The 230,686-nt window shown below is 51.9% G+C and carries 212 protein-coding genes, 3 tRNA genes, 7 pseudogenes and 1 other annotated feature (2 of these 223 only partly in view); of the genes and pseudogenes, 73 read left to right on the plus strand and 149 right to left on the minus strand.

The window, feature by feature from the left end:
- Positions 1 to 1,246: the 3' portion of a putative bifunctional diguanylate cyclase/phosphodiesterase gene (locus EB241_RS04830; protein WP_124232088.1), read on the plus strand. The gene continues 536 nt to the left of window position 1, outside the view; only the last 1,246 of its 1,782 coding nucleotides appear in the window; its start codon lies off the left edge, out of view; the stop codon is at positions 1,244 to 1,246.
- A gap of 9 nt (positions 1,247 to 1,255) precedes the next feature.
- Here the strand turns inward: EB241_RS04830 and EB241_RS04835 are convergent, their stop codons facing one another.
- The 5 genes from EB241_RS04835 to EB241_RS04855 all read right to left on the minus strand — a co-directional run bounded on the left by EB241_RS04835 (position 1,256) and on the right by EB241_RS04855 (position 7,361).
- Entirely contained in the window at positions 1,256 to 2,851 is a 1,596-nt protein-coding gene (locus EB241_RS04835) for a sensor domain-containing diguanylate cyclase (RefSeq protein ID WP_124232089.1), read from the minus strand.
- A 125-nt stretch (positions 2,852 to 2,976) separates the two neighbouring features.
- Positions 2,977 to 4,416: a protein adenylyltransferase SelO gene (locus tag EB241_RS04840; RefSeq protein WP_124232090.1), complete on the minus strand. Its 1,440-nt coding sequence runs from the start codon at positions 4,414 to 4,416 to the stop codon at positions 2,977 to 2,979.
- Between the two features lie 97 nt (positions 4,417 to 4,513).
- Complete coding sequence (locus tag EB241_RS04845; protein ID WP_124232091.1) at positions 4,514 to 5,257, minus strand: EAL domain-containing protein; 744 nt, start codon at positions 5,255 to 5,257, stop codon at positions 4,514 to 4,516.
- A 329-nt stretch (positions 5,258 to 5,586) separates the two neighbouring features.
- Complete coding sequence (locus EB241_RS04850; RefSeq protein ID WP_124232092.1) at positions 5,587 to 6,045, minus strand: NlpC/P60 family protein; 459 nt, start codon at positions 6,043 to 6,045, stop codon at positions 5,587 to 5,589.
- Positions 6,046 to 6,806: 761 nt separating this feature from the next.
- Complete coding sequence (locus EB241_RS04855) at positions 6,807 to 7,361, minus strand: glutathione peroxidase (RefSeq protein WP_124232093.1); 555 nt, start codon at positions 7,359 to 7,361, stop codon at positions 6,807 to 6,809.
- 961 nt (positions 7,362 to 8,322) lie between these two features.
- Here EB241_RS04855 and EB241_RS04860 point away from each other — a divergent pair.
- The gene (locus tag EB241_RS04860) at positions 8,323 to 8,850 is read left to right on the plus strand and encodes a DUF2778 domain-containing protein (RefSeq protein ID WP_124232094.1); all 528 of its coding nucleotides are present in this window, start codon (positions 8,323 to 8,325) and stop codon (positions 8,848 to 8,850) included.
- A complete protein-coding gene (locus EB241_RS04865; RefSeq protein ID WP_124232095.1) occupies positions 8,822 to 9,067 on the plus strand; it encodes a hypothetical protein in 246 nt (81 codons plus the stop codon). Before EB241_RS04860 ends, EB241_RS04865 begins: the two co-directional genes overlap by 29 nt.
- Positions 9,068 to 9,617: 550 nt before the next feature.
- Here EB241_RS04865 and EB241_RS04870 read toward each other — a convergent pair.
- The 22 genes from EB241_RS04870 to EB241_RS04970 all read right to left on the minus strand — a co-directional run bounded on the left by EB241_RS04870 (position 9,618) and on the right by EB241_RS04970 (position 26,364).
- On the minus strand, positions 9,618 to 11,291 hold the full coding sequence (locus EB241_RS04870; RefSeq protein WP_124232096.1) for a hypothetical protein: 1,674 nt from the start codon (positions 11,289 to 11,291) through the stop codon (positions 9,618 to 9,620).
- On the minus strand, positions 11,288 to 11,827 hold the full coding sequence (locus EB241_RS04875) for a baseplate complex protein (RefSeq protein ID WP_124232097.1): 540 nt from the start codon (positions 11,825 to 11,827) through the stop codon (positions 11,288 to 11,290). Before EB241_RS04875 ends, EB241_RS04870 begins: the two co-directional genes overlap by 4 nt.
- Complete coding sequence (locus tag EB241_RS04880) at positions 11,824 to 12,519, minus strand: hypothetical protein (RefSeq protein WP_124232098.1); 696 nt, start codon at positions 12,517 to 12,519, stop codon at positions 11,824 to 11,826. Before EB241_RS04880 ends, EB241_RS04875 begins: the two co-directional genes overlap by 4 nt.
- Positions 12,509 to 13,021 carry a tail fiber assembly protein gene (locus EB241_RS04885; RefSeq protein ID WP_158612373.1) on the minus strand — a complete coding sequence of 171 codons (513 nt, stop codon included), beginning with the start codon at positions 13,019 to 13,021 and terminating at the stop codon, positions 12,509 to 12,511. The genes EB241_RS04880 and EB241_RS04885 overlap by 11 nt, the downstream gene beginning before the upstream one ends.
- Positions 13,022 to 13,044: 23 nt before the next feature.
- Positions 13,045 to 14,610, minus strand: a complete 1,566-nt coding sequence (locus EB241_RS04890) for a phage tail-collar fiber domain-containing protein (RefSeq protein ID WP_124232100.1) — start codon at positions 14,608 to 14,610, stop codon at positions 13,045 to 13,047.
- Positions 14,611 to 14,612: 2 nt separating this feature from the next.
- Positions 14,613 to 15,152, minus strand: a complete 540-nt coding sequence (locus EB241_RS04895; protein WP_158612374.1) for a phage tail protein — start codon at positions 15,150 to 15,152, stop codon at positions 14,613 to 14,615.
- Positions 15,145 to 16,278: a baseplate J/gp47 family protein gene (locus tag EB241_RS04900; RefSeq protein WP_124232325.1), complete on the minus strand. Its 1,134-nt coding sequence runs from the start codon at positions 16,276 to 16,278 to the stop codon at positions 15,145 to 15,147. The genes EB241_RS04895 and EB241_RS04900 overlap by 8 nt, the downstream gene beginning before the upstream one ends.
- Before the next feature lie 65 nt (positions 16,279 to 16,343).
- On the minus strand, positions 16,344 to 16,670 hold the full coding sequence (locus EB241_RS04905; protein WP_124232101.1) for a DUF2590 family protein: 327 nt from the start codon (positions 16,668 to 16,670) through the stop codon (positions 16,344 to 16,346).
- A complete protein-coding gene (locus EB241_RS04910) occupies positions 16,667 to 18,586 on the minus strand; it encodes a phage tail tape measure protein (RefSeq protein WP_124232102.1) in 1,920 nt (639 codons plus the stop codon). Before EB241_RS04910 ends, EB241_RS04905 begins: the two co-directional genes overlap by 4 nt.
- Positions 18,586 to 18,750, minus strand: a complete 165-nt coding sequence (locus EB241_RS21055; protein ID WP_199737317.1) for a DUF6890 family protein — start codon at positions 18,748 to 18,750, stop codon at positions 18,586 to 18,588. Before EB241_RS21055 ends, EB241_RS04910 begins: the two co-directional genes overlap by 1 nt.
- A gap of 44 nt (positions 18,751 to 18,794) precedes the next feature.
- A complete protein-coding gene (locus EB241_RS04915; protein WP_124232103.1) occupies positions 18,795 to 19,064 on the minus strand; it encodes a putative phage tail assembly chaperone in 270 nt (89 codons plus the stop codon).
- A 102-nt stretch (positions 19,065 to 19,166) separates the two neighbouring features.
- On the minus strand, positions 19,167 to 19,544 hold the full coding sequence (locus tag EB241_RS04920) for a hypothetical protein (protein WP_124232104.1): 378 nt from the start codon (positions 19,542 to 19,544) through the stop codon (positions 19,167 to 19,169).
- Positions 19,544 to 19,882, minus strand: a complete 339-nt coding sequence (locus EB241_RS04925; protein WP_124232105.1) for a M15 family metallopeptidase — start codon at positions 19,880 to 19,882, stop codon at positions 19,544 to 19,546. Before EB241_RS04925 ends, EB241_RS04920 begins: the two co-directional genes overlap by 1 nt.
- A gap of 3 nt (positions 19,883 to 19,885) precedes the next feature.
- Entirely contained in the window at positions 19,886 to 20,170 is a 285-nt protein-coding gene (locus tag EB241_RS04930; protein WP_124232106.1) for a phage holin family protein, read from the minus strand.
- Between the two features lie 4 nt (positions 20,171 to 20,174).
- Positions 20,175 to 20,630 carry a phage protein gene (locus tag EB241_RS04935; RefSeq protein ID WP_199737308.1) on the minus strand — a complete coding sequence of 152 codons (456 nt, stop codon included), beginning with the start codon at positions 20,628 to 20,630 and terminating at the stop codon, positions 20,175 to 20,177.
- The gene (locus tag EB241_RS04940; protein WP_124232108.1) at positions 20,627 to 21,763 is read right to left on the minus strand and encodes a DUF2586 domain-containing protein; all 1,137 of its coding nucleotides are present in this window, start codon (positions 21,761 to 21,763) and stop codon (positions 20,627 to 20,629) included. The genes EB241_RS04935 and EB241_RS04940 overlap by 4 nt, the downstream gene beginning before the upstream one ends.
- A complete protein-coding gene (locus EB241_RS04945; protein ID WP_407644254.1) occupies positions 21,763 to 22,506 on the minus strand; it encodes a hypothetical protein in 744 nt (247 codons plus the stop codon). The genes EB241_RS04940 and EB241_RS04945 overlap by 1 nt, the downstream gene beginning before the upstream one ends.
- Positions 22,457 to 22,957, minus strand: coding sequence for a phage tail protein (locus EB241_RS04950; RefSeq protein WP_124232109.1), 501 nt, complete (start codon positions 22,955 to 22,957; stop codon positions 22,457 to 22,459). Before EB241_RS04950 ends, EB241_RS04945 begins: the two co-directional genes overlap by 50 nt.
- Positions 22,954 to 23,427, minus strand: a complete 474-nt coding sequence (locus tag EB241_RS04955) for a head completion/stabilization protein (RefSeq protein WP_124232110.1) — start codon at positions 23,425 to 23,427, stop codon at positions 22,954 to 22,956. Before EB241_RS04955 ends, EB241_RS04950 begins: the two co-directional genes overlap by 4 nt.
- Positions 23,428 to 23,527: 100 nt before the next feature.
- A complete protein-coding gene (gene gpM / locus EB241_RS04960; RefSeq protein ID WP_124232111.1) occupies positions 23,528 to 24,232 on the minus strand; it encodes a phage terminase small subunit in 705 nt (234 codons plus the stop codon).
- Between the two features lie 2 nt (positions 24,233 to 24,234).
- Positions 24,235 to 25,254 carry a phage major capsid protein, P2 family gene (locus EB241_RS04965; protein WP_124232112.1) on the minus strand — a complete coding sequence of 340 codons (1,020 nt, stop codon included), beginning with the start codon at positions 25,252 to 25,254 and terminating at the stop codon, positions 24,235 to 24,237.
- Between the two features lie 39 nt (positions 25,255 to 25,293).
- Positions 25,294 to 26,364, minus strand: coding sequence for a GPO family capsid scaffolding protein (locus tag EB241_RS04970; protein WP_124232113.1), 1,071 nt, complete (start codon positions 26,362 to 26,364; stop codon positions 25,294 to 25,296).
- Positions 26,365 to 26,521: 157 nt separating this feature from the next.
- On the opposite strand from EB241_RS04970, the gene EB241_RS04975 reads away from it, so the two are divergent.
- From EB241_RS04975 to EB241_RS04985, 3 genes are read left to right on the plus strand one after another with little or no spacing between them, the layout of a single operon-like run.
- Complete coding sequence (locus EB241_RS04975; protein WP_124232114.1) at positions 26,522 to 28,333, plus strand: terminase large subunit domain-containing protein; 1,812 nt, start codon at positions 26,522 to 26,524, stop codon at positions 28,331 to 28,333.
- Positions 28,330 to 29,370 carry a phage portal protein gene (locus EB241_RS04980; RefSeq protein WP_124232115.1) on the plus strand — a complete coding sequence of 347 codons (1,041 nt, stop codon included), beginning with the start codon at positions 28,330 to 28,332 and terminating at the stop codon, positions 29,368 to 29,370. The genes EB241_RS04975 and EB241_RS04980 overlap by 4 nt, the downstream gene beginning before the upstream one ends.
- Positions 29,367 to 29,693 (plus strand): ogr/Delta-like zinc finger family protein, encoded by a 327-nt coding sequence (locus EB241_RS04985; protein ID WP_124232116.1) that lies wholly within the window; start codon positions 29,367 to 29,369, stop codon positions 29,691 to 29,693. The genes EB241_RS04980 and EB241_RS04985 overlap by 4 nt, the downstream gene beginning before the upstream one ends.
- A gap of 88 nt (positions 29,694 to 29,781) precedes the next feature.
- Here the strand turns inward: EB241_RS04985 and EB241_RS04990 are convergent, their stop codons facing one another.
- The 8 genes from EB241_RS04990 to EB241_RS05025 form a co-directional block, all read right to left on the minus strand.
- Positions 29,782 to 30,018, minus strand: coding sequence for a hypothetical protein (locus tag EB241_RS04990; protein ID WP_124232117.1), 237 nt, complete (start codon positions 30,016 to 30,018; stop codon positions 29,782 to 29,784).
- A 272-nt stretch (positions 30,019 to 30,290) separates the two neighbouring features.
- Positions 30,291 to 32,933 (minus strand): replication endonuclease, encoded by a 2,643-nt coding sequence (locus EB241_RS04995; protein ID WP_124232118.1) that lies wholly within the window; start codon positions 32,931 to 32,933, stop codon positions 30,291 to 30,293.
- Positions 32,930 to 33,964 (minus strand): DNA cytosine methyltransferase, encoded by a 1,035-nt coding sequence (locus EB241_RS05000; protein ID WP_407644255.1) that lies wholly within the window; start codon positions 33,962 to 33,964, stop codon positions 32,930 to 32,932. The genes EB241_RS04995 and EB241_RS05000 overlap by 4 nt, the downstream gene beginning before the upstream one ends.
- Positions 33,961 to 34,206 (minus strand): hypothetical protein, encoded by a 246-nt coding sequence (locus tag EB241_RS05005; RefSeq protein ID WP_124232119.1) that lies wholly within the window; start codon positions 34,204 to 34,206, stop codon positions 33,961 to 33,963. The genes EB241_RS05000 and EB241_RS05005 overlap by 4 nt, the downstream gene beginning before the upstream one ends.
- The gene (locus tag EB241_RS05010) at positions 34,199 to 35,041 is read right to left on the minus strand and encodes a DNA adenine methylase (RefSeq protein ID WP_124232120.1); all 843 of its coding nucleotides are present in this window, start codon (positions 35,039 to 35,041) and stop codon (positions 34,199 to 34,201) included. The genes EB241_RS05005 and EB241_RS05010 overlap by 8 nt, the downstream gene beginning before the upstream one ends.
- Positions 35,038 to 35,583: a hypothetical protein gene (locus EB241_RS05015; protein WP_124232121.1), complete on the minus strand. Its 546-nt coding sequence runs from the start codon at positions 35,581 to 35,583 to the stop codon at positions 35,038 to 35,040. The genes EB241_RS05010 and EB241_RS05015 overlap by 4 nt, the downstream gene beginning before the upstream one ends.
- Before the next feature lie 68 nt (positions 35,584 to 35,651).
- On the minus strand, positions 35,652 to 35,957 hold the full coding sequence (locus tag EB241_RS05020; RefSeq protein ID WP_124232122.1) for a DUF5347 family protein: 306 nt from the start codon (positions 35,955 to 35,957) through the stop codon (positions 35,652 to 35,654).
- Positions 35,958 to 35,969: 12 nt separating this feature from the next.
- Complete coding sequence (locus tag EB241_RS05025) at positions 35,970 to 36,185, minus strand: phage filamentation protein Fil family protein (RefSeq protein ID WP_124232123.1); 216 nt, start codon at positions 36,183 to 36,185, stop codon at positions 35,970 to 35,972.
- A gap of 79 nt (positions 36,186 to 36,264) precedes the next feature.
- On the opposite strand from EB241_RS05025, the gene EB241_RS05030 reads away from it, so the two are divergent.
- On the plus strand, positions 36,265 to 36,480 hold the full coding sequence (locus tag EB241_RS05030; RefSeq protein WP_124232124.1) for a hypothetical protein: 216 nt from the start codon (positions 36,265 to 36,267) through the stop codon (positions 36,478 to 36,480).
- A gap of 105 nt (positions 36,481 to 36,585) precedes the next feature.
- Here the strand turns inward: EB241_RS05030 and EB241_RS05035 are convergent, their stop codons facing one another.
- Positions 36,586 to 36,861 (minus strand): Cox family DNA-binding protein, encoded by a 276-nt coding sequence (locus tag EB241_RS05035; protein ID WP_124232125.1) that lies wholly within the window; start codon positions 36,859 to 36,861, stop codon positions 36,586 to 36,588.
- Positions 36,862 to 36,977: 116 nt separating this feature from the next.
- Here EB241_RS05035 and EB241_RS05040 point away from each other — a divergent pair, with 116 nt between their 5' ends.
- Together EB241_RS05040 and EB241_RS05045 are read left to right on the plus strand one after the other, a co-directional pair.
- Positions 36,978 to 37,277 (plus strand): helix-turn-helix domain-containing protein, encoded by a 300-nt coding sequence (locus EB241_RS05040; RefSeq protein WP_124232126.1) that lies wholly within the window; start codon positions 36,978 to 36,980, stop codon positions 37,275 to 37,277.
- 78 nt (positions 37,278 to 37,355) lie between these two features.
- On the plus strand, positions 37,356 to 38,354 hold the full coding sequence (locus tag EB241_RS05045; protein WP_124232127.1) for a phage integrase: 999 nt from the start codon (positions 37,356 to 37,358) through the stop codon (positions 38,352 to 38,354).
- 132 nt (positions 38,355 to 38,486) lie between these two features.
- On the opposite strand, the gene ihfA is transcribed toward EB241_RS05045, so the two are convergent.
- From ihfA to thrS, 8 genes and pseudogenes are all read right to left on the minus strand, one after another.
- On the minus strand, positions 38,487 to 38,786 hold the full coding sequence (ihfA, locus tag EB241_RS05050) for an integration host factor subunit alpha (protein WP_004157378.1): 300 nt from the start codon (positions 38,784 to 38,786) through the stop codon (positions 38,487 to 38,489).
- Positions 38,787 to 38,790: 4 nt separating this feature from the next.
- The gene (gene pheT / locus EB241_RS05055; RefSeq protein ID WP_124232128.1) at positions 38,791 to 41,178 is read right to left on the minus strand and encodes a phenylalanine--tRNA ligase subunit beta; all 2,388 of its coding nucleotides are present in this window, start codon (positions 41,176 to 41,178) and stop codon (positions 38,791 to 38,793) included.
- A 15-nt stretch (positions 41,179 to 41,193) separates the two neighbouring features.
- The gene (gene pheS / locus EB241_RS05060) at positions 41,194 to 42,177 is read right to left on the minus strand and encodes a phenylalanine--tRNA ligase subunit alpha (RefSeq protein ID WP_124232129.1); all 984 of its coding nucleotides are present in this window, start codon (positions 42,175 to 42,177) and stop codon (positions 41,194 to 41,196) included.
- Between the two features lie 76 nt (positions 42,178 to 42,253).
- Positions 42,254 to 42,378 (minus strand) — a sequence feature (Phe leader region).
- A pseudogene (locus tag EB241_RS21060) lies at positions 42,328 to 42,369 on the minus strand (hypothetical protein). (Overlaps the previous feature by 42 nt.)
- Before the next feature lie 103 nt (positions 42,379 to 42,481).
- Positions 42,482 to 42,838, minus strand: coding sequence for a 50S ribosomal protein L20 (rplT, locus tag EB241_RS05065; RefSeq protein WP_016169860.1), 357 nt, complete (start codon positions 42,836 to 42,838; stop codon positions 42,482 to 42,484).
- 163 nt (positions 42,839 to 43,001) lie between these two features.
- Complete coding sequence (gene rpmI / locus EB241_RS05070) at positions 43,002 to 43,199, minus strand: 50S ribosomal protein L35 (RefSeq protein WP_010245683.1); 198 nt, start codon at positions 43,197 to 43,199, stop codon at positions 43,002 to 43,004.
- A 96-nt stretch (positions 43,200 to 43,295) separates the two neighbouring features.
- Positions 43,296 to 43,847 carry a translation initiation factor IF-3 gene (infC, locus tag EB241_RS05075; RefSeq protein WP_071598845.1) on the minus strand — a complete coding sequence of 184 codons (552 nt, stop codon included), beginning with the start codon at positions 43,845 to 43,847 and terminating at the stop codon, positions 43,296 to 43,298.
- 3 nt (positions 43,848 to 43,850) lie between these two features.
- Positions 43,851 to 45,779, minus strand: a complete 1,929-nt coding sequence (gene thrS / locus EB241_RS05080; protein WP_124232130.1) for a threonine--tRNA ligase — start codon at positions 45,777 to 45,779, stop codon at positions 43,851 to 43,853.
- A gap of 450 nt (positions 45,780 to 46,229) precedes the next feature.
- Here thrS and EB241_RS20815 point away from each other — a divergent pair, with 450 nt between their 5' ends.
- A complete protein-coding gene (locus tag EB241_RS20815; RefSeq protein WP_158612375.1) occupies positions 46,230 to 46,394 on the plus strand; it encodes a hypothetical protein in 165 nt (54 codons plus the stop codon).
- Between the two features lie 78 nt (positions 46,395 to 46,472).
- On the opposite strand, the gene EB241_RS05085 is transcribed toward EB241_RS20815, so the two are convergent.
- From EB241_RS05085 to EB241_RS05110, 6 genes are all read right to left on the minus strand, one after another.
- The gene (locus tag EB241_RS05085) at positions 46,473 to 47,855 is read right to left on the minus strand and encodes a TolC family protein (RefSeq protein WP_124232131.1); all 1,383 of its coding nucleotides are present in this window, start codon (positions 47,853 to 47,855) and stop codon (positions 46,473 to 46,475) included.
- 2 nt (positions 47,856 to 47,857) lie between these two features.
- The gene (locus tag EB241_RS05090) at positions 47,858 to 48,607 is read right to left on the minus strand and encodes a lysophospholipid acyltransferase family protein (RefSeq protein WP_158612376.1); all 750 of its coding nucleotides are present in this window, start codon (positions 48,605 to 48,607) and stop codon (positions 47,858 to 47,860) included.
- 268 nt (positions 48,608 to 48,875) lie between these two features.
- Positions 48,876 to 50,969 carry a peptidase domain-containing ABC transporter gene (locus tag EB241_RS05095; RefSeq protein WP_124232133.1) on the minus strand — a complete coding sequence of 698 codons (2,094 nt, stop codon included), beginning with the start codon at positions 50,967 to 50,969 and terminating at the stop codon, positions 48,876 to 48,878.
- Positions 50,966 to 52,183: an HlyD family secretion protein gene (locus EB241_RS05100; RefSeq protein ID WP_124232134.1), complete on the minus strand. Its 1,218-nt coding sequence runs from the start codon at positions 52,181 to 52,183 to the stop codon at positions 50,966 to 50,968. The genes EB241_RS05095 and EB241_RS05100 overlap by 4 nt, the downstream gene beginning before the upstream one ends.
- A gap of 234 nt (positions 52,184 to 52,417) precedes the next feature.
- A complete protein-coding gene (locus EB241_RS05105; protein WP_124232135.1) occupies positions 52,418 to 52,612 on the minus strand; it encodes a hypothetical protein in 195 nt (64 codons plus the stop codon).
- Positions 52,613 to 52,949: 337 nt separating this feature from the next.
- The gene (locus EB241_RS05110) at positions 52,950 to 53,705 is read right to left on the minus strand and encodes a DUF481 domain-containing protein (RefSeq protein WP_124232136.1); all 756 of its coding nucleotides are present in this window, start codon (positions 53,703 to 53,705) and stop codon (positions 52,950 to 52,952) included.
- Between the two features lie 357 nt (positions 53,706 to 54,062).
- Between EB241_RS05110 and EB241_RS05115 the strand changes: the two genes are divergently transcribed.
- Positions 54,063 to 54,956: a fructosamine kinase family protein gene (locus tag EB241_RS05115; protein WP_124232137.1), complete on the plus strand. Its 894-nt coding sequence runs from the start codon at positions 54,063 to 54,065 to the stop codon at positions 54,954 to 54,956.
- 20 nt (positions 54,957 to 54,976) lie between these two features.
- Here the strand turns inward: EB241_RS05115 and EB241_RS05120 are convergent, their stop codons facing one another.
- On the minus strand, positions 54,977 to 55,516 hold the full coding sequence (locus EB241_RS05120; RefSeq protein ID WP_124232138.1) for a YniB family protein: 540 nt from the start codon (positions 55,514 to 55,516) through the stop codon (positions 54,977 to 54,979).
- Between the two features lie 171 nt (positions 55,517 to 55,687).
- Here EB241_RS05120 and hxpB point away from each other — a divergent pair, with 171 nt between their 5' ends.
- From hxpB to EB241_RS05145, 5 genes are all read left to right on the plus strand, one after another.
- Positions 55,688 to 56,359 carry a hexitol phosphatase HxpB gene (hxpB, locus tag EB241_RS05125; RefSeq protein WP_124232139.1) on the plus strand — a complete coding sequence of 224 codons (672 nt, stop codon included), beginning with the start codon at positions 55,688 to 55,690 and terminating at the stop codon, positions 56,357 to 56,359.
- A gap of 139 nt (positions 56,360 to 56,498) precedes the next feature.
- Complete coding sequence (locus tag EB241_RS05130; protein ID WP_124232140.1) at positions 56,499 to 57,089, plus strand: metal-dependent hydrolase; 591 nt, start codon at positions 56,499 to 56,501, stop codon at positions 57,087 to 57,089.
- A 158-nt stretch (positions 57,090 to 57,247) separates the two neighbouring features.
- Positions 57,248 to 58,645: an L-cystine transporter gene (locus EB241_RS05135; RefSeq protein WP_124232141.1), complete on the plus strand. Its 1,398-nt coding sequence runs from the start codon at positions 57,248 to 57,250 to the stop codon at positions 58,643 to 58,645.
- Positions 58,646 to 58,798: 153 nt separating this feature from the next.
- Positions 58,799 to 61,063: a catalase HPII gene (gene katE / locus EB241_RS05140; RefSeq protein ID WP_124232142.1), complete on the plus strand. Its 2,265-nt coding sequence runs from the start codon at positions 58,799 to 58,801 to the stop codon at positions 61,061 to 61,063.
- 200 nt (positions 61,064 to 61,263) lie between these two features.
- A complete protein-coding gene (locus tag EB241_RS05145) occupies positions 61,264 to 61,647 on the plus strand; it encodes a DUF6515 family protein (RefSeq protein ID WP_124232143.1) in 384 nt (127 codons plus the stop codon).
- A 55-nt stretch (positions 61,648 to 61,702) separates the two neighbouring features.
- On the opposite strand, the gene osmE is transcribed toward EB241_RS05145, so the two are convergent.
- Positions 61,703 to 62,038 (minus strand): osmotically-inducible lipoprotein OsmE, encoded by a 336-nt coding sequence (osmE, locus tag EB241_RS05150; protein ID WP_124232144.1) that lies wholly within the window; start codon positions 62,036 to 62,038, stop codon positions 61,703 to 61,705.
- Positions 62,039 to 62,433: 395 nt separating this feature from the next.
- Entirely contained in the window at positions 62,434 to 62,598 is a 165-nt protein-coding gene (locus EB241_RS20820) for a hypothetical protein (RefSeq protein ID WP_158612377.1), read from the minus strand.
- A 290-nt stretch (positions 62,599 to 62,888) separates the two neighbouring features.
- On the opposite strand from EB241_RS20820, the gene nadE reads away from it, so the two are divergent.
- Positions 62,889 to 63,716 (plus strand): ammonia-dependent NAD(+) synthetase, encoded by an 828-nt coding sequence (gene nadE, locus EB241_RS05155; protein ID WP_124232145.1) that lies wholly within the window; start codon positions 62,889 to 62,891, stop codon positions 63,714 to 63,716.
- Positions 63,717 to 63,987: 271 nt separating this feature from the next.
- On the plus strand, positions 63,988 to 64,851 hold the full coding sequence (cho, locus tag EB241_RS05160; protein WP_124232146.1) for an excinuclease Cho: 864 nt from the start codon (positions 63,988 to 63,990) through the stop codon (positions 64,849 to 64,851).
- A 92-nt stretch (positions 64,852 to 64,943) separates the two neighbouring features.
- On the opposite strand, the gene spy is transcribed toward cho, so the two are convergent.
- The 4 genes from spy to EB241_RS05180 form a co-directional block, all read right to left on the minus strand.
- Positions 64,944 to 65,432, minus strand: coding sequence for an ATP-independent periplasmic protein-refolding chaperone Spy (gene spy, locus EB241_RS05165; RefSeq protein ID WP_124232147.1), 489 nt, complete (start codon positions 65,430 to 65,432; stop codon positions 64,944 to 64,946).
- Positions 65,433 to 66,147: 715 nt separating this feature from the next.
- A complete protein-coding gene (locus EB241_RS05170; protein ID WP_124232148.1) occupies positions 66,148 to 66,588 on the minus strand; it encodes a YcgN family cysteine cluster protein in 441 nt (146 codons plus the stop codon).
- Positions 66,589 to 66,652: 64 nt separating this feature from the next.
- On the minus strand, positions 66,653 to 67,312 hold the full coding sequence (locus tag EB241_RS05175; protein ID WP_124232149.1) for a fumarylacetoacetate hydrolase family protein: 660 nt from the start codon (positions 67,310 to 67,312) through the stop codon (positions 66,653 to 66,655).
- Between the two features lie 215 nt (positions 67,313 to 67,527).
- On the minus strand, positions 67,528 to 67,803 hold the full coding sequence (locus EB241_RS05180) for a YcgL domain-containing protein (RefSeq protein WP_124232150.1): 276 nt from the start codon (positions 67,801 to 67,803) through the stop codon (positions 67,528 to 67,530).
- Positions 67,804 to 67,958: 155 nt separating this feature from the next.
- Here EB241_RS05180 and minC point away from each other — a divergent pair, with 155 nt between their 5' ends.
- Genes minC through minE form a run of 3 tightly spaced genes read left to right on the plus strand, consistent with a single transcriptional unit; the run spans position 67,959 to position 69,777 of the window.
- Entirely contained in the window at positions 67,959 to 68,651 is a 693-nt protein-coding gene (minC, locus tag EB241_RS05185; RefSeq protein WP_124232151.1) for a septum site-determining protein MinC, read from the plus strand.
- 40 nt (positions 68,652 to 68,691) lie between these two features.
- Complete coding sequence (minD, locus tag EB241_RS05190; RefSeq protein WP_124232152.1) at positions 68,692 to 69,504, plus strand: septum site-determining protein MinD; 813 nt, start codon at positions 68,692 to 68,694, stop codon at positions 69,502 to 69,504.
- Positions 69,505 to 69,507: 3 nt separating this feature from the next.
- Positions 69,508 to 69,777, plus strand: coding sequence for a cell division topological specificity factor MinE (gene minE, locus EB241_RS05195; protein WP_124232153.1), 270 nt, complete (start codon positions 69,508 to 69,510; stop codon positions 69,775 to 69,777).
- A gap of 52 nt (positions 69,778 to 69,829) precedes the next feature.
- On the opposite strand, the gene rnd is transcribed toward minE, so the two are convergent.
- The 5 genes from rnd to EB241_RS05220 all read right to left on the minus strand — a co-directional run bounded on the left by rnd (position 69,830) and on the right by EB241_RS05220 (position 76,355).
- A complete protein-coding gene (gene rnd / locus EB241_RS05200; RefSeq protein WP_199737309.1) occupies positions 69,830 to 70,948 on the minus strand; it encodes a ribonuclease D in 1,119 nt (372 codons plus the stop codon).
- A 93-nt stretch (positions 70,949 to 71,041) separates the two neighbouring features.
- The gene (fadD, locus tag EB241_RS05205) at positions 71,042 to 72,724 is read right to left on the minus strand and encodes a long-chain-fatty-acid--CoA ligase FadD (protein ID WP_124232329.1); all 1,683 of its coding nucleotides are present in this window, start codon (positions 72,722 to 72,724) and stop codon (positions 71,042 to 71,044) included.
- 209 nt (positions 72,725 to 72,933) lie between these two features.
- The gene (locus tag EB241_RS05210; RefSeq protein WP_124232154.1) at positions 72,934 to 73,530 is read right to left on the minus strand and encodes a Slp family lipoprotein; all 597 of its coding nucleotides are present in this window, start codon (positions 73,528 to 73,530) and stop codon (positions 72,934 to 72,936) included.
- Between the two features lie 146 nt (positions 73,531 to 73,676).
- Positions 73,677 to 74,390, minus strand: a complete 714-nt coding sequence (gene tsaB / locus EB241_RS05215; RefSeq protein WP_124232155.1) for a tRNA (adenosine(37)-N6)-threonylcarbamoyltransferase complex dimerization subunit type 1 TsaB — start codon at positions 74,388 to 74,390, stop codon at positions 73,677 to 73,679.
- A gap of 54 nt (positions 74,391 to 74,444) precedes the next feature.
- Entirely contained in the window at positions 74,445 to 76,355 is a 1,911-nt protein-coding gene (locus tag EB241_RS05220) for an ATP-dependent DNA helicase (protein ID WP_124232156.1), read from the minus strand.
- 291 nt (positions 76,356 to 76,646) lie between these two features.
- Here EB241_RS05220 and EB241_RS05225 point away from each other — a divergent pair, with 291 nt between their 5' ends.
- Positions 76,647 to 76,991, plus strand: coding sequence for a RidA family protein (locus tag EB241_RS05225; RefSeq protein WP_124232157.1), 345 nt, complete (start codon positions 76,647 to 76,649; stop codon positions 76,989 to 76,991).
- A 17-nt stretch (positions 76,992 to 77,008) separates the two neighbouring features.
- Here the strand turns inward: EB241_RS05225 and EB241_RS05230 are convergent, their stop codons facing one another.
- A complete protein-coding gene (locus tag EB241_RS05230; RefSeq protein WP_233592538.1) occupies positions 77,009 to 77,905 on the minus strand; it encodes a hypothetical protein in 897 nt (298 codons plus the stop codon).
- A gap of 122 nt (positions 77,906 to 78,027) precedes the next feature.
- Positions 78,028 to 78,213: a YoaH family protein gene (locus EB241_RS05235; protein WP_124232158.1), complete on the minus strand. Its 186-nt coding sequence runs from the start codon at positions 78,211 to 78,213 to the stop codon at positions 78,028 to 78,030.
- 110 nt (positions 78,214 to 78,323) lie between these two features.
- On the opposite strand from EB241_RS05235, the gene pabB reads away from it, so the two are divergent.
- The 4 genes from pabB to EB241_RS05255 all read left to right on the plus strand — a co-directional run bounded on the left by pabB (position 78,324) and on the right by EB241_RS05255 (position 83,736).
- On the plus strand, positions 78,324 to 79,688 hold the full coding sequence (pabB, locus tag EB241_RS05240; protein ID WP_124232159.1) for an aminodeoxychorismate synthase component 1: 1,365 nt from the start codon (positions 78,324 to 78,326) through the stop codon (positions 79,686 to 79,688).
- Positions 79,681 to 80,253, plus strand: coding sequence for a CoA pyrophosphatase (locus EB241_RS05245; protein ID WP_124232160.1), 573 nt, complete (start codon positions 79,681 to 79,683; stop codon positions 80,251 to 80,253). The genes pabB and EB241_RS05245 overlap by 8 nt, the downstream gene beginning before the upstream one ends.
- A gap of 298 nt (positions 80,254 to 80,551) precedes the next feature.
- Positions 80,552 to 81,916: an L-serine ammonia-lyase gene (locus EB241_RS05250; protein ID WP_124232161.1), complete on the plus strand. Its 1,365-nt coding sequence runs from the start codon at positions 80,552 to 80,554 to the stop codon at positions 81,914 to 81,916.
- A gap of 257 nt (positions 81,917 to 82,173) precedes the next feature.
- Positions 82,174 to 83,736, plus strand: coding sequence for an EAL domain-containing protein (locus EB241_RS05255; RefSeq protein WP_124232162.1), 1,563 nt, complete (start codon positions 82,174 to 82,176; stop codon positions 83,734 to 83,736).
- A gap of 35 nt (positions 83,737 to 83,771) precedes the next feature.
- Here the strand turns inward: EB241_RS05255 and EB241_RS05260 are convergent, their stop codons facing one another.
- Entirely contained in the window at positions 83,772 to 85,337 is a 1,566-nt protein-coding gene (locus tag EB241_RS05260; RefSeq protein ID WP_124232163.1) for a TerC family protein, read from the minus strand.
- Positions 85,338 to 85,863: 526 nt separating this feature from the next.
- Between EB241_RS05260 and manX the strand changes: the two genes are divergently transcribed.
- From manX to EB241_RS05280, 4 genes are all read left to right on the plus strand, one after another.
- A complete protein-coding gene (gene manX / locus EB241_RS05265) occupies positions 85,864 to 86,817 on the plus strand; it encodes a PTS mannose transporter subunit IIAB (protein ID WP_124232164.1) in 954 nt (317 codons plus the stop codon).
- A gap of 64 nt (positions 86,818 to 86,881) precedes the next feature.
- A complete protein-coding gene (locus tag EB241_RS05270; protein ID WP_124232165.1) occupies positions 86,882 to 87,682 on the plus strand; it encodes a PTS mannose/fructose/sorbose transporter subunit IIC in 801 nt (266 codons plus the stop codon).
- A 16-nt stretch (positions 87,683 to 87,698) separates the two neighbouring features.
- Positions 87,699 to 88,550: a PTS mannose transporter subunit IID gene (locus EB241_RS05275; protein WP_124232166.1), complete on the plus strand. Its 852-nt coding sequence runs from the start codon at positions 87,699 to 87,701 to the stop codon at positions 88,548 to 88,550.
- Positions 88,551 to 88,621: 71 nt separating this feature from the next.
- Positions 88,622 to 89,080, plus strand: coding sequence for a DUF986 family protein (locus EB241_RS05280; protein ID WP_124232167.1), 459 nt, complete (start codon positions 88,622 to 88,624; stop codon positions 89,078 to 89,080).
- A 3-nt stretch (positions 89,081 to 89,083) separates the two neighbouring features.
- Here the strand turns inward: EB241_RS05280 and rlmA are convergent, their stop codons facing one another.
- From rlmA to EB241_RS05300, 4 genes are all read right to left on the minus strand, one after another.
- Complete coding sequence (gene rlmA / locus EB241_RS05285) at positions 89,084 to 89,929, minus strand: 23S rRNA (guanine(745)-N(1))-methyltransferase (protein WP_124232168.1); 846 nt, start codon at positions 89,927 to 89,929, stop codon at positions 89,084 to 89,086.
- Between the two features lie 165 nt (positions 89,930 to 90,094).
- A complete protein-coding gene (gene cspE, locus EB241_RS05290; protein ID WP_001062678.1) occupies positions 90,095 to 90,304 on the minus strand; it encodes a transcription antiterminator/RNA stability regulator CspE in 210 nt (69 codons plus the stop codon).
- Positions 90,305 to 90,985: 681 nt separating this feature from the next.
- The gene (locus tag EB241_RS05295; RefSeq protein ID WP_124232169.1) at positions 90,986 to 91,990 is read right to left on the minus strand and encodes an MBL fold metallo-hydrolase; all 1,005 of its coding nucleotides are present in this window, start codon (positions 91,988 to 91,990) and stop codon (positions 90,986 to 90,988) included.
- A gap of 23 nt (positions 91,991 to 92,013) precedes the next feature.
- A complete protein-coding gene (locus EB241_RS05300) occupies positions 92,014 to 92,274 on the minus strand; it encodes a YebO family protein (protein ID WP_124232170.1) in 261 nt (86 codons plus the stop codon).
- 248 nt (positions 92,275 to 92,522) lie between these two features.
- On the opposite strand from EB241_RS05300, the gene EB241_RS05305 reads away from it, so the two are divergent.
- Positions 92,523 to 92,759 (plus strand): YobH family protein, encoded by a 237-nt coding sequence (locus EB241_RS05305; protein ID WP_124232171.1) that lies wholly within the window; start codon positions 92,523 to 92,525, stop codon positions 92,757 to 92,759.
- Positions 92,760 to 92,796: 37 nt separating this feature from the next.
- Here EB241_RS05305 and kdgR read toward each other — a convergent pair whose 3' ends face one another.
- Positions 92,797 to 93,588 carry a DNA-binding transcriptional regulator KdgR gene (gene kdgR / locus EB241_RS05310; protein ID WP_124232172.1) on the minus strand — a complete coding sequence of 264 codons (792 nt, stop codon included), beginning with the start codon at positions 93,586 to 93,588 and terminating at the stop codon, positions 92,797 to 92,799.
- A gap of 192 nt (positions 93,589 to 93,780) precedes the next feature.
- On the opposite strand from kdgR, the gene EB241_RS05315 reads away from it, so the two are divergent.
- Positions 93,781 to 95,160, plus strand: a complete 1,380-nt coding sequence (locus EB241_RS05315; RefSeq protein ID WP_124232173.1) for an MFS transporter — start codon at positions 93,781 to 93,783, stop codon at positions 95,158 to 95,160.
- Positions 95,161 to 95,218: 58 nt separating this feature from the next.
- Here the strand turns inward: EB241_RS05315 and htpX are convergent, their stop codons facing one another.
- From htpX to EB241_RS05335, 4 genes are all read right to left on the minus strand, one after another.
- The gene (gene htpX, locus EB241_RS05320; RefSeq protein ID WP_124232174.1) at positions 95,219 to 96,100 is read right to left on the minus strand and encodes a protease HtpX; all 882 of its coding nucleotides are present in this window, start codon (positions 96,098 to 96,100) and stop codon (positions 95,219 to 95,221) included.
- 241 nt (positions 96,101 to 96,341) lie between these two features.
- Entirely contained in the window at positions 96,342 to 98,381 is a 2,040-nt protein-coding gene (gene prc, locus EB241_RS05325) for a carboxy terminal-processing peptidase (protein ID WP_124232175.1), read from the minus strand.
- 19 nt (positions 98,382 to 98,400) lie between these two features.
- Positions 98,401 to 99,087: an RNA chaperone ProQ gene (gene proQ / locus EB241_RS05330; protein WP_124232176.1), complete on the minus strand. Its 687-nt coding sequence runs from the start codon at positions 99,085 to 99,087 to the stop codon at positions 98,401 to 98,403.
- Between the two features lie 96 nt (positions 99,088 to 99,183).
- A complete protein-coding gene (locus tag EB241_RS05335) occupies positions 99,184 to 99,684 on the minus strand; it encodes a GAF domain-containing protein (RefSeq protein WP_124232177.1) in 501 nt (166 codons plus the stop codon).
- 231 nt (positions 99,685 to 99,915) lie between these two features.
- On the opposite strand from EB241_RS05335, the gene yebS reads away from it, so the two are divergent.
- The 3 genes from yebS (at position 99,916) to rsmF (ending at position 105,303) form a co-directional block, all read left to right on the plus strand.
- Positions 99,916 to 101,160 (plus strand): membrane integrity lipid transport subunit YebS, encoded by a 1,245-nt coding sequence (gene yebS, locus EB241_RS05340; RefSeq protein ID WP_124232178.1) that lies wholly within the window; start codon positions 99,916 to 99,918, stop codon positions 101,158 to 101,160.
- Positions 101,129 to 103,765, plus strand: coding sequence for a PqiB family protein (locus tag EB241_RS05345; RefSeq protein ID WP_124232179.1), 2,637 nt, complete (start codon positions 101,129 to 101,131; stop codon positions 103,763 to 103,765). The genes yebS and EB241_RS05345 overlap by 32 nt, the downstream gene beginning before the upstream one ends.
- 95 nt (positions 103,766 to 103,860) lie before the next feature.
- Positions 103,861 to 105,303 carry a 16S rRNA (cytosine(1407)-C(5))-methyltransferase RsmF gene (gene rsmF, locus EB241_RS05350; RefSeq protein WP_267431720.1) on the plus strand — a complete coding sequence of 481 codons (1,443 nt, stop codon included), beginning with the start codon at positions 103,861 to 103,863 and terminating at the stop codon, positions 105,301 to 105,303.
- Positions 105,304 to 105,666: 363 nt separating this feature from the next.
- Here the strand turns inward: rsmF and EB241_RS05355 are convergent, their stop codons facing one another.
- From EB241_RS05355 to yobA, 3 genes are read right to left on the minus strand one after another with little or no spacing between them, the layout of a single operon-like run.
- Positions 105,667 to 106,005, minus strand: coding sequence for a YebY family protein (locus EB241_RS05355; RefSeq protein WP_124232181.1), 339 nt, complete (start codon positions 106,003 to 106,005; stop codon positions 105,667 to 105,669).
- Between the two features lie 54 nt (positions 106,006 to 106,059).
- Positions 106,060 to 106,938, minus strand: coding sequence for a copper homeostasis membrane protein CopD (gene copD, locus EB241_RS05360; protein ID WP_124232182.1), 879 nt, complete (start codon positions 106,936 to 106,938; stop codon positions 106,060 to 106,062).
- 1 nt (position 106,939) lies between these two features.
- Entirely contained in the window at positions 106,940 to 107,305 is a 366-nt protein-coding gene (yobA, locus tag EB241_RS05365; RefSeq protein ID WP_124232183.1) for a CopC domain-containing protein YobA, read from the minus strand.
- A 163-nt stretch (positions 107,306 to 107,468) separates the two neighbouring features.
- On the opposite strand from yobA, the gene EB241_RS05370 reads away from it, so the two are divergent.
- The 3 genes from EB241_RS05370 to exoX all read left to right on the plus strand — a co-directional run bounded on the left by EB241_RS05370 (position 107,469) and on the right by exoX (position 109,216).
- Positions 107,469 to 107,699 carry a DNA polymerase III subunit theta gene (locus tag EB241_RS05370; protein ID WP_124232184.1) on the plus strand — a complete coding sequence of 77 codons (231 nt, stop codon included), beginning with the start codon at positions 107,469 to 107,471 and terminating at the stop codon, positions 107,697 to 107,699.
- Between the two features lie 84 nt (positions 107,700 to 107,783).
- Positions 107,784 to 108,527, plus strand: a complete 744-nt coding sequence (locus tag EB241_RS05375; protein ID WP_124232185.1) for a carbon-nitrogen hydrolase family protein — start codon at positions 107,784 to 107,786, stop codon at positions 108,525 to 108,527.
- A gap of 26 nt (positions 108,528 to 108,553) precedes the next feature.
- The gene (gene exoX, locus EB241_RS05380) at positions 108,554 to 109,216 is read left to right on the plus strand and encodes an exodeoxyribonuclease X (RefSeq protein WP_124232186.1); all 663 of its coding nucleotides are present in this window, start codon (positions 108,554 to 108,556) and stop codon (positions 109,214 to 109,216) included.
- 103 nt (positions 109,217 to 109,319) lie between these two features.
- Here the strand turns inward: exoX and EB241_RS05385 are convergent, their stop codons facing one another.
- Both EB241_RS05385 and EB241_RS05390 read right to left on the minus strand, forming a co-directional pair.
- Complete coding sequence (locus EB241_RS05385; protein ID WP_124232331.1) at positions 109,320 to 111,368, minus strand: S9 family peptidase; 2,049 nt, start codon at positions 111,366 to 111,368, stop codon at positions 109,320 to 109,322.
- Between the two features lie 127 nt (positions 111,369 to 111,495).
- The gene (locus EB241_RS05390; RefSeq protein ID WP_124232187.1) at positions 111,496 to 112,149 is read right to left on the minus strand and encodes a tellurite resistance TerB family protein; all 654 of its coding nucleotides are present in this window, start codon (positions 112,147 to 112,149) and stop codon (positions 111,496 to 111,498) included.
- A 243-nt stretch (positions 112,150 to 112,392) separates the two neighbouring features.
- On the opposite strand from EB241_RS05390, the gene EB241_RS05395 reads away from it, so the two are divergent.
- Entirely contained in the window at positions 112,393 to 113,229 is an 837-nt protein-coding gene (locus EB241_RS05395) for a sugar phosphate isomerase/epimerase family protein (protein ID WP_124232188.1), read from the plus strand.
- A gap of 86 nt (positions 113,230 to 113,315) precedes the next feature.
- On the opposite strand, the gene EB241_RS05400 is transcribed toward EB241_RS05395, so the two are convergent.
- The gene (locus tag EB241_RS05400) at positions 113,316 to 113,693 is read right to left on the minus strand and encodes a YebG family protein (RefSeq protein ID WP_124232189.1); all 378 of its coding nucleotides are present in this window, start codon (positions 113,691 to 113,693) and stop codon (positions 113,316 to 113,318) included.
- 137 nt (positions 113,694 to 113,830) lie between these two features.
- Between EB241_RS05400 and purT the strand changes: the two genes are divergently transcribed.
- Entirely contained in the window at positions 113,831 to 115,009 is a 1,179-nt protein-coding gene (gene purT, locus EB241_RS05405; protein WP_124232190.1) for a formate-dependent phosphoribosylglycinamide formyltransferase, read from the plus strand.
- Positions 115,010 to 115,105: 96 nt separating this feature from the next.
- On the opposite strand, the gene EB241_RS05410 is transcribed toward purT, so the two are convergent.
- Complete coding sequence (locus tag EB241_RS05410) at positions 115,106 to 115,744, minus strand: bifunctional 4-hydroxy-2-oxoglutarate aldolase/2-dehydro-3-deoxy-phosphogluconate aldolase (RefSeq protein ID WP_124232191.1); 639 nt, start codon at positions 115,742 to 115,744, stop codon at positions 115,106 to 115,108.
- A 731-nt stretch (positions 115,745 to 116,475) separates the two neighbouring features.
- Positions 116,476 to 117,951 carry a glucose-6-phosphate dehydrogenase gene (gene zwf, locus EB241_RS05415; RefSeq protein WP_124232192.1) on the minus strand — a complete coding sequence of 492 codons (1,476 nt, stop codon included), beginning with the start codon at positions 117,949 to 117,951 and terminating at the stop codon, positions 116,476 to 116,478.
- Between the two features lie 371 nt (positions 117,952 to 118,322).
- Between zwf and hexR the strand changes: the two are divergent.
- From hexR to EB241_RS05430, 3 genes and pseudogenes are all read left to right on the plus strand, one after another.
- A pseudogene (gene hexR, locus EB241_RS05420) lies at positions 118,323 to 119,147 on the plus strand (transcriptional regulator HexR); the annotation flags it as partial.
- A gap of 146 nt (positions 119,148 to 119,293) precedes the next feature.
- Positions 119,294 to 120,736, plus strand: a complete 1,443-nt coding sequence (gene pyk / locus EB241_RS05425; protein WP_124232193.1) for a pyruvate kinase — start codon at positions 119,294 to 119,296, stop codon at positions 120,734 to 120,736.
- Between the two features lie 22 nt (positions 120,737 to 120,758).
- Positions 120,759 to 121,058, plus strand: a complete 300-nt coding sequence (locus EB241_RS05430) for a hypothetical protein (RefSeq protein WP_124232194.1) — start codon at positions 120,759 to 120,761, stop codon at positions 121,056 to 121,058.
- Positions 121,059 to 121,338: 280 nt separating this feature from the next.
- On the opposite strand, the gene EB241_RS05435 is transcribed toward EB241_RS05430, so the two are convergent.
- From EB241_RS05435 to EB241_RS20830, 3 genes are all read right to left on the minus strand, one after another.
- Positions 121,339 to 121,581: a hypothetical protein gene (locus EB241_RS05435; protein WP_124232195.1), complete on the minus strand. Its 243-nt coding sequence runs from the start codon at positions 121,579 to 121,581 to the stop codon at positions 121,339 to 121,341.
- Between the two features lie 100 nt (positions 121,582 to 121,681).
- Positions 121,682 to 121,819: a hypothetical protein gene (locus tag EB241_RS20825; RefSeq protein ID WP_158612378.1), complete on the minus strand. Its 138-nt coding sequence runs from the start codon at positions 121,817 to 121,819 to the stop codon at positions 121,682 to 121,684.
- Between the two features lie 398 nt (positions 121,820 to 122,217).
- Complete coding sequence (locus tag EB241_RS20830) at positions 122,218 to 122,538, minus strand: hypothetical protein (protein ID WP_158612379.1); 321 nt, start codon at positions 122,536 to 122,538, stop codon at positions 122,218 to 122,220.
- A gap of 506 nt (positions 122,539 to 123,044) precedes the next feature.
- Between EB241_RS20830 and EB241_RS05440 the strand changes: the two genes are divergently transcribed.
- From EB241_RS05440 to EB241_RS05455, 4 genes are all read left to right on the plus strand, one after another.
- Complete coding sequence (locus EB241_RS05440) at positions 123,045 to 124,598, plus strand: pyridoxal phosphate-dependent decarboxylase family protein (protein WP_124232196.1); 1,554 nt, start codon at positions 123,045 to 123,047, stop codon at positions 124,596 to 124,598.
- An 8-nt stretch (positions 124,599 to 124,606) separates the two neighbouring features.
- Positions 124,607 to 125,896 carry a lysine N(6)-hydroxylase/L-ornithine N(5)-oxygenase family protein gene (locus tag EB241_RS05445; protein WP_124232197.1) on the plus strand — a complete coding sequence of 430 codons (1,290 nt, stop codon included), beginning with the start codon at positions 124,607 to 124,609 and terminating at the stop codon, positions 125,894 to 125,896.
- Position 125,897: 1 nt separating this feature from the next.
- Positions 125,898 to 128,252, plus strand: coding sequence for a GNAT family N-acetyltransferase (locus tag EB241_RS05450; protein ID WP_124232198.1), 2,355 nt, complete (start codon positions 125,898 to 125,900; stop codon positions 128,250 to 128,252).
- 91 nt (positions 128,253 to 128,343) lie between these two features.
- Entirely contained in the window at positions 128,344 to 129,579 is a 1,236-nt protein-coding gene (locus EB241_RS05455) for an MFS transporter (RefSeq protein ID WP_124232199.1), read from the plus strand.
- 42 nt (positions 129,580 to 129,621) lie between these two features.
- Here the strand turns inward: EB241_RS05455 and lpxM are convergent, their stop codons facing one another.
- The 3 genes from lpxM to znuA all read right to left on the minus strand — a co-directional run bounded on the left by lpxM (position 129,622) and on the right by znuA (position 133,015).
- A complete protein-coding gene (lpxM, locus tag EB241_RS05460; RefSeq protein WP_124232200.1) occupies positions 129,622 to 130,593 on the minus strand; it encodes a lauroyl-Kdo(2)-lipid IV(A) myristoyltransferase in 972 nt (323 codons plus the stop codon).
- A 131-nt stretch (positions 130,594 to 130,724) separates the two neighbouring features.
- Positions 130,725 to 132,056 (minus strand): murein DD-endopeptidase MepM, encoded by a 1,332-nt coding sequence (gene mepM / locus EB241_RS05465; protein ID WP_124232201.1) that lies wholly within the window; start codon positions 132,054 to 132,056, stop codon positions 130,725 to 130,727.
- Positions 132,057 to 132,067: 11 nt separating this feature from the next.
- Positions 132,068 to 133,015, minus strand: coding sequence for a zinc ABC transporter substrate-binding protein ZnuA (znuA, locus tag EB241_RS05470; RefSeq protein ID WP_124232202.1), 948 nt, complete (start codon positions 133,013 to 133,015; stop codon positions 132,068 to 132,070).
- A 77-nt stretch (positions 133,016 to 133,092) separates the two neighbouring features.
- Here znuA and znuC point away from each other — a divergent pair, with 77 nt between their 5' ends.
- Both znuC and znuB read left to right on the plus strand, forming a co-directional pair.
- Positions 133,093 to 133,845, plus strand: coding sequence for a zinc ABC transporter ATP-binding protein ZnuC (gene znuC, locus EB241_RS05475; protein WP_124232203.1), 753 nt, complete (start codon positions 133,093 to 133,095; stop codon positions 133,843 to 133,845).
- Positions 133,842 to 134,627, plus strand: coding sequence for a zinc ABC transporter permease subunit ZnuB (gene znuB / locus EB241_RS05480; protein ID WP_124232204.1), 786 nt, complete (start codon positions 133,842 to 133,844; stop codon positions 134,625 to 134,627). The genes znuC and znuB overlap by 4 nt, the downstream gene beginning before the upstream one ends.
- A gap of 578 nt (positions 134,628 to 135,205) precedes the next feature.
- On the opposite strand, the gene ruvB is transcribed toward znuB, so the two are convergent.
- The 8 genes and pseudogenes from ruvB to EB241_RS21310 form a co-directional block, all read right to left on the minus strand.
- Entirely contained in the window at positions 135,206 to 136,210 is a 1,005-nt protein-coding gene (gene ruvB, locus EB241_RS05485; protein WP_124232205.1) for a Holliday junction branch migration DNA helicase RuvB, read from the minus strand.
- A gap of 8 nt (positions 136,211 to 136,218) precedes the next feature.
- A complete protein-coding gene (ruvA, locus tag EB241_RS05490) occupies positions 136,219 to 136,836 on the minus strand; it encodes a Holliday junction branch migration protein RuvA (protein ID WP_124232206.1) in 618 nt (205 codons plus the stop codon).
- A gap of 133 nt (positions 136,837 to 136,969) precedes the next feature.
- The gene (gene ruvC / locus EB241_RS05495; RefSeq protein ID WP_124232207.1) at positions 136,970 to 137,494 is read right to left on the minus strand and encodes a crossover junction endodeoxyribonuclease RuvC; all 525 of its coding nucleotides are present in this window, start codon (positions 137,492 to 137,494) and stop codon (positions 136,970 to 136,972) included.
- Positions 137,495 to 137,537: 43 nt separating this feature from the next.
- Positions 137,538 to 138,281, minus strand: a complete 744-nt coding sequence (locus EB241_RS05500; protein ID WP_124232208.1) for a YebC/PmpR family DNA-binding transcriptional regulator — start codon at positions 138,279 to 138,281, stop codon at positions 137,538 to 137,540.
- 148 nt (positions 138,282 to 138,429) lie between these two features.
- Positions 138,430 to 138,864 carry a dihydroneopterin triphosphate diphosphatase gene (gene nudB, locus EB241_RS05505; RefSeq protein WP_124232209.1) on the minus strand — a complete coding sequence of 145 codons (435 nt, stop codon included), beginning with the start codon at positions 138,862 to 138,864 and terminating at the stop codon, positions 138,430 to 138,432.
- On the minus strand, positions 138,864 to 140,663 hold the full coding sequence (gene aspS, locus EB241_RS05510; RefSeq protein ID WP_124232210.1) for an aspartate--tRNA ligase: 1,800 nt from the start codon (positions 140,661 to 140,663) through the stop codon (positions 138,864 to 138,866). Before aspS ends, nudB begins: the two co-directional genes overlap by 1 nt.
- Positions 140,664 to 140,905: 242 nt before the next feature.
- Positions 140,906 to 141,089 (minus strand): annotated as a pseudogene (locus EB241_RS21305) (IS6 family transposase); the annotation flags it as partial.
- A 24-nt stretch (positions 141,090 to 141,113) separates the two neighbouring features.
- A pseudogene (locus tag EB241_RS21310) lies at positions 141,114 to 141,472 on the minus strand (transposase); the annotation flags it as partial.
- Between the two features lie 63 nt (positions 141,473 to 141,535).
- On the opposite strand from EB241_RS21310, the gene EB241_RS20840 reads away from it, so the two are divergent.
- From EB241_RS20840 to cmoB, 5 genes are all read left to right on the plus strand, one after another.
- Entirely contained in the window at positions 141,536 to 141,709 is a 174-nt protein-coding gene (locus EB241_RS20840) for a hypothetical protein (RefSeq protein WP_158612381.1), read from the plus strand.
- Positions 141,710 to 142,622: 913 nt separating this feature from the next.
- Positions 142,623 to 143,447: a DUF72 domain-containing protein gene (locus EB241_RS05520; protein WP_124232212.1), complete on the plus strand. Its 825-nt coding sequence runs from the start codon at positions 142,623 to 142,625 to the stop codon at positions 143,445 to 143,447.
- A 186-nt stretch (positions 143,448 to 143,633) separates the two neighbouring features.
- Positions 143,634 to 144,029, plus strand: a complete 396-nt coding sequence (locus tag EB241_RS05525; protein ID WP_124232213.1) for an MAPEG family protein — start codon at positions 143,634 to 143,636, stop codon at positions 144,027 to 144,029.
- An 88-nt stretch (positions 144,030 to 144,117) separates the two neighbouring features.
- Positions 144,118 to 144,858 carry a carboxy-S-adenosyl-L-methionine synthase CmoA gene (cmoA, locus tag EB241_RS05530; protein WP_124232214.1) on the plus strand — a complete coding sequence of 247 codons (741 nt, stop codon included), beginning with the start codon at positions 144,118 to 144,120 and terminating at the stop codon, positions 144,856 to 144,858.
- Entirely contained in the window at positions 144,858 to 145,823 is a 966-nt protein-coding gene (gene cmoB, locus EB241_RS05535) for a tRNA 5-methoxyuridine(34)/uridine 5-oxyacetic acid(34) synthase CmoB (RefSeq protein ID WP_199737310.1), read from the plus strand. Before cmoA ends, cmoB begins: the two co-directional genes overlap by 1 nt.
- A gap of 127 nt (positions 145,824 to 145,950) precedes the next feature.
- On the opposite strand, the gene cybB is transcribed toward cmoB, so the two are convergent.
- The 3 genes from cybB to cutC form a co-directional block, all read right to left on the minus strand.
- Positions 145,951 to 146,472, minus strand: a complete 522-nt coding sequence (gene cybB / locus EB241_RS05540; RefSeq protein WP_124232216.1) for a cytochrome b561 — start codon at positions 146,470 to 146,472, stop codon at positions 145,951 to 145,953.
- A gap of 738 nt (positions 146,473 to 147,210) precedes the next feature.
- The gene (locus tag EB241_RS05545; protein ID WP_124232217.1) at positions 147,211 to 147,492 is read right to left on the minus strand and encodes a hypothetical protein; all 282 of its coding nucleotides are present in this window, start codon (positions 147,490 to 147,492) and stop codon (positions 147,211 to 147,213) included.
- Positions 147,493 to 147,528: 36 nt separating this feature from the next.
- Entirely contained in the window at positions 147,529 to 148,284 is a 756-nt protein-coding gene (cutC, locus tag EB241_RS05550) for a copper homeostasis protein CutC (protein WP_124232218.1), read from the minus strand.
- Positions 148,285 to 148,403: 119 nt separating this feature from the next.
- Between cutC and EB241_RS05555 the strand changes: the two genes are divergently transcribed.
- Positions 148,404 to 149,564 carry a MalY/PatB family protein gene (locus EB241_RS05555; protein ID WP_124232219.1) on the plus strand — a complete coding sequence of 387 codons (1,161 nt, stop codon included), beginning with the start codon at positions 148,404 to 148,406 and terminating at the stop codon, positions 149,562 to 149,564.
- Here EB241_RS05555 and EB241_RS05560 read toward each other — a convergent pair.
- A complete protein-coding gene (locus tag EB241_RS05560) occupies positions 149,559 to 150,119 on the minus strand; it encodes a VOC family protein (RefSeq protein ID WP_124232220.1) in 561 nt (186 codons plus the stop codon). The genes EB241_RS05555 and EB241_RS05560 overlap by 6 nt on opposite strands.
- Before the next feature lie 300 nt (positions 150,120 to 150,419).
- On the opposite strand from EB241_RS05560, the gene EB241_RS21750 reads away from it, so the two are divergent.
- Together EB241_RS21750 and argS are read left to right on the plus strand one after the other, a co-directional pair.
- Complete coding sequence (locus tag EB241_RS21750) at positions 150,420 to 150,548, plus strand: hypothetical protein (RefSeq protein WP_267431724.1); 129 nt, start codon at positions 150,420 to 150,422, stop codon at positions 150,546 to 150,548.
- 197 nt (positions 150,549 to 150,745) lie between these two features.
- Entirely contained in the window at positions 150,746 to 152,476 is a 1,731-nt protein-coding gene (gene argS / locus EB241_RS05565) for an arginine--tRNA ligase (protein ID WP_124232332.1), read from the plus strand.
- A gap of 62 nt (positions 152,477 to 152,538) precedes the next feature.
- On the opposite strand, the gene flhE is transcribed toward argS, so the two are convergent.
- The 21 genes from flhE to EB241_RS05665 form a co-directional block, all read right to left on the minus strand.
- Positions 152,539 to 152,931: a flagellar protein FlhE gene (gene flhE / locus EB241_RS05570; protein WP_124232221.1), complete on the minus strand. Its 393-nt coding sequence runs from the start codon at positions 152,929 to 152,931 to the stop codon at positions 152,539 to 152,541.
- The gene (gene flhA, locus EB241_RS05575) at positions 152,931 to 155,012 is read right to left on the minus strand and encodes a flagellar biosynthesis protein FlhA (RefSeq protein WP_124232222.1); all 2,082 of its coding nucleotides are present in this window, start codon (positions 155,010 to 155,012) and stop codon (positions 152,931 to 152,933) included. Before flhA ends, flhE begins: the two co-directional genes overlap by 1 nt.
- Positions 155,012 to 156,157, minus strand: a complete 1,146-nt coding sequence (gene flhB, locus EB241_RS05580) for a flagellar biosynthesis protein FlhB (protein ID WP_124232223.1) — start codon at positions 156,155 to 156,157, stop codon at positions 155,012 to 155,014. Before flhB ends, flhA begins: the two co-directional genes overlap by 1 nt.
- An 87-nt stretch (positions 156,158 to 156,244) precedes the next feature.
- A complete protein-coding gene (locus EB241_RS20845; RefSeq protein WP_158612382.1) occupies positions 156,245 to 156,412 on the minus strand; it encodes a hypothetical protein in 168 nt (55 codons plus the stop codon).
- Entirely contained in the window at positions 156,384 to 157,028 is a 645-nt protein-coding gene (gene cheZ, locus EB241_RS05585; protein ID WP_124232224.1) for a protein phosphatase CheZ, read from the minus strand. Before cheZ ends, EB241_RS20845 begins: the two co-directional genes overlap by 29 nt.
- Positions 157,029 to 157,037: 9 nt before the next feature.
- Entirely contained in the window at positions 157,038 to 157,427 is a 390-nt protein-coding gene (gene cheY / locus EB241_RS05590; protein ID WP_124232225.1) for a chemotaxis response regulator CheY, read from the minus strand.
- A gap of 49 nt (positions 157,428 to 157,476) precedes the next feature.
- A complete protein-coding gene (locus EB241_RS05595) occupies positions 157,477 to 158,526 on the minus strand; it encodes a protein-glutamate methylesterase/protein-glutamine glutaminase (RefSeq protein WP_124232226.1) in 1,050 nt (349 codons plus the stop codon).
- Entirely contained in the window at positions 158,526 to 159,398 is an 873-nt protein-coding gene (gene cheR, locus EB241_RS05600) for a protein-glutamate O-methyltransferase CheR (protein WP_124232227.1), read from the minus strand. Before cheR ends, EB241_RS05595 begins: the two co-directional genes overlap by 1 nt.
- 25 nt (positions 159,399 to 159,423) lie before the next feature.
- Positions 159,424 to 161,037, minus strand: a complete 1,614-nt coding sequence (locus tag EB241_RS05605; protein WP_124232228.1) for a methyl-accepting chemotaxis protein — start codon at positions 161,035 to 161,037, stop codon at positions 159,424 to 159,426.
- Between the two features lie 862 nt (positions 161,038 to 161,899).
- Positions 161,900 to 163,588, minus strand: coding sequence for a methyl-accepting chemotaxis protein (locus EB241_RS05610; RefSeq protein ID WP_124232229.1), 1,689 nt, complete (start codon positions 163,586 to 163,588; stop codon positions 161,900 to 161,902).
- A gap of 273 nt (positions 163,589 to 163,861) precedes the next feature.
- Positions 163,862 to 164,359 carry a chemotaxis protein CheW gene (gene cheW / locus EB241_RS05615; RefSeq protein WP_124232230.1) on the minus strand — a complete coding sequence of 166 codons (498 nt, stop codon included), beginning with the start codon at positions 164,357 to 164,359 and terminating at the stop codon, positions 163,862 to 163,864.
- A gap of 24 nt (positions 164,360 to 164,383) precedes the next feature.
- A complete protein-coding gene (gene cheA / locus EB241_RS05620) occupies positions 164,384 to 166,387 on the minus strand; it encodes a chemotaxis protein CheA (RefSeq protein WP_199737314.1) in 2,004 nt (667 codons plus the stop codon).
- Positions 166,388 to 166,397: 10 nt separating this feature from the next.
- Positions 166,398 to 167,438 carry a flagellar motor protein MotB gene (gene motB, locus EB241_RS05625; RefSeq protein ID WP_124232232.1) on the minus strand — a complete coding sequence of 347 codons (1,041 nt, stop codon included), beginning with the start codon at positions 167,436 to 167,438 and terminating at the stop codon, positions 166,398 to 166,400.
- Positions 167,435 to 168,322 carry a flagellar motor stator protein MotA gene (gene motA, locus EB241_RS05630; RefSeq protein ID WP_124232233.1) on the minus strand — a complete coding sequence of 296 codons (888 nt, stop codon included), beginning with the start codon at positions 168,320 to 168,322 and terminating at the stop codon, positions 167,435 to 167,437. The genes motB and motA overlap by 4 nt, the downstream gene beginning before the upstream one ends.
- A gap of 133 nt (positions 168,323 to 168,455) precedes the next feature.
- A complete protein-coding gene (gene flhC / locus EB241_RS05635; protein ID WP_124232234.1) occupies positions 168,456 to 169,034 on the minus strand; it encodes a flagellar transcriptional regulator FlhC in 579 nt (192 codons plus the stop codon).
- Positions 169,034 to 169,387 (minus strand): flagellar transcriptional regulator FlhD, encoded by a 354-nt coding sequence (flhD, locus tag EB241_RS05640; RefSeq protein WP_124232235.1) that lies wholly within the window; start codon positions 169,385 to 169,387, stop codon positions 169,034 to 169,036. Before flhD ends, flhC begins: the two co-directional genes overlap by 1 nt.
- A 917-nt stretch (positions 169,388 to 170,304) precedes the next feature.
- On the minus strand, positions 170,305 to 171,798 hold the full coding sequence (locus tag EB241_RS05645; protein ID WP_124232236.1) for a trehalose-6-phosphate synthase: 1,494 nt from the start codon (positions 171,796 to 171,798) through the stop codon (positions 170,305 to 170,307).
- A 4-nt stretch (positions 171,799 to 171,802) separates the two neighbouring features.
- Positions 171,803 to 172,582 (minus strand): trehalose-phosphatase, encoded by a 780-nt coding sequence (gene otsB / locus EB241_RS05650; RefSeq protein WP_124232237.1) that lies wholly within the window; start codon positions 172,580 to 172,582, stop codon positions 171,803 to 171,805.
- Between the two features lie 365 nt (positions 172,583 to 172,947).
- Positions 172,948 to 174,132 (minus strand): HD-GYP domain-containing protein, encoded by a 1,185-nt coding sequence (locus EB241_RS05655; RefSeq protein ID WP_124232238.1) that lies wholly within the window; start codon positions 174,130 to 174,132, stop codon positions 172,948 to 172,950.
- Positions 174,133 to 174,246: 114 nt separating this feature from the next.
- Positions 174,247 to 175,146, minus strand: coding sequence for a MurR/RpiR family transcriptional regulator (locus EB241_RS05660; RefSeq protein ID WP_233592539.1), 900 nt, complete (start codon positions 175,144 to 175,146; stop codon positions 174,247 to 174,249).
- Positions 175,147 to 175,194: 48 nt separating this feature from the next.
- The gene (locus EB241_RS05665; RefSeq protein ID WP_124232239.1) at positions 175,195 to 175,425 is read right to left on the minus strand and encodes a hypothetical protein; all 231 of its coding nucleotides are present in this window, start codon (positions 175,423 to 175,425) and stop codon (positions 175,195 to 175,197) included.
- A 351-nt stretch (positions 175,426 to 175,776) separates the two neighbouring features.
- On the opposite strand from EB241_RS05665, the gene EB241_RS05670 reads away from it, so the two are divergent.
- Positions 175,777 to 176,136 (plus strand): hypothetical protein, encoded by a 360-nt coding sequence (locus tag EB241_RS05670; protein ID WP_124232240.1) that lies wholly within the window; start codon positions 175,777 to 175,779, stop codon positions 176,134 to 176,136.
- A 32-nt stretch (positions 176,137 to 176,168) separates the two neighbouring features.
- Positions 176,169 to 176,561 carry a hypothetical protein gene (locus EB241_RS05675; protein ID WP_124232241.1) on the plus strand — a complete coding sequence of 131 codons (393 nt, stop codon included), beginning with the start codon at positions 176,169 to 176,171 and terminating at the stop codon, positions 176,559 to 176,561.
- A gap of 402 nt (positions 176,562 to 176,963) precedes the next feature.
- Here EB241_RS05675 and EB241_RS05680 read toward each other — a convergent pair whose 3' ends face one another.
- The 14 genes and pseudogenes from EB241_RS05680 to ghrA form a co-directional block, all read right to left on the minus strand.
- On the minus strand, positions 176,964 to 177,278 hold the full coding sequence (locus EB241_RS05680) for a hypothetical protein (RefSeq protein ID WP_124232242.1): 315 nt from the start codon (positions 177,276 to 177,278) through the stop codon (positions 176,964 to 176,966).
- A 45-nt stretch (positions 177,279 to 177,323) separates the two neighbouring features.
- A complete protein-coding gene (locus EB241_RS05685; RefSeq protein WP_124232243.1) occupies positions 177,324 to 177,533 on the minus strand; it encodes a hypothetical protein in 210 nt (69 codons plus the stop codon).
- A gap of 40 nt (positions 177,534 to 177,573) precedes the next feature.
- Positions 177,574 to 178,071, minus strand: a complete 498-nt coding sequence (locus EB241_RS05690; RefSeq protein ID WP_233592540.1) for a phenylacetaldoxime dehydratase family protein — start codon at positions 178,069 to 178,071, stop codon at positions 177,574 to 177,576.
- Positions 178,072 to 178,249: 178 nt separating this feature from the next.
- Positions 178,250 to 178,501, minus strand: a complete 252-nt coding sequence (locus EB241_RS05695; RefSeq protein WP_124232245.1) for a hypothetical protein — start codon at positions 178,499 to 178,501, stop codon at positions 178,250 to 178,252.
- A 414-nt stretch (positions 178,502 to 178,915) separates the two neighbouring features.
- Positions 178,916 to 179,893 (minus strand): porphobilinogen synthase, encoded by a 978-nt coding sequence (gene hemB, locus EB241_RS05700; RefSeq protein WP_124232246.1) that lies wholly within the window; start codon positions 179,891 to 179,893, stop codon positions 178,916 to 178,918.
- A gap of 256 nt (positions 179,894 to 180,149) precedes the next feature.
- Positions 180,150 to 181,154: a glycosyltransferase gene (locus EB241_RS05705; protein ID WP_124232247.1), complete on the minus strand. Its 1,005-nt coding sequence runs from the start codon at positions 181,152 to 181,154 to the stop codon at positions 180,150 to 180,152.
- The gene (locus tag EB241_RS05710; protein ID WP_124232248.1) at positions 181,151 to 182,680 is read right to left on the minus strand and encodes a lipopolysaccharide biosynthesis protein; all 1,530 of its coding nucleotides are present in this window, start codon (positions 182,678 to 182,680) and stop codon (positions 181,151 to 181,153) included. Before EB241_RS05710 ends, EB241_RS05705 begins: the two co-directional genes overlap by 4 nt.
- A gap of 977 nt (positions 182,681 to 183,657) precedes the next feature.
- Positions 183,658 to 183,969 (minus strand): aldehyde dehydrogenase family protein, encoded by a 312-nt coding sequence (locus tag EB241_RS21935; protein ID WP_407644256.1) that lies wholly within the window; start codon positions 183,967 to 183,969, stop codon positions 183,658 to 183,660.
- Positions 183,860 to 184,693, minus strand: a pseudogene (locus EB241_RS05715) (aldehyde dehydrogenase family protein). The gene EB241_RS21935 and the pseudogene EB241_RS05715 overlap by 110 nt, the downstream one beginning before the upstream one ends.
- Before the next feature lie 157 nt (positions 184,694 to 184,850).
- On the minus strand, positions 184,851 to 185,066 hold the full coding sequence (locus tag EB241_RS21315; protein ID WP_233592541.1) for a hypothetical protein: 216 nt from the start codon (positions 185,064 to 185,066) through the stop codon (positions 184,851 to 184,853).
- A gap of 186 nt (positions 185,067 to 185,252) precedes the next feature.
- Entirely contained in the window at positions 185,253 to 185,969 is a 717-nt protein-coding gene (locus tag EB241_RS05720) for a glutamine amidotransferase (protein WP_124232249.1), read from the minus strand.
- A 208-nt stretch (positions 185,970 to 186,177) separates the two neighbouring features.
- On the minus strand, positions 186,178 to 186,738 hold the full coding sequence (locus EB241_RS05725; RefSeq protein ID WP_124232250.1) for a TorD/DmsD family molecular chaperone: 561 nt from the start codon (positions 186,736 to 186,738) through the stop codon (positions 186,178 to 186,180).
- 35 nt (positions 186,739 to 186,773) lie between these two features.
- Positions 186,774 to 187,511, minus strand: a complete 738-nt coding sequence (locus EB241_RS05730) for a phosphatase (RefSeq protein ID WP_124232251.1) — start codon at positions 187,509 to 187,511, stop codon at positions 186,774 to 186,776.
- 45 nt (positions 187,512 to 187,556) lie between these two features.
- Positions 187,557 to 188,498, minus strand: coding sequence for a glyoxylate/hydroxypyruvate reductase GhrA (gene ghrA / locus EB241_RS05735; protein WP_124232252.1), 942 nt, complete (start codon positions 188,496 to 188,498; stop codon positions 187,557 to 187,559).
- Positions 188,499 to 188,931: 433 nt separating this feature from the next.
- Between ghrA and EB241_RS05740 the strand changes: the two genes are divergently transcribed.
- The 5 genes and pseudogenes from EB241_RS05740 to EB241_RS21320 form a co-directional block, all read left to right on the plus strand.
- Positions 188,932 to 189,019 (plus strand) — tRNA-Ser (locus EB241_RS05740).
- Between the two features lie 476 nt (positions 189,020 to 189,495).
- Positions 189,496 to 189,583: transfer RNA gene (locus EB241_RS05745), tRNA-Ser, on the plus strand.
- 476 nt (positions 189,584 to 190,059) lie between these two features.
- Positions 190,060 to 190,147: transfer RNA gene (locus EB241_RS05750), tRNA-Ser, on the plus strand.
- Between the two features lie 981 nt (positions 190,148 to 191,128).
- Entirely contained in the window at positions 191,129 to 192,595 is a 1,467-nt protein-coding gene (locus EB241_RS05755; RefSeq protein WP_124232253.1) for a hypothetical protein, read from the plus strand.
- A 253-nt stretch (positions 192,596 to 192,848) separates the two neighbouring features.
- Positions 192,849 to 193,044, plus strand: a pseudogene (locus EB241_RS21320) (IS1 family transposase); the annotation flags it as partial.
- 222 nt (positions 193,045 to 193,266) lie between these two features.
- Here the strand turns inward: EB241_RS21320 and phoH are convergent.
- The 6 genes from phoH to putP all read right to left on the minus strand — a co-directional run bounded on the left by phoH (position 193,267) and on the right by putP (position 199,676).
- On the minus strand, positions 193,267 to 194,055 hold the full coding sequence (gene phoH, locus EB241_RS05765) for a phosphate starvation-inducible protein PhoH (protein WP_124232255.1): 789 nt from the start codon (positions 194,053 to 194,055) through the stop codon (positions 193,267 to 193,269).
- Positions 194,056 to 194,106: 51 nt separating this feature from the next.
- A complete protein-coding gene (locus tag EB241_RS20850) occupies positions 194,107 to 194,328 on the minus strand; it encodes a hypothetical protein (protein WP_158612383.1) in 222 nt (73 codons plus the stop codon).
- Between the two features lie 410 nt (positions 194,329 to 194,738).
- On the minus strand, positions 194,739 to 196,025 hold the full coding sequence (efeB, locus tag EB241_RS05770) for an iron uptake transporter deferrochelatase/peroxidase subunit (RefSeq protein WP_124232256.1): 1,287 nt from the start codon (positions 196,023 to 196,025) through the stop codon (positions 194,739 to 194,741).
- Between the two features lie 6 nt (positions 196,026 to 196,031).
- Positions 196,032 to 197,159 carry an iron uptake system protein EfeO gene (efeO, locus tag EB241_RS05775; protein WP_124232257.1) on the minus strand — a complete coding sequence of 376 codons (1,128 nt, stop codon included), beginning with the start codon at positions 197,157 to 197,159 and terminating at the stop codon, positions 196,032 to 196,034.
- 35 nt (positions 197,160 to 197,194) lie between these two features.
- Complete coding sequence (gene efeU / locus EB241_RS05780) at positions 197,195 to 198,028, minus strand: iron uptake transporter permease EfeU (protein ID WP_124232258.1); 834 nt, start codon at positions 198,026 to 198,028, stop codon at positions 197,195 to 197,197.
- 163 nt (positions 198,029 to 198,191) lie between these two features.
- Positions 198,192 to 199,676 carry a sodium/proline symporter PutP gene (gene putP, locus EB241_RS05785; RefSeq protein WP_124232259.1) on the minus strand — a complete coding sequence of 495 codons (1,485 nt, stop codon included), beginning with the start codon at positions 199,674 to 199,676 and terminating at the stop codon, positions 198,192 to 198,194.
- A 393-nt stretch (positions 199,677 to 200,069) separates the two neighbouring features.
- On the opposite strand from putP, the gene putA reads away from it, so the two are divergent.
- The gene (gene putA, locus EB241_RS05790; RefSeq protein WP_124232260.1) at positions 200,070 to 204,014 is read left to right on the plus strand and encodes a trifunctional transcriptional regulator/proline dehydrogenase/L-glutamate gamma-semialdehyde dehydrogenase; all 3,945 of its coding nucleotides are present in this window, start codon (positions 200,070 to 200,072) and stop codon (positions 204,012 to 204,014) included.
- 125 nt (positions 204,015 to 204,139) lie between these two features.
- Here putA and EB241_RS05795 read toward each other — a convergent pair whose 3' ends face one another.
- The 4 genes from EB241_RS05795 to EB241_RS05810 form a co-directional block, all read right to left on the minus strand.
- Positions 204,140 to 211,183 carry an Ig-like domain-containing protein gene (locus EB241_RS05795; protein ID WP_124232261.1) on the minus strand — a complete coding sequence of 2,348 codons (7,044 nt, stop codon included), beginning with the start codon at positions 211,181 to 211,183 and terminating at the stop codon, positions 204,140 to 204,142.
- Between the two features lie 1,182 nt (positions 211,184 to 212,365).
- Positions 212,366 to 212,869 carry a flagella biosynthesis regulatory protein FliZ gene (gene fliZ, locus EB241_RS05800; RefSeq protein WP_124232262.1) on the minus strand — a complete coding sequence of 168 codons (504 nt, stop codon included), beginning with the start codon at positions 212,867 to 212,869 and terminating at the stop codon, positions 212,366 to 212,368.
- A 43-nt stretch (positions 212,870 to 212,912) separates the two neighbouring features.
- A complete protein-coding gene (locus EB241_RS05805; RefSeq protein ID WP_124232263.1) occupies positions 212,913 to 213,635 on the minus strand; it encodes an RNA polymerase sigma factor FliA in 723 nt (240 codons plus the stop codon).
- Between the two features lie 139 nt (positions 213,636 to 213,774).
- The gene (locus EB241_RS05810) at positions 213,775 to 214,743 is read right to left on the minus strand and encodes an HNH endonuclease signature motif containing protein (RefSeq protein ID WP_124232264.1); all 969 of its coding nucleotides are present in this window, start codon (positions 214,741 to 214,743) and stop codon (positions 213,775 to 213,777) included.
- A gap of 272 nt (positions 214,744 to 215,015) precedes the next feature.
- On the opposite strand from EB241_RS05810, the gene EB241_RS05815 reads away from it, so the two are divergent.
- Genes EB241_RS05815 through EB241_RS05840 form a run of 6 tightly spaced genes read left to right on the plus strand, consistent with a single transcriptional unit; the run spans position 215,016 to position 220,130 of the window.
- Positions 215,016 to 215,822: a hypothetical protein gene (locus tag EB241_RS05815; RefSeq protein ID WP_124232265.1), complete on the plus strand. Its 807-nt coding sequence runs from the start codon at positions 215,016 to 215,018 to the stop codon at positions 215,820 to 215,822.
- Between the two features lie 23 nt (positions 215,823 to 215,845).
- Entirely contained in the window at positions 215,846 to 216,616 is a 771-nt protein-coding gene (gene rfbF, locus EB241_RS05820; protein ID WP_124232266.1) for a glucose-1-phosphate cytidylyltransferase, read from the plus strand.
- Positions 216,601 to 217,698 carry a CDP-glucose 4,6-dehydratase gene (gene rfbG / locus EB241_RS05825; RefSeq protein WP_124232267.1) on the plus strand — a complete coding sequence of 366 codons (1,098 nt, stop codon included), beginning with the start codon at positions 216,601 to 216,603 and terminating at the stop codon, positions 217,696 to 217,698. Before rfbF ends, rfbG begins: the two co-directional genes overlap by 16 nt.
- A complete protein-coding gene (rfbC, locus tag EB241_RS05830; protein ID WP_124232268.1) occupies positions 217,695 to 218,237 on the plus strand; it encodes a dTDP-4-dehydrorhamnose 3,5-epimerase in 543 nt (180 codons plus the stop codon). The genes rfbG and rfbC overlap by 4 nt, the downstream gene beginning before the upstream one ends.
- On the plus strand, positions 218,237 to 219,094 hold the full coding sequence (locus tag EB241_RS05835) for an NAD-dependent epimerase/dehydratase family protein (protein WP_124232269.1): 858 nt from the start codon (positions 218,237 to 218,239) through the stop codon (positions 219,092 to 219,094). Before rfbC ends, EB241_RS05835 begins: the two co-directional genes overlap by 1 nt.
- Positions 219,081 to 220,130 carry a class I SAM-dependent methyltransferase gene (locus EB241_RS05840; RefSeq protein WP_199737311.1) on the plus strand — a complete coding sequence of 350 codons (1,050 nt, stop codon included), beginning with the start codon at positions 219,081 to 219,083 and terminating at the stop codon, positions 220,128 to 220,130. Before EB241_RS05835 ends, EB241_RS05840 begins: the two co-directional genes overlap by 14 nt.
- Positions 220,131 to 220,161: 31 nt before the next feature.
- On the opposite strand, the pseudogene EB241_RS21325 reads toward EB241_RS05840, so the two are convergent.
- From EB241_RS21325 to EB241_RS05850, 3 genes and pseudogenes are all read right to left on the minus strand, one after another.
- Positions 220,162 to 220,377 (minus strand): annotated as a pseudogene (locus tag EB241_RS21325) (IS4 family transposase); the annotation flags it as partial.
- Between the two features lie 119 nt (positions 220,378 to 220,496).
- Entirely contained in the window at positions 220,497 to 222,929 is a 2,433-nt protein-coding gene (locus EB241_RS21065; RefSeq protein WP_199737312.1) for a hypothetical protein, read from the minus strand.
- A gap of 1,597 nt (positions 222,930 to 224,526) precedes the next feature.
- The gene (locus EB241_RS05850) at positions 224,527 to 228,054 is read right to left on the minus strand and encodes a glycosyltransferase (protein ID WP_124232270.1); all 3,528 of its coding nucleotides are present in this window, start codon (positions 228,052 to 228,054) and stop codon (positions 224,527 to 224,529) included.
- A 55-nt stretch (positions 228,055 to 228,109) separates the two neighbouring features.
- Here EB241_RS05850 and EB241_RS21760 point away from each other — a divergent pair, with 55 nt between their 5' ends.
- Complete coding sequence (locus tag EB241_RS21760; RefSeq protein ID WP_267900666.1) at positions 228,110 to 228,244, plus strand: hypothetical protein; 135 nt, start codon at positions 228,110 to 228,112, stop codon at positions 228,242 to 228,244.
- Between the two features lie 122 nt (positions 228,245 to 228,366).
- Here EB241_RS21760 and EB241_RS05855 read toward each other — a convergent pair whose 3' ends face one another.
- Positions 228,367 to 229,650: a FliC/FljB family flagellin gene (locus EB241_RS05855; RefSeq protein WP_124232271.1), complete on the minus strand. Its 1,284-nt coding sequence runs from the start codon at positions 229,648 to 229,650 to the stop codon at positions 228,367 to 228,369.
- A gap of 280 nt (positions 229,651 to 229,930) precedes the next feature.
- Between EB241_RS05855 and fliD the strand changes: the two genes are divergently transcribed.
- A protein-coding gene (gene fliD / locus EB241_RS05860) for a flagellar filament capping protein FliD (protein ID WP_124232272.1) crosses the window boundary here: on the plus strand, positions 229,931 to 230,686 show its 5' portion. 660 nt of this gene lie beyond the right edge of the window; the window shows 756 of its 1,416 coding nt (coding positions 1-756); it begins with the start codon at positions 229,931 to 229,933; its stop codon lies beyond the right edge, outside the window.

Raw genomic sequence — 230,686 nt, forward strand, 5'->3', positions numbered from 1 at the left:
CCGGGATTTACATTATCTGGCAGCAACGGGCGATACCACACCTCGCCGTCTGGTGTTGATTGACTGTATTGATATGCCTCGTGCTTATGAACTGGCGCGATCGATGGGAGTGGGACCGCTTGAGAGCCTGTTAAAAGATATGGCGATTATGCTGCCTTTACGCCTGAAACCTTCCTCAGATGACACACTCTATACCGTCGCCACCGGGCGTTTTGCATTGCTCACCCGTCAGCAAAGTCACCATGACGCAGCATGGGTGGCAGGACGGCTGGAAGGGATCAGCGCCGATCTGGGGGAAGGTCTGTCGGTTGCCCTTACAACGCATACCGGGGAGGAAAACTTTATTACCGGTGATACCCCCCCGCAGGAAGTATTGCGACGTTCGGTCACCGCCCTGCATGAAGCTATCCGCATCGGCGTGCCTTTTATGCGCTTCAGTAAGACCAGTGATACCAACAGTATGCAGGACTTCATGCTGATGAACGATCTGGCCAGAGCGTTGCGCGATGACAAAGGACTTTATCTGGCCTACCAGCCCAAAATCTGCCTGCACAGCGGCAGACCTGTTGGTCTGGAGGCGTTGATCCGCTGGCGACACCCACAAAGAGGAGAACTGTCACCTGCGATGTTCATTCCTCTGGCTGAACAGACGGACCTGCTCAGCGCGATGACTTCCTGGGTCACCGACCGGGTTATCAAAAGGCTGACGCGGTTGCGCAACCACTGTATTCAGCTGCCGGTAACCATCAATGTTAGCGGCAGCGATTTCGCTCGCGAGCATTTTGCTGATTCGCTGGAAGACAAAATGATCAAAGCTCAGCTTCCCACTTCACTTCTGGGCATTGAGTGCCTTGAAACTGAACGGCTTATTGAAAGCCCGGCAGCCCTTCGCGGTATGGAAAAGCTCAAACTCCGGGGATTCGGTATTTCGCTGGATGATTTTGGTACTGGTTACAGCAACATCAGCTATCTCAGACAGATGCCACTGGACATCATCAAGTTGGATCGTTCCCTGATTAACGGGCTCTCCTCTGATACGGCTTCACGCATTATTGCTCGCAGTATTATTTCCATGCTCAAAGCACTGGACTATACGGTGCTGGCTGAAGGGGTGGAAAACGCGGACGTCGTTTCGGTACTGACTGAATACGGCTGCGACCAGGCGCAGGGATTTTTCTATTCAAAGCCGCTGCCAGAAGAAGAGCTGGACAGCTGGCTGCAATGGAAACTGCGAGGGATCTGCTGATTCAGAGATTTATTTTCGCGCCGGTTTTTCATCAACATGCTGGGCTAACTGAGCGCCAGGACGGTAAACAAAGACCCGGTTACGCCCGGCTCCTTTTGCGGCATACAGCGCCTCATCGGCTCGCCGCAACAGCGTTTCCCTGTCGCCACAGTCCCGTAATGATGCCACTCCCAGAGATACCGTCATGCTGTCGACAAATGGAAATGAAGCAGAACAGACCGCCTGACGAATGTCCTCAGCAATATCGGTGGCGGTATCAAGCTCGGTGCAGGGCAGCATCACAATGAATTCTTCACCGCCAAAACGGCTTATCACATCGCCTCCCCGACATACCTGACGCAACAGTGACGCCAGCCTGACCAGCACCTCGTCACCCCCATCATGCCCGTACCAGTCGTTAATCTTTTTAAAATGGTCAATATCGATGGCGATAATGCACTGTTCCGGGTCGTCACCAAGTTCAGCGGCTAACATATTGAATCCACGTCGATTATGCAAACCGGTCAGCGGATCGGTCATTGCCTCATCATTGAGGGCGGCCACCCTTCCCGCCACCGCCCGCCGGTTCTCCTGCACCGCATCTTTCAGACGATAGGCTTCATAATACCAGGCATTGACCGAGGCAAGTGATTCCGGTGTGGCATCGCTGCCGCCTTCGCGCACCATACCCGCCAGTTTTTCCAGCGGCGCTGCAATGCGACTGGCCAGAAAGGCCATAATGATGGCGGCCACTGTGATAATGGCAAAAATAAACCATAAAACGTTACCCGCTGTGCGCATCATAATTCCGCGGACGGTCTGCGAGGTTCCCGAAATAAAAATATTCCAGTCAGTTTTATGCAGGCTGGCGTACCCCGTCAGATAATTTTTGCCCGCATCCTGCAAGGTAAAATGCCCGCTTTCCGTCACGGCAAGTTGCTTTTGTAGCGTCGGACTCAGCAACATACGTGATCCCACCCGTGCGGTGTCATGGCTAAAAATAACCAGACCTTCATTGCTGACAATACTGATGGCGGAGCCGTTGGGATAAAAATGTTGGCTCAGAATGTCACTGAGTATGCTCTGCTTTTTCAGGAAAATCGTGCCGCTAATATAGCCGATATAGTGGCCGTCGGCGGTAAAAACAGGTTGAGAAAGTGCCACAACATAATTGCCCGATGCTGCCATAAACGGCGATGAAATAAAGGGTTTTTGTGTCGCGATGGCGCGGCGGCTGGCATCTGATTTTAGCTTCACGCCCACCAGGTTGAGGCTTTCAGGTGAGGCGGCGGTCACTACGGCATCGGTGTTAACCACCACGACCGTGTTGAAAAAGCCGGATTGCATCCGCAGACGCTCCGTTTCCTGATGTAACAGCTGGGGATTATTCAATCCGGTTATCTGGGAAGCACTCCATGCCAGTTCGCGCTGTGCCGTGGTCAGATAACGATCGGTGGTATCTGCCAGCTTGCGGGCATAAGCAATATTACTTTCCATCAGGCTGTCTTCAATGTTGGCCCGTTGAAACAGTAACAGAGCACTCAGCAACAGACCTGAAGTGAAGATAACCCCTCCCACAGAGAGTGAGGTTAACAGCGTCCTGAGGCGAACCTTGGTACGAAGCATAATTGACAATTTTCAGATAAAGTGTCTCCTGAGTGTAACAGCTACCACACAAAAACAATCGTAAATAAAATAACTGTTTGTCTCTGCGGCAGGTGATATTTTCTCGTCGTGACGGAAACTTCATCTCAACTCGAACAGCTTATTTCCAGTTTTTTTGCCCAGTCGGGTGGGCGGCACATTAAATCAGCATACCGAGCGTCATCACCAAAGGGCGTACTCAGGACCTGATGCAGTCGTTTCAGGACCGAGGTGTCGTCATGCTCTGCCCGTTCAATCGCCAGTTGCGCCAGATAATTACGCAGTATGATCGCCGGATTGCATTGTTTCATCTTTTGCTGGCGCTCTGCGTCACTTCGCTGTTCCTGTAACAGACGCTGACGATAAATGTTGTACCAGCTGTCAAAAGCCTCCCTGTCGATAAATTCATCCCGCAGCGGCGAGCGCGACTGTTGCTGCTCCGTGGCGCTGAGCTTGCGGAACGTCAGGGTATAATCACTGCCCTCATTGCTCATCAGCGTCAACAGGCCGGTCAGAATATCATTATCTTCCGCTTCGGCGGTGAATAAACCCAGCTTTTCCCTCATCATCTCACCCCAGCGGCGCATCAGTTCAGGCTCATATTCCGCCAGTGCCTGACTGAGCTGTGTACTCTCCAGCAAACCGGAAAGGGAATGCGCCAGGCGGTTCAGGTTCCATAACCCAACCACCGGTTGATTAGCAAAACTGTAGCGACCCTGATAATCGGAGTGATTACAGATAAAGTCTGGTTGATAGTCATCAAGGAAACCATATGGGCCATAGTCGAGCGTTAGCCCCAGAATCGACATATTGTCCGTATTCATTACCCCGTGGGCAAAGCCGATGCTCTGCCAGTGAGCAATCAGGCGGGCGGTTCTTCTGACAACATCAATAAACCACAGCAGATAACGCTGCGACTCCTGCTGCAAATGCGGCCAGTGATGACGAATAACATAATCGGCCAGCTCACGCACTTTCTCTGGCTGGCGGGTATAAAAGAAATGCTCAAAGTGGCCAAACCTGACATGACTTTCCGCCACTCTTAACAGCATTGCTCCGCGTTCGGTCGTCTCGCGGATCACCGGCTGATCGCTGGTGACCACCGTCAGTGCGCGCGAGGTCGGAACACCGAGCGCATGCATCGCTTCGCAGGCCAGAAATTCACGCAGCGTGGAGCGTAGCACCGCACGTCCATCGCCCATACGGGAGTAGGGTGTAAGACCGGCACCTTTCAGATGCCAGTCAAACTTGCGCCCATCCGCCAACTGCTGCTCGCCAAGCAACAGACCACGACCATCCCCCAGTTGTCCCGCCCAGACACCAAACTGATGCCCGCTGTAAACCTGCGCCAGAGGCTGCATCCCCGGCAGCAATGTTTGTCCACTCCACACAGAGGATTTTGGCTCACTGAACCAGCTTTCATCCAGATGTAAATCCGCGGCAAGCGCCGCGCTGTGACAGAGCAAACGTGGATTTTCCAGCGGTGTTGGCTGCACGCCGCTGTAGAAACCTTCCAGCTCGTTGTGCCAGGTATTGTTGAACTGCATTGTTCTCCCCTCAGGATTAACTGCGCCGGCAAGCTGGCCTCGCCGGGCGATCAGTGTAAACCGCCGGGAGAGAGGTTAACACTGACTCAACAAAGGGTTATTGCTGGTGCAGGCTGGGTAAGTCGAGAGGTGCATCAATCAGCGAACAAAGCACTTCTTCACTGACCGGGGAGAAAAGTGAACTCTGGATACCATCAAAATCGAAATGGCGTATTATTTCCAGTGCGGCAAGATCCTCAATGCCCTGAACAATCACGTTCTGACAGTGCGGCCTGATATGTTCCAGCAAGGCGTTGATAAAGGGTTTAAAGGATGGCCGTTTCATATTGTGTTGCATAAAGCCTTTATCCAGCTTTATTGAGGTAAACAAATTGTCATACACCGCTGTGGAAGATACTTTTCCCGATCCATAGTTTTCAAGGCTTAAGGCGAACCGCTCACTCAGTGACAATAAAGAGGGGTTATTTTTTCCCAGCTTCAGGCCAGGAAAATCTTCATTAATTTCAAGTTCAATTAATTCCAGCGCATCCATTTTACGGGCCATAAATTCATTTTCTGTAATAGCCATCGCCAGCACTTCATCTGTTTTCAGTGTTACCTTCACCCCATGCAAACGAAAGAAGTCATGGTGCTTTTCAATAATATTAAGTTGGTTTTGTAACAGGGTAATACGCTGTGCCTGACTTAACTGCGGCATCAGCAAATCCAGTGGGATCGCCACATTGGCGCTACTGTGAGAAAAATGGCTCATCAGCCCGACCGAGATAAGCTGTCCGCTCAGGCTGTAGATCGGCTGAAATGTTGTGCAAATTGTATAATCCGCTTCCAGATGGATTTTCATTTTATTTAATAGGGACCTGTCATTTAACGCCGCCGTTATGATACCTGAGCAGGCAGGATAACGGTATGATTAAGACGGTAAGTTACCATAAATTTAGGATGAAAGAAGCTGCATAATTAAGTCAGGATGACAGGTTTTATTGTCTTGCATACACTTACTTTAATTAAACCTTACAAAAAATGGCACAGTGTCGCTTTCAGATACAAAACAGAGTCTTTTCCGCCTGGCTATACGATAAAAAGTCATCCTTAACTTATTATTATCGCCAAAATCAAATGGCTGATAAATATGCACCAGCTAATCATTAACTTGCTAAATATATGCAACCTTCAAATACGCCGTGCCTGCCAGAACACTTTTTTCCAGTAAACATTATCCAGTGAAGATCGGATCACTCCCTGACTGGTAGAAGCATGAATGAACTGGTTATCGGTATCATAAATACCAACATGCAATCCATTCTCTCCCCGCCCGGTTTTAAAAAAAACCAGATCGCCGGGTAGCAACTCGCGCATGGAAATGCGGGTGCCGATATCGGTCTGCGCTGACGTGGTTCGCGGAAGTTGTAACGCAAAACGATCGCGGAAAGTAACATAGACGAAGCCTGAGCAATCAACGCCCCCTCTTCCGACACCGCCATAGCGGTATGGCGTACCTTGCCACTGGTCCAGCTGATCGTTCAACTGAGCAATGACAGTTAACGAATCAGTAAGACGGGCATTGGGTGGCGGGGCATGGCTGCTGCAACCTGCGAGAATAACAATAATTACCAGAAGCCAGTAACGCATACAGGGTTCCCTCAGTAGATACGACTACTCTACTCACAAATCAGACTGGCAGGCAACATTATCGGAATAATCAGGTAAGGGAGGTCAGAAAAGGAAGGCCTGTGACCATCAGTCTGCCAAAAGGTACAGCGCAACCGCGCTCAGGATCTCCGGTTGTAAAGCATCCTGATGCAGCAGGGCACCATCTTTGGGCAGTCATACCCGGTAAGCATGGCAGGCTGTGATTGAGATCGTGTCCCCTCATGAGAGCGGTCAGTCCGTCAGCCTTGTTAAACACGTTCTGTTGTACCAGATCCAGGTTGGTAAACGCTTCATTGAGCAACAGCTGACTTTTCGGCAGGCAGTCTGGATGATTACGGCCGCCAGCCGCACCCTCTGGCACTCTCCTCCCGAAAGTTTATCCCATGAACACGCAGGCTTATCTCACAGCAATAAAATGTCACAGATTGCATTATTGTCGGTTGACTCACCGGTGTCTTCCCGGCCATATGCATCTTCTGACACTGTAAGACCGGCATATTCGGTGGGAGCTACTGTTGAACAACCCAGCCACTATACCTCGCCAGGGGACAGAAGATGACCACTGGGTCAGCAACATGCCGTTAAAGAGGATCTGACCAGTCGCAGGAGCAGGTCAGACAGGCCATTAATGCGCTTTCCCGGCACCGTGGAGGCCAGGCAGAATGGATTCTGTTCTCGCGGTGCCACCGCAGCACTGAAAGGAGAAAGGCGCTGCGTCACCGCAACACCTTTACACTGGATCAGCATTTATCCGACCCCAATGCCTCTGTAATTCTGTCGGCTAACAGTGGATTCTCCGGCTCCATATCCGGTGAAAAACGCGCCAGCACGCTGCCATTGCGGCCCACCAGGAATTTCTCAAAGTTCCACAGAATGTCGCCATACTCTTTTGGCGCCCGGCCTTTGCTCACCATCCGTTCCAGAAAACCGCTCCCTTCCGGTACTATGGCTTCAGGCTGCGCCGCCACCAGCCGTTGATATAAAGGATGCCGCTCAGGACCGTTGACTTCTGTCTTGCTAAACATCGGGAAGGTGACGCCGTAGGTGGTATTACAGAAATGCTTTATTTCCTCGCCAGTACCCGGCTCCTGTCCAAGGAAAGCATTGCAGGGAAAGCCGAGCACCGAGAATCCACGATCGTGCAGGCTGCGATGCAACCTTTCCAGCTGCTCGTACTGCGGGGTCAGCCCACACTTTGATGCCACATTGACCACCAGCAGCACCTCACCCTGCCATGTCGCCAGTGACGTTTTTTCACCATCCAGCGTAACCAGTTCTGTATTGAAAATACTCATCACTTATTCCTGTTTCAGTAGGGAATGATAAATCATCCGGCACTCAGGGCCGGTTGCGTAACGCTACCATATCAGTTATTTCACAATCCACCGGGGGCTTCAGCGGAAAGTGGAGCAAGGGGCGCCTTTTCGACGCAAAAACAATCTGACGCCGAAAATAAAATGAGCAGGCTAAAATGTTGTCGTCAGTCATCGTCGGCACAATCAGGGCGGCACTGGCTTTTGTTGCTCTGTTCCCAGCCCGGCAGATTTTATTACGGCCAGATTCAGCAATCACCAGATAGCGTACTGTTTACAGAGGACACGCCAGGCGGAGTTTAACTGTGGCATCACCTCAGCGCCCTGCCTCACAATATCGCACCGCTCAGCGAGCCGCGCTTTTTCGCGTTACACCGGCTTAATTGTGACATTACAGCGCGTTTCGGGTGATACCAAATGATCTACACCGGATTATCTGAGCGGTGTAATAAGAATACCTCCCTGAAAGGAGACATGAATATGATTCTGGCGGCCACATAATGTCCACACATGAAAGCTTATGGCCGCTATAAAGTCACTGATAAATCCTGTCATACCGGGGTTTGACTGACTGCACGCTGCCGCAGCAGGCGTATAAAAACCTGCGTAGCAGGTGGCATTGATAGCGTCCCATAGGGGCCCTGACAAAAAGTCTCTGCCTGTTCTGAAAGATTTAAATCCAAAGACAATAAGGCAAAGCCAAAACCTGTTGCTGACCACCTCCACAGAAGGTGGTGTTTATGCAGGCATAAAAAAGGCCGCGTAAGCGGCCTGAATTAATGCACTTAACATTATGATAGTAATGCTTATTTTATTAATGATGTCCACTCAGTGACCACACTTCGAAAAAAACAAAGCCCTTTCGCCGGGGCTTTCTCTGTTTACAGTTCACGCCATAAACGACATATTACTAACCGATCAATAATTTAACTAAGGAACAGATATGACGTTACATGGAAAGTTCGTAGTCAATGAGGCTAAATTCTCACCGCTCACAATTTCAGGCATAGGCACATTCCTGGCTTTTTCCGGTAATAAGCAGTTTCGCAATAAAGGCGGGTGCGTTGGTGTACCGGATAACGGACCGCTGCCGCCGGGTAAATACTGGATTGTCGAACGACCAAAAGGCGGCCTGAGAACATGGCTACAAAATAAAGTAAAAGAAATTCCTACATGGTTCACCTCAACACCAACGCACTATGATGAATGGTTTGCTCTGTATCGTGATGACGGCAGAATTGACGATTACACATGGGTTAGTGCGGTAGAACGCGGCCATTTCAGGTTACACCCCATCGGCCCAATGGGTGTTTCCAGAGGATGCATAACTCTCCAGCATTCGTCAGATTTTGCAAGCATTCGCAGCGCGTTGCTTCAAACCCGCAGAGAACCAATCCCGAATAGCAACCTGATGACATATGGCACAATTGAGGTATTCGCATATGGTAAAACCTGCCCGCAATCTAATTAAGCCATTGATTTTTATCGGGCTGTGTATCCTTTCCCTGAAGTTCGTTCACACATATCCTTACCCGATGCCCGAAAATCAGCTGGCCGTGTGGTTTAAAATTTCAGAGTTTTTAGGTGTCAGTGATCCAGAAAATATTTATTTCCCGGTGGTTTTAGCAATTGACCTGATTGTTGCTGTCATTGCGTACAAGTTGATTGTAAGGCTATGGAAAATTTAAATTGACAGAATTCCCCGCGCGAGCGGGGATAAACCGCCCTCCCCTTACATAACAGGAATGGGACAGGCATTTTACAGTTCAGCTTTTATTTCTCATTCTTGCCGCAGCCCGCGCCAGTCCTGGCCTGAGCGTCATTCGCCTCAACTGTGATAAAAACCCGTCACCAGTTTTGATCCTCACGTAATCTTTTTGATCCTCTTTAAAAACATCATGTTAGTCAGTTACTTAGCAAAAACAATTTGATCCTTTTTGGCAAAACCCTGCAAAACATTGCACAAATTGCAAAACCTCACTTAACACAACAGCCCAGTGCTGGCGCGGCCTAGCCGTATGGTTTGCCAGAATTTACTGTTGCAAAAAAGTTATGATCCAAATAGTGCAGGCGGGTGCGGTGTAGCGCCGTTTTCGTCCAAGATGCGTTTCAGTACGTCGGGTATGGCATCGCGGATGGCACTCTGACGGACGATCATCATTACAGTCAGTTCAGGGCGTAACCTGCACACAAAAACGCGCTGAGCGCGTTAAATGGCGTCTGGTCTGACGGGCGGATTTATGCGATGTACGGAGAGTATTTTTTACTGAGGGTAGCGGCCGTTGTGCCGGTCGCCGCAATCGCGGCGCTGTTGGTGGGTGAGCCGGTATTGCTGTGTGAGTGAGTGGCGGTCTGTTGTGACAGCTGTTGCAGTACGTCCAGTGTGTCAGTCAACAGACGCAGGATATTCAGCTCAGCGCTACCGAGCCGCACTGACGGGGCTAACAGTTCCTGAACAGTAGCGGCGCTGGAACGAATACCGGCAATCTTCTCTGTCAGATTGCCACCGACGGCCAGATTATCATTCTGGCCAACATCGCTGTTTCTGTCTGTGCCGCAGCGGATCACGATATTGCCCGCCGAGCCGACAGCATAATCGCCGTCGGACAGCTGCATTACCACACCGGCCATCAGTTTCGCCGTGCCAAGCACGGTTGTTGTGTCAGATGATTTTACCAGCGTGCTCCGGCTGGTCGTTGTGCGCGTTTCTGTGTCGCTTGTTATTGTACGTGCGGCGCTGGTTTCACTGATGGACCGGTCGGTTTCCCGCTGCCAGCTGCCATCCTGCGTCACGCGCTGACTGACGCCCGCGCGCTGCTGTTGCAGCTGTTCACCGGGCTGGATGTCTGGCAACGCCTGGCCGTCCTGCATGGTCTGGCGAATAACCGGTTTATCCGGCCGTCCTTCTGCAAAACCAATCTCCACAACCGTACCCTCCGGCGGGAACTGATACAGTCCGCCCTCTGCACATGACAGCGGGACCGGCAGCGGCACGGCGTTATATTCCGGCGTGTCTGCGGCATCATCACCGTTTTCATCCAGCAATTGCAGATTAACGGCATAGCGCGGGCGGAACGGATCGGCCTGGTCTCCCAGCGCGGCGGCGTCACTGGACCCTGTTACGCGCGCGAAACGGGGCAAATGCAACCCCGCGCTAAGTTCCGGGTAAATTTTGTCTATCTGGCGCTGTGCCGGGGTTTTCTGTGCCGGTTTCCCGGCGCTGTTGAGCACAGTCCAGGTAAGCGTCATTTCGTCATCGTTGATTTGCACTTGCGTGATACGCCTGTTGTTGACGATCACGCCGGGGCGGATAGCAGGGATCACAGCAAGCGTGATACTGTTTCCCGCCGCGCCGTTTTTAACAAATTCGTCGGGGATTTCAACGGGTGCCGCTGCAAAACGCGAATCCGCATAGCTGCCCATGAACACCGCACCATCGGGCAACTGATACCATGTGTAATCCGCGATGCTGAATACGCGGCCCAGATTTGCCAGCAGCTGGTAACCGGTGCCTGAATGCGTGAAATGCGGGATCGCCGTGTCGGTGTAGCTGACGCCGGACGGCAGGGAAAATTTCAGCCCGGTACAGGCGGACACTGCCTCAGTTACATCGCGCAATGTCGGATGTTGCAGCGACACAGGCCAGTTTTCAGCCATCACGCCGATCAGTTCGCGCACAAACAACCGTTGCGACCCGTTCTCTGCCGCGCTGCTGCGCTCCACGTAACCGGTGAACCAGCGGTAAACCATGTCGTTCCAGCCGATATCAAGACGAACCAGCTGCCCGGTCAAATCCTCCGTGGTGATAGCGGTGACAAAACCCCGGCCACAGGCGGACAGCTCTGCAACGACGTTAAACGATACCACTGGCAACGACGTTTCACCCACGCGCAGCATGATAACCGGCCTCATGCATCCGTCCCCGCTGGTCCGATGGCCGTATCAATTTTTTTCAGCACGTTTTCAAACCATGACAGCTGCTCAGCCGTTTCCTCTGCGCTGGCCGTGCCCGATGATGTCTGCACCGTTGCCGTTTCCGCTGTCTGCATTGATTTTTTTTCGGCCACGCTTAAATACTCTTTCAGCGTAAAATTCACCAGCCATGCCATGCGATCTGTCTGCGGCGCGGCGTCGATATTGCCGGAAAATGTCGCCTGCCTGAATTTAATTGTCTGCGCCACTTCATGCGCCACGCGGTATTTTTTACGTGCTCCGCTGGCGTCGGTAGCTTCTGCCAGAGCAAACAGGCGCGTCAGCTGCGTTTTGTCCTCAAACGGGATCAGCCCCGAAATGCGCAATTCTTTACCTTTGTTCCCCTGCTCAGCATTAGCGGTGCTACTGGCCTGACCGGACACGTCCTTATCAGCCAGCTGCATTGACGGCGTAACCAGAATGTTTTTCAACAGGATCGCTTCTCCGTCCAGCGCCAGCACAATAATCTGCGTCATATATCCCTCAGCATGGTGCGTAATGCAGCCAGATCGTCACCGGTAAACAACAGCGCCAGGGTAAAAATGTGATCCGGGTTCGGAATGCTGTCCTGCATCAGTCCGCCGGCCGTGCCGGTATCCTGCCGCGCCGAAATGCTCCAGACGTTAACTGCCGCCGTCTGCGCCTGTGCCAGCGTTGTTTTTGCTTCATTAATCAGCGCTGACCGCTGCACATTAAACGCCGACAATGCGTCCGCCACGCCGTCGCCGGTCACAGAGGTGGCATTCGCCAGACCGGAAACCGCCGCCGCCGCCGCCGCGCTGCGCAGTGTCGGAACGGACAGCGGGCAGGCAGCGGGCAGCCCGGCACTGGCCGCCGGGATCTGCATTTTTGTAATGTCGATCGATTGTGCGGTTTTCGCGCGTCGCCAGACCTGCATCACCGCAGGCAACGGAAACACAGCGGCCAGCGCGGCCAGCCTGCTGATAAATTCGCTCAGCGTTGCAGCGGTCAGCATGATTGCGGTCACGTCCTGACGGACCGGCGCGGCTGACAGCCGCTGACGCAGCCAGGCCACGGCGTTCAAAGGGCTGAGATACACGCCTGATTCCTCCGCCTGTCCCAGCCCGTACACCCACGGATGTGCAGCAAGTACGGAACAGACCGGCGCGGCTCCGTCTGAGATGGCCAGCTGCATTTCACGCCACATCAGGGACCACCGGCCAGGCGATATCGTCGGCGGTCAGATCCAGCGATTTCAGTGATTTGACGTATACCACCCACTGTTTAAACCGCGCCGCGTCATCGTCCGAAATCAGTCCGATCAGCGCCTCATTCTGATAATCAGACGTAACGACACGCGCCGCAGTCAGCAGTATATCCCGCTGTTTCTCCCGCGCCGTCGTCAGCGCCGCGCCTGTCAGCGTGCTGATTGCCCCGTCGCTGACCATCCAGCTGCTGACATTATCAAAAAAACCGTCGGGCACGGCGTCCGCGTCGAATTCAGTCACGGACAGCCCGCCCGGTGCCAGTGTTGATGCATCGTATGAATATGAGTTAATCACCCCGTCAGCGTTATACGCAATTTTCAGCGTATCATCCGCAAACAGCGACTGTGACTCATACCAGTCACGGCCATCTTCATCAGTGAAATACAAAAATGCTTTGCCGCTGTCCCGGTCATCAACACGCCGGGACGTAAAATTTTTCATTGTCAGCGCCATTTTACCCCCTATTAAACAGATGCGATGGTTGTCCATACGCCGTTACGCATTTCCTGAACCGGGCGCAAACGGTAATAACCATCATCAGCACCGAAATCACCCCCCATTGTCACTACGTAGCCGGATTCATCCTCAAGCGATCCGGTGCTGTTACGGATCTCTTTTGCCGCACCAAGCCGCATCTGTTGTATAAAATTCATTTTGATCCAGTAATCCAGCCAGCCGCCCCACATGCCACCGTACACATTACCTTCGCCATTCAGTTGCGAGTTGCCGCCGCCGGCAAACACCGACCCGGTCGCGTTTATGGTACTCAGCCCGATTATCATACCGACAGCAATAATATTACCGCCGGCCTTGATACCGTGATGGCTGATTAAATTGCCGGTGGCACACTCAACAATCAATGGCCTCAATTCGCCCCAGCTGCCCAAAGGATCGTCTTCATCAGTAAACATCAAATAAAAACTGCTGCCATCAAACCGCCAGAATACCCCCCGGTTTTCACTAATCAGACGCCAGTTGTTGGCGTGATAGCTGTATGCCTCACCGTTCAGCGCTCCGCCGGTCAGCGGGTAACAGCTTATGCGGGCATCGTTAACCGCTTTTGATGTAGCGGCCACGTCCTCGCTGTCGCTGTCTGTATCGTTCGACAGGCTGACCAGACCGCGTTCATCAAGTGTCGCGGCGGGATGATTGCGTGACCGTTCGTGACGTGCCAGTGCATCGCTTGCCTGCTGTTCAGACACAGACCCGGACGGGCGCAAATCGCTGATATCGCCGTTGTCCGCAATACTGGCAACGGCATAAACATAATGTAAGCGACCATTCTCGCTGTAGTCCGTCAGTGCATCCGCTACTGTAATTTTTGTCTGCACCGACCAGGCTCCAGTTACCGTGCCGTCAAAACAGGCATCAACCCAGACGGTTGCTGGCGGCGCAAGCTCAAGCGGCATGACGGCATCAAGCGTCACCCGCAGCCCGCCGACATAGCCGACGCCCGGCTGTATTCTGTATGCGCCATCATCAACGTTCACCAGAAAACCGTCGTCAAAAAATGCGGCGGCTCCATAAATATCCCTGTTTTCGATGCGCTGGCGTTCATCAATGCCGCCGAGCCTGGCTGAAAAATCAATCTGCCACGTTTCCGGCGTGACGTTGATTTGTGCCGCCTCTGCCGCGCCGTTAAACTCAATCACCAGGTTTCGCACCAGGCTGTTACCCTGCTGGCCGTCCTGCGTTTTGATTTTCCGCTGGGTTGCGAGATGGACAATCATCAGTAACGTGTCGGTGGCGCTGTCAGCCAGCCCGATCCAGTTGTAATCCCAGTCGCCAACGGTGGTATCCAACACCACGGAATACACCACGGCGTTAGCATTCAGTGCGGCGGTTTGCGTAATCGCACACTGATAGCTGATTAATTCAGCGGCGGGCATACCTTCATCACGATCAATCTCCGCGCCGTCGCTCTGGTCCGGTATCAGCGCAAATATCATGGTGTCGGCCAGCGCCCGTTCACCGGCCAGCGTCCTGCTTACCAGCCAGTTTTCAAATGCAGTAGTAATAATTGTGGACATCGTTACCCCTCAAATTTTGCAGCGTGAAACCCGGTTTCACCGCTGAACCCGCCCGGCCTTACCGTTGCAGCACGCTGGTTCAGCACATCAAAAAAATATCGCCGGCAGGTGCGGCCGTACTGCCGCACTAAATTCATCATCAGCACGTTGTTGCGCGTCAGCTGCTCGTCATTAATGCGCAACAGGATCACATCCCAGTCTTCAGTAAACTGTCGTTCCAGCTGTTGCAATGTGCCGATCTCCAGCCGCTGAAATATCCGTTCAAATCCGGCGATGCTGCCGGCGTCCTGCGCGTTCACAAACGCATATTTTACCCGCAGGCGCAGCAGTGAAAGCGGCTCACCGCTGAAGCGCGTGATATCGCGCTGGTACGCCAGCAGGGATAGCAACTGTTCATCGCACGTATCAACATCAATCTGTGCCAGCGGAAACAGCAGCCAGCCGTAAACCCGTTGCCACCATGTTTCTGACGCCAGCGCCAGCGTCAGCGGTTCACCCCGGTTCATCCACACCGGCAGGGTGATATCAGGAAATTTATCCATCCGCGTTCACCACATTCAGCGAGTTCAGACGGGGCACATTCAGATCGCTGACGATATCGCCAAGTGAAAATTCAAGTGACTGCACGTCTGAAAATGCGGCGTGGATTTCCTCACCCAGCCGCGACATGGAAAAACGGCTGTGCGGCCAGGTTTTTTTTACGTCGTAATCGGTGTTTTCACGAAACGCGCAGCGGATCAGGTTTTCGATATTGCCCAGCAGCGTAACGATCTGCTCATCTGTCAGAACGCTGTCAGAAAACAGATAAACGCTGACGCTCAGATCGTGCAGGGTTTCCGGCAGTGCCACGCACAGCACGTCGTCGCCGTGGCCGTGGTTCCCCTGCGTCATTACATAATCATTGACGGTATCGATAAACGGCTGGCTGGCGATGCCGGAATCCAGCAGCAGATACACATTTGCCGTACCCGGACCGCGCGGCGCGTCATATTCAAAATAGATGCGGTCGGTATTCAGTCCGGCAATGCCGGCAATCAGCCCGCGGTAAACCGCATCGGTGTGATACTGGCCGACCATGTTGTATTGATTTCTGATGCGGTCGCGCAAATCGTCATCTGACTCTGCATCTGCGCCGGGCGTGGTCAGCCAGTCGTCCTCTGTTACCGCGCTGGCGATACCGTCAATCGCCACCGGGAGGATACGGAAATAGCCAGGAGCCAGGTTAAATCCGCTGCCGGCCAGCTCAGCAGTAACGGGCACCAGAGCGCTGACCGTGCCGGCGGATAGAGTCACCCCTGACGTGGTTATTAGCCGGTAGACAGTGCCGTTAATGCGTTCAGTCTGGATCACTGTCCCTTCCGGTACTGTGATTTCGCGGTCCGCCTCCGTTTTAATAAACCGCACCACGCCCGCGGCTGCGGTGGCGGCTTTGCGCGTCAGGTTCACCGCCCAGGCAAACAGATCGAGAAACGTGCCGCCGGCCGTTGCCAGAAACAGGTTTGCCATTACGGTGCCGACCAGCGCGTTTTTCAGCCACAGTACAGGCGTGATAACGATGGCGAGGATCAGCCGCCAGAACGGCGACATATCAGAGGTATTTGTCACCAGCCCTTGTTCACTGACCACCGCGTTAAGTTCCTCACGGATCTGTGCCTCCGTGATGGGCATCCCCTGTTCAGCCAGAATTGCCTCATAATCCGGCGCGGGTTTATTTTCCGACACTGTTCACCTCTTTATGCGTCCACCGACGTGGACAGGGAGCCAAACTCCCATGTGTCCGCCGTCACAAACCATTCCCCGTTGCCCCCGTCGGTGATGCTGACGGTGCCCGGCACGATGCGGTTATCAGTTTCAACCAGTAATTCAGTCTGCATCAGAATATCGGCACGCAGCGGCGGGCTGCGCTCCGCTATAAGCTCTTTCACTATCCCGGCTTCAATAATGCGGTGAACCACGTCCTGGGCAATGCTGATACGGTTGCTGCACAGCTGCGGTTCGTTGCCGGAATCCAGCGTAAAACTGCCGTCGGTTATCAGCAGATCGATATATTTTTCACTCATCCGGCGGCCAGCTCCTGTGATTCCATCAATGCGTCAAACGTTTCCCGGTTCTGCGGATACACATTAACCGTGCCGATGGTGTTGTTTTTGCTGTTGTCGGTAACCTTCCCGGCTCCGCCTGTGATCGCTTTACCCAGGCCGCCGCGCTCAAGTAACGGCGCACTCAGCCCGGCAGGCGCGGCCAGACCCGCCGTCGTGGGCGCATCAGCGCCGACGGGCTTCAGGTCAATATTGACTCCGGGGATTTTGTTAAGACGGGTCACAATCCAGTTATACGTCCGGCCAAATGACTGCATCAGCGTGTCCCACAGTCCGCTAAAAACGTTGCTGATATCATCAGCAAAACCCGCAAATGCCTGCACCGGGGACAGTCCGGTAAACCAGTTAACCACCATTGCCCAGCCCAGTTTTACCGACTGCCAGACGTCAGAGAACACCCCGCCCAGCGCGGTGACCTGCTCAGACACCCACTGAAACGCGGCACTGTCCAGCAGCGCGGCGGTCAGCACTTTCCAGTGCGTGACGGCATACCAGATGCCCGCCGCCAGTAGCGCTATCCCGGCAATGATCAGCGTGACCGGACTCATTAACAGCTGCATACTCAGCCCGGCCAGCAGTACGGCAACGCGCAGAATGCGCAGCGCAACGGTAAATGCAATGATTGCAGTCCGCGCCACTTTCCAGATACCGACCAGCCCTATCCAGATAAATTTTGATACGCCAATAACGATATTAGCCACCGCACCCGCCGCGCCCAGGCTCAGCACAGCCAGGGTGATATAGCCGATCCAGCGGCCAATATTGGGAAACATATCAAGCCATTTCGCAAACGTTTCACCCGCCCGGATACCGTAATTAATCAGTGGGCTGATGGCCGGCATCAGGCGCATACCGACGGCCACCCTGACACGCTCCCAGACTTTATCCACCCGTTCCCAGATGTTTGCCATTTTCATCGCCATTTCAGTGGCCCGGTCCAGCCCCTGGATGTTGCCCATGTCGCGCATATGTTTACGCAGCGCGTCGGCCTGGCCCCATGCGGCGGTGAGCGCCTTTGCTCCTTCGCCAAATGCATTGTTGAGTACGGTCTGGGCCTTGACGCTGCCCTCAATCGTACTGCCAAATTTTGCCTGTAATTTTTGGAGAATATCGGGGAACGCAAGCAATTTTCCCTGGCTGTCAGTGAGGCTTACGCCCAGCTGCCTGCCGCCTGCCACGGCATTTTTCAGAAACGCGGCGTACTGACCGCCCGCCGCAGTGCCGCTGGTTTTGCTCAGCATTCCCAGCACTGACAGCTGTTCATTCATGCCGACGCCGGCACCGCCCGCAGCGGCACCCGCCGTTTTTACCATCCCACGGATTTCATCTAAAGAACGGCCAAAATTCGCAGTCATGTACGCCGCTTTACCGGCCATCATTTCCGCAAACGGCACGTTACCCATCTCATTAACGGTCGAGCGCCAGTGATTTTCCATTTCACCGATATATGACGCCGACTGTTCAGCGCTGGATTTTGTCGCCACGGCCAGGGTGTTAATCGCCACCGCCGCACGGGGCAGATCACGGTCAGTGAGTCCGGCCAGTTCATTTTTGATTGCCACCCCCGACGCGATAAAATCAGCGGCGGATTTGCCAAACCGGGTACTGAACCGCTGTGCGGACAGGTACATTGCATCCAGCCCGGCGGGGTCTACGTTGTGCGTTGCCAGCTCATTGAGCGCCTGCTGAACGCGATCAGCCGGGCCAAGCAATCCTTTCACACCCTGTACCACGCCCCACAGCCCGGCCGCGCCGACGCCGATATTTTTAAACGCGGCGCGGGACTGGCGGGCGAAACTCTTCACGCTCTGCTGTGCCCTGCCAAGCGGGGCGCTGAGGTTGTTTTTCAGACTGAGGAGAAAAGAAAGCTCTTTCATCAGCGATTTCCGTTAAACGCAAATGCAATCCCGGCAGCGACGCTGTTAACGTTCGCCTCCTGAAAATATTCTGCCAGCCAGGCGGCGCGGGCCAGGTTCATGACGCTGTCCGCCGGTTCGTCACCGTCAGCGGGTGACGGCAACCAGTGACGCCGCAGCGTCACCAGCTGTTCATAGTGACTGGCCCGGATATGCGCCGTCAGCTGGCTTATGCCTTTACTTCAATCTCTACCGTCGGCGCGTAGAGTTCATTGATTTTTTTGGCAACCTGAGCACCCAGCCCCGGCATTAAAAGAAGCCGCGCCAGCGCGTCGCGTGACTCAGGTACAACAATGCGTTTCAAATAGGTTGCAACCGCCCCGACGATATCTTCATCGCGGGCGGACTCATTCAGGCACTTATTGTAAGCCTGCAATGTCGGGGCAAACTGCACGTCAGTGCCGCCAATAGTCAGCGTTATCACGTTTTTTTCACTCATTTCATTATGTCCTGTCGTTTCTCAATGTCGGTGATCAGCTGGTTGTGCCGCGCGGCACAGCTGACATAGAGCGCGCGCCAGTCGCGCAGCGCCAGATCGAAATCATTTCCCGTCGGTCCGGCCAGGCGTGGCAGTACCGACGGGCAACGCACCAGAGCCGCCGCCGGATAACGCACGGGCGGCGGCGTCTGTGGTTTCGTTGAACAGCTGCACATACTCATCAGTAGCGCAGACGTTACGAAAAACCGGTTTAATGGTTTCAGTATGAATAACCCGTTCAGTGTGAATTTCATTACCGTGCAGCTCCGTCAGTTTTGCATCCAGCGCCGCCGCCGACTCAGCGGAGACGCCCTGGATCAGGCCGCGCAGCTCGTCACGGTATTCAGCCTCTCGCTGTGCCTCTGCTGCCTGACCGACGGTCATAATCCACGCCCCCGCCGCCGCGCCGAGGATAAATATACCGGCCGCCCGCGCAATCATCAGCGCACCCCGTTGTGCTCTAAACTGAAATGGTTTCCGTCCGGTTGTTTAAACCGGCCGCCCCAGCTGCCGCCGATGCTCTCCCAGTACTCCCCCAGGGGTAGGTAGGCGGCGCTGTCTGTCCGATACTCACCGTTAATAAACAGATTAAAATCCACCGCCAGGCGCTGCGTATGCAAACTCCTGGCGATACCGCGACCGTTTTTCGCATTCAGCGCGGCCTGTTCAGCGGTCCTGTACGCTTCGCCAAACGTGAGCCGGTATCCGCATTCATCGGCACGGAAAATCAGCTTTGCCACCATGACGGAAAAAACCGCCTGTTTTTCACTCAGTGTCATGCGTCAGTCCTTATGTTTTCCAAGGCGGCTCTTAACCGCCGCTTCTATCGCCGTGTGACCGGCAATACCCAGCGCACAGGCCACGCCAATTACGGCCAGTTCGGGAATATCCTCAAACTGCAACAGCAACACTCCCGCAACCAGCGCCACCGCCGATCCCAGAATGATCCGCCCCAGCGCCAGACGTAACGTGATACGCTCATTACTGACCAGCACCTGGCCGATGCCGATTACCGCACCGATCAGGATCAGTTTTGTAAACAGGGATGACGTTTCACCGCTCTGCATAACATCACCCAATCAGATCGCGCACGTCGTCGGTGGACAGCACCGGTACACCGTCGATATGCACAAAATCAGGATCGGTCACTATATATTTGATTTTGTGACTACCGGTTTCGCCGCCTTTCGGATCGAAACTAAGCGGCGAGGTGAGGATTAATTTGCAGCCAAATGCCTGTACCGTTAATTCCTCATCGCCGGTATTTGCATAAAACAGGATGTCAGTGGTGGGCATTGCCCGCCAGCTGCCCGCACTGCGTGCAATCGCGCCGATTTTCTGAAAGTTTCTGGTGTCAACCTCCAGTTCTCCTTCGGCGGCCACATCTCCGCTTACGTGCCCGTCAGGGACTCCGCGCGTTTGTGCAGCGGCGGTGTTATCTGTTATATCCAGCGAAATAGCTTTTACGTGAATCAGCTCCGTACCGAGCGTAATATCAAAATCCATTCCCCCGATTCGTGCGGTCATGATGTGCTCTCCGTAATTGAGTCATCCAGGGTAATGCCCACAGTAATGGATTTGGGGCTGGCATAGGGGCGCACTGTCAGGTAAATGGCCACAGTTTTACTGTCAGACCAGACAATACTGACATCATCAGATTCAGGGGTTTTCACTTCGCCGGGGAATGTCACCCCGCTGATTTGCGTTGTTTTTGCCATGTTGCGCAGGGTTTTTGTGAAATATGTTTTATGCGCTGCAATACTTGCCGGGGTGCTGTTAAGCGACCGATCGGCAATTTTGGCAATCGCCTGGATGCGCACGCGTCGCGCCACTTTATCAACAATGCGGATATATTCGATGACGGGATAATCGCCGCCAGTTACGTCCAGCGTTAATCCGTCTGACCAGTACATGCCCTCATAATCGGTGTACCACATCGGCACGGAACAGCGCATGTCATGCAGCTGGCGCAGCTGGGCCAGCGTCAGCTCTGCGCCATCGGAGTCAGTCGGTAAATCGGCACTCAGCCCCAGCAGCGCGCCGGTTTTGACACGGGCGGGGCTGTCAGCGATGGTCACGCCGCGGTTACACAGACGACCGGCCAGTGCCCCCGCTTCATTGCCCCAGAGCAGCGGAACAACCTGAACACCTGCGGCGGCCACGCCAGTGACCTGAGATGTGACGCCCTCAAACCAGTCGTCCCAGGCGACCGGCGGTGTTCCGCCGGGATTGGGTGAGGCCAGGGTCAGAATAAACCAGACCCAGCGGCCAATTTTTGCAATCAGTCGCTCCCGCAGCGCCTGCCACGCCAGGATCTGCGCCTTCAGGGCGTGAGTGACGACAACCACGCCTTCAACTGATATCAGATCCTGAACCTGTTCAACGTGTTCCGGCCATTTGTCCACATCAACGGACGGCGCAATCAGCAAAGCATACGCCTGCCAGTTCTGACCTGCATTCAGCTGCGCGGCCAGCACGTTCTCACGCAGATCGGTTTTGGCGGCGGCGAGCACTGTGGCGATATCTGATTGTGAATTCAGCGCAATCAGATCGCCGTCACCGCTGGCTGCGGTGCCGACAAAAAGAAGCGTCCGCTCAACTTCGTTAATCGTGCCCTGGCGCTGGTTCAGCTGGTTAATTGTTACACTGGGCCATGTCATTATTGTTTTCCTCGTATGTCCTGCGCCCTGACGTTCCAGCCAAAATTGATCGCCTGAAGCTGCCGTGCCAGGATCTGATTAAATTCATCATCGCTGACGCCGAGAAACACGCGGGCGGGCAAATCAATCTGCCAGCGGGTTTTCAGCGGTTTTCCGCGCAGTTTTTTAATTAACAACCCGGCCTGAGCGCGGCTTAGCGTTTCAGTGATCTGCCGGGCAGTCGGTTTTATCCATTTGTCGCCCCGGCGCATTTTGTAACCCAGCGTGCGCAGGCGCTTAGCCTGTCGCAGCAATGCGGACTGGCCGGACTGGTCGGGGCGGGGAGCGCTGCCCGCGTTCATCTGTACTGACGAACCGCTCTGATGCACCGCGCCGATCAGACCGGCAGAAACCGGGCCGCTGGCGTTGCGGTAATGTCCGCCCTTCAGATAGATACGTACCGCCTCAATTTCTGGCATTTCCCTTACGTGCAGCAGCTTTGGCAGCTGGCGCAGCATTTTACCCCGGCCGCGTTTACGCGCCGGCCAGTGCTGGCCGTCCGACGTCATCTGCTGGCGCTGATGGCGTTTTGCGGCGACGATGATCCCCAGTTTTGCAATGCGCCACAGCAGGCGCTGCCGCTGTTTTGGTTTCAGTTCCAGCGCGGAGAGCATTTCACGCAGCTGTCTTTGCTGGCGTTTATCCAGCCCGCCGTCAATTTTCATCGTCATCACCCAGCGGGGCACCGGTTTGATCGGACGCATACAGCCATCCGGTTTCTGCCGTCCAGGTTTCCGGCTGTGCAAGCCTCCAGCGGTGGCCGCTGAGCGGTATTTCCCCGCCGTCGTCAGGCGTAATTGTGATCTCGTCAGCCAGTTCGATGACTATCGACAGCGATCCGGTCTGCTCATCATCAAACTCAATATCAACAGTCGGCTCACCCAGCGTGAGGGCGTCATACAGCGCGTTGCGGTACGCATCCATCCACGCAAACAACAGTGCATAGACCAGCGCGGGCGGACAGAGACGATACGGGAAACGATCCCAGCTCAGCGCCGCGTTATAGCGGAAAACGCCGACACGCCGCTGACCGAGGCCCAGCGCTTTGACCGCGTAAATCAGCCTCGCGTCCTCAATGGCGCTCTCAAAAAACTGCATGGCGCGCGGCGGCATATGCTCAGACAAAAACCCTGTCAGGCTCTCTATCTGGCTCATATGCGGTACACCCCGGCCCGCGGATAGCCCTTGATATTGCGCAGCACCAGCGCCGCTTCTGCCAGCAGGGTTTCGCGGGTTTCCGCACTCTCCTGTCCGGGATGTGTTTCACGCCGTCCTATCGCCGGGAATTCGCCCAGCAGATCGGCTTTTGCGCGGGCGTAAACTGCTTTTTTGTACTGCGCGGTCAGCTGGTTTTCACCGTCCATCTTTGCCCCCGGCACCGCCAGCGCGGTGGCATAGCCCGCAGCCTGTTTAGCGCTGACTACGGCGGCCAGATCGCTGTTGATTTCTGCCACCGCCGCCAGTACGGCGCGCCCGGCGGTGTCTGCCGGCAGATCTGGCGGAATGGTGCGTGACTGCTGAAACTCCATTACGTTCAGATCGGGCCAGAATGGTTCGCCGTTTGTCACCGGCACGTCGTTGTAATGAATGGAACGCCCGCTGAAACCTAATGCTGGTGCTGTCATCTGCCCCCCTGAATAAAATGGCGGGCTGACTGGTTTCCAAGGCTGGTGAAATCAACGATTTCAACACCTCCACCACGCCCGCCGGCACTGCGGTAGCCTGTCATGCGGCGGTTAATGAACGGATGCGGGCGGCGATGCGCTCACGGGCCGTTTTAACCCCAACCTGATTGTTAAATGCATGGGCCTGCGCCAACAGCGCGTCGGCCTGTTCCAGCACAGTCACATCCTCTACAGCCGTGGGCCGTGGTTCGCCATTCTCATCACGTAGCAGATTCAACCCGGCAAACTTGAACCATTTGGCGTTTATCTCTTCATGCAGACGCCATTTCGTGCGGATATTTTCAAATGTCCGGCTGAAATACGGCTCAATGCTGTGTCCCAGCGCGGCCTGATTTTCTGACCAGGCGAGTACGGTATCAGCGACAAATGCCGCCATGTTGGATTTGAAATTTTCCGGCGTGCTCTGACCCTGGCTGATGGCCGTATCCGCCCAGTCCAGTGCCTGGTCATAACTGCCGGTATCAAACAGCCAGATGATGCAGTAGACAAAAACCGGATTGGCGAACACCCGATCCCCGGCCAGATACTGTTCAGCAACCGGCTGCCATTTGGGCAGCAGCACGTCGCGTTTCAGCTCCACCCTGTCGGCTGTCACCTCCAGCGCCCGTAGCCGGGCAATGTCGGCTTCCAGCTCACGCAGTTGCACATGCAGGCTGACGGGGCTGTCAGCCACCGGTGTACGGTTGTTTATCGCCTGTTCCGCCCGGATGCGGGCGCGGTGTCGCTGGCAGGGTGTCAGTGCCATGATTATTCCTCCGCCGTTTCAGCCGTTTCCGGCAGCGTGATTTTCTCGTAGGCGGCATACAACACGTCGTGCTCCACGGCGTAGCCCTCCATGCGCAGGTAGTTATTTTCAAATCGTTTCCGGTCGTCCACCCATTCAGCCTTACGCTTGCGGGTGCCGCGCTGGGTATAGATATGCAGGTTAGACAGCGTGGTGACAATCAGACGGCCTTCAGGCATAAACGGCGGCGTGTAGGCGGTGCGCCCGGCAATTTCGCGGTTAATCAGCTGTGCCGCGACTTTTTCGGTAGGACGGTCAATGCGGTTCATCATGCTAGTTGCATCAGCGGCAATCAGATCGGCTGACACCAGTACCACCAGGCGCGGATCGTTTCGGTAGGGTTCGAAAATACAGGTGTGGATCAGGTCGGTTGCGGCAGCGTCCAGCGAAACAAAATCCGCCCCGCTGCCAAGGCGATCCAGCGTCACGCCGTCAGTGATAATCTGCTCAGGGGTGCGGGATTTGACAATCTGATGCCAGCCAATATTGACGTCCTGACCGAGCGGGTTAGCCTCCGGATCGGTATCCTTCGCCGCTTCAATACCGTTGAATGCCACCCGTAGAATGTCCAGCGCGAATGACTCATTGCTGAACGCCTGAATACGCTGAAAAAATTCGTCCTCACTTCCGGCGTTAGCCCAGACGACCAACAGGGCATATTCCAGGTATGATCCGGAATCCGTCTCATACAGGCGATATTCATTACCGTCCACGCCCATTTTTCGGCCAAAACGACCGTCAGATTTTCGCCCGGTGAACAGACCGGGGTTACCGGTGTTGACTACCTGCCCCTGAATTTGATCGACATCCATCATGTTGACCAGGCGTAAAAACTCAGACTGCTGCAACAGCGCGTCACGTAGCTGGATTTCACGCGGATCGGTCAGCCCGAAAAACTTTGAGGTGTCCGGCACGCCATATGACTGGGCAAGGCCCGCCGTGTATTTGCGGATCAGCGCCTCCGCCCTCGGTGTTAATTGCATATTATTTTTTTCCGTGTCAGTTAATTAACGGTTCGCCAGTTACAGAAAACTGAACGGTTTCTGGCTGTCAGCCGGTCCGTTGCCTGGCAGAGGCGTTTTGGCCGCGCTCAGCGTGTTGAATTTCTCCAGAATGACGTTCATCTCCGCCCTGATAGCAGAAAAATCTTCTCCGGCAGCGGGCGCAGAACGGCCATTGCCGTGCGCACTCAGATGTGTGCGGCGGTGCCGTCGGGAGCGTGACCGGGCGTCATTCCCGCCAGCAGCAAATTTTTTCATCAGCGCGGCCATACGGGTTTTAGCGGCGGTAAACTCTGCGGCGATAACTTCATCCTCCGGTTTTTCCGCCACCTCTGCGGCGATTTCTGCCACCTCGTCGGCCACCTCTGCAATTTCCTCCGCCAGGCTGCTGACGTCGGCGGCGGCCTCTGCCGGGGTATCGGCCTTGCCGTCACCGCTGGCCGTTTTTTCCAGCGCATCCAGCCGCACCAGCATTTTTTCGATCAGTTCGCGTAGTTCATCCATCTGTTTTGTATCCTCGCCCTCTGGGGGCCGTTGAGTTTCAGGACTGGCCGCAAATTGTTTTTTGCGGGCGCTGAACAGTCGCCCCCATAACGACGACTGATTTTTTTTCAGTGTTCCGAGGCTGAACGTTTCAACACTGCCGCGTGCACCCTCGTATTGTTGATTGTCGAAAATAAATTCTATTTTCTGCGTTCCGAGGCTGGCGGGAATATCGGTAACGGCCAGCCCAAATAAATAGGTCCGCCCCGTTCCGGCGAAATTTTCCCAGAACTCAGCCGAGGTAAATAATTTCTGCCGCATCTGATTGGCATCAATTAAAAACTGATTGGGTATCAGCCGGGCATAGAGTTTTGTTACGTCCTTTTCATCAACCGCCTTTAATTCGTCCACCTCTCCGAGATTACAGGTAAATTCCCGTTCACCCAGTTCAAACTGGGGATGATGCGGCCAGATCATGGCGGTGTAAGTATCGCGGCTGTAATCCTCTGCCGCCTGGTGCAGCCATTCCGGCAGAACAGGACGCCCGTCAACCGCTGTGCCCGATGTTGCAATACACAGCCAGTCAGTTGTTATAGTTGCCTGCGGCATATTCAGCCCTGAATAAATTAAATATGGGCTTTATTATTCACTGACAGCAAAAAGGTGCATCCGGTTTATATCGGATGCATTCGGTTATTCATGTATAAACACCCACAACCGATATTTAATTTTAATACATACTCAAACCACCCCGCATAATAGCGGCATGGCAAAATATACCGACGAAAAAAAAGAGGCGGCCCGCGCATTATTTATTAAACGCTGGACACCAAAAGAAATTGCGGGGGAATTATCGATCCCGGTTCGCACCCTCTATCACTGGTCAGATAAATACCGGTGGGCCTCCCTGTTGCCGCTGGAGTCGGTCGAGGAAACCATTGCCCGGCGCATCGGGCAACTGTCATTGCGAGAGAAAAAAACCGCGCTGGAACTTGAGGAACTGAGGGATCTGGTTACTCAGCACGTCAAACTGATGGCTCAGCGCAATAAGCACGCCGAAAAAATGGCTGAGCTTCAGGCCCGTAACGTAGTGACGCAAGGTGACAACTGGTCAGGCCCCGATGGAAATAACGGGGGCGAACGCAGGCGCCGGTATAAAAAAAATGATGTGTCCGGCATCACGGCTGAAATGCTGGACCAGGCCGCCAGGGATCATTTGTTTGACTACCAGCTGCACTGCCGGGACAACAAAACACAGGATTTCCGTTTTCTGCTGAAATCCCGTCAGGTGGGATTTACCTATTACTGCGCGTGGGAGGCGTTTGAGGACGCCGTTATAAGCGGCGATAACCAGGTGTTTTTCTCCGCCTCACGCGCCCAGAGCGAGATTTTCCGGGAGTATATCGTCCAGATAGCACAGAAACATTTCGGCGTGACGCTGACCGGTGGGGACATTCGTCTGAGCAACGGCGCGGTGCTGCGTTTTCTCTCAACTAATGCCAACACCTCACAGGGCTATAACGGCCATCTGTACGGTGACGAGGTATTCTGGATACCGAAATTTGCGCGTCTGCATGAAGTGGCGTCCGCGATGGCGACACACAGCAAATTCCGCACTACCTACCTGTCAACACCCAGCGCCAAAACACATCAGGCATATCCGGTCTGGACCGGCACAGCGTGGCGCGGCGACGATCCGAAACGTAAAAACGTCGTATTCCCGAAACTCAGCGAACTGCGTGACGGTGGTCGCCTCTGCCCGGATGGCATCTGGCGCTATGTCATCACGATGGAGGATGCGATTACCGGCGGTCTGGGGGTGCTGGTCGATATTGAACGCCTGCGCAACAAATACAGCGAGACCGCGTTTGCCATGCTGTTTATGTGTGAGTTTGTGGACAGTAAAGACGCGGTATTTAAATTCTCTGACCTGACGCGTTGTGAGACAGACGCAGCCATGTGGCAGGACTATGACCCCACCGCACTACGCCCCTTTGGTAACCGTGAGGTATGGGCGGGATTCGACCCGTCACGCAGCGGGGATAATTCCACCTTTGTGATTGTTGCGCCGCCAGTCTACGAGGGCGAACGATTCCGGGTGCTTGCCGTTTACCACTGGCAGGGTCTGAATTTCAGCTGGCAGGCGGAACAGATTAAGCAGCTGATGAAGCGTTACAACATGACGTATATCGGCATTGACGTAACCGGCATTGGCCGGGGCGTTTATGACCTGGTGTCACGGTTCGCACCACGCGAGGCCACACCGATCCTCTACAGCGTGGAGAGCAAAAACCGTCTGGTGCTGAAGATGATTGATGTTGTTGAACGCCAGCGCATTAACTGGAGCAAAGACGCCTGCGACGAGGTCAGCAAAGCGCGCGCTGAAATCATCCCCAGTTTTATGGCGATACGCCGCACGGTCACAACCAGCGGCAACGCAATGACGTTTGTTGCGGAACGCTCTGAAACCACCGGGCACGCTGACGTGTTTTTCGCCATCTCTCACGCGGTGATCAATGAACCGCTCGACTATGAACATGACCGCCCCAGCCTGTGGGCATTTGGAAAAGCCGCATGAAAAAAAGCAAAAAATCCCCGCCGGTAAAGGCGCATCAGTTTACCCCCGGACGGGGCAGCGTGATCACATTCGGGGAGCCAGAACCCATACTGACTACCGGCACGGACTATCACAATATCTGGTATGACAACGATTTCGATCACTGGAGGCTGCCGATTGACCGCCTGTCGCTCTCCCAGCTGCCCAACCTCAACGGTCAGCATGGCGGCGTTATCTATGCCCGGCGCAACATGGTGACCAGCGGCTACCTGGGCGGCGGGCTGGCATCTGATGCGATTGACGCTGCGGTGTTTGATTACCTGCTGTTTGGTGACGTGGCACTGCTAAAGGTGCGCAATTTCTGGAATGAGGTGGTTTCATTGCACCCGCTCCCCTCGCTCTACCTGCGCCGGCGCAAAAATGATGATTTTGTGATATTGCAGGAGGGGGAACCGCTGGTTTACACACCGCAGGATATCATTTTTCTGAAACAGTACGACCCGCGCCAGCAGGTTTACGGACTTCCTGATTATATTGGCGGCATTCATTCCGTGTTACTCAACAGTGAATCAACCATTTTCCGTCGCCGTTACTATCATAACGGCGCGCATATGGGTTTTATCCTTTACGCCAACGATCCCAACATATCCACGGAGGTGGAGGAGGAAATCAAAAATAAAATTGAGCAGTCAAAGGGCGTCGGAAATTTCACCAATATGTTTATCTCAATACCGAAAGGTGCGCCGGAAGGGGTGAAATTGATTCCAGTCGGGGAGGTCAGCGCAAAAGACGAGTTCGCCAACGTCAAGAGCATCACCGCCCAGGATATTTTAACCGCGCACCGCTTCCCGGCGGGCCTGGCCGGAATTATCCCGACCAACAGCGCCGGGCTGGGCAACCCCGAAACGGCGCGATCCACCTATCGGAAAGATGAGGTGATCCCGCTACAGCGCAAAATCATGAACGCGGTGAACAATGACCCGGAGATCCCCGCCAGTCTGCACCTGATATTTGATTTGAAACAACCAACAAATACGCCGGAACAGGGGGAAATATGAACAAAAAAAGGCTAAAATCCGCTGATTATGTTGCCTTGGCCTGCGGAGTCCTGAATATGCGCGTATTTAAAATCAACTGTCCTGAATGTGCCGCCCCGGCGATTATCAGAAAAACCAACTGGCAGGATAAACGCCTGGCCGATTTGTACTGCGGTTGTACTGACGTGGAATGCGGTCATACATTTGTGTTTAAAGCAGAGTATTCACATTCGCTCAGTCCCAGCGGGCTGACCGGCAACAGGCTGGTTAAGGCGCTGATTGAGCGTCTGAGGCCGGAAGAACGCCAGATTGCTTTAGACCTGCTACAGGGCCAGCCCGGATAACAGAAACCCCGCAAACGCGGGGTTTTTAGTACACAGGGCTATCATAGCAGAACCCCCCCGCCGCGATGGGGAGAGGGTTATATTTTGATTAACGGACGCTTCTCAGCGGTTCAACCAGCGCACCGCCATGCAACATCTTACAGCTCTTAAGGGCAACCGAAATATCCGCATTGATATAATCAATCAGGGTCGCCACGCTGACGGCTGGCAGTGCGTCGCCGCTGTATTCATCATAAGATGTCATAAGATTTGAAAGCAGGCTGGCAGCCGCGCTGGCGCGGTTCAGGCGGTCAATGGCGTCTTCTTCAATAAGATGGGTGTACATAATGATTGCTCCATTTCCTTGGGTCAATCACAACGCCTGAAGGTCTCAATCTAAAGGGGTGGTGAGCTGGCGAGGTTGAGACTACCGGGACGGAGCGCAAACCGGCGCAGCTTTCGCCGCCCCCGCCAGCCCACCATATTTGGGGTGAGTCTGGTTTACACACAAAAAAAACCGCATAAGCGCGGCTGTGCGCATCGTCTTGTCCGGGGTCTCAATCCCGGCAGCGGATTTTGCCGCTGCGGAACAACCATAACCCCGGAAAATGTCGCCTGTCAATCATCACTCTCTTTTTCTGGCGGCACCACCACGCGCCGTTGCGACTCTGAATATTTTCTTTCCGCTTCCGCTATCAGGGCCGCATGATCAGGATACAAACTGAATACAGGACGCGCTTTCACCACTGGCAGCGGCCCTTCCGGTGGCTTAACCGGGAATAATACCGGATCAGGATCACTGTCTGCCGGGGAGCCTGGTCCGGGGCGCTGCTTAATTTTTTCAGCCTGCTCAGTCCGTTCCTCCCAACCCGACTCACTGTAATAACGCCAGTGCTGATACTCAGCCTCGCGTTCATCTTCATCGCCATAACGCCCGGACATAAATTTTTCCCTCATCTTTTCGGTGCATTTCACGCACCAGCCATCATGCGCCGTTAAAAGATCCTGTTTCGTCAGTTCAGCAGAACACCCCGGAGCCTGGCAATAACGGGTCGTTCGCTTAACAGACAGTTCGCCGGATACTGTGATGCGAAGAACCCCTTCTTCATAAGGCACACATGATCCCCGCCGTAGCGCCAGCAGCTCCTCATCCGAGTTAATGCCCAGCCTGTCCAGATCGCGTCGTAATTTATCCGTTAAAGGTGGCGGCTCTGGCGGCCGGCGTTCTTTTTTAACAATACCCCCCCTTCCTGTACTCCGTTTTCGTATCCGGCCCAGCAGATCCCGGCGTTCCTGGCGGGTCATCTGGTTGTAATCGCCTTCAAATGGAGCCGCCGCCCGCTCGCTACAATCAGCCGGCGTACAGTTATTGACAGAACTCCAAGGCGGCGCGGCTACGCGCCCTGGGTCAAAAGCCAGGTCAAGATCAACCCCCTCGCTTTTAGCTCTGGGCACGATTTTGTAAGTGGTGGTGCGCGTATAAATGAGTGAATCCGGCCCCGCCACTGGTGCCCAGACACCGGCCACGCGGGCGACGTCGTCACCGTATACGTTGCCGTTTTCAGAAATTTCATAATTGAGGCGGACGGGAATAGCGGCGCGGGTTACCAGCGGGCCGCCCTGGGCCATAACATAAGCTCCCCACTCGCCAGCGTCTGCGGCTTCATGCACGGGACCGATTTCAGGATGCAGGCACAGATCACGGTCACGCAGGCGGCGCAGTTCGCGGTATACGGTCACCGGTGCGCCGCCTATCTGCTGAAACTGACGGATGCGCCAGCGCGAAGCCCACGCGCTGACACGGCGCGCGGTATCTTTTAGTGACTCGCCGGTTTCGTCGTCCGTCTCGTCGTCCAGCGCGTACCCGTCAATATTTTTTGAAATATATTTAGCAATGTAGCCAGTGGCGCTGCCCAGACTTTGATCGATGGGTTTTGCCTGAAACCTGGCCTCCAGCGCCTGCGGCGTCAGTAACTCTTCTGAATCCTCCAGGCGGGCGTGATAACAAAAAATATCGCGGGCGTTCTCAACATGTTCCGGGCGCATGAACAGCAACAGATGCCAGTGCGGTGTACCGTCATGGTGCGGTTCGGTTACACGAAATCCGAAAACACGAATACCGACGCGACGCCAGGCGGCACGAACGCGTGCCCATATCTTGCAGAGATAGCGCTGGGTATCACGGGGAGATACTGCGCCAGCTGTCCATTTGTCATTACGTCGACCGCTGGTATGTACGGCATGAAAACGCGACGGCGCGGTAAGAGTGTAAAACTCACCGGCCAGCCCCATTTCGTTGGCTATGTCCTCAAATCCGCGCTGGCGCGTCATCAATTCCCGCCGGCGATTTGCAGGATTGGCAACGCTCTTGTTTACCTTGTCTTCAAGTGGCGTCCGCTCTCCGGTGTCCTGGTCCTCAAGCTCCATCGCTTTCAGGTATTCACGGTTGGATTTCTTTTGCGCTCGCCATTCTTTCAGCGTCGGCTCACTACAGTAAGACGCTGATTTTTTGTGAACGTAACCCGCTGCGATTTGCAGGTGTTCCCGCCACTGGTCGTGGACGCGGCGCAGGCGGCGCAGCCACCACGCGGGCGATTCCAGCCGGGACGCACACCTCAGTGCGTCGGAGTCCGTCAGTTCCTCATTGCAGTACGTGCCCCAGCCTGGGGCAAACATGTTGAGATGGGAAACCAGCCATGCCGCACGGCCGTAAGCACAGATGACAGAAAACGACAGATCGCTGGTTTCGTAATAGTAATGCTTCTGATAATTGATAAATTCGCCGGTGACGAGATCGGCCAGCCGGTGCGCCAGGCGTTTCAGCTGGCGGCGGCCACACCACGGCAGCCGGTTGTAATCCTGGGCAAATTCTCCGAATGCCAGCGGCAGAATGTCCAGCCGGTAACGGGCGTTAACATTATCAATGCGCGGCAAAATATATTGTTCAAATGTGCCGGTCAGCCAGGCACCGGCGCGTGTCGCACCTTCCGTGCGGGTGAGATCGTCAACACGCCGGGCATACCAGCTGCGTATTGAGTGAGGCAGTTTACTGAGGCGACGGCGGGCACGGCGGACGGGATCGACAGGCTCTTTAGACAGGCAGAGATCAAAGGCCCAGTCGGCAATCGGCGGCTCTGCTGCAATAGTGCCGACTGCCTCGCGGGGCTGATTCCACCACCACACCCCGGCGGCTTCAGGAGATTTACCGGGGTATGGCGGTGGGGGGGATGGGGCGTAACGACCACGGGTGACCGTGGTCATTGTGTACTGTCCAGATATGCAGTTATGAACGCTTCCGCGACCGGCGCAACGATGGCGTTACCGTAGGCGCGCAGCTGGCCCACGCGTCCGGCAAACCCATCAACCAGCGGCTTAATTCCGGGTTTAACTGGCCTCCACTTTCCATCATGGCAAAAGAGCCAGTCAGCAGATCCCCAGAAACCGCTAACCGCATTGAGCAGGTCAGCCGCGCCGCGCCGCCCAGAGTTGTGCCCCTTGATGGGTGGTTTGCAGCCGCTCCCATCCCTGCAACCTGATTGTTGTCTATCGTTGTTGGTGTTGGCCAGCCCGCGAGTTGTGCCGTCACATCCAACCGATCCGTTGAAATCTTCCCGTTGCGAATTCTGCCGCCCACATAGCCGCCCTTCCCATCCGTAGCTGTCGGGGTGTTCCAGCCCGCCAGACAGGCAAAGTCCTGTAGGTTCGATTGCCGCCCCGCTAACATTCTGGCTATAACCTTCTGAGGGTCCTGATAGGCGTTTTTGACATTGCTCGCGGTCGGCGTCGGCCACCCAGAAAAGACGCTGCCGGATGTGCGGAGCACCGAAGCCCGCAGCGCATAGATCAAAAGCCGCAAAGGCGTATTCCGCGTTTTCCATGTTATTTTGTACATCGTCGAGCCAGTCGAGGCCGTCAGTGCCTGCAACCTGTTCGCCAAAGATAACATCAGGCTGGCACTCCGATATAAGACGAAACCACACGGGGAAGAAGTGGCGCTCATCGTTTTTCCCCTGCCGCTTACCGCAGGCGCTGAAAGGCTGGCAGGGGCATGAACCTGTCCAGACGGGGCGATTATCGGGCCATCCTGCACAGCGCAGGGCGTAAGACCAGACACCGATCCCGGCGAAGAAGTGACACTGTGTGAATCCTTTGACGTCATCCGGGGTTACCTCAGTTATTGAGCGTTCATCCACAACGCCGGGCGCAATATGCCCGGCATCAATCAGGTTACGCAGCCACTGGGCTGCGAATGGATCAAACTCGTTGTAATAAGCAGTGCCTGTTTTCATCATTTATCCCCGGCTATCCGGCGATAAATTTCATGAGCAGGGAATTTGCATGCGGCATATATAATCATTGCAACCGCTGCAAATATCCCAACAGGCCAGCAGAATGATAAAAAAAGGCAACCAATTGGCCCCAGTCTTTCATTATTTTTAAAAAGGCGATCAGCAACGCATAAAAAAAGGAATGTTACTAATGACATTACTATGCCAATCAGGGCTACCAGGCCTAAATCTATCCATTCACTCATTAAACACCCCCGCTTCCTGCATAATTTTGTATGTCGCATCGCCGCAACACGGGCCGCAGCCATCACAGACTTTCAAAACGCCAATCACCTCTTTTGCAACCCCGCGAGTTGTGGCATTCGCACCAACCGAGCGGTTAACGCTTAATTCATGAAGGTTGAAAGGCTTGTATATTTCGCGTGTTTCCGCTGTATCACTGTTAGAAATGATGACCGGTACACCAAACTTCTGATTTACGGCTATTAGTGATTCAACAACCGCGTCACGATCCGTTATTAATTGCAACGTGCGCTCAAATGAGGCACATAAAAAAATCGCCCTGGTATCGTTGGCCTTTTCTGAAAACTGGCGAATTTCAGTCTCAGGAAAGTAAGGGACTTTATATTTCCCGTAAGGCACATTAAAATCCCCGTCGATATTGTAACGGCACACCCCGTTAAAACAGTGTCGATTAAGGTATAAAAACACGGCCGCGCGCTCAGTCCAGTAAGATAACAAGCCACAGCGCAATGCGCCGTGATTGCTTTTTTCACCGGCCCTTGCCTGTGCGTTAAACGTCCAGCGGGTTGAATAATATGACTCACTGTTATTGCAATTTTTAAATAAATTACGCGCACAATAAATCAAATATTCAGGCTGGCGCTTGATAGAACGATAAAGATTAATCAGATCAATATTAATATCAGCCAGTATATAGCGGCGATATTCAGTATTAAGGAATACTGATGCCCCACCCACAAATGGCTCTATTAGCATTGATGCTTTAGGCAGGTGCGGCATTAAATCCGGCAGGACGCGGGTTTTACCCCCCGCCCATTTCAGGGGGGGACGGATCATTTTACCCCTCCGATTATTTCTCTCTGAATTTCAGCAGTGATACCGGCGCAAAAGCTGATGCATGCCAGCTGTAAATCAGACTTATGCGAACGCTCAAAATCAAGTTGCATTTCAAGCTCAGCGATGCACTGCTGTAACTCGCAGATTTCGCTATTTGGCACGGCGGCACCAAAAGGAATTTCGTCAAGCACCGCGTAATGCTGAAGCTCCTGTTCAAGTGACTGGATGATGATGACAGCATCAATATGTGACAGTATGTCAGGGTGTTCTGTATTACTACGATTATGAGCCTTGCCGATTTCGGTATTTAAAAGCGCCTGCGCGATTTCATCATAGGCCATTTCTTTTTCAGACAACTTATTTTGCAGCTGGTTACATTCATTTTTTAACACGCTTACACACATATCCATATTTAATATGGCATCGATCAGTTTCTTAAAATGTATGTATGCGCTTTCATCCGTCATCGCTTCAATACATGTTCTTAGCACACTGCTTTCGCACAGCGCCGTCGCATAGTGAATATCATAGTTTTTATTCATAGCACTTGCCTTTTTTAGATAACAGAAACCCCGGCACAATTAATTGCACCAGAAATCCACCTGTTAAATTAAATTTCGCTATCTGAATCCAGAAGCGCGGGCGGGATTGATTTAAACAACTCTCGCAAATCCCTTAACGAGCTAATCACTTGCTTACTTTCGTATTTTTCAAGTTCTTCAAATTTAAATTTATGTCGCAATTTAGGAATAGAGGCATAAAAATAAACTAATCCCCGGTGGCGTGACGATAGCCTGTTAATAAAGTCGCGGGTTAAATTACTCTCATATCTCGCACGCATTATTACAGTCATGCATTTCTGAGAATTAATAAGCCCCAGCTGTCTAATCCGTTCCGCATCAGATTGCCGTTGCATATTTTCACCTCATTAAGCAAATATCCCCATCAGCCGGGCGAACCAGCGACGATGCGGCCGGCATATAAACGGTTTGTTAAATCCATTGACGAACTGCACCTTAACGGCATCAGGCAGAAAGTAGCGCCCGTCCGGCGTTTCAATCCAACCGCGCGTGTGCTGGCGGTGCGTGATTTGCTGTCTGCTGACCAGCATTGCTGATAGTGATGGGCATTGTTGTGCGTACATAACCTATCCTGTGATATTGTTCCCTGCGGCAATGATCTGCAAATCTTGCCAACAGGAAATTATTTAAAAGGAGACATAAATGTCAAAAACAACGAACTATGTAGTTCCCTACATCCCATCAACCGGATGGGATATTTTAAAACTCAATACTCCCCGCATTATTGCAATTAACTTTGACCATTCAGAGCCAGTTCCCGCCGGGACATTCAGCGGGCTGAATCTGGAGCAGGCAAAGCAATTGCTGGTTGATCTCCAGATGCATGTTGATTATCTGGATAAGCTCGGTGAAAAATAGTCATATCCCCATTTAAATCAGATGGGTCAAAGTAAAATACGGGCTGTTGTTCTGTTACCTCATAGCGACGAGTGAACAGCGGCCCGTTAATTGTTACTGTACTTTTCATTGTGATTCCCCCAATCCCAGCCATCTTAGCCAACCCTCGCGGATCTCTTTCGGGCGGCATTCATATGCCAGTTTCATACCGCTATTCCAGGCTGGAAGGTAAATCCACACCTCCCCTGCCCTGCCAGATGTCGATTGGGGATCGGTCATCTCAACTATTGGCAGCTTTCCTTTTTCAATCATTCCCTTAACGGCAGCCGGCGTTTTACCAATCAACCTGGCGAACTCATGATATGGGACAGCGTCTGTAACAGATGTTATTAACCTGTTCATGTTTTACTCCTATGGTATTATCCAATTGCCTTTAGTGGCTATTAACTGCCAATAGTGTTATTTCACTATGGTAACTTTATTATCCTATAGGAGAATATTGCTCCGTAAGGAAAAACATGTCAATTGAAATTTCTGAGAAGCTTAAGCTAATGAGGGAGTCCGAGAGAATGAATAGAAGACAATTCAGTGATTTAACTAGTGTTGCCTATAGCTCACTTTCAAGCTACGAGAATGGAACCAAAAGTATGGGAGTAGAAGCAATCATGAAAATTTTAAAACACCCCAGATTCAGCAAATACACACTCTGGTTTATAGCGGATCAGATTTCCCCCGAAGCCGGTCAGATAGCACCGGCCCTCGCACACTGTGGGCAAGGAGAAACAAGCTCTCAGCAATCAGGGCAAAAGGCTGGTTAACTTTACATTTACTATATTTATCAGACACAAAGCGTTATCAAAACTGTAACTTTAAAGATCGTTTCAGAGGGCTTTCTAATGACCATTAAGAAGCTCGAAGGCGGTCAATATGAAGTGGACATCCGGCCAAATGGCCGTAGCGGAAGGCGAATCCGTCGAAAATTCAACAAGAAAGGCGAGGCTGTAACATTTGAACGCTATGTTTCTGCTAATCACAGAAACAAGGAATGGCTGGCAAAGCCAACTGATAAGAGGAAATTATCAGAATTGATTGATATCTGGTGGCAATTTTATGGACGAAACAGCGACCACGGCCAGAATTATCTTCTCAAACTCAGGCGATTCTCTGACATAACCGGTAATCCGGCAGCTATTCAGATTAACAGAAACCTTATTGCCCGCTACAAGTCTGTCAGATTGCAGGGCGGGGTTAAAGCCTCAACGATCAACCGCGAAATGACAACTATCAGCGGGGCATTCTCTCAGTTGATAGAGTCTGGGGCATTCCACGGCGAGCACCCAATAAGGGGCACAGGTACACTGAAAGAAGCCGTGCCTGAAATGAGTTTTCTCTACGATCACGAAATATCAGCCCTGCTGGCTAATCTGGAGGGAGACAACAGACGATTGGCCGTTCTGATGTTGAGTACCGGCGGGCGCTGGGGAGAATCCAAAAACCTCAAACGAACAAATATAGTTCATCAGCGTGTAACTTTTACGAAAACCAAAACCAGTAAGCTCAGAACCGTTCCTGTTTCTGAACAGGTGGCGGAAGAGGTCACGAAAAACAAAACCGGGCTACTGTTTCCGGGGGCTGACTACGGAGCATTCAGACTGGCGCTCAAAACAGTGAAACCTGATTTGCCATCAGGACAGGCCACTCATGTTTTACGTCACACGTTCGCCACCCATTTTATGATGAACGGTGGCAATATTGTGACGCTACAACGCGTTTTAGGTCATACAAAAATAACCCAGACAATGGTCTACGCCCATTTTGCACCGGATTATCTGAGCGATGTAATCAGAATGAACCCCCTGAAAGGAGAAATGAATATGATTCTGGTGTCCACATAATGTCCACACATGAACCGCTTCTGGCTGCTATGAGTTGCTGATAAACCCAGTCATACCGGGGTTTGACTGACTGCACGCTGCCACAGCAGGCATAAAAAAGGCCGCGTAAGCGGCCTTTTCAGATAGCATAAATCAGTCTTCTTTTGGCGTGGCGTTTTCAACCCGGCTTTTAAGCTTCTGTCCGGGACGAAAGGTCACCACCCGCCGCGCGGTGATCGGAATATCCTCTCCGGTCTTGGGGTTACGTCCCGGACGTTGATTTTTGTCGCGAAGGTCGAAGTTGCCAAATCCTGACAGTTTGACCTGTTCGCCGTTTTCCAAAGCACGACGCACCTCTTCAAAAAACAGTTCTACCAGCTCTTTGGCATCCCGTTTGCTAAGCCCCAGCTTTTCAAACAGGTATTCAGACATTTCAGCTTTTGTAAGCGCCATAGGTTCAATCCCTCAAGGTTGCCTGGAATCGCTCTTCTAATGCCACAACACATTTGGCGACGGTTGCGGCAATCTCCTCTTCTTCGAGTGTCCGGCTGGTATCTTGCAAAATCAGGCTGATAGCAAGGCTCTTAAAACCTTCATTCACGCCCTTACCACGGTACACGTCAAACAAGTTTACGCCAACTATCTGATTTACGCCAACTTTCTTACACTCTGCAATGATATCTGCTGCCGGAACATTTTCCGCGACGACAACCGCAATATCACGACGGTTTGCCGGGAACCGTGAAATCTCCCCGGCGTCTGGCAAAACACGGTCGGAAAGCTTGTCCCATTCCAGTTCGAACACCACGGTACGCCCGTTAAGATCCAGTTTCCGTTCAAGTTCGGGATGAATCACACCAATAAAACCGATGCACGAATCCTGCAAATAAATGGCGGCACTTTGTCCCGGATGCAACGCCGGATTTTGCTCAGCACGGAAGGTAATATCAGACAATTTCCCGGTAAGATCGAGCACTGATTCCAAATCACCTTTCAAATCATAGAAGTCAACCGTCTGACGCGCCAGATCCCAGTGTTCTTCATAGCGGGCACCGCAGATCACCCCAGCCAGCATAACATCCTGGCGGATCCCCAGGTATGCCTGTGTGTCAGGCACAAAACGCAGCCCACTCTCAAACAGACGTACACGGCTTTGCTGACGATTCTGATTGTACACCACCGCGTCCAACAGCCCTGTCCATAATGAAAGGCGCATGGCGGACATTTCAACAGAGATAGGGCTGGGCAGCACCAGCGGATCGATACCCGGATGTAAAAGCGCCTGAGTTTTGGGGTCGACGAAGCTGTAGGTAATCGCTTCCTGATAGCCTTTATCCACCAGCATTGCTTTTACGCGCTTGAGCGAAAGCGTTGCTTCACGGTGCGAAGTCATCACCAGACCGGCCTGAACCGGTACGTCAGGAATATTGTTATAGCCATAAACGCGGGCGACTTCTTCCACCAGATCTTCTTCAATGGCAATATCAAAACGCCAGGATGGCGCTGTTGCCTGCCAGAATCCGTCGCCTTCGTTTACCTTACATCCCAGGCGGCGCAAAATATCGCTGACGTCGCCGTCGGCAATAACATGCCCGATCAGGCGATCCAGCTTTTCACGGCGTAGTGTGATGGTGGCACATTTTGGCAACGTAACGTCGTTGGTAACATCGATAACCGGTCCCGCTTCCCCACCACAGATATCCAGCAGCAGTCGCGTGGCCCGCTCCATTGCCCTGTACTGCATCTGCGGGTCAACACCACGTTCGTAACGATGAGAGGCATCGGTGTGCAGACCGTGACGGCGTGCGCGACCGGTGACTGACAGTGGGCTGAAGAACGCGCACTCAAAAAGCACGTTGCTCGTTTGTTCATTCACACCAGAATGCTCGCCACCAAAGATGCCAGCCATCGCCAGCGCGCTATGACTGTCAGCAATCACCAGCGTGTCAGCGTTGAGTTTGGCTTCACTACCGTCCAGCAGCCTCAGGGTTTCGCCCTCTTCCGCCATGCGCACATTGATACCACCGCTGATACGGTCGAGATCAAAGGCGTGCATTGGCTGGCCCAGCTCAAGCAGCACAAAGTTGGTGATATCAACCACCGGATCGATCGGGCGAATGCCGCAACGACGCAGTTTTTCTTTTATCCACAGCGGCGTTGCCGCCCTGACATTAATACCTTTTATCACCCGACCAAGATAACGGGGACAGGCTTCCCCTGCTGTAACATGGATTGGCAACGTATCCTGAATGGTGGCCACCACCGGCGCGATGTCTGGCCCGGTCAGTGGCAGTTTGTTCAGCACCGCCACATCACGGGCGATACCGATAATACCAAGGCAATCAGCACGGTTCGGCGTCACGCTGATTTCAATAGTGCTATCGTCAAGTTGCAAAAACTCACGGATATCGGTGCCCACTGGCGCGTCCAGCGGCAGCTCAATAATCCCGCCCTGGTCGTCGGCAATACCCAGCTCGGAGAAAGAACACAGCATACCTTCGGAAGGTTCCCCGCGCAGTTTCGCCGCTTTGATTTTGAAATCACCCGGCAGTACCGCTCCCACCGTTGCCACCGCCACCTTCAGGCCCTGACGGCAGTTTGGTGCACCACAGACAATATCCAACAGACGATCGCCGCCCGTATTGATTTTAGTGACACGCAGTTTGTCCGCGTTGGGATGCTGGCCACATTCCACCACTTCCCCCACCACCACACCGTGGAAAGCACCGGCAACGGCATCAACGCCGTCCACTTCCAGACCTGCCATGGTGATTTGTTCAGACAGGGCGGCGCTATCGATGGCCGGGTTAACCCATTCACGTAGCCAGAGTTCACTGAATTTCATTACTGTTAACCGCCCTTATTTAAACTGTTTGAGGAATCTTAAGTCATTTTCGAAGAAGGCACGTAGATCGGACACACCGTAACGCAGCATGGTCAGTCGCTCCATTCCCATGCCGAAGGCAAAACCGGAATAGACTTCAGGATCGATACCCACGTTTCGCAGCACGTTCGGATGCACCATGCCACAGCCCAGTACTTCCAGCCACTTACCGTTTTTACCCATCACATCCACTTCAGCGGATGGCTCGGTGAATGGGAAATAGGAAGGACGAAAACGGATCTGCAAATCCTCTTCAAAGAAGTTGTTCAGAAAATCATGCAGCGTTCCTTTCAGGTTGGTAAAACTGATGTTTTTATCAACAATCAGCCCTTCCATCTGATGGAACATTGGCGTATGAGTCTGATCGTAATCGTTACGATAAACACGGCCAGGTGCGATAACACGAATTGGCGGCTGCTGGTTTTTCATAGTACGGATCTGTACGCCGGAAGTCTGGGTACGCAGCAGTCGGGTCGCATCAAACCAGAAAGTATCATGATCGGCGCGCGCGGGATGGTGGCCGGGAATATTCAGCGCATCAAAGTTATGGTAGTCGTCTTCAATCTCCGGGCCGGTCGCCACAGTAAACCCCAGCTCAGCAAAGAACGTTTCGATACGATCGATAGTACGTGTGACCGGGTGCAGACCGCCGTTCTCAATACGACGACCTGGCAGGGAAACATCTATCGTCTCCTCTGCAAGACGGGCGTTCAGCGCCGCAGATTCCAGGCTGTTTTTACGCTCATTGAGCGCTTCCTGTACCTGCTGCTTCGCTTCATTGATCACCGCACCGGCTGCCGGACGCTCATCGGCAGGCAGCTCACGGAGCGTGGTCATCTGTAGCGTCAGATGTCCTTTTTTCCCAAGATATTCAACGCGTACCGTGTCTAACGCGGCAACATCGCGTGCATCAATAATGGCTGTTTTTGCATTTGCCACCAGTTCAGCGAGATGTGACATGCTTTCCTCTTCTTCCAGCCGCCGTGGCCGGTCTGTTTTTATGGGGACGACTCCGCCCTGGATTTACCTTGCCAGAAACAAAAAAGCCTCCACGAGGGAGGCTTTCAGCGCGATTTTTCGTTTCTTCTCTTGGCGCAAGCCTCCTGAGCTTCAGGTGCTAAAGTAAAAAAAGAAACGAAAATTCGCATTCATGCTGGTGTTACCTTGTTGTCATGGAAAGTTCTGCATATGGCAGAAATAGCAGTTTTTTCAATCCAATAATACAGAAAATAAAAGAGGGAGCACGCTCCCCCTCTTATCTGACTTACGCCAGCGCTGATTTTGCTTTTTCAACGAGGGCAGTGAATGCCACTTTGTCGAATACGGCGATGTCAGCCAGGATCTTACGGTCGATTTCAATCGACGCCTTTTTCAGGCCATTGATGAAACGGCTGTAAGAGATACCGTTAGTGCGTGCCGCCGCGTTAATACGTGCGATCCACAGCTGACGGAACTGACGCTTACGCTGACGACGGTCACGGTAAGCATACTGACCAGCTTTGATAACAGCCTGGAAGGCAACACGGTATACACGCGAACGTGCACCATAGTAGCCTTTAGCTTGTTTTAAGATTTTTTTGTGACGTGCGCGAGCAACTACACCACGTTTTACACGAGCCATTTAGCTCTCCTGTTTAATATTCTGTTTTACCCTTTATCTTTCATGCCGAAGCCGTGTTAGCTGCTTTCACTTATTCCGGTCACTCAACAAAGTAAGCTCAGGAATTCGCTCCGCTGCCGCCTTTCTACAGCACGAAATCTGTCGGGTACTAAAAAAGGTTTACTTATGCGTATGGCAGGCAGGCAATAACCAGGCCCAGATCGCCTTTGGACACCATGCCTTTCGGACGCAGGTGACGCTTACGCTTGGTAGATTTTTTGGTCAGAATATGACGCAGGTTTGCGTGTTTACGCTTGAAGCCGCCAGAGGCAGTCTTCCTGAAGCGCTTGGCCGCGCCACGAACAGTTTTAATCTTTGGCATTTAAAACATCCACTTCGCATTGTTAATAAAATGAACCAGACAGGCGAATAAAAAGCACTGCGACCTGAGCCGCAGTCATTCTTATTACTTTATGGCCTACTGTTTCTTCTTAGGAGCGAGCACCATAATCATCTGACGCCCTTCAATCTTCGAAGGGAAGGATTCAACAATAGCCAAATCCATATCGTCACACAGATCTTTACGGACGCGATTAAGCACTTCCATGCCGATCTGCTGGTGCGCCATCTCACGACCACGGAACCGCAGCGTGATTTTGGCTTTGTCACCCTCTTCCAGAAAGCGAACCAGGTTGCGTAGTTTTACCTGGTAGTCGCCATCATCGGTGCCAGGACGGAATTTAATTTCCTTAACCTGGATAACTTTTTGCTTTTTCTTCTGTTCCTTAGAAGATTTACTCTTTTCATAGAGGAACTTGCCGTAATCCATGATACGACAAACGGGCGGCTCGGCGTTGGGGCTGATTTCGACTAAATCAACGCCTGCTTCTTCAGCTTTTTCTAAAGCCTCATTCAGACTGACAATACCAATCTGTTCGCCATCGACGCCGCTCAGACGAACCTCATTGGCGCGAATTTCTCTGTTGATACGATTAGGACGCGCCGGTTGAACTCGTTTTCCGCCTTTAATACCTTATTCCTCCAGTTGATGAAGATTGCGACTGCGGATTTCATCCTGCAGCTTCGCGATCGCGTCGTTTACGTCCATGCTGCCCAGGTCTTTGCCACGGCGGGTGCGAACGGCAACTTTGCCTGCTTCCACCTCTTTATCACCACAAACCAGCATATAGGGGACACGACGTAAAGTGTGCTCGCGGATTTTAAAGCCAATCTTCTCGTTTCTCAAGTCCGCTTTTACACGAATGCCCGCATTCTGAAGTTTCCGGGTCAATTCTGCAACATATTCGGACTGACCATCGGTGATATTCATCACCACCACTTGTACCGGAGCGAGCCAGGTTGGGAAGAAACCGGCGTACTCTTCGGTAAGAATACCGATAAAGCGCTCCACAGACCCCAGGATTGCACGGTGGATCATCACCGGCACCTGGCGATCGTTATTTTCACCGACATAGGAAGCACCCAGACGGCCCGGCAGTGAGAAGTCGAGCTGTACTGTGCCACACTGCCAGGCACGATCCAGACAATCATGCAGCGTGAATTCAATTTTAGGGCCATAGAATGCGCCCTCACCCGGCTGATATTCAAACGGGATATGGTTTTCTTCAAGTGCAGCCGCCAGATCCGCTTCAGCACGATCCCACATATCATCAGTACCGATACGTTTTGCCGGGCGGGTGGACAATTTAACGGCGATTTTCTCAAAGCCGAATGTGCTGTACATGTCATAGACCATGCGAATACAGCTGTTTACTTCAGCACGCACCTGTCCTTCCGTACAGAAGATATGGGCGTCATCCTGAGTGAAGCCTCGCACGCGCATCAGGCCATGCAACGCGCCTGATGGCTCATTGCGGTGGCAGCTACCGAATTCAGCCATACGCAGCGGAAGGTCACGGTAAGATTTAAGGCCCTGATTGAAAATCTGAACGTGCCCCGGACAGTTCATTGGCTTGATGCAATATTCGCGGTTCTCAGAAGAGGTAGTGAACATCGCTTCTTTATAATTTTCCCAGTGACCGGTTTTTTCCCACAGCACCCGATCCATCATCAGCGGACCTTTGACTTCCTGGTAGTCATATTCCGTCAGCTTGCTGCGCACGAAAATCTCCAGCTCGCGGAAAATGGTCCAGCCGTCATTATGCCAGAACACCATACCCGGCGCTTCTTCCTGCATATGATACAAATCGAGCTGCTTACCAATCTTACGATGGTCTCGTTTTGCGGCCTCTTCCAGACGTAGCAAATAGGCAGCCAGCTGTTTTTTATCCGCCCAGGCAGTACCGTAAATGCGCTGCAACATTTTATTGTTGCTGTCGCCACGCCAGTAAGCACCGGAAATTTTTTGTAATTTAAAATGATGGCAGAAGCGCATATTTGGCACATGCGGCCCGCGGCACATATCAACATATTCCTGATGATGATAAAGGCCCGGACGATCGTCATGGCTGATATTTTCGTCGAGGATGGTCATTTTGTAAGTTTCGCCGCGGGCGGCAAAAGCGTCACGTGCTTCCTGCCAACTGACCTTCTTCTTAACAACGTCATAATTTGTTTCAGCCAGCTGGTGCATTCGCTTTTCCAGCAGCTCAATATCTTCCTGGGTCAGGGTGCGATCGATATCAACATCATAATAAAAACCGTTGTCGATAACCGGGCCGATTGCCATCCTGGTATCAGGCCAAAGCTGTTTGATAGCGTGCCCCAGAAGGTGGGCGCAGGAGTGGCGGATAATTTCCAGACCGGCTTCATCTTTCGCAGTGACAATGGCGACATTGGCGTCGGTGCTGATTGGATCAACTGCATCCACCAACTCACCGTTTACGCGACCCGCGATACAGGCTTTAGCCAGTCCCGGACCAATATCCAGAGCAATATCCATCACGCTGACAGCATGATCAAACTTACGCTGACTTCCATCAGGAAGAGTAATTACAGGCATGTAACATCCTTAAATGCAGTGGTAACCCATACGCAAGGCTACATACAAAGTTAAAATTTCAATATATATCAAGCAATTAACACCTTAAATTAACTCACATTTGTTAATTTGGTACACCACCTGGTACACATAATCAAAAGTCTGCTTCTGTCATAAACTTTCGAAGGAGTAATATCTTACACTCCATGCCTTTCAATTGCACGGCAGTAAGAATCAATCAAATAAGCGGCCTGCTGTCATCGTGTAACGGGATTATTATGTATGTCACAGCTCCGGGCACACGCACGTTCTCCAGCGCGCCACCTTTCATCGCCTTACCGTCAAAGGTTATGAATGACTGCCCCGCCATTCTGCCCGTTTATTTCCTAAATCAATGCATCTCCAGCTTCAGCTTGAGGCGGTTATCAACGATGGAGGTGTTTTTTTACTCCGCCGCTAAAAAGCGTTTGCATGATTTCACAAACTCACCATCAGCCAGGCTGGCTTGCCGTTGGCGAAGGTGCTGCCAACAACGTAAATTGCAACCTTGAGATAAGCGGCGTCACCGAGTGTTCAGGCGGTATCGCTGAGGAGTATTGCTACCTGTGGCTGCCAGCACTTAACCGGGTTGATTAGCTGTGATGCCCACCGATTGAACAACAGACATAATCTGGCCTGGGTTCCCTGTTGTAATCTGCTGTCAGACGCAGATAGTTAGCCGCCTATGGCTTTCAGTAAAGTCACCGTATAAGCCATCATCTGTTGTCGGTTACTTTCCAGCTCCATTTCGGCCGTGAACGCCAAATCCACCGCTTCATAATAGCCGTAGAGATCGGCATAACCCGCTGCGTAGCGGGCATCCAGTTTCACAAAATTTTCCCGGTGCTGTGCCACCTCGGCCCCGGCCGCACTGTACAGGTGCTGATATCCTGCAAGATTGTTGGTGGCATCCTGAATATCCATCAGCGCCTGTGCCACTGTTTTACGATATTCAATGACGGTTATGACCTGCTGTGAACGGGCATAATTAAGGTTGGCATAGTTTTTGGGCCAGTTAAAAACAGGTAAGACGATTGAGGGAGTAAACGTCCAGTTCTCAGAAAGATTACTCAATATATGCCCAAAATCATCAGACGTATGCCAGGCACTGGCATACAGATTAAATACCGGCAAAAACGCAGCTCGTGCTGCACCTATCGACCCATTAGCTGATTTTATTTTCATCTCAGCGGCAATAACATCAGGACGATTAAAAATCACTTCAGAAGTAATTCGCTGTGGCAAAGACGGGACCTGGTAATTTCCTGAAATTTTTTGCCAGTCAGAGGTATTCAACCACGGCGAACGGTAACCGGAAAGAAACTCCAGTTTATGAATTCGGTTAATGATCTCCCGTTGCAGGTTGCGCAGGTTACTGTCGTCGCTGGCTCTGCCCCGTAAGAATTTAGACATAATAACGACATCGATCTGTCCGGCATCCTCCAGTGCATTAAGTTTTTTCTGGATTTGATCGAGTTTATTTTTTTTGTCGTTAAGAAGATGCCAAACCTTAATCATATAAAGCGTTTCATACCAGTTGGAGGCAAGATCTGACATTAAGGTAAGGTGAAGTGCAGCAGCCACACTTTCATAATTTAGTCCATCATACTTTAATGCCTGCACCTGATTAATTTTTTTCCCCCATATATCGACCTCGTAGGAATCGACGCCAACGGCACTTTGATAATTTTCTGTTTTACTCTGGATTGTAGCGCCGGTGATTAAGTTCGTACCACTGCTCATGCTGGTACTTTTTGAAGATGAAAGCTTGACGCCGGGTACTAAATCAAACACAGAACTCATTGTGCTGGCTCTGGCGGCAATGACTCGCTGCATCGCCTGCTGAAGATCGTAATTATTGTTCAGCGCATGTTCAAGGAGATCCAGCAGGGGCTTATCCGCGGCGAAAAGATCATGGAAGCTGTAGCGGTCAGTTGTGCTGCCGGTCTTCAATTCAACAGGATGGTCGATAACCGTTTCAGGTTTTTCATAATCGGGTGCCAGCGAACAACCGCTTAGCGTCAGAATGATAATAAGGTGACAGGTTTTTTTTAGCATAATCAGTCGTTAAGGTGGATATATTTATAATTAAGCCGTGCAAACTGTGCAAGCTCTCTGTCATTTTTCAACTTAAGTTGCGAATAGGGGACGTGGAAATATGCGTCCAGTGAAATCATAAAATGCCATTGGTAAGCATTCTCCTTAATACAGGATTCAAGATGACTGATGATTACTTTATCAACGTCTGTTTGCCCGGACAGTAGCACCGCAGGGGATATGGTTGTGATATATTTTCCCTCAGAAACAGAATAGCGGTTAGAAATAAAATTAATTTCCAGCTTCATTTTCTCTGCAAGAGAAAGCATCCCTGTTGTCATATAGCCTTTTTTATTAAAAAACGTGACACTATCAACTGCGCCATTATGAATACCTGTAGAGTAGCAAAAAAGGTCGTAAAAAATTGCCACAATACTTTTTGGCTTTTTAAGACAACGGATAATTTTAAGTAAAGAGCCGTCATCATGTATGTTGATAAATAAAACATCCACACCAGGTATTTTTATTCTGTTGTACATTTTACGAATTTCATCGGTAATCGGCTGATAAATCGGGACAATAAATTCACATCCCATCCCCTGGTACTGACGTGCCATTGTCAATATTGAGAGCCAGTAATCTCCGGTATGTGTAAACAGCAAAAGTTTACCTGGTTTACTGTCTGGATTTGAAAATGAACAGTTGTGGTCAAGAAAATTTTTAACTTGTATCCAGTTAGAATTAAAAAGAGAAAACTTAATATATTCAGCCATCAGCTTATTTATGATAAGAAGCTTGCAAAAATCTTTACCCTGATAATTAAAAAAACACCTTGCAAGATATAAAGCTGAGGCACATGAATAATATTTAACAAGGTGTCGTTTAAAAACTGTGGCTACTAAATTTATGCAACAATATGTGACACGCATATTTGCATGACGAAAAGTGAACCTGGATATAAGTTTTATTACTTTTTCAACGAATGAAAAAAACAACGTATTGAGCTTTAAATTAACCCTTGTTTTTAACCTCAGTGTGTTATCATTCCGTCCCAATTTTTACTTCCTTTTCAATCGCAGTGATCAGGCATTGATCATGGGAAACAATCAGACAGGCCATCGGCAATTTTTTGATAAGTTCAATCATGCTCTGCTTCGACCGATCGTCCAGATGAGATGTCGGTTCATCCAGTAAAATAAGTGCCGGTTTACGGTACAACGCACGTGCCAGCATCAGGCGCTGCTGTTGGCCAGAAGAGAGCTTTGCCCCATTAACACCCAGCCGGGTATTCAGACCAGCTGACAGGGAAAAAATAACCTGCCCCAAATTGGCATCATCAATACATTTCTCAAGCAGCTGCATATCAATATGTTCGCTTTCATAAATAATATTTTCCGTTATGCTGCCATTGATAATTTTATCGTCAGGTGTGACTAATGAAATTTGTTCCTGATACTGATGTTGACCAAATTTACCAAGAGACATGCCATTAACCAGCATTTTGCCTGATGTTGGTTTTAACAGACCGGCAGCTATATTAAGCACCGTGGACTTACCACACCCAGATGGCCCCGTTAAAACCAATTTTTCACCTGCATTAAGTGAGAAATTTACATTTTTGATAAATGCGTCATCCAGATTACTGTAGGTGAAGGCAAGATCTTTAACCGCTATTTTCTCTACAGGCTCACTTTTTCTTGTTGCACAACTGCTAAATTGCTCCACTGGCAAAACTGCTTCTGGTGAGATATCCTGAAGTCTTCTGACTTCCACCGAGCATATTTTCAGGTTAACATGATTTTCAACCATAGCCTGAATGTTATTCATCAGACAGTTTTTATAAAAAATAAAGGAAATGAGCTGACCTGCTGTATTATTTCCTTTGAGCACTCCCCAGGCACCTACCCCCATAATAATAAGGGTCTGAATATGGGATATGGTAGTTATTGAGAGCTGAATTAACGCATTAATTTTCTCAATTCCAGAACGATTGTCTTCCAGTTCAGCATGATGATAAAACCAGTCCCCCACTTTTCGGTGCTCCGTATGGCTGATTTTTATCATATTGATATTATCAATCGATTCCAGCAGACTGTTGTCTCTTCTTACTTCTGAATCAAGAGCAGAATATTGTCTCGACATTAAAGTTGATAGCAACATAACTCTGACAAGCACCATGCTGCCAGTCACTGCCACGGTAAGCATAGCCAGCTCAAAGCTAATCATGAAAAGTAACACGATAAATACACATGAAAAAAAAGCATCCACGGCGATATCCAGCCAGCCGTGAGTAAAAATTACATGGAAAACATCAACAGATTTTATTTTTCTCAGCAAATCTGAAGGCATTCTTTTATTAAAAAACTTCAGATCCATCTGAAATAGTTTATTTACCGTATTCACGCCTTCAAACTGTGACACGGCCCGACGTAACCGTTGCGATATGATTATTTTTAAATAACTACTGACAGATTGAGCCAGATAGATAAAAGAAAAAATATAGATTAGCAAAAATAACAGGTCCTCGTCATTGCCTGGTAATACCTCATCAAAAACGAGTGACATAAATTTTGGCACAGCTACATTCGTTAACTGAATAATGATTGCCATCGCGGCCAGTGGCAGCATGTAGGATTTATATTTTATCAGTCCGTTAAAAAATGCCTGCATACTGAAGAAGTTTTGTGTTTTTTTCTCACTGATATTACCCTGCTCTTCTGTAGAGAAGTTATCTGCTGGCACAATTTCCAGAGCTACCCCTGAAAAGTATTTTAGCGTTTCTTCCGAGGTAAAATAACGACTGCCGGTTGCGGGATCCATCACCTCAATACGTTTACGTCCAACGCGCTTAAGTACCACAAAGTGACAGTTATCCCAGAGCAATATCGCTGGCTTTTCCAGCTCGCCAAGCGCGTCAGCAGCAATACTTACCCCAGTTGCAATCATCTGATTATCAGCACAAATCTTCATCAAATGAAAAAAAGACAGGCCGTCAAGATTCACATCGTATTTATTACGAAGTTTATCCAGGCTAATTTTTTTGCCATAAACGCCGGAGATGTAACTGATGCAGGCCAGTCCACATTCTGCAACTTCATCCTGTATTACATCCTTTATTCTGAATTTCTTTTTCATTCTGCAAAATCCGGGTTGCGATTAAATGATTTTTTGACAGGCATAAATAACCAGGCCAGCAAACTCTGCCCGGGTTGACGTAAGGAGGTAGTAACCGACATACCATCATTTAAAAAATCGACAGGGATCCTGGTATGCCCATCATCTTCATTAATTTTAAGTTTTACCCGAAACAGAGACTCTTTTTCATCCAGGCTGACCTGAGTGGGAGTTTGTGAGATATTAGTAATCAATGCACTCAGCAGACCGTAGGTTTCATAAGGAAACGTATCGACGCGCAAAAATATTTTTTCCTGCTGGTTAATCAGTCCTATCTGGCTACTGGTGAGATAAAGTATGACTATTGGTTTTTTGGCGGCATCTTCTTTGATTATCATCGAAGGTGTTTTACCATCGACAAAGTCCCCCTTGAGAATCCCTATATCGTGAACGTTCCCGGTAACAGGAGATGTCACCACATATTCCTGTTCCATCTGAATCTTGTTCAGCTCGTTGATGATTTCACGCTTTCTGCCCTCAATTTCATTTTTGTTTCTGAGTAGTTCGCGCTCCATCCTGAGATAATTCACCTCCTGCTCTGATCGATTTTGCAGCAACGTATGTTGCTCTAATTGAGTTTTTTTTATGGCAAGTTCATTGTCTATGATCAATTGCTTCATATTCTCAACATCAGACTTATTGATTGATTTCAATTTCAATAAGGCATTCAGTTCCCTTAACTGATCTTTATACAGAGCATATTTACGCTGATAATCCTTTTCAACATCACTGAGCTTTTTGTTTTTTTCTTCAAACGTCAGGAACACGTTTTCCTTTTGTTTTTTAAGTGTGTCCCACTCCCGCTGCTGTAATTCTTCTTCCGATTCAAAATCTTTTTTTGTCTGAACAAGCCGTGCAACGGATTCTGCCAACATGCTATTGCCATTTTGTTGATCTGGCACATCCTGCCAGGGAAGCGCGACACGAAATAAGGGTGTACCCTTATTAACTTTTTCCCCTTCCGTGACATAAATTTCTGTCACATTACCTACCTTGCTGGCGGCAACACGATAAAAAGACTCATTTCTTATTAAGCCTTTTGCGGTTTCACTTTTTCCATAAGTTCCCTGCATCAGAACAGCAATAAATGCTGCCATAAATAGAGTTATTGCAGACGCATAAACACTTATTGCCAGCGGAGACTTCTTCAGACAGTGATTAAATTTGTTATTCATAATTTAACAATTTTTATCTACATGACAGCATGCATAACAAGCCATGGCCGATGTAATCAGATATTTATAATTTTATTTTCAGAATGTATCATCTGCTGTGGTATTGATGTCACAACGTGATAGGTAAAAAGCAGCAGGTACCTGAATCAGCACCTGCTGTCTGAAATGGTTAGTCAATACACATTATTTTTATTGTGTAAAAACGAACTCGTTTATAGTTCTGGAGACTGTTTATTAAGACTGGGACTTTTCGACGCCTGCCCCGGCGATACTACCACTAATGGCACCAATCAATGCACCTGCTGGGCCAAACGCGCTGCCTATCACACCGCCAATCGTACCGCCAATAGCCGCACCACCCCAGCCACTTCCCCAGCCGCCGCGAATTTCCTGGCATTGTTGGAGGGTCATTTTAGTTTTCGTATTCATAGATATTTTTCCTGATTTTTTAATCATAAATTAAAAGAAAGTGCCAATATTTCCAGTGTACTGTAATTATATAACGTCAAAAAAAACACACAATTAAATGCACTTAAGAGAAAGTTTTAATCAGGGGTAAATTTTAATATAAATTAAGTTTTCAAATTATTTTATGCAAAAATGAAAATTTTTAATTAAGAAAGTGTCCGAAATGAGAAAGGACTGTAAGCAGATTAAGGAAATATCCGAAATGGGTGAGAATTCTAAGCAGATTAAGGAAATTAATACCCGGAAGGACAGATCTACCTGACTAACGCGCATGGCATTCTCTTCCGGGCCAGGATACTTACATGGCGTAAGAAAGCTGAATAGTGGTTTTGGTATCGGTTTTGTCCGGTGCAGAAGACGGCGGATTCTGGTTCCAGGTCACGTTATAGGCCAGCTTCAGTGCAAAATGGCTGTTGATTGCTACCTGAAGGCCGGTTTCTGAGTTCACCGTGGTGTCATCACTGCCCAGAACGGACACACCCTGAATAAATTTAGTGCTGTCGGTCAGCTGCCACTGATAGCTCAGTGCGCCGTAGGCGAGGGCCTGGGTTTCATGGCCACCGTCGTGGTAATCGTCATAACGCACACCAGGACCTGCTTCCACACGCAGCGAATGCACCGGGCCATTTAATAACTGGCGACCATAACCTGCAGCAAGAATAGAACGACCATCATAGCCGTTAAAACGATCGCTCAGCCAGCTGGCCTGGCCAAAAAGATAATCAGCGGTATTCAGATTATATCGGGTACGTCCACCAATCTGATAAGTCTCAGAAGCACGCACATCATTGGAGGATGTGTTGCTGGCGTTACCCCATAAGCTGTAGGCGGTGGAAGGCTGATACCAGGTCATGTTGGTATTGGCCGTCAGTGATGAGCTGGTAGTGTTACCGGTCTGAGCCAGATATCCGGCAGCCGCATTCCCTTCGAATGTTTTTTTTGCTGTTGAAGGATCATCCATGACCGTAAATACGTTGTTATCCGCGAGAGCCTGGTGGCACAACGCTCCCCCAGAGAGTAAAAGAACAGCAGACAGCTTATTAAGCGCTTTCATTAAATGTGACCCGTACGACAGTTTAAAAGGGTGAGTCTGAAGAGTTTTGAAGGACGATCAACGTAATTTACGGTAATAATCGTAACATTTTATTAAACGCCAGTTTGCAACATATCTGCAACGCTACAACACTGATAAATAAGAGTGGTCTTATTCACGCCGTGGATTATAAAAGTTAACGACATTAGCTGCATGACATTGCAAATAAAAAATTTCCGCCGCACCGGAATGGCTATCTGGACATGCGACAGAGCGTCCTGGCAGCAAGGTGCCGGGGACTGTCCGTAATAGCAGGTTTATTTCCTGTGGCGGGAATGTCCGCCTGTTTCGCAGGATACAACAAAAAAGGAATACCTTATGTGGTCAGCCATCAGGTGTCTGTTGAATCAGCAGTCGGGAATTGGCGAAATCAGCCAACGCAGGCAGTTAACACACGGGGACGTGCACGAAACCTGGCGGTTTCGTCATGGCAATCGTGATGTTTTTGTCAAATGTAACACACCCAGCATGTTGGAACAGTTCACCAGTGAAGCGGAGCAGTTGCAGTTGCTGGCGCGAACGAAAACAGTAAAAGTACCTGAGGTATTAGGGGTCGGTGGCAATGGCAACGTCAGCTTCCTGCTGCTGGAGTATATCTCCCTGCTTCCCCTGAATGAAAAAAGTGCATGGCAGCTGGGTGAGCAACTGGCACGGCTTCACCAGTGGAGTGAGCAGCCACAGTTTGGCCTGGATTATGACAATAACTTCACCACCTCCCCTCAGCCAAACAGTTGGGTGCGCCGTTGGTCGGTATTTTTCTCCGAGCAGCGGATCGGCTGGCAACTCATGCTCGCCGCTGAGAAAGGCATTCATTACGGTGACAGCGAACTGATCATTAGCAGTACAAAACGGGTGCTGGCTTCACATCACCCGCAACCATCTTTACTCCATGGCGACCTCTGGCCAGCTAACTGTGGCGGCAGTGACAACGGGCCGTGGATATTCGATCCAGCCTGCTACTGGGGAGATCGTGAGTGCGATCTGGCATTACTGCCAGCCTTTCCTGCGTTACCGCAGCAGATCTTTGATGGCTATCAGTCGGTATGGCCATTGCAGGATGATTTTCCGCTACGTCAGCCGGTTTACCAGCTCTACTACCTGCTAAACCGGGCCAACGTATTTGGTGGGAAGTGGGTGGCAGAGGCACAACAGGCGGTGACAGCATTACTGGATAAGGATGACGCAAACAGGCAGCATACTCACCCGGGCTGATAAACCGTCATCAATACCAGTTACCAGATAAACCCCAGTAACTTAAGAATAAAATAACCTGCGACAGCAACAGCCACCGGAAGGATATAAAGCGGAAAAAATTGCAGAAAAATGCTGTGCCCCGGCAGGACAACTTTCTCTTCCATCTGCTGGCGGCTGCGACCTTCCGCCCCTTTCGCATTTTCGAGGATCAGCTGATCTTCAATGCCTTCTTTAACGCGGCGAGACTGACGCCACATTCTGGCACCGGATGCCTGTAGGGCCAGACCAATAAAGATGGTTATATAGATGATCCAGAAAGTGATATTGCTGTCGTGGTTAAAGTCCGGGATCGGAGAATTGTCCCAGAACCCTTTCAGGAAGTTAGTGTTGAAGCGGATCATATCAATCATTACATGAGAAAAATCCTGCATAACCGCATTGATCCCTTCCCGCTTTTCACGGCTTTTTTCAAGAAAGCCCATCAGTGAAATCAATGTTGAAATAAGTGCCGGAATAAAAATAATCCAGCCGGAAACACGTTTCAGTACCGCGATCCGACCAGCCTGTTGATAAGTCATGCTTTCTTCCTGTCATCCTGATATGAGGCTGTAAGTTTACCCTCAGGAAATAAAATACGCCTGCAAAATATGATTCCGCTGTGTTGGGTAACCTGTCACCCCGCCACCCGACAGATGTGGTCAGTATAAACTTCTGTTATGGTGTCGGGAAATTTCTGATGGAGCTGAAATATGTCTTACTCCCGTCCGGTGCTTGCCGCAATATTTGATATGGATGGCCTGCTGATTGATTCAGAACCCCTGTGGGAACAGGCTGAGATGGAGATTTTTACTCAGCTGAATGTTGACCTTTCCAAACGCAGCGAACTGCCCGATACCCACGGTATGCGCATCGATCAGGTGGTGCAGATGTGGTATGCAACGTTCCCCTGGGAAGGGGCAGACCGGCAGGACGTCATACAACGTATCATTGCGCGAGCTGCAGATCTGATTGAGGAACATCGGCCTTTGCTACCCGGCGTGGAGCAGGCATTGCAACGTTGCCAGGCTGAAGGACTGAAAATTGGCCTGGCGTCAGCTTCACCGCTGTTTATGCTGGAGAAGGTTATGGATATGTTTAATCTGCGCCATTATTTCGAGGTGCTGGTTTCCGCTGAAGCACTGCCCTTCAGTAAACCTCATCCCCAGGTATACCTCAACGCCGCTGAACGACTTGGCGTTGATCCACTTAGCTGTGTGACGCTGGAAGACTCGTTTTACGGCATGATTGCCACCAAAGCAGCACGGATGCGATCTGTCGTCATCCCGGCTCATCAGTTTGCCAGCGACCCTCGCTGGGCGCTGGCAGATGTGCAGTTAGCCTCACTGACTGCACTAACCACCGCTGATTTACTGGGAGAATAGTCTCCGGGCTGCTCAGGCCAGCCTTTCCGTGGCGAGCAACGCCGGGAAAATTTATCTTTCGTTACAACGTAACCTGTTTATTCTACTGTATACATCCCCTATACTGGATTAATTCACAGTAATATAATCAGGTGAGATCATGACGGCCGAAGGCCATATTATTTTTGCCATTGCCAGCGCCATATTTGCCACGCGGGCTGAACTGACGCCCGAACTGGCAAACGGCGACTGGTGGCATATTGTCCCCGCCGCACTACTGACCTGCCTGTTACCCGATATTGACCATCCTAAATCGTTTCTTGGCCAACGACTGACATGGATCTCACAGCCAGTAGCACGCCTCTTCGGCCATCGGGGATTTACTCACAGCCTGCTGGCAGTGCTTGGAGGAATAGCGTTGCTGCAACTGAAATTGCCGTCGACGTTGATGATCCCACCCGATGCTTTCCAGAGTATGGTGGTCGGCTACCTCAGCCATATCGCGGCCGATATGCTTACCCCCGCGGGTGTGCCGCTTCTCTGGCCATGCCGCTGGCGCTTCCGCCTGCCATTGCTCAGCAGCAAGCAAGGCAACCAGCTTGAACGCGTGTTCTGCCTGGCTCTGGTCGGGTATGCGATGTGGTTTCCCGCGGGAATGCCGCCCTTTGGCGATAAAGGCTGGCCAACTCACATGATTAATTCATTACAAAACCACCTTGGCCGTCTGACAGAGCAACGCAATGCCGGATAAATCTTCATTAAATATCCATTGGTTATAAGCCATGTCTTTTGGATATATCCCTGTCTCATTTCACCCTGATACCATGCCCTGACAGATGCACCTGTTGTGCAATAAGAACTAACTGTTATTCGTGGGGAAACACTCCCCATAACGACTGGAGACACGGGATGAACCTTCCATTATTGGCCAACCTGACGGCATTTGTCGTCATGCTGGTCATTCTTGCCAAAAGTGGCAACACCAGCTGGAGCCTTTCCAGACGCGTATTAACGGGTCTGATAATGGGCGTATTGTTTGGTCTGATTCTGCAGGCTATTTATGGCCCGGACAGTCCGGTACTGAAAGAATCCATATCCTGGTTTAACGTTGTCGGCAACGGCTATGTCCAGTTACTGCAAATGATCGTCATGCCGCTGGTCTTTGCGTCCATTCTCAGTGCCGTAGCGCGTCTGCACAACGCTTCTTCTTTGGGAAAAATCAGTACGCTCACCGTCGGCGTGTTGCTGTTCACCACCGCGATTTCTGCGCTGACCGGTGTTTTCGTCACCTGGCTGTTTGGCCTTAATGCTAACGGACTGGTACAGGGTGCCCAGGAAACGGCCCGACTTGCTGCCATACAGTCAAACTACGTGGGCAAAGTTGCCGACCTGTCACCACCGCAGTTACTGCTTTCGTTTATTCCCAAAAACCCGTTTGCCGATCTGACCGGTGCCAATCCCACCTCAATTATCAGTGTGGTGATCTTTGCCACCTTTCTTGGCGTAGCGGCGCTGCAGCTGTTGAAAGACGACAAACCCAAAGGTGAACGTGTACTGGCAGCGATAGACGTGTTACAGGCCTGGGTGATGAAACTGGTTCGGCTTATTATGAAGCTGACGCCCTTCGGTGTTCTGGCTTTGATGACCAAAGTGGTTGCCGGCTCTAATCTCAATGATATCGTCAAGCTGGGCGGATTTGTGCTGGCCTCCTACCTCGGACTGGCCATTATGTTTGCGGTACACGCATTACTACTGTCAGTGAATGGCGTTAACCCTAAACGCTTCTTTCACAAAGTATGGCCGGTGATTACCTTCGCCTTCACCAGCCGCTCCAGTGCAGCAACTATCCCTCTGAATGTGGAAGCCCAGACACGCCGTCTCGGTGTGCCTGAATCCATTGCCAGCTTCTCCGCCTCATTCGGCGCCACCATTGGACAGAATGGCTGTGCCGGACTTTACCCGGCGATGCTGGCAGTAATGGTCGCGCCCACCGTCGGTATTAATCCGTTTGAACCGGTATGGATTGCCACGCTGGTCGGTCTTGTCACCCTCAGCTCCGCTGGCGTGGCCGGTGTGGGCGGCGGTGCGACATTTGCCGCACTGATTGTGCTGCCTACTCTTGGTCTGCCTGTCACGCTGGTTGCATTGCTGATTTCGATTGAACCTTTGATCGATATGGGCAGAACTGCCCTGAACGTGAATGGATCGATGACAGCCGGGACACTGACCAGCCAGTGGCTAAAACAAACGGATAACTCGCGGCTCAACAGTGATACAGAAAGTGATGTGGTGTTATCACATCACTGATTACGCGTCGCTGAACAACGCATCTGCCACAGGGCTGGGATTCTCCAGCCCTTTTTTTACTGAGCGCATTATAACCCTGCTATCTCCGGGCGTACCTGCACCACTGTTCTATAGTTACTGGAGTCAGACACGACCACTACCGGAGCTATGAACATGTCGAAAGAAACCGATAATGAGGAAATAAGTCATCTTGCCCCCTCAACCGGACCTGACTCAGCCAGGCCGGGAATGGACACGCTGGTTCCCGGGGATGCTTCCTACAAACCCCTGACGGAACCGACACCGCCTGGTAAGCAGCCAACGGCGCCGGGCAGCCTGAAGTCACCTGACACCCATAATGCAAAAATCGATGCGCTGGAACCTTTTCGCAAAGGCAGCGAAAACTACCCTCTCACCACGAACCAGGGAACGCGTATCGCCAACGATCAGAATTCATTGCGGGCAGGAAACCGGGGACCAACACTGCTGGAAGATTTTATTCTGCGTGAAAAGATCACCCACTTCGATCATGAACGCATTCCCGAACGCATCGTGCATGCCCGTGGCTCGGCTGCACATGGCTATTTTCAACCCTATCGCGATATGAGTGACGTCACCAAAGCAGACTTCCTGCGCTCTGCAGAGCAGCTGACGCCGGTTTTTGTGCGTTTCTCCACCGTTCAGGGCGGCGCCGGATCAGCCGACACCGTGCGCGATATCCGTGGCTGGGCCACCAAATTTTATACCGAAGAAGGGGTGTTCGATTTGGTGGGTAATAACACCCCGGTGTTTTTTATTCAGGACGCGCATAAATTCCCCGATTTTGTCCACGCGGTAAAACCTGAACCACATAATGAAATCCCGCAGGGCCAGAGTGCACATGACACCTTCTGGGATTACGTCTCTCTCCAGCCAGAAACCCTGCACAACGTTATCTGGGCAATGTCCGACCGTGGTATTCCACGTAGCTACCGCACGATGGAAGGTTTTGGTATCCATACGTTCCGGTTTATTAATGCAGCAGGAAAAGCCACTTTTGTGCGTTTTCACTGGAAACCGGTTGCCGGTAAAGCCTCTTTACTGTGGGATGAATCGCAGAAACTCACCGGCCGCGATCCCGATTTTCACCGCCGGGATCTCTGGGAAGCCATCGAAGCCGGCGACTACCCGGAATATGAGCTGGGTGTTCAGCTGATCGCAGAAGAGGATGAGTTTAAATTTGATTTTGATCTGCTTGATGCCACCAAACTTATCCCGGAAGAACTGGTGCCCGTCGAACTGATCGGCAAAATGGTGCTGAACCGAAATCCTGATAATTTTTTTGCTGAAACAGAGCAGGTGGCTTTTCATCCCGGCCATATTGTTCCGGGCCTGGATTTCACCAACGATCCGCTGTTACAGGGCCGACTTTTTTCTTATACCGATACGCAAATCAGCCGTCTGGGTGGGCCGAATTTCCATGAAATTCCCATTAACCGCCCCACATGCCCCTATCATAACTTTCAGCGTCAGGGTATGCACCGGATGGATATTGATACCAACCCGGCTAATTACCAACCCAACTCAATCAATGATAACTGGCCGCGTGAAACGCCCTCTTCGCCACATCGTGGCGGGTTCGAAAGCTATCAGGAACGTATCGAGGGCCATAAAGTTCGGGAACGAAGCCCGTCATTTGGCGAGTATTATTCACAGCCCCGACTGTTCTGGAACAGCCAGACCCCTGTGGAACAACAGCACATTATTGATGCCTTCTCTTTTGAACTGAGCAAAGTGGGAAGAACCTGGATCCGCGAAAGAGTGGTTGATCATCTGGTACATATTGATGTGTCTCTGGCCAACAGCGTGGCGGAAAATCTCGGGATCGCCCTCTCTGACGAACAAATGCACACCGCACCGCCAAAAGATGTTAACGGTCTGAAAAAAGACGCCAGTCTGAGTCTTTACGCCGTGCCCAGCGGTTCGATAAAAGGCCGTCAGGTGGCGCTGTTACTCAGTGATGGCGTACTGGCAGCAGACGTTCTGGCGATCCTTCAGGAACTGAAGGTGCATGGCGTACACAGCAAACTGCTGGCGCCGCATATGGGTCATGTCCGTGCCAGCGACGGTTCTCATCTGCCGGTTGATGCTACCTTTAGCGGTCAGCCATCATTAACGTTCGACGCGGTGATCGTTCCTGATGGCAATATCGATGCGCTGCTGCTCAGTGGTGATGCTCGTTACTTCCTGTTGGAGGCCTATAAACATCTGAAAGTGATCGGTCTGAGCGGCGATGCCCGCCGTTTCAAATCCCAGTTTGGTCTTACCGATGACCAACAGGAGGAAGGCCTTATTGCTGAAAGTAAAGCGGAAGGCGTACTGATGAGTGAATTCCTTACCACGATGGCGGCGCACCGTGTCTGGTCACGCAGTCAGAAAGCGCTCACCGTTCCTGCTTAGTAAGTTGGTTGTCAGTGAAGTGATCATTGGTCGGCCAGTGAAAAGTCAGTACCTGTCAGTGTGCAATCTGACAGGGATCCTGGAGCGAGAGTTAAGAATACGTTAAGCACTGTAAGAAACAGACAACAGCAAGACCTTCCCCCTTGTGTTTTCGCTGGCCCGGAGTAATGTTAGCCTCAGTCTGAACCAGGAGAAACTGTATGAAAAAGGTGATAAGTACTCTGCTTTCCCTAACGTTATTATCGCCCGTGCTGGTTTCCGCTCATCCCGGTGGTTGGGACCGTGGTCCCGGCCCAGGCTGGGGGCATGGCGGGGGCCACGGTCCCGGACGGCTGTCCATTCTCCCTGACGCCGCTGCCGCTGTGATTATCGGCGGACTGACCTACTATGCGCTGAATGGCATGTATTATCAGCGGCAGAATGATAACACCTATGTCGTGGTCCAGCCTCCGGCAGAACGCCTCAGCGGCAGTATGAATGCGGTGGATTACAACGGTGAGCGTTTCTACGTGCAGTATGGTCACTACTATCGTCGCGACATAGATGGTCGCTATCTGGAAGTCCCGCGCCCGCCGGGACTGTAAACGGGATAAAAAAACGGTCACCTGGGTGACCATTTTTTTACTGACAGTGATACGATTACTGGCCAGTCTGCGGATCGGTATCGTAGTCTTTACAGCTCTGGAAGCCATAGTTCATTACGCGACCATTATCGCTGTAGCTGACGAAGTAGGTCTGCAATTTGCCATCACGCTGACCAATAACATAGGTCTGACAGGTACCACGAGCATGAACCATGGTGATTTCAGTGGAAGGTGGACCTGCGATATCTCTCACCTGCTGGCGCGTCATCCCCTTCTTCACATCCTGAACAACAGGTTTTGTGACATAGCTTTCCGCACGGTCATAGGCAGTACAGCCCGATAAAACAGCCAGAGCCACTGCAGCACCAATAAATCCTGTTACTTTATTCATGTTTTTTTATTCCTCTGAGATTATCCATACAAGGATAAGCCTGGAGCATAAAGGTAGATTAATCAACTTTATGGCAAAGAAAAACCCCGAGCCAGGCAAACTGATAAAGGCATTTTTGACCATGCGCGCCTGATTTAAGTCTGAAAAGCGGAAAAACACAACCGGGAGACCTCGCAATAAGCGATGAATGTAGCCGTACCAACCGCTGGACGCCATCGTAACGATAAAGAGCGCACGCCGTTGTTTCCGCCCTGGCAGGCTTCTGTACGCGGGCATGTCACAACTGGCAACAGTGGTCCGTCATTACACTGATAAAAGCGTTTTTGCAGAAAGGGGCCGGCATCGGCTTGATACGCAATTGGTACCTATCCAGCGGACCGCCATGATTGACCTGCTCACACCACTGGCAGGCCAACACAGGTTGCACTGCCGTGAAGTGGAGGCGTCGCTGACGCCACGCGTAAACGAATGATCGCCACAATGATGGCTGAAGCCGGCAGGTAGATATTGCCTGTTGAACAGGACTGTCCACGGCTTACCAGATCTGAGAGAAGATCCACGTTGTGCTGATGAAGTGACTCAAATTACTCCCCAATAAGCCTCGCTGGAGCCACCCTGCTCTCTCTGTAATCGACTGAATCAATTGCTGTTTACTGCCACACAAAAGACAGGTCATCAGCCTACAGAAGCGTCGGAACTGCCCTGTTAAAGGGTAAAACGGCTGATTTATCGGCGAAAGGTCGGCTGCCGACGGGATTGAATCTTGTTGTTTGCCCGCTGGCGAGTTAGTTTTACAGCAGATCTTACCGTCACTGCCTGTCCGGCACGTACTGAATTTGAGGAGAGATAAATGGCTTTACAACAGGAAATCATCAGCGCACTTGGCGTAAAACCGACCATTGAGGTGAAACAGGAGATCCGTACCAGCGTGGATTTTCTGAAATCTTACCTGAAAGCCAACCCGTTTATCAAAACGCTGGTTCTCGGCCTGAGCGGTGGCCAGGACTCCACTCTGACCGGCAAACTCAGTCAGATTGCCATCAGTGAACTACGCGCTGAGACGGGCGACCAGGGCCTGCAATTTATCGCGGTACGTCTGCCCTATGGTGTACAGGCTGATGAACAGGATTGCCAGGATGCGATTACTTTTATCCAGCCGGACCGTGTGATCACGGTAAATATCAAAGAGGCTGTACAGGCCAGCGAGAAAGCACTGCGCGAGGCGGGCATTACCCTGTCAGACTATATTCGTGGCAATGAGAAAGCCCGTGAACGTATGAAGGCCCAGTACAGCATCGCTGGCATGACATCAGGCGTGGTGGTGGGAACCGATCATGCGGCCGAAGCCGTAACCGGTTTTTTCACAAAATATGGTGATGGCGGCACCGATATCAATCCGATCTTCCGTCTTAACAAAGGCCAGGGAAAACAACTGCTGAAAGCGCTGGGCTGTCCTGAGCATCTTTACCTTAAGCATCCGACCGCTGACCTTGAAGATGACCGTCCGGGCCTGCAGGACGAAATCGCGCTGGGCGTGACCTATCAGCAGATAGACTGGTATCTCGAAGGCCAGAGTATCGATCCGACTGCCAGCAAAATCATTGAGGGCTGGTATCTTAAAACCGAACACAAACGGCGTCCGCCTGTTACCGTGTTTGATGACTTTTGGAAAAAATAGCCGAGCTCATCAGGCTTAACGTTATGATTTATAAAAAATTAAATTAACGCGATGCCGGAACGCCAGTGGACTGGCGTCCCCTCCCGCTGGCACGGCCTGCATTATTCACAAATCAGCGATGCCCTGTGACATTTTTCGCCCTGGTCCGTGGTAAATCGGCCTCCGGTGTCTGTAACAACGAAGCGTCATGCAGACCGGCGACTGAATGACGCTTTTTTCTCCGACAGCCCTCTGCTATGCTGTATATGTAACCAGTAAAACGGAGCGTCATGTGGCAAAACGTGCAGCCAGCCCCAGGCTGGAATCTGAAACAGCATCAATCTATCAGTATCCCGAACATTTGCGTTCTTCGCTGGCGCCGTTGCCTTCCCTGCCCGGCGTTTATGTCTTTCATGGTGAGAGCGACAGCATGCCGCTCTATATCGGCAAGAGCATCAACATCCGTAGCCGCGTAATGTCGCATTTACGTAATGCAGACGAAGCCAAAATGCTACGTCTGGCACGACATATTTCCTTTATTACCACCGCCGGAGAACTGGGCGCACTGCTGCTGGAAGCACAGATGATTAAAACCCGGCAACCGTTATTCAATAAAAGACTGCGAAAAAATCGCCAGCTTTGCTCGTTGCATATCAGCGGTACAAAGCCGGTGGTGGTTTATGCAAAAGAAGTGAATTTCTCTCACACACCGAATCTTTTTGGTCTCTGGTCCAGCCGTCGGGCTGCACTGGAAACCCTGTACAGGATTGCCGATGAACAGCGTCTCTGCCTGGGGTTGCTGGGGCTGGAGAACGTCCGCCTGAAACAGGCCTGCTTTCGTGCCAGTCTGGGGCGTTGTGCCGGTGCCTGCTGCGGCCTTGAGCCTGTCGATGCTCATCATCAACGCTTACTGGCGGCACTGGAGCGCGTTCGCGTGCGCTGCTGGCCATGGCAGGGTGCCGTGGGAGTGGTGGAAGAAGGCAAGATGTGCAGGCAGATCCACGTTATCAATAACTGGTTTTATCTGGGTTCAGTGAGTGATATTGCCGCCGCAGGCGATTTAACTTCGACACCACAGGGCTTCGACAGTGACGGTTATAAAATCCTGTGCAAACCGATAATCAGTGGCAGCTACCCGGTAATCCCGCTCTTCTGAGCGTCACAAAACAAAACCGCCGACGCTGTCCACGGCCCTCAGGGCGAGTATGAACAACGGCGGCGGTTTCAGTTGAAACAGGCAGAGGACAATCAGTCCTCAGCGTGATCCATCTTACCTTCCCTGTGCGGCTTTTCCGTCAGACGTTTCTCAAAGTTCTGATTAAACTGTTTTTTCTGCTCGGGCGTCAGCACGTTGTACATTTTATTCTGTGTTTCCAGCATCTTCAGCGCACGCGCTTTACCGTTTGCCGCCATCTGACTGGCCTGTGCATCTGCTTTAGCCTGGTCGAAGGTGTCAGAAGCGATAATGCTCTGTATCGCACGACGCTCATCAACTGAAGGTTCTGGCATGTCTTTATGTGCATCCTTCATAATGGTGTGCATCTGCTGTTTCTGTGCCTGCGTCAGATTCAGATCTTTAAACATCTCATGCGGACCACCGTGACGTGGTGGTTTATGCATCATTGGCTTATCGGCCCCGGCCGGTGGAGGAGTAATGTTATCTGCCGCAGCATGAACAATATTGGCAGCGCCCATGGCCAGAGTCATAGCAACAACCAGAGAAGTTAATTTACGCATATTATTTTCCTTACTGTTGGGTCTGTGCCGACTCAGCGTCGGGGTGTCGGAAATAAGTTTATTGTGCTCAACGTCAAGTACTCTTAAGGAGAGTAAAACCCTGAAAGCATAAAAGATAAAAAGCAGGCGATCATGGAGAGATTGCGGAGATTATCGTGAAGAATTGCAAAAAGATATTAATTAAAAGCAATTAATGCAGAAATTATGGTCAAGTGTAATACAACCACCAGAATAGGGAAAGGATTAAGTAAATATAATCAGGTCCGCCAGGATGGTCAAAAATAGCCAGAAAGAGAGAAATAAAGTCGCCATTATCATGCGTATCCACTTTTACAGAAAAAATAATTTCATGTCGTTAAGGAAATAAGAAATTAGCCAGTAACTCTGACACAGTAATGGCATTTTCTTATCTTGCCTCCGTTGCGCGTGCTGGCCTGCTGTCGCGTCGGAAGTAAGACTGACAGGACTGTTCGCTTTTTGCGCCAGCCGACTGCTATGCGGGAATATGCTGACATTAAGTATTGACTGGCCCAACGCATTCCCCGCAGCTGGTGCCACAATGTACTGAAAACGATAACGCCTCTCGGGCGATGAAACAGCAACGCAACCGGCCTGCACTGTATTGCGTCAATGCGTCAATGCGTCAATGCGTCAATGCGTCAATGCGGCATTTTACCAGCGCCCGCCTGATAACGGGTTAAGATTACAGCGCCGACTAACCGTGTGGATGATTAATAATATGCTCTTCCCAATCCGTTACTTCGCTTTCCCGCACCGCAATATGTCTTACCGAAATGCGTTGCGCGTGCATAGCAGCTTTCGAACCGGTTCGCAGGGGATGCCAGACCGGCAAATGCTTTCCTTCTGCCAACACCCTGTAGGCACAACTGGGCGGAAGCCAGGAAAAGGTGGGCAAATTTTCGCGGGTTAACTTGATACAGTCTTCTTCATACTCAAAACGACGTTCGTAGTGACGACACTGGCAGGTTTTGATATTTAACTGGTTGCAGGCAACGTTGGTAAAATAGATTTCGTCCGTATCGGCATCCTGTAATTTGTTGAGACAGCACTGACCACATCCATCACATAAGGACTCCCATTCCTCATCAGTCATTTGCTCCAGCGTTTTACGCTGCCAGAAAGGGCTCTCAGTCATGCTCGTGTCCTGTTAATAAAAAAAGCCCGCACCTTATAAACAGTTCGGGCTGGAGATGCAAGTCCTACAGGACGCGGGTAGCAATACCATAGCCACCCAGTGAAACCTCAAGCTTATCACCCGAAGCCATCGGACCAACGCCTTCAGGCGTACCGGTGATCACAATATCCCCTGCACGCAACGTAAAGAACCGGCTCATGTAGGCAATCAGTGGGAGGATTTTGTGGATCATATCCTGGGTATTGCCATACTGACGCACTTCACCATTGACCACCAGCTTTAGCTCCGTATTCTGAGGATCGGCGTCAAATTCATTAACAGGAATAAACCCGGAAACAGGACAGGAATTGTCAAACGCCTTCGCTTTTTCCCATGGCTGCCCCGCCTTTTTGCATCCCGCCTGCACGTCACGCAGCGTCAGGTCCAGCGCAACGCCATAGCCTGCAATCGCTTTAGCAACATGCTCTTCAGAAGCCTGTTTCAGGGTTGAACCAATCAACACAGCCAGTTCGACTTCATGGTGCACCGCGCCCAGTGCGCCCGGTATCGATAACGGCTGACGAAGATCACAGAGCGCGGTTTCAGGCTTAATAAAGATCACCGGTTCAACGGGCACGGCGTTACCCATCTCTTTAATGTGTTTTGCATAGTTGCTTCCGACGCAAACCACCTTGCTTACCGGATAGTCTAATAACGCGCCCTGCCAGTTGTGATGTTGATACATGTCGTTCCCCTACCTGTGGTAAGCGTGGATGCTCAGTCGTTGAACACCCTTCTGTTGTCGTGCCTGACGCCGGACTGCGCCCAGGTTTACTCTCGCTGGTAGCACATTCTCTGTCAGACAGTATTCATCATGGTGTCTTTAAATCGCCCGGTTTGTAATTTAAATGACGAACAACGGGGCGGCGCTGGTTCGAATATGTTCAGCAAAAATCACGGTTAATTATTTTTATCTTTTGCCAGATGACAGGTAAGCAAGTTTTCCACCGGTGGCGGAACCTGTAAATAATACCCCTGCTCTTTCAGCGACGTTTTTACTTTGCCTAAATCAGCGTTCGCAAGGCTTTTCGAGCCATCCAGTGGCAATAACATTGCCAGCTTTGGCTGACCAAAACCCTGAAGCAGTTCAGCAGGAACTCGACTGAAATCGTCTTTTTTTTCGACATACAGATAAGTCTGATCTCTTTTGGGGCTTCTGTAGATTGCACAATACATATTTTTACCCGAATTCAACTGGATGGTCACTTGCCTGAATATAGCAGTAACTATAACATGCTTGCAGATCTTAAGAATATTGCCCCATCGCGATGCGCTGCCACACTGGCAGTCTGATCCAGGGGAATGCGAAATAACAGGACTGAGCGCGACAGATGTCACAAACGCCAATAGAGTTGAAAGGCAGCAGTTTTACTTTGTCTGTTGTTCATTTACACCACAGCGATCCCGATGTAGTTCAGCAGGCATTAAAGGACAAAATCAGTCAGGCCCCTGCCTTTCTGAAAAACGCGCCAGTGGTGCTCAATGTCGCCTCGTTAACCAGCGAGTCAGACTGGCTACAGATACAGCAGGCCGTTTCTTCCACCGGCTTGCATATTGTTGGCGTCAGCGGGTGTAAAGACCCACAGCTCAAACACGCCATTGCCGGTGCGGGTCTGCCGCTATTGTCCGAGGGGAAGGAGCAGAAAAAAAGCGGCGATGTTACCGATACCGTTAAACCTGCCGGGCCTGCTGCTGTCAAAACCAAAGTTATTAATACGCCGGTCCGCTCCGGGCAGCAAATTTATGCCAAAAACAGTGACCTGATTGTCACGAATAGCGTTAGCGCCGGAGCTGAACTGGTTGCCGATGGGAATATTCATATTTATGGCATGATGCGCGGTCGTGCTCTGGCAGGCGCCAGCGGTGAACAGGATTGTCAGATATTTTGTACCAACCTGTCCGCTGAGTTGGTTTCCATAGCCGGGGAATACTGGATTATGGATCAAATTCCTGCCGATTTTTTCGGAAAAGCGTCACGTCTTTGTTTAAAAGACGGCACCCTGACTATACAGGCACTGAACTGAACAGGTTCACAAGCCCTTTTTTTCTTAAGGAAATTATTTTATGGCACGCATAATTGTAGTGACTTCGGGTAAAGGAGGCGTGGGAAAGACCACCTCCAGCGCGGCCATCGCTACCGGTTTAGCTCAGAAAGGTAAAAAAACGGTGGTGATCGATTTTGACATCGGTCTGCGTAACCTTGATCTGATCATGGGCTGTGAACGCCGCGTGGTATACGATTTTGTCAACGTTATTCAGGGTGATGCCACGCTGAATCAGGCATTAATCAAGGACAAGCGCACTGATAATCTTTTTATCCTGCCCGCATCACAGACGCGTGATAAAGATGCCCTGACGCGTGATGGCGTGGAAAAAGTGCTGAATGACCTCGGTAAAATGGACTTTGAATTTATCGTCTGTGATTCACCAGCAGGTATTGAGACTGGTGCCCTGATGGCACTCTACTTTGCTGATGAAGCGATCATCACCACCAACCCTGAAGTCTCTTCTGTGCGCGACTCTGACCGTATTCTTGGCATTCTTTCTTCAAAATCCCGACGGGCAGAAAACGGACAGGATCCTATCAAAGAGCACCTGCTGCTGACCCGCTATAACCCCGGTCGTGTAAATCGTGGGGACATGTTAAGCATGGAAGATGTGCTGGAAATTTTGCGCATTCCTCTGGCCGGGGTGATTCCTGAAGATCAATCGGTACTGCGCGCCTCCAACCAGGGTGAGCCTGTCATTCTGGATACTGAATCAGACGCGGGCAAAGCCTACGCGGACACCGTTGACCGCATTCTTGGTGAAGAACGCCCTTTCCGCTTCATTGAAGAAGAGAAGAAGGGTTTCCTGAAACGTCTCTTTGGGGGATAAACTATGGCCTTACTCGATTTCTTTTTATCCCGTAAAAAGAACACAGCCAACATAGCCAAGGAACGGCTGCAAATTATTGTAGCGGAACGCAGAAGGGGTGACAGTGAGCCCCATTATCTGCCGCAACTGAAAAAGGATATTCTTGAAGTCATCTGTAAGTACGTGAAGATCGACCCGGAAATGCTCAGCGTAAAACTGGATCAGAACGATGATGACATTTCGATTCTGGAACTGAACGTCACGCTTCCAGAGGCAGAAGACGCAGCAAAATGATCCACTTCCCGTTCTGATTTTCCCCTGCTGACACGCAGGGGAAACGTCTGCGCTACCCTTGCAGGATCTCCCGAACACCATTGTGCAGCAGCTCACCACGCCAGCCAGTCAACAGTTCCGGCTTGCAATCGGTCGGTTTGAGCTGCCATTGCCAGCTAAGTAGCTGATTGATCTGTCTGCGCGACGCCAAAAGTTCCTGACTGACACCATTTTTTTCTGCGACATCCGCCATCAGTGCTTTCAATGACTTAAAGGTTTGTTTGTAGCCCGGATGATCGATAAGATTACTCAGCGGCGGCGGCAGATCGTTTTCATCCAGCTCATTTGCCCTGGCGACCATCGCCACCAGATTTTTCCCATAATGGCGGATCTCCTGCCCTGTCAGCCCAAGATGATCCAGCTCGCCCAGTGTTCCCGGCATAAAGCGGGCCACTTTCCATAAGTTTTCTTCGCGCACCACGAAGTTGACGGCCATGTCTTTTTCGCGGGCCAGCTCCAGCCGCCAGGCAGCCAGCAAACGCAACGCGGCCAGCTGACGTGGCCGCAACTGCCAGGCGTTAGTAATATCACGCCAGGCTTCCTGTGGCTCGGTAACCCTCTGCCGACGCTGACACAGTAATTCACATTCATTAAGTGCAGCCGCGATGTTACCTGATACCTGCGCCTCTTCCAGCAGCCTGTGAGCAATCGGCAGCAGATAATAAACGTCAGCAGCAGCATACTGACACTGTTTTTCAGTCAGAGGACGTGCCAGCCAGTCAGTACGGGATTCACTTTTATCCAGTTCAATACCGGTGAAGGATGCCACCAGGGTGGCAAAACCGCAAGAAAGCGGGCGCCCGTTAAAGGCAGCCAGAATCTGGGTATCAATCATCGGCACAGGCAGCAGCGCAAACTCATGCAGGAAAACCTCCAGGTCTTCACTGCCGGCATGCAGAAACTTGGTTATAGCCGGGTTAGTCAGCAGAGCGCGAAAGGGTGCCCATTCGGTTATCGGTAAGGGATCGATAAGCGATATATGCTCACCATCATATAGCTGGATCAGGCCGAGGCCGGGATAATAGGTGCGGGTTCGGACAAATTCGGTATCCAGCGCCACGGCAGACGCCTTATTGGCAGCCTGGCAGCATTCAGCCAGCGCTTCATTAGTGGTTATCAGGGTGTAATTCAAAATGTTCCTCTCGCTATAGCGTGATTTACCTCAGCATGGCCGGGTAAAACGCCGGTATTCTCGGCGCATCGACAGGCTAACAAACAGGGCAATTCAGACGGCTTTTAGCGATTTTATCGCTTCTTCACGCAGTTGACGCCGCAAAATTTTTCCAACATTAGTTTTTGGCAAATCGTCCCGAAATTCAACCACCTTCGGAACTTTATAGCCGGTCAGGTGTTTCTTACAGTGCATGAGCAACTCTTCTGTGGTCAGCGAGAGATCTTTTTTTACCACGCAAACTTTAATGGTTTCTCCTGACACCTCGTTGGGTACGCCAATGGCCGCCGCTTCCCGAACTTTTGGATGCATCATCAGCACATCTTCAATCTCATTGGGATAAACGTTAAAACCAGAAACCAGCATCATGTCCTTTTTGCGGTCAACAATGCGAATAAAGCCTGCAGAGTCAACGGTAACAATATCACCACTGTGAAGCCATCCATTTTTGAGCACTTCATCGGTCGCATCAGGACGTTGCCAGTAGCCCAACATCACCTGCGGCCCTTTTATGCACAGTTCTCCCGGCTCTCCCTCCGCAACCTCCTCATTCTTATCATTGACCAGTTTGATATCCGTTGAAGGTACCGGCAGGCCAATACTGCCATCGTGATTACGTATATCGTAAGGATTGACCGATACCAGTGGTGAACATTCGGTGAGACCATAGCCCTCCAGCAGATAATGTCCCGTCAGCTTCTCCCAACGCTCAGCCACCGATTTATGTACCGCCATTCCCCCGGCAGCAGAAAGGGTGAGACTGGAGAAATCCAGTTGCTGAAAATCTTTATCGTTCAACAGTGCGTTAAACAGCGTGTTAACACCGGTGATGGCGGTAAAACGAGTCCTGGACAACGTTTTTACCATCCCCGGAATATCGCGCGGATTGGTGATAAGCAGGTTAGCGCCGCCCAAATCTATAAACAGCAGACAGTTCACGGTCAGTGCAAAGATATGATAAAGCGGCAGCGCGGTAACCACTGTCTCACCACCCTCTTTCAGCAATGAGCCGTAGGTCGCCCTGGCCTGTTCAATATTGGCCTGCATATTACGGTGGGTGAGCATCGCGCCCTTCGCCACGCCGCTTGTACCACCGGTATATTGCAGAAAAGCCAGGTCGTCGTTGATTATCTCTGGCCGCTGGTACGGCATCTGATGTCCCAGGCGTAAGGCAGTGCGAAAAGAGATCGCATTTGGCAAGTGGTAGCGAGGAACCATTCGCTTGATATACTTGACGACAAAGTTTAACAGCGTGGCCCTTGCCGGAGATAGCTGATCGCCCAGACGGCTAAGAATAACGTGTTTTATTTGCGTCTTTTCGACCACTTTTTCCAGCGTATGCGCGAAATTTGACACAATAACAATGGCACAGGCACCGCTGTCATTGAGCTGGTGCTCCAGCTCTCGGGGCGTGTAGAGTGGATTAACGTTAACCACGATCAGACCAGCGCGTAATACCCCCAGCAAGGCAACCGGATACTGCAACAGGTTGGGCATCATCAGGGCAACACGATCCCCTTTTTTCAGTGCCAGACCCTGTTGCAGATAGGCAGCAAAAGCCCGACTACGCTCTTCAAGCTGGCGGAAGCTCATCGCCTTGCCCATGTTTATAAAGGCGGGCTTATCACCGTAACGTTTTACCGCCGTTTCAAACAGCCCGACAAGAGATGTGTAATGGTCGGCACTGATTTCTGCCGGAACATCAGCCGGGTAGCGCTTTAACCACACCTTATTCAGGAAAACATCTCGGAAATGATTATTTACTGTCATTACAATCTCGCCCTGCCACGCTTATTAACATTATTTTAACTCAGCGTATCTTTCAGCATCTTTCTCTGTAAAAACCTTGCGAAGCCCATCACTAATTTTTTGCAGTGCTGGATCAAACGATAAAAGACGACCCGGCAACTGCGTAACAGCTACCGGGTCGTCATAAAATAAGCCAACTACTCCGTCAGGATAGTCTGAACCTGAACCGGTCCCTGATTGTAAAAGCCGCCGGGTGGTGGTCCCCAGTAACCGCCACGATGGCGTCCCCGCGGGGGACCATACCAAATCCAGGGATCAACAGGCTGTGGCGGGGTGATGACCTGCTGAGTCAGATGCCAGCGCTGATAACCGGTCACATTCACTTTCACAAAGTGATAGGATGCCTGACCAACCTGCCCTTTTTCGCTGCCGGTAACAGGCCCAACCACGGTCACCATCTGATTATTAAAATCCACAGGATCGACAAAACCTTTGATGTCAGCATAGACACGGCCAATCGACGGGCTGCCCAGTATCGGACGGGCTGTGTCATCAAGCGGCATTGCTGCGATTTCCAGACGGGTAACACCGTCTTTATTAATGACCTTCACCACTTTGCCACCAAAGCGTGATTCCTGGCCAACATAGAGCTGTGGTGCATTCATCACCCGGACCAAATCCTGCTGTGGCGTCGGTGATGTGCCACGAACGGAATCCGGCACGCTGACGCATCCTGTGAGTAAAGACAGAAGCAACACGACACTTCCAGATTGCAATAACACACGTTTACGCATAATGATCTCCCTGTTACCGAAAGCTTTGACTTCACTGGTGATAATAAGTTGCGTTACCCGTCGTCAGCATCCACTGGCCGCGCCCACGGACAACACGGCGTGGCTGTCCGCGTCATCACCATCGCCACCGGTGATTGCCCAAACGCTTATCCACGCCCCGGTAATTTTTTCCAGGTCACTTCATTGCGCAGGTAGGTCGGCTCGGCATCTGCCGCCTCCACCACCTCCCCCGACGCCAGGGCGACGGCGGCTAGCGGCAACATATCTTCCGCGCTGGGTAACAACACATCCGTGCCATGTAACGTCAGTCCAGGGGGGATGGGACTGATTTCCGCGAGTGACGGATAAGCCTGCCAGCCGGTTCCCACCTGTGCCCAGTCACCCGTTAACTGCGACATCCGCTGCAGTGCAACCTCTGGTTTGAGCACCGCTTCCGTCTTTTCACCCTGCCAGTTACCCTGCTCATCCCGCACATATTCAGCCCAGTACACCTCTCCCATCCGGGCATCTGTTGCGGCAAGTACGCGACGTGCCCCATGTCGCCGCCAGGCGGTTTGCGCCATGGTTTTCAGGGTTGAGACACCGACCAGTGGCAATCCCGCCCCCAGCGCCAACCCCTGAGCAATGCCAATAGCGATACGCACACCGGTAAAGCTTCCCGGACCCCGACCAAAGGCCAACGCGTCCAGCCCGGCAAGCGCGGTCTGACGCTCGCGGAGGATCTGTTGCACCATTGGCAGGATCCGCTGGGTATGCTCACGTGCGCACAGTTCAAAGTGCGCCGAAATCTCGTCGTTCATCAGCAACGCGACTGAACAGGCCTCTGTCGCCGTATCAATCGCTAAAATTCGCGTGGACATAGATACCTCAGCAAGGAAAAATTCGCGACGCAGCATAGCATATTGTCGTGGAAATTACTGTTGAGGGGATGAGGTAAGGAACGCCACCGCCTGCTGAAGATCACGCGTGCGGGGCGTCGGTGGCAGACTGTTCAGGAAAACCGCGCCGTAGGGCCGCATCACCAGGCGGTTATCACAGATCACCAACACCCCACGATCGTCCACGTCACGGATCAAACGTCCCACGCCCTGCTTGAGGGTAATCACCGCATCCGGTAGCTGCACGTCGTCAAAGGGATCGCCACCACGCAGTTTGCAATCTTCCATCCTTGCCTTCAGCAGCGGATCGTCGGGCGAGGTGAACGGCAGCTTATCGATAATCACCAGTGACAGCACATCACCCCGGACATCCACCCCTTCCCAGAAACTGCTGGTTGCCACCAGCAGGGCGTTCCCGGCTGCAACAAACTGCTTTAACAGCTGAGCTTTGCTGGTTTCGCCCTGTAGCAACACTGGCAGGGTCAGCAGGGTGCGGAACTGCTCTGCCAGAAAACGCATCATCTGCCGTGAAGTACAGAGCAGAAAACAGCGTCCGTTATTGGCCTCAATCAGCGGTAACAGCATTTTCGCCAGCTGTTGTGCACTGCCCGGTTGGTTGTGGGCAGGTAAATGTCGCGGCACGTAAAGCAGCGCCTGCCGGGAAAAATCAAAGGGACTGTTGAGGATAAGCGTGCTTGCCTTACCGACGCCCAGCCGTTCAACAAAATGGGTCATCTGTTCGTTAACCGCAAGCGTCGCCGAGGTGAATATCCAGCTGGCCGGACGTTCATCCATCACCTCACGGAAGCGTTCGGCAACAGACAGCGGGGTCAGCGCCAGTACAAAATGACGGGCGTTACACTCATACCAGTAGCTGAAACCCGGCTGCGTGACATCCTTCAGTCGACGAAGTCTGCCGCGATACAGCGCGGCACGTTCAAAGGCAGCATCCAGCAGCGCCGAGCGGCCAAGCGCCATTTTCGCCACGTCGTGACACAGTTCAAGCGCATCATCAAGCAATAGCAGTGACCGCTGGGTAGCGGGATTATTCAGCATATCACGCAGATTACCGCGAAACCCCGGTTCGCCCAGCGCCAGTCTGAAATCCTGCGCACTCTGCGCCAGGCGATCGGCGGACTTTTGTAACTGCTGCATATCACGGATTTCAGTCCGGTAAGCAATGGTGATATCTCTGGCGAGATCCAGCAGCTGTTTGCTGGAAATCTGCTGACCAAAATACTGGCTGGCAATATCCGGTAGCTGATGAGCTTCATCGAAGATCATGACATCGGCCTGCGGGATCAGTTCGGCAAAACCGCTCTCTTTCACCACCATGTCAGCCAGAAACAGATGATGATTCACCACCACCACGTCCGCATCCATTGCCCTGCGACGTGCTTTCACCACAAAACAGTCCTGATACTGTGGGCAGTCACTGCCCAGACAGTTATCATTGGTACTGGTCACCAGCGGCCATATGGTGCTGTCTTCCGTTACCCCGCCGCAGCTACTGATATCACCATCGACGGTTTCCGCTGACCAGCCACGAAGATGTACCAGATCGCTCATGGCCTGTGCCGCCAGTTCTCCCCCCGCCATTGACTGCTGTTCAAGCCGCTCAAGACAGAGATAATTGGAGCGCCCTTTCAGCAATGCCAGCTTGCCTTTAAACTTCAGGGCACGGGCGACGGTAGGTAAGTCACGGTTATACAGTTGATCCTGTAACGCTTTGGAGCCGGTGGAAACAATGACTTTTTTACCCGAGCGCAACGCCGGGGCAAGATACGCGTAAGTTTTGCCGGTGCCGGTTCCCGCTTCGACCACCAGCTCATTTTTACCCTCAATCGCCTGTCTGACCGCGTCGGCCATCTGACGCTGAGGCTCACGCGGTTTAAATCCAGGGATCGCCAGCGCCAGCGCGCCATCTGCTGCAAAATCGTCTGCCAACTTGTCCTCACCGCGAGAGAAAAAAACGCTGACATTATGTCAGCCCGCACAGCACGATGCAAAGCCCTTAAAATCAATCAATTACGATAGGACACTCTGTAACCGGTTGATCGTAAACGGTTCAGACGCCTGTGGTGCTGAACACCGTCGTCTGCCTGTTCCCCGGCGTCCCACGCCAGAATCGGATGGTGCCGACAGAACAAACCGGACCATCCTGCTGTCGCAAATGATAAAAATTTGTGGCAGGCTTGCGAACCACCGAGCGAAACAAAACTGATTAAGAGGAAAATGATGAGCATTGAACGTCTCGATCCTGAGCACCGCATGTCTGAAGCGGTCATTCACCGTGACACCATTTATTATACCAGCGTGCCGGAAAATCTTGATGAGGATGCTTACGCGCAAACGGCTAATGCGCTGTCCGTCATTGACCGGATACTGAGCCGACTGGGATCGGACAAAAGCCGTATTCTGGATGCCACCATTTTTCTGGTAAACAAAGCGGATTTCCCGGCAATGAACCGCGCCTGGGATGCCTGGGTCTCCCCAGGCAACGCGCCCGTCCGTTGCACCGTTCAGGCCGGACTGATGAACCCAAACTATCTGGTGGAAATTAAGATCGTTGCTGCCCGATAACATCACCTGCAGGCGCTTTAGCGTGCAGGTGTGAAAAGCGCCTGTCTGCCAGCCTGAGAGGGAAAAACACAGAGAACATCGTGACGGCAACCCGCCGCCACCTCAAGTGGATGTGGTATGACAGGTTTCAGCACCTCGCTGTCATACCGTGCGTAACGGATGCCTCTGTCCAGCCGGTAGCGCCCCTGACTGTTTGCGGCGCAGGATTTATCAAGGATATGCAGATAACTGCCCGGCCCGCTGCCCCGATCGTCACCGCCTTCAAGATAACGTACGTCTGCGTTGCGATAGCGCTCCCGCGCACCCGCCAGCCGATCGTCCAGCCACAATGGCACCTTTTCCAGACCGTATTTCCACTGATTTATTTGTGGGCAGGTTGTCAGCGCTCGCGGATCAAACCAAAGCCAGCTTCCCGGATCGGCAATCACATAGCGCATTCGCATCCCTACGGGTGGTCTGGCAAAGGCGACATAATGTTGCACGAACTGTCCCCCGGCTGAAAATCCGGCCACCGTTACCTGTCGCAGCGAAGGCCAGCGTTGTTTTAAATGAGCCAGCAGTTGATCGAGTGCTGAAAATGCGCTCAGCCTGTTTTGCACATCCGGGCCACCATCCAGCCAGGAATGGCAGTTCCACAGCGCGTCCTCCGGCAGGGCGGCGGGTAACCCCGCTGAGCGACAGTGAACTGATTGCGCATCAGACACCTGGAACAGCGGCGCGATAACCGGGATCTGGCTTGCGGCTGGCGTGTTTCTGGCCGCCATCAGGGCGGCAGTGAGCGTTTTGCCCACATCACGAGGGTGCCCATGCATTACGATCAGTGCTGAAGTGACATTGTCACTTATTTTAGCATTGCTGATAAAGTAGTGAAAATTTTCGCCGGACGGCTGAGTGACAAAGGTCTGTTCTGACACATCCTGCGGCCAGCCAGATGAGCCGGCCTCAGCAAAAAAAGTCAGAAGGCTACACGCCAACGGGAGCAACAGGGCAAGCAGAGCACCAGGCCTGGGGTGCCGTCTGCACCGCTTTTGCGCCGTCACTCCGTTTCGTCTTCATCTTCAAAGCGGGCGGCAATCATGCCTCCTGTATGGCTTTCACGAATTTCTGACGCCACCAGCTGAATGGCCTGGCCACTGCTCATGCCTTCGGACATCAGCTGCTGGATGCGTTCAACCGCCTGTTGTTGCTGCTCATGGGACAGCGCCGGTAAACCAGTAATCATATCTGCTCCTGTCGGGTTGCACGGATTATCACACGTGGAACAAAGAGATGCCAACAGCAGAAAAATATGTCAGGCTTGCCGGATAATACCGTGCCGATGTTAAAAACCGTATGTCACCTGTTTATTGTCCTCTTGAATACACGCCGAATGCCGTTGAACAGCTTTTTTCCTCCGTGTCACAGCAGCCATGGGCCATGCTACTCCACTCTGGTTTTGCCGATCACAGCGATAATCGCTTCGATATCATGGTGGCCGAACCGCTGATCACCCTCACTACTCTGGGTGATATCACCCATATCCATACCGCACACGGCGTCACGCAGCACCGGGAAGACCCTCTCTCTCTGCTGCATAACACCCTGCAAAACTGCCGTTTTACTGCGACAGAAAACGCTGATTATCCCTTTCAGGGCGGCGCATTGGGCCTGTTTGGTTACGATTTAGGTCGCCGTTTTGAAAAACTGCCGTACTGTGCAGAACAGGATCTGCATACACCGGATATGGCCATTGGCATTTATGACTGGGCATTAATCGCCGACCATCATCAGCGGAAAGTTACGCTTATTGTACAGGGTGATGCCTCTTCCCGCCTTGACTGGCTGGAAAAGTTACCGTCGCAACCGTCAGTTGAACCGTTCCGGCTCACCAGCCCGTGGTTATCCAATATGACCCGTGAGCAATACGGTGAGAAGTTCCGCCAGGTCCAGCACTGGTTACACAGCGGTGACTGTTACCAGATCAACCTTGCGCAGCGTTTCCAGGCCAGCTATCACGGGGATGAGTGGCAGGCTTTCCGGCGACTGAATCAACAAAATCGAGCCCCTTTCAGCGCATTTATCCGTCTTCCGGGAAGTACCATTCTGAGCCTTTCCCCTGAGCGTTTTTTAAATATCACCGGGGGGGTAATCGAAACCCGGCCCATCAAAGGTACTCTCCCGCGGCTCAGCGATCCGGCGGCAGACCGCGCACAGGCGGCAGCCCTGGCCCATTCACCGAAAGACCGTGCGGAAAACCTCATGATTGTCGATCTCCTGCGTAACGATATTGGACGGGTGGCAAAACCGGGTAGCGTGCAGGTACCGGAACTGTTTGTGGTCGAGCCTTTTCCCGCTGTTCATCACCTTGTCAGCACGATTACCGCCGAACTGAGACCTGAACTGAGCCCCTGCGATCTGCTGCGTGCCTGCTTTCCGGGCGGCTCCATCACCGGTGCACCAAAAGTCAGGGCAATGGACATTATCGATCGGCTGGAACCACACCGACGCAACGCCTGGTGTGGCAGCATTGGTTATCTCAGCGTCTGCGGCAGGATGGACACCAGTATTACCATTCGCACCTTAACAGCGGAAAAAGGCCAGCTCTACTGTACGGCAGGCGGAGGCATTGTCGCTGACAGTAATGAGCAGGCTGAATACCAGGAAACATTTGATAAAATTAACCGTATCCTGCCCTGTCTGGAAGACAGCGATGACTGACAGTAACCTGACAACAAATCACTTTATCAGCCGTTTTCTTCTGCAACCTCCTGTGGTACAGACCCCTGTGTATTCAGGCCGCCAGGCTGCGGTACTGGTGCCAGTCGTCAATCGCCCATGCCCCTCATTACTGCTGACCCGGCGCGCCGCCACGCTGCGAAAGCATCCCGGCCAGGTGGCATTTCCGGGCGGTATGAGAGATCGGGAGGATGACTCGCCGATCGCCACCGCGCTGCGTGAAGCCCAGGAAGAAGTCGCTATTCCCCCTGACGCAGTTCAGGTGCTGGGGATGTTACCCGCGGTGACCACCAGCAGCGGCTTTCAGGTCACGCCCGTGGTGGGTATTCTGCCGGGTAATCTGCACTGGCGGCCCAGCGACAGTGAAGTTGAATCAGTTTTTGAAATGCCGTTACAGGAAGCACTGACACTGACACGCTATGTTTCTGTTAATATCTGGCGCGCTGGCCTCACTCAGCAAGTCTGGCTCTCCTGGTTTGAAGATTATTTTATCTGGGGCATGACCGCGGGCATTATCCGCCAGCTCAGTCTGCAGGTGGCGCAATGACATACTACTCAGACCTTTATCAGTTCGCCGGTCAGTGTGATTTATTATATCGTTTCTTGCCAGGGTCAGATGGGCGGGCGATGTGTTATATCGCCATGCTGGCTCTCAGACACAACCCAATTTTATTGTATGCCGTTATGCCGTCCGGGCTGCATAACGGGGCCAGCAACCCACCCGGTGGCCCACCTCATTTTTTATCTGAATCTGATTAGTTTATTTCATGCGATGATCTTCAGGCAGACCATTACTATTACTGCATCAGTTTCCCAATGATCCTGCAGCACCAAGGAGCAAAAGTGTGATTAGTGTTTTCGACATGTTTAAGATCGGCATTGGCCCGTCCAGTTCCCATACGGTGGGACCAATGAAAGCCGGCAAACAGTTTGTCGATGAACTGACCAGTAAAGGTATCCTTACTGACGTAACCCGCATTGCCGTTGATGTGTACGGTTCACTCTCTCTCACCGGTAAAGGCCATCACACCGATATTGCCATTATTATGGGATTGTCGGGCGCATCACCCGAAACGGTGGATATTGATGGCATACCTGCGTTTATTCGCGATGTCGGGCAGCAGCAGCGCCTGCCATTGGCAAATGGCAGTCATGAGGTGGATTTCCCGCGCGAAGGCGGCATGGTATTTCGCGGTGATAACCTGTCGCTGCATGAAAACGGGATGCGTATCAGCGCTTTTTCTGGCGAAAACGTACTTTACAGCAACGTTTATTACTCGATTGGCGGCGGCTTTATTGTTGATGAGGCGCATTTTGGCCAGTCGGTCCTGAACGACGTTTCGGTGCCCTATTCCTTCAGTTCAGCCAAAGAGATGCTGGCGCATTGTCATCAGACCGGCCTGTCTCTTTCAGGCATGGTGATGAAAAATGAGCTGGCGCTGCACAGCAAAGCGGACATTGAGCGCTATTTTGCCGATGTCTGGCAAAACATGCGTGACTGTATCGACCGCGGCCTGAATACCGAAGGCGTGTTGCCGGGTCCGCTGCGCGTTCCAAGACGAGCTTCCGCATTGCGTCGTCTGCTGGTCTCTTCTGACAAACTCTCCAGCGATCCGATGAATGTCATCGACTGGGTTAACATGTTCGCGCTGGCCGTTAATGAAGAAAATGCCGCCGGTGGCCGTGTGGTTACGGCTCCCACTAATGGTGCCTGCGGCATCGTTCCGGCGGTGCTGGCTTACTATGATCACTTTATCCAGTCGGTCAGCCCGGATATTTTTATTCGCTATTTTCTGGCCGCGGGTGCGGTCGGCATTCTCTATAAGATGAACGCCTCTATCTCTGGTGCGGAAGTAGGCTGCCAGGGTGAAGTTGGCGTCGCCTGTTCAATGGCGGCAGCTGGCCTCGCGGAACTGCTGGGGGCCAGCCCGGAGCAGGTTTGCGTGGCGGCTGAGATCGGTATGGAGCATAATCTGGGGCTGACCTGCGATCCCGTTGCGGGTCAGGTGCAGGTGCCCTGTATTGAGCGTAACGCGATAGCCTCGGTTAAAGCCATCAATGCCGCAAGAATGGCCATGCGCCGGACCAGTGAAGCCAGGGTTTCGCTGGATAAGGTGATTGAAACCATGTATGAAACAGGCAAGGATATGAATGCCAAATACCGGGAAACTTCTCGCGGTGGATTGGCGATTAAAGTCCAGTGTGATTAATTATCCGTTGTTGCTGTCATCTCATGCTGCCCGACGCCTCAACGTGGGCAGCATTGGCCCTTCTTTCTGAGCATAATTTTTGTTGTTCAGTTTGCTCTTTGTCATAAAAAAGTAAGATATTTCCTGTAAATAGGGTGTCGACCTGCTTTTTTCGCTGATTCTGCATTTCCGCCAATTAAGACTAAACTTAACGCTGATTTTGCCGATATCTGAGGTTTATTTTTTGAAATATTATGTCGATCATAGGGTGATGACTGATGCAAGTGTCCCAGGAAGTTTTCGGACAGTTTCGCCGCAAGCGCCTGTTCATCGCTTTAGCGGTTTCCGCGTTAGTGCTTATCCTGACGTTATCCCAGCGTTTTTTTGAAGAGAAAAACCGGATTGAAAAGCAGTCTCGTACCTTCGCAAGTAATGCCATTCAACGTTTTGACCGCCTTTTTTCACCTCTTGAGGTGGCAGCAAGTAACACGCTGGGACTGGTTGGACTGCCCTGTGACCAGGTGCGTTTCCCGCTAATCGAAAAGCTGGCCTCTCTGCAAACCGTGCGTTCCATCATTCTGGTTGACCGGGACATCATGTATTGTTCCAGCATCTTTGGTCAAAGTGACCGCAGCTTCAGTACCAGCTTTCCTGAGCTTGCCGTAAACAACCAGCGAATGATACTCAGTATCGACGATCGTATTCTGAAAGGCTCCCCCGTGCTGTTGCTGTGGACCACCGAAGATACCGATAATCACGCCGGCATTTTGCAAATCATTAATATCGAAATGATCAGCAACTATCTGCTCGAACCCACGCTTCCCTGGGTTGAACGCGCCATTTTTAACGTTGGCGGCAAAAGTCTGGAATATGGCAATCAGCTACTTGAGCAGGCTTCACCCTCCGATCATGAGGTCAGCTATCAGGAATCTTCGCTGCGCTACCCTTTCAGTATCACATTGTATGGGCCTGCGCCGGCACGTATGGCGCTGGTGACCCTGCCTTCGCAGCTTCCGCTGGCGCTGCTGCTGAGTCTGCTGACGGGATATATTGCCTGGCTGGCTACCGCGAACCGCATGAGCCTTGCCTGGCAGATAAGCTATGGCATTACTACCCGCGAATTTATGGTTTACTGTCAGCCGCTTATTAACTCCCGTACCGGTGAGTGTGATGGTATTGAGCTTCTGCTCCGCTGGCATAATCACCGACAGGGTTGGGTTCCGCCTGACGTTTTTATTCCGCTCGCCGAACAGCATAATCTGATCGCCGCGCTGACGCGCTTTGTGCTCAGCGAGGTGGTTCGCCAGTTACCAGCGCTGCCAACCTCACCCACCTTCCACATCGCCATTAACGTGGCTTCCGGTCACTTTCACGACCAGGAGATTATTGATGACCTGCAAAAATTATGGTGGCCTGCCAGGCCGATTCCACAACTGATCGTTGAACTGACCGAGCGGGATGCGCTGCCGGTGGTCGATCAGCGAGTGGTTTCTCATCTGCACAGAATTGGCGTTAAGCTGGCAATCGATGACTTTGGCACCGGGCACAGTTCCCTTTCCTACCTGAAAACCCTGAGCCCGGACGTACTTAAAATTGATAAAGTTTTCACCGCTGCCATCGGCACCGATGCGATCAATGCCACGGTGACAGACATGGTTATCTCACTGGCACAGCGTCTGAATATCAGTCTGGTGGCTGAAGGGGTGGAAACGGCAGAACAGGCAGAATATCTGCGCGAAAGAGGTGTGGACGTGTTACAGGGCTATTTCTTCGCCCGCCCGATGCCATTAGGCGATTTCCCGGAATGGCTGAGTGAGTATAAAACAAGCCTGAGGCAGTAGAAACGGGTCGCGCACTGTCGACCCGTGGCATGATTTTATGCGTCATTCTCCTCATCATGAGGATCCCGCTCCCGCGTCAGCCGCACCAGGTCGACACGATAATCCGTAGCCTCAACAATGAGAAAATGCAGTGGTGGTAGTTCAATGGTTTCCCCCACCTGCGGTAACTGTCCTTTCTGGGCAATCAGTAACCCGGCCAGCGTGGCATGGTCATGGCCCGGATCAACCAGCACCTGGGTATCCAGCAGCTGCTGAAGCGAGTGTAAGTCCGTGCCACCCTTAACCAGCCAGCCGTCACCGTCCACAACAATATCAGGAGTTTCATCTTCATCCGGGAACTCGCCCGCGATGGCCTCCAGCACGTCCAGCGGCGTGATAAGCCCCTGAACCACGCCAAATTCGCTGGTCACCATCACGAAACTCCCCTTCGCCCGACGCAGAACGCCCAGCAGATTAATCGGGTCGAGCGTATCAGGAACAATAATAGGCGGCGTCGCCGCAGCAAAGGTTGCCACATCCACACCATGTTCCAGTGCCACCAGTAACTCTTTTGCCCGCACCACACCAATAATTTCATCCAGCTCGCCACGGCAAACCGGAAACAGGCTGTGGGGTGTATCCAGCAACTGAATGCGTATTTCATCCACCGGACGCGCGGCATCGACCCAGGATATGTCCCCTCGCGGTGTCATAATGCTACGAACAGAGCGGGAAGCCAGCGTCAGCACTCCATTTATCATGTAGCGCTCTTCATCTTTAAACGCTTCCTGCGGCAATTTCATTGCCACCTCACTCCCTTCCACCTGGCTCTCATCCTGGCTGCGACGCCCTCCCATCAGGCGCAATATCGCCTCCGCCGTGCGCTCACGCATAGGCTTGCGGGCCTGGTTACGCATAAAGTTAACCCGCGCAATCTGATTAAACAGCTCAATAAGGATTGAGAAGCCAATCGCAGCATACAGATAGCCTTTAGGAATATGAAAACCAAAACCTTCCGCAACCAGGCTCAGACCAATCATCAGCAGGAAGCTCAGACAGAGCACGACCACCGTGGGGTGCGCGTTGACAAATCGGGTCAGTGGCTTAGACGCCAAAAGCATCACACCCATTGCAATAACGACCGCCGTCATCATGATGGCCAGATTATTCACCATGCCAACGGCGGTGATCACCGCATCAAGAGAAAAAACGGCATCGAGCACCACAATCTGCAATACCACAGCCCAGAAGCTGGCGTAGCTTTTACTTCCCCCTCCATCATGGTCCCGATTCTCCAGCCTTTCATGCAACTCCATCGTGGCTTTAAACAGCAGGAAAAGTCCTCCCGCCAGCAGGATCAGATCGCGCCCGGCAAAGCTGAAGTCACCGATGCTGAAGAGTGGTCGGGTTAGCGTCACCATCCATGAAATAAGGGAGAGCAGGCCCAGACGCATGATCAACGCCAGAGAAAGTCCAATCAGTCGCGCTTTGTCCCGCTGTTTAGGGGGCAGTTTGTCAGCAAGAATAGCGATAAAAACCAGGTTATCGATACCGAGAACAATTTCAAGAACCACCAGCGTCAGCAGGCCCGCCCACATTGAGGGGTCTAAAATAAATTCCATTACAGGCTCCACGAAAAGGCACGGTAAGGTACAGCGGGCGAACAGAGGATCGCACAGCACAAGGCAACGCTGGACAGATAAAAAGGGTCGTCAGATGACGGGATGAAACTGACCGGAGGAATGATTAAGCGACGTCGATGACGGTCCATAGGGAGGGCTGATGCCCGTTACTCCTGTGTTAAATAAGAGACATTACTGTAATCAGCAATGTCCCATGCGTCAAAATATTTTCTTACATTTACATAGTTTTAAGTGGATCGGTGTAGCATCCTTGACACAAAAGTGACCATGCATGCAGCAAGCGTCTCAATAGTGGAGCGCGGTCACACTAATTATTCCTTCACAGACTAAAATAATTCCGGTTTGTTTCACTGCATCAGTTCTGGTTAAAAAGTCGTAACCCACATTAACCATAATGTAATAAACCCATCTTCGTATTGTTCATGCTAAGTGCGCTGGCATTGGGCTGAATGGTGACCTGACTGAATAACGTCGGATTGCGAAATAACGCATAAGGAGGTAACAGGTGAGTATTGCCATTATTATCGGCACACATGGCTGGGCAGCGGAACAGCTGCTCAAAACAGCAGAGATGCTGCTGGGAGAGCAGAACAACATTCAGTGGATTGATTTTATCCCCGGTGAAAATGCAGAAACCCTGATTGAAAAATATCAGGCACGACTGGCCGATTTGGACACCCGCCACGGCGTACTTTTCCTCGTCGATACATGGGGAGGCAGCCCGTTCAATGCCGCCAGCCGTATTGTTATTGACCGCGACAATTATGACGTCATCGCTGGCGTCAATATTCCCATGCTGGTGGAAACCTTAATGGCACGTGATGACAACCCCACGTTTGGCGAGCTGGTTGCCATAGCAACTGAAGCCGGACGTGAGGGGGTAAAATCCCTGAAAACGGTCGTACCGCAGGTAACCTCCCCCGTGGCGTCTGCCCCTGCGGTAGCCAGACCGGCAGGCCCTCAGGATCATATGAAAATTGGCCTCGCCCGCATTGATGATCGATTGATCCACGGCCAGGTGGCCACCCGCTGGACCAAAGAAACCAATGTCAGCCGTATTATCGTGGTCAGTGATGAAGTTGCTGCTGACAAGGTGCGCAAAACCCTGCTCACTCAGGTTGCCCCTCCGGGTGTAACGGCCCACGTGGTGGATGTGGCCAAAATGGTGCGGGTATGGAACAACCCAAAATATGCCAGTGACCGCGTTATGCTGCTGTTCACCAATCCCACTGACGTGGAACGTCTGGTAGAGGATGGGGTGAAAATCACCAGCGTCAATATTGGTGGGATGGCGTTCCGCCAGGGTAAAACACAGGTGAACAATGCCGTTTCCGTTGATGAAAAAGACATTATCGCATTCAGAAAACTGCACCAGCGCGGGATTGAGCTGGAAGTGCGCAAAGTCTCCAGCGATCAGCGGCTCAGGATGATGGATCTAATTGCCAGCGTCGCCCATTAACCATTCCAAAAGGTATTACCTGACCCGTCAGGTTTCACTCAGTTCACCCGTTCAGGAGAATACAATGGAAATAACAACGCTACAAATTGTGCTGATATTTGTGGTTGCCTGTATTTCAGGTATGGGGTCCATTCTTGATGAGTTCCAGTTCCACCGACCACTGGTCGCCTGTACGTTAATCGGCATTATTCTGGGAGACATGAAAACCGGCATTATTATAGGCGGTACGCTGGAAATGATTGCTCTGGGCTGGATGAATATCGGTGCTGCCGTGGCACCTGATGCTGCCCTCGCCTCCATTATTTCAACCATTCTGGTTATCGCCGGTGGGCAAAGTGTCGGTGCCGGTATTGCCCTGGCCATACCTCTGGCTGCCGCAGGACAGGTGCTGACCATCATTGTTCGCACCGTCACCGTTGCTTTCCAACACGCTGCGGATAAGGCCGCTGAAAAAGGTAATCTGTCGGCTATTTCCTGGATACATGTTTCCGCACTGTTTTTGCAGGCCATGCGTATCGCGGTTCCGGCGGTGATTGTAGCCGTCTCCGTCGGTACCAGCGTGGTACACAATCTGCTGGAGTCGATCCCTGAAGTTGTCACCAATGGCCTGAATATCGCCGGCGGCATGATTGTGGTGGTTGGGTACGCGATGGTGATCAATATGATGCGTGCAGGCTACCTGATGCCTTTCTTTTACCTTGGTTTTGTCACTGCTGCGTTCACCGAATTCAACCTGGTTGCTTTGGGGGTAATAGGCGTGGTGATGGCGATGCTCTATATCCAGTTAGCCCCGAAATATAACCGCGTGGCAGGTTCACCGGTTTCCGGTCCGGTAACCAACGACCTTGACAACGAATTAGATTAAAGAAAGGGGAATATAAATGGTTGATACAACAACTGCCGGCACGCAGAAAAAACTGACACCGGGCGATATTCGTGGCGTCTTCCTGCGGTCTAATCTGTTTCAGGGCTCCTGGAACTTTGAACGTATGCAGGCGCTGGGATTTTGCTTCTCGATGGTGCCGGTAATACGCCGCCTCTATCCTGAGAATGACCATCAACGCCGTGATGCGATTAAGCGTCATCTTGAATTTTTTAATACCCACCCCTACGTCGCCGCCCCCGTTCTGGGCGTAACCATGGCGATGGAGGAACAGCGCGCTAATGGCGCTGCTTTAGACGATGCGGCGATCAACGGCATTAAAGTGGGGCTGATGGGACCGCTGGCAGGCGTAGGCGATCCCATATTTTGGGGCACGGTCCGCCCGGTCTTCGCGGCACTGGGTGCGGGAATTGCCATGAGTGGCAGCCTGCTTGGTCCACTGCTGTTCTTCGTGCTGTTCAACCTGGTGCGAATGCTGGTGCGCTATTACGGTGTTGCCTACGGTTACCGCAAAGGAGTCGATATTGTTAGCGATATGGGTGGCGGTTTTCTGCAAAAGCTGACGGAAGGTGCATCAATACTTGGGCTGTTTGTCATGGGGGCACTGGTGAACAAGTGGACACATGTCAATGTGCCGCTGGTGGTTTCCCGCATCACGGATCAGACCGGCAAGACAACGGTCACCACCGTCCAGTCCATTCTGGATCAGTTGATGCCAGGCCTGATCCCCTTGCTACTGACCTTTGGTTGTATGTGGTTGCTGAGACGTAAGGTCAACGCCCTGTGGATTATTATCGGCTTCTTCGTCATTGGTATTTTTGGATACTGGACAGGCCTGCTGGGCGTGTAATGCCAGCATCGATTTGAGCAAACGCCGCCATTGCGTCAACCGGCACGATGGCGGTTTTTACAGGAGTAACAATGTCACTGACTGATTACGCCATCATACTGTTTATCGCCCTGCTTCTGCTGTTCGCCATTTATGATCAACTGATCTCAGAGTTACTGCATGGCAGGACTGGTCTGCGGGTGCGGTTAAAGCGAAGAAACAGACTGGACAGCCTGATTTTTATCGGCCTGGTTATCATCGTGATTTATCAGAACATCAGCAATCAGGGATCAACGACAACCACAACGTTACTGCTGCTAATGGCGTTTATGGCATGGTATCTGTTCTGGATCCGGCAACCAGAAATGCGGCTGAAGGCTGCAGGTTTTTACCATGCCAGTGTTTTTATCCACTGGGATCGCATCAAAAGCCTGAATCTTTCAGAAGATGGTGTTTTGGTTGTCGAACTGGAAAACCGTCGCCTGCTGATCCACGTGAAAAAAACCGACGATCTCGACAACATTTACCAGTTTATGGTCAGACATAGCTGATCCTCACGGGTTATAACCGCCTTTAACCCCATCGGCATTACGCTGCCATAAACGCAATGTAAAATCTGTTTCACAGTCAAACTCCGCGGTGGTCGCCAGCACCCCCCAGACTTCCGGGCGGGCACGCCAGGCAAAGGGGGTCATCTGCAACAGTGCCGCCGACTTTTCGCTGCTCAGTCGCATGGGATAATTAAGCGAGTGCTGTTCGATAAGGGTGAACCCTGGCATCTGCTCCGGCGCGTCATCATGCAGCATAACTTCCTGATAAATAAGTTTTTTAAACTGGATCAGATGACGCGGACCAGGGGTTACGGTCAGCACGTAACCCCGATCTTTCACCACCCTTACCAGTTCCTCTGGATTGCAGGGGGCATAGATCCGCAACACAACATCAATGACATCGGCCCCAAACGGGAGCCGTTGACTGGACGCCACGCAAAACTCAACGTTACGATAACGCTTAGCCGCAAACCGAACGGCAGCTTTGGACACATCCAGTCCGAAAATTTTTGCCTCACCGCGCGCCTGAAGACGAGTCGCCACTTCATGCGTGTAGTAGCCTTCACCGCAGCCAATATCCAGCAGGTTAAGCGGAGAAGCTGGTAACAGGCGCTCAAACAGTTCGCAAACCTTCTGCTGCAATGGCTGATAGTGTCCGGCATCAAGAAATTCACGGCGGGCCAGCATCATGTCAGCGCTGTCACCAGGCTGGCGGGAACGTTTATGTTGCACCGGGAGCAGATTGACATAGCCTTCTTTCGCCCGATCAAACTGGTGTCGGTTCTCACAGCGCAGGGCGGTGGCCTCACGCCGTAAAGGCTGATGGCACAGGGGGCACTGGTACAACATAATACTTCTCCGGCAGGATCAACGGCGGAAGTGTACCGGAATCACATGGAAGACGGCAGTTTTTCTTGCCGCAATAAAAAAGCCAGGCCTTTATAGCCGGGCTTTCTTATTCAGATTCATGCCTGTATTACACGTCGCAGGGCGATAAACAGGCTTGAACAGAAATCAGATGGCGGTAACGTTCACCGCAGCAGGACCTTTCTGACCGTCCTGAATTTCGAACTCAACGTTCTGACCTTCAGCCAGTGTTTTGAAGCCATTTCCCTGGATAGCAGAGAAATGTACGAATACATCCTTGCTGCCGTCGGCAGGGGTGATGAAACCAAAACCTTTAGACTCGTTGAACCACTTAACCTGACCTTTAATCTTTGCCATTTTACAAATTCCTTAGAATGTTTATTCGCCCGAAGGCTTATGTACAGAAAAAACAGAGACACTACTGCATGAGGCACAAATTAATGCTCGGCAAGGAAGCGGTATTCAACATAACGTCTTTGCTCAAAACTTCTTACTGAAGATGCCATACATAAACAGAACTGTACCTCGTTTACCCAGAAAGCGTTATTACATATTCGTTAATTAATGGCAAGTTATTTTTAAACAAGGATCGAGATGATGCACAGAATTGAAACATACAGGTTAAGAACAGCGTAAACTATTGATTGCATTTTCTGCTGGCAGGTAAAACGGGGAATGCAATCCGGCTGGTATCTCAGCCAAATCCCTTATCCCATGCCTTGATGGCATAAGATTTGTTTCTCATTTTATACCAAAAGAACTTATACCATGAATGTATTGCACAATAATGACATAGCTTATTCAAAAAAATTCATTAAACACTGCACACGACAAATGGCAAAAAAGTAGTTACTGAGTTAAAAAAGAAGCCGTTGGTACGTATGAAATTAAATTGCACCAAAATCAGGAAGCTTCTTTTATTTTTGCCCCATTTATAAGCATCAGCAACTGTGTTAATAAACGGACGTGCCCCCAGGCTGTTTGTATTAATATATGGCTGTCTCAATATGGGGCACTGCGCAATAAGAACATTTAGGATTATTCCTGGATGGTATTATTCAGCAGGCACCGTTCACCTATCTTCCAGGCATGAAAGCGTCGTTCGTCCATTCCGGCAGCCTGCATAGCGGCTGACAGGACGTCAGGCGGCTGATCCAATGATTCATCAGCCAGTTCAAACACGCCCCAGTGAATTGGGATCGATATCGGCTGTCCTGAATGCTGATGTAACCCGACAGCGGCGGCCGGATCCATATGCTGCCCACGCATAAACCATTCTGGTGCATACGCCCCCACCGGCAGTGCCGCAAGCGTGAATGGTCCGAGACGGCGTGGGATCTCCAACAGATTTTCAGAATAGCCACTGTCACCGGTAAACCAGAAATTGAGCTGCTGATGACGAATAACCCAACCACACCACAGTGAGCGATTCCGATCCCAGGGTTTTCGCATACTCCAGTGCCTGGCGGGAACCGCATGAACCGTCATACCAGCCGATTTCGTCTGCTCCCACCAGTCCAGCTGCACCACCCTTTCTGCTCTCAGCTGAGCGAACCAGGGCCGCAATCCCAACGGGACAATAAACTCTACCTGGGGAAAGCGGCTGAGAATTTTTTTGACCGTTGGCCGGTCAAGATGATCGTAATGATTGTGTGATATCAGCACGCTATCCAGTGACGGTAAATCATCAATGCTCAGGGCCGCCGGCGTCCTGCGCTGTGGTCCATAAAAACTGACCGGAGACGCCCGATCGGACAGTGCCGGATCGATCAACATATATCGTCCCGAACAGCGAAGTAACAGGCAGGCATGTCCCAACCACCATACGGCATCCTCCTCACCGGAAAGATCGGCTGGCTGCCACCACTGCCGGATAAAGTGCTGATACCCCTGAGCAGGAGGAAACGGCAATCCCTGCGCTTTACGTTGCTTACGCCAGCGCTTCAGGTCACCTTTCTCTCTGAGTTCCGGTTCAGGATTGCGAAAACCATCCGGCGTGTGATGTGATTTATCAGGATCATACCAGGGGTTCAGCCAGGCCATTGGAAAAGTCCTTAGTCAGAGGGTTAACGCTCAGGGATAAAACGGGGGAAGTCTTCGTTATTACCGTCCGCTTTCTCTGTCGCCGTTGCAGATTCAGTTATTTTACGCAGTAGCGCATTTTGCCGTTTCTGTTCTTCAAGTAACGCTTCCAGCAGGCGCACCTGCTGCGTGGCTTTAACACTGGCACGGTTGATAAAAAACCAGGCGATCAACCCAACAATAACCACCGCCAGCGTGAGTCCCATTGATGCAAAGCCCATTGCACCATTTACCATTTCGTTCATAAGTGCCTCAGAATGCGGACGTTTTCTGTAATCTGGTCGCAAGACCGGCCAGCGGAGAATTTTACCGGGTCACCTGAAAATTGACAGCCAGATTATGAAAATTTAAGAACGTTCATACAGGCAAAACGTGTCGGAATGTGTATTCTGATTGGCGAATTGCGCATGACAGCGCAACATGTTGAAATACCAGCCGCTGTTGATGATTATGCAACAGCGACATAACTGTCTTTCAAAAAATAAGGGCATATATGAAATTTTTAGTTCGCATTGCGGCTCTGCTGGTCATTATCTGGCTGGCGATGCTTCTTACTGGCTATGGCGTACTGACCGGAAGCACTAAAAATGTCGCAGGAATGGGGCTTCAGTGTCAGTACCTGACGGCGCGCGGAATGCTTACCGCACAATATCTTCACAGTGACAGCGGGATCGTCGGTGTTACCGACTGCCCCCTGTTGAAGAAGAGCACCGAAGTCGTCGATAACTGATGAACGAGCCGGGCCAGCACCAGGCTGGTCCGGCATGTTAAAACGCGTAGTTGTAATAGCCCATCTGTTCTGAAATTGCCCTGCCTGCCTGGTGCAACATCCCTACATAGTCATTTTTTTTCTCTTCCGAAAAACGCAGCGTTGGAAAAGAGACGCTAAGACCGGCAACCACCACGCCGAAACGGTCAAATACCGGCACAGCTATACAGCGAAGTCCCTCTTCCTGTTCTTCATTATCTTCGCCAAAACCCTGATAGCGCACATTATCCAGTTCGGTAAGCAGCGCATCAGCGCTGACAACGGTTCGTGGGGTGCTGCGGGTAAATTCAACGGTGGCGAGGATGTCCTGCACCTCCTGCCGATCGCGCCAGGCAAGCAGCACTTTCCCGATCGCGGTGCTGTGTATCGGATTGCGGCGGCCAATACGGGAATACATTCGCAGGTTATACAGCGAATCAATCTTATGGATATAAACGATGCTGTCTTCTTCCAGCGCACCAAGATGAATAGTTTCACGAGTCTGACGGGAGATCTCACGCATCTGCACATCAGCGAAGCGGATCAAATCGACGTTCTGTAACGCTTTCGCACCCAGTTCAAACAGTTTCAGGGTCAGGGTGTATTTTTCTGACTCGCCTTCCTGAGAGATGTAGCCGAGGGTTTTCATCGTTTGTAAAAAGCGGTAAACGGTGCTCTTCGACATCATCAGACGCTGTGACAGCTCTGTGATACCGTGCTCTCTGCCTTCCCCCAGCGCCTGGAGAATGCCAAAAACTTTCATCACCGATGAGACAGAATCCGGCTGCTTATCCGTGTCGTCCTTTATCATTGTTGAGCCTTGTTAATTGTTTTATAAAAAATGGAACACCATTCCCAGTATACGTTTTGCTGCACGAATGTTGCAACGTCTGCTCTCAACGGGCGAATTCACATTTGCTGATGGTTTTTACCGGGTTTTCACTGCAATTGTTGCGGAAAACCTTTAGCATAATAATATTCACTTCTTTTACTATCCTTAACTATGTCACTAACTTCTCAGCAGGACGGCCTTCCCGTACCACAACGTTACGGTGCCATCATGGCGATAGCCCTGGGTATTATCGTCGCCGTACTGGATGGGGCCATTGCTAACGTCGCCCTCCCCACCATTTCCCGCGAGTTAAGCGCCAGCCCGGCAGAATCAATCTGGATCGTTAATGCTTACCAGTTGGCGATCATCACTTCGCTTCTGTCGCTGTCGTTTCTGGGTGATATTCTCGGCTACCGCCGCATTTATCAATGCGGTCTGGTGCTGTTTACCTGTACTTCGCTGTTCTGTGCGCTGTCAGATTCACTGGGGATGCTGACATTAGCCCGGGTAATGCAGGGCCTTGGGGGCGCGGCACTGATGAGCGTTAATACCGCGTTAATAAGGATCATCTATCCACAGCGCTATCTTGGCCGGGGGATGGGAATCAACTCGCTGATTGTCGCCGTTTCCACCGCAGCAGGACCGACGGTGGCTGCTGCGGTACTGTCTGTCGCCTCGTGGAAATGGCTGTTTTTGATCAATATTCCGGTCGGATTATTGGCACTCTTTCTGGCCTGCCGTTTCCTGCCGGACAACACGCAAAAAAACAAAGAACAGCGCTTCGACATTCCCAGTGCCGTGATGAATGCACTGACTTTTGGTCTGCTGATTTCTGCGCTAAGTGGCTTTGCTCAACGCCAGAACGGCTGGCTGACCATCGTTGAATTAGTCGGATTGCTGGTGATCGGCTTTTTCTTTATTCGCCGTCAGCTCAATATGGCCTTCCCCCTGCTACCGGTTGATTTGCTGCGTATGCCGATTTTTTCGCTGTCGATAGGGACTTCCGTCTGCTCATTCTGTGCGCAAATGCTGGCAATGGTTTCATTACCCTTTTTCCTGCAAAACGTGCTGGCGCGTGATGAGGTGGCAACCGGACTGCTTCTGACGCCCTGGCCGCTGGCAACCATGGTGATGGCCCCTGTCGCGGGTAGGCTGATCGAACACTGCCATGCTGGCCTGCTCGGCGCCATTGGGCTGACAGTGTTCGCCTGTGGCCTGTTCTCACTGGCGCTGCTGCCTGCCTCACCTGACGATCTGAATATTATCTGGCGGATGGCGCTGTGTGGAGCCGGGTTTGGTTTATTTCAGTCGCCGAATAATCACACCATTATCTCTTCCGCGCCACGGCATCGCAGCGGCGGAGCCAGCGGTATGCTGGGCACTGCACGCCTGCTTGGCCAGACCAGCGGTGCGGCACTGGTTGCGCTGATGTTTAACCTGTTTGATACACAGGGTACTCATGCCTCGCTGTTAACCGCCGCTGGCTTTGCTGCCACTGCCGCCGTGGTCAGCGCGCTGCGTATTGCCCGGACGCCACATATCCCATCATAAAAAAACACCCTGTCAGCAACTGGCAGGGTGTTGATATTACTTCAGACGGACACAACCGCTATTTAATGTACTGTCCGCTACGCAGTGCTTCGATGCGCTTGTCCAGCGGAGGATGTGACATAAACAGCTCGCTGAAGGATTTCGATTTACCATTAATGCAAAACGCCATCATGGTACTGGCTTCCTGCGGCTCATAGCTGGTTTTCAGACGTTGCAGCGCCGCAATCATTTTTTCACGGCCAACCAGTTTGGCAGAGCCGGCGTCGGCATGGAATTCCCGATGACGTGAGAACCACATGGTGATAATGCTGGCGATGATGCCAAAAACCAGCTCCAGCACCATAGATACCGCAAAGTAAACCAATGGGTTACCGTTGCTGCTTTCACCCTCATCACGGTCGCCAGACATAAAACCAGCCGCTATCTGGGCAATGATACGCGATATAAAGATCACGAAGGTGTTAACGATGCCCTGGATAAGCGTCATAGTCACCATATCACCGTTAGCAATATGGCTAATCTCATGAGCCAGCACCGCTTCTGCTTCGTCGCGGCTCATGTTCTGCAACAGCCCGGTGGAAACCGCCACCAGCGACGCATTACGACGCGCACCGGTTGCAAACGCGTTGATATCAGGCGCGTGATAGACAGCAACCTGCGGCATGGCAATACCTGCCTGCTGCGCCTGCTGTGCAATGGTCTGCACCAACCAACGTTCAGTGTCGTTACGTGGCTGTTCGATAACCTCACCGCCAACGGAACGCAACGCCATCCATTTAGACATCAGCAGTGAAACAAACGCACCGCCGAAGCCAAACAGACCCGCCATGATCATCAGGCCCTGTACACTGCTTGACTGGATCCCTGTCAGGCTGAGTATCAGCCCGAAGACCAACATCACCCCCAGGTTGGTCAACAGGAAAAGCGCAATACGCATCATAAAATATCATCTTCCTCAGTTAACAAAAATTGCTCAGAACATCCACCATCCTATGGGCATAGTGAAACATTTCAAGTTTTCAAACTGTTTAACTTATTAAAAAGACATAACTTTACACTTTCCGGCTATTTACTGATGTGGTGCTGAAAAGTGCTGTCAACATCGCGTAAAAAAAAGTGAAGCTGAAGGGGTAAAGCGAAAGGAGAGATAAAAAAAGCACAGCTACTGCTGTGCCTTCAGGTTATTTCGCTGCGGTTGCGGGCGGCTGTGTTTTTTCAAGCTGCGCCATGTCGTTGGCAATATTCACCGTTTCGTCCAGATAGGGATCTGGCTCTTTATAATCCTTAGGCAGGTCGTCAAGCTTCGCCAGCGGTTTTTTACCTTCTCGCTGCAACCTGGCATTGATCCGTTCCAGACGCAAAGCATCATCTTCGTGATTCTCTTTCTCACGTTCAGCGAGGTTAAGAGAGATGATATTGCGCTTATCCTTATTCGCGTTGAAACGCGCTATATCTTTGATGATGTACTGGAATTCAGGATCTTTTGCGATCCTCTCCTGATGCAGTTTAAGCAGTTGCGGCTCAATCGGTATTAAATCGCCGGTTTTGCTGTAGCTGGCGGCATTAATGCTGTCCCAGGGAAGCGCGTTGTCTTCGAACTTCTCGCCGGTTTCCACCACCTCAACGCCTGTAGGCATCAACAGATCGGGCGTCACGCCTTTACGTTGAGTGCTGCCACCATTAACGCGGTAGAACTTCTGGATGGTGTAGGTAATGGAACCAAGCGCTGGCCATTCAGGGCGTAACATCTGATCGTAGATACGGTTAAGCGAACGATATTGCTGGACGGTCCCTTTGCCAAAAGTAGGCTCACCGACGATTAACGCACGGCCATAATCCTGCATCGCTGCGGCAAAAATTTCCGATGCGGAAGCGCTGAAGCGATCGACCAGCACAACCAGTGGCCCTTTGTAGTAAACGACACCATCGGTATCGCTGTCTTCGCGCACTTTACCGTTGTTATCACGTACCTGAACTATCGGACCGGACGGGATAAACAAACCGGAAAGCGAGACCGCTTCCGTTAGTGCTCCCCCCCCGTTGGTACGCAGATCGATGACCACGCTGTCCACGTTCTGTTTTTGCAGCTTTTGCAACTGCACTTTAACGTCATCGGTCAGACCAACGTAAAAGCCCGGAATATCCAGTACGCCCACTTTCTCTTTGCCAACGGTATGCACGCTCATCTTCACCGCGCGGTCTTCGAGGCGTATCTTCTCACGCGTCAGAATGACGGTGCGGGTTTTCGTGCCCTTACCGGCGGGCAGTATTTCCAGGCGGACCTTGCTGCCTTTGGGGCCTTTAATTTGTGCCACCACGTCGTCAAGCCGCCAGCCGATAACATCCACTATCGGTTTGCCGGGCTGGCCAACACCCACAATACGGTCGCCTACAGTAATGGATTTGCTTTTGGCGGCCGGACCACCTGCCACCATAGAATTAATCACCGTATAATCATCATCCATCTGAAGGACCGCACCAATGCCCTCCAGTGAGAGGCTCATTTCGGTATTAAACTGGTCGGTATTTCGCGGGGAAAGATAGCTGGTGTGGGGATCAATTTCGCGGGCAAAAGCGCTCATTGCCAGTTGGAAAACATCCTCGCTGTTGCTCTGCGTCAGACGACGAATAGCGAACTGATAGCGTTTGGACAGCACGTCGCGAATGTCTTTCTCGTTTTTCCCCGCAAGCCTGAGGCTCAGTTCGTCATATTTGACTTTAGCATCCCACAGCTGATTAAGCTCAGTGGTGCTTTTTGGCCACGGAGACTTACTACGATCGATATCAATCGTGTCGTTTCCGCTAAAATTCATTGGGCGGTTCAGAACGGTCAGCGCGTACTGATAGCGCTCAAAACGACGTTGCTGTGCAAGATTATATAAGTCATAGAATACATCCAGCTTGCCGCTTTTCAGTTCATCGCCAATCGTGCTTTTTTTGCTGGCAAACTGGTCAACATCAGAGGCCAAAAGGACATTGTGGTTGTAGTCAAGAAGATTAAGATAGCGAGCAAATATCTTCTCTGAAAATGTCTGGTCCAGATCAAACTGACGATAGTGCGAGCGGGTGAAACGTGAAGTGACCCGTTCACTGACGGTCACATGCTGTGCTTCCTGATGCAGCTGAGGAATTTGATCTGCGCGCGTAATGATATCGGCAGCAAATACGTTACCTGCCAGTAACATTCCGGCGATAACGGTCATTCTGAAAATAGTGTTCATGCCCTGATTGGCCTCCGTCTCAGAACTGCAAGTGTTCTGCGCGTACGATCATTGCAAGGCCAGAAGTCAACCGTACCCGGACGCCATCTTTGGTGACCTCAAGAATGGTCGCTTCCATCGCATTTTTCCCTGCCGTGACTTTAATGTTTTGACCCACCTGAAGCGCGGAGGTATCGGTAACCGGCGAAGTACGTGGTGAGCGATCGCGCATGGCAGCAGGTTTATGCTCTGGCACGTTGGGTTGCGGCTTATTACGTGTCTGACGAGCCGGTTCACCTTCTGTAGCAGGTTTATTCGCAGGTTTACGGGGACGACGGGGAGACGATTCTGCGCCCGCTTCACGTTTCTTAGCCAGCTGCTGCTCACGGTGGGCCTGAACACGTGCTTTCGCTTCTTCAAGCTGCTTACGGGCATGTTCCACATGCTGCTCGTCAAGCACACCACAAGGGTTTCCGTCGAGATCAACACGGGTTGCACCGGCTTTGATACCGTAAAGATAACGCCAGCTTGATGTATAGAGCCGCAGTGCAGAACGGAGCTGGGTTTTACTCAGGCCCATTTCGCCCTGAACACGCTCGACCAGATCCTGAAAGATGCCGATTTTGAGCGGGCGTGCTTCGCCTTCTGCACTGAAGCACTGGGGAAAACGCTCGGCCAGAAAGGTGATAACTTCTTTGCTGCTATTCAACTTGGGTTGATTTTCCATGAAATTTCCTGATTACAACGGGTTGCCAACAAGCCGAAGGCATGAACAGGCGTCATTATAATGACACCATCGGCAAATGCTACGTTAACCAGCGCTTTAGCTGCGTTTCATATGAAGAAATTTTTCCACATCAGAGCCAGTAAGCACTTCACATAGCGTGGCAGTAAGGGTTGACAGCCCCGCTTCATCATCGCTGTCAAAGCGGTTATATTCCACACTGTCAATGTCCAGCACGCCGATAATCTGGCCGTTAACCTCTAACGGCAGTACGATTTCGGCGTTACTGGCAGCATCACAGGCGATGTGGCCGGGGAAAGCATGTACATCATCCACCCGCAGAATACGGTTTTCGGCTATGGACGTACCACACACCCCTCTCCCGTTCGGAATGCGCACACAGGCAATTTTGCCCTGAAAAGGACCAAGGACCAGAGTGTTGACCTCAGTCAACAGATAAAATCCCACCCAATTTACACCGTCCAGACGCTCATATAAAAGCGCACTGCAGTTGCTCATCGCCGCCAGAAAACTGGTCTCCCCGGCAATCAGTGCACGTAAATCGCGATTCAGGTCCGAATAAAATGTTGCTTTTGTCATCGTTTAACCATTATGAAAATGCCTGCCGGTATCAAATTTGATCCCGGCTGTTAAAATAAGCATTAAATTTACCATCAGACAAGGTGAATGATTCCGTTAGTTAATATAACCTTATCCGGTAGGACTTAGTAACCGTGACCAGGATGGGTCAGTTTATCGCTATGGCGACCCAAAAACATAACCCGGCTCTGCACCTGTGTTGCCCGGGCCTAAAGCAGCCTGTTCAGGATCATGAAAATACACGCCATCAGCCATGCTCTGCCTCAGGCACGTTATCAGCGTTGTCCCCAATGCGATAGCCTTTTTTCCTTACCAGATGTTAAATCCGATCGGTCGGCTCACTGTCCGCGCTGCAATGCCAGGATCCTTAACGGACGGGACTGGTCGATGACCAGACTGATGGCAATGGCCGTCACCATGCTGCTGCTGATGCCCTTCGCTTTCAACGAATCACTGCTCACTGTCCATCTGCTCGGCATCAGCATACATGCCAGCCTGTTGGAGGGGATCCTGCAAATGGCGCAACAGGGCGATGCTGTCACCGCCTCTATGGTCGCCTTTTGTACCGTTGGCGCACCGGCCACGCTGGTGGCCTCTTTTGCCTGGCTCTGGTTTGGTCATAAGCTGGGGATGAATCTGCGTCCGGTGTTGCTGATGCTTGAGCGGCTGAAAGAGTGGGTAATGCTGGATATATATCTGATTGCCATTGCCGTGGCCACGATAAAGGTAAAGGACTACGCCGATATCACTCCCGGCCCCGGGCTGATTGCGTTTGTGTCGCTCACGCTGCTGAGTCTGATAACCCTTATCCACACCAATGTTGAACAGCTTTGGCACCGTTTTTATCCCCAGCAACAGCCTGCGGTCGCTCCTGAGCAGTTGCAGGTTTGTCTGAGTTGCCATCATACTGGCCTGCCGGATGCCAGCGGCCGCTGTCCACGCTGCCATACGCCGCTGTATTTCCGCCGTCGTCACAGCCTGCAAAAATCCTGGGCGGCGTTAATCTCTTCCATCGTGTTGCTGATCCCGGCTAATTTACTCCCTATTTCAGTTATTTATCTTAATGGTGCAAAACAGCAGGACACCATCCTCTCCGGCATTATGTCACTGGCTTCCGGCAATGTGCCTGTCGCCATCGTGGTTTTTATTGCCAGTATCCTTGTGCCATTTACCAAAGTGATTGTACTGCTCACCCTGTTGCTCAGCATTCATTTTAACTGTGAGCAGGGCCTGAAAACCCGGGTGCGTTTGTTAAGGGCTGTCACCTGGGTGGGCCGTTGGTCAATGCTCGATCTGTTTGTTATTTCGTTAACCATGTCGCTGGTCAATCGTGATCAGCTGCTGGCTTTTACTATGGGACCGGCTGCCTTCTATTTTGGTTCAGCGGTTATACTCACTATCCTTGCCGTCGAGTGGCTGGATAGCCGTTTACTTTGGGATGCACATGCAACAGGAAACGCCGACTACACCGACTAGCGCCCACATCAAACGCCGGCGCATGATTTCCCCTTTCTGGCTGCTGCCTTTTATTGCGTTACTGATAGCGGCCTGGCTGGTCTGGACCAATTATCAGGAACGGGGCACCACCATCACCATCGATTTCGCCTCTGCGGACGGCATTGTGCCGGGCAGAACGCCTGTACGTTATCAGGGGGTTGAAGTGGGAATGGTGCAGGGTATCAGCATGACTGACGATCTGCGCACCATCAAAATCAAAGCCAGTATCAAAAGCGATATGAAGGATGCGCTACGGGAGGATACCCAGTTCTGGCTGGTGACACCAAAGGCCTCTCTGGCTGGGGTATCCGGGCTGGATGCCCTGGTTGGCGGTAACTACATCGGCATGATGCCCGGCAAAGGTAAACCGCGGGAGACATTTGTCGCGCTGGATACTCAGCCTAAATACCGTGTCAATACGGGCGAAATGCTGATCCATCTGCACACCTCAGATCTGGGATCGCTGAATTCCGGTTCGCTGGTGTATTTCCGTAAGATTCCGGTGGGTCGGGTGTATGACTACAGTATTAATCCCGGAAATCAGGGTGTGACAATAGACGTGCTGATTGAACGACGTTTTACCAATCTGGTGAAAAAGGACAGCCGTTTCTGGAACGTTTCCGGCGTGAAAGCCGATGTTGGCCTTAGCGGCGCGAAAATTCAGCTGGAGAGCCTGGCGGCGCTGGTCAATGGCGCGATTGCCTTTGACTCTCCCGGCGCTTCGCCTCGGGCAGAGACCGATGACAACTATAATCTCTACCCGGATCTGGCCCACAGTCAGCGCGGGGTGATTATCACACTCGATCTGCCTGACGGAAAAAATCTTAAAGCAAACAGTACGCCGCTTTTCTATCAGGGGCTGGAAGTCGGCACGCTCACCGGTATGGCACTGCAACCGGATGGCAAAGTAACGGGTGAACTGACCATCGATCCCTCGGTTACCGGGCTGATGCGAACCGGCACGCGGATTGAAATGCGTAGCCCAAAAGTCAGCCTGACGGACACCAGCCTCAGCAGCCTGTTGACCGGTAACACGCTGGAACTGATCCCCGGAGAAGGGCAACCACAGGATCATTTTACCGTACTGAAAAGCAATCAATCGCTGCTTCAACAGCCCGCCACGCTGGCAATCAACCTGACGGCGCCTGAAAGTTATGGCATCGATGCCGGGCAACCGGTGGTGCTGCACGGCATGCAGATTGGTCAGGTGGTCAGCCGTCAGCTGAATGAAAAAGGCGTCAGTTTCACTATCGCTATCGGTCCTGATTACCGTCACCTGGTACATGGAGACAGTAAATTTATCATCAACAGCCGCCTTGACGTGAAATTTGGCCTCGACGGGGTGGAGGTGTTGGGTGCCAGCGCGCGAGAATGGGTTGATGGCGGCATTCGCCTCGATCCGGGAAGCAAAGGCAGCCTGAAAAATACCTATCCACTCTATGCAAATGCGGAAAAAGCAGCAGAAGGCATCACCACCAGCCAGCTACCCGCCACGCTAACGCTGACCGCTAACAGTCTGCCTGATATTCAGGCCGGTTCGGTGGTGCTGTACCGCAAATTCCAGGTCGGTGAAATCGTCGATGTGACACCACAAGCTAACCAGTTCGATGTGCGGGTTCATATCAAACCGCAGTACCGTAATCTGCTGACAGCGAACAGCGTGTTCTGGTCTGAAGGGGGTGCCCGCGTGCAGCTGAACGGCAGCGGTCTCACCGTACAGGCTTCCCCGCTTAACCGCGCGCTGAAAGGCGCAATCAGTTTCGACAATCTGACCGGCGCGGGTGTCGGCCTGACCGACAAAGATAAGCGCGTGCTCTATGACTCAGAGACTGCCGCCCGTGCGGTGGGCAGTCAGATTACCTTGCGCACCTTTGATGCCAGTAAGCTCTCTCCCGGTATGCCGGTTCGCTATCTGGGGATAACCATTGGCCAACTTGAATCGCTGGCCCTCAGCCAGGATAAAAAACAGGTCATCGCCAAAGCGGTGCTTTATCCCGAATATGTGCAGGATTTTGCCCGCGTGGGTAGCCGTTTTTCAGTGGTATCCCCCGAGATCTCCGCTGCCGGCGTCAACCACCTTGATACCCTGCTTCAGCCTTATATCAATGTTGATCCGGGTAAAGGGCACGGTCAGCGTAGTTTTGAATTGCAGGAATCAACCATTACTGACGCACGTTATCTCGACGGGCTGAATGTGGTGATGGATGCCCCGGAAGGCGGCTCCCTGTCAGTGGGTACCCCCGTGTTGTTCCGGGGTATTGAAGTGGGAACGGTAACCAACACCTCACTGGGGACCATGTCCGATCGGGTGCAAATCACCCTGCGCATCAGTAAAAAGTACCAGCACCTGGTGCGTAACAACTCCGTATTCTGGCTGGCCTCTGGCTATAACCTCAGATTCGGACTGACTGGCGGCGTGGTGAAAACCGGCACCTTCCAGCAATTTATTCAGGGCGGCATCGCCTTCGCCACCCCGCCGACCATCCCGCTGGCACCTCAGGCTGCTTCCGGGAAACATTTCATTCTGGAGGATGAAGAACCGAAGGACTGGCGCAAATGGGGCACAGCACTCCCCGCGGATTAACGGTAACGGGTGGCCTGTCGGGCCACCCGTTTTTTTTTCCCGCTGGCGAATGTGCTAAACTCGCCCCACTTTGTTTGCCAGACGGAACGATCCCAGTGTCTTCATCCTCTTCATCCGTACACTTTCCTGATGCCTTTCTTGCTCAGATGCGTGAACTTTTACCTGACGCAGACCAGTTTGACCAGTTTATCGCCAGCAGCCAGCAACCCCTGCGTCGCAGTCTGCGGGTTAATACGCTAAAAATCAGCGTGGCCGATTTTCTGCATCTGGTCGCACCGTATGGCTGGACACTGACGCCCATTCCCTGGTGTGAAGAGGGCTTCTGGCTGTCGCGTGATGACAGCGATCGCCTGCCCCTGGGCAGCACGGCTGAACACCTCTCCGGTTTGTTCTATATCCAGGAGGCCAGCTCAATGCTGCCGGTAACCGCCCTGTTTGCCGGTTGCCCGGAACCAGTAAGCGTGATGGATATGGCGGCCGCGCCTGGCTCCAAAACCACACAGATTGCGGCCAGAATGGCCAGCCAGGGTGGCATTCTGGCTAACGAGTATTCGGCCAGCCGGGTAAAAGTGCTTCATGCCAATCTCAGCCGCTGCGGCGTCAGTAATGTCGCCATGACGCACTTTGATGGCCGGGTTTTTGGCGCGGCGCTGCCGGAGGCTTTCGACGCTGTTTTGCTGGACGCCCCCTGCTCCGGTGAAGGGGTAATCCGAAAAGACGCAGATGCGCTACGCAACTGGACGGTTGCAAGTATCGCAGAGATTGCGGCCACACAGCGGGAGTTGATTGCCAGTGCCTTTCACGCGCTTCGTCCCGGCGGCACGCTGGTTTACTCCACCTGCACGCTCAATCGCAGCGAAAACCAACAGGTGATCGCCTGGCTGATGGCCACCTTTCCCGGCGCGGTGGAGATTGAGCCACTTGATTCGTTGTTTCCGGGGGCGGAGCATGCCTGCACTGAAGAAGGTTTCCTGCATGTTTTCCCGCAAATTTATGACAGTGAAGGTTTTTTTGTCGCCAGACTGCGTAAGCGCCACGCCGTTCCTCCCCTGCCGCAGCCGGGATATAACGTCGGCAAATTTCCCTTCACGCCGGTCAGAACCGCTGAAAATCAGATGATAGTCAGGGCAGCCAGTAAGGCAGGATTGCACTGGGACAACAGCACCTACGGCCTGTGGCAGCGGGATAAAGAACGTTGGTTGTTTCCCCGCGCCCTTGAGCCTCTGTTCGGTAAGGTACGTTTTTCACGTATTGGTCTGAAAGTGGCAGACGTTTTTCCAAAAGGCTATCGCTGGCAGCATGAAGCCGTGATTGCGCTGGCCCACCCCCATGCAGATAACCGGTTTGAGTTAAGCGCAACAGAAGCGGAGGAGTGGTATCGTGGACGCGATATTTACCCTGATCGCGCCCTGCCTGCTCAGGAAATAATCGTCACCTGTCAGCAGCAACCCATTGGCCTGGCTAAAAAAGTGGGTAACAGGCTTAAAAACAGTTATCCGCGTGAACTGGTTCGGGACGGCAAGCTGTTTACAGTGTGAACGGTTTGCTCTGCGTTCCACACCCTGTGACATCTGCATCAGAGTGACAGGGGCAACCATTTATGACGGATAAATCTGAGCCAGTGAAAATATGTAACGCCGCGGAGAACCTGAGGAAGAAATGTGAGCAGGCTTCCCGTCAGGGGATAAGGACAACCTGTTAAAAAAAGGCCGAAGACGATTCCTGCTCTCCGGCCCAGGGAAATGGCTCCGTTTAAGAGCCGTGCGCTAAAAGTTGGCATTGATGCGGGCTAAAAGCCCCGCACTTTAAAAGATAGACAGGTTATGCAGGTTTTCCAGCCGCCTGGCAACATCAACATTGCAGGTTTTCAATGCTGTGATCGTCCCTGCAAAACGGCCAGCTCAGTCGCACAGCGTCCTGGCACGTTCGATAAAAGGGGTAAGATCCTTTTTCTGACCGGGATGCTGCGGATCGTCAATCCGGATCACACTGACGGGTTGCCCTTTCATCTGACCATTTCTAATCATCTGTTCCGCCTTGTCATTTAAAGGATATTGCATCAGGGTGCTGGGGTTGATCACCAGCAATGCGTTACCTTTGGCACAGGTCAGCATCACCTCCTCCCGGTCAAACGCCCATTTATCTTTTCCCATTTCAAAACGACTGACGGTAATGATCCCGGCGGCCATCGCATTGGAACAAAAACTCAGGGCAATGATCAGACTGGCCAGTTTTTTCATGGTGTAGCAAACCTCTTTGGATAAATGCCTCGGCAGGCAGTAAAAAAACATAATTCAGGCCGGTTCGAGCGTGGCAAACACGCTGACCAGCAGCACCACCAACGCGGCAAGTAAAATTTCTGCCAGCGTGGTCAGGATAAAGACGTAACGAACACTGTCGCCACGGTGCTGAAAACGGGGAACCAGAACGTAACGATTAAACAGCGCTGCCAGGCACATTCCGCCCACCAGCGACGTTTTCAACAATAGCAGTTGGGTGTAAAGGTGAAAACCTGACGGTGGCCAGCCAAGTATCAGCAGCGCATTCAGGATCCCGGTCAGCAAAACCAGCGCAACAGCAAGATGACCATAGCGTGAATAGCACATCAGCGTTTTCAGCGCATCATAGCGGGTATCAGGCTGGCGGGCTGTGTGCATCAGCAGCAGCACCGGAATCAACCCCCCGCCCCAAAACGCGGCAGACATCAGATGTATCACCTGACTGGTGCGATGTATGACGCCCGTCATACCATCAGACATGGCTGCGTGGCCAGTAAATCCCAGCGCGATGAGTTGGGCAACACCACTTAATAACCACACCGTTGGCCTGTCTCTGTCGCGGGCAAACAGCGCCAACACGCCTGTCACCGCAGCGATCAGTTGCCATTGCCAGACCCGACCAACGTGTGTTTGCAATACCGCCTTCCATAGCGAGAGATGCTGTAAATCCTGCCAACGCTCCGCCAGCAGCGCTGTTTGACCTGCAAATAGCATGATGATACTCAACAGCACGGCAATGGCGCTGGCAACCAGCAGAGGATGAAGCTTCTGCCGCAGATAGCGCCTGAATCTGACCGGAGCCAGTACGGCACTGAAAACACTACAACCGGTTAACGACATCAGCGCCAAAAAATAGAGCCAGCGGCAGAGCATGTAAAACAGGCTGAAGGACATCTCACTTCACGCTGAAGCTATACGTTCCGCTGGTTTTATGGCCATCTGTTGAGAGTACATGCCAGTTAACCTGATAAAGCCCACTGACCAGCGGTTTTTCCAGTGGCACAATCATCTGATTATGCTGTTGCGGTGCCCGTTGCGCTTTCGCCAGCGGCACAGATTTCTGACCGGCATCCGTCAGGTCAACACCGCTAAAGGCGGGTTCGATATCTTCCGAGAAGGTTAATGTAAGCGCCTGCGGAGAGGCGGTCACCCTGGCATTTGCCGCCGGATACTGACTTTTAAGGTGAGCGTGAGCAAAAACCTGTGGAGAGAAAGCACCCGCCAACAGGGCAGAGATGAAAAAGACAGAGAATTTACGCATCAGATCGTATCATCCTGAGCAGAGCAGCCCGTTCGCTGCGGTAAGGCGAAAAGGATACTCCGCTTAAAATAAGGTGTCGAGCAGATCAGAGCCACCACCAACCGGCACACTTGCGAAATACTGACCGGTGCTTTATGTTGGCCTCCGGCATCAGGAGGAACGAATGAATTACAACCTTGCCCGGTTATCCCAGGAAGAAAAAGATAAAGTCAATGTCGATCTGGCGGCTGCCAGCATCGCCTTCAAAGAGCGTTATAATATGCCCGTCATCGCAGAAGCGGTTGAACGTGAGCAGCCGGAAGCGCTACGTGACTGGTTCCACCAGCGGCTGGCACATTATCGCCAAAGCTCCCTGAATTTTTCCCGCCTGCCTTATGAGCCAAAACAAAAATAGCATTTAATACTCGTGTTATTTCCTTGAATTTCCGTTGTGCTTAGGATGAGATACGGATTCTGAATCAGCCTTGCAGGAGAAGTTATGTCCGTCTGGAGTGTTGCTGCGGCACAGTCAGGATCGCGGCCTGGAGATATCGACTGGAACATATCGCGACATCTTGAATTTATTCATCAGGCTGCTGAACATCAGGTCAACGTCCTGGTCTTCCCCGAATTATCACTGACCGGATATGAGCTGGCACTCAGCCAGCAATTATCAATGAAAATGGACGATCCCAGGCTGGAGCCTTTTTCCACTGCCGCCAGCCAGCATCAGATGACCATTGTGATTGGTCTGCCATTGCGCGATGGCGATCACGTCCTGATTTGCGCTCTGGCGTTTCTTGCTGAAGGCACCCGTATGGCCTATGGCAAACGCCATCTTTCTGGCGATGAGAATCTTTTTTTTCAGCCTGGCACAGGCGTGCCGCTGTTTGGTTATCAGCAACATCATATCGCGCTGGCGGTATGTGCGGATATCAGCGTGAAAGAATATGCAAAGGACGCCGCGGAGCGCGGAGCAAATCTTTATGCCACCGGCGTTCTGATGTCAGAGAAAAGCTATCAAAAGGGTTTTGACTGTCTGGCACGCTGGTCTGCAGATTATAATATGGCGGTGCTGATGGCCAATCATGCCCTGCCGACGGGTGGTTATAACAGTGCAGGTAAAAGCGCAATCTGGAACGATCGCGGGCAGCAGGTCGTCGTCGGTGGCCGTGGCGAAGCACTGGTGATTGCCAGACGCACGGAGAAAGGTTGGCAGGGTGAAACGCATTTATTACGCTAATCCATAGTGGCGGACAGGGAAATATTATGTTGCGTGTAATTGATACTGAAACCTGTGGCCTGCACGGCGGGATTGTCGAAGTAGCCTCAGTGGATGTAATTGATGGCAGGATCGGCAATCCGATGAGCGATCTGATTTGCCCGGACCGCCCAATCAGCGCACAGGCGATGGCTATCCACCGTATTACGGAGTCAATGGTGGCGGGAAAACCAACCATCGAACAGGCCATCAGTCGCTATCACGGCAGCGCTTATTACGTTGCTCATAACGCCAGTTTTGACCGCAGAATGTTACCGGAGATGCCTGGCGAATGGATTTGTACCATGACGCTGGCAAAAGGCCTGTGGCCTGGCCAAAAATATGGCAATCAGGCATTGCGTAAATTCCTGCAGCTTGACGTTACCACGCCGCCCGGTCTGCATGCTCACCGTGCTTTGTATGACTGTTATGTGACAGCGTCACTTCTTATCCGCATTATGGCGTTTTCCGGCTGGGATGCGCCAGAGATGGTCAGAAGGATGCAGTCGCGCGGTTCCGATGCGACCTTCCCGTTTGGTAAATACCGCGGCAGTAAAATCGATGAGGTGGCTAAGCGCGATCCCGGCTATCTGAAATGGATGCTGAAAAACATTCCTGATCTGAAAGCCGGTCTGCGTGGTGCCCTGGAACGGGCACTGTCAGCCGACTGACATCGCGCACCGGCTCTCCCTTAAACGCGGCATAACGACCGACAGGCAGCACCAGACGTGCTGCCTTTAGAACCCGCATGCGGCAGTTCTTTGCCATTATCCCTCAGCCACCTGTCCGCTGCGCCAGCGCAATCAGGAAGGTAAATTCTTCCGCCACACCCTCATAAAATGTGAATCGGCCTGACTTTCCTCCGTGCCCGGAATCCATATCCGTTTTGAGAATTAAAAGATTATCATCCGTTTTGACATCACGCAGTTTAGCCACCCACTTCGCCGGCTCCCAGTATTGTACCTGAGAGTCATGCAGCCCGGTGGTCACCAGCATATGCGGGTAAGGTTGCGCCGTGATGCAATCACAGGGACTGTACTGGCGGATATAACGGTAGAACTGCTCGTCTGCAGGATTACCCCATTCATCATACTCCCCGGTGGTCAACGGGATTGACTCATCGAGCATGGTGGTCAGCACGTCCACGAACGGTACCTGTGCCACAATGCCGTGAAAACAGGATGGCGCCATATTTACCACCGCGCCCATCAACAGCCCTCCGGCACTGCCGCCCATCGCATACAGCTTCTGCGGATCGCCATACCCCTGTTTCACCAGGGCATCGGTAACATCAATAAAATCGTAAAACGTATTCATTTTATTGAGAAGCTTACCATCCTCATACCACTGTTGGCCCAGTTCACCGCCGCCGCGAATATGCGCCAGCGCAAAGACAAACCCCCGGTCCAGCAAACTCAGACGGCTTGCGCTGAAGTCGGCATCCATACTGCTGCCATAAGCGCCATAACCATATACCAGCATGGGGTTTTTGCCCGGCCGGTAATGCTCACGGTGATAAACCAGCGATACCGGCACTTCAACCCCGTCACGCACGGTGATCCACAGTCGTTCACTGCAATATTTACTGGCGTTGAAGCCCTTTACTTCCGTCTGCTTGAGGATTTGCCTGTCGCCGCTGTCCATATCCAGCTCAAACAGTGTGTCAGGTGTGGTCATTGAGGAATAGCCATAGCGCAAACGGCCTGTCTCAGGCGTGGGATTGTAAGAGAGCCAGGTCACACAGGCCGGATCGTCAAAAGCAATCACCGTATCACTGCCGGTTTTCCGGCAGATCTGGCGCAGCCGGGTCTGGCCAAGTTCCCGCTCCTGCACAACCAGCCAGTCACGAAACAGGCTGAAATCTTCCAGCAAAACGGGCGTGCGTGCCGGGATAAGGGTTTGCCAGCCCTCCTCGTCTGCAACATCGCTGCGGTAGAGAGCAAAATTCTTTCCCTCACGGTTGGAACGAACGTAAAAATGCTGCTGATAGTGGTCCAGCGTGTACTCATGATCTTTTCGACGGGGGCAAAACATTTGCGGTTTAGCGTCGGCAGAGTGCGCATCCAGCAACAAAATTTCGCTGGTGGTGGTGCTGTTCAGACCAATCAGCACAAACGCTTCAGAGGTGGTTTTGGACAGGCTGACATAAAAGGTGTCATCCTGCTCCTGATACACCAGCTCATCGTCCTGCGTGGACGTGCCGGGTCGGTGACGCCACACCTGCCAGGGTAGCAGGGTTTTCCTGTCTTTCAGCACATAATAGAAGGTGCTGCTGTCGCTGCCCCAGGTAAAACCGGAAGAGACGTTTTCCAGCACTTCCGGGTACCAGTCGCCGGTAAGCAGGTTGCAGAAACGGATGCTGTACTGGCGACGTGACCGGTAATCTTCAGCTACCGCAAGCAGCTGATTATCCGGGCTGACGCCGATCCCGCCGAGAGTATAAAAATCAGCGTCTGCCGCACGCTGATTACAGTCCAGCAGGGTTTCCCACTGTTCCGGCGTCGCGGTATTTTCTGGCTGGCGGGTATAAATTGTGTACTCTTTGCCCTCCTCATAACGACTCTGATAACGCCAGCCTTTACGGACGTAAGGGACGGAAAACTCACGTTGCGGGATGCGCTCAATAATTTCCTTCAGCACTTCCTGCTGTAATGCCAGATGCGGTGCCATCATCTGACTACCGTATTCATTTTCAGCATTAAGATAATCAAGTACCGCCGGATTTTCACGCTGGTCGTCGCGCAGCCAGTAGTAATCATCGCAGCGGGTTTCACCATGAAGGGTCATGCTGAAGGGAATTTTTCTGGCCATTGGTGGCTTTATCATTACTGGTGCCTGCTGAATCAGTTAGGTCTGATTAGTGTGGCAGTTGAGCCAGCAAATGTCAGCCGACAGGCGGGTTTCTCTGCCGAATAATCAGACAGATGGGGGCACAGCCCCCACCTTATGCTCAGACAGACAGTTTTTGCTTCTCAGTTTGAATATCGTTGGCAATACTTTCACGCACATCGCCGGGGATATTTAATGCATCGCCCAGCGCCCCGAGGTAGCTACACTCCATAAAATGATCAACATCGATGACCAGATTACTGAGGAACCAGATCTCCAACGCTTCTTCCTCGTTACTGACGTCCCCAGCCAGCTTATGCGGGTCCAGCGGCATTTCAATCGCCTGCTGAATTAACCGTTCTCCTTCAGCACCCAGACCTGCCTGCTGAATATGCCGATCGATCGCCTGCCTTTCATCATTATCAATATGCCCATCGCTTTTGGCAGCGAAAACCAGCGCCTGCACCAGACGTTCTGCACGGCGTTGCGCGGAAGAATATTGCTGACCATACTCTGGCTGGCCGCGGTGTGCTTCACCAAGGCGCTGCCTGTATTTATTCCACAGAAGCGCTCCGGCAGCCGCACTGCCGCCAATCATTAAGGCATTTTTACCGTACTTACTCAGCAAATTACGCGAAGACTTACTGGCAATCAGTAAACCGGCCAGCCCGCCAAGCGCACCGGGTGCCAGCATTTTACTTAATCCCCCTGCACCACTTTCTCCCTGCTTACTGTTGCCCAACACATTTTGAATTTGTTTCAGCCAGTCAGACATCGTATTTCCTTTCAATAACAGAAAACCACAGGGTAGAGCGCCCCGTGTCAGAAAGCGTCAAGTCAGGAAAAAAACCGAAAAAATCGGTGAAAATTTACCAATAACAAAAGGCCACTATACTTTGCACGATAACAATTACCCAATGTATTTTGACCCGGTTATATCTGCTGGCCCTGAACATATCCAGCCGCTTCCCGTCTTTCACCACAGTGATTCACCACCAGAACGCCTCAGAGGAAAACAATGCGCTTTACTGACAATCCGCTATTTATCAATACGGTTATTTTAGGGGGAACGCCTGAAGAGAAAATTCAGGCAGCCGCACAGGCAGGCTTCAGCCAGATTGAGCTATGGCGGCAGGATGTGCAGGCGGCAAAGCTCAATGCCGCCGGAGTTGCCGGGCTGCTTGATGAAGAAAATCTGACCCTGACGGATTATCAGGTGTTGCTGGATTTTGATGGTGCGCCGGTTAAATCACGGCAAAGTAAGCGCAGGGAAGCCCTGTTGATGCTCGACACTGCGGTTGCGTTAGGTGCCAGCACCTTATTAACCCCTGCCTCAACCGCAGATGACTGCATTGCAGAGCGTGAAGAGGACGACATTCGCTGGCTGGTAAAAGAAGCCGCAAAGCGCGGGCTGAGGGTAGCGCTGGAAGCGATGGCCTGGAGCACCCATATCAGTGACACTGCCGCCGCCTGGCGAATGGTAAAGCGTATTGACCAGCCAAATCTGGGGCTGGTGGTGGATGCCTTTCACATCTTTGTCCGCAAGCGTGGCGTGGAGGATCTGGCCGGGATCCCGGTAGATAAAATTTTTTTGGTTCAGCTTTCCGACCTCTCAGAACTGCCACCTGAGAAGGCGTTGGTGGCCACCGCACGTCACGAGCGACTGTTGCCAGGAGAGGGTATTTTTCCACTGCATACCCTGCTGGATTATCTGGACGCAAAAGGTTACTGCGGACCACTGGGACTGGAGGTGTTTAACGATAATCTCCAGCGTCGGCCCGCTGCCGACGTGGCAAAAGAAGCCATGTCGGCACTGAAATCGTGTTGGAGCAGGGCAAGGTCACAACCCATCTGAGTAATAACTGCCTGTGCCGAAGGGTGTCTGTCGAGTGACGTTCGTCGTGGGTGACAGACCTGCCATGTTACGTTCAGCTGGCAGGCTCAGGCCGCTTTGTTCGCCCGGAGTTTTTTTGCCGGACGGGCAACTTCCTGCCCGGTTTCGCTATGCTCCTCTGCGTCGGACAGTGGTTGACTTTCCTCCACGGTCTCGGCTTCACTTTCTTCTGCCGGATGCGCCGTCAATTCCGGCTGTCTGCTGGTACGCAGAATATGCTGAAGCACATCTTTATTTTCTGCAAGGAACAGTCCCAACGCCTCACGCTGTTCTTCATCTATTGTCAGAGGCGCCGCGCAAAGCCAGTCGGAGAAAACTTCCGCCATGTCCAACATTTTGTCGTAAGCATCCGCTTCTTTTTTACTGGCGAAAGTCATTTTTTCATCACCTTTTCTGACCACAACATATTTGATTTCAACAGCCATCGTACCCACCTCAATTTAACTGTATTTTTATACAGTATAGCAGCGATAATTTCTGTTCTCAAGCCTGTAAAGCAGATGTATACGCAATCGTTTTCTTTTATACTGCACGCGTTTTTCCATCCAATCAGGTAGACATTATGACAACTATTGGTACTGCACTGCGACCCGCCGCGACTCGTGTAATGCTGTTAGGTTCGGGTGAACTTGGCAAAGAAGTGGCGCTGGAGTGCCAGCGATTAGGGGTGGAAGTGATCGCGGTGGATCGCTACGCCGATGCGCCTGCGATGCATGTTGCACACCGCAGCCATATCGTCAATATGCTGGATGGTGAAGCCTTAAAAGCACTGGTGGCACTGGAACGCCCTGATTACATCGTGCCGGAAATTGAAGCTATCGCCACCGATATGCTGATCGAGCTGGAAAATCAGGGACAGCGGGTGATACCCACCGCCCGTGCCGCTCGTCTGACCATGAACCGGGAAGGCATTCGTCGGCTGGCCGCTGAAGAGCTGATGCTGCCTACCTCAACCTACTGCTTTGCGGACGATGAGCAGACTTTCCGCCAGGCGGTGAAGGAAACCGGATTCCCGTGCATCGTTAAACCAGTGATGAGTTCATCCGGTAAAGGACAGAGTTTTATCCGTGAGATATCACAGCTGGATGCGGCCTGGCGCTATGCGCAACAGGGAGGGCGTGCCGGCGCTGGCCGGGTGATCGTGGAAGGTGTGGTGACATTTGATTTTGAGATCACTCTGCTGACGGTCAGCGCAGTGGATGGCATTCATTTTTGCGCCCCCATTGGCCACCGCCAGGAAGATGGCGACTATCGGGAATCCTGGCAGCCTCAGCAGATGAGCGACCTCGCTCTGCAACGTGCACAGGCTATAGCAAAACGTGTGGTAAGCGCGCTGGGTGGTCATGGTCTGTTTGGCGTTGAGCTGTTCGTTAGCGGCGATGAGGTGATATTCAGCGAAGTCTCTCCGCGCCCACACGATACCGGTATGGTAACGCTTATTTCGCAGGATTTGTCAGAGTTTGCCCTGCATGTTCGCGCGTTCCTTGGTCTGCCGGTTGGAGGGATCCGCCAGTACGGCCCGTCAGCGTCGGCAGTGATCCTGCCCGAGCTTAAGAGCGACAACGTTCGCTTTGCCCGGCTGGATGAGGTGCTGGGTGCCGGGCTGCAGCTGCGCCTGTTTGGCAAGCCTGAAATACTCGGCAGGCGTCGTCTTGGCGTGGCGCTGGCAACGGGTGACACGGTAAGTGAGGCGGTTGAGCGCGCTATTCATTGCGCGGCAGGGGTATCCATTAGCGGATAATATTACCGACCGCATCAGCCAAAAAGGATGGCTGTATTCCATCCTTTTTATCTTTTACGCGGATGTACGTACCGCCGCACCACGCCGGATCATCGCTCAGCCCGCACCAGCAACTGCCTCTTTCGCCAGACGGGTGATGCGCTCGTACTCACCAGCTTCCAGTGCGTCAGCAGGAACCAGCCAGGATCCGCCAATACAGAGCACACTTTTCAGCGCCAGATAGTCACGGTAGTTAGCGGGGGAAATTCCCCCGGTCGGGCAGAAACGTACCTGCGGGAACGGACCCGCAATGGCCTGCAACGACTTTACGCCACCATTGGCTTCCGCCGGGAAAAATTTAAACTCATGCAGCCCATAATCCATACCGGTCATCAGTTCTGATACCGTACTGATACCGGGGATTAACGGTACTGAACCGGCAACGGCGGCCTTCAGTAGCGGTTCCGTAAGGCCGGGACTGATGGCAAACTGCACGCCTGCATCCGTTACCGCTTGCAATTGTCCGGCGTTGACCACGGTACCTGCTCCGACAATGGCCTCAGGCACCGCATTGATGATTGCTTTTATTGCCTCCATCGCACAGGGGGTGCGCAGCGTGACTTCCAGCACTTTCACACCGCCAGCCACCAGCGCCCTCGCCATAGGCACCGCGTGTTCCAGCCGGTTTACGACAATCACCGGCACAATCGGCCCGGTGGTCAGGATCTGTTCCGCACTTATTTTCCAGTTACTCATCGACCTGCTTCTCCTGTCTGGCCAGTCTGTTTGCCATCACTGCAATGGTTGAAAAAAGTGGCACACATTGCTTCCCTGAGGTGACGGGTCACCACTCTACAGGATAATAACGGCGCACGTCCATGTGTCTTTTTATTTTTTAAAACAGCGGTTCATTTAAATTAAATCTATGACTCAGGCTGAATAAGGCCGGTGGCAGGGACTGGCAATGTCACTGTGGAGTTTGATGAAATGGCAGTCTGAAATTGCCGCACGGATCGGCAACGATGACCGCTCCTTTGGGCAATAATTCATTCAGGCAGGCCTGAGGTATCAGACGGGTATTTTACGGATGATTAATACGCCATAAACACCGTCACATCAGTATCGGGCGATTATATCTCCCCGGCACTACTGCCTCCTGCAAAAATACCTCAGACTAACGGTGAACAATCCGCCAGGCGATGCATGGTGTTTCAGTGCGCTAATTCGCCAGAGCGATGCTGTATTGCCGTATTGCTGACGCATATTGCAGCAATCGACAGCATGCCATTTCAGAAAACAGCGGCGCACATCGCGCCGGGAAAAATGGCAGTCGGCATCAAAACGCCACGGCCTGTCCTGATGTTTCAAACAAAGGAGGGCGGAGAGCGTGCACAGACACTCTCCGCTGATGGTGATCACAACAAGATGGGAAGTGGTTTTTTACCACCCGTTACAGCCCGGAGGGCCTGCAAACAGATGGTGCAGGGTCATTCAAATTCATTCCATGAACGACCATCGCGGGTGATCATCGCAACAGAGGCCACCGGCCCCCATGTGCCAGCCTGATAAGGCTTGGGCGCTTCATTATCCGCCGCCCACGCTTCCATAATTGAGTCCACCCATTTCCACGCTTCTTCCACTTCGTCACGACGCACAAACAAAGCCTGAATGCCACGCATGGTTTCCAGCAACAGACGTTCGTAGGCATCGGCAAGGTGAGACTGATTGAAGGTTTCAGAGAAGCTCAAATCCAGCTTAGTGGTTTGCAGATTATGTTTATGATCCAGCCCCGGCACCTTATTGAGGATCTGAATTTCCACACCTTCATCTGGCTGAAGACGAATGGTCAGCTTGTTCTGCGGTAGCTCCTGCCAGGAATCTTTAAACAGATTCAGGGCCGGGTTTTTGAAATAAACCACCACTTCGGAGCTTTTGGTTGGCAGACGTTTACCGGTGCGCAGATAGAATGGCACCCCTGCCCAGCGCCAGTCGTCAATATCCACCCGGATCGAAACGAAGGTTTCCGTGTTACTGGATTTATTAGCGTCTTCTTCTTCCAGATAGCCGGGAACTTTTTTGCCCTGCACAAATCCCGCCGTGTACTGGCCGCGTACCGTTTTATCCCGCACGTTGGAATGGTCAATACGACGTAACGAACGCAGTACCTTTACTTTTTCATCACGAATGCGGTCAGCAGACAGATCGGCGGGCGGTGACATGGCAATCATGGTCAGCACCTGCAACAGGTGGTTCTGGATCATGTCTCTCATCTGACCGGCTTTGTCAAAATAGCCCCAGCGACCTTCGATACCAACCTCTTCCGCCACGGTGATCTGAACATGGTCAATGGTCCGGTTATCCCAGTTTGATGCAAACAGCGAATTGGCAAAACGCAATGCCAGCAGATTCAGTACCGTCTCTTTACCCAGATAATGATCGATGCGGAATACCTGATTCTCTTCAAAGTATTCACCGACCTGGTCGTTGATCTCCTGAGAGGTTTCCAGCGAGGTGCCCAGCGGTTTCTCCATCACCACGCGGGCAGGCTGTGCGTTCAGTTTGGCCGTCCCCAGCCCCTTACAGATAGCGCCAAATGTGCCAGGCGGCATGGCAAAATAGTTGATGGTAACGCGCTGTTTCTGGTCCAGCATTTTACCGAGTTTGGTAAAGTGACCGGTATCGTTGACGTCGAGGTTACAGAAATCGAGCCGGCTACTCAGCTTGTCCCAAAGCACTTCATCAATCTTATCCTTCATGAAAGTTTCCAGTGCTTCGCGCACAATCTTGGTCCAGGCTGCTTTATCCCAGTCCGCGCGTCCCACGCCGATGATACGCGACTCTTCATGAATCTGGCCGGCTTTCTCTAACTGATACAGGGAAGGCAACAGTTTCCGGCGAGCAAGATCGCCTTTGGCACCGAAAATAACCAGATCGCATGCCTGGGCCATTTGTGTAACCGCCATTATATTCTCCTCGTTGCAGGATAAGCCTGACCTGCCAAATCCGTAACATTCAGGCTCTTATTGTAATTTTGTTTCAGTACAATGTACTGCTTTTGCCCGGTCCACGTAAACCGACGCACGCCATTCCCGCACAGGTAAACATGGTTGTATAAAAATTACCTGGCCGTGTGGACAGCGGGTGCGTAATTTTTCAACTTTTTATGCTTTTATTTGCCGCGCTGAAAATCAGACACAGTTCAAACTCTGGTAAAAAAAAGCCGGCGAAGCCGACCGGCCCTCTGCTATCAGCGCTTGTATATTCTCTACAAAACGACATCGATTTCTCCTTTGATTGAAATCGCCAGAATGTATCAGTGGATGCCATTACGAAAATGCTGGAAAAAATCCGGTCTCAGCTGGAAAACCTGGGTAAATCCGAGCGGAAAGCGGCCGAGGCGGTTCTTGCCGCCCCTGATGCCATCATTCATACCAGTATCGCTCTGCTGGCTCGTGAAGCCGGCGTCAGTCTTTCCTGCCATTACTTACCGGGTAAAGGTTTCCCGCATTTTAAATTACAGCGGGCACAAAGCGTCGCCACTGGCGCTCTGCCCTTGGGTCAACCGCGATATCAAAGAAGACGACAACGTGGAGGCCTTCGCAGGCAAGATATTCGAATCGCCAATGGCCGGTCTGGATTGTGTCCGCAGTCGTCTGGACAGTGGTGCCATCAACCACGCGGTGGACCTGCTGACCGCGGCAAAAAAGATTGCCTCTTTTGGCCTCGGTGCCTCAGCCACCGTTGCACAAGATGCGATGAATAAATTTTTTCGCTTTCATGTACCGGTCATCAGTTCCGATGATATTGTGATGCAGCGGATGTATTGTATAAACAGTGCACAGGGCGATGTCGTCGCGCTTATTTCCTGTACCGGACGCACTAAAAATTTAGTCGAACTGGCACAACTTGCACGGGAAAATAACGCCACGGTGCTGGCGATTACCTCGCCAGATTCGCTGCTGGCGCGTGAAGCGACGCTGACACTGAATGTCGATGTGGCGACAGACACTGATGTCTGTATGCCAATGGTGTCGCGTCTGGCCCAGCTAACGCTGACCGACGTACTTGCCACAGGCTTTATCCTGCGGCGCGATGCAAGATTCCGCGATAATCTGATGCGAGTCAAAAGCGCACTGAGGGGTCACGATTTGATAAGGAAGATCTGTCGGTGCGACCAATCCGGCCTGAGTTACTGAAGTGTCCAGTTCGTCAGGCCAACAGACACAGCCAGCATATTATAAAATTACTGAACATTTACAGGGATTGCTCCGGCATTACCCCTTTTCAAAGTCAACGGAGTCATACATGTCCAGACGTCTCAGAAGAACCAAGATCGTCACGACCTTAGGTCCGGCAACCGATCGTGATAATAACCTCGAAAAAATCATCGCGGCCGGAGCCAACGTTGTCCGTCTTAACTTCTCTCATGGTACCCCGGAAGATCACATGCTGCGTGCCAACAGCGTGCGCAGTATAGCGGCGAAACTTGGCCGACATGTTGCCATCCTGGGCGATCTTCAGGGACCAAAGATCCGCGTGTCCACCTTCAAAGAAGGCAAAGTGTTTCTGAGCGTAGGGGATCGTTTCCTGCTGGATGCCAGCCTGGCTAAAGGCGAAGGTGATAAGGATAAGGTCGGGATTGATTACAAAGGCCTGCCCGCTGACGTGGTCCCGGGCGATATTCTGTTACTGGATGATGGCCGCGTACAGCTTAAAGTGCTGGACGTTGAGGATATGAAAGTGTTTACCGAAGTGACCGTCGGCGGTCCGCTGTCCAACAATAAAGGGATTAACAAGCTGGGCGGTGGGCTGTCTGCCGAAGCGCTGACAGAGAAAGACAAGGCCGACATTCTTACCGCCGCCAAAATTAACTGTGACTATCTGGCCGTCTCTTTCCCACGCTGCGGTGAAGATCTTAACTATGCGCGACGCCTGGCGCGTGAAGCCGGTTGTGAAGCAAAAATTGTTTCCAAGGTGGAACGGGCTGAAGCCGTTGCCACCCAGGAAGCGATGGACGATATTATTCTGGCTTCTGACGTGGTGATGGTGGCGAGGGGCGATCTGGGCGTGGAGATTGGCGATCCTGAGCTGGTGGGGATTCAGAAAGCGCTGATCCGCAGGGCGCGTCAGTTAAACCGTTCGGTGATCACCGCAACCCAGATGATGGAGTCAATGATCACTAATCCGATGCCAACGCGGGCCGAAGTGATGGACGTGGCCAACGCCGTGCTGGATGGCACCGACGCAGTAATGCTCTCCGCCGAAACGGCCGCCGGGCAGTATCCTGCGGAGACGGTGACTGCGATGGCGAAGGTATGCCTGGGTGCAGAAAAAATTCCCAGTATCAACGTTTCCAAACACCGTCTGGATGTGCAGTTCGACAACATTGAAGAAGCCATTGCGATGTCAGCAATGTACGCCGCCAACCATCTGCAAGGCGTGACCGCGATTATCACCATGACCGAGTCGGGCCGCACCGCGTTGATGACTTCCCGGATCACCTCTGGCCTGCCGATTTTTGCCATGTCCCGCCATGAACGCACGCTGAATCTTACCGCGCTATACCGCGGGGTGACGCCGGTTTATTTTGACAGTAATAACGATGGTGTGGCTGCGGCTCACGATGCCGTAAACCTGCTGCGTGACAAAGGGTTTCTGATGTCAGGCGATCTGGTTATTGTCACCCAGGGCGACGTGATGAGTACCACTGGCACCACCAATACCAGTCGTGTTCTGCGTGTTGAATAAGCCTTAAGCTAACTGCAAACTGATGCAAATATCGCCATCCGTCAGGATGGCGATAAGCCACTACCCTACCCTGTTTTATGGTTTCCGTGCTGTCACTCTCTCCGGCGGTATCGCTTTTCTGCTTTCTTCCGCTTACTGTTTTTCTGCTAATCAGGTATTTTCCTGTTATTTCGGCCTTCATAACTGCGGTATCTGCATCATCTTCCCCTGGCCCGAAATCATTACCCCGCCATGGGTGTTTCCTGAAACAGGGAAATTGCCGGACAGCCTTACTCCGTCCTTCCTTTCCAGACAGACCATGACTTCCGGTAGTAAAAGCTGAAAGAGTATCTTGATCAAAAAGATCGCGCACTGCAGTTAATCAACTGGTTCAGTCCATATTCCTGTCTCTCTGTAAGCTTCTTTTCCCGCATTAGCTTCTGACATTCTGCAACGACGGCCGGGCTGACAGATATTCACCCAAACCACTTCCAGCAGGCCAGGTTTTATTCCCTTAATGGTTACAGGGCCTGGAACCGGGATCGCTCATGGGCCGGATTTTGCAAACGGGTAATGGAAAAGGCCAATTTTATGGCCTCATATAGGTTTTTATGTGGCTTCTGCTATTCAGCTTTTTCAGTATCTTTAACGCTAAAATAGTGAAGGAATATTTTTCTCAACACACCATATATCGCACAGATTGTTATGCAGCCAATAATAAGCCGGGCTGGTTTCTGAGGAAGGAAAGACCATGCATCACCATGCCAAATCCCAGCACTTTTTAATAATGAAAGTGATATATTTGAACTCACGATAATGACCAGTAATTTTCCGAAGTTAAGGGATTTTTTTGAAATTTTTACCACGTACATTGCCCCGGTGACACGCTACCGCCTCCCCCATTATTATTATGCCCCTCGGTGCATGACTTTACCGCCCCCCATGGCCCATCTTTGGCACCATTCATTATGCCTGTTGCAATATCACTGATGCATTGAGAGTCAACGTCTGCATAAATATCCACATCATTTCGATTCCACCCCGTTCGTCCAGCGCTTGCTGTGCTGCCTCTGCTATACACCCCTTCATAGTTAGTGTTAGCATTTGCAACGGAAACCTCGTTTAATTCAGTCGGAAAAATTTTTCTGAAAGTCATTAAAAAGAATCCCCATATAATTTAACATCACCTGCCTTTGCATAAGGCAATCAATATATCCCATCTTTCAGCCAGAGATGCAAACCATGTACGTTATATCAGTTGTTTATAAATTTTTCTTAAATCATAATCCTGTAAAAATTATGAATCACTTTTGAAAAAAATAATTTTAAATAATCCTACCATTTACGAAATTATATAACCTTGTTCACAGTAGTCATTAATCCGTCTTTTTAGCAGAGGCGGTTGGTGCGGAGGCTAAAATTCCGCTCCTCACACATCATCAGGCGGCAAGGACTTATCTTCAGCTTACTGCTTTTCTGTTAATTACCTGTCATTCCGGCATTCACACCTGCGATATCTGCATCATCTTCCCTGGCCCGACATAATGCCCCCGTGATTTGTGTTTCCCGAAACAGGGAAAATTGCCAGACAGCCTTATTGCCGCCCTTACCTTCAGACAGGCCATGACTTGCGGTACTGAGAGCTGAGAGCTGAGAGCTGAGAGCTGAGAGCTGAGAGCTGAGAGCTGAGAGCTGAGAGCTGAGAGGGTATCTTCATCAAAAAGACCGCCCGGTGCGATTAATTCAACTGGCTGAATATCAGGTGATTTTGTCAATATGCCTGTCTCTCTGTAAGCTTCTTTTCCCGCATTAGCTTCTGACATTTTAAAACGACGTCCTGGCTAACAGTATTGGTAATGCCACAGCACCAGACTACTTCCAGTAGCAGATTATGTTTTATTTCCTTAATGGTTACAGGGTCAATAACCAGGATTTTTCATCGGGCCGTTTTGCCGGCACCGCCATTACAGACCGGTAATGATACCCACAAAACGAGATTTTAGCCGCCCCTCATAATTGTGATCCAGATCACGTTTTTATCATTAACAACACTTATAACAAATTTGTCACAACAATCCTATTGAATGATAATGATTAGCATTTATAATCCCATTCTCATTAGTAAAGCATCCAAAAAGGTATTAAAACCATACAAAAAACGGGTTTTTTAGCTTAAGTAAGCCAATACACCCACTCAATATGCGAAATGCACAGTAAATCACCTCAACAATAAATTAACAAAACTGAACTGACGACGCGCCGTCAGGCGTCACACGCTGTCATTGACTCGGGCGGCAGGGCTTTTCACGTCTTCAATAAGGAACACATTATGGTTTTACGTACGCAAACTCAGCCAGTGCAACAGCTGCATCCTGTCCCGGATACCTGCGGCCATCAGCGGTATATTTTCAACGATCGGCAGTTGGCCGCGTGGAACCAGCAAACTCAGGATGTTATGGCACTTCTTGACAACACCCTGAAGGGTGTTGAAAAGCCATTCAGCGGTATTCTGCCCCATGAGCTGGCGCCGCAGTTTTCCGGGGTCGATCTGGACGTACCGCTTGGCTGCAATCAGGCTGCACTGGAAGAACTGAAAGCGTTATATTTGCGTGATGCGGTGTGGTTCCATCATCCTAAATATGTGGCTCACCTCAACTGTCCGGTGGTGCTCCCCTCCCTGATGGCTGAACAGATCATGGCGGCGGTTAACAGTTCTGTGGATACCTGGGATCAGAGCGCGGGAGGCACCCTGATTGAACAGAAGGTGACGGACTGGACACTGAGCCGCATTGGACTGCCAGAGACGGCAGATGGCATTTTTACCAGCGGTGGCACACAGTCCAATCTGATGGCAATGTTACTGGCGCGTGACAGCTGGTGTGCCGCACATCATCCAGGGCATCTGATTAAGCACCGTGGTCTGCCTCAGGATGCGGCCAAATGGCGGGTGTTTACCTCGCGGTTAAGTCACTTCAGCATTCAGAAATCAATGGCAATCCTCGGTCTTGGTTACGACGCGGTGGTCCCGGTGGATTACGATGAGCATTTCCGTATGGATGCCACCTTGCTGGAGCAGGAAATTCAGCGCTGCCACCAGCAAGGGTTGATCCCGATTGCAGTTGTCGCCACCAGCGGCACCACGGATTTTGGCAGTATCGATCCCCTTCAGGAAGTTGCCCGTCTTTGCCAGCACTACGGCCTGTGGATGCACGTTGACGCTGCTTATGGCTGTGGTCTGCTGGTTTCAGAGCAGCACCGTCAGCGTCTGAAAGGCATTGAACTGGCCGATTCAGTCACGGTGGATTATCACAAGTCCTTCTTCCAGACGGTCAGTTGCGGCGCATTCTTTGTCCGCGACAAACAACATCTGGGCCATGTGACACATCATGCGGATTATCTCAACCCGCTGAGCGCCCAGCAGGAAGGCACACCGAATCTGGTTAATAAAAGTATTCAGACCACCCGTCGCTTTGACGCCCTGAAAATGTGGCTGACGCTGCGCGTTATGGGGCCGGCGGCGCTGGGAGAGGCTTTCGACGCGATCATGGCCCTGACTCAGAGCGCACACCAGTTACTGTCGGCACATCCCTCGATTGAAGTGCTGCACGCGCCGGAACTGACCACCCAGATTTTCCGCTATGTCCCACGTCCCGGCATGAGCGATGCCGCCGTTGACGGGATCAATGCCGCCATTCGCAAGTCACTTTTCCGCTCCGGCAATGCGGTTATCGCGGGTACCAAAGTGAACGGTCGTCAGTATCTGAAATTCACCCTGCTGAATCCCATCACCACTGTGGCGGATCTTGAAGACGTCATTGCACTGATTGTGCATTACGGACGCGAGCAGCTACGCGCTGCAACATTCAGTTCGGCAAACCAGTGAGAGATGCTATGAAAACAATCTATGATTTTATCGGCATTGGTATCGGTCCATTTAACCTGGGGCTGGCCTGCCTGAGTGAGCCGGTGGAAAATCTCAACGGCGTATTCCTTGACCAAAATCCCGGCTTTGACTGGCACACCGGAATGATGCTGGAAAGCGCGCATTTGCAAACGCCCTTTATGGCCGATCTGGTGACGCTGGCCGATCCAACCAGCCCTTACAGCCTGCTCAACTATATGAAACAGCGAGGAAAACTATACTCTTTCTATATCCGGGAGGATTTTTTCCTGATGCGTAAAGAGTATAACCAGTATTGCCAGTGGGCAGCGGCCAGGCTGAGTAATCTGCGTTGGAACACTCGTGTTGACTACGTTAGCTTCGACGAGAACGAACAGTGCTACAGCGTGCGGACCGTTGATACCGTCAGCGGCAGCACTCAACAGTGGTATGCCCGCCAGCTGGTATTAGGAACCGGTCCGCAGGCCTGGATGCCTGCGTGCAGTCGTCCACATCGCGACCGTCTGACGCACTCCAGTGAATACCTGGTCGATAAGGCCGCGCTGCAACAGAAAAAGTCGATCACCGTGCTTGGCAGCGGTCAGAGTGCTGCCGAGATCTATTACGATCTGTTGAGCGATATTGATAAGTACGACTACCAGCTCAACTGGATCACCCGTGCACCCCGTTTCTATCCGCTGGAATACACCAAGCTGACGCTGGAGATGACGTCACCAGAATGGATTGACTATTTCCACGATCTGCCTGCGGCGAAACGTGATGAACTCAATGCCCGTCATAAAAATCTCTATAAGGGAATTAACAGCAGTCTGATTAACGATATCTACGATCTGATGTACATCAAACGTCTTGATGGCGAGTTGAACGTTAATCTGTTCACCCATGCTGAACTCTGCGATATGCGCCGCACAGCCGACGGTGAGCTTGAACTGTTTCTTCATCAGCAGGAACAGGGACAGGATTTCACCCGGCGTACCGAGGGACTGATAATGGCGACCGGTTATCATTATCAGCCCCCGATGTTTATCGAAGGCATCGCCCGACGCCTGCGTTGGGATGAAAAAGGCCGTTATGACGTGCAGCGTAACTACAGCATTGACCATCATAACCAGGTCTTTGTGCAGAACGCTGAGCTGCACACTCATGGTTTCGTCACCCCGGATCTGGGGATGGCCTGCTACCGTAATTCCGTATTGCTGCGCGAACTGGCGGGACGGGAGGTGTATCCCATTGAACGCCAAATCGCTTTCCAAACTTTCCCGGCACAAACGGAGCGTTGAAATGACACAGCCGCCTTTATTCAGCACCTCACGCCCGGCAGGGCATTTTACTCTCCGCCCAATGCAGCCCGGCGATGCTCCCTTAATTCACGGCTGGGTGACGCAAGACTACGCGCGCTTTTGGGGAATGCAGCACGACAGCCTTGAGCAGGTGGCCTCCTTCTACCAGACACTGACCGCAGGCAATCCACAGGCCGCGCTGATCGGCTGCTGCGATGACAGGCCGGTGTTTCTGATGGAGTTTTATCAGGCAGGCCAGGATGAGGTCGGCAAATTTTACCCGGCACAGGACGGCGATTACGGTATGCATATTCTGATTGCCCCGGCCAGTAAGCCTGTTAAGCAGTTTAGCTGGCAGGTATTTACCGTGGTAATGGATTACATGTTCAGCCTGCCTGAGGTGCAGCGGGTGGTGGTCGAGCCGGATATTCGCAACAACAAAATTCACCCATTAAACAAACGTGCCGGTTTTCGTTACCAGTACACCATTGATATGGGACATAAAATCGCGTGGTTGGCTTTCTGCCAGCGCGAAGATTACCAACACTCTCTGATGCAGGAAACGTTGACCATGAACAGTAGCCATACTTTGCTTACCGGCAGCCATCTCTCCGGTGATAACTGGGCACAGGCCAACCGGATGTTGATCCGCAAAGCACTTGCCGAATTTGCCCACGAACTGATTATCACCCCCTCCGCACTGGGTAACGATCGTTACTCGGTTGCCGTACCCGCGGGCGAGGCGGACTACCAGTTTACCGCACGCCGACTGGCGCTGGATCACTGGGAAATTGATGCAAACTCGCTGATCAAACAGGAAAATGGCCACCCACTGACGCTGGATGCGCTTCAGTTTATCGTCGAGTTTAATCAGCAAATCGGCATCCCACAGAATCTGCTGGCGGTGTATATGGAAGAGATCACCAGTACCCTGTGCAGTAGCGTATTTAAGTTACAGAAAAACAACCCGGACAGTAACGCGCTGGTCAACGCCGACTTCCAGACCGTTGAAGCGGCAATGACCGAAGGCCATCCGTGCTTTGTGGCTAACAATGGTCGCATTGGTTTTGACGCCCGCGATTATCTGGCCTATGCACCGGAAGCCGCCACGCCGGTTAATCTGGTATGGGTGGCGGTACACCTGCGTAATGCCCATTTTTCCAGCCTCAGCGATCTGGACTACGAACTGCTGATGCGCGATGAGCTGGGACAGGCAACGATGGACGCCTTTAACAGCCTGCTGTCACAACAGGGCGTTTCACCGGACGACTATCTGTTTATGCCAGTTCATCCCTGGCAGTGGCAGAATAAGTTGCTGACCGTTTTTGCACCAGATATTGCCAATCGCGATATTATTTATCTTGGCGCGGGCGACGATCAATATCAGGCTCAGCAGTCAATCCGCACCTTCTTCAACCGCAGCCATCCTGATAAGCGCTATGTGAAAACCGCCCTGTCCGTACTGAATATGGGCTTTATGCGCGGTCTTTCACCGTACTATATGGCGACGACCCCAGCGATCAATGAATGGCTCCAGACGTTGGTGGCAAAAGACGCCTGGTTGCAGCGCTGCGACTTCCGTATCCTGCGTGAAGTGGCGGCGGTTGGCTACCACAACCGCTATTATGAGCGTGCTATTACCGGTGACTCTGCCTGGAAAAAAATGTTTGCCGCGCTGTGGCGTGATAACCCGGTTGTACAGTTGCAACCCGGCCAGCGTCTGATGACCATGGCCGCTTTCCTGCACGTTGATCAGTATCAGAAACCGCTGCTGCCTGCCCTGATTGCCGATTCAGGCCTTGAGGCTCGCGAGTGGATAAAACGCTATCTCACCTGCTACCTTAGCCCGTTGCTACACTGTTTTTATCAGCATGACCTGGTGTTTATGCCACACGGCGAAAACCTGATCCTGCAACTGGAAAACAATGTACCGGTCGCCGCCTGGATGAAAGATATTGGTGAAGAAATTGCGGTGATGAACCCGGATGCGATCCTGCCTGAGAAAGTGCAGCGTCTGGCGGTGGATGTACCGGAAGATCTCAAGCTGCTGTCAGTGTTCACCGACGTGTTTGACTGTATCTTCCGTTTTATCAGCGCGATCCTCGACCAGTCCGGCACCCTGCCAGAAGAACAGTTCTGGCAGGCCGTGGCTGACTGCGTGAAGGAGTATCAACAGGCGCATCCTCAGCTGGCGAGCAAATTTGCCCGTTACGATCTTTTTACCGCTGAGTTTCCCCGTTCGTGCCTGAACCGTTTGCAACTGGCTAATAACCAGCAGATGATCAACCTGTCAGACCCGGCAGAAAACCTTAAATTTGCCGGAACGTTGGTCAATCCGATTGCCGCGTTGCGGTAAAAAGAACATTGAATCAGTATAAAACTGGTGTATGTTGACGCGGTCGCTCCGGTGACCGCGTTTTTTATTATTATTGCTGGAAGGAGCTTGCATGGCCTCATTTATTCCGGTGTCGGTGCTGACACGCCGCCATCTGATTTTTCCTTTTTCCCTCGTGCTTTTTGAGTTCGCCACCTATATCGCCCACGATATGATCCAGCCGGGAATGCTGCTGGTAACCAGTGAGTTTAACGTTGGGCCGGAGTGGGTTTCCGCCTCGCTTACCGCCTATCTGATCGGCGGCATTGTACTGCAATGGCTGCTGGGGCCGCTTTCTGACAAGCTTGGCCGCCGCCCGGTGATGCTCGCCGGCGTCACTTTCTTTATGCTGACCTGTTTTGCCACCCACTGGGTACAGAACATCGAGCAATTTATCCTGATGCGGTTCTTACAGGGAGTGAGTCTCTGTTTTATTGCTGCGGTGGGTTATGCCGCCATTCAGGAAGCCTTTGATGAAGCGCTGAGTATAAAGATAATGGCGTTGATGGCTAACATTGCCCTGCTGGCTCCGTTGGCAGGCCCACTGGCCGGTGCCGCGTTTCTGTCAGTCAGCGACTGGCGCAGTATGTTCTGGCTGTTTGGTGCCATTTCCGCGGTGGCGTTGTCCGGGCTGTGGTTTACCATGCCGGAAACCTCCGGCGACAGAACCACTTCTGTCTCGCTGAAATCTCTGGGTAAAGGCTACGCTAAACTGCTAGCTGAACGCCAGATAGTGCGTGGGTCCATCGCCCTTGGGCTGGTGTCAGTGCCCTGTCTCGCCTGGGTAGCACTGTCACCGGTTATTCTTATTCATGACGCAGGGCTGAGCAAAATGACCTACGCCCTGCTGCAACTGCCGGTATTTTTAGCGATGATCGCCGGTAATCTGACGATGGGGTACCTCGCCGGACGTTTGCCCCTCGAACAGCCGATGCGGATCGCGGCCTGGCCGGTACTCGGTGGGCTGATACTTGCAGCAGTCTGCACCGCCGTGGATCCTCAAAGCTATCTGTGGCTGACCGCCGGGCTGAGTCTGTATGGTTTTGGTACCGGGCTGGTCAGTGCCGGTCTGTATCGGCTGACGCTGTTTTCCAGCGAAGCGGGTAAGGGTAGCGTGGCGGCGATGCTCGGTATGTTGAGCATCATTATCTTCGCCATCGGCATCGAACTGGCAAAAGCAGGTTATTTCAGGGGAGGCAGCGGCTGGTTCAGCGCGGTAAATCTGCTGTGTGGTCTGTTGTGGTTCTGGCTGTTACGGGCTTTTTTAGAAGAGAGAAAGCGTCGCACGACAATCCATCCCACCGAATAAATGACGGGCGGAACCTTTATTCCGCCCCCCACCTTGCCAACGTCACTTCCTGCGATACAGATCCTCACGTCTGTAGGGTTCAGTTTCACCCTCCTTACGCGTTTTCAGCACCTTGAGTATCCAGGTATACTGCTCTGGGTTTGGCCGGACAAAGTTTTCCACTTCCTCGTTCATACGGCGCGCCAGCCTGTGGTCATCCGCATCAAGCAAATCATCCATCGGCTGGCGAAGATACACATCCAGCCGGTGGGTTTTGCCATTATAAACCGGGAACAGGGGTACCACTCTGGCACGGCAGACTCTCATCAGCCGCCCCACTGCCGGTAAGGTGGCTTTATAAGTGGCAAAAAAATCCACAAACTCACTCTGCTTTGCGCCATGATCCTGATCCGGCAGATAGTAGCCCCAGTACCCCTGACGTATTGAGCTGATAAAGGGTTTAATTCCATCCTTTCTGGCATGCATGCGGCCGCCAAAACGTCGGCGGAGTGCATTCCAGACATAATCCATTAGCGGATTACGCTGATTGTGGAACATCGCCGCCATCTTCTGGCCCTCAGATGCCAGCAGCATCGCCGGGATATCTACCGCCCAGCCATGTGGCACAAGAAAAATCACGTTCTGCTCAGTCGCCTGCAGGTTGTCGATAATTTCCCTGTTATGCCAGGTAATACGTTGGCGGGCACGTGCTGGCCGCAACGCCAGTTCGCCCATCATCACCAGTGACTGCGGTGCAGTGGCAAACATCTGGTCGATGATGTTTTCCCGTTCTGCTTCAGGTAGTTCCGGCATGCAGTAAAACAGGTTGATCTGTGCGCGTCGTCGCGCGCTTTTAGCCACCCTGCCGACAAAGCGTCCCATAGCACCAAGCACCGGATCGCGAACGCTCACAGGAAGCCATGCCATCGCGGCACAGGCTCCAATGGTAAGCCAGTTTCCCCAGTAGCGCGGCATAAGAAAAGACGGCTGAAAAACGGGAATAAATTCAGTATTACTTTTTTTGCTGTTATCCATGCACTCGCCTCAAACAATAACCGGCTAATGATAGTGCTGGCGCACGATTTTGCAATGCCAGTCCTGCCGCGCAATATAATAAAAAAGCCGGCGGGAGCACCCACCGGCTGACAAAAACACCACGCACAGGGCTATTTAAAGTGCAATTGCGGCAGCACCTGACGTACCTGAGCCATAAAGGCGGTACGTTCTTTTCCACTCAGCCCCTCCATGCGCGGCAGTCTGGCAGTTAATGGATTAACCGCCTGGTTATTGATCCAGATTTCAAAATGCAGGTGTGGGCCGGTAGATCGTCCGGTGCTACCGGACAAACCGATACGATCACCACGTTTAACTTTATCACCCGGACTGACCAGCAGTTTCTTCATGTGCATGTAACGCGTCATATACTGGCGGCCATGGCGGATAGTGACGTAATTGCCGGCAGCGCCGCTGCGTTTGGCAACGATAACTTCGCCATCGCCAATAGCCAGAACGGGAGTGCCTAACGGCAGGGCAAAATCAACACCTTTATGTGGGGCAATACGTCCGGTAACCGGATTAAGGCGACGCGGATTAAACTCTGAGGAGACGCGATACTGGCGGGTGGTTGGGAAGCGCATAAAGCCCTGTGCCAGCCCGGAACCATTGCGATCGTAGAATTTGCCGTCTTCGGCACGGATCGCATAATAGTCCTTGCCACCGGAATGCAGTCGTACCCCTGCCAGCTGGCTTTGCTGGCTCTTGCCGCCCAACATTTCACGGGACATCAGCACCACAAATTTGTCACCGCTGCGTAATTTACGAAAATCCATCTGCCATTGCAGCGCTTTGATCACCGCACTGATTTCACCACTGGTCAGACCCGCCTCTTTGGCGCTGTTAACAAAGCTACCGTTAACCGTGCCGGAAAGTACGCTGTTACTCCATTCCCCTGACTGGATTTCAGATGAGGATTTGAAGGTATCGCCAGAACGATCATAGGTTCGGGTTTCCCGACGGGACACCTCCCAGCTGAGTCGCTGCAACTGGCCATCGCTGGTCAGCGTCCAGGAGAGTTGCTGGCCAACATTCAGATTACGCAGGTCACTATCCACTTTCGCAAGCTGATGGATAACGCCCAAATCGATGCCATATTGACTCAGAATGCTGCTCAGCGTGTCGCCTGACGAGACGACATAATCATGGGTGCCGGTTTCAACTGGCACATCCTGATCGATTTCATCCTGTGGCACATCGTCATCAGGTGATGCGGTCTCCTGATCGAGCGGTTCACTGGCATCAGGCAGCAACGATCTCAGCTGCTTACCATCAAGCTCAATATTTTTCACCACAGGATTTTCAGCAACAGCGGAAGGATGATAGACGTAGGGCCGCCAGACGGAGACGGCCAGTGTGGTTACGCTCAACAAACCCAGCATAATACGGTGGGCTCGCGGCAATGTATTAAACGCTATGGCGACAGCGCGGGCGATCTGCTGCACTTTTTATTCCTCTAGGCTCCTTTCAGGCAGCTTGTATACTGGCTCGACAGCTGTGAGAGGAATTTCACGTAGCTGTCTTTGCTGACAGTGATGTTGATTCCCAGAGGATCCAGCGTTCCTGAACGCACTGTGGTTCCTCTGGCAACGGCATCTATAACGGCTGGCCTGAATTGTGGTTCAGCAAAGACACAAACGGCCTTTTGCTCAACCAACTGTGTTCGAATCTGATGTAGACGCTGCGCACCGGGCTGGATCTCCGGGTTAACGGTAAAATGCCCTGTGGGGGTCAAACCAAAATGTTTTTCAAAATAGGTGTAGGCATCGTGAAAAACGAAATAACCCTTTCCTTTAACCGGTGCAAGCTGAGTCCCTATTTGCGAATCGGCGCTGGCCAATTCTGCCTCAAAATGTCGCAGGTTCGCGTCAAGTTTGTCTCTGCTCTGCGGCATAAGTTCCAATAATTTTTCATGGATTGCAACCGCAGATTGCATGGCGATATCCGGCGACATCCACAGATGCATATTATATTCGCCATGATGATGATGTTCGGCAGTTTCTCCACCTCCCGATACCGCCGCTTCATGCTCGTGATCATCATCATCCTGACCACGGAGTAACAGCGGTTTTACCGTGGGCAAACTGGCAATCTGAACCGATTTTTTTGCAGGAAGTTGCGCCACCGCCTTTGGCATAAAGGCCTCCATTTCAGGCCCGACCCACAGCACAAGATCCGCGCTACGCAAGCGTTTAAGATCGGATGGACGCAGAGAATAATCATGTTCAGACGCACCATCAGGCAGTAATACATCCACCGGCGTTACGCCATCGGCAATCGCAGCGGCAATAAAACCCAGCGGCTTGACCGAGGCGACAATGTTAGCCTGTGCGGGAATAACTGACAGTGCGGTAGCGGCCAGAAAGGAAACAAGAGCCATGCGCGGTATTTTATTCTGTAACATAATAATTCAGTCCATCGTGACAGGTCGATGGAGTGTGATATTATAACATTCGAAAACTTCTGCAACCCATAATCGATATGTCATCTCTGATTAATCTGGAAAAAATTTCTGTCAGCTTTGGTCAGCGCAACGTCCTGTCCAATATCTCACTGACATTGCAGTCCGGCAAAATTCTTACTTTACTGGGGCCAAATGGCGCCGGCAAGTCGACGCTGGTACGGGTGGTGCTTGGGTTAATCCCTCCCACTCAGGGCAGGATGGATCGTGCGACGCCGTTACGTATTGGCTATGTGCCACAAAAAATTCATCTGGACAACACGCTGCCGCTAACCGTAGAGCGCTTTATGCTGCTACGGGGGGGCGTGACGCGTGCCGATATTCCCCCGGCGCTGCTCAGAGTTCAGGCAAAACAGCTGCTTAATTATCCCCTGCAAAAACTCTCCGGCGGTGAGATGCAACGGGTACTGCTTGCCCGCGCCCTGCTCAATCAGCCTCAGCTGCTGGTACTCGATGAGCCGACGCAGGGTGTGGATGTGAATGGCCAGGTAGCGCTGTACGATCTGATCGACAGGCTACGCCATGAACTGAACTGCGGCGTGATAATGGTTTCTCACGATTTACATCTGGTGATGGCTAAAACCGATGAAGTTCTTTGTCTGAATCAACATATCTGCTGTTCCGGTACCCCAGAGGTGGTTTCGCAGCACCCGGAATTTATCTCCATGTTTGGCGCGGGCGCCGCCGGACAACTGGCTATTTACCGTCATCACCACAACCATCGTCACGATCTTCACGGGCGCATCGTCTTACGCAAAGGACAGAGACAGTGATTGAATTATTGTTACCCGGCTGGCTGGCCGGTTTTTTATTAACGCTGGCCGCCGGGCCACTGGGGTCTTTCATCGTCTGGCGAAGAATGTCGTACTTTGGCGATACCCTGGCGCACGCTTCTCTGTTGGGGGTGGCCTTCGGCCTGCTGCTGAATATTAACCCTTTCTATGCGGTCATCGCTGTCACCCTGCTGCTGTCGCTGCTCCTTGTCTGGCTGGAGCGGCGTCCCCTGCTGGCAATTGATACCCTGCTGGGGATCCTGGCGCACAGTGCCCTGTCGCTGGGGCTGGTGGTGGTCAGCCTGATGTCCGGCGTACGGGTTGATCTGATGGCTTATCTTTTTGGCGATCTGCTCTCTGTAACCCCGTCTGATCTCTGGATTATCGCCGTGGGAGTCGCACTGGTACTGGCAGTACTGATTGCAAACTGGCGTTCGTTGCTGTCGGTGACGATTAGCCCGGAGCTGGCACAGGTGGATGGGGTGAATATAGCACGGGCAAGAATGATTATTATGCTGGTCACCGCGCTGACCATCGGGGTGGCAATGAAGTTTGTCGGCGCACTGATCATCACTTCGCTGCTCATTATTCCTGCGGCAACGGCCCGTCGTTTTGCCCGCTCACCGGAACAGATGGCGGTGTGTGCGGTGCTGGCAGGCATGCTCTCTGTCACATCAGGGCTGGCCTTTTCTGCGGTTTACGATACCCCGGCTGGTCCGTCGGTGGTGCTGGCCGCCGCACTGCTGTTTATGCTCAGTACGCTTAAAAAACCGACGACCTGAGTGCTAACGTCTGAAAGGCGACAGGTTGCCAACCGCATTTCCGGCGGCAATCAATACCGTCACCTGACACAGGCAACAACGACCTGTGATGCAAAGACTGATTAACCCACGACCATCATTTAACCCGGAGTCTGTTAGTACGATCACCGGTTTCAATCCTCTTACCCTGCGGTGTGATGTGATGGCATGGCGGAGCGTAACTCTCTGCAGGCGCGCTCTGGCTCTGCTTATCCCCGGGCATAGTATCTCTGCGGCCAGCATTACACCCATGATGCTTTCAGCACTGATGAAGACGGGATGGCAGCATTGAGAAAAAAGTTGCATGCCGCTGGGGTGGCCGAATGGAAAAAGAACCGAAGCGAGGGAGGTTCCCTCTGTTTTTCGCTCCCGCTGGCCACAAGCTGCAAGCCCATTGCGGAGGTGTACAATCCAGGCTGAAAGCCTGTCAGCGCGACGCCTGGCAAGGCTGGTCATCTTTGACTAATCCCCGCGCCATCACACGGAAGGAACCGCGTAAACAGCTGCCAGCGTGACTGGCAGTGCATCCTTCTTACCAGGCACACGCCCGAAAAACATATTTACTCTTCACGAGTGAGGCCGAAATGCTTGTAGGCATGCTGTGTGGCCATGCGTCCGCGCGGGGTTCGCTGAATAAATCCCTGCTGGATCAGATAAGGTTCCAGCACATCCTCAATGGTTTCCCGTTCTTCGCCAATCGCCGCCGCCAGATTATCCAGTCCCACCGGGCCGCCGGTAAACTTATCGATAATCGCCAGCAGCAGCTTACGGTCCATATAGTCAAACCCTTCGGTATCGACGTTAAGCATATCCAGCGCCCGCGCCGCCACTTCGCCGCTTAAATCACCCGCCGCGCGCACTTCAGAAAAATCCCTCACCCGACGTAACAGTCGGTTGGCGATACGCGGCGTGCCGCGTGAGCGGCGGGCAATTTCCAGCGCGCCCTCTTTGCTCAACGACAGACCCAGGCAGGCAGCGCTGCGGCTTACAATGTGTTGCAGATCTTCCACCTTATAGAATTCCAGGCGCTGGACGATACCAAAACGATCGCGCAGAGGAGAAGTCAGTGAACCGGCACGGGTAGTGGCACCCACAAGGGTAAAAGGCGGAAGATCCAGTTTTATCGACCTGGCTGCCGGCCCTTCACCAATCATAATATCCAGCTGATAATCTTCCATCGCCGGATAAAGCACCTCTTCCACCACCGGCGACAGACGGTGGATCTCATCAATAAACAGTACGTCATGCGGTTCGAGGTTGGTCAGCATCGCCGCCAGATCGCCCGCTTTTTCCAGTACCGGGCCGGACGTGGTGCGCAGATTGACCCCCATTTCATGCGCAACGATATTCGCAAGGGTGGTTTTCCCCAGACCCGGCGGTCCAAAAATCAGCAGATGATCCAGCGCATCACCGCGCATTTTGGCGGCGCGGATAAAGATATCCATCTGTTCGCGCACCACCGGCTGGCCAACATACTCTGCCAGCATTTTAGGACGGATGGCGCGGTCAATGACCTCTTCATCGGATATCGTTCCCGGCGACACCAGGCGATCGGCTTCAATCATGCTTTACCTCAAATGGCTGCACGCAGCGCTTCGCGGATTAAGGTTTCACAATCCGCATCAGGACGGCCCAGCTTGCTGATCATACGGCTGGCTTCCTGAGGCTTATATCCCAGTGATACCAGTGCAGCAACCGCCTCTCCTTCCGTATCGTTGGCTGCCGCCGCAGGCTGCACTTCGCTGGTCAACGCGTAAGGCACATCGGCGGCGAACAGATCGCCATGCATCCCTTTAAAGCGATCTTTCATCTCCACCACCAGACGCTCAGCGGTTTTTTTACCCACGCCTGGCAATTTCACCAGCGCGGCAATCTCCTCACGCTCTACGGCGGTAACAAATTGCTGTGCCGACATACCGGAGAGGATCGCCAGCGCCAGCTTCGGGCCAACCCCATTGACCTTAATCAGCTCGCGGAACAGCGCACGCTCCTGTTTACTGTTAAAACCAAACAGCAGCTGTGCGTCTTCGCGGACAACAAAGTGGGTAAAGACTATCGCTTCGTGATCCAGCTCAGGCAGCGCATAAAAACAGGTCATCGGCATATGCACTTCATAGCCAACCCCACTGGCTTCCAGCACCACCAGCGGCGGCTGCTTCTCCAGGATCTTGCCTCTCAGACGACCAATCACGTTAGCTTCCTTCAGAAAAGATAATGTGCGGGTTATACCATAAAAAAAGCTGGATGGATATCCAGCTCAGAAGAATGAAAACGCCGGGCGAACCTGGCGACCAGCGTCTCACCGCTGAACGTCTCCACGCAGCTCACTCACGCAACCGGCCACGTGCCAGATTCAACTGCCCTTTTCCAATACGCTCCAGATTCTGACTGAGGTGGCAATGGGTAATCGCTATCGCCAGCGCATCTGCGGCATCGGCCTGAGGGCTGACTGACAGCTTTAGCAAGGTTTTCACCATATGCTGGATCTGGCTTTTTTCAGCGCCGCCGGTCCCCGCCACCGTCTGTTTGACCTGACGCGCCGCATACTCAAACACCGGAAGGTCATGATTAACCGCCGCCACGATCGCACAGCCGCGAGCCTGACCCAGTTTCAACGCCGAATCGGCGTTTTTCGCCATAAAAACCTGCTCAATGGCGAAAAAGTCCGGCTGGAACTGGGTGATAATTTCGCTGACGCCGGCGTAAATCAGCTTCAGACGCGAGGGCAGATCGGTAACGTTAGTACGGATGCATCCACTTCCCAGCCAGCTCAGCTGCCGCCCGACCTGGCGGATAACCCCGTAGCCGGTGATGCGCGACCCCGGATCGATACCAAGAATAATCGCCATCACCCTTCTCCGGCCGGGACAGGTTGCCACCTGTACACCAGCATTACAATGTCGCCGCCACCTCATCGGAGATTTCACCGTTATGGTAGACCTCCTGCACATCGTCACAATCTTCCAGCATATCAATCAGACGCAGCAGTTTGGGCGCGGTCTCTTCATCCATATCCGATTTTGTTGAGGGGATCATGGTCACTTCGGCTGACTCCGGCGTCAGACCAGCGGCAACCAGCGCATCTTTTACGTCGCCCAACGATTCCCAGGCGGTAAACACATCAATGGCTCCATCATCATAGGTAACCACATCGTCCGCACCGGCTTCCAGCGCCGCATCCATTACCGTGTCTTCTTCCAGACCGGGAGCAAAACAAACCACGCCTTTGCGGGTGAACAGATAGGCTACCGAGCCATCCGTGCCAAGATTACCACCGGTCTTGGTGAAGGCATGACGCACTTCAGAAACGGTGCGGTTACGGTTGTCACTCAGGCATTCAACCATTACCGCAGTGCCGCCCGGACCGTATCCTTCATAAATAATGGTTTCCATATTGCTGTCATCATCACCACCCACACCGCGAGCAATTGCCCGGTTCATGGTGTCGCGCGTCATGTTGTTGGACAGGGCTTTGTCCATCGCCGCACGCAAACGCGGATTGGAGCCGGCATCGCCGCCACCCAGTTTCGCTGCGGTAACCAGCTCACGAATGATTTTGGTAAAGATCTTACCGCGTTTGGCATCCTGGGCTGCTTTGCGGTGTTTGGTGTTCGCCCATTTACTGTGTCCAGCCATTTAGTCAAGTCTCTCCTCGTGCCCTCACCGGCCCACCCGGTTCGGGAGTTTGTCCGCCAGAAGCAAACAAACTTACCGTACAGGTAATGCCCTGAGTTTCAGCTAAAACCATACCGTCCAGAGATGGACGACGATTAATCAACATACTTTAACGTACAAATTCTTCTATTGCCTGACGATTACTCCATGAGCAGGTCAGCCCGGCGGCTTGCATGGCCGGTAGCCAGCAAAAAGCAAGGTGCTCACTCAGGCTAACCTCGCGCTCAGCGTCCAGCGCCAGACTGAACCAGTGTTCACGGTTGTGGGTCACATCGGGCGCATAGCGATGACGAAACTGGGCAAAAATTTCAAATTCTACCTGCCGCTGACAATCCACCAGGTGGAGTCTTTCCGCCGCAATATCAATGCCGGTTTCTTCACAGACTTCTCGCCGCGCGGTTTGCGCAAGGCTTTCGCCCGGCTCCTGGCTGCCGGTAACCGACTGCCAGAAGCCAGGATCGTCGCGCCGTTGCAACATCAGCACCCGCCCGGTATCACGGGCGGAAATCACCACCAGCACCGACACCGGATGCTTGTATGACATCAGTTGTTCTCTGGCGTTTCGCCAGCCGCGGACGGTTGATATTTTTTCACTACCGTAATCCCCAGGTCGTCGAGAGAAACCGGATTGGCGAAGCTGGGCGCTTCCGTCATCAGACAGGCAGCCGCGGTGGTTTTCGGGAAGGCGATGACATCACGGATATTGTCGGTGCCGGTCAGCAACATCACCAGGCGATCGAGGCCAAAGGCCAGTCCGGCGTGTGGCGGCGTACCGAACTTCAGCGCATCCAGCAGAAAGCCAAATTTTTCACGCTGCTCCTGCGGGGTAATGCCGAGAATGCCAAAAACGGTCTGCTGCATCTGGCCGTTATGGATACGCACCGACCCGCCGCCCACTTCATACCCATTGATGACCATGTCGTAGGCATTGGCAATGGCGGTTTCCGGGGCGTTTTGCAATGCCTCCGGCGTCATATCGCGCGGCGCGGTAAACGGATGGTGCATGGCGGTCAGCCCGCCTTCCCCGTCTTCTTCAAACATCGGGAAGTCCACCACCCACAGCGGTGCCCATGCATCTGTTTTGGTAATATTCAGCTCGCGTCCCACTTTCAGCCGCAGTGCACCCAGCGCATCGGCTACCACGCTGGCGCGATCCGCGCCAAAGAAAATACAGTCACCGTCGGTTGCGCCGGTACGGGTGAGGATCTCTTCAACTATTTCCGCCGTCAGAAACTTAGCCACCGGGCTGGCGATGCCATCCATGCCACCCGCCCGGTCATTGATTTTCATCCAGGCGAGACCTTTGGCCCCGTAGATTTCCACAAATTTGCCATATTCATCGATCTGTTTCCGGCTGAGCTGTGCGCCTCCCGGCACGCGCAGCGCTGCGACGCGCCCCCTGGCATCGTTGGCAGGACCGGAAAAGACATTGAATGCAACCTCTTTTAACAGATCGCCCACATCCACCAGCTCCATCGGGTTACGCAGGTCTGGCTTATCAGAACCATAGCGGCGCATGGCCTCGGCAAAGGTCATGATTGGGAAATCCCCCAAATCAATGTCCCTGAGGCTTTGCCACAACTGACGCACCATTTTCTCCATCAGCGTCCGCACCTGTGGCGCGGACATAAAGGAGGTTTCCACGTCAATCTGGGTAAATTCTGGCTGACGATCCGCACGCAGGTCTTCGTCGCGGAAACATTTAACAATCTGGTAGTAGCGATCAAAACCGGACATCATCAGCAGCTGTTTAAACAGCTGCGGGGACTGAGGCAGCGCATAAAACTTACCCTTGTGCACGCGACTTGGCACCAGATAGTCACGCGCTCCTTCCGGCGTTGCTTTGGTCAGCATTGGCGTTTCAATATCAAGAAAGCCATTGTCGTCCATAAAACGACGCACAAAGCTGGTAATTCTGGCGCGTGTTTTCAGCCGCTGTGCCATTTCAGGACGGCGCAGATCCAGATAACGATATTTCAGACGTGCTTCTTCGCTGTTGGTCTGATTGGAGTCCAGCGGCAAAGGCTCTGCACGGTTGATGATGGTCAGGTCGGTGGCAAATACTTCAATATCGCCTGTTGCCATCTCCCTGTTTTTGTTTTTCTCGTCACGGGCGCGCACGGTGCCGGTCAGCTGGATGCAAAATTCGTTACGCAGCTCAGAAGCCCGTTTGAAAACATCCTGGCGGTCGGGATCGAAAAAAACCTGCACAATACCATCGCGGTCACGCATATCAATAAAGATCAGGCTTCCCAGGTCACGACGGCGATTGACCCAACCGCACAATGTTACCTGCTGTCCGACGTGAGACAGGTTGATCTGTCCGCAATACTCAGTACGCATAACGATATCCTTTAAACTTCGCCGCTCACATGCAGCACGTTGTAATTTTCAGCCTTGACCTGGCGACGCTGCCGTGAAAAAAGGCGGCTATTATAATGTAAAAACCCCTACAGGATAAGTGCCCAGACGTACTCTGTACCACCATTCATCTCACTGTCGGTGACAGAAACCCGATCGATCATTACCGCTGACAACTTTTACGCTTTTATTACCCTGCTACTTATCACCTGTAGGCACAGGTTGCCTCTTATCGCGGCGTAAGCGGTCTTAATGGATTTGAATCCGACAGGGGGTGATGCTCCGCTTCAGTTTGCCATAAACGCATTCGATAACGTTTTTCCGGGACGTTATCTGCCGATGCTCACCGACGGGGGGACATATTCTCTCGCACCTGAGCAGAGCCAGTGACCGGCCATCTGTCGGTGCCTACCAGCATGAATAGCCACCACAGTGATAAACCGTGCGGCTCAGCGACAGCACCCCACAGAGCTGACGGACACGCAGCGAAAATACCTGCATCATGTACATTCCCAGCTCCCGCTTCGCAGCAGGCTTGCGCGTTTTTTCGATCATGTCTTTCAGGGCCGGCCAGGACTTAAATCAGCGAACATCTGTTTCAGTCGACGGTTCTCGTCTTTCAGGTCTTTTTGATGTCGCTGGCTTACATAGCGCCGTATTTTGCTTTCCAATGGTATTCAGTGACTTCTGAAATTCCAGCGTCCCGGCAGACATCTTTTAACCTTTCTGCCTGCTTCGACAGACTTCAGGACGGAGAGGGTCTGATACTCAGTAAAACGGGCTTTGCGCATGGCGATCTTCTTCGCTGACAGGATGAGTATGCCGGAAGCCCCCTGAAATTGAATGGTATAGTTATGAGGGATGCTTACGGGTTCTCTGGGCAGAATGATGGCATCAGATCCCCGCCGCCAGACATTGGCAACGGTGCCCGGCAGGTGATCGACATGACAGCAGTGGCGTTTGCAATTTGGGCACCGTTGCGGGCGCAACTGGCGGTGAAGTCGCAACGACAACAGGAACCACAGTGAATGGTTACTACGCAAAAGCCGCGGCAGGAACAGGACAGGCGCAACGGTTATCGACCGTATAACCGCGTATCCGGGTTGAAACGCCGCAGGGTCAGTACGGCGTTTCAATCAGGCCGGGAATGCGGCGTTAGTTGTCATCCCTCAGGGCTTCAACGGCATCCCCGCCAGCCAGACTTAAGGGCGATTACCCGAATCACCAGAGTCTATACAGCCGATGGGCGCGGGGAAACAGACGCACGTAACGCCATTTGGTGTACATGCAAATGCCTGAATGGAGTATGCCGTGCCTGATAATGCAGTCAGAAAAATGAATAACTTAATTAAGTTCAATGTGAATTCCTTATCTCTTTTTAAACAGGATATCTTTATATAATATTGCCGCTAAACAGAGACTAAACTGTCACAGGAAATATTTGATACTCATCATGACAGCATCTTTGTTTCCCCATCCTGTGCTCAGGACAGACACCGGCATCCATCATCATCTGTACGAGCGTCAGCTGGCAGGTTTTCGGGAAGGTATTAGTTTCGCGCCCGGCACCGGTGACGGCATAACCATAAGCGTCCTGGATGTTCCCGCAGAGCCTGTGTTTAAGGCGTTTTTTTTCAGACGGGGCTCCGCCTTACTACATTGCTCCTCGCTGATGAACGCCCGTCGTCAGTTCTGGCGTTAAAACGGCAAAGTCCATTCAGGCAAGTTGATGCAGAAAACTTTCAGACGACACTCTGTATCCGTTCTGCTCGCTTACTGGAGTCTCTGGACGCTGCTTCACTGAATTATGTCTACCCCGAAACTGGCAGCGAAGAGGCCGCTGTTCGTTACGGTGGAAAGGTGTTGGCAATGCGATCCGCTGTTGCATCCACCACGGCGGATTGGTTACATTTTACCGCCGTTGAATGACAGGAAATATCAGTGAAACCTTTTTATCTTGGGCTGCCACAGTGGCAGCACCCACAGTGGAAAAAGTTGGGGATGAGTACCCTTGCCGATTACGCCCGTTATTTCAACTGCGTTGAAGGCAATACCACCCTTTATGCCCTGCCACGTCCCGATATTGTTATGCGCTGGCGGGACATGACCCACGATGATTTCCGCTTCTGTTTTAAGTTTCCGGCCACCATCAGCCACCAGGCAGCACTGCGTCAGTGCGATTCCCTTACCCGCAGCTTTTTTGAACTGTTGGAACCGCTCGCTTCCCGGCTGGGACAATATTGGCTGCAACTGCCCGCGGCGTTCAGCCCGGCCGATTTACCCACGCTATGGGCTTTTCTTGACGGGCTACCGACCTGCTTCAGTTACGGTGTGGAAGTTCGTCATCCACACTTTTTTGCCAAGGGCGAAGCTGAACAGGCGCTGAACCGGGGTCTGCATCAGCGCGGCGCAAACCGGGTCATTCTCGATACCCGTGGCGTCCATGCTGCACTGCCCCACAGTGCAGAAATCATCGATGCTCAGCGTAAAAAGCCCCGGTTACCCGTTCATGCGGTAATGACCGCCGATCGGCCGATAATCCGTTTTATCGGCGGCGACGATGAGTGCGCTAACCTGCACTGGTTTGAGGCATGGCTGAACAAACTGCCACAGTGGTGTAAGCAGGGCCAGCCGTGGCTGTTTATTCACACGCCGGATGTCGCTTTTTCTCCCCAGTTGGTACAACATCTGTGGCCAGCGCTGCAACAGGCATTACCGCAACTGGGTGCCATGCCGGCGTGGCCCCGGCAAGACATGCTGTTCTGACGCCAAATGTCAGCGTGGCCCCGGCAAGACATGCTGTTCTGACGCCAAATGTCAGCGTGGCCCCGGCAAGACATGCTGTTCTGGCGCCAAATGTCAGCGTGACGCGGGTGACGGCATTGCATATGACACCTAACATTTTCACCGCTATCATGGCGGCTGGGTTTCCAGTGGTTTAATGGAGTTATTATGGTCAGCGGACTGTATGTGGTGATTGGAGCACTGTTTCTTATTGCTTTTACTCTTCAGGTGGTTCGTCTGCGTCGCCAGTATCGTGTGGCACATGGCGATGGTGGATTTTATGAATTACAGATCGCCATTCGCATCCACGGTAATGCAGTGGAAACCATTCCTGTTGCCCTGCTGCTGCTGGTGATGATGGAGATGAACGGTGTGGAAATCTGGGCGTTGCACCTTGTTGCGCTGTTTTTTTTCCTCGGCCGGTGTCTGCACTGTTACGGTATGCGCACCAGCACCCTGCTGTGGCGGAAAAATGGCATGGTGATTACGTTACTGTCTATGTTGGTGATGATTATCGTCAATCTGGTGTTTATGCCCTGGGATTTAGTGCTGACGCTGCATTAACCCTGCAATTTCGCTGGCAGAAAAGATGCACCCCTCGTCGCTTTCTGCCAGAATAGCGCCTTTGCGTTTTCTTCCCGGACTTACCATTATGTCAAACCGCGATACGCTGTTCGCCGCCCCTATTGCCAGTCTGGGCGACTGGACATTTGACGAACGCGTGGCCGAAGTGTTCCCCGATATGATCCAACGCTCGGTACCGGGCTATTCCAATATTATTTCGATGATTGGTATGCTGGCCGAGCGTTTTGTTCAGCCAGACTCGCAGGTCTACGATCTCGGCTGTTCACTGGGGGCTGCAACCCTCTCCGTTCGCCGCAATATTCACGCCACCGGCTGCAAAATCATCTCCGTGGACAACTCTCCGGCCATGACTGAACGTTGTCGCCGCCATATTGATGCCTTCCGCGCCGACACCCCGGTTGAGGTGATCGAAGCGGATATCCGTGATATCACCATTGAGAACGCATCAATGGTAGTGCTTAACTTCACGCTGCAATTTATTGCGCCGCAGGAGCGTCAGACACTACTGAATCGTATTCTGTCCGGTATGCGTCCCGGCGGTGCGCTGGTGCTGTCAGAGAAATTCAGCTTTGCCGATGCCAACGTGGATGAGCTGCTGTTCAACATGCATCATGACTTTAAACGTGCTAACGGCTACAGCGAGCTGGAAATCAGTCAGAAACGCAGTATGTTGGAGAACGTGATGCTGACTGACAGCGTTGAAACCCATAAAGCACGCCTGCGAACCGCCGGATTCGAACATGTGGAGCTGTGGTTCCAGTGTTTTAATTTCGGCTCCCTTATCGCACTGAAAGCAGGTGATATCTGATGGATTTTGGCAATTTTTATCAGCTGATTGCGCAGGGTCCGCTGGCTCCCTGGCTGGAAACATTGCCGGCACAGTTAGCCGCCTGGCAACGTGAACAGCTGCACGGGCATTTCAAAAACTGGGATCGTGCGGTGGAATATCTGCCGTTGGTGGAGCCGGAAACGCTGGATCTGGTGCACAGCGTCACCGCAGACAGCAGCCAGCTTAGCGAGCGCCAACGTGCAGGCATTGAAAAACTGCTACGTAACCTGATGCCCTGGCGTAAAGGCCCGTATTCGCTGTATGGCGTGCACATTGATACCGAGTGGCGTTCAGACTGGAAATGGCAGCGTGTGCTGCCGCATATTTCCCCGCTGGCCGGGCGTACCGTTCTTGATGTGGGCTGTGGCAGTGGTTATCACATGTGGCGGATGATCGGCGCAGGTGCACATCTGGTGGTCGGCATCGACCCGATGCAGCTGTTTCTTTGCCAGTTTGAAGCGGTACGCAAACTGCTTGGCAACGATCGTCGGGCACATTTGCTGCCGCTGGGTATTGAACAGTTGCCGGAGCTGAAAGCGTTCGACACGGTATTTTCCATGGGGGTACTTTATCACCGCCGTTCTCCGTTCGACCATCTGCTACAGCTAAAAAATCAGCTGGTCAGCGGCGGGGAGCTGGTGCTGGAAACGCTGGTGGTTGAGGGGGATGACAGAACGGTACTGGTGCCGGGAGAACGTTACGCTCAGATGCGCAACGTCTGGTTTATCCCCTCAACAGACGCGTTAAAAAACTGGCTGGAGAAATGTGGCTTTGTGGATGTTCGCATCGTCGATCGTTCACTGACCGCTACCGACGAACAGCGCCGCACCAGCTGGATGACCAGCGAGTCGCTGGCAGAGTTTCTTGACCCACAGGATCGTAATAAAACGGTGGAGGGTTATCCCGCGCCACTGCGTGCTGTTTTGCTAGCGCGTAAGCCATAACAGGTAAACGGGTTTCATGGAACACCTCTTCATTTTGCCGTTGGCTGGCATTGCCGGCATGGTTCAGTGAAGCCGCAATGAGGAGGTGCCCATTTCTTTACCACCTTTCACACGCCCTGGTTATCCTTCAGGGCATCATCCTGCGTAGCGTGTTGTCTTTCATAACGTAATGATGAAACAGTGCGGCCACCGCATGTAATCCGATCAGCCAGTACCCCAGAGGCGCCAGAGTTTCATGCCAGTCAATCAGTGTAGAGGCCAGTTCGGGGTTGGAGACAGCCGATACGGGCATATTCAGGCCAAACAGCGACCAGTCACGACCACGCAGATAGCGTGAACTTACTCCCAGCACCGGCAACACGATAAAGAGCGCGTACAACAGTGTGTGAACCAGATGCGAAAGTCCGGTTTGCCAGTGCTTCAGAGGGGGCACCACTGGCGGCGTCCTGTGCCGGGTGCGCAGAAAGACGCGCGTGAACATCATAAGCAGCACGCAGACGCCAGCAGAGAAATGCGTAATCATCACCACATTACGTTGCCACGTTCCCCTGTCGGCCAACCACTTCAGCTCAATTGTCGCGTAGGCAATCACCAGCAGCATGACTGTCAGCCAGTGGAAAAGCATCTGTAACCGCGCATATTTAATCATTTACGTTAATCCACCTCAGTCGGACTGGCTTACTAAGTTAACAGCAGGTACTCAGATATAAATCAGGAAACTGTATATTTAAGACCGTGGCGCAATGTTCCCTGCAACGCAGAGGATAACATCAGGATGCCGATACGGCATCTTGCCTTTTGTCGCCTGCGGTATCGGGCGACCGTCTGCGGCTCCTTACCGGTGATAGCGCCACACCTCAACAACGTTAAACTCGGCCAGATGTGCGTCAGTCAGAAATAGCCACTTGCATCACTCCCCACAAATCAGGAGACAAAAATTAAGCCCACGGTGCGGCGTCTTAATTTTTATCTCCTGCGGTGCCTGTCCCCCCCAGCGGTTAAACGGCATTTTGTTCTGCGATTTTTTGCCGACAGATACAGAATGGCATCTCAGGTATTTCCGTTCGCAGTAATGAGGATCATTCCCCTGTCTTCGCCAGGCCACTGATAAATAAGCAGCATCCATGACGCAAATGGCGCGGGAATGAAGCGAAGCATACATATACTGGTGGTACGTTGACTGAGTTAACGCACATCCATCAGCTTCATGGCTGGCCAGTCGTAAAGAGGGAAAAATGAACACAGTTTTTACCGCTGGCCGAACTCAATGCGGGCGTTGTGCCGATGGCAGACGTCAGCGAAAAATATTTTGAGATGGAAGCGGATACGCGGAACGCAAAGCGGCCCCGTGTAAATTGCAGATACCAGCCTTCAGTGCTGGCCGTTTTCAGAAAGCGCACCCCCTGCCGATCTGGCGGATTACATCGTTCAGCAGCGTAAAGAGGGTTACGAGCTTTATCCATTCATAAACAGGAAGCCCTCCTTCTGCGGGGCCACCCGGCGGCGTCATCTCCTCACTACTTTCCAAAATATCCTTGTGCGCCCCCCTTCTTTTCCGGGCATAATCTCGATACACGGTCCCCTGAAGTGCCATTTCAATGATTAATTTATTGATTGAAATAAAAAAAGCCCCACCAATACGATGGGGCCTGGTACTTGCAAGCATCACGTCGTTAGTCTGGCGTGCTGCGCGGCAAAATCGGCGTCAGGCAATACTGACCGGAGCGTGTTGAGATAGAGCAACTTTCATCGCCGCCACCATATCACTGTCAACACATGTGCGGCTGAACTCATCCGTTTCCGCCACTGAACTCATTGACACCCCCGCTTTTCGATAACGCATCGGGGAGGCAATACGCTGGCTGGCGGAGCTGTGTAGCTCGGTGAGACCAGCATCAATAAATTTTTGCAAATTGCCAAGGCGCACCCCGGAACCGGCCATAATGATAGGACCGCAGGTAAGACGATTAAGTTCCCTGAGCAGGGATAAACCACTTTCAGCACTGTGCTGCTGGCCTGAAGACAGGATACGTGCCACGCCAAGGTCAGTTAATTGCCGCAACGCAATCAAAGGGTTGTGACAAAGATCAAATGCCCGATGGAAGGTTACCGCCATCCCTTCGCATAGTGACATCACCTGGCGCATACGCGTCAAATCAATATGGCCATCCTCATCCAGCGCCCCCACCACCAGTCCGGTGAACCCCAACTCACGGATCAGCGCAATATCAGATTTAATCTCGTTGAACTCAGTGGCACTGAAACAGAAATCGCCCCCGCGGGGGCGAACCATGGGATGAACCGGGATGGTTAGCATTTCGTGGGCCTGCATCAGACTGCCTGCAGATGGCGTCAGGCCACCTTCAGAAGGAGCGGCACATAACTCAATACGATCGGCTCCTGCTTTTTCAGCTTCCACGGCACATTCAACGCCGTAGCAGCATACCTCCAGTTTTAGCATCCTCTCCTCCTGTTAATCATTGCTGTCTGGTTGTGTAAATCATTTCCGATGTTTAATCTGACTTGCATTGTTAAATTTACCTTTTCTGTTCAGAAAACACATTAGCGGGAATAACCAATATGATATGCAATTTCGACCAACGTATCGACCGCCGTCACAGCGACAGTCTGAAATGGCAAAAATATGGCGACAGCGACATTTTGCCGTTATGGGTTGCTGATACCGATTTTCGTTCACCGGACTGCATTAACGATGCGCTGAAAAAGCGAATTGAACATGGTATTTTTGGCTATGGAAAACCCCCTGTTGAGCTGGCCGAAGTGGTGGTCAGCAGGATGGCTGAACGATATCAATGGCAGACAGAGCCAGAATGGTTGGTATTCCTTCCCGGCGTGGTCAGTGGGCTGAACATTGCCGTTCGTGCACTGACTGAAGCACACGAAGGAACGATTGCCCCAACCCCCATTTATCCTCCCTTTCGTTCAGCCGCCAGACTGGCTAACCGTAGCCAGCTGAACGCACAGATGCGGCTTAAAGAACAGCGCTGGGTGATCGATCTGAATGAACTGGAGCCGCAAATGACCGGCAATGAAAAACTGCTGATGCTGTGTAACCCACACAATCCAGGCGGCACGGTCTATCGTCGGGACGAACTGGAACAGCAGCTACGTTTTGCCCAACGCCACAACCTGATAGTTTGCTCTGATGAAATCCACTGCGATTTACTGCTGGAACCCGGCGTTCGACATATCCCGTTTGCCAGCCTCAGCGAAGATGCGCAACAACGCTCGGTAACGTTGCTGTCCCCCTCTAAAACGTTCAACATTGCCGGGCTGGGTGCGTCACTGGCGATTATCCCGGACAAAGGGTTACGCAGCAGATTCAATGCGGTCCGACAGGGGATTGTGCCGGCTGTGGATATTCTGGCATTAACCGCAGCAACGGCAGCATGGCAGGACGGCCAGCCGTGGCTGGATCAACAGCTGGCCTACCTGCGTAAAAACCGCGATTTTGTTACCCAAAAGGTTAATGCCATCAGCGGGCTGTCGGTTGTGGCACCAGAGGCTTCTTATCTGTCATGGATAGATGCCGGTCAGTTACAGGTTGCCAATCCGACGCTGTATTTTGAGCGCCACGGCCTGGGATTCTCACCGGGCGCTGATTTTGGTGACAATAATTTTGTACGTTTAAACTTCGGCTGTCAGACGGACCTGCTGAAGGAAGCCCTGAGAAGAATGGAAAACGCAGTCAGAAACCTGGCATATCAGCACAGGTCATAGTTCACTCTGCACAATCTCTTTCAGACTCCAGGGATGGAACTTGATGGTGACACGGCCATCTGAAAAGGCCACGGTCGGATTTGCCAGACGCTCACCCTCTCCTTTCGGCACACTGTGTTTGATGGAAATCCCCGGCCGTGCCAGGCCTTCACCGCTACAAAGTGCCAACGCCTTACTGACCAGTTGATCATCGGCACAGCGCAGCACAAGCTCCACATGTTCCCAACCTTCATGTCGATAACGCTTTTCACCCGGCCAGGGCAGCTCCACAACCGGTATCAGCCATGGTCCAACCGACAACGCCTGATGCAGTTCAACCAGTGCAACCGGACGACCATTGATTAGTTTTTCTGATAACAGCTCGCCATGGCGCAAAAAGCCTTTTTTCCATCGTTCTGCGGTTTCTTTCTGGAAACAACGAACCGCAATATGATCGGCGTCCAGTGCCAGCAGTTCGAGACCCAGCTTGTCAGCCAGGCTATATACAGACCGTATAAAGTCCGGTAAATCATTAGCCAGATCAGCTAACTCTTCAGCCACTCCACACTTAAACATTCCGTCACCGTCTTATTGCCAGGTATTTTATTTTTTAAAAATACCAGATTTAAAAAACAAGAGCACAAATCATTCAAAAAATGATTAACGCTCCTTGTTAATTAATAAAAGATAATATTCATTAATGTTTTTTTAAAAGGGACAAAAATTTACAGCTTTTTCTTAAAAAACAAGGCTTAACTTAATCCTTTAATTAATTTAAGATTAATTTTTACGAGAGACCTCAAATTATCCACGTTGTGTAAGGGGTAATCTGGTTTCTTATTAACCTGTTTTACTCCTCCCATAAGGAACAGCAACATGGCTATGTTGATCTTGATTGCGGCGCTTGCCGTTGTGGCAGGCTTTGCCCTGGTTCGTCACTGGCAAGCTCGCCGGCATAAAAAGACGCTGACAAGTCCCTACCGCCACACTCAACGTCGTCCTTAGTCTGCCCGGCGGGCAGCATCAGTGATATTGCTTCCCGCCAATTGCGATGCACCGTAACGCCACCTGGCTAACGGCATCAGAAATGCAGTATACTTTGCCCCTCAATTTTCATGACCTCAGCTTGCATCAGCACATTCTTCGGGCTAACGCTGGCCTGTGCTTACCGCAAGGCCAACACAGATTATAAAGGTAACCAGTTGAATATTCAGGCCATCCTCTCAGAAAAAGTCAGTCAGGCGATGATCGCGGCAGGCGCTCCTGCCGATTGTGAGCCACAGGTACGCCAGTCTGCCAAAGCACAGTTTGGCGATTATCAGGCAAATGGCATCATGACCGTGGCGAAAAAACTGGGAAAAGCCCCGCGACAGCTGGCTGAAGAGGTGCTCACTCACCTTGATTTGCAGGGCATTGTCAGCAAAATTGACATCGCCGGTCCGGGCTTTATTAACCTGTTCCTCGATCCGGTCTGGGTTGCTGCTCAGATTGACAGCGTTATTGACGCTCCCCGTCTGGGGGTAGCAGCAATCAAGCAACAAACCATCGTTGTCGACTACTCTGCCCCTAACGTTGCCAAAGAGATGCATGTGGGACATGTGCGTTCAACGATCATTGGTGATGCCGCCGTGCGAACGCTGGAGTTCCTGGGTCATAAGGTTATTCGCGCCAACCATGTTGGCGACTGGGGCACACAGTTCGGTATGCTGATTGCTTTTCTTGAGAAGCAACAGAACGAACATCATCAGGGTATCGCCCTGGCCGATCTGGAAGTCTTCTACCGGGAAGCCAAGCGTACTTACGATGAAGACCCGGTGTTTGCGGAACGTGCCCGTGGCTACGTGGTGAAATTGCAGGGTGGCGATGCATATTGTCGGGAGATGTGGAAAAAACTGGTCGACATCACCATGTCACAAAACCAGTTAATCTATCACCGCATGAACGTTACTCTCACCCGTAACGACGTAATGGGCGAGAGTCTCTACAACGACATGTTGCCGACTATCGTGGCCGATCTGAAAGTCAAAGGGATGGCGGTGGAAAGTGAAGGTGCCACCGTGGTTTTCCTTGATGAGTATAAAAACAAAGAAGGTGAACCGATGGGGGTCATTATCCAGAAGAAGGATGGCGGCTACCTTTACACCACCACCGATATTGCCTGCGCAAAATACCGCTATGAAACGTTGCATGCCGATCGGGTGCTTTACTATATCGACTCACGTCAGCATCAGCACCTGCAACAGGCGTGGACTATCGTACGCAAGGCCGGGTACGTACCGGAATCAGTCCCCCTGGAGCACCATGCATTCGGCATGATGCTGGGAAAAGATGGTAAACCGTTTAAAACCCGCTCCGGTGGCACGATCAAACTGTCCGATCTGCTGGATGAGGCGGTGGAGCGCGCAACCCGGCTGGTCAGTGAAAAGAATCCCGATATGCCTGCTGATGAACTGAAAAAGCTGGCAAATATCGTGGGTATTGGCGCGGTGAAATATGCCGATCTGTCGAAAAGCCGCACTACCGATTATATCTTCGACTGGGATAACATGCTGGCTTTTGAGGGAAATACCGCCCCTTATATGCAATATGCCTACACGCGGGTACTGTCAGTATTCCGCAAAGCAGGTATTGATGAGTCAGCGCTGAGCGCTAAAACAGTCCTCGGTGAAGAACGTGAAGCAGCGCTTGCGGTACGCCTGTTGCAGTTTGAAGAAACCATCACTCAGGTAGCCCGTGACGGCACGCCGCATGTCATGTGTGCCTATCTGTACGATCTGGCAGGCCTGTTTTCTGGTTTTTATGAGCACTGCCCTATTCTGGCGGCGAAGGATGACAGCACGCGTCAGAGCCGTCTCAGACTGGCATTGCTAACGGCGAAAACACTCAGGCAAGGGCTGGAAACCTTAGGTATTGAAACCGTCGAAAGAATGTAACTGACAGACACTGGCTGCATGAACCTGAATGCAGCCAACCACTGCAACACTTCTCATCGCACTCAGCGGTAATTCACCATCACTTCATTACTCAGCACCCGAAGCGTCTGCGGCAGTTTGCCTTTCCCCTGAACGCCATAAACAAAATGCAGGCTTTCCGCCGCACTGACATTGGTCAGTCCACGGGTGCTACCGCTGGCCCCTTCAAGCACGACACAGCGCGTCTGCGCACAAAGATGCACCACAAGCCCTGACGGAGGCGGTGCGTTCAGCCTGTAACGCCAGGCGATTTGGGTTATCGCCCCGGAGACTTTTTCAGGAGCGCTCAACGCCGGAGAAAACATCTGCTGCCCACGGATCTGTAGCCCAGGTCCGTTACTGCTGGCCTGCCAGCCGCCGCCAGCCAGTGCCATGCCAGACTGACAAAGTAACAACAGCCACAGTAGCCTGGCCATCAGTTTCCACCAATGGTTGAGGTCATACGGATCTGGCGATTATCGGTCAGTTCCAGGTTCGAAATCACCATCAGCTGAGGCAGATTACGACGCAGGAAACGCGCCAGCAACGCTCGCAAAGGGTGGTTAACCAGAAGCACCGGCGGCGCACCCAGCGACTCCTGGTGGGTCAGTGCACCCTGCGCCTGCGCCAGAAGACGATCCGCAAGGCCAGGTTCCAGTCCTCCGCCTCCCTGCAACGCCTGAAGCAGCAAACGCTCAAGCGTCGTATCCAGACCGATAACCTGTGCCTCACCGTTACCGGGAAACCACTGTTGGGTGATTGCCCGGCCAAGCGCCACGCGAACCACCGCCGTCAGTTCCTGCGGATCGCTCTGCACCGGAGCATGTTCGGCCAGCGTCTCAATAATGGTGCGCATATCACGAATCGACACCCTTTCCGCCAGCAGATTTTGCAGCACTTTATGCAGGGTGGTGAGTGTGATAACGCCAGGGATCAGGTCTTCGGTCAGTTTTGGCATTTCCTGGGTCACACGATCCAGCAACTGCTGTGCTTCCTGTCGGCCAAACAGCTCACTGGCATACTGCCCTATCAGGTGGTTGAGGTGTGTGGCCACCACGGTACTGGCTTCCACCACCGTAAAGCCCTGAATCTGCGCCTGCTCTTTCAGGGCGCTGTCAATCCAGATCGCGGCAAGACCAAAGGCGGGATCGACCGTCGGTTCCCCCGGCAGCGTTCCGGCGGCAGTCCCCGGATTAATCGCCATCCAGCGCCCCGGATAGGCATCACCACTGCCGATTTCAACACCTTTCATCAGAATGCGATAGCGGGCTGGCGGCAACTCCATATTGTCGCGGATATGCACCACCGGCGGCAGAAATCCCATCTCCTGAGCAAATTTTTTGCGGATACTGCGGATACGCCCCAGTAATTCACCATCCTGCAAATGATCCACCATCGGGATCAGTCGGTAACCCACTTCCATGCCGAGCGAATCTTCCAGCTGCACGTCGGTCCAGGACGCCTCAACGTTGGCCGGCGTTTCAACCGTTTTAACCATTCCGCCCTGCGGTTCCACCTTCGGCTTGTTTTGTTTGCCACGCAGATACCATGCCAGCCCAAGCAGAGCAGCGGTAAACAGCAGAAACACAAAGTTTGGCATGCCCGGTACCAGCCCCAGCAACCCCAACACGCCAGCACTGAGCATCATTACCCGTGGATTGGTGAACAGCTGGGTAACCATCTGCTCACCCACATCCTGCTCGGTGCTGACACGGGTCACAATCACACCGGCGGCCGTAGAGATCACCAGCGCTGGGATCTGCGCCACCAGCCCGTCACCGATAGTCAGCAGGGTGTAGCTTTCCGCCGCATGACCAACGTCCATACCGTGCTGGATAACGCCCACCAACAGACCGCCGATGACGTTGATCACCATAATCATAATCCCGGCGATGGCGTCGCCGCGCACGAACTTACTGGCACCGTCCATCGAACCATAGAAGTCCGCTTCCTGGGTCACTTCCGATCGGCGCTTTTTCGCCTGTTCTTCTCCGATCAATCCGGCGTTGAGGTCAGCGTCAATCGCCATCTGTTTACCTGGCATACCGTCCAGCACAAAACGCGCGCCCACTTCAGCGATACGTCCGGCACCTTTGGTGATAACCATAAAGTTGATAATAACCAGGATGATAAATACCACGATACCGATGGCGAAGTTGCCCCCCACCAGAAAGTGGCCAAACGCTTCAACCACATGTCCGGCTGCACCTGCCCCGGTATGGCCTTCCATCAGGATAATACGGGTAGAAGCCACGTTCAGCGCCAGACGCAGCAGCGTGGAAAACAGCAGGATGGTCGGGAATGCGGCAAATTCCAGCGTGCGCTGGGTAAACATTGCTACCAACAGCACCATGATCGATAGCGCGATGTTAAAGGTGAACAACAGGTCGAGAATAAACGATGGCAGCGGCAGTACCATCATCGACAGGATCATCAGGATCAGCACAGGGCCGGCCATTACCTGCCACTGGGTGTCTTTAAGATTCGGTAACCGTAATAACGCGGACAGAGAAGCCATTACTCTTTTTCTCCAGGGTCAAAATCAAGTGCTTCCGGCACCGGTAAATTGTTTGGTTTCTTCGGCGCCACGCCCCCCTGGATCTTCCAGCGACGGAGTTGCCAGACCCAGGCTAACACTTCGGCCACGGCCGCGTAGAGCGTGCCAGGAATATGCTGGCCAATTTCACTGTGTCGGTAGAGCGCACGCGCCAGCGATGGCGCTTCAAGAACCGGTATACGGTGCTCTTTACCCAGTTCGCGGATACGCAGGGCAATATCTCCCGCGCCTTTTGCCACTACTTTCGGCGCGCTCATTTTGCGCTCGTCATATTGTAGCGCCACAGAGAAGTGGGTCGGGTTGGTCACAATCACATCCGCTTTGGGCACATCCGCCATCATGCGGCGGCGGGCAGCCGCACGCATCTGCTGACGAATTCGTCCCTTAACATGAGGGTCGCCTTCCTGCTGTTTGTATTCATCACGAATATCCTGGCGGGTCATACGTAACCCTTTAAAATAGCTGTAGAGCTGCCAGAAAACATCAAATCCCACCATTGGGGCTAAGCCCAGCACCACCAGAATGCAGCACAGCGCAATCATATTCAGCGAGCTGGCTAACGCCGTGTAAGGTGATTCACTGATCAATCTCAGCATCGCGGGCCAGTGATGTCGGATATAAATCCAGGTAACTACCCCAACCAGCAACGCTTTCAGCACCGACTTGAGCAACTCTGCTGCCGTCTGGCTGGACACCAGGCGTCCCAGCCCTTTAAGCGGATTCATCTTACCGAAGTCCACTTTTATCGCTTTACCGTTGATCATCACCCCGCCAAGCAGCATCGGCGCGGCAATGGCAACCAGCACCAGCCCCGCCATCATCGGCAGCAGCGCAAACACGGCCTGCAACAGCAACGCACTCATCTGGCGAAACATCTGACTGGTGTCACTGACCACCGAATGATTGAAATTAAGCCCCTGTGCCAGTAGCAGACCAATCTTCTGCGCCATCGAGCCACCGCCAACCCAGAGAATACTCAGCCCGGTGACCAACATCAGCACCGAAGTCAGTTCGCGCGAACGCGGAATTTGTCCCTCTTCACGCGCTTTTTCAAGTCGGTGGGCCGTTGCGGCTTCGGTCTTTTCCTCTTCGCTGTCACCGGACACGGGCTGCTTACCTTCACAACAGAAATTTTGCCCAGCATGCCAGAATGGCACAGGAATGATGCCGCGAGTAAACGCGTAAAAAAGGGGTTATTTCGCTGATAAACTGAGAATGGTCAGCGCACCCGGAGACAGATGCTGTAAACCGGGTGCGCTGTTGGCTGACTGAGCGCCCGGCTGGCGGGCGCTGAGGTGATCCATGGACAGGATAAACACCGTCCGATCGGTATTAAAACCCAAGACTGTCCAGCAGGTCATCAACCTGATCCTGGTTTGCCACCACGCCAGGAGCTGTACCATTGATCTGTGGACCATTGAGCAGACTGTTGGCGTCTTTTTTCGGCCTGTCGGGCTGATCCGGGATGTTCTCCAGCAGCACCATAAGCAGCTGGCGCTCAATTTCCTGGATGACATCCATCATACGTTTGATCACCTGCCCCGTCAGATCCTGGAAATCCTGTGCCATCATGATTTCCATTAATTGAGCGTTGGTGAAACCGGTATGCTCCGGCACAGATTCCAGATAACCACGGGTATCCGAAACCAGCGAGCGGGCATCTGCCAGTTCAATAGGATTTTCGAACCACTCATCCCAGCGTCCTTTCAGTGCTTTCGCGCCATTTTCCATCAGTGTCTGGCGTGGCTGTGAAGCTTCCACACAGTTCAGCGCACGCTCCGCCGCCTGCGCCGTCATTTGTACTACGTAATCCAGACGATCGCGTGCATCAGGAATGGCTTCAGCCGCTTCGGCAATCGCCTGATCCAGTCCCAGCTCACGCAGGCTGTCACGCAGCATACGCGTCAGTGAACCGATTCGGGAGATAATGTCCTGCGCCGAGGCAGCATCAACACTTGGTTTCGGAATATCGCTCATCTCGGCTCCTTACATACCCAGCTTTTCGAAGATTTTACCTAACTTCTCTTCAAGCGTGGCAGCCGTAAAGGGTTTAACAACGTAGCCGCTGGCACCCGCCTGAGCAGCCGCAATAATGTTTTCTTTCTTGGCTTCCGCCGTCACCATCAGCACCGGCAGCTTGCCTAATGTGGCATCAGCACGGATAGTTTGCAGCAGTTGCAAGCCATCCATGTTTGGCATATTCCAGTCGGAGATAACGAAGTCAAATCCACCGGCACGCAATTTAGCCAGAGCATCAACCCCATCCTCTGCTTCTTCAACATTGTTGAAGCCAAGCTCTTTTAGCAGGTTACGGACGATGCGGCGCATAGTGTTGAAATCGTCGACCACCAGAAACCGCATATTTTTATCAGCCATAGTTACTCCTGTTTTGTGTAGCCCCGCAGGACGGGCGCTGCGTTATACGTTAAATTCGTAATGCCTGTCCGGCGCTAATTTTCGCCAGCATATGCTGGCTGACCTGATGTAAATCCACCACTTCACTGGCACCCCCAAGTGCGATGGCCTCGCGGGGCATGCCAAATACCACACAGCTCGCCTCATTCTGCGCGATGGTCCAGGCACCCGCCTGATTCATCGCCAGCAAACCGGCTGCACCATCGTTGCCCATCCCGGTGAGGATCACCCCCACCGCGTTGCGGCCCGCAAACTGTGCCACTGATTTAAACAACACATCTACCGACGGCCTGTGACGATTTACCGGCGGTCCCTCATTCAGTTTCACCTGGTAATTGGCGCCGCTGCGAGCCAGTTCCAGATGCATCGCACCAGGGGCGATATACGCATGGCCCGGCAAAATACGTTCTCCGTCTTCTGCTTCTTTTACCGTTATCTGACACAGCTTGTTCAGCCGCTCGGCAAAAGATCGGGTAAATCCTGGCGGCATATGCTGGGTGATAAGCAATGCCGGACTGGTTGCCGGAAGTGGCTGTAACACATGCCGGATAGCCTCTGTCCCGCCAGTTGATGCCCCAATGGCAATCAGCTTTTCACTGCTCAACAGCGGGCCGGCTTTCAACATCACAGGCGGTGGCATTGGGCCACGGGTGTACAGTTTGGCTTTTGCCGCTGCCCGCACCTTGTCAGCAATCATCTGGCTGTAGGCCAGCATTCCCTCGCGAATGCCCAGCGAAGGTTTGGTGACAAAATCTACCGCCCCCAGCTCCAGCGCCCTGAGCGTCACTTCGGAACCTTTACCGGTGAGGGAAGAAACCATCACCACCGGCATTGGCCGTAATCGCATCAGTTTTTCCAGAAAATCCAGTCCGTCCATACGCGGCATTTCAACATCCAGCGTCAGTACGTCCGGGTTAAATTCTTTAATCAGTTCCCTTGCCACCAGCGGATCGGGTGCGGAAGCAACCATCTCAAGGTCAGGATGGCTGTTGATGATTTCGGTCATTAACTGACGCATCAGTGCTGAATCATCAACACATAACACTCTGATTTTGCCCATTATCTTTCCTTAGTCAGTCCGTAGACCGTCTGGCCACGCAAATAAAATTCTTTACTGATCTGGCTGAAATTCTCGGAATGACCGGCAAACAGTATTCCACCCGGTTTCAACAGTGGAACAAACCTACGCAGAATTTTCTCTTGTGTCTCTTTATCGAAATAAATCATCACGTTGCGGCAAAAAATTGCATCGAATGGTCCCGGTGCCGCCCAGTCATTGGCCAACAGGTTTAGCTGGGCAAAAGTGACCGTATTAGCCAGTTCCGGCCGCACACGCACCATGCCAGCATGCGGTCCGGTGCCACGGAAAAAAAAGCGTTGCATCTGCTGCGCAGAAAGCGTGCGAAGCTCCTCCTGGCGATAGACGCCAGCCAGCGCCTTTTCCAGTACCTGGGTATCAATATCGCTGGCATACACCTGAAATTTTCCTGGCCCGCTGCCCAGGGTTTCCGCCAGCGTCATCGCCAGCGAGTAGGGTTCTTCTCCGGTTGACGCCGCCGCACACCACACGTTAAAACTGCCGCCGCGCTTTTTGGCGTGTTCAGCCAGAATCGGAAAGTGATGCGCCTCGCGGAAAAACGCCGTCAGGTTGGTGGTCAGCGAATTAATAAACGCCTGCCATTCAGGGCTGTTAATGTCATTTTCCAACAGGGCCAGATAACGACCAAAATCGTCGATGCCCAACATTCGCAGTCTGCGTACCAGACGGTTATAAACCATCTCGCGCTTGTGATCGGCCAGCACAATGCCCGCACGCTGATAAATCAGTTGACTGATACGTTTAAAATGCGCATCAGATAGCGGCAGGCGCTGTACCATCTGGGACAGCAGCGTTTGGTTTTCCTGCGGTGCTAACAACGTCGATTTTTTCATGTATTGCCATCCAGCAAAGTGCAGATTAAGAGGTTAAAACCAGGCTATTTTCCCTGAATGCGTTAAGGGCAAGCTGGTCACTGGCACTCTCGTCGTGGGCGAGTGAAAACGTCTTCACCGCCTGCGTCAAATGGTCAGCCTGAGCCTCAAGGGCTTCAGTCGCGGCGGCGGCTTCTTCCACCAGCGAGGCATTTTGCTGTGTGACCTGATCCATCTGGCTGACCGCCAGTGCCACCTGTTCTATGCCACGGCGCTGTTCATCTGATGCCGACGCGATTTCACCCATAATGTCGTTGACCCGCGTTACGCTCTGAACAATCTCATCCATGGTTTCTCCGGCGGAAGCCACCAGCGTCGACCCCTGTTCCACCCGGCTGACTGACGCCTCAATCAGTCCTTTTATCTCTCTGGCGGCCTGAGCACTGCGCTGTGCCAGGCTGCGAACTTCTCCAGCCACCACCGCAAATCCTCTGCCCTGCTCACCGGCACGGGCCGCTTCCACCGCCGCATTCAATGCCAGAATATTCGTCTGGAAAGCGATGCCATCAATTACCCCGGTAATGTCGCCAATCTTTTTCGAGCTGGCGGCAATCTCATTCATGGTGGTGACCACCTGACCGGTGAGCGTTCCCCCCTTGTTGGCGGTGTTGGAAGCCTCTTTTGCCAACTGAGAAGCCTGACGGGCATTATCAGCATTGCCGCTCACCGTGGCCGTCAGCTGTTCCATGCTGGCGGCAGTTTGCGCCAGTGAAGCCGCCTGCTGTTCTGTTCTGGCCGAAAGGTCATTGTTCCCGGAGGTCATTTCACGGATCCCGGTGTACATTTGCTGGCTGCCATCACGAACGCTGCTCACCATGGTGGCCAGCGCGGTCTGCATAATGTGCAGACTGGCAAACAGCTGGCTCAGTTCATTGCGACCGGTGGCCGCAATGTGACCCGCCAGATTTCCCGCCGCGATGCGTTCAAAATGACCTCGCATCAGCGCCAGTGGCGCAATCACCGCCTTTTTAACCCAGATAATGCCTGCCAGCGTTACCAGCAACGACGTCACCACCGCCACAGCAAAAATTACTTTCGACTGAGTATAGAAGCCTTTTCCCGCCTGACTGGCGTGTTCGCGCAACTTGTCGATATGCACCATCCACAGGTTGTACTGCGCCTCAAATTTGTCCTGCTTACCCTGGGTGGGGGAATCAAGAAAATTCTGCAACTGGCCGTTTTGCAGGAAAGTAACCAGCTGGGCCAGTTCCTGTGAAAAATTACTGTATTCGACGCTAATGGTTTGCTTTAGCTGCTGTCCTTCCGGTGATAACGTCCCGATAGCATCAAATGTCCTGTAGGCTTTATCGGCAGCATTCAGATCTTCCTGAGCTTTTGTCATTAAACTTATTATCTGCTCACGCGGTTTACCCAGTGCAGCACGGGTTCCGGCGCGGCTCAGGGTGAGACGGGCGCTTAACAGTGCCGCCCAGGTCTGTCCCAGTGATTCACGCTGATTACTGCTGACTTCCACAGCGTGCAGATTGTGCGAATCCATACGGAAAGAATTAAAGGAAAGACCACTACTGAGAATTTGCATTACGCAAAACAGCCCAATAAAAAACAGAATAGTGGTGGCGATACGTATCCGGCTGAACATGAAAATCTCCTGCATAATCGTACTGAATGGCTGAATAATAAGTTAAAAGGTTTACCCGTTATTATCAGGAATCAGGCCAGCCAGCGTCTTACGCGCGACCACCACGGGTAATCACAGGAGATTTTCTTCAGGTCTCCTGCTATTAACGGCCTGGATGACATTTTCTTTACCAATAAACGACATACTCACTAGCAATAACCCACGGCGGCCCGGTTTTACAGCGCGTCAGTCGCTAACGTCTTCCACTGCCACAAACGTTATGCCGGCGCAGCCATTGCGTTAACACCGTCAACGACCGGGGACTGTCTTAACCCACCACTTTCGATGCACTGCTGATGCAATCCTTACCTCCAGCGAAGTGTTAGTTGCATCAGGACTGCACGCAACTGGGTCAGCGAAGACCATCCCCTGCTGTAAGGTTCGCAACGGCAGACTGAACGGAAAGTTTTTCTTATTATTTGGCTCCCTGTGTTCGAAAAAACACCGCAAGCGGCTTTAACACAGTAAAACGACACCGCTACACCTGCCAGACCACCTAGCGCTACTACACGCCTGAACATCGCAAGCGCTGAACAAGACTATTTTTCCCTTCTATCGGCAGTGTGAGTGAGATCTTTATGTCACCATCAGCCGGTTGCTGGTTTCTCAGGCGACAATGAGACAGCGCTGGCATCAGCATCATCTGGCAATCCGTCCAGGCAATATCTGAGAAACGACGCATTACGGGGGTAGAGTCTGTTGTTCAACACATCGACCAACGCAGTAAAAATATTTATATTTTGGCACGCTGAGGGTGACTCACTGATGAACTGATGAAAAGAGGGCAACCGGACAGGATGAAAAACCGGTTGCCGGAGGTCACTTAAAATGTTTCCCAGTTATCATTGGAAACCGGTGCGGCCAGCGCCTTGCGGGGTGCCGCTGCCGGAGCAAGCAGCACATTTTTTTCACTCAGGTTGTTATTCATCGGCTGGATGACATTTTCTTTACGAATACGGAACACGCTCACTGCCTGCGACAGCCGACGGGCCTGCTCCTCCAGTGCCGCTGCCGCCGTCGCTGATTCTTCCACCAGCGACGCGTTTTGCTGGGTAACACGGTCCATTTCCGTAACGGCTGTACCCACCTGATCGATGCCGCGACTCTGCTCGTCAGAGGCCGAGGCAATTTCTCCCATGATGTCGGTGACACGGGTTACCGCGCTGAGGATTTCCGTCATGGTTTCACCCGCGCTTTCCACCATTGATGAGCCACTGTCCACGCGGGCAACCGAATCTTCAATCAGCCCTTTGATCTCTTTCGCCGCCTGGGCGCTGCGCTGTGCAAGATTGCGCACTTCACCGGCAACCACAGCAAAACCACGACCCTGTTCACCTGCACGGGCCGCTTCCACCGCTGCGTTAAGCGCCAGGATATTGGTCTGGAAAGCAATGCCGTCAATCACGCTGGTAATATCAGCAATTTTCCTTGAGCTGCCCGCAATGTCGTGCATGGTTTTCACGACACCATCCACCACCTTGCCACCTTTTTGCGCCGTTTCAGACGCACTCAGTGCCAGCTGCGACGCCTGACGGGCATTCTCTGCGTTGCGTTTTACCGTTGCAGTAAGCTGCTCCATGCTGGCAGCGGTCTGTTCCAGCGAGGCAGCCTGCTGTTCGGTACGGGAGGAGAGATCGTTATTGCCCGCAGATATTTCAGTGGCCCCGGTGTAAATGGCATCAGAGCCGTCGCGCACGTCACTCACCGTATGCACCAGCGACTGCTGCATCTCTTTCAGGCTGGTCGCCAGCTGGCTCATTTCATTGCGCCCGGTCACTTCGATTGCATGGGTCAGATCACCACTGGCGATGTGACTGATGTGACTGATATTGTTTTGCAATGGTTTAATCAGAATACGGTTCAGCCCATACCAGCACAGCACAATGGTGACAATCACCACAACCAGTAACCCACTGATTACCCACAGCATGGAGTGATAGGATTTTTCATTATCGGCCAGCCCTTGCAGACTGATTTGAATTTGGGCATTTCGCCAGGCGGTGTATGCCGCCTTCATGCCGTTCTGCGTCTGCTCAATGTTCATTTTGAACATCTGATCAAGCTGCCGGTTATCCATTAGTTGCAGCATCTGTGCCAGCGCCTGTGAATAGGCAAGGTAGTCATTTTCCATTGCAGAGACAATTTGCGGATCGATACCCTTTGTGTCAGGCAACGCCTGATACATGGCAAAGGTTTTGTCGGCGCTGGCCAGCAGTTCCCTGCCCTGAGCGCTGATGGCAGAAAGAGGCGTGGTATTGCTACTGCCGTTACTGCTCTGCCCATCGGTTTGCAGTCGCAACATACCGCGGTTCACAGCAATGCGCGTTTGATTCAGTAATACCCAGGCATCGGTAAAAGCTGTCACATTCTCGCTGGCGTTTTGTGCGACAGAAAAGTTGTTTTTGTCTCGCATCAGTGCGTTGATGGACAAGCCTCCCGCCAGCAGTTGCAGCGAGCCTAAGATCACAAGCACCAGCAGCAGGCTGGTAACCACCTTAATACGATTGAGCATAGCAAACCTCAGTGTAGATAGAATAAACCACTCGTGCCTGAATTGTCGTTTTTCAACAAAACTTAATCTTGTGAATTTGTTTTTTTATAGTGATATGTAATAAAAGAAGAGGCAAAGTGCCAGTGAACAGCGCTTATCCCCCTGTCGCGCAAATGTCTTGCAGCGCCAGGCGGGATGCAGGCTGGTTAAATCGTAATGCTACTGTGGTAGCGCCTCTTTTAACGGGACCCGTATCCTTGTCAGACCCCATTCTCACGCCCGTCGATGCAAAAATTACGCGCTACGCAAGGTGTCCATCAGCGCCATCTCTTCACTGTTGAGCAGTTTTTCAATATCCACCAAAATCAGCATCCGCTCGCCCAGTGCACCAAGGCCCGTCAGATACTCTGTGGACATGGTGACGGCAAATTCCGGGGAAGGACGGATCTGATCCTGGGTCAGCGACAGTACGTCAGAAACCCCGTCAACGACGATGCCAACCACGCGATGTTGCAGGTTAAGCACAATCACCACCGTATTGTCGTTATAGACAACATCGGGTTGTTCGAACTTAAGTCGCAAGTCAATGATCGGTACAATGACCCCGCGCAGATTGGTCACACCTTTAATAAACGAAGGCGTGTTAGCGATGCGGGTGACCTGATCGTATCCACGGATCTCCTGCACCTTGAGGATATCGATACCGTATTCTTCATTACCCAGTGTAAACACCAAAAATTCCTGGCCTACCGTTTCGCCAGCGAGTTTAGTGACAGCTGCCATTCCAGTCATAGTTATACCCTTAATCGGTTTTAGTCAGGCTGCGGCTCCTGCCACACGCTTTTCACGGTTGAGAGATTGCAGAGCCGAGACGTCAACGATCAGCGCCACGCTACCATCACCCAGGATAGTCGCCGCCGAAATGCCTGGTACTTTGCGATAGTTGCTTTCCAGATTTTTTACCACAACCTGATGCTGACCAATCAGTTGATCAACCAGTAATGCATAGCGTTTACCGGCGCTTTGCAGAATCACTACGATCCCCTGCGTGGCTTCCGTTTTCGCCCCCTGCACATCAAATACATTCCACAGCTCAACCAGCGGCAGATATTCACCACGCACTTCCAGCACGCGTTCACCACCGGCCAGCGGATGGAGATCATTTGCCAGCGGTTGCAGAGATTCCATGACCGCATTCAACGGCAGGATAAAGACTTCATCCGCCACCCGGACCGACATACCGTCGAGAATCGCCAGCGTCAGTGGTAACAGGATACGGATGGTGGTGCCTTTGCCCTGTTTTGAGGCGATTTCGACATGGCCTCCCATTTCCTGGATGTTACGTTTCACCACATCCATTCCAACGCCGCGACCAGAGATATCCGTTACCTGCTCAGCCGTTGAGAACCCAGGCGCGAAAATCAGCATACCGACTTCTTCATCGCTCATGGCATCACTGACCGGCAAACCGGAGGAGATCGCCTTGGCCAGAATACGCTCGCGATTAAGACCAGCACCGTCATCGATCACTTCGATGCAGATGTTGCCACCCTGATGTTCGGCAGAAAGTGTCAGATTACCCACCGCAGATTTTCCTGCGGCCAGACGTTTTTCCGGTGACTCAATGCCGTGATCAAGACTGTTACGCACCAGATGCGTAAGAGGATCGATAATACGTTCAATCAGACTCTTATCCAGTTCGGTGGAGCTACCCTGCAGGGTCAGTTCCACTTCTTTACCCAGCTTGCTGGCAAGATCGCGCACCAGACGCGGGAAGCGGCTGAAGACATATTCCATCGGCATCATACGAATCGACATCACCGATTCCTGAAGGTCACGGGCGTTACGTTCCAGCTGCCCCATACTGTTCAGCAGATCGCCGTGGGCGACCGGGTCCAGCTCACCAGACCGCTGTGCCAACATGGACTGGGTGATCACCAGCTCACCGACCAGGTTGATTAACTGGTCGACTTTTTCCACCGCCACACGAATACTGGTGGATTCACTGCCCTTCGGTGCAGCCTGTTTTTTTGCCGCTTCACGCCTGGTTGGTGAAATATCGCTGACGGTGGCCAGTTTTGGTTCCGCTTCAGCCTCAACCACCGGTGCTTCGACCTCTGCTACCGTGGTTTCCACTGCCGCTGCCGGTGCCGCCCCAGGATTAAGGAATTTGATCTGTGACTCATCGATAACAAAACAGAGCACCGCCACGATATCGTCCGGGCTGACGGAAGAATCCAGCGTTAACTCGACAGAGGTTTCACCTTTAATCACATCTGAAATACTGCCGAGGTTGCCAAGCTCATCAAGCATCAGCGGGATTTCAGCCGGTTTCAGATCGACCAGCGCCAGACGCAGACCTGACTGGTCAGCGGCCTGTGCCGCGGCGGATGGTTCAGCAGCCAGTTTTTTGGCTGGTGCAATGGTTTCACCTTTGGCTTCCAGAGCCAGCTGACGCAGCGCCTGACAGATATATTCAAACGTGGCAGCATTAGGCTCTGAGGCAGTTTTGTAGGCATCGAGCTGTTCTTGCATAATATCTTTCGTTTCCAAAAACAGGTTGATGATATCGGTGCTTAGCTGCATTTCGCCGCGACGGGCACCGTCGAGGATGTTTTCCAGAATATGCGTGGTTTCCTGTAATACAGTAAAACCAAATGTCCCCGCACCGCCTTTGATCGAATGGGCAGCACGGAAGATAGCATTCATCTGTTCCGCATCCGGTTCCTGTGGGTCGAGACCCAGCAGGTGTTGTTCCATGTCGGCCAGTAACTCGTCGGCCTCATCGAAAAACGTTTGATAAAAATCGCTGATATCCATGCTCACGGTATCACCTCTGCTGTGAGTCGCGATCGGTCTGTGCCGCAGTCGCAGGGCGTCCCGAGGAAAATGCCCTCGGTACATCTTTATTTCCTGCCGGCTCAGCCTGTGATGGTTGAGGGGCTGGGTTATTGTTGGCGCCCGACGGTATCGGCGGTGCCATTATCTCTTTCAGACTCGTCGGATCGCCGCTGCTGATTTGCACAGCATCACTTTCCGAGTTTTCCTTCTCAATCTGCATTTCCGTGTCATGGTTCAACACCAGCAAGCTGATGCGGCGGTTGACCGCATCGTTTGCACCGCGATTGTTCAGCTTCATGGTGTCGGCCATGCCAAGCACCCGTAGCATCTTGCCTGCATCCAGCCCGCCCATCACCAGTTCACGACGTGACGCATTGGCCCGATCTGTTGACAGCTCCCAGTTGCTGTATCCCCGGTCGCCGGTGGCATACTGGAAATCATCCGTATGCCCCGCCAGACTGATTTTATTCGGAATATCATTAAGGATTGGCGCGATAGCCCGCAGAATGTCACGCATATAGGGTTCCACTTCTGCACTACCGGTTTTGAACATCGGCCGGTTCTGGCTGTCGATAATCTGGATACGCAGTCCTTCTTCCACCATGTTGATGATCAGATGCGGACGGAGTGCCTTCAGTCGCGGATCGGCCTCAATGAGCTGATCCAGCTTTTCACGCAGTCGGTTGAGACGAATTTCATCCAACTTACGCTTCTCTGCGTCCATATCGACAACCTTATGTACCTCACCTATTTTCTGCGTCGGATCCTGACCACCGCCGGGAATAACGCTGACGCTCTCACTGGTATGCGTTCCACCCGTCACCGCTACCTTTAGCGGGGTTTTAAAGTATTCCGCAATACTTTCACGCTGTGCGGGCGTTGAAATCGAAATCAGCCACATCACCATAAAAAAGGCCATCAGCGCCGTCATAAAGTCGGCATAAGCAATTTTCCATGAACCATGCCCGCCTGCATGGCCTTTATGCTTCTTTTTCCTGACCAGTATGATGGGGTGACTGTTATGTTTCATGCGTCCTGATCCGAAGTCTGTTTCGCTGGTGTTTTAGCGTTACGTACATGCTCTTCCAGCTCGGTAAAGGATGGCCTGTCGGTCGAGTACAGCGTTTTACGACCAAACTCAACGGCGATTTGTGGCGCATAGCCATTCAGGCTGGAAAGCAACGTCACTTTAATACACTGCATCATCTTGGTGGTTTCCGCACATTTCTGCCTGAGCAACCCGCCGAGAGGTGAAATAAAGCCATACGCCAGCAGAATACCCAGAAATGTGCCCACCATCGCATGTGCCACCGAGGCACCCAGTTCTGCGGCAGGTCTGTCAGCCGCGGCCAGTGTATGAACCACCCCCATTACCGCCGCCACGATACCAAACGCGGGAAGTGAGTCACCCACTGACTGAAACGCACTTGCCGGTACCTCACATTCATGCTCGTAGGTTTCAATCTCTTCGTCCATCAACGCTTCGATCTCAAAAGCATTCATGTTGCCGCTGACCATCAGTCGTAAATAGTCGGTAATGAAGTCCACTAATCTTTTATCGGCAAGAATGCGCGGGTAATTAGCAAAAATTTCACTCTCCTGTGGGTTATCGATATCGGCTTCAAGAGATAGCATGCCCTGCTGACGGGATTTAGCCATCAGGCGATATAGCAGCGCCATCAGATCCATGTAAACCGACTTATTATATTTTGCTCCCCGCATTAACAGCGGCATGGATTTCATCGTGGCTTTAATCGCCTTACCGTTATTGCCAACCACAAATGCGCCAACGGCAGCCCCACCAATAATCAGCAGTTCAGAGGGTTGATAAAGCGCGCCAAGCTCGCCACCCACCATGGCGAATCCACCTAACACCGATCCGAGAACCAGGATATAGCCCAAAATAATTAACACGATAGATCCTTACGTCTGCCGACGCGTAGATGTAAGACGCCCAGATAGTGGTCAACGGTTTTCGCCCTGCGGGGGCAAAAAAAAAGCAGCGGTTAAAAACCGCTGCTGGAACCATTCCACGTGGTTAACACCATTAAACGGCTTGTTTAATCTGTTCATCCAGCAGTTGTGAAATGTTATCGGCAGAATCTGCGATAAGTTTACGTCTTTTTACCGCACGTGAAGGCGGTTGGCACAGGCTACAAACAAAGCTGCCTACAGGCTGATGTGCATGATTAATAAAGCTTCCGCCGCAGCATTTACAGTCGGAAAGCTCAAGCATTCCGCTTTCCACAAAACGGACCAGCGTCCATGCGCGGGTCAGCGCCAGTAGGGGACCTTCTTCCTGCTGCGGGCACTGCTCAAGGTACAGACGGTAAGCTTTAATGACTGCTTCAACGCCCTTACACAGGCCGCTTTTCAGTAAAAACTGCCAGGCATTACAGAACATGGACGCATGGATATTCTGCTCCCATGTCATAAACCAGTCGGTGGAGAATGGCAGCATACCTTTGGGCGGTGGACTGCCGCGCAGCTCTTTATACAGTTTAATTAACCGGCCACGGCTTAATTGCGTTTCGCTTTCTAACATTTGCAGGCGTGCACCGAGAGAAATTAATTCCATCGCCAGCTGAATATCACGCGCTTCCTGAACAATACTTTTTTCGCTCATTAACTCGCCCTCTTTTTCGGCAATTCGTCTTTTTTGTCAGAGACGTTACGCAGTAAACGGCTGGACAACAAAATGCCAGTGTGGATTTGCTGCAAATCGTCTACGCGCGATTCCTGAGTCAGGCGGTTAATAGTGTTGTGGTCTGTAAAACGAAACTGGCATACCAGCTGATTTGTTTCAGCTAATTTGACCATCTCAGGCAAGGTTAACTCAGACAGGGCGTCGGCCATTGCTTCATCAATACCCAGGCGAAACATAGCAGAGGCTTTTTCCTGATTAATCAGGCGCTGTGCAAGCAATAAATATGACAGGTTAATGTCGTAGATATGTTTTAGTAAATCTGATGTGCCCATTTTTTCCCATCCTGACTGTCACGACTTAAACGTTTACGGATTGCGCCGCTACCTGATTGCTGACTGGTACATCTGAAGATGGCAAAAAATTTAGTGGCTCATGCCGAATGCTTGCAAGGCTGAGGGCGACCGGTAAGAGGAAGCCATACAGAAAATAGTCATAAACTCAATTTGCCAGTACTGCTCCGACGTTTTCTTACTTTTCCCTGGCTTCATTTTACTGAGCCTCAGTCATTCTTAAGACTATTCTGAAAACAAAGCAACTCTATATGCTCTTATTTCCAGATTCAACGTGAGCCAGGCTAAATTTTAGATAAAGTGTGATCTTCATCACACTTTTAAGCCATTTGACTCAAAAAAAACCTACAGCAGGACTGTTCATTAGTTTACTAATTAATCAGCTCTGGTTTTTTTTGTAAGTTTTTTGCTTATTTTCACGCAATAAAATGCAATCAACTATTTTAAGGGGATTTAAGCCAAAATTATTAAGCATGCAGCGCATTAATCAGGTAATTATTTCATATAAAATAAAATATAAAGCATTTAATTCCAAAAGAAGGGCCAATAATGCCACTAAAAAGTAGTAACGCAATGTTATCTTATCGGCCGATATCAAGTAAAAAAATGTGATCCAAGGCAGGTTTTTACTTGGGAATGTTGGTCTTGTGTAAGGAACTGCGGGTTAGTGTTCAGCGGATATCAGAAGATGTAACCAGTAATTACATTAACGCACCTAATATATTGCGTAATTTCAGAGAGGCTCTGTGTATATCGGCACAAACGCGTCACTCTTTAGTAAAAAGGTCCTCTTTTTCGCGTTTTTATTTTAAATGGCTTTTTTTTGTCAGTTAAAGCGTCTGCAAACGGAAAAAAAGAGCGCGCCCCCCCTGGTCGCTCTTCTCGTCATCTGGCACAAATTATGCGGGGTGTGAAGATGAAGCCACTTTATCGCCCTTATACTCCCTATTATTACGGGCTGGCAACGCCAGTAAATCTTTCAGATACGTTTCCCGCCATCGGGTGATATCGTTCCTGCGAAGCACTGACATCATGTCTTCATAGCGTGAAATACGTTCGTCCAACGGCATAATAAGCGCCTTATTGAGCGCCGCAGCCACCTCATCCCGATCGTACGGATTAACAATCACCGCCGAGGTCAGCTCGTTTGCCGCACCGGCAAAACGGGACAATACCAGCACGCCGGGGTCCTGTGGGTCCTGTGGGTCCTGTGGGTCCTGTGGGTCCTGTGGGTCCTGTGGGTCCTGTGGGTCCTGTGGGTCCTGTGCAGCAATATATTCTTTGGCTACAAGGTTCATCCCGTCACGCAACGGCGTTACCAGACCAATATCCGTCAGACGGAAAATTTTCATCAACATGCGTCGTTCAAAATGCTGATTCAGATAGTAAAGTGGTGTCCAACTCAGGGTGCCATATTTGCCGTTGATTCGCCCGGCTTCCGTTTCCAGCTGATGGCGAATATCCTGGTAAGCCTGCACATCTCCTCGCGAGGTCGGTGCAATCTGGGAATAACGTATTTTTCCGCGATGTTCAGGATAGTTCTCCAGCAGTGCTTCGTAAGCCAGAAAACGCTCCGGCAACCCTTTTGAATAGTCCAGCCGCTCACAGGCGATAATATTTCTGGCATCACCAAGATCATTCCTGATTGCCGCCATCTTCGCCGGCAACGGTCCTTCCGCCATTTCACGAATACTGTCCGGCTCAATACCGATCGGATACACCTCGGTGACAAAGTGTTGACCAAACGCCTGATGCTTTTTTTCTTCACCGCGAAGCGTGGTACAGAGTGCCAGACACTCAAGAAAAGCAGTGCGGTCACTTTCAGTCTGAAAGCCCAGCAGGTCGTATTCACACATCATTTCCAGCAGTATGTTGTGTGAAGGCAAGGCATTGAAAATTTCCGATGTGGGAAAAGGAATGTGCAGGAAAAAACCAATACGGTTTTGCACCCCCATCTTACGCAGTGCGGCAGCGAAGGGTAGCAGATGATAATCATGGATCCAGATAACATCGTCCGGCTCAAGAAGGGGTAACAGGCGATCCGCCAGCATATTGTTTACCTTAAGATACCCTTCCCATGCTTCACGTTGGTAATTAACCAGGTCCAGACGGTAGTGAAACGCAGGCCAGATAACGCCATTGGAGAAGTGCAGGTAGTACAAATCATAATCGTTCTGGTTTAATCCAACAGAAGCGTAGGTAACGCCGTCCTGTTCAAACAGGTTGATCTCGTCTTCATCTTCACCGATTTCATTGATTTCACCGTTCCAGCCAAACCACATCCCTCCTGTGGTTTTCAGGGCATCCATAATGCCAACGGTAAGCCCACCCGCGCTCACTTTGGAACCATCGGGTATTGCGACGCGGTTAGATACGACTACTAAGCGACTCATAACCTTAACTCCTTACCGACGTTGATTCGTCTTGATCTAATTGTAATAGTGTTTGTGTCAGCCAGTGGCTAACGGCCCCGACATCCGGCAATCGATAACGGGCTTCGGTCTGGCCTTTGCCAACCTTAACTGAGATACCGCCCATGGCATTGACTGCCCTGAACGCTGCTTCATCGGTCAAATCATCACCAATAAACACCGGCGTTCTGCCGGTAAAAGGAGGCTGCTGCATAAACGCAGTAACGGCGGCGCCTTTGTTAACCCCTTCCGGCTTAATCTCCACCACACACTTGCCGGGTTGTAACGTCAGTCCGGCAAATCTGTCGATAACAGTTTCAGCCAGTGCCAGCACCTGTTGCTGATAGTGTTCGGCGCCGCGATAATGCAGCGCAAATGCCATTCCTTTTGTTTCCAACTGGGCACCTGGCATCGTGGAGATATGCTCGTCCAGCAGGCAAGTGAGCGAGGTAACCACATCATCTGGCAAGGTGTAACGTTCAAGGCGATCGTCAGCATCGCGCTTCTCCGCACCGTGAACACCAGCCAAAGGCAGATGAAGTGGAGCAACCAATGCGTCCAGCTCACTGATGGGGCGACCTGATACCAGCGCCAACGCGCCCTCACTGATACGGGTCAGTCCCTCCAGGCTTTTAATAACCTGCTCAGGGATGAACACGCTGTCAGGACGCGACTGTATGGCAGCCAGCGTTCCGTCAACATCGAAAAAGAAGGCGTAACGTGCCGCCTGAGATAACGATGGCCCGGAACTGTTCTGTGTATTCACGTTATTTCTCCTGAGGGTATGTCTGATTGCAATACATTGATAAGGTAGGGTCAGAAGAACTCTGAAGTTTCCGGGCGGCTGGGAAAAGCCCGGCTACGGCGGCAGCAAATAACCCGCAATCCCATGCAGAATTATTTAACAGAAGATGAAAAGAGTGCGTGCAGGCAGATTTCAGTGTTGTGCCATTTCATTCCTCGTGGAACTGCACGACAGGTGCATCTGACCTCACCCGTTGTCACCGAGGCAACAGGAATAAGTATAGTCGCAACGCCCCGTTCCGCCAGAAACAGCAGGCGCGGCCTCAGGGGAAAACCCAAACGGCGGAAAAATAAAAAGCGCTCAGAAGCGCGCAACGGAGCACCTTGTCAGGCAACGGGCTGCATCCACAGTTCATTAAGGTTGACCCCGCTCCAGCGCGCTGACTCCTCAGGTCCGGCAATACTGTCCTGACAGTGGCTGTCGGCCAGATCAACGACCTGACGACCGAGATACTGACTGGTCTTCAGGGAGTAAAACACGCAGACTTTGGGTTGCAGTAAGGAGTGTTCACCAGGTTCAGCCACCACCGCCACCCGTTCGGAAGTCAGACGTACCACCGAACCTACCGGATAAATCCCCACGGCCTTGACGAAAGCGTAAAAGATCGTGCGGTCAAAATGCCCTTCCCAACTGGCCATCTGACGCATGGCAGCAGCCGGATTCCATCCTGCCTTGTAGGGTCTGTCTGACGTCACCGCATCATAAACGTCGCAGACCGCGGCCATCCGGGCCAGTTGTGAAATGGCTTCGTCCTGCAACCCGAACGGATAACCACTACCGTTAATCTTTTCGTGATGATGCAACGCGACATCCAGAACGCTCTCATGACCACCACTTTTACGCAGCAGTGCCTCACCAATCACCGGATGCTGTTTCATGATGGTGAGTTCATCATCGGTCAGCTTGCCAGGTTTATTAAGAATTTCCAACGGAATACCCGCTTTGCCGACGTCATGTAGCAGCCCTGCCGTGCCCGCACAGCGCACCAGCCATTCGCTCAGCTGTAACTGCCTTGCGAGGGAAACCATCAGGGCACAGACCGCCACCGAGTGCAGGTAAGTATAATCGTCATGGGTTTTCAGGCGCACCACGCTCAGAAGTGCTGCCGGATGGCGGCTGATGGAGCTGGCGATTTCATCCACCAGCGGCAATGTGCTGGCGGTATCGATGGTTTTACCCAACCTGGCATCGCTGAACATGTCCATCACCTGCCCCTTCGCCTGGAGACAAATCGCCTGGGCATGTCGGATCTCTTCATGAATGTCGACCGGGGGGCCACCCGTTGCGGCCTCGCTCCCGTCGACCATTTCCTCCGTCGGGGACGCAACGCCACACCCTTTATCCAGATCAATCCAGACTTCCTGAATGCCCTTTGCCACAATACCCTGGATTTGCTGTTCAGTGGTGAGCAACATGGCATTGTGCACCAGAGGGTCTTTCAGCCAGAAAACCTCCAGTTTATGCACGTACATACCGGTCCGCAGTTCGTGCGTCTGAACTTTAATAATCATCGAATTATCCTCAATACACGGCCCATTGCTCCATTCAGCACAGGTATCGGCCCGCAGGCTGAAAGCTTCAACAGCTGTCGGGTGCTGGCTGATAACAGTTCACTTATTTGCATATTAGCGGCTGCTCTTTCGGGGTTTGGTCAGGGCGTGACTCAGCTCGCAAAGTCGGTTAGCGGTCAGCATCGGCACTTCCGGGGCAGCGGCCGCCAGTGCCAGCACCAACATTTCCAGACAGATTAACGGCGTGCCATGTACCGGAATTTTTCCTGCCTCGGCACTGCGCGGGATAAGGATCACCGTATCGGCATAATCCACAAAAGCCGCATCCGGCGTGCCGGTGAGTAGAATAACCGGAACCTCCAGCCGCTGTGCCTCGGTGACGGTAGTGATCCCCTCGCGGTGCGCACTACGCTGCGCCAGCATTACCAACACGTCACCCCTACCCATCGTCACCAGCTGTTCACTGAGTGCGGCACCCGTCCGGTTCAACGGATAAGCCGCATTGCCGTTGCGGTTAAACAGACGAACCGCATATTCCGCCAGCAAAGACGATGCACCAATACCAAATACGGCGATGCGTTTTGCCGACTGCAACAGCATGGTAGCCTGGGAAATAGCGACGCGGTTCTGCCCGGATGACAGCATCTCGCAGCTGAGGCGGTAGCTGTCGAGCACAAAATCGACGCTGGAATTAGCGTCTGGCGTCAGGGCACTGACCGTTGTCGCCAGTCGGGCTGGAAAACTGAGTGTCTCGATCAGCGCACCTTTCAGCACATTTTTCACATCACGTAGCCCGGAGAAGCCCAACGCCTGAATAGCCCTGATAACGGTCGCATCAGAGGTCTGCGTCTCTGCGGCAATTTCCATCGCGGTTTTATTCAGCACCGCCATGCGATGCTGATTGATATACTGCGCCACGGCGAACAGTCTGGAGGAAAGCTGATGCTGGCAGGCGCGAAAACGCTCGCCATAAAGGTCAGGATGAGTGCCGGAAGAAGAAGTTGAGGTTTTCACGTCGTAACCAGACTGTTAAATAAAAACAGTTTACAACATCAGCAACTTTTAACACCAGATAAGGCGTTCAGGCCCTACAGGATAGCCAGGAGACCAGGCCAGCGTTGATGATGGCCTGAAAGGTTTAAACAGAAAACCGGCTCTGAAGCTCAGACGGGTATCCAGGCGAAATCCCAGCTCAACCGTCAGATCGCGCCCCGCTGAAAGTTGCAACTGTATCAATGGCGTAATGAAGTGCGATACCGAGAGCCTGAGACTAGGTGCTGTCAGGCTGGTCATACTGGCGCACGCCATCCACGCTGCTTTCAGCGCCGGTAATCAAGCCAGCCCCAGGCCAAACTGCGTGGCAGGGTTCAGGCTATAGCGTGACCAGCCCTGATACTGATACAGCAGTTTCTGTTGCAGGGTGCCGCCGCTGTCACCGTCGCGATCGTTTTTGGTTACCCAGCAAACATCAGCACCACTTTCAACAGCTCAGGCATCTGAAAAATGATGGTTCCATACCCCTGTAGCAAATAACGCCAGCAATTCTCACCCACATTAACCGCTTATCCGCCTGATAAGTCCCGGTCAGCACATAAATGAATGGCGCCAGCGCAACGACATCGCTGCCCGGTCCATCAGGGGCATATGCGAGCGTTTTTTTATAGAAATCTCATCTGCTGCTCTATTAATATGAAAAAAATTTCTGAAGAGGATATTTATATGCCTGTAAGTGGAATTGGCAGTGGTTCTCAAAATTACGTGGTCTCCAGCACACCTGCAAACGAGCGCAATCAGACCTGTTCGTCGTTTACGTTGACTGGCAACATCCAGAAAGTTCAGCAGTCAGAATACAGACATGGCAGGGGGCATCAGCGCCAGAATGCAGTAGATTTACGTGTAGAAACATCGATTACGTCAATAGGTTTTGGTAATCCAGTATTACGCTCTGCTACCACCCTGGTAGATAAGCTTGGTAGTGGAACTAAAATAAATCCTCAATATTAATCGTTAACCTTTTTCTTCATAAGGATTACAGGATGCAGATAATCAACCACTTTCGTGCAAAAGTTTTACACAGCAGCAGTGCTGCATTCAGTCTGGCAATGAAAAATAATAAGTACATTTCATTTGCAGAAAAAATCATCTCAGTTAAAAATGAAAACATGCACCGCAATCTCATTAATAATAACGATTCTCTGAAGAAAGAAGTATTGGCCAAGAGTAACATATTCAAGTATGAGCTTTTTTTGGGGAAACTTTCAAAAATTAAGCAGCAATCTTATCAGCGCACTGATATCCTGAATTATAATAACTGCCTTCCCAGACTGACAGTAATAAAAGTTAACGGAGACGATCATGAGTATTTTCTCCCGTATAATAATGAGCCAAAAAATATAATTATTACAGACACGAAAGAAAGTCTCATTTAACAAACGATACCTGTGGCGTGAGAGGCAATGCCAGCTGCTTTGGCGCTTACAGGCTTAGCTCTGTACTATAATGAAAGGAGCATCACCATGAGAATTCATTTAAATTAAAACCCACAGCATTGCGCAAAAACAGGAAAAAATGCGAAAGTGACTGATGCCATTTCGAAATACAGTAGCACAGTCAAAATGCTTGTGAATAGTTTAAAATACGTCAGCAATAGTGTATGTGGTGATAGTTTAAAATTTCAATCAGCGTGTAACAAAGTTATTGATCTCACTTCTACTGAAAATTCCAATGCAATTACAGATGTACGCGCGAGCAACGAAACAGATATTCAGAAATGCCTTTAAGGATATCTGTAACGACCTGAACTCTACTGGTGGCAGAATCCATCCTGATTCTCACGCAAACAGACAGATTAAAGCCTGCCTGTAAAGCTTACCAAATAGCAAAAGCAATCCAGCATAATGACTCGTCAATATTGCAGCCTGATTTAAGGACAGACAATAGCGGATAGCCAAAGAGCCATTTACCAACAATGGCTCTTTAATTTTCCTGTAGAATGTATTTTCGGTATTAACGACATTGCTCATTGTCCCCCTCACCCCATTCTCACCATACTCTGAAAAATTGTGCCAACGGATTGATGGTTCAATATCAGTATATTTTTCCGGTACGCCGGGAATCAAATCCCCCATGCCAGATGAATCACCCAACGGACTGACGTCTCCCAGCCTGTTAAGGCTGGCAAAACCAGCGGCTCAATACTGATCAGCCTGTGGCCGCGAGGCATGAATATAGCGCAGCAGCGTTGCCGTGGAGCGCATCCGGTAGTCCCCCGGCACCCGATTGCCCTGAGAATAGAGGGCATCGCTGTGGGTGTACTGAAAACAGGTCAGAAACAGATTTTTGTCCGCAGGCAGCATCTCATAGTCACCCGGCGCACACTCAGGCGCATCTGCTGTCGGCACAGCAGCAAGAAGCGTGATGAAGCTGATTATTTTTTCATTATTATTCCCAGGATACGTGCGTCAGAAGACCGCTTTTGGCGTGGCAGTTGATATAGGTAAAATATTGTGCGCTGGCCGGAACCACCGCAATTTCATGCCACAGACGCAGGGCAATATTAAAATTCAGCGCTTTTACATAGCGCATAAAACCGCCAAATATGGCGACATGAGTGGAATGGCTCTTCGCCCACAGTGCCAGCGCGGCCAGATCGGTGAAATGGGCCAGACCGAACGTTTTTTCCGTTTCCGCACCGCTGACAGCAGCGATAACATGCATATATCTGCAACTCAGACAGCCCACGCTGTTGCCCTCATCGCGTAAAAAATGCATCCCTTCCCGCAGTACCGGCTCAACTTCACCAGGATATTTCTGGCGTTCTTCCTCGCGGGTTGCCGACCAGTCCTGACCGGATCGGATCAGACAGAAATCCTGTCGCCCATGCAGCGTTACCCGTTTTCCCTGTGTCTGGCGTCGTTGCGCTTCCGCCGTGCCGGGCAATGTCTTATTTTTCCCGCGAATTTCGTGCCAGATTCGGCTGTTCCCCTACCGATTACCCTAATGTGGCGATCGTCTGCTGACGGATATTATGACCGGCATGAACGCAATAAATGTCAGGCCGAAATGGCCAGAATAAAAAACAGGCGTTAACGTTATCTGTTCGCGTCCGGTCCATCTTCTACGACCGGGATGGGACGTCACGCCTCTCCCCTTTTTGTTGCCGCTCCCGCTCATCAAGCACCTGCGAGAAAAGCGTAAGCTGTTCAGACAAATCAGCCATTTTCCGGTTCATCAGCCTGTTCTGTTCAGAGAGCAACTGATTGTGCAGTTGCAGCTGATGCAACGTCGCTCTCTGATGACGATACCCCCAGCCACCCATGCTGATACACAGCAGCAATACCACAGCGCCGATCCAGAGCAGCGAAATCATAATTTATCCCGCAAGTTCAGATAAGGCATTCTGGTATAGCATTCCTGGTGGCAGGGATCAGTTGCAAAAATTGTGGCGGGACAGGCAGAAATAACATCGTCAGGTTTGGGTAAACCACAACCTCTCCGACGCGCGGCGGTGCCACCCGGTTTATTAAAGACGGTATCGGGCGGATAAATGACGAAAATGGCGGTGGCCATGATGCAGGCATGCTGGCAAACAGGGGCAGTCGCGACGTAAGCCGCACGCCAACCGGGGATTGCCCATAGCAGGGTTGATAACTTCACCAGCGCGGGTAGATCTCTGCTACGCATAACGTGGTGAAAAGCAGATGTGACGGGCTGTGGAAGATTTCGCAAAACGCTTCGGGCCGTCAGAAAAAACCGCGCGGCCCGTGCGACTGATGCAGACAGGCTAGAGCAAATTTTTCTCCGCCAGGTCAAGCGCAAAATAGCTGAAAATCAGATCGGCACCGGCGCGTTTAATCGCTCCCAGACTCTCCAGCACCACATCCCGTTCATTGATGGCACCCGCCTGGGCGGCAAACTTGATCATCGCGTACTCACCGCTGACCTGATACGCCGCGAGGGGAAGCGAGCTTTGCTCACGCAGCTCACGAATAATATCCAGATAGGCTCCGGCAGGCTTTACCATCAGGGCATCGGCACCTTCCGCCTGGTCGATCAACGACTCACGAATGGCTTCACGACGGTTCATCGGGTTCATCTGATAGGTTTTGCGGTCGCCCTTCAGCGAGGTGCCTGCCGCCTCACGAAACGGGCCGTAAAAGGACGAGGCAAATTTGGTGGAGTAGGACAGAATGGCAGTATCAGTGAATCCTGCCTGATCCAGCGCGTCACGAATTGCGGCAACCTGACCGTCCATCGCTGCCGAAGGCGCGATAAAATCGGCGCCGGCGCGGGCAGCGGCTACCGCCTGTCTGCCCAGATTGGTAAGCGTGGCATCATTATCCACCCGGCCATCCTGCAGCACCCCGCAGTGTCCGTGAGTGGTATATTCACAAAAACAGGTATCCGACATGACAATCATTTCCGGTACCGTCTCTTTACAGATACGCGCCATGCGTGAGACCAGCCCGTTATCCTGCCAGCTGTCGCTGCCATCAGCATCCGTGTGGTGCGAAATACCAAAGGTCATCACCGCGCGAATACCCGCCCTGGCAATACGCTCAATTTCATACGCCAGGCGATTTTCAGGGATACGCAGCACGCCGGGCATCGCCTGGATGGCCTTGTAGTCATCAACCTGCTCCTCGACAAAAATGGGCAGCGCGAGGTCGTTCAGGGTGAGCGACGTTTCCTGAAACAGTGCGCGAAGGGAAGATGACTGACGCAGACGACGGGGACGCAAATGTGGAGAGTAACTGGACAAAACAACCTCATTCTGGCGGCTTCACCCCGGCGAAAAACGCCGGGGATGAGATAAAGAGTGTGTTAACACTATACGTCAGGGCGGGTGCTGGCAATATCAGAACAGCATTGATGCTGACAACGGCACATAAAGCTTATGCAGGCGTCCGGCAGGTTATCGCCATACATCAAAAGCAATGGTGAACTGAACCGTCATGGCCGTCACCTGTCAGGCAAACACAGGCGCTGTTCACTGCGCCAGCCCGCCTGGTCGCGCTTCAGGCACTGAATGCGGATAGCTTCTTTTTGCACCACATCAGACTGTTGTAAAGAGGATGGCAGTACCAGACCAGGCTCATTCTGAGACTGTTACGGGTAAGCTGGCGCGCCAGCGTGTTCAGCGGTAACTGATACTCTTTCGGCACCCTTAAACGATGCTTTTTTACCATCATCAGACAGCCGATCATCACCGGATGGTAGTAACTGTCCAGCAATTTGTTGTCCAGTGGTAGTCCCGCCGCAAGCAACGCTTTTTCTGTGCCTTCGCGCACGATAAAGTAGTTTTTCACCCATGAAAAATCGCGGGTGCTTACCGACAGTGAACTCTCGGCATATCGCTTGTAGTAATAGGTGTTGGCGGTGAAGAACACGCGGCGGGCCTGCAAATAAAGCGTTAACATGAACGGCGCATCTTCATGGTTCTGCACTGTCAGAAACTCGCTGTGGGTGCGTTCGATCAGCTCGCGGGAAATAATGCTGGACCACAGCACCCGATGGGCAGAATTGCTGGCTATCAGCTTGCGCAGCATCTCACTGCCGCCAGAGAACTCACCCTGCATTGAGCGGGTGTGGGTGCGGGTGTACTTTCGCTGTTCTGGTGGTACATCGGGGAACATTTCCGCCGAGAAGCCATAAAGCTCCAGTTGCGGACACACGCGCTTTTCCCGGATAAAGTCAGCAAACAGGGTTGGGCCGACGAAATCATCGGCATCCATAAAGTAGATAAACTGCCCGGTGGCAACCTCAAGCCCTTTGTTACGGGCAGCGCTGACTCCTTCATGAGGATTGCGCAACAGCATGATGTGCGCGTGCCGCTGACAGTATTCACCGATTAACTCCGCTGTGCCGTCAGTCGAACCATCATCAATGATAATGATCTCTTCCGGTGCCAACGTCTGTTTCAGCAGGGAATCAAGCGCTTCAGCCAGATATCTGCGAGCATTATAGACAGGCATAATCACTGACAAAGTTGGCTGCTGAGCCAGACCGTAAACAGTGTTCATCTCTCACCCCGAAGATTCAGTCGAGTAAAGGTTGCTTTTTTGAGGTACCCGGTGACTTTGCTGTGAAACAGGCAGCAAACTGCAAGATTGATCAGGCCGATAATGCCGAGGTACAACAGGTTCATCCAGCGGTTGACATTCCATTCAAACGGAATGTAGAGCGTAATGAAGGCCACACAGGCTGACACCGCCCAGATCAACATCACGTCACGGGTCAGCCAGGGGATATGGATTTTGGGTGCAAACTTGCGATGGACAATCAGCGCCCACACCAGTAAATAGAAGATGTTCTGCCCCAGCCAGACCACGCCCGTTCCCAGGGCGCCATACCAGACAGCAGCCAGAATATTCAACGGGATCAGCACAATGGCAAACACGGTAAAGCCTTTCATATGCAGTGACAGATTGCCGCTGACATATTGCAGGTTGTAGAGCAGACCGCAGATAGCCTGAATACCGCTGCCGAGTGCGTACAGCGTCATCACCAGCCACATTTGCTCGCCAATCTGAGGATTTTGTGTCCACGCCCAAATCAGCTGGGTGGGATACATGGCAATGGTGATGCTCAACGGAGCCATAAATATACTCACCGCCTGTGTCGTCCAGCGATAGAGATCGAACAGCGGCCGATCGCCCTGCTCAGTGCTGGTTTTCATTCCGGTCATGCGCGGCACAATCGCCTGAATAATCGGGCTACTTAACATCACAATGCCCGTCGCGGCAGTTGCCACCACGGTGAACGCACCATAGGTCGAAAGCGGCAGCGTTTTGGACAGTACCAGCCGGTCAATCTGAGAGATAAATGTCCAGATAGCGCTGGAGAATGCCGCGCCCAGAGCAAAACGCAAAAAGGGTTTTATCACGCTGTTCAGATCCGGCGTCCTGCCGCTGCGGGCGCCGCGCGGAACCAGCTGATAAGATTTCCAGATACAGCAGGCCGCTTCGGCAATGGAGATAATCAGCTGCCAGCCGAAGAAGAAGATCACCGGATTGGTGGCGAAGCGGATCACAAATACCGCTACGAAGGTGCGCAACGTAATGACAATAACGTTGAGCGCATTCAGCCATACCTGATGTTCGTAGCCAACAATGACGCTGCGAAACGGCCCGGTCCGCCAGCGGATTGCGGCGGTCAGTACCATGACCGCGACGGCAATAATCAAATCCTGATGAGGGATGGTATGGGCATGAAGCCAGTGGGACGCAATCCACGGCGATGCAAGCCAGCCCAGTGCCACCAGCACCGCAGATGAAATCAGAAAGAACTTACCTAATACCGCAAACAGTGAGGGAAAATCCGGGTTTTGCTGCGGGTTGGCGCGATAACGTGCTGCTTCACGCAGCAAGGTGGAAGAGATCCCGACATCCAACAGCTGTAACCAGGTCAGGAGGATCGAAAAAAAGCCAATCAGGCCATAAATTTCCATACCCAGCTGGTGAATATATAGCGGCACGACCAGGATACCGGCCAGCGTGGAATAGAGTTGACCAACGTAATTCGCAACCGCATTGCGTTTAATCGACATAATCTCTTCTTTTGTTATTTAATTAGCTGAAGCTGTTATTTCACATTAACAAATTACCTCTGGCATTACACATTGGAAATTATCTTAAAAATACCGTTCCTAAATGCATTACGTGAAAGAAATCATTAGCAACAAAAAATCATCAAATTACTTTCTTCATCAGAAAAGCTTTGTTTCAATACTGCTCATTAACACAAAAATCCATCATTAAAACTTAATTAAGTGTAATGTTAAAAATTGGCTGGCAGATGATGATTGTCCAGCCGTAACCGTGTCGGGGGAAACATGCAGCTGAGATCCTGTCATCGATAGCGGCAGTTCAGGCAGGAAAAGTCACAAAGTAAAAAAGCACAATATTATGTTTTTTATGAATAAATAAAACCAACACCTATCATGGGTCACCAGCAAAAAAACAGCACACGTTAAACCAAAGCTAAACAGGATCATAGAATAAGAATTTACCTGGCAATAATATCGTTGTTTGTCTCGACACGCTTACTTTAAATACTAACAACAGTTAAAACCCCTGATGAAACACCCTGCCCGCATCGATAAATGTGACAAATTGCATGCATTAAATTTACATCTTAAAGAAGATATTCATTTTTCCGTTATCAGCGCCGTTTTTCTTTTTGTCACATTTCCGTGCCAGTAAAAATTTTTATTTACAGTTTTATTCAGGCCAGCCAAAGATTCACCTGAACTGTTTCATTCAGACAGTAACAACTTCTCACAATTAAACAAACGGTGCGGCGATGAGTTTAATGTTGCCACAATCTCAGGTACCGAATTGACACGATGATTCTGTTAAGCAAACTTTCAGTTTTGAATGGCGCGGTCCATCACCTGTTTCCCTCCCACAGATACATTGAAAGCGGGCCGGGAGTTGCGGCCCGCCTTTCAGGATCAGAAAAAGCCCGGCGGCTCTGTGCTGTAGCTCACCAACAGATTTTTCGCCTGCTAATAGTGGTCAGGCATCATTTTATGGGTTTCACGGCCAATGCCAGACTTTTTATAACCACCAAAGGCGGCATGTGCCGGATAGAAATGATAAAAGTTGGTCCCGGTCCTGCCTTGATAGCACGGCTAACCCGGTAAGCACGGTTGATATCCCGCGTCCAGACTCTGGCGCACAGGCCGTACATCGAGTCATCAGCAATAGCGACCGCTTGCGCCTCATCACGGAAAGTGGTTATCCACACCACCGGCGCGGAGATCTCCTCGCGGAATGCACGTATACTGTCGTTCCCCTTCAGTAAGGTTGGCTGGATGTAGTCGCCACCCGCCAGTCGCTCTGTGCCCCGGTAAGCACTTCAGCCCCTCTTTCCGGGCGATATCGCGATAAGAAATAATTTTATCAAACTGCTGCCGCGAAGCCTGTGCGCCAATCATGGTTTCCGTATCCATCGGATCGCCGCGTCTGAGGTTTTTTATTCTGTTGAGCACGGCGGCCATAAACGGTTCATAAATGGACGCCTGCCACCAGCGCGGCACGGACAGGTACAGATTTCCCCCTGGTTAAGAAAACCCAGTACCGCGCCTTCTGCTGCTTTTTCGATAAAAGGAGGTTCAGCCTGCATGATGTCTTCAAAGAAAATATTCGGGGATTTCCACCCCCACTTTGACGGCAGAGGGGATCAGTTTTTTTGCGGCAAGTTGCAGAATATGACCGCCGGTTTTTGTTGAACCGGTAAAAACCACTTCAGCGATACACGGATTAGCAGCCAGCGCCTCCCCCGCTTCACAGCCAAAACCATGCACCATGTTCAGCACGCCACCGGGCAGCAAATCAGCGATCGGCTCAATAAACAGCGTGAACGGCAATGGGGTCTGGCCGGCGGGCTTTAGCACCACGCAGTTACCCGCCGACAGTGCCGGTGCCAGTTTCCACGCCGTCATCAACAACGGAGAATTCCACGGGATAATCTGCCCAATCACCCCCAGAGGCTCATGAAAATGATACGCCGCGGTGAACTCATCAATCCCGGCGGCACTGCCTTCCAGCGCCCGCAGTCAGGCGGCAAAATAACGCAAGTGATCCACCGCCAGCGTTTCACGCACCGGCTTGCGATTGTCCCAGCCTCATTGAGCGCAAGATATTCGAGATTTTCTTCCAGCGGTCGGCAATCCTGAGCAGGATCAGTGCGCGCTCCTGCACTGAGGTTTTTCCCTATTTATCGGCTGCCGCATGTGCCGCATCCCGCGCCCTTTCCATGTCGTCACGATCGGAGCGGGGAAACGCCCCGATCACAGAAGCATTGACGGGTGAGGTATTGGTGAACCAGGTGTCGTTAGCCAGCGTGACAAATTCGCCATTGATAAAGTTGCCATACTGCGGTTTGAGGGCGATCGGTGAGTCTTTACTGCCCGGATAAGCATTACGCATCATCATTCTCCTGCAGGACTGGTGATCACATAAAATTAACAACCAATTGTTAGCAATAATAATCGGTACCGGAGAATGTCAGATTAATGATGCAGAACGGTGAACGGAGCTGCTGTCATGGAGCAAATTCGCTGCATATTGTGAAGAGGCGCACACCGTCAGCACAAGGCTGACGGCGACGGATCGTCAGGCCGTTTTGCCCAACTGACGTTGCTGCCGACAGAAATCCTGCAACAGGCGTCGCGGCCATACCGGCTCCGCCTGTTCAGATGACAGGGTGTTTTCCTGCCGTGAGTCAGATAAACAGGCGGCCATAATTTCTGCGGTGAACTCCGGGTGAAACTGAAAGGAAAGCGCTGATGGGCTGTAGCGGATTATCTGACAAGCATCCAGTGCGGATGTTGCCAGCACCTGCGCGCCAGCTGGAGGTTGTAGCACCGACTGCCGGTGGGAAAGCCAGGCGGTAAACTGATCGGGCAGCTGGTTAAGCAAAGTATCATGTCGGCAGTCAGGCAGTGTCTCCAGCCGCTGTTGCCCACGTTCCCACCCTCTGGGATTATCAGCCACCTGCCCACCAAGGGCATACGCCATCAGTTGATGCCCGTAACAGACCCCCAGCAAAGGCAGATTGCTGTCAACGGCGCCGCGCACCCATGCAGCGGTACGTTCACTCCAGTCAGCATGGTCGGTGACCATCGCCCAGGAGCCGGTCAGGATCGCCGCTGCCACACAGCCCGGATCGGGCAAAGCTTCACCCAAATCGGGGCGGACCACCATAAATTCATCAGCCTCCAGCCCCAGCGCCGCAACAAACCAGTGATACTGTTCGCCGGTCCGGGCTTTCACCTTATCGGGCGGCGTTTCAAGCTGAATAATGGCTACAGGCTGAGAAGAACTCACCATCGTTAACGCATCCTCATGATTAACCCACTTTGGGCGGGATTTCGGGCAGAGTGATATGCCACCTTACTACGGTGATATCACTTTTTTCTTTCATTGATATTCACTGTCACGCCCACCCTGTTGGGGAGGCGGACTTCCCCGTAATGCCGGTTATCAGACGACGGCGGTACAGAAAACGGTCAGGTTCTGTTTCACCAGGCTGACGGCATCAGGCACCGCGCGCCTGCTCTTCTTCCAGCTCGTCGCGCATCGCCTGTATGGCTTCACGGGTGAGTGCGGCCAGTGTTCGATAAAATGCAGTGTCGGCGTGGGCTTCCACCTTGCCAAGGAAGGTGCCACACCAGGGCAACAGATAGCGATCAAACAAGGTTATCTGCGCCTGACTTTCATTCTCCTGTGACTGATCTTCCAGCCAGGACGAGGCCAGTAAAAGGGCGCCAAAATGATCGCTGGAAGACTCCGCCAGTGGCATTCCCCGTTCCCGGAGAAACTGTCGTACATCCTCCTCCCGTGGCCCGTTCTCCCACTGTGAAGCATAAGGTGGCACCCGGCACTCACTGCCAACAAAGAGCGCATTATAATCAGCGGCCAGCGTCATGGGATCGCTATTAAGCCGTAAGCGTGTCAACATTTCATCCTGTTCCAGTGGCCACTGCTGTTGCAATTTACCTTCACGTAGTAGCGTAAAAAGAGGCACCAACAGCGGGTCCTGCGGCTGTCGACGGAACAGTGAGCCAAGAATGCGGCAGATAACAGAAAATTCATTCATCGTGATGGGTCCGTTGAAATATAAAAGTGACAGGGTCACATATCAGCGAGTTCAGCAATTCTTTTCCCCGTGCGTCGTTGCAGGAAATCAAGTAACCGCCGCGGTGTGACATTTAATATGCGATCCTGCGGAAAATCCACTTCCTTGGCAATACGCAGGCAGTGCTCAAAATTACCCAATGTGAACGCAGTATGTGAATCTGAACCAAAAGCGATCCACCCACCCGCATCACGAACCGCTGCGGCAATCTGACGACAGAAAGGCTCACTGCCAGGACGCGAATGGGTAAAAGACGAGTTATTCAGCTCCAGCGCCACCTGATATTTCGCGGCGGCAGCGGCAATCGCCGGAATATCAACCGGGTATTTGGGATTGCCCGGATGACTGATGATATGCACATGGCCGCTGGCCATCGCCGCGATCATCGCCGCAGTGTGCGTCTCGCGGTCGCGTGGAGCAAAAACCGGTTCGTGGAAACCCGCCACCACAATATCCATCACCTCAGTCATCGGCCCGCTACAGTCGATTTCACCGTCAATGTTTTTAATATTCGCTTCGATGCCGCGCAAAATACCGACCCCCTGTACCACCCGTGGCCAGACGCGCATATTAACAAAATGCCAGTAGTGCGGTGCATCGGCCATATCAGGGCCGTGATCGGTGACAGCCAGCAACTTCACCCCGCACTGCTGCGCCTGATGAATATAATCGTGTAGGGTACTGTATGCATGGGTACTGGCAACGGTATGCATATGAAGATCAACGGGATACATAACATTCTCCTGACGATATCCGGCAGTGTTACCCTGCCGCATTGATTAATAACCGCGCCCCACATCCACACGTCCGACGGGGGTTTCACCCGCTTCACATTGTCCTATGGCACGCGCGATAGCATCAAGAGCCTCATCCCGCAGAGTGACGGCGGCATTGTGAGGGGTGATGGCAACGGCCGGATGTTGCCAGAACGGATGATCCTGCGGCAGCGGTTCCTGAACAAAAACGTCGAGTGCGGCCGCTTTAATTTCCCCTGCTTCAATAGCCGCCAGCAGATCCGATTCCACCAGATGCGCACCACGGGCAAGATTCATCAGAAAAGCGTGCGGTTTTAGCTGGCTCAACAGGCGGCGGTTGAGAATACCTTCCGTCTGTGGGGTATGTGGTAACAGGTTAATCAGCACCTGAGTGCCGGAGAGAAACGCACTGAGCTGCGTATCACCATAAAAACTGGTAACGCCGGGAAAATCTTTTGGCGAGCGGCTCCAGCAACGCACCGGGAAGTCCCACGCCTGCAGGCTCTCTGCCACAGATCGCCCCAGTACCCCGGCACCAAGAATGCCGATGCTGAACTCATCCCGAGTGTAATTGCGTAAATAGTGCCAGTGGGCCTCACTCTTCTGCTGCTGATACTCCGTGAAGCGGCGAAACCAACCAAGAACGTGATACACCACATACTCCTGCATCTGGCGCCCCATTCCGGTATCTTCCAGTCGGAACAGTGGTACTTCTGGCGGCAACATCTGTGGATTTTTGCGCAGCTGTCCAAGAATATCATCCACGCCCGCCCCCAGCGCGAACACGCCTTTCAGCCCGCTACGCCCCTGTAACATTTCCACGGGAGGCTGCCGCACCAGCGCGTAATCTGCGGCAGCGTCATCACCCGGCGTCCAGATGCGTACACGGGCATGTGGTAAGCGCTGTTGCAGCCCCTGACGCCATTTTTCAGCATTAAAAGAAGGATGGTAGAAAATGATGTCCACTGTTGCTCTCCTGTTTTTTCTTAAGCTCAGGGAAAAAGTGACGCCTGACAAGATAAAATTGCTGAAACGCGCCTAATCAGCGACAACTTCAGTTGCACAGTTGCCCGCTGCACAGCAAGATGCTGAGGGCGCGATAAATGATATACAGAACAGTATTATTCCTGATACTGGATCATGACGTCTGTTGTCATATTTATTTTGTATGACCGGGTAATTTGAGTACCTGAATCTGTTCGGACGTCAGAGTCGTACGACACGGCACAGTCTGGTATAGCCGTAGCTTTAGTCATAATAATGTATCTCTTTGGTGATTTTAAAAACAAACTGCAGTAAAACTGGCTAAACACATGCAAAAACATGGGAATAGTATTGACCGCGACGATGGTTTTGCCTAGATTATCGCGATTCCATGACGGCGTTATGGTAACAGTGTGGTGAGGTGTCCGAGTGGCTGAAGGAGCACGCCTGGAAAGTGTGTATACGGCAACGTATCGGGGGTTCGAATCCCCCCCTCACCGCCATATTCTGATGAAGAGTCTGAATTCACATTCAGACTTTTTTTTTGCATATTGCCCCGATGAGGGGGTGGTGAGAACCCCCGACGGGGGTCGACTGACGGCAACGCCGTCAGGACACGCCGGACGCCCGCGGACGGACTGCCCGCAGGGTGAGCGAAGCGAATCAATCCCCCCCTCACCGCCATCTTCTGAAGAAGAGTCTGAATTCACATTCAGACTTTTTTTTTGCATATTGCCCCGATGAGGGGGTGGTGAATCCTTCCTGAAACTCTGTGCCAAGATCAGACAAGGTTTATACAAAACCCCGGCCAGCCAGAGGTTATCTGTCAATCTCAATAACCCGCGCTGATATCAGTCAGATTCGGATGCCGAACGTTTCTTAACCTGCGAGAATAAAAAGCATATTTTTCTTGACCGTAACCAGGCGACTGCCTATAGTAGCGCCCCGTCGCCCCTCAAGGGCGTAGCAGTTAAAATTTGGTGAGGTGTCCGAGTGGCTGAAGGAGCACGCCTGGAAAGTGTGTATACGGCAACGTATCGGGGGTTCGAATCCCCCCCTCACCGCCATCTTCTGAAGAAGAGTCTGAATTCACATTCAGACTTTTTTTTTGCATATTGCCCCGATGAGGGGGTGGTGAGAACCCCCGACGGGGGTCGACTGACGGCAACGCCGTCAGGACAGGCCGGACGCCCGCGGACGGACTGCCCGCAGGGTGAGCGAAGCGAATCAATCCCCCCCTCACCGCCATCTTCTGAAGAAGAGTCTGAATTCACATTCAGACTTTTTTTTTGCATATTGCCCCGATGAGGGGGTGGTGAATCCTTCCTGAAACTCTGTGCCAAGATCAGACAAGGTTTATACAAAACCCCGGCCAGCCAGAGGTTATCTGTCAATCTCAATAACCCGCGCTGATATCAGTCAGATTCGGATGCCGAACGTTTCTTAACCTGCGAGAATAAAAAGCATATTTTTCTTGACCGTAACCAGGCGACTGCCTATAGTAGCGCCCCGTCGCCCCTCAAGGGCGTAGCAGTTAAAATTTGGTGAGGTGTCCGAGTGGCTGAAGGAGCACGCCTGGAAAGTGTGTATACGGCAACGTATCGGGGGTTCGAATCCCCCCCTCACCGCCATCTTCTGAAGAAGAGTCTGAATTCACATTCAGACTTTTTTTTTGCATATTGCCCCGATGAGGGGGTGGTGAGAACCCCCGACGGGGGTCGACTGACGGCAACGCCGTCAGGACAGGCCGGACGCCCGCGGACGGACTGCCCGCAGGGTGAGCGAAGCGAATCAATCCCCCCTCACCGCCCTATTCTGAAGAAGAGTCTGAATTCACATTCAGACTTTTTTTTGCATATTGCGCGAAGCGGGGAATGGGCTGGACCATCATCTTATGTGCTGCTTTTGTGAAAGGAACGAAACCTGCCAGCGAAGATCTGGAGTTGAACAGTGTCATTGCCCTAATATGACAATGAATTATCTATAAAAATCATCGCAACAGCCTTTATCTCATCACCAGAAAAACCAGCAAATAAAAATATTCAGATGGATCTATAATTATCTGAAATAATCATTCTCCGCCACAGAGTCGAAGTTGAATTTATTTATATATCGGACAGCTGCCATTATCAGAATGGCACCCGCGAATCAGCATAAAACAGTAACATTGTCGAGTGAGAGCGAAAAACCACCCCCACAGAAACATTGAGGTAATATAAAAGACAACCGATAGCCTTCAATTGATATGCTGTTTCATTTACCACATTACACCTGTTAACACATTATCATCATAATGCCGGAAAAGAAGTTAAATACAAACTCATAATCCCGATCGCTGTAATTACTTCACATTGTGTAATTTTAAAAATAACCACCACTTCGATACCATTTTTTACAATTAAAACAACAAAATGTTAATTTTTAAATTACTCAATCAATTATTAACCGTGCCTTCCACATTACATATAACTAAAATAAAAAACATCAATGAAAAAATATTACATAGACTTTACCTGAGAGAATAAATATAAAATTTTTGATTCTTCCGAATAAAAACACCCATTCACAACAATATAAACAAGCAACCTTTTTATTAATATGAGGAAATCAATATGTCCGGCTTGCTGATTGAAATGAACTCACTGGATGCCTGTGATGATATAGCTGAAGGAATAGCATATGCGGAAAAAGTGGTAGCCGAACAGGGAATTAGCGCTAACTTTTCATTTATTGGAAGCATTATAGATTTGATCACACAATCCGTCAGTTTGGGTACCGCGGCAGCGAACTTCCCTGCCACTACAGGTGAATCAGGCAGAACTGCCTATCAGTTAACCTTCAAAAATGATTCATTAATGATCCTCGTACCAGCTTCGGTGCAAAGTCCCAGACAGGCTGCTGGTATACCCCGGGGCGCTTATTATACTCACACTATACGCCCCCTTTTTCCTGGAGAAGAGTGTCAATACCGGGTTGAAGCAAACAGATTAACTGGCGGTCTTCATACCTTCGTTTTTTTCGGCATCAGTACAGACCCGACTCTGGTATCAGAGGAAAATTTACCTGGTCTTAACGAGGTAATGTGCATTGAAATTTGTGTTCGTCTTGGCAGTCAGTCACATAACAGAACACAGATAGAATACATTCAGATTGATAACGATCGTATTTCTCCCCGCCCAACGTGGGGAGCAAGCGATATGATGTATGCCACGCACAGAAGAAATAACCAGTCAAAAGAAGCCTCTTTCGGCATGGTTTTCTATGGCTCACAGTATTCAAACAGACATGACAATGAAGTGGTGAGTAATGTGCTGACATTTACACCTTCAGGCAAAACCGATTTGGATCGGCCTTCGCAACCAACGCCACCCGGACATAATCCTGATGAAATCACTCACCCTGACCAACCGGGTTTTCCTCCCGGCTTCACCCCCTATAATGACGTTTATTTCAATGCTCAGGTTGGAAACCCAGCAAGGATGTTCTGCCGGGAAACACTGATGGGTTATAGCAGAAATGGCCATTCTTCCCTGGCCACTTATTCAATTTTCGGTGCTATCACCGGTGTCATTTCTCTTGCTTCCGCCGCAATGAGCATTGCCGAAGCAATAAATTCAGGGCATCCAACCCGCGATATTACGCTGACACTGAATATTCATAATGCTTCAGATTACCCAATATTTGTTGTACGCAGACAAAACAGCAACTCGCTTTTCGCGGGAGACGGATTGATCAAAAGTAAAATGAGTCTGAGTATTCCCTTCAGAATATCTCAACTTGGAAACGAAGACGGAGTACTTTTCTTACGTATGGTGTTAGGTCATGGGCGACCTAATCTTGATATCACCATCAACATCCGTGACTATGGTCATGACCGATTTGTGAAAATAAGCCGCGTCAGTTTTTATAATGCGGGCAGTTTTAACGAAAATAACATTGATAGCCATCATTCACTGGTGCACAGTAGCTTCTTCCGCAGTAATATTTTTGAAGGTGTCCGTAGTACAGTGACAAGTACCGCAATTACACATCGTTCGAAAGGCCATCTGGATCTCACCGTTACCGGTTATGAGGTGTAAAGGTATTCCTTTGTAAACCTGAACCCTGTTTGCATAGCACGGTTCGTCACTTCAAATTGTGGTCAGGTAACATGCTATTTTTTTGCCATGTGTCCTGACCATATTGCTAATCCGAAAACCCTTTCGTCGCCTTCATTATCCGGCGATGCCTCAGATTGGTTAGATCCGATTAATAACCCAGGCTTTTGAGGTTCTTTCATAGCCAGCGTTAACGTCTATTGTCCCTGCTTTCCGTCCACTCAGCTTTACCGCCATCCTCGCCAACGACGACTGGGGTAGCTATCGCCGGGCGGTGCCGAAAAACAGGCATCTGGCCGGTTAAATTTTTACTCAGCGCATTGTGTGACAACCTCAGGCTGAGAACCCGAATCAAAAGACTTGCCCGCAGAACCATCTGCTTTTTACGCTCTGTAAAACTTCATGCAAAGATTGTTGGGACCTTTACCGACAACACATGCTCCATTGATTGGATGCCTTATCTGCTTCGTTCTCAGGGTCGCCTGATAGGGGGGTCAGTCCAGGGCGAACGTACTCTCCGTGCCAACAGCGACAAAGTAACAGGAAAAACGCCGGGGAGACATCCTGTCGGTGCCTGAGTCAAATGAAGGTAAACAGGGAAGAAGAAACCCGGACTTGCATCCGGGCTTTGAAAGATGAACTGACAACGGGCCTTAACCGTAGGCCATCAGGGTACGCTGACACAGCTGAGAGCGCACGCAGTCCTCTTTGGCGAAACGTACCACGCCGACCATCTCGTCCTCTTTGAATCGTGCCAGCGCATCGCTGAGGCCGGACTGGACATGGGACGGAAGATCGCACTGGGTAATATCCCCATTGACGATAACCGTGACATTTTCCCCAAGGCGAGTCAGGAACATCTTCATTTGTGCCGCCGTAACGTTTTGCGCCTCGTCAAGGATCACAACGGCATTTTCGAAGGTACGTCCACGCATATAGGCAAAAGGTGCAATTTCCACCTTAGCGATTTCGGGACGCAAACAATACTGCATAAAGGACGAACCAAGACGTTTAACCAGAACGTCATACACCGGCCGGAAATAGGGTGCGAACTTCTCGGAAATATCCCCAGGCAGGAAACCCAGGTCCTCATCCGCCTGCAATACCGGCCGCGTCACGATAATCCTGTCGACATCCTTATTAATCAGGGCCGCTGCCGCTTTTGCGGCGCTAATCCAGGTTTTACCGCAGCCTGCTTCACCGGTGGCGAAAATCAGCTGCTTGTTTTCTATGGCGTTAAGATAGTGAGCCTGCGCTTCATTACGGGCTTCAATGGGTGAATGGTCACGACTGTCGCGTGCCATACCAATGGCATCCAACCCACCCATTTGCACCAGCGAGGTGACCGATTCTTCTTCACGCTGACGGTGACTGCGTGAATCGCTACGAAGCACACGTTTTGCTTCACGACGCGCTTTGATCACTGCTTTCTGTCTTCCCATAGTGGCACCTTACAGTTGGTTTCATTTCCCGCGTCGTTGCTGTCGACGCGATTACGTGAACGCTTTAGAGGTTTTGGTGGCTCCCTTGTAAGCCTGGAATAGCCGTTGAGAATGATAAACCAGCGACAAACAGGCCGTCGGCATATCGGATGACATCGGATTTGGTGAGTTGTTAAACAGAAGAATAAAGAACGGCGTCAGGACAATGAGGCCTTCGCCAGGAGATGCGGTGGTTATTTTCTGATGCTGCCGTGTAATACAGGACTTTATCATTCGCGCTCTCCGTGATGAACACTGGAACACTGCCCAAACTCGCTGTTAATAAAGTGCAACAGATCTAAACCAAAATGCAACTTTAATTTTTACATGTTAGCAGCATTCGAGATTAATTAACGCTCATAGCAAGAGTGGTAATTTAAAATACCCATACAAATCAGTTGAATATGACAATAAATTCGCCAGAGAATGGTAATAAAAATTTGTAAATTAAAAGTTAAAAATGCCGGAGGTTTTATTACTGGCACGACCGGTGACAGATTCTGCCGCTGGATTTAAATTTTACCGGACAGGCAAAGACACTTTTCAGGGTATTGCATTATCTCTGTGGGTCACTTCAGAGAGTGGCGAATATTTAGCCATAAAAAACAGCCCTCCATGCCGTACTGGCAGGAAGGCTGAAATACCTATGCCTCAAGCAGGGTTTGCCCAAGATAATGTTTCTCGTCAGCGACACCCGGTAAAACAAAAAAGTAACCGCCGCCAACTGGCTTGATATATTCCTCAAGCGCTTCGCCATTGAGTCTTTTCTGTACGCTAAGAAACCCTTTCTCAAGATCGTGCTGATAACAGACAAACAGCAATCCCATTTCCAGCTGGCCGGCATGAGACACACCCAGAGAATAACTGTAGCCACGGCGCAGCATCAGACTGCTTTGTGTCTCAGGCGTGCGTGGATTGGCCAGACGAATGTGCGCATCCAGCGGGATAGTGTTGCCCTCAGGATCGCGGCTGTAATCCGGCACATCGTGTTCATTGTGCATCCCCAGCGGCGCACCGCTCTGCTTGGCCCGACCAAAGATGGTCTGCTGCTCCTGAAGCGGCGTGCGATCCCAGAACTCGACATGAAACTGAATCATACGGACGGCCTGATAGCTGCCATTTTGCGCCCAGGCCGGTTCGCCCTGCTCCGCCGATACCCAAAGGATCGAGTCCATCAGCGTCTGATTGCTGGTGTCGGGATTGGCGGTGCCATCTTTAAAACCGAGCAGATTTACCGGTGTCTCTTTTCCCTTGCTGCGTGCCGCGTGGTCAGAGATAAACCCTTCCCGCCGCCAGCGCACACTGAGCAGATCGGGCGTGTGCTTGATAATGTCGCGTAGTGCGTGGATCACCGTATCATTGGTGTTGGCACAAATTTGCAACAGTATATCGCCGTGGCACAGGCTGCTGTCCAGCGCATCATTGGGAAAGCGGCTCATCGGCTGTAACTTCAGCGGTTTGTGTGCCTGTAAACCAAAGCGCGCATCAAACAGTGAATCGCCCACCGAGACCGTAACCGTCAGGTTATCAGGATAAATAACCTCCCCCAGTATCCCGGAGTCCATCGGAGGCAGCCGGGGATTATCAACCTGCGGTGCTTTGCCGCCTGTGGTCAGAAAGGCAATGCGGTTGTCAAGCAAGCGGAACAGGCGTTCCAGCTCGGCTTTATCCGTGGCCAGAACGTCAAAAGCCACCAGCATCATTGACGCCTGTTGCGGCGTGATAATACCCGCCTGATGCAGACCATAATAAGGTTGAGCTTCCTGTCGGGCGTTGGGAGACAGTGCACCCGGCGAGAAAGAAGTCTTATCCGCACCGGCCTGAACCGGGCATCCACCGCCGAGGGCAAAGGCACCACCCAGGATGCCCATGCCCTTCAGTAAACGACGGCGTTCAGGCAACGCCGCGTCGTCAGAAGAATTTCTTGCCATAACCCGTTAATCCAGTCCCAGCGTGCCGCGCAGTTTTGATAAATCTTCTGCAAGGGTAGTGATCGGCCCTTTCAGCGCGGTACGATCCGCGTCGCTCAGCTTATCGTAAGACTCAAACCCAGCTTTGTTACGATATTTTGCAAGAATGGCGTCAACTTTTTTGAAGTTGGCATCGACTTTAGCCAACAGTGCCGCATCGGCTTTCTTCAGCATTGGCCGTAGCAGATCGACGATTTTCTTCGCGCCATCAACATTCGCCTGGAAGTCAGAAAGATCGCTGCGACTGTAGCGGTCTTCTTCACCGGAAATTTTGCTGGAGGCAACTTCTTCTATCAGCGCGGCGGCACCACCGACCACTTTGCCCGGCGGGAAAGCCAGCTCACTGACACGTTTCTGTAGCTCAAGGGTGTCGCTGTTCAGCCTGTCAGCGTAGTCGTTCATCCCTTTCGTGCTGCTGTCGCCAAACAACGCTTTTTCCAGCCGGTGCCAGCCGGTGAACTTCGGATCGGCGGCTTTTTTCTCGTAATCATCTTCACGGGCATCGATGCTGCTGTCGAGGTCAGAGAACAACTCGGCAATTGGCTCAATACGCTCATAATGACGGCGCGTTGGAGCATAGAGCGCTTTGGCTTTATCGAGGTCGCCCGCTTTCACCGCATCGGTAAAGGCTTTGGTCCCGCTGACGAGATCGGCCACCTCTTTGGTAACATAGGCTTTGTATTCAGCGATCGGCCCCGCCAGTTGCATCACATCCTGTTTACCCGTGGACGGTGCGGCGTTGCCGCTTTTCACGGTAAGCTTACCTTTTGGGTTACTCAACAGGCCACAGGTCATCTCATATTCACCCGCCTCCAGATTGGCGGTCAGCTTCTGGGTGAAGCCAGGAGCGATATTTTCACGCTCTTCCACCACCATCACCCCTTTCAGGATCTCCCACTCCAGGGCTTTCTGACTGTTGTTCTGGATAATGAACTGGGTTTTTCCGGCACTGACGCTCACCGCCATCGGTTCGCACTGTTGGTCAGTGACGGTGATCTTCACCTGTGGAATATCTGCCGCCATTGCCGCTGAGGAACCGGCGAGCAGGGTAAGAAGTGCAACAGTCAGTGCAGACTGACGAAAACGAAGATTCATAGTAAATACCTGTGAGAAGTTCATCGTGGAAAGTGTCAACGCGAGGTGCGTATCACTGCCGCCTGAGGACGCGCTGGCATAAAAAACAGCAGCAGCGCCGGAACTAAATAGATTAACCAGACCGCCACTTCACTGACGCTGGGCGCTTCCTGATAGCCAAAAATGCCTTCCAGCAGCGTGCCAGGCAGCGTAGCGGTTGAGAGTGAATGACTTAAATCAAAGGCCACCGCCTGAAAATGATTCCACAGTCCGGCCTCGTGGAAAGCCCGGATAGCCCCTGCCGCCAGGCCGGCTGCGACAAACAGAATAAACAGGCTGGTCCAGCGGAAAAACAGTGCCAGATTGAGCCGGACGCCTCCCCAGTAAATTAATCCCCCGAGAGTAATGGCGGTGGCAAGGCCCAGTAGCGCCCCCAGCGGCGGAGCAATGCCCACATCCTGCTGAAACGCCGCCAACAGGAAAAATACCGATTCAAGACCTTCCCTTACTACGGCGAGAAACACCATCATCACCAGCGCCCAACCGCTACCGTTGCCTTTCTGCAAGGCATTATCAACCGCGCCTTCCAGCTGTGCCTTCACGTTGCGTGAAACCTTACGCATCCAGAAAACCATCCAGGTCAGAATACCGACGGCAACTACTGCGACCAGCCCTTCAAACAGTTCCTGCTGCTTTTGGGGAAATTCGCCGGTGGTTTCATTAATAAACCAACCCAGACCAAGACAGATCGCGACCGCAGCAAACACCCCAATCCACATGGCAGCGAACCACTCGCCGCGCCCGGTGCGCTTCAGATATCCGGCAATCAGGCTGACAATCAGCGCTGCTTCCAGCCCTTCACGTAACATGATGAGAAACGGGACAAACATGCCAACACCCTCAAGTGTTAAGAAAATTTCAGACAGAGTAAAGAAAGGTAAATCAAAACGATACCGATTATCATTATCGGACACAAAAAAACAAGCCTTCACGGTTATTTTCTTGTGCTAAAGAGAGGCAAAAAAACAGGCCGCCGTAGGCGACCTGCAAGGATTAATGTGCTCTGAATTCGGCGTCCGCTGCTGCAAAACGCTGCTGCATCGCGGCAGAAGGCTCACGACCCAGCAGGCTGACCAGCACGATGGCCAGGCTCGCAAACAGGAAACCGGGGATGATTTCGTAGAGACCCAGCCAGGCATACTGCTTCCATACCAGCACGGTAACGGCCCCGATAATCATTCCGCTCAACGCGGCATTACCTGTCATGCGTTTCCAAAGCAGGGAGAACAGCACTACCGGTCCGAAAGCCGCGCCAAAACCAGCCCAGGCGTAGCTCACCAGTCCTAACACGCGATTATCCGGGTTACAAGCCAGCAGGATAGCCACCAGCGCCACCAGCAGCACCATACCCCGCCCCACCCACACCAGCTCACGCTGGCTGGCGTGTTTGCGCAGATAGTTTTTATAGAGATCTTCTGTCAACGCTGAGGAACACACCAGCAGCTGGCAACTGAGCGTGGACATCACCGCCGCAAGAATCGCGGAAAGCAGCACCCCCGCAATCCACGGATTAAACAGCAAGCGTGCCAGCTCAATAAAGATGCGTTCACCATTCTGTGACACACCGGCCGCCCGATCGGGATGGTTCTGAAAATACGCGATACCAAAGAAGCCGACGGCCACCGCGCCCCCCAAACAGAGGATCATCCACGTCATGCCGATACGGCGGGCAGAACGGATGGAACGGTGAGAGTCGGCAGCCATAAAACGTGCCAGGATATGCGGCTGGCCAAAATAGCCCAATCCCCAGCCCAGCAGGGAAATGACCGCAATAAAATTCATCCCCTTGAGCATGTTGAGATTTTCCATGCTTTTCGCGGCAACGACCGCCAGCGAGTCGCCCACGCCGCCTACGGCAATTATCACCATCACTGGCGTCAGGATCAGGGCGAAAATCATCAGGCTGGCCTGCACGGTGTCCGTCCAGCTGATCGCCAGAAAACCACCGACAAAGGTATAGATAATGGTGGCGGCGGCACCGGCCCACAGCGCGGTCTGATAACTCATGCCAAAGGTGCTTTCAAACAGACGCGCCCCGGCAACAATGCCAGAGGCACAGTAAATGGTGAAGAACACCAGAATAACCAGTGCAGAAATGACCCTCAGCAGCTTACTGCGATCCTCGAACCGGCTGGAGAAATAATCCGGCAGCGTCAGGGCATTATTATGGTGTTCGGTCTGTACACGCAGGCGACCGGCAACCATTTTCCAGTTGAGCCAGGCGCCGATAATCAGGCCAATGGCAATCCAGCTTTCTGAAATCCCGGAAAGAAAAACGGCACCGGGCAGCCCCATCAGTAGCCAGCCGCTCATATCCGATGCTCCGGCTGACAACGCCGTGACCAGACTCCCCAAACTTCGCCCACCAAGAATATAGTCATCAAAGTTCTTTGTTGACCGCCAGGCAATAAACCCTATCAGCAACATGCCAAAGATATACACGCAAAAAGTCACCACCATGGGTGTGCTTGCTGTCATTCAGGTTCTCCATTTTTTTCATTGTTAATACGCCCGGCGTGTGCCAGTACAATTCTGCTGATCGTACACCTTTGATCGGACGAGATGCCCTGTCTTAAATACGCCCTGAGGATAAAACATTTAACACAAACCAAACAATAATTTCACTAACGTTTTTTAGTTTATCGCCAATAAGTTGCACCCGCTCACAGATGGCGACCTTACTTATAAAAATACATAAAAAACATTATTTTAAGAAAAAATTGTGACAACGTTTTTTTTCAGGGAACAGGCATTCCATTTTTCTCAGTAAATTAAAAATTATGCTTCAGGCATCACATTTCACAAGGTTGCACAAAGTTGCAACATACCTGATATTGTTTTTATTATCGTCACGCATCAGGAGTTTCAGATATGAGCACCACCACTATGGGCGTCAAACTGGATGAGGCCACCCGTGAGCGTATCAAGCTGGCTGCAAGTCAGATCGATCGCACGCCGCACTGGTTGATTAAACAGGCTATCTATAATTATCTGGAACAACTGGAACGCGGCGCCGCCCTGCCGGAAATGTCAGTCGCGTCACCGACCGAAGAGAGTGAGCCATCTCCTGTCGAAGAACCCCATCAGCCCTTTCTGCATTTTGCTGAAGCCGTGCTGCCACAATCCGTCACCCGGGCGGCCATCACGGCTGCCTGGCGGCGACCAGAGACGGAAGCCGTGCCGGCGCTGTTGGAACAGGCACGTCTCACCACCAGGATCGCCCAGCAAACCAGCCAGCTCGCCAGCCAGCTGGCAACCCACCTGAGGCAGCAGAAGAGTACCGGCGGACGCGCCGGCATGGTGCAGGCTCTGTTGCAGGAGTTCTCTCTCTCTTCGCAGGAAGGAGTGGCGCTGATGTGTCTGGCTGAAGCACTGTTGCGCATTCCCGATAAACCTACCCGCGATGCGTTGATCCGCGACAAAATCAGCAACGGTAACTGGCAGTCACATCTGGGACACAGCCGTTCGCTGTTTGTTAACGCCGCAACCTGGGGGCTGCTGATAACCGGTCGTCTGGTGGCGACCCATAATGAAGCCAGCCTCTCCCATTCACTGAACCGTATTATTGGCAAACGGGGTGAACCCGTGATACGCAAAGGGGTGGATATGGCGATGCGCCTGATGGGCGAACAGTTTGTCATCGGTGAAACCATTGCTGAAGCCCTGGCCAACGCACGCAAACTGGAAGAAAAAGGGTTTCGCTACTCTTACGATATGCTGGGCGAAGCGGCACTCACCGCCAGTGACGCCAGGGCTTATCTGCTCTCGTATCAACAGGCCATTCACGCTATCGGCAAAGCCTCCAACGGGCGCGGCATATATGAAGGACCGGGGATCTCAATCAAACTCTCGGCGCTGCACCCGCGTTACAGCCGGGCACAGTACGATCGGGTGATGGACGAACTCTGGCCGGTGCTTAAATCGCTGACACTGCTGGCCCGGCGCTACGATATCGCTATCAATATTGATGCGGAAGAAGCTGACCGCCTTGAACTGTCGCTGGATCTTCTGGAGAAACTCTGTTTTGAGCCGGAACTGGAAGGCTGGAACGGGATCGGTTTTGTTATCCAGGCCTATCAGAAACGCTGCCCGATGGTGATTGATGCGCTGGCCGATCTGGCAAGCCGCAGTCGTCGTCGGTTAATGGTACGCCTGGTGAAGGGCGCCTACTGGGACAGCGAAATCAAACGCGCACAGCAGGACGGGCTGGAGGGTTATCCGGTGTACACCCGCAAGGTCTATACCGACATCGCCTATATTGCCTGTGCACGCAAGCTGCTGGCGATACCGAATCTGGTCTACCCACAGTTTGCCACCCACAACGCCCACACCCTGGCAGCCATTTATCAGCTGGCGGGCAATAACTATTATCCGGGACAGTACGAGTTTCAGTGCCTGCATGGCATGGGTGAACCGCTGTATGACCAGGTGGTGGGAAAAGTATCCGACGGCAAGCTGAACCGCCCATGCCGTATTTATGCCCCGGTTGGCAGCCATGAAACGCTGCTGGCGTATCTGGTACGCCGTCTGCTGGAAAATGGCGCTAACACTTCCTTTGTCAACCGTATCGCTGATACCACGCTGGCGGTGGGAGATCTGGTGGCCGACCCGGTGGAAGAGGTGGAAAAACTGGCACGAACTGAAGGGGTTATCGGTCTGCCACACCCCAAAATTCCGCTGCCACGCCATCTTTATGGCGCTGTACGGCAGAACGCCGCCGGGCTGGATCTGGCCAATGAACATCGCCTCGCTTCGCTCTCCAGCGCGCTGCTCAACGGTGCCATTCAGCCGTGGCAGGCGGCACCGATGCTGGATGGCGAAGCAATCGCCGGCGATGCGCTGCCGGTGATGAATCCTGCGGAACCGCATGACGTGGTGGGTTGGGTACGTCATGCCACCCCGGCCGATGTTGACAGGGCGCTTGACGCCGCCGTTAATGCCGCACCGATCTGGTTCGCCACACCACCACAAAAACGCGCCGCTATTTTGCACCGCGCCGCCGTGCTGATGGAAAGTCAGTTACAGCGTCTGATCGGTGTGCTGGTACGTGAGGCGGGAAAAACGTTCAGCAATGCGGTTGCTGAAGTGCGCGAAGCCGTGGATTTCCTGCATTACTACGCAGAACAGGTGAGTGATGATTTCGACAATGAAACGCACCGTCCGCTGGGGCCGGTGGCCTGTATCAGCCCGTGGAATTTCCCGCTGGCTATTTTTACCGGGCAGATCGCTGCCGCATTGGCAGCAGGTAACTGTGTGCTGGCAAAACCGGCGGAACAGACACCGCTGATCGCCGCCATTGCAGTAGCATTATTGCATGAGGCCGGCGTTCACAAAGGCGCGCTGCAACTGCTGCCTGGAGAGGGTGAAACGGTGGGGGCACAGCTGATTGCCGATCCCAGGGTGCGTGGCGTGATGTTTACTGGCTCCACCAGCGTAGCCACGTTGCTGCAGCGAACCCTTGCCGACCGACTGGACCCGCAGGGACGTCCTGTCCCGCTGATTGCGGAAACCGGCGGGCTGAACGCTATGATCGTCGACTCCTCGGCGCTGACCGAGCAGGTGGTCAACGACATTGTGGCGTCCGCCTTTGACAGTGCCGGCCAGCGCTGTTCGGCCCTGCGACTGCTGTGCATACAGGAGGATGTGGCCGAAAACACCCTGAAGATGCTGCGCGGTGCGATGGCCGAATGCCGGATGGGCAACCCGGAACGGCTTTCCACTGATATCGGGCCGGTCATCGACAAAGAAGCAAAGCTTAATATTGAGCGTCATATCGCTGCGATGCGCAATAAAGGCATGACAGTGTATCAGTCGGCGCTGAACAGCGAAGAGGATGCAAAAGCATGGCAAAGCGGCACCTTTATCCTGCCCACGCTGATTGAGTTGCCACAGGTTACTGACCTTGATAAAGAAGTGTTCGGCCCGGTGCTACATGTGGTGCGTTACGGCCGTAGCGCGCTGCCGCAGGTTATCCGGCAGATTAATGCCTCCGGTTACGGTCTGACGCTGGGCGTCCATACGCGGATTGATGAAACCATCCTCCAGGTGAGCCAACATGCTCATGTCGGGAATATTTATGTTAACCGCAATATGGTGGGTGCCGTAGTGGGCGTACAGCCGTTTGGCGGCGAGGGACTGTCGGGCACCGGACCGAAAGCCGGTGGTCCACTCTGTCTGTATCGTTTGCTGGCCAGCCGTCCCGATGATGCGCTGAGCGTTACCCTCGCGCGTCACGATGTCCAGGCACCAGCGGATGTCACACGCCGGTCGGCGCTGCTTGCCGCGCATCACGCGTTAACCGACTGGGCGAGAGATAAGGCGGATCTTGCGGCACTGTGCGCCCATTATGAAGCACTCAGCCACAGCGGTTCGGTCCGCCTGTTGCCCGGCCCAACCGGAGAGCGCAACACCTACGCTCTGCTGCCACGTGAACGGGTGCTGTGCCTTGCGGATAACCAGGAGGATGCGCTGATCCAGCTGGCGGCAGTGACCGCCACCGGTAGCCGGATAGTATGGCAGGACGACCCGATGCACCGTACCCTTGGCAACACCCTGCCCACTGCCGTGCAGGAGCGGATCGACTTTGCCAGCGATCCGTTACAGCACGCTTTTGATGCGGTTATTTATCACGGTGATGCAGATCGGTTACGGGAGGTATGTCAGAACGTGGCGACCCGCGACGGAGCAATTGTTTCCGTACAGGGATTTGAGCGTGGCGATACCAGGCTGCTGTTGGAGCGTCTGTTGACCGAACGCGCGATCAGTGTAAATACCGCCGCGGCGGGAGGCAATGCCAGCCTGATGACCATTGGCTGAAGACTGGTACAAAGAATCCCCCTTGTTCAGGGGGATTCTCTCTGCACCGTGTTTAAGCATGACACACATCAGGGGGACGATGGATGCCTCGCAAAACTGACGGGAGGGCCTTTTTCCCTCCTGAATCAGTGGCTATCAACCCTGTTTACATTAATTCCATCGCCATTACCTCCCCATCCATAGTTTGTCCCATTATAAGTGTATGCCTGTCCGGCGTAATTGACGTTAAGATTCACAGCGTATCCTCCTGTATGATTACGCCAACAGTCATCTGCAATTGTTGCATTACCAAAAGCGATGCTCCGATCTGTTGCGACCGAATCAAACGAGTTGGGCAGATCGGCTGAAGTATCATTGGAATTGTGAGTCGCTTTCACTCTGGCAGTAAGTTTCATTGGGGTAAGAAGTCGCTTACCACCAAAATTGATACTCCCCCCGTTAGCAATAACGTTATTCGCATGATAGCGTCCCATATAAGACTCCCTGCATGAACTGTCAACGCCTACACTGGTTCGGGATTCGAGATAATGATTAATCGTTAATGATGACCATATCTCATTAGGCTTCAGATTTGTAACAATGATATTGGACGACACCAAATTTGTTTCCAGGTTAGCGTATCCTTTGGCAACCAGTTCCACATGGACTGTTCTGCCCCATAAATTGGTATCTGGGTTGAAGGTCATAGTGTTGTTTGCCAAAGGTGATGAAACGTCAGACTGCTTCAGTATATTACCGTTGGTATCTTTGATATAAACCACCGCACTGTTCGGTCTACTGTATTCATCAGTGATACCCGCGATCCAGTTAAGCGTGAGCGTATCGTCAGTAAAGACCGGCGTCCACTTATCAAGGCTGCCGTTAGCTCCCTTACTTATATAGGATATATTTCCGAGGCTGACGGCGGGTTTGGTATACACCACCACATCATAGTAGCCCGTACTGGCGTTATAGTAGTCATTCGTCGCTACCGCCAGCGTCAGACGCGCCTGCCCTTTGCCAACATTGCCCTCTACCACACCGGCGGCCGTTAGATTCACCACGCTGTCATTGCTGGATTGCCAATTCAGGCTTGCTTCCGGGCCGAATACCGTTATCGGATCTTGCAGGGCAAACGCCAGCTGATCCGTCGTTTTCACCTCGCTGTTGGCAAATCTGATGTCAATGGTAGCCTTCTTCAGTACGTAGGTGACATCCGATGAGGCCGCCATAAACTGGTCAGTTTCTGCGGTGCTGACACTGACCACCGTGGTGCCGGGTTTCACCGCCGTCAGTTTGCCACTGTTGCTAACAGAGACAACCGCAGAGTCACGGGTCGTATAGACCGGCGTCAGCAGTTTCTGTGCATCGCTGTTACCATAGCTGGCAGTAATGGTATGCTCCACACCGTCACGCCACATCGCGGTGACCGGTTCACCGCTGCCTGCTTTCAGCTGCGGGTCTGCTCTGGTGACTTTGATGTAATAACTGGCCATCGCTGCGGTATATTGTGAATTACCCGGCGTATAAACAGAAACGCTGGCCTCTCCCGCTTTTAACAGGATGAGTTTTCCGTTGCCGTCCACGGTTGCCACACTGGTATCCGACACCGTCCAGATCTGCGGCAAACCCGCTGGCATACCGGTGACAGCCTGCGATTCGGTGAAGTTACTGGTCCAGACAGTGTTCTGCTGCGCGTTGGCAAAGCGTAAATCCGGTATAATGGCGCCAACAACCACCGTGACAGAATTACCCACGGTTTTGTTGTCTGCCTGAGCGGCAAGCGTCACTTCACCCTTGGTGGTTCCGGTTCCGGTTGCCACATAGCGGCCGTCTCCCCGATCCGTCACGGCACTCAGTGCAAAACCTGGCAAGGTGTTTGCCCCCTGAATTACCACGGTTTTACCGGTGACAGGGTTACCGTAGCGGTCCTCCAGATAAGTGGTGAGCGTCACAGTATCCTTGCCATCAGAGCCAATCATGGTTTTGTCGGCAGTAAGGGAGGCCAGGCTGATATCACCCGCCACTACGCTAACCGTCGTCGCCTGCATGGCATTGTCTGCATCCAGCAATGCGGTCATTTTAAGCTGACCGGTGGTATTACTTAACAGCGTCGTTTTTGCAATACCATTACTGTCAGTCCTTGACGTTGGCGCGAAGCTTTCAGCCTGACCACGAAGCTGCCAGGAAACCACCACATTCGGAAGGACGTTGCCATGGCTGTCCACCACAGTAGCACTGTAGGTTACTCCCGTACTGTCACCGGCAGTCACCCTGGTTCTGTCCGGTGTAACTGCCGAAATCTTCCAGCTGTCAGGATCACCGTTGATGGTTAGCGTACGCGTCTGGCTGAAGATTTTAGTTCCCACCTTCACGGCGAGTATTGCTGTACCTGCCTTGTTACTGCTCACATCCATGGTGTAGCGGCCCGGCGCATCACTGCTTTGCTGGCTTGCCCCAACGCTGGCGGCTACATTAGCACTGCTACCGCTTACGGTCTGGCCAGACAGCAAATTGCCATTCTTATCCCGAAGGATAAGCACCAGTGCCGCCGTTTCTTTGCCCGCCGTGATAACGGACGGAGTAAGCGTCAACGTTGAATTGCTTTCATCTGCCTCCCCGGCGCTGAAAACAACATCAGGAGCAGAGGTGGTTCCCGATGGCAGAATCAGCTGAACACTTGCCGTCCCGGCAATCAGTCGTGTCAGCGTAACCCTCGCCGTGCCCGATTCATCGCTGCGGGTAACCTGGGCCTGCAGGATACTCCCCGCATTCGTGCTCCAGGTGACAGGGATACCGGCCCCCAGCGCATTGCCATTGCTATCGGTAAGTAATGCGGAAAAGGTCACTGTTTCACCCACCCTGGCCGAGGTGGGCGATACGGTGATATTGCCTTTAACCACCGCTGCGGTGTTATCTGCCAAAATCGTCAGGCTGGCTTTCTGAGCAACGCTCACCCCATCCACCACAGCGGTTAGCTCTGTGATCCCGGCTTTTTTACCCATCACCTTCGCTTCATAAACCCCCGGTGAAATTTCTGTAAGCGTCGATATGGTCATTTCAAGTGCAGATGAGAAGGTCAGACTCACTTTATCTTTCAGGCCCGACAGCAGATTGCCCTCAACATCCCTGGCCGTGACGCTGATCGTCGCACTGCCTGATTCCGCAATGATACTGGCAGGTGATATGCTCAGGGATGACTTCGCTGAACTTACCGTGCCGGCAGTGAAAATGGCTACCCTGTCAGCATTGTGCAACATCCCGCCGCCCAGCATTGCGCTAATCTGCGCCTGACCTGCCGAGCGACTGCTCAACCTTATTTCTGCTACACCATTTTCGTCCGTGCTACTGATACGAGACGAGAGGTTGCCAAGGCTGGTATCCCAGCCCACAGCTACGCCCTGTAGTTTTGTGTTGCCATTAGTGTCTTTGACCTGCGCACGAAACGTCACCGTTTCCGCACCGTTTGCCTGTGCAGTATTGCTACCGGAAATGCTAACGCTGTCAATCACTGCCGAATCCTGACTGGCAAGCAGCCCAAGAGAAGTCTGCAAACTTACATTGTCACTGGTTGCGGTAAGGGGCCAGCTTCCCTCGCGGGTTCCGGTAACTGTGGCCTGATAAACCCCCTTGCCTGTTTCTTTCGCAACAAAGGTAATACCGGATGCACTGTCAGTGGACCAGCTTACCGTCTGGCCGGGTACAGGATTGTTCCAGCGATCTTTCAGGATAAGCGTAGCAACTGCTCCAGCCTTACCGTCTGCCGTGATGGTTTGCGGTGACACCGTCAGAGTGCTGTTATCCTGAGCAGAGATCGTCGGGCCAAAAGTTACCTGTGCCGACCCCGTATTGCCGTTGTAAAGCACAGCATTTACCGTGGTAAGTTGCGCCTGTGTGCCGGAGAGCGCCACTACAGCCTTACCCTGCGCATTGGTTACACTTAGCGGATGGCTCAACTGATTGTGGTTTGACTGCCAGGCGACGCTGATATCCTCCACAGGATTATTGTGTGCATCCACCACCGTGGCGGTGAGCAGGACCGGATTACTCTGACCCGCTATGGCTGAGGCGGCGTCGGCGCTGACCGTCACCAATGCCGTTTGCGTGTCCGCCAGCGCCTGCAAAGACAATGTTTTACTGGTGGCATTCTCCAGGCTGGCTGAAACGGTGACATCGCCGGCCTGAGTGCCGCTCAGTGTGGCGTAGGCAAAACCATCACTGCCTGAAACCACTTGAGCCGGGGTAATGATCGCGCCTCGATCGCTGCTCAATATCACCTTGATATCAGAAAGGGGATTACCGTTTGCATCGTCAACCCGGACACTCAGGCGCACCGTATCCGTTCCGTTCGCGGTTAATGTGGGTTTGTCACTGCTTAACTGTGCCACTCTCGCACTGCTTTTATCTGCAACAAAGGTGAATGGCGCGGCTGCACTGGAAGACGCATTGGTTGAAGCCGTCACCACAACATTGGTCAAGGCCTGAGTACTGGTTATGGTTGTTTCCGCTATTCCCTGACTGTCAGTCCGCGTTTGGTTCTGGCCAAAGGCCACCGTGCTGTCATCTTTATTGGACTTCCAGTTAACGGGAATATCAGACAGGGGATTACCGTTCTCATCTTTGATTAATGCCCTGAATGTCACTGCGGTTTTACCATCAGCAATACCTGATGCCTGTGCAGCATTGACCGAGATGACCAGTGCGGTTGCACTGTTGGCGATAAAAGCGGTTTCTTTTACCATTTGGGTATTGTTCACACGGGCTGTCACCCTGGAAAGTCCTGCAACCGTACTGCTCAGTAACGTCGTGGCACGCCCATTTGCATCAGTAAACACCGAGTTGTCAGCCATAACAGCACCGTTGTCCGCGCTGAAGACAACCGGCAGATCGGGCACCGGATTACCATTAGCGTCAGTGACCACAGCGCTCACCGTTTTTGATGCTTTGCCATCCGCCACAGAGACCTCTGGCTGGATGCTCAGATTGTGCTCTGTCAGCTGTGCGGTGGCATGGTCCGGCTGAAAAGCCAGTTTGACAGTTTTACTGCCAGCGCCGTTGATGCTCACGGTAACCGTGCTTTCTCCGGCATGAGTGCTGGTAACAGGCACGTTAACCGTACCATCGTCACCGGTTTGCACCTGTCTGGCTATCGATGCACCATTATCTGCCTCCAGGTAAATATCCTGCCCACTGACAAGGTTATTATGTGCATCAACCACAATAACTTTAATGACGTTCTGCGCCTGACCATCAGCAATAGCGTTATCAGCCACTACCTCAAGCGAATCCACCAGCGCGGTGGTTTTATCCGCGAGCAGATTCACTCTGCCTGAGGCAAAATCTGCATCACGCGCCACAGGCGTCAGCGTAAAGACCTCAGGCAATGTGCCTGCTGTGATGGTAATGACATACTCGCCCACCGCCTGACGGACAAACGCTGACACCACGGTATCGCTGGTGCTGCGGAGCGGGCTGTTTTTTCTTACACTGATTTCATCAGCGCCAATATCAACCGGATTACCCTCACGGTCATTGACCCGCAGAATAAGCTGTTGCTGTGTTTTGCCATCGGCGGGCAGCTGAATTTCAGAAGGAGTAAGTGAACTGAGGTGAGTATCAATCGCCGCCTGACTGACGGTTATCAAGGTACTGGCGCGCCCTGAGCTGTTACCCTGCTGGTCGACCGCCACGCCCTCAACAGGGTAGGTGTTGATGCCATTTTCCGCCGTCTGATAATTCGGCAGCACTACCGTGTAATCACCCTTGTTATCGATAATGTTTCCCCCCGCCGCAATCAGCGAAGGCGCCGTCCAGTTGATATGAGACAGCCCGTACTTGCTGTTTACCGACGCGCCCAGCGATTTATGCTGCCCGGCATATCCCGTCAACTGCTGAGCGGTTCTGAGACTGATAACCTCTTTTTTACGATATTCCAGAACAATATTATTATTACGCTCAACCAGATCGTAACGGCTGTTCATCAGACTGCGCATGGCTGCCACCGCTTTGGGGTCTGTCTGCACCCGCCACGGTATGCCCAGCTGATAGTTCATATTCAGGCCAACGCGTGTATCGTTTTGCCCCGCGCGCCCCAGGCGCTGTTCTGCGTTTAACGTCATCAGCGGTACCGGGGTATAGTTCAATCCTGTGGTGAGGGCGTAAGGGTTACGCTGGCGTTTATCCCGACCAAACAGCGCCACTTCATTGCCGTAATACTGCTCCAGGGTGAGATTACCACCCAACTGCGGCAGGTGAGGAAGCCAACCCTGCGCGCGGATATCCCAGCCATTTGCCGGGCGCGCCTCATAATCAGTCAGATGAGGTGAATCTTTCCAACCGGTCATGCGTAAATAACCATTCATCGCCATTCTGACAAAATCACGCCAGTACTCAACTCCTCCGCCCACCCGGGAATGCTGCTGGGAAAGATCATGGTCAAAAAATGTATTCACCCCGAACATCGACTTATCATAAAAGTAGCGCACGCCCGCGCCGAGATTGGCCTGATTACGATCGTCGGTGCGGTGCAGACTTTTTTGCGAGAAAATAAGCCGGTTATTTTTTTCATGCAAAGGTAAGAGCAGGTCAATCTGGGAGCCCTTAAGAGAAAGATTTTTATCGGTTTCAAGTTGTACCCGCGCGGTGCCGAAACGGCTCATCCACTGCTGAACTTCAGCACTGGCCGCACTGGACGCCATCCCCCGCGCCAGCGAAGCGGCAGCCTGACTGTCAGGCCGGGTTGCCAGAAAAGCGCCAGCCTGTGAGGCATGTCGCGCGACCTTTTCTTCTGTCGGCCCAGGTTTGCTGACCGTGGATGCCCCTGCAAGGGCTGCCGAGCCGTCATGCCACTGAACTTCGGGAAGCGGGCTTAATGGCACGTCCAGCTCATCGCCAGGCTGTAAGCCTTCAAAACCACGGGCAAATGTATGAAACTGGTTCAGCTTCTTCAGCGCCTCAGGTGTCATATTGTATTTTTTCGCCACGGTGGTGGAGGTTTCTCCCGGTGCAAGGGTATAGGGCCGGGTTTGCATCATCGACTGCCCGGTAGTCAGAAGGCGTTCCGAACTTCCCGCACCGGCACTGACCGGGGTAAAAGCAGCGGCAAGCGGAAACACAGTTTGTATACCAATATTCAGCCATACAAACAGTTTTATATGAAATGGGACTTGATCCCTGTGTACTGTCTTCACAAATTATCTCCACAGAAAAGCCTTCCGCTGATGGCAGAAAGAAAATAAGGCAGTGAGCTGGTGTTACCCCCACCAGGTATAAATAAAGCCGTGATAATTAATTGGGCTTTAAACACTTTAAAAACACGAAAGAAATTTTATTACTTTAAGAAAGCTAATCAGATTAATCAAAGCGTCAAATTCAGAAAGTCCGGGCATTAATAGCATAAAACCAACGTCAGTTTTAATATATTGATACTTATTAGCCTTAAGCTTCGCGATCTTATCGTAAAAAAGCTCCTTCTGTAGATTTGAGTGGCAAGAAACCCGTTCCGGTGATACAAAAAATAAATAAGCGAAGCTGACTCTTCGCGCACCGGAGTAACCGGGGATGTTAACGAAATTCAAGACATGTTTCCTGAATGCAGGCGTAAATAGTAATTACTAAAAACAAAATCCCATACTATCTGCTTACAAAGCCAGTAATAAGTGGATCGATAAAGGGTATACCTGCAAGATTATTTTCTTTTGCACAAACCAGGCGATGATACTAAGGCTCAGCAGATTACACCCCAATAATATAGTTTATTCACTTTACCCCGACAGGACCAGGCTGATAACAAATAAGAAGTAAAAATTCACCAAACAATTAATAGCATAGTTCAGCGAGCAGGTCTTCCATCCAGGGAAATTCATACCTCACTGTTAAGGGAACGTTTAAATAAGAAGTATGATATAAATGAGTTAAATGTAAAAAAATAAGGGTATAGAAAATGTTCCCGTGCTGTTCAACCAGGATTTATATATGAAGAACAGTCAAGAATCAGCCACGGCTGTACTTAAGCCGTTGAGGGCAGCAATGGTATTATGAGAATAAAAGTCGGCATTCAACGAATAAAACAGACAAAGGAGTACATCTGTGATGGATCTGTATCCACCTCCAGCTATGCTGCAGGATTGTGTAATGTATCCACAACATTCAACCTTTAACTGGGTGTTGTCACCAGGGGGGAGAGGCGTATCATCGTCACACGTAAGGAATATATCGCTATGGACACAGCCAGGCATATGCCGGGCTGTGCCCATAGTGGAAAGGAATGAAAAATGTAAGGACAGGAGCGCCTGTTTAACGGGCACGTCAATTGTCCTTACAGTGTTCAGAGGCAGGCTGGAAGATATCGTAAAAAGATCCGAAGCAAATAACTAATTACGCTGCCAGCCTAAAAACTGGTCATATTTGCGCAGGGCAATACGGTAATTGTTGTTACCGGCATCCGGCAGATCATTTTCAAGGCAGGCATGCCAGCTGGTCCCGTTGAGTTTCTCCAGCGGGAAATTACGTGCAGAGAGCATATCGTCAAGGCGACGCAGGCGAACAACATATTCGCGGATAGTACTGTGGCTCATCTCGGTCTGCTCAAACAGGTACTGCTTGAACGCCATGATGTCGAAATAATTTGGATGGGTGTTGCAATAGATATCACTACAAAACCGGCATAACGCGGTCAGTTCAAGCTGAAGCTTTAACCAGACCTGCTCATCGATCAACTGATCCATCCGGGCAATGGCTTCTTTATTAATAATTTGCCCACGAAAGACCAGCGCCATTCGATCCAGCACTTTGCTGCAATGGGAACAGTTACTCTGGCTGTGTTTATAGTCTTTTAAATAACGGCTCAACGGCCTAAGTTTAGTTTTGGATCCCATAATGGAGTCCCCAATTGCTGTTAAGTATGCAAAACTGACTCCTTCAGCGCGCGGCCGTTAAACGGGTACGCAGGCGTTTGATCGCCTGACTGTGCAGCTGACTGACGCGGGATTCCCCGACCTCCAGCACTGCGCCAATCTCTTTCAGGTTCAGCTCCTCCTGGTAATAAAGTGTCAGCACCATTTTCTCCCGCTCAGGCAAAGCCTCGATCGCTTCAATGACGCGTTCACGCAGATTCCCTTCCATCAGCTGATGCAGCGGATTGGCCTCTTCATGCCCATCCGTCACCAGCTCCGCACTGTCACCGTGTTCCTCACGAAATTCGTCGTAAGAGAACAGCTGGCTGTTGTTGGTATCCAGCAGGATCTGCCGGTACTCTTCCAGTGACACGTCGAGTTGTGCCGCCACTTCCTGTTCGGTCGCTGAGCGCCCCAACGCCTGCTCAACCTGATGCATCGCGGCTGCCACTTCACGTGCGTTACGACGAACGCTTCGTGGCGCCCAGTCCCGGCTGCGCAATTCATCCAACATTGCACCACGGATACGTTGTACGGCGTAGGTGGTAAAGGCCGTTCCCTGTAACGCATCGTAGCGTTCCACCGCGTTCAACAGACCAATGCCACCTGCCTGTAACAGGTCATCAAGTTCAACACTTGCAGGTAATCTCACCTGTAAGCGAAGGGCTTCATGGCGCACCAGTGGCACGTATCGCTGCCACAGCGAGTTTTTATCCATCACGCCACCGGCGGTATATAGATCGTTCACTCTGACTATCCTGCGTTAGTTAAGTTATCGGCACAATTATCGGTTTCTGTAGTACAGATTGATTGGCTGAATAACGGTAAAAAAGGCAGGCTATTTCAATTTTGCGTCGCAGGCCGTGGATTAAGCCACCCATTAACCTTTAACGGAATTTCTGCAATCTTTCACGGGTGGCCTGGGGGACCTGTGCCCACAGCGCACACACTTTTCCTTCCAGCGCCTGATAGAAAGACGCCAGCGTCTGATCTTCCTGCAACGCACTGCGAAACCGCACCACGCCGCTTATGCCGTCAATCGTGATCCGACGACTGGCGAACAGGCGCTGCAAATCACTGCGCAAAAAAAGGCCGTTATCGGTATGGTTATCCACCAGCGAACCCAGCTCATTTTCGCGCATATCAATATGGCAGGCTTCCACCCAGGGCCAGCTGTTCTCATCCGTCAGCAGCGTACCGGTGATCACACAGGCGCCGTAGCGTTGACGCACCGAACTGTTAAACTCCTGCTGGCTGGCTCGTTGCCACAGCCGGGCCTTGACCCGACGTCCAACCCGTGTCCCCTGGATAACACCGGCCGCCGGTGGCAACAACGGCGAAGTCAGTACCACGATAAACTGTAGCGGACGGGCATATTCAAAACAGGGTTGTGACTGATGGTTGTAAAGCTGCCAGTACTCTTCCTCATCCTCGGTACGTAGCAGCATCAGCGTATAGCCGCGCTGTTGCAGCAGGCTTTGCGCCATGATTGAGGCCGGATCAAGCATCGCCAGTACCTTACTTTCCCCCATTACTTTCCACGTATTCCAGGGGGCAGGCTCTACCGGACGGCGGAAGTAGAGAAAGCTCTCCTGATGCTGCAAATAATGTTCAAAGCGCGCGAGATAATTTTTTCTTTCGTTATCATTGGCAATAAACAGCAGGTCCTCCAGCGGGATCTGACTGTCTTTACTGGCAAAAACGGCACGGATTGTCCGGTTTTTACTCAGGGTTGACGGACTGAGTAAGCCACGACTGGTTAATGATTTATCGTCGGGATAGCGCTGGCTGTAGCGTTCGCTGATTTCGTCAAACGACAGCAGTGCCCCCGGTAACAGGTCATAATTGAAACGCATCGGACACTCCAGAAAAGTAAAGGGTTCCACACCATGCACGGCATGGTCGTCAACTGCGCACGGCACGGTGGTGACATGAAGAGGTTATCGGCAGGATGTAAGGTTTCTGTAAAGATTTACCGTTAACCCGCGAAGAATTTGTTTTTCCGCCAAAAGGGAAGATCAACAGGCTTCCTGCCAATGATAAACAGTATAAAAATACGTTTATTCTCTGAATTGAAAGATAAGCCTTGCGCTAGCATTGCTTCAGGCATTCCCTTTCGGAACATTCCATGAATACATTTATTATTTGTCATCAGAATTTACCCTGTTACCAGGTTCCACCTGATGCCAATATCGTCTGGCTTGGCAACTCCATGCCAGAAAATCCCCAGGGCCTGAATATTATTCCCGGCTATGAATTCATTGATAATGCGCAAGCATTGCATCAGCAGCTTTCAGGCGCGATTGGCCCGATGGTGATCCGCAATATTGTACAGAAGATGAATCTGACCGATGGCAATATTACCATCTGGCAATACAGGAAATTTGTTACCCGTGAAAAATATGGCACACCGTCGGTTAACTATGGCGGAACCCATGATGTTGGCACAGAAGAAGTCTCGCAACACCCCATTATCCCCCAGCTGGCGGAAGGCCGGGAGTATATCGCCTCGACCCCAATGCAGTTGGGCAATCTGTATCAGCAATACGCCAATTTTCATCATGTCAGTGATTTACTCAAATATACCGCGCTGGCAGTGGATCTGGGGGTCATCAGTGAACAGGACAGCTTCCTGTTTCTTAACTGCGCCCATCTGATTATCGGCGGTATTGAACTGGGCACCTATCCCGTGAGCTGGTGGCAATCGGCGTTTGGCCGCCTTCAGTCCGTCTCGTTGATGTTTATCGAAAAATTTACGCCCTTCAACCAGACTGACCCTTATCAAAAACGGGCCGTCGCTTTCTGTCAGGAAAGGTTAGGTAGCTATCTGTTATTAAAGGAACTGAGTGCCACACACAACAATAACCTTCCTGTGGGTCTGTTTGGTGTGGTGCACACGGTAACAGAAAACGGCGCTTATACACGTGGTACATAAGCCCTCTTTAGAAGGATAAAACGATGAAAGTGGTTATTTTAGCGGGTGGCCTTGGTTCCCGGCTTTCAGAAGAGACGGTTATTCGCCCTAAACCCCTGGTTGAAATTGGTGATAAGCCGATCATCTGGCACATCATGAGCATTTATGCGCATCATGGTTTTAAAGATTTTATCGTCTGTGTTGGTTATAAGGGCTACTTACTGAAAGAGTATTTTGCCAATATCGTTCTGCATCACAACGATATTACCGTCGATTTATTAAATAATAAGGTTGAATACCACCACGGGTCTGCCCCGGACTGGAAAGTGACGCTGGTTGATACGGGGAACAGTTCGATGACCGGTGGCCGCCTGAAACGAATTAAAGAATATCTCGATCCCGATGCGCCTTTTATGATGACCTACGGTGATGGCCTCGGTGATATTAATATTCAGGAAGAACTTGATTTCCATCGTTCTCATGGTCTCCAGGCCACCATGTGCACCGTCGTGCCTCCGGCACGTTTTGGGACCATTCATTCTGATGGTTATCGCATTACCGACTTTTCTGAAAAACCGGTCGATCATTCAGCCAGAATCAACGGCGGCTTCTTTATTCTGGAGCCTGCCGTATTGGATTTAATCGAAAATGACAGTACCGTTTGGGAAACCGGTCCGCTGGAACATCTGGCCAGAAGCGGCCAGCTGGCCGGATTTATGCACGATGGTTTCTGGCAGCCAATGGATACGTTGCGGGAAAAAATCCTGCTGGAAGATCTGTGGCAGAGCGGTGAGGCACCATGGAAAATATGGTAACGCCAACCTTCTGGTGTGGAAAAAAAGTGTTGGTTACCGGCCACACCGGGTTTAAAGGATCGTGGCTTACTCTCTGGCTGCTGAAAATGGGTGCAGAGCTGGAGGCGGTTTCTTTACCTAATAATCAACCTGAATCACATTACAATGTCGTTCACCGCCAAAGCAGGATCATCGAACATCTGCTGGACATCCGTGATGGGCAGGCGCTGGAAGAGATGATTGCCCAATCCGACGCGGAGATTGTTTTCCATCTTGCGGCACAGGCGCTGGTGAACGCCTCTTATGTCGATCCGCTGAATACCTTCACCAGTAACGTGAATGGCACACTGAATCTGCTTAATGCTGTCCGTTCTTCAAAAACCATCAAAACGGTTATCGTCATCACCACCGACAAGGTGTATGCAAATAATGATGCACCGGACAACGCCTTTAATGAGAATGATGCGTTGGGTGGCAACGACCCTTACAGCGCCTCGAAAGCGATGACCGAACTGCTCTGTACCTCTTACCGGGAGAGTTACTTCCGTAAACAGGGGATTGTGCTGGCAACGGCGCGGGCTGGCAATGTGATCGGCGGCGGTGACTGGTCTGAAGACCGTCTGGTGCCGGACTATTTCCGCGCGGTAAATCAACAGCAGCCTTTTACCGTTCGCTACCCGGATGCGGTGCGTCCCTGGCAGCATGTTCTGGAATCGCTCCGCGGTTATCTGCTTTATGCACAGTATCTGTCAGAGCACCGCGATACCTGCCTTACCGCGCTCAATTTTGGCCCGGACAGCCGCAACACCATCACCGTCAGCGCGCTGCTGCAACGACTGTCGACCCTCACTGAAAATGAACATGTGCCCTCATCTTCGGCCGTTATACCGCAAAACAGGGAAGCCCTTCATCTGTCCCTGAACTCGGCAAAAGCCCGTCACGCGCTGAAATGGTCACCGGCGCTGGATATCAACGACACACTGCAATTTACCAGCACGTGGTATCAGGCAAGTCGCCGTGCTGCCGATATGACCGCGTTCAGCCTGCAACAAATTGCCGATTATGAACGTCGGGTGATGGAACAACGCGAGATAAAATCATGAAGATCACTGAAACGCCGATTGCCGGCGCATGGCATATTGAAGCCACCCCCTTTATTGACAGTCGTGGCGCTTTTACCCGCACGTTTTGCCAGAAAACATTTTCCGCTTTTGGTCTGGAGACCACCTTCGTTCAGTGCAATCTGTCCAGCAATAAAAGCAAAGCGACACTGCGCGGTTTGCATATGCAAACCGGCGAGCACAGCGAAGTTAAGCTGGTCCGGGCGGTTGCAGGTCGGATTTACGATGTCGCGGTGGATTTGCGTCCCACTTCCCCGACTTATCTTCAGTGGTATGGCGTCGAGCTGTGCGCTGATAAACAAAACGCCTTTTATATTCCGCGCGGCTGCGCACACGGGTTTATTACCCTGGAAGACAACAGCGATCTCTTCTATCAGGTGTCTGACGAGTATGCGCCCGGTCACGAGCAGGGTTATCGCTGGGATGATGCCGCATTTGGCATTCAGTGGCCTCTCCACCCGGCAATCATCAGCGATAAAGACTGTGCTTATCCTGATTATGCCGTTCGTCTGGAACGCTGATGATGCGACATATTCTTCTCACCGGTGCGAGTGGTTTTGTGGGACAGGCGCTGCTGCAACAGCTGGCTAATAGTGACCTCTCCGTGACCGTGATCTGCCGGGAGCAAAGCCGCGATAAACTGCCCGCACAGAAGAATCTGCGACAGATAGTTGTCACCGACTCGATCTTTGACAAAGATGTGGCCTGGTGGCGCGAGCAGCTGAAAGGGATTGATACCGTCATTCACAGCGCCTGGTATGTCAATCCACAGGATTATCTCACTTCTGTGGAAAATATCGCTTGCCTGAACGGCACGCTGGCGCTGGCCCAGGCCTGCATCGGGAGTGGCGTCAGTTATTTTGCCGGGATCGGCACCTGTTTTGAATACGACAACCGTACGGACGAACTCAGCGTGGAGGCGCCGCTCAATCCTCAGTCGCTTTACGCCGCCAGTAAAGTGGCCACCTTTACGATGCTGAACGCGCTCTTTAAAAATACCTCGGTACAGTTCGGCTGGTATCGCCTGTTTTATCTGTTTGGTGCCAATGAAAAAGCGGGTCGTCTGGTGCCTTATCTGACCGACATGTTCAGCAACAATAAAACCGCGATCCTGAAACAGGCCAATCTGGTCAGAGATTATCTGGATGTGGATTGTGCGGCCGGAAAAATTATTAACAGCGTCCTTGCTAAAAACGCGGGGAAATTCAACGTCTGTTCTGGCGAAGGAACCCGGATTGGGGATCTCGCCCTGCGTATTGCTGCCCGTCATAACGCCACGCATCTCCTGCAACTGGGGGAAGTCTCTCCGTCTGAAACCACACCCCTGAAAATAATTGGCGTGTGCAATTTAAGAGATAAACATCATGAGATCCGCTAACTCGCTTTTTTATCGTGAAAACTATCCCCTGTTTCAGAACAGGATGTATTCCTCCCGTGAAGAGGGGATTAACTGTCTGAAAGGAGATATCGATCTGACCATCGACGGAAAGACCGGCATTATTTTCAACCGTCTGTTTGATGAGTCAGGAATGCAATACGATAAGGATTATCACAATGAACAGGGATTAAGCCACGCTTTCTCGCAACATTTACAGGAGGTGGCAGAACGGATTATGCGTGTGATGGGCAAGCAAAATATCGTTGAAATAGGCTGCGGCAAGGGTCTGTTTCTGGATATGCTCAGTGAAAAAGGGGTTGATATAACCGGCTTCGATCCCACTTACAGCGGCAATAATCCAAGGATCATCCCGGAATATTTTACTCAGGACACCCCGATTTCCTGTGATGGCATTATATTACGTCATGTGCTTGAACATATTAAAAACCCGGCTGACTTTCTGCATTTCCTGAAACAGGCCGCGCCGAAACACTGCAAAATTTATATAGAAGTTCCTGCCTTTGAATGGATCAGCAACAATAATGCCTGGTACGATATTTTCTATGAGCACGTCAATTATTTTCGTCTGAATGACTTCAGACGCTTATTCAGTGACATCATTGAAGGCGGCTATGTTTTTAACGACCAGTATATTTATGTTATCGCTAACCTGTCGGACCTGCGGGAAGTACCTGAAGTTAACGACACTGACGCTGATTTTTCCTTCCCGATTGAACAGCTGATTGCAGAGAAAGTCGATCGCAGCAAGAAAATTATTCTCTGGGGCGGCGCATCCAAAGGGGTTATCTTTGCGATGAATCTGGCATGGATGGGTATCAGTGTTGATCACGTTATTGATATTAACCCAAAGAAACAACACCGTTTTTTACCGGCGACGGGCATCAAAGTTGAATCACCTGACGAGGTGCTGCCACAGTTGGCCGATGGTGAAAACATCTATGTAATGAACTCAGGTTATCTGGCGGAGATTAAACAGATGACGGGACAACGCTTTAATTATATCACCCTCGACTGAGCGTGATTCTTTCTGGCAACGACCGGTCTGTCTCCATCAGATTAACGATATAAGACAGGCGGTTGCTGTTATTACCAGGCCGATAACCAGCCAGATCATCGATTCAGGCGGGGGTTTACGCTTGCGAAGTGCACATATCGCTGATGGTGAAACCTGCCAGATGCGTTCAGGAGAAAGCAGCCAGGCGAGGCTCTGAACGGGTCCGGGCAGTCAGATTGATAATGCCGGAGGCCTGGGAAAGTGCCATTTTAAAAGGGTTCATGTTTTGAACATGAACCCTTTATTACACCCACCCTGGCATCGATCAACCGACCGAGAAACCACTGGCATTAGCCACCGGGCAGCGAGGAAAACATGACTGACAGTTTAGTTTACCTTGTTCCAGGCCTGCTCCCAGTGTAGCCCAGTGCCTGGTGCATAGGCCCATGCTGCCCCGGCGCACCAGCCAGTGAACGGATGAGGTCTGCAGCTATAAACGCCACCCGCGGCGCTAACCCGGTCACCCGCTTTATAGGCAGTTCCTTCAACATAAGCAGGATAAGCAGGCGGCGGTTCTTTTTCACTCACTAACAGAGGGATGGCAGCAGTCGCCAGATATTGCTTATTATTTGCTGACGCCTCAAGGTGAACCTGATAGTTACCCGTTGCAACGTGCTGGGTATCCAGGTTAAACGTGGGCTGACTGCTGGCAGCCACAATATCTTCGTCACGCTTTAACGTCCACAGCCAACTGTCCGCATCAAAGTTCGCCTGCGACTGAAAAGTCACTTTTTCACCGTGCTCAACGCTACCTTTTCCACTGATGTGCGCTTCTGCTGGCAGTACGGTTACCGTGACGATTTTACTGTCCGTCACGCCATGCGAACCCGTCACGGTGAGCTGATACCTGGCTTTGCCGGTGGCGCCGGTCGGAAATGCCGCTCGCGCTACTGGTTGCCTGATTTCCTGAACGATCGGACCAGAAGCCACTTCCTGTAAACCAAAAGCGCCATTGCCCTCCAGGCTTCGCCAGACGGGATCGGTACCAATGCTTTTTCTGCCATCCAGGTTACGGATAGTTGTGGAGTTATGGCGAGCAATAATGCTGAAATCCTGCGGCACGATGGCAACCGGCACGACCAGGGCATCTTCATCCTGAGCATCTTTAATGTCATCTACACGAACGTGTGCGCCCTGTGCATCAACACGTAGCAGGGTAATACGTTTACCGGACAGAAGGTCATCCACCGATTTACCGGGCATCAGTGGTGCATCTGCCATGCCATTCGCGCTGCCCGGCGTTGTATCCACCAACTGGTTGGTAACATTCTGGCCAAAAGTGGCAATACGGACAATCACGCCATGCACAAAAGGACTGTCTGCCGACCAGTTTTCAAATCCACCGCTGGCCTGACGGTATTCCAACGTCAGATAACTGCCATTGCTACGCAAAATCCTTAGCGCTTTAACACCATGGCTGTTGGTCGCGTCAAAGAGGGGCGTTAATGTGTAACTACCGGATCCATTGACCAGTGGAAACTGCTCCGCGGTTAACCATCCTGCGTAAAGCACATAAGGCGCCGGATACAAACGGCGACCACCACCATTCATGGTATCGGAAGGATCCCCGACCGTAGTCCTACGGCATTTTTCGTCGATTTGTACCACGCCGTGGCTGTCCAGGCTACAGCCCTCCAGCGATGTGGCATGTGGTGCCCCCAGGTTATGACCAAACTCATGCTGCCACATCCAGTGACGTTCACCATTGTTATTGGCGATAATCCAGTTGCCGGGTATTTGCGCCAGTGCTGTCCAGGCACACGAGGTGGAAGGAATATCGATAAAGAAATAATTGTAACTATCGACGTCAATTCCTTTTTGCTGTGCCAGCGTTTTAGCCTGCCCAACCACGTCATTGGAACAGGTTGCAGGGCGCGGACCAAGGTTGATGTCACTGACCACATCGCCTTTTAATTCCAGTTTACCGTAAGATGAAAGTCGCACGGCACTGGCCAGTGAGCTGGTATCATTGCCTGTACCTAAGACTGCGGCTCTCATTCTCTCCAGCGGATTGGCAGCCCGATCGCTGTAGTGCGCATGCAGGATCAGAATTTTTCTTACGCCGACCACGGGACGAGTATGCAACGTATCCGGCATAGTTAATTGCCAGGTAAATTCATTGCTGCGGCTCTCTGACACCATCGCTAACCTGTTTGCGGTATGTCCCAGTATTTCTCTTCTGGCTGAGTCATTCCGAAATTTATTTCTGAGGGTATAAAATATCCCGTTATGGGCATCGCTGTGACGAGGGGTAATTTGCCATGCACGGTGTGATTGCAAACCGCTGCCGGTACAGTTCATCATCGTTGGTATGTTGGAAGTGGTTCCAAGACACTGTTCCTGACTTTGCCCTTTGAGCGCCTGACTGGTGATTTTGAAAAAACCAACCATCTGCGGTGAAACTTTCCAGTGCTGGCGCGGCACATTTTGGCAAGCCGAAAAAGAGATATTTCGGTTGTCTGCATTCAGCGTCATACAAAGATGATTGCCTGCCGACAGATCTTTTATCGTTGCGTATTGATGTTGGTTGCTGCTGCCCGTAAGTATTACCGCTTCATTATTATCGTTACCCTTAACGGTATCATTTTGCTGGGCCAGACTGTCTGTTATCACATCTTTATTTGCTTTTGCATAATCCGACGCAGGCGCGAGGGCAAGCGTCAGAAAGACAGAAAGCAACATCTTACTGAATTTAGACGGAGATAACATAACGGTGTTCTCAGTTATTTTCTTCGACCCGGAATTATATTTACCCTGCATTTGCATCTCTCCTGATACACCTGGTTTTCAATAACACATGACTCAAAGCCTGTTGCATCAGGCTACTTTACTGGCCATTTTCACCCCGACAGGACTCACCATCCTCACGCACTACCTCTTCGCGCCAACAGGACAGTTCCTGACACCTTATATTTATTGCGTAAAATTTTTTTGCATTTAAATAAAACCTGCTTATCTGCCTGGTATATTGCCTGACAGTGATTTTTCAGAAATCCCGATCCATTTATAAATATAAAAGTTTCCGAGGGATAATTAAAATTAAATCAACCGAATCAATAGCAATTGACACTGAATTATTGCAGATGCACGTATAAAAAAGCGATATCAAAAATCAACATCATGAGACTAATAATTGAGATGGCGAGAGTTTATTTGTTAACCGGACATCACCGCGCAAAAGCACCTGATAAAAAAGCAACAAAATACAAGTCAAAAGATCCAGCAATCGATAAAATATGAGAAAGGAAAAATCTGATTTTTCTTCTTGCTTATTTTACATGAAAAACAAAAAATCCACTTCAACAAGTAATACAGATAGTACCTGTCATTTAGTGACATGAAACAAACCAACTCAAATTATTTCTGCAACCAATACCACATAGGTAATCTTAACACCGAACCTGAGCCATCTTTTATTACTAACTGAAAATCACATTCCGTGGGCGTAAGGCCGACCGTTTAAATCGACTTGAGCTACCGGCATTATCCTCTGTTAAGGTGAATATTATTCAGTCACATTACTATCCTGTTGTTATTTCCCGCCCATAAGCAATATTCATCGATGTTGTCGTCCTGACGTATCGCACGGCAAGAGGCGTTATGGTAAAGAGTCAGCCTTTATCTGCATGTTATATTACGCATTATTGCCGTCATTTCCCCTTACGGAAGAGATGGTTTATGTGGTGGGATACGGTTTACCTTGTGGGACGGGGACATCACAGGGATAAGGCAACGAGGGAGGCAACATGCTACAACGGTTTACGGGGCTTATTACGAAACGGTTCCCCCACTCCACGGCTGAAAGATAACCGAACAGGCATCTGCCTGCCTGTGGCAAAACAGGTTTTGCCGGAGAAGATACAAGCAAGCGTCCGTTTGGTTCAGAACAACAGATTGGGCTGTTTTCGCAGCGAGGCTGCCTTGTAGCTTGTAGCCTGTTGCCCTGACAATTGCCACAAGGCAGATAAAAAATTGATAGGGTGGTTTCAGACGTCACTATTCAGATCCGGGAATTAAACCCGAAGAGTGAATTGCTGATTTTGTTGCTACTTAATTTAATTGGGAAATTTATTTTCCTGTCGGGTGTTTTGGAGATTCTCCAGCAGGCATTACTGTTGCAGGCAATCAGGACACGGACAGCACCTGATAACTCAACGTAAACGTAGCAGGTGAGAATGTTGAGCACCGTCGGGGGCGGGCAGACCGATTAACAGTCTGATAAGCAGACTCTTATTGTGCTGCTGTGCATGTTGCTACGGTTGATTTAAAAAAGGGCCAGACATCAATCACGGCAACAGATGAACCGCTTACAAAGGTAAAATGCGGCACGGTGCCGCATTTTCCTTAACCTGTTGGCTCAGCCCACCGTCCACGCCTTCAGCCATTGCGCGGCATTATCCCCGGTCAGCATCCAGTCCCGACGTAAGCGCGTCTGTAACTCGTCGCCCATTGCAGCGGTGGCATCCAGATCGTTGAGGTGTTTACGAATCGCATCACACCAGTCCTTGAAGCGGTTACGTACACGGGTGACCGGTAAATCGCCCCGATAGCATTCCACATCGCTACAAATCACCGGCACACCACAGGCACCGTATTCCATCAGACGCAGATTACTTTTACAGGCGTTGAAAATATTATCTTCCACAGGCGCCAGTGCCAGATCCAGATTCAGCGCCGCCAGCGTGGTCGGATAAATTTCAATATCAACACCATAATGAAGCTCATGAATGTAGGGACGCAGCTTGTGTGGGCACATCCCCATAAACACCCATTCAACCTCATTTGCGAACTCTTTAATCACATCAACGATCATCTCCAGATCGCCAGTGTGACTGGATCCCCCCGCCCACCCTACCCTGGGCTTTTTGCCCTGGCGGCGCAAACTTTGCAGGTTTCCCCACCACTGAACCGGAAGGCGGTTGTTCACCACCACAATTTCGTTATGCATCCCTTTGAATGCTTCAGCCAGGGGTTCGGTCGACACCACAAAGCGATCGAAGAAACCAAGGCTTTTACGCATTTTCTTCCACATATCCTGCTTGAAATCTTTATGGTGATGATTTTTTAACGGCACATTGAGGATGTAGTCATCCAGTTCATAGACCCTGAAGATATCCGTTGCCGCCACCACCGGTGCCATCCAGTTCTGGAAAATGTCCGAATAGCGTCGCTGAATAATCATGCTGTCCGGTTTGTGCTGGCCGATCTCCGCAATGGAGAGCAGGCGACTGTAGAGCTTACCGTTAGTCATCCCCTCCTGCTCCATCGCACGAAATGGCTGGATAATGCGGTAATGCCCGCATCCGGCGGTATCGGCATGATTGGCCAGAATGGTTGGTAATCCAGGACGCTTCACCGGGGACCAGCACAGGGCGCTGTCACTGTTCACATCAAACTGACGGCTTTTCAGCGAAAGATTGGCATTGAACGCCGGATCGTTAGCGATCGCCGGCAACCAGCGGCGGTAGAGCCAGCAATCCTCATCCTGTTTGAGTATTTTAACCGTCTGGCTGTTCTCCCCCTGAAATGGTTGCTGCCGTGCCGCCGGGCGAAGAATGCGGGCATACGGCGTCCATACCGTGAGGTAGCCCTGTTCGCGGGCGCGCAGGCAGAAATCAACGTCATCATACATCTGGGTACTGGTGTCAAATCCGCCAAGGGCATCATAAAGCTGACGACGGACCAGCATAAAATCGCCGGATACCGCGCTGTAGTTCTGATCGATTTGCAACCGGCCCAAATAGCTGGGCTGATCGTCAGCCATACCGCGAAACGCATCCCCCACGGCACCATTCACCCCAAGCAAATACCCCGCATGGCGAATACGGTACTGAGAGTTAAGCTGCTTGCCGCCGACAATACCCACTTCCGGGCGCTGTGCGTGGTTGAGGAGATTGTCCAGCCACTCACCATCCATCACCGCCAGCTCACAATGCAACAGAGCGAGATATTCCCCCCGCGCCACGGTGGCGGCGAGATTGCTCATTCCCGCATGGTGCCAGCTGTTGGGATAGTGCAGAACCTTGATCCTTTGCGGGTCCACATTGGCAATGCTCGCCAGCCAGCTTTCCCGCTCTGGGCTTTGCTGATTGTCCGCCACGATGATCATTTCATAATTGAGATAGCGGGTTTTCTCCAGCAGCGTGGTAACCGACGCGATCAGCGAAGGCAGATGCCAGTTTGCGAGGATAATTAATGAAACCAGTGGTTGGTGATCGTGTTGGTAACGCAGGCGATAATTACCGAAATTGTCCATTGCCACTTCACCTTGCGGATAGCCCCGGTTGGTAAGATGACGTTGCAGGATCGCCGCGTCCTCGGCAACCACCCGCTTTTTCAGCGTGGTCATCAGCAAGGGTTCTGCAAGGTGGCCGATAACCCCGAAGCCCTGGCTCTCGATCAGTTTGGCGATCAGGTCGAATTCACAGGCGTTTGGACAGGCCAGATCAAATCCTTCCGCAGCGGTCAGCAGCTCGCGACGGAACAGCCAGTGCTCAGCCATTGTTTTTGGCGAACTGAGAAACAGATCGAGGTTAAAATCGGGCCGGAAAGCAACGCCACCAGGATCGCCGTCTATGGCAAAAAATTCATCGGCATACAGGGCCAGCGTCCCGCCTGCGTCAGGCAGCGCGGTGGCAAGGGAGATCAGTCCCGACGGCAGGAAAGTGCTGCCTGCATCAACAAAAATAAACCACGCCTCATCGCGTCCGGTAAGCGCGAGGTTTATTACCTCCAGGCGATTTTCCGCCGTGGCCGGATAACAGCTCACGCCGGCTGGCACTCTGTCGACACTGCCGACAATCAACGGGGTCAAGGTCAGAAGACCGCTATCGATCCCGTTCAGACTCTCAAGCGTTGTATTCACTTTGTGGCGGGTATCGTCGCTGACGGTGATCACCACCCCAACGCTCACCGGACCGCCGCTTTCCGCCGCCAGCCCGGCGAGATAATCCTGCTCAAAGGGCCGCAGCTGACGCTGGGCCAGCCAGCCGTTAAGCTCCGACTGAATAAAATTGTTGTAGTGCTGCTGGCTGAAGTTCTGGTATCCGGCGGCATCCGGGCTGTGTATTGCCGCGACCCGCACCATATTGTGTGGTTTCTGAAACTGACTGAACCAGCTCTGCTGACGAATGAAGTGGAAAACCTTGTCACGGTTTGCCACCACTTTTTCTTCGTTATCACGTTGTCCCGGTTGCTGGTAAACGCTGGAGATACGGATGGTACACAGCGGCCTGTTTACCCAGCCCAACAATTTGCCGGGCAGCAATCTGGCATAAAGCACCAGCGCTTCCACTTCCAGCATATTTTCATCATTGATAGCGAACAGCGAACCATACTGCTCAATAAGGGACAGTAAATCAGCCCGGCGAAACAACGCGACGCTCATCTCACCAATGACGTTAAATCTGAGCGAGCACTGAAAACGTAACAGATCTTCACCGTTGATCAGCGCGTCACCATTGACCAGTGACGCGTTGGACAGGATATCCGGCTGGCGAACGTTCAGGCAGTTTGCGCGAACACGGCGGGTTGCCGCCACCGACACCTGGTCGTTGTTATGCATAACGGCAAGCGACTGACTTATTGTTTCTGGCTCCAGCCAGTCCGCGTCTGCAAGGAACTTAACGTAGTCCCCCTGCGCTTCCCGTACCGCATTTTCAAATACGCCCTCTTGCTCTTTCGGATGCTTAAAAAGGCGCACAGGATGACCCGACTGATTAAGATAAGGCCCGGCTATTTGCCCGATAAAGTTTTCACTACTGCTGTCGGCGATCAGAATTTCACAATTCGCATAATCCTGAGCCAGACTGCTTTTTAACGCCTGTTCAAAATAAGTAGGAATGCGCGCGATAATAATAATGCTGACTAGGGGTGTCCTTGACATGACTGGTCTGCTCCGGGGATCTGCCATCCCGGTTAAATGAAGGTGCCGGGAGTGAATGATGGTTTTTATGTTAGCGATTAAAGCCGCATTCAATCGCCTGAAGAAGGGGGTAAAAGCGGCGTATTCCCGCTATTCAGGTAATAAGGTAAGGGGAGTGATCTGGCAAAGCGGAATGGAAGAACAGCCTTGATATCAATGAAAAAAGGGCCGGATATCATCATACTGAACAGGTTCAGCCGATCATATCCATGCCCGTTTTATTATTACCCGCCCATTGCCATGCGTGGCCGGGCGGGTAGTTGCCTAAGGTTATTAGCCTTGCAGCAGAGACAGAACCTGCTGTGGAACCTGGTTAGCTTTCGCCAACACGGAGTTACCCGCCTGCTGAATAATCTGTGCTTTAGACATATTCGACACTTCCGTCGCGTAGTCCGCATCCTGGATTCGGGACTGCGCCTCAGACAGGTTAGTGGTGGTGTTGCTCAGGTTGGTGATAGCAGAATCCAACCGGTTTTGTACCGCACCCAGACTTGAACGGAACTTGTCAACCTGTGCAATCGCTTTGTCCAACAGGGCCAGCGGGTCAGATGTTGACGTACCGGTGTACAGATTGGTGTTACCTGTATCAGAGATATCGTCGATATCGCTGGTGCCTGAAGTCGCAGTGTCACCGCCGTTGGCAATGCCGCTTGACGCTACAGAGTATTCTTTGCCCTGTACGGTGACGAAGCCGACTGCGTTACCGCTGGCATCCGCACCCACTTTGATGGCCTGACCGGTCATCACACCGGAGGAGACGCCGTTGGTGCTGTCGCTGTAGTCAACTTCAGTGGTGTTCAGTTCTACCTTGCCGCTTGAACCTACAGACACAGAGTAGTTGTCGGTGCCGGAAGATACCACGTAGGTGCTGGTCGCGTTGCCGCTGCTGTCCAGCACGTTGTGCAGAGACAGACCAGAAGCTGCAACACCCAGATCTGATGCCACATCGCTCAGGTCAACGGTAGACATGGTGCCGGAAGAAGCGTCACCTACCTGAGTAATGGAGTCGCCCAGGCTCAGGGCATTTTTGTCAACGGAGAAGCCTTTCAGGCCCAGCGTCGAAGAGTCGATTTTTTGCAGGTCGATAGAGATGGTTTCACCATCATTAGAACCCACCTGGATTTTCATGGTACCGTCTTTAGCCAGTACGTTCACGCCGTTGAACTGAGTCTGACCAGATACACGGTCAATCTCGTCCAGACGGGATTTGATTTCGTCCTGGATTGAGGTCAGGTCGGAATCAGAGTTGGTGCCGTTCTGTGCCTGTACGGTCAGTTCACGAACACGCTGTAAGTTGTTGTTGATTTCAGACAGTGCGCCTTCAGTAGTCTGCGCGGCAGAGATACCGTCGTTGGCGTTACGGGATGCCTGAGTCAAGCCGTTGATGTTAGAAGTAAAGCGGTTAGCAATTGCCTGGCCTGCCGCATCATCTTTTGCGCTGTTGATACGCAGACCAGATGACAGGCGCTCAATAGAAGTAGACAGAGCAGACTGGTTTTTATTGATGTTGTTCTGGGTGATCAGCGAGAGGCTGTTGGTGTTAATAACTTGTGCCATGATAAAGTTTCCTGTTAAATCGAATCGGGTTTAAGTTGGTCGGGCTTGTTTGCCCCCCGGCTTCATCGCCGTCAATGTTGTTATCGTCTGCCCCTTCCGAACCTTTAGAATTTTTTTAGCACCATCTGAATTTTTTTACTTCATACCTTAGCCGTCGAAATACGCCGATCAGGTAGCGCTATTCTTCCCATTGCCCCGCTGCAAATAATCATAAACTTTCGCTGTGTCTGGCCGATAACCACGTAGTTCACTCTCCGTGTTGACTACAGAAGGAAACATTATGACGACTATATCAACCCTGGGAATCGGCTCGGGCCTTGACTTAAGCACTATTCTGGACAACCTGGAAACGGCTGAAAAAGCCACCCTGACGCCCATTTCAACGCAGCAGACTTCTTATACTGCCAAGTTGAGCGCCTATGGCACATTAAAAAGTGCGCTGACCACCTTTCAGACAGCGAATACCACGCTGAATAATGCTGATTTATTTTCCTCAACAAAAGCAACCAGCACCACCAGCGCCGTCAGCGCCACAACAACAAGCGGTGCCGTTGCCGGTAAATACAGTATCAGCGTGTCACAGCTGGCCACGGCCCAGACGCTGACTTCCGGCGTACAGACCACCAACTCCACCGCCATTGCCAGCTCTGACAGCACTATCACCTTGCAGAAAGCAGATGGTTCAGCGGCGGTGAATATTTCTGTTACTGCGGCTAACTCTTCGCTGACCGGCATTCGTGATGCCATCAACAAAGCCGACGCCGGTGTGACCGCCAGCATCATTAAAACCGGTGACGGCAGCTACCGCCTGTCGCTGAGCTCTGACGACACCGGCTCAGATAATGCGATGACCGTCGCCGTCAGTGGTGACAGCACCCTGCAAAGTTTTCTGGCCTATGACGGCACGTCAAGCAGCAATATGACCGAAAGCGTCACGGCGCAAAATGCCAAACTGACGGTGAACAACGTCGCCATCGAAAACAGCAGTAATACCATCAGTGATGCGTTGGAAGGCATCACGCTGAATCTGAGCGAT

This window comes from Erwinia psidii (genome assembly GCF_003846135.1).
In the GTDB taxonomy this organism is placed as follows: Bacteria; Pseudomonadota; Gammaproteobacteria; order Enterobacterales; family Enterobacteriaceae; genus Erwinia; species Erwinia psidii.

Excerpts from the sequence above, each read along its gene's own strand:
- EB241_RS05145 (WP_124232143.1), top strand. The coding sequence starts at position 61,264 with ATGAAAAAGGTGATAAGTACTCTGCTTTCCCTAACGTTATTATCGCCC.
- EB241_RS04885 (WP_158612373.1), bottom strand. The coding sequence starts at position 13,021 with ATGAAAAATTTTACGTCCCGGCGTGTTGATGACCGGGACAGCGGCAAA.
- EB241_RS04880 (WP_124232098.1), bottom strand. The coding sequence starts at position 12,519 with ATGTGGCGTGAAATGCAGCTGGCCATCTCAGACGGAGCCGCGCCGGTC.
- EB241_RS04940 (WP_124232108.1), bottom strand. The coding sequence starts at position 21,763 with ATGACATGGCCCAGTGTAACAATTAACCAGCTGAACCAGCGCCAGGGC.
- EB241_RS05665 (WP_124232239.1), bottom strand. The coding sequence starts at position 175,425 with ATGACCAGCCTGACAGCACCTAGTCTCAGGCTCTCGGTATCGCACTTC.
- EB241_RS05440 (WP_124232196.1), top strand. The coding sequence starts at position 123,045 with ATGGTTTTACGTACGCAAACTCAGCCAGTGCAACAGCTGCATCCTGTC.
- EB241_RS21750 (WP_267431724.1), top strand. The coding sequence starts at position 150,420 with ATGGCTATGTTGATCTTGATTGCGGCGCTTGCCGTTGTGGCAGGCTTT.
- rlmA (WP_124232168.1), bottom strand. The coding sequence starts at position 89,929 with ATGTTGTACCAGTGCCCCCTGTGCCATCAGCCTTTACGGCGTGAGGCC.
- EB241_RS05605 (WP_124232228.1), bottom strand. The coding sequence starts at position 161,037 with ATGTTCAGCCGGATACGTATCGCCACCACTATTCTGTTTTTTATTGGG.
- putA (WP_124232260.1), top strand. The coding sequence starts at position 200,070 with ATGAGCACCACCACTATGGGCGTCAAACTGGATGAGGCCACCCGTGAG.
- EB241_RS05130 (WP_124232140.1), top strand. The coding sequence starts at position 56,499 with ATGACGGCCGAAGGCCATATTATTTTTGCCATTGCCAGCGCCATATTT.
- cheA (WP_199737314.1), bottom strand. The coding sequence starts at position 166,387 with ATGGATATCAGCGATTTTTATCAAACGTTTTTCGATGAGGCCGACGAG.
- cheW (WP_124232230.1), bottom strand. The coding sequence starts at position 164,359 with ATGACTGGAATGGCAGCTGTCACTAAACTCGCTGGCGAAACGGTAGGC.
- prc (WP_124232175.1), bottom strand. The coding sequence starts at position 98,381 with ATGAACACTATTTTCAGAATGACCGTTATCGCCGGAATGTTACTGGCA.
- EB241_RS05105 (WP_124232135.1), bottom strand. The coding sequence starts at position 52,612 with ATGAATACGAAAACTAAAATGACCCTCCAACAATGCCAGGAAATTCGC.
- cspE (WP_001062678.1), bottom strand. The coding sequence starts at position 90,304 with ATGGCAAAGATTAAAGGTCAGGTTAAGTGGTTCAACGAGTCTAAAGGT.
- phoH (WP_124232255.1), bottom strand. The coding sequence starts at position 194,055 with ATGGGAAGACAGAAAGCAGTGATCAAAGCGCGTCGTGAAGCAAAACGT.
- efeB (WP_124232256.1), bottom strand. The coding sequence starts at position 196,025 with ATGGCAAGAAATTCTTCTGACGACGCGGCGTTGCCTGAACGCCGTCGT.
- EB241_RS05655 (WP_124232238.1), bottom strand. The coding sequence starts at position 174,132 with ATGATTATTAAAGTTCAGACGCACGAACTGCGGACCGGTATGTACGTG.
- EB241_RS05020 (WP_124232122.1), bottom strand. The coding sequence starts at position 35,957 with ATGCAACGGCAATCTGATGCGGAACGGATTAGACAGCTGGGGCTTATT.
- EB241_RS05725 (WP_124232250.1), bottom strand. The coding sequence starts at position 186,738 with ATGAATGAATTTTCTGTTATCTGCCGCATTCTTGGCTCACTGTTCCGT.
- rpmI (WP_010245683.1), bottom strand. The coding sequence starts at position 43,199 with ATGCCAAAGATTAAAACTGTTCGTGGCGCGGCCAAGCGCTTCAGGAAG.
- EB241_RS04900 (WP_124232325.1), bottom strand. The coding sequence starts at position 16,278 with ATGCCCATCACGGAGGCACAGATCCGTGAGGAACTTAACGCGGTGGTC.
- pheT (WP_124232128.1), bottom strand. The coding sequence starts at position 41,178 with ATGAAATTCAGTGAACTCTGGCTACGTGAATGGGTTAACCCGGCCATC.
- EB241_RS05455 (WP_124232199.1), top strand. The coding sequence starts at position 128,344 with ATGGCCTCATTTATTCCGGTGTCGGTGCTGACACGCCGCCATCTGATT.
- EB241_RS05450 (WP_124232198.1), top strand. The coding sequence starts at position 125,898 with ATGACACAGCCGCCTTTATTCAGCACCTCACGCCCGGCAGGGCATTTT.
- EB241_RS05315 (WP_124232173.1), top strand. The coding sequence starts at position 93,781 with ATGTCACTAACTTCTCAGCAGGACGGCCTTCCCGTACCACAACGTTAC.
- EB241_RS05235 (WP_124232158.1), bottom strand. The coding sequence starts at position 78,213 with ATGATTACTGGTTTACCGGCGCTGTCCCATGAGCAGCAACAACAGGCG.
- rfbF (WP_124232266.1), top strand. The coding sequence starts at position 215,846 with ATGAAAGTGGTTATTTTAGCGGGTGGCCTTGGTTCCCGGCTTTCAGAA.
- EB241_RS05115 (WP_124232137.1), top strand. The coding sequence starts at position 54,063 with ATGTGGTCAGCCATCAGGTGTCTGTTGAATCAGCAGTCGGGAATTGGC.
- pheS (WP_124232129.1), bottom strand. The coding sequence starts at position 42,177 with ATGTCACATCTCGCTGAACTGGTGGCAAATGCAAAAACAGCCATTATT.
- fliZ (WP_124232262.1), bottom strand. The coding sequence starts at position 212,869 with ATGGGATCCAAAACTAAACTTAGGCCGTTGAGCCGTTATTTAAAAGAC.
- znuC (WP_124232203.1), top strand. The coding sequence starts at position 133,093 with ATGTCATCTCTGATTAATCTGGAAAAAATTTCTGTCAGCTTTGGTCAG.
- EB241_RS04895 (WP_158612374.1), bottom strand. The coding sequence starts at position 15,152 with ATGGATAAATTTCCTGATATCACCCTGCCGGTGTGGATGAACCGGGGT.
- EB241_RS05500 (WP_124232208.1), bottom strand. The coding sequence starts at position 138,281 with ATGGCTGGACACAGTAAATGGGCGAACACCAAACACCGCAAAGCAGCC.
- nudB (WP_124232209.1), bottom strand. The coding sequence starts at position 138,864 with ATGTCATACAAGCATCCGGTGTCGGTGCTGGTGGTGATTTCCGCCCGT.
- EB241_RS04890 (WP_124232100.1), bottom strand. The coding sequence starts at position 14,610 with ATGTCCACAATTATTACTACTGCATTTGAAAACTGGCTGGTAAGCAGG.
- flhE (WP_124232221.1), bottom strand. The coding sequence starts at position 152,931 with ATGGCCAGGCTACTGTGGCTGTTGTTACTTTGTCAGTCTGGCATGGCA.
- EB241_RS05335 (WP_124232177.1), bottom strand. The coding sequence starts at position 99,684 with ATGACAAAAGCAACATTTTATTCGGACCTGAATCGCGATTTACGTGCA.
- EB241_RS05015 (WP_124232121.1), bottom strand. The coding sequence starts at position 35,583 with ATGAATAAAAACTATGATATTCACTATGCGACGGCGCTGTGCGAAAGC.
- EB241_RS05170 (WP_124232148.1), bottom strand. The coding sequence starts at position 66,588 with ATGACTGAGAGCCCTTTCTGGCAGCGTAAAACGCTGGAGCAAATGACT.
- EB241_RS04935 (WP_199737308.1), bottom strand. The coding sequence starts at position 20,630 with ATGACCGCACGAATCGGGGGAATGGATTTTGATATTACGCTCGGTACG.
- EB241_RS05120 (WP_124232138.1), bottom strand. The coding sequence starts at position 55,516 with ATGACTTATCAACAGGCTGGTCGGATCGCGGTACTGAAACGTGTTTCC.
- lpxM (WP_124232200.1), bottom strand. The coding sequence starts at position 130,593 with ATGGATAACAGCAAAAAAAGTAATACTGAATTTATTCCCGTTTTTCAG.
- EB241_RS05000 (WP_407644255.1), bottom strand. The coding sequence starts at position 33,964 with ATGATGAAAACAGGCACTGCTTATTACAACGAGTTTGATCCATTCGCA.
- EB241_RS05355 (WP_124232181.1), bottom strand. The coding sequence starts at position 106,005 with ATGAAAAAACTGGCCAGTCTGATCATTGCCCTGAGTTTTTGTTCCAAT.
- EB241_RS05035 (WP_124232125.1), bottom strand. The coding sequence starts at position 36,861 with ATGAACAGGTTAATAACATCTGTTACAGACGCTGTCCCATATCATGAG.
- EB241_RS05560 (WP_124232220.1), bottom strand. The coding sequence starts at position 150,119 with ATGTTTAAGTGTGGAGTGGCTGAAGAGTTAGCTGATCTGGCTAATGAT.
- EB241_RS05840 (WP_199737311.1), top strand. The coding sequence starts at position 219,081 with ATGAGATCCGCTAACTCGCTTTTTTATCGTGAAAACTATCCCCTGTTT.
- motB (WP_124232232.1), bottom strand. The coding sequence starts at position 167,438 with ATGAAACATAACAGTCACCCCATCATACTGGTCAGGAAAAAGAAGCAT.
- EB241_RS05850 (WP_124232270.1), bottom strand. The coding sequence starts at position 228,054 with ATGTCAAGGACACCCCTAGTCAGCATTATTATTATCGCGCGCATTCCT.
- EB241_RS05090 (WP_158612376.1), bottom strand. The coding sequence starts at position 48,607 with ATGGCTGAATATATTAAGTTTTCTCTTTTTAATTCTAACTGGATACAA.
- cmoA (WP_124232214.1), top strand. The coding sequence starts at position 144,118 with ATGTCAAACCGCGATACGCTGTTCGCCGCCCCTATTGCCAGTCTGGGC.
- EB241_RS05300 (WP_124232170.1), bottom strand. The coding sequence starts at position 92,274 with ATGAACGAAATGGTAAATGGTGCAATGGGCTTTGCATCAATGGGACTC.
- ruvC (WP_124232207.1), bottom strand. The coding sequence starts at position 137,494 with ATGGCGATTATTCTTGGTATCGATCCGGGGTCGCGCATCACCGGCTAC.
- EB241_RS21065 (WP_199737312.1), bottom strand. The coding sequence starts at position 222,929 with ATGCAGGGTAAATATAATTCCGGGTCGAAGAAAATAACTGAGAACACC.
- putP (WP_124232259.1), bottom strand. The coding sequence starts at position 199,676 with ATGACAGCAAGCACACCCATGGTGGTGACTTTTTGCGTGTATATCTTT.
- cheR (WP_124232227.1), bottom strand. The coding sequence starts at position 159,398 with ATGAAAAAATCGACGTTGTTAGCACCGCAGGAAAACCAAACGCTGCTG.
- EB241_RS04855 (WP_124232093.1), bottom strand. The coding sequence starts at position 7,361 with ATGAGTATTTTCAATACAGAACTGGTTACGCTGGATGGTGAAAAAACG.
- EB241_RS05835 (WP_124232269.1), top strand. The coding sequence starts at position 218,237 with ATGATGCGACATATTCTTCTCACCGGTGCGAGTGGTTTTGTGGGACAG.
- EB241_RS04945 (WP_407644254.1), bottom strand. The coding sequence starts at position 22,506 with ATGCGTCCGATCAAACCGGTGCCCCGCTGGGTGATGACGATGAAAATT.
- EB241_RS05675 (WP_124232241.1), top strand. The coding sequence starts at position 176,169 with ATGCAGATAATCAACCACTTTCGTGCAAAAGTTTTACACAGCAGCAGT.
- minE (WP_124232153.1), top strand. The coding sequence starts at position 69,508 with ATGGCCTTACTCGATTTCTTTTTATCCCGTAAAAAGAACACAGCCAAC.
- EB241_RS05305 (WP_124232171.1), top strand. The coding sequence starts at position 92,523 with ATGAAATTTTTAGTTCGCATTGCGGCTCTGCTGGTCATTATCTGGCTG.
- EB241_RS05810 (WP_124232264.1), bottom strand. The coding sequence starts at position 214,743 with ATGCGTTTCAATTATGACCTGTTACCGGGGGCACTGCTGTCGTTTGAC.
- EB241_RS05400 (WP_124232189.1), bottom strand. The coding sequence starts at position 113,693 with ATGGCTGTTGAAATCAAATATGTTGTGGTCAGAAAAGGTGATGAAAAA.
- EB241_RS05010 (WP_124232120.1), bottom strand. The coding sequence starts at position 35,041 with ATGATCCGTCCCCCCCTGAAATGGGCGGGGGGTAAAACCCGCGTCCTG.
- minD (WP_124232152.1), top strand. The coding sequence starts at position 68,692 with ATGGCACGCATAATTGTAGTGACTTCGGGTAAAGGAGGCGTGGGAAAG.
- hxpB (WP_124232139.1), top strand. The coding sequence starts at position 55,688 with ATGTCTTACTCCCGTCCGGTGCTTGCCGCAATATTTGATATGGATGGC.
- ihfA (WP_004157378.1), bottom strand. The coding sequence starts at position 38,786 with ATGGCGCTTACAAAAGCTGAAATGTCTGAATACCTGTTTGAAAAGCTG.
- EB241_RS05110 (WP_124232136.1), bottom strand. The coding sequence starts at position 53,705 with ATGAAAGCGCTTAATAAGCTGTCTGCTGTTCTTTTACTCTCTGGGGGA.
- kdgR (WP_124232172.1), bottom strand. The coding sequence starts at position 93,588 with ATGATAAAGGACGACACGGATAAGCAGCCGGATTCTGTCTCATCGGTG.
- EB241_RS04995 (WP_124232118.1), bottom strand. The coding sequence starts at position 32,933 with ATGACCACGGTCACCCGTGGTCGTTACGCCCCATCCCCCCCACCGCCA.
- EB241_RS05695 (WP_124232245.1), bottom strand. The coding sequence starts at position 178,501 with ATGATTTCGCTGCTCTGGATCGGCGCTGTGGTATTGCTGCTGTGTATC.
- EB241_RS05555 (WP_124232219.1), top strand. The coding sequence starts at position 148,404 with ATGATATGCAATTTCGACCAACGTATCGACCGCCGTCACAGCGACAGT.
- purT (WP_124232190.1), top strand. The coding sequence starts at position 113,831 with ATGACAACTATTGGTACTGCACTGCGACCCGCCGCGACTCGTGTAATG.
- EB241_RS05645 (WP_124232236.1), bottom strand. The coding sequence starts at position 171,798 with ATGAGTCGCTTAGTAGTCGTATCTAACCGCGTCGCAATACCCGATGGT.
- htpX (WP_124232174.1), bottom strand. The coding sequence starts at position 96,100 with ATGATGCGTATTGCGCTTTTCCTGTTGACCAACCTGGGGGTGATGTTG.
- EB241_RS05095 (WP_124232133.1), bottom strand. The coding sequence starts at position 50,969 with ATGAAAAAGAAATTCAGAATAAAGGATGTAATACAGGATGAAGTTGCA.
- EB241_RS05370 (WP_124232184.1), top strand. The coding sequence starts at position 107,469 with ATGAATTACAACCTTGCCCGGTTATCCCAGGAAGAAAAAGATAAAGTC.
- proQ (WP_124232176.1), bottom strand. The coding sequence starts at position 99,087 with ATGGAAAATCAACCCAAGTTGAATAGCAGCAAAGAAGTTATCACCTTT.
- efeO (WP_124232257.1), bottom strand. The coding sequence starts at position 197,159 with ATGAATCTTCGTTTTCGTCAGTCTGCACTGACTGTTGCACTTCTTACC.
- EB241_RS04920 (WP_124232104.1), bottom strand. The coding sequence starts at position 19,544 with ATGATTGCGCGGGCGGCCGGTATATTTATCCTCGGCGCGGCGGCGGGG.
- EB241_RS04905 (WP_124232101.1), bottom strand. The coding sequence starts at position 16,670 with ATGAGTGAAAAATATATCGATCTGCTGATAACCGACGGCAGTTTTACG.
- cmoB (WP_199737310.1), top strand. The coding sequence starts at position 144,858 with ATGGATTTTGGCAATTTTTATCAGCTGATTGCGCAGGGTCCGCTGGCT.
- flhD (WP_124232235.1), bottom strand. The coding sequence starts at position 169,387 with ATGGGCACATCAGATTTACTAAAACATATCTACGACATTAACCTGTCA.
- EB241_RS05175 (WP_124232149.1), bottom strand. The coding sequence starts at position 67,312 with ATGTATCAACATCACAACTGGCAGGGCGCGTTATTAGACTATCCGGTA.
- cheZ (WP_124232224.1), bottom strand. The coding sequence starts at position 157,028 with ATGAGCGATATTCCGAAACCAAGTGTTGATGCTGCCTCGGCGCAGGAC.
- EB241_RS05855 (WP_124232271.1), bottom strand. The coding sequence starts at position 229,650 with ATGGCACAAGTTATTAACACCAACAGCCTCTCGCTGATCACCCAGAAC.
- EB241_RS05395 (WP_124232188.1), top strand. The coding sequence starts at position 112,393 with ATGCGCTTTACTGACAATCCGCTATTTATCAATACGGTTATTTTAGGG.
- EB241_RS20850 (WP_158612383.1), bottom strand. The coding sequence starts at position 194,328 with ATGATAAAGTCCTGTATTACACGGCAGCATCAGAAAATAACCACCGCA.
- rfbG (WP_124232267.1), top strand. The coding sequence starts at position 216,601 with ATGGAAAATATGGTAACGCCAACCTTCTGGTGTGGAAAAAAAGTGTTG.
- EB241_RS05280 (WP_124232167.1), top strand. The coding sequence starts at position 88,622 with ATGTCACTGACTGATTACGCCATCATACTGTTTATCGCCCTGCTTCTG.
- EB241_RS05445 (WP_124232197.1), top strand. The coding sequence starts at position 124,607 with ATGAAAACAATCTATGATTTTATCGGCATTGGTATCGGTCCATTTAAC.
- EB241_RS20825 (WP_158612378.1), bottom strand. The coding sequence starts at position 121,819 with ATGCTAACACTAACTATGAAGGGGTGTATAGCAGAGGCAGCACAGCAA.
- EB241_RS04860 (WP_124232094.1), top strand. The coding sequence starts at position 8,323 with ATGACGTTACATGGAAAGTTCGTAGTCAATGAGGCTAAATTCTCACCG.
- EB241_RS05040 (WP_124232126.1), top strand. The coding sequence starts at position 36,978 with ATGTCAATTGAAATTTCTGAGAAGCTTAAGCTAATGAGGGAGTCCGAG.
- pabB (WP_124232159.1), top strand. The coding sequence starts at position 78,324 with ATGTCACCTGTTTATTGTCCTCTTGAATACACGCCGAATGCCGTTGAA.
- minC (WP_124232151.1), top strand. The coding sequence starts at position 67,959 with ATGTCACAAACGCCAATAGAGTTGAAAGGCAGCAGTTTTACTTTGTCT.
- EB241_RS05390 (WP_124232187.1), bottom strand. The coding sequence starts at position 112,149 with ATGTCTGACTGGCTGAAACAAATTCAAAATGTGTTGGGCAACAGTAAG.
- tsaB (WP_124232155.1), bottom strand. The coding sequence starts at position 74,390 with ATGTCCACGCGAATTTTAGCGATTGATACGGCGACAGAGGCCTGTTCA.
- EB241_RS05210 (WP_124232154.1), bottom strand. The coding sequence starts at position 73,530 with ATGCGTAAACGTGTGTTATTGCAATCTGGAAGTGTCGTGTTGCTTCTG.
- EB241_RS04845 (WP_124232091.1), bottom strand. The coding sequence starts at position 5,257 with ATGAAAATCCATCTGGAAGCGGATTATACAATTTGCACAACATTTCAG.
- EB241_RS05100 (WP_124232134.1), bottom strand. The coding sequence starts at position 52,183 with ATGAATAACAAATTTAATCACTGTCTGAAGAAGTCTCCGCTGGCAATA.
- EB241_RS04970 (WP_124232113.1), bottom strand. The coding sequence starts at position 26,364 with ATGCCGCAGGCAACTATAACAACTGACTGGCTGTGTATTGCAACATCG.
- EB241_RS05030 (WP_124232124.1), top strand. The coding sequence starts at position 36,265 with ATGTCAAAAACAACGAACTATGTAGTTCCCTACATCCCATCAACCGGA.
- thrS (WP_124232130.1), bottom strand. The coding sequence starts at position 45,779 with ATGCCTGTAATTACTCTTCCTGATGGAAGTCAGCGTAAGTTTGATCAT.
- EB241_RS05755 (WP_124232253.1), top strand. The coding sequence starts at position 191,129 with ATGTCCGGCTTGCTGATTGAAATGAACTCACTGGATGCCTGTGATGAT.
- EB241_RS05295 (WP_124232169.1), bottom strand. The coding sequence starts at position 91,990 with ATGGCCTGGCTGAACCCCTGGTATGATCCTGATAAATCACATCACACG.
- EB241_RS05255 (WP_124232162.1), top strand. The coding sequence starts at position 82,174 with ATGCAAGTGTCCCAGGAAGTTTTCGGACAGTTTCGCCGCAAGCGCCTG.
- EB241_RS04915 (WP_124232103.1), bottom strand. The coding sequence starts at position 19,064 with ATGAGTGAAAAAAACGTGATAACGCTGACTATTGGCGGCACTGACGTG.
- copD (WP_124232182.1), bottom strand. The coding sequence starts at position 106,938 with ATGTCCTTCAGCCTGTTTTACATGCTCTGCCGCTGGCTCTATTTTTTG.
- cybB (WP_124232216.1), bottom strand. The coding sequence starts at position 146,472 with ATGATTAAATATGCGCGGTTACAGATGCTTTTCCACTGGCTGACAGTC.
- EB241_RS04910 (WP_124232102.1), bottom strand. The coding sequence starts at position 18,586 with ATGAAAGAGCTTTCTTTTCTCCTCAGTCTGAAAAACAACCTCAGCGCC.
- EB241_RS20815 (WP_158612375.1), top strand. The coding sequence starts at position 46,230 with ATGATTTCACAAACTCACCATCAGCCAGGCTGGCTTGCCGTTGGCGAA.
- yebS (WP_124232178.1), top strand. The coding sequence starts at position 99,916 with ATGAAAATACACGCCATCAGCCATGCTCTGCCTCAGGCACGTTATCAG.
- EB241_RS04950 (WP_124232109.1), bottom strand. The coding sequence starts at position 22,957 with ATGAGCCAGATAGAGAGCCTGACAGGGTTTTTGTCTGAGCATATGCCG.
- aspS (WP_124232210.1), bottom strand. The coding sequence starts at position 140,663 with ATGCGTACTGAGTATTGCGGACAGATCAACCTGTCTCACGTCGGACAG.
- EB241_RS20840 (WP_158612381.1), top strand. The coding sequence starts at position 141,536 with ATGAGGGATGCTTACGGGTTCTCTGGGCAGAATGATGGCATCAGATCC.
- osmE (WP_124232144.1), bottom strand. The coding sequence starts at position 62,038 with ATGAATAAAGTAACAGGATTTATTGGTGCTGCAGTGGCTCTGGCTGTT.
- EB241_RS05430 (WP_124232194.1), top strand. The coding sequence starts at position 120,759 with ATGCAAATATCGCCATCCGTCAGGATGGCGATAAGCCACTACCCTACC.
- EB241_RS05260 (WP_124232163.1), bottom strand. The coding sequence starts at position 85,337 with ATGGAATTTATTTTAGACCCCTCAATGTGGGCGGGCCTGCTGACGCTG.
- EB241_RS05375 (WP_124232185.1), top strand. The coding sequence starts at position 107,784 with ATGTCCGTCTGGAGTGTTGCTGCGGCACAGTCAGGATCGCGGCCTGGA.
- EB241_RS05815 (WP_124232265.1), top strand. The coding sequence starts at position 215,016 with ATGAATACATTTATTATTTGTCATCAGAATTTACCCTGTTACCAGGTT.
- exoX (WP_124232186.1), top strand. The coding sequence starts at position 108,554 with ATGTTGCGTGTAATTGATACTGAAACCTGTGGCCTGCACGGCGGGATT.
- EB241_RS04870 (WP_124232096.1), bottom strand. The coding sequence starts at position 11,291 with ATGAGGCCGGTTATCATGCTGCGCGTGGGTGAAACGTCGTTGCCAGTG.
- EB241_RS05225 (WP_124232157.1), top strand. The coding sequence starts at position 76,647 with ATGAGCATTGAACGTCTCGATCCTGAGCACCGCATGTCTGAAGCGGTC.
- katE (WP_124232142.1), top strand. The coding sequence starts at position 58,799 with ATGTCGAAAGAAACCGATAATGAGGAAATAAGTCATCTTGCCCCCTCA.
- ruvB (WP_124232205.1), bottom strand. The coding sequence starts at position 136,210 with ATGATTGAAGCCGATCGCCTGGTGTCGCCGGGAACGATATCCGATGAA.
- EB241_RS05525 (WP_124232213.1), top strand. The coding sequence starts at position 143,634 with ATGGTCAGCGGACTGTATGTGGTGATTGGAGCACTGTTTCTTATTGCT.
- EB241_RS04990 (WP_124232117.1), bottom strand. The coding sequence starts at position 30,018 with ATGTACACCCATCTTATTGAAGAAGACGCCATTGACCGCCTGAACCGC.
- EB241_RS05710 (WP_124232248.1), bottom strand. The coding sequence starts at position 182,680 with ATGTCGATTAAACGCAATGCGGTTGCGAATTACGTTGGTCAACTCTAT.
- EB241_RS05670 (WP_124232240.1), top strand. The coding sequence starts at position 175,777 with ATGCGAGCGTTTTTTTATAGAAATCTCATCTGCTGCTCTATTAATATG.
- EB241_RS05135 (WP_124232141.1), top strand. The coding sequence starts at position 57,248 with ATGAACCTTCCATTATTGGCCAACCTGACGGCATTTGTCGTCATGCTG.
- EB241_RS04875 (WP_124232097.1), bottom strand. The coding sequence starts at position 11,827 with ATGACGCAGATTATTGTGCTGGCGCTGGACGGAGAAGCGATCCTGTTG.
- EB241_RS04840 (WP_124232090.1), bottom strand. The coding sequence starts at position 4,416 with ATGCAGTTCAACAATACCTGGCACAACGAGCTGGAAGGTTTCTACAGC.
- EB241_RS04850 (WP_124232092.1), bottom strand. The coding sequence starts at position 6,045 with ATGCGTTACTGGCTTCTGGTAATTATTGTTATTCTCGCAGGTTGCAGC.
- EB241_RS20845 (WP_158612382.1), bottom strand. The coding sequence starts at position 156,412 with ATGACCTGCTGGACAGTCTTGGGTTTTAATACCGATCGGACGGTGTTT.
- efeU (WP_124232258.1), bottom strand. The coding sequence starts at position 198,028 with ATGTTTGTCCCGTTTCTCATCATGTTACGTGAAGGGCTGGAAGCAGCG.
- EB241_RS05610 (WP_124232229.1), bottom strand. The coding sequence starts at position 163,588 with ATGCTCAATCGTATTAAGGTGGTTACCAGCCTGCTGCTGGTGCTTGTG.
- EB241_RS05595 (WP_124232226.1), bottom strand. The coding sequence starts at position 158,526 with ATGGGCAAAATCAGAGTGTTATGTGTTGATGATTCAGCACTGATGCGT.
- EB241_RS05245 (WP_124232160.1), top strand. The coding sequence starts at position 79,681 with ATGACTGACAGTAACCTGACAACAAATCACTTTATCAGCCGTTTTCTT.
- EB241_RS05270 (WP_124232165.1), top strand. The coding sequence starts at position 86,882 with ATGGAAATAACAACGCTACAAATTGTGCTGATATTTGTGGTTGCCTGT.
- EB241_RS04980 (WP_124232115.1), top strand. The coding sequence starts at position 28,330 with ATGAAAAAAAGCAAAAAATCCCCGCCGGTAAAGGCGCATCAGTTTACC.
- EB241_RS05275 (WP_124232166.1), top strand. The coding sequence starts at position 87,699 with ATGGTTGATACAACAACTGCCGGCACGCAGAAAAAACTGACACCGGGC.
- zwf (WP_124232192.1), bottom strand. The coding sequence starts at position 117,951 with ATGGCGGTTACACAAATGGCCCAGGCATGCGATCTGGTTATTTTCGGT.
- rfbC (WP_124232268.1), top strand. The coding sequence starts at position 217,695 with ATGAAGATCACTGAAACGCCGATTGCCGGCGCATGGCATATTGAAGCC.
- EB241_RS05730 (WP_124232251.1), bottom strand. The coding sequence starts at position 187,511 with ATGTATCCCGTTGATCTTCATATGCATACCGTTGCCAGTACCCATGCA.
- EB241_RS05045 (WP_124232127.1), top strand. The coding sequence starts at position 37,356 with ATGACCATTAAGAAGCTCGAAGGCGGTCAATATGAAGTGGACATCCGG.
- EB241_RS05720 (WP_124232249.1), bottom strand. The coding sequence starts at position 185,969 with ATGGTGAGTTCTTCTCAGCCTGTAGCCATTATTCAGCTTGAAACGCCG.
- EB241_RS05705 (WP_124232247.1), bottom strand. The coding sequence starts at position 181,154 with ATGAACACTGTTTACGGTCTGGCTCAGCAGCCAACTTTGTCAGTGATT.
- pyk (WP_124232193.1), top strand. The coding sequence starts at position 119,294 with ATGTCCAGACGTCTCAGAAGAACCAAGATCGTCACGACCTTAGGTCCG.
- EB241_RS21315 (WP_233592541.1), bottom strand. The coding sequence starts at position 185,066 with ATGCGTAATGCTTATCCGGGCAGTAAAGACTCACCGATCGCCCTCAAA.
- EB241_RS05005 (WP_124232119.1), bottom strand. The coding sequence starts at position 34,206 with ATGAGTGAATGGATAGATTTAGGCCTGGTAGCCCTGATTGGCATAGTA.
- EB241_RS04965 (WP_124232112.1), bottom strand. The coding sequence starts at position 25,254 with ATGCAATTAACACCGAGGGCGGAGGCGCTGATCCGCAAATACACGGCG.
- EB241_RS04835 (WP_124232089.1), bottom strand. The coding sequence starts at position 2,851 with ATGCTTCGTACCAAGGTTCGCCTCAGGACGCTGTTAACCTCACTCTCT.
- EB241_RS05025 (WP_124232123.1), bottom strand. The coding sequence starts at position 36,185 with ATGTACGCACAACAATGCCCATCACTATCAGCAATGCTGGTCAGCAGA.
- yobA (WP_124232183.1), bottom strand. The coding sequence starts at position 107,305 with ATGCGTAAATTCTCTGTCTTTTTCATCTCTGCCCTGTTGGCGGGTGCT.
- EB241_RS05180 (WP_124232150.1), bottom strand. The coding sequence starts at position 67,803 with ATGTATTGTGCAATCTACAGAAGCCCCAAAAGAGATCAGACTTATCTG.
- EB241_RS21760 (WP_267900666.1), top strand. The coding sequence starts at position 228,110 with ATGATGGTTTTTATGTTAGCGATTAAAGCCGCATTCAATCGCCTGAAG.
- cutC (WP_124232218.1), bottom strand. The coding sequence starts at position 148,284 with ATGCTAAAACTGGAGGTATGCTGCTACGGCGTTGAATGTGCCGTGGAA.
- EB241_RS04925 (WP_124232105.1), bottom strand. The coding sequence starts at position 19,882 with ATGACACTGAGTGAAAAACAGGCGGTTTTTTCCGTCATGGTGGCAAAG.
- EB241_RS05085 (WP_124232131.1), bottom strand. The coding sequence starts at position 47,855 with ATGCTAAAAAAAACCTGTCACCTTATTATCATTCTGACGCTAAGCGGT.
- EB241_RS20830 (WP_158612379.1), bottom strand. The coding sequence starts at position 122,538 with ATGTCAGAAGCTAATGCGGGAAAAGAAGCTTACAGAGAGACAGGCATA.
- EB241_RS04930 (WP_124232106.1), bottom strand. The coding sequence starts at position 20,170 with ATGCAGAGCGGTGAAACGTCATCCCTGTTTACAAAACTGATCCTGATC.
- EB241_RS04865 (WP_124232095.1), top strand. The coding sequence starts at position 8,822 with ATGGTAAAACCTGCCCGCAATCTAATTAAGCCATTGATTTTTATCGGG.
- EB241_RS04985 (WP_124232116.1), top strand. The coding sequence starts at position 29,367 with ATGAACAAAAAAAGGCTAAAATCCGCTGATTATGTTGCCTTGGCCTGC.
- znuA (WP_124232202.1), bottom strand. The coding sequence starts at position 133,015 with ATGTTACAGAATAAAATACCGCGCATGGCTCTTGTTTCCTTTCTGGCC.
- EB241_RS04955 (WP_124232110.1), bottom strand. The coding sequence starts at position 23,427 with ATGACAGCACCAGCATTAGGTTTCAGCGGGCGTTCCATTCATTACAAC.
- flhC (WP_124232234.1), bottom strand. The coding sequence starts at position 169,034 with ATGAGCGAAAAAAGTATTGTTCAGGAAGCGCGTGATATTCAGCTGGCG.
- flhA (WP_124232222.1), bottom strand. The coding sequence starts at position 155,012 with ATGGCTTCTCTGTCCGCGTTATTACGGTTACCGAATCTTAAAGACACC.
- nadE (WP_124232145.1), top strand. The coding sequence starts at position 62,889 with ATGGCTTTACAACAGGAAATCATCAGCGCACTTGGCGTAAAACCGACC.
- EB241_RS05410 (WP_124232191.1), bottom strand. The coding sequence starts at position 115,744 with ATGAGTAACTGGAAAATAAGTGCGGAACAGATCCTGACCACCGGGCCG.
- cheY (WP_124232225.1), bottom strand. The coding sequence starts at position 157,427 with ATGGCTGATAAAAATATGCGGTTTCTGGTGGTCGACGATTTCAACACT.
- spy (WP_124232147.1), bottom strand. The coding sequence starts at position 65,432 with ATGCGTAAATTAACTTCTCTGGTTGTTGCTATGACTCTGGCCATGGGC.
- rplT (WP_016169860.1), bottom strand. The coding sequence starts at position 42,838 with ATGGCTCGTGTAAAACGTGGTGTAGTTGCTCGCGCACGTCACAAAAAA.
- gpM (WP_124232111.1), bottom strand. The coding sequence starts at position 24,232 with ATGGCACTGACACCCTGCCAGCGACACCGCGCCCGCATCCGGGCGGAA.
- EB241_RS05345 (WP_124232179.1), top strand. The coding sequence starts at position 101,129 with ATGCAACAGGAAACGCCGACTACACCGACTAGCGCCCACATCAAACGC.
- EB241_RS04975 (WP_124232114.1), top strand. The coding sequence starts at position 26,522 with ATGGCAAAATATACCGACGAAAAAAAAGAGGCGGCCCGCGCATTATTT.